Source organism: Thiovibrio sp. JS02 (assembly GCF_053485635.1).
In genome coordinates, this window is sequence record NZ_CM130715.1 from 3,421,747 (window position 1) to 3,647,914 (window position 226,168).

At 59.6% G+C, this 226,168-nt stretch carries 205 protein-coding genes, 4 tRNA genes and 1 riboswitch (2 of these 210 running past the window's edge); of the genes, 122 read left to right on the forward strand and 87 right to left on the reverse strand.

Annotated elements, in window-relative coordinates; genetic code table 11:
* From ACUUL3_RS15710 to ACUUL3_RS15730, 5 genes are all read right to left on the reverse strand, one after another.
* Positions 1–870 carry the beginning of a PAS domain S-box protein gene (locus ACUUL3_RS15710; RefSeq protein ID WP_448552942.1) on the reverse strand. It extends 2,082 nt beyond the left edge of the window, so 870 of the gene's 2,952 nt are visible here — the first part of the coding sequence; its start codon is at positions 868–870; its stop codon lies beyond the left edge, outside the window.
* A 131-nt stretch (positions 871–1,001) separates the two neighbouring features.
* A complete protein-coding gene (gene grdA / locus ACUUL3_RS15715; protein WP_448552944.1) occupies positions 1,002–1,481 on the reverse strand; it encodes a glycine/sarcosine/betaine reductase complex selenoprotein A in 480 nt (159 codons plus the stop codon).
* Positions 1,482–1,539: 58 nt separating this feature from the next.
* Positions 1,540–3,018 carry a glycine/sarcosine/betaine reductase complex component C subunit beta gene (grdC, locus tag ACUUL3_RS15720; protein WP_448552946.1) on the reverse strand — a complete coding sequence of 493 codons (1,479 nt, stop codon included), beginning with the start codon at positions 3,016–3,018 and terminating at the stop codon, positions 1,540–1,542.
* Positions 3,015–3,368 carry a hypothetical protein gene (locus ACUUL3_RS15725; RefSeq protein ID WP_448552948.1) on the reverse strand — a complete coding sequence of 118 codons (354 nt, stop codon included), beginning with the start codon at positions 3,366–3,368 and terminating at the stop codon, positions 3,015–3,017. The genes grdC and ACUUL3_RS15725 overlap by 4 nt, the downstream gene beginning before the upstream one ends.
* A 100-nt stretch (positions 3,369–3,468) precedes the next feature.
* The gene (locus ACUUL3_RS15730) at positions 3,469–4,764 is read right to left on the reverse strand and encodes a nucleoside recognition domain-containing protein (RefSeq protein WP_448552950.1); all 1,296 of its coding nucleotides are present in this window, start codon (positions 4,762–4,764) and stop codon (positions 3,469–3,471) included.
* Between the two features lie 618 nt (positions 4,765–5,382).
* On the opposite strand from ACUUL3_RS15730, the gene ACUUL3_RS15735 reads away from it, so the two are divergent.
* The 5 genes from ACUUL3_RS15735 to ACUUL3_RS15755 all read left to right on the forward strand — a co-directional run bounded on the left by ACUUL3_RS15735 (position 5,383) and on the right by ACUUL3_RS15755 (position 11,014).
* Positions 5,383–6,603, forward strand: a complete 1,221-nt coding sequence (locus ACUUL3_RS15735) for a KamA family radical SAM protein (protein WP_448552952.1) — start codon at positions 5,383–5,385, stop codon at positions 6,601–6,603.
* Positions 6,604–6,691: 88 nt separating this feature from the next.
* Positions 6,692–7,675: a D-alanine--D-alanine ligase family protein gene (locus tag ACUUL3_RS15740; protein ID WP_448552954.1), complete on the forward strand. Its 984-nt coding sequence runs from the start codon at positions 6,692–6,694 to the stop codon at positions 7,673–7,675.
* Positions 7,675–8,676 (forward strand): D-alanine--D-alanine ligase family protein, encoded by a 1,002-nt coding sequence (locus tag ACUUL3_RS15745; RefSeq protein ID WP_448552955.1) that lies wholly within the window; start codon positions 7,675–7,677, stop codon positions 8,674–8,676. The genes ACUUL3_RS15740 and ACUUL3_RS15745 overlap by 1 nt, the downstream gene beginning before the upstream one ends.
* Positions 8,673–9,146, forward strand: coding sequence for a GNAT family N-acetyltransferase (locus tag ACUUL3_RS15750; protein ID WP_448552957.1), 474 nt, complete (start codon positions 8,673–8,675; stop codon positions 9,144–9,146). Before ACUUL3_RS15745 ends, ACUUL3_RS15750 begins: the two co-directional genes overlap by 4 nt.
* A 119-nt stretch (positions 9,147–9,265) precedes the next feature.
* Positions 9,266–11,014 (forward strand): histone deacetylase family protein, encoded by a 1,749-nt coding sequence (locus ACUUL3_RS15755; RefSeq protein WP_448552959.1) that lies wholly within the window; start codon positions 9,266–9,268, stop codon positions 11,012–11,014.
* A 140-nt stretch (positions 11,015–11,154) separates the two neighbouring features.
* Here ACUUL3_RS15755 and ACUUL3_RS15760 read toward each other — a convergent pair whose 3' ends face one another.
* Complete coding sequence (locus ACUUL3_RS15760; RefSeq protein ID WP_448552961.1) at positions 11,155–11,766, reverse strand: redoxin domain-containing protein; 612 nt, start codon at positions 11,764–11,766, stop codon at positions 11,155–11,157.
* Between the two features lie 267 nt (positions 11,767–12,033).
* Here ACUUL3_RS15760 and ACUUL3_RS15765 point away from each other — a divergent pair, with 267 nt between their 5' ends.
* Together ACUUL3_RS15765 and aroC are read left to right on the forward strand one after the other, a co-directional pair.
* On the forward strand, positions 12,034–12,618 hold the full coding sequence (locus tag ACUUL3_RS15765) for a shikimate kinase (protein ID WP_448552962.1): 585 nt from the start codon (positions 12,034–12,036) through the stop codon (positions 12,616–12,618).
* Positions 12,619–12,626: 8 nt separating this feature from the next.
* On the forward strand, positions 12,627–13,682 hold the full coding sequence (gene aroC / locus ACUUL3_RS15770) for a chorismate synthase (RefSeq protein WP_448552964.1): 1,056 nt from the start codon (positions 12,627–12,629) through the stop codon (positions 13,680–13,682).
* Between the two features lie 112 nt (positions 13,683–13,794).
* Here the strand turns inward: aroC and ACUUL3_RS15775 are convergent, their stop codons facing one another.
* Positions 13,795–16,575: a hybrid sensor histidine kinase/response regulator gene (locus ACUUL3_RS15775; protein WP_448552967.1), complete on the reverse strand. Its 2,781-nt coding sequence runs from the start codon at positions 16,573–16,575 to the stop codon at positions 13,795–13,797.
* A 304-nt stretch (positions 16,576–16,879) separates the two neighbouring features.
* Here ACUUL3_RS15775 and ACUUL3_RS15780 point away from each other — a divergent pair, with 304 nt between their 5' ends.
* The 4 genes from ACUUL3_RS15780 (at position 16,880) to ACUUL3_RS15795 (ending at position 24,819) form a co-directional block, all read left to right on the forward strand.
* Positions 16,880–18,496, forward strand: coding sequence for a glycogen synthase (locus tag ACUUL3_RS15780; RefSeq protein WP_448552968.1), 1,617 nt, complete (start codon positions 16,880–16,882; stop codon positions 18,494–18,496).
* A 7-nt stretch (positions 18,497–18,503) separates the two neighbouring features.
* Complete coding sequence (locus ACUUL3_RS15785) at positions 18,504–19,337, forward strand: hypothetical protein (RefSeq protein WP_448552970.1); 834 nt, start codon at positions 18,504–18,506, stop codon at positions 19,335–19,337.
* Between the two features lie 41 nt (positions 19,338–19,378).
* Complete coding sequence (gap, locus tag ACUUL3_RS15790) at positions 19,379–20,383, forward strand: type I glyceraldehyde-3-phosphate dehydrogenase (protein ID WP_448552972.1); 1,005 nt, start codon at positions 19,379–19,381, stop codon at positions 20,381–20,383.
* A 164-nt stretch (positions 20,384–20,547) separates the two neighbouring features.
* A complete protein-coding gene (locus tag ACUUL3_RS15795) occupies positions 20,548–24,819 on the forward strand; it encodes a PEP/pyruvate-binding domain-containing protein (protein WP_448552974.1) in 4,272 nt (1,423 codons plus the stop codon).
* 3 nt (positions 24,820–24,822) lie between these two features.
* Here the strand turns inward: ACUUL3_RS15795 and ACUUL3_RS15800 are convergent, their stop codons facing one another.
* A complete protein-coding gene (locus tag ACUUL3_RS15800; protein ID WP_448552976.1) occupies positions 24,823–25,215 on the reverse strand; it encodes a response regulator in 393 nt (130 codons plus the stop codon).
* A gap of 217 nt (positions 25,216–25,432) precedes the next feature.
* On the opposite strand from ACUUL3_RS15800, the gene ACUUL3_RS15805 reads away from it, so the two are divergent.
* Positions 25,433–25,999, forward strand: coding sequence for a hydrogenase-4 component G (locus ACUUL3_RS15805; protein WP_448552978.1), 567 nt, complete (start codon positions 25,433–25,435; stop codon positions 25,997–25,999).
* A 26-nt stretch (positions 26,000–26,025) separates the two neighbouring features.
* On the opposite strand, the gene ACUUL3_RS15810 is transcribed toward ACUUL3_RS15805, so the two are convergent.
* The 11 genes from ACUUL3_RS15810 to ACUUL3_RS15860 all read right to left on the reverse strand — a co-directional run bounded on the left by ACUUL3_RS15810 (position 26,026) and on the right by ACUUL3_RS15860 (position 40,693).
* Complete coding sequence (locus ACUUL3_RS15810; RefSeq protein ID WP_448552980.1) at positions 26,026–28,341, reverse strand: ATP-binding protein; 2,316 nt, start codon at positions 28,339–28,341, stop codon at positions 26,026–26,028.
* Positions 28,328–29,074 (reverse strand): substrate-binding periplasmic protein, encoded by a 747-nt coding sequence (locus ACUUL3_RS15815; protein WP_448552982.1) that lies wholly within the window; start codon positions 29,072–29,074, stop codon positions 28,328–28,330. The genes ACUUL3_RS15810 and ACUUL3_RS15815 overlap by 14 nt, the downstream gene beginning before the upstream one ends.
* A gap of 252 nt (positions 29,075–29,326) precedes the next feature.
* Positions 29,327–30,808: an ammonia-forming cytochrome c nitrite reductase subunit c552 gene (locus ACUUL3_RS15820; RefSeq protein ID WP_448552983.1), complete on the reverse strand. Its 1,482-nt coding sequence runs from the start codon at positions 30,806–30,808 to the stop codon at positions 29,327–29,329.
* Positions 30,809–30,834: 26 nt separating this feature from the next.
* Positions 30,835–31,299 (reverse strand): cytochrome c nitrite reductase small subunit, encoded by a 465-nt coding sequence (gene nrfH, locus ACUUL3_RS15825; RefSeq protein ID WP_448552985.1) that lies wholly within the window; start codon positions 31,297–31,299, stop codon positions 30,835–30,837.
* 258 nt (positions 31,300–31,557) lie between these two features.
* Positions 31,558–34,053 carry an efflux RND transporter permease subunit gene (locus tag ACUUL3_RS15830; RefSeq protein WP_448552987.1) on the reverse strand — a complete coding sequence of 832 codons (2,496 nt, stop codon included), beginning with the start codon at positions 34,051–34,053 and terminating at the stop codon, positions 31,558–31,560.
* Positions 34,050–35,759: an AMP-binding protein gene (locus ACUUL3_RS15835; RefSeq protein ID WP_448552989.1), complete on the reverse strand. Its 1,710-nt coding sequence runs from the start codon at positions 35,757–35,759 to the stop codon at positions 34,050–34,052. Before ACUUL3_RS15835 ends, ACUUL3_RS15830 begins: the two co-directional genes overlap by 4 nt.
* Before the next feature lie 6 nt (positions 35,760–35,765).
* Positions 35,766–36,683, reverse strand: a complete 918-nt coding sequence (locus tag ACUUL3_RS15840) for a thiamine pyrophosphate-dependent enzyme (RefSeq protein ID WP_448552991.1) — start codon at positions 36,681–36,683, stop codon at positions 35,766–35,768.
* Positions 36,680–37,927: a pyruvate synthase gene (locus ACUUL3_RS15845; RefSeq protein WP_448552992.1), complete on the reverse strand. Its 1,248-nt coding sequence runs from the start codon at positions 37,925–37,927 to the stop codon at positions 36,680–36,682. The genes ACUUL3_RS15840 and ACUUL3_RS15845 overlap by 4 nt, the downstream gene beginning before the upstream one ends.
* Entirely contained in the window at positions 37,924–38,844 is a 921-nt protein-coding gene (locus ACUUL3_RS15850; protein ID WP_448552994.1) for a 2-oxoacid:acceptor oxidoreductase family protein, read from the reverse strand. Before ACUUL3_RS15850 ends, ACUUL3_RS15845 begins: the two co-directional genes overlap by 4 nt.
* A 184-nt stretch (positions 38,845–39,028) precedes the next feature.
* Positions 39,029–39,373: an endonuclease domain-containing protein gene (locus ACUUL3_RS15855; RefSeq protein WP_448552996.1), complete on the reverse strand. Its 345-nt coding sequence runs from the start codon at positions 39,371–39,373 to the stop codon at positions 39,029–39,031.
* A 207-nt stretch (positions 39,374–39,580) separates the two neighbouring features.
* Positions 39,581–40,693, reverse strand: a complete 1,113-nt coding sequence (locus ACUUL3_RS15860; protein WP_448552998.1) for a Glu/Leu/Phe/Val family dehydrogenase — start codon at positions 40,691–40,693, stop codon at positions 39,581–39,583.
* Positions 40,694–40,885: 192 nt separating this feature from the next.
* Between ACUUL3_RS15860 and ACUUL3_RS15865 the strand changes: the two genes are divergently transcribed.
* Positions 40,886–41,539: an ABC transporter ATP-binding protein gene (locus tag ACUUL3_RS15865; protein ID WP_448552999.1), complete on the forward strand. Its 654-nt coding sequence runs from the start codon at positions 40,886–40,888 to the stop codon at positions 41,537–41,539.
* Positions 41,526–42,326 (forward strand): ABC transporter permease, encoded by an 801-nt coding sequence (locus ACUUL3_RS15870; protein ID WP_448553000.1) that lies wholly within the window; start codon positions 41,526–41,528, stop codon positions 42,324–42,326. The genes ACUUL3_RS15865 and ACUUL3_RS15870 overlap by 14 nt, the downstream gene beginning before the upstream one ends.
* Before the next feature lie 301 nt (positions 42,327–42,627).
* Here ACUUL3_RS15870 and ACUUL3_RS15875 read toward each other — a convergent pair whose 3' ends face one another.
* The 6 genes from ACUUL3_RS15875 to ACUUL3_RS15900 form a co-directional block, all read right to left on the reverse strand.
* On the reverse strand, positions 42,628–43,473 hold the full coding sequence (locus ACUUL3_RS15875; RefSeq protein WP_448553002.1) for an MBL fold metallo-hydrolase: 846 nt from the start codon (positions 43,471–43,473) through the stop codon (positions 42,628–42,630).
* Between the two features lie 45 nt (positions 43,474–43,518).
* On the reverse strand, positions 43,519–43,929 hold the full coding sequence (locus ACUUL3_RS15880) for a PIN domain-containing protein (protein ID WP_448553004.1): 411 nt from the start codon (positions 43,927–43,929) through the stop codon (positions 43,519–43,521).
* A complete protein-coding gene (locus ACUUL3_RS15885) occupies positions 43,926–44,165 on the reverse strand; it encodes an AbrB/MazE/SpoVT family DNA-binding domain-containing protein (RefSeq protein ID WP_448553006.1) in 240 nt (79 codons plus the stop codon). Before ACUUL3_RS15885 ends, ACUUL3_RS15880 begins: the two co-directional genes overlap by 4 nt.
* 417 nt (positions 44,166–44,582) lie before the next feature.
* Complete coding sequence (locus ACUUL3_RS15890; RefSeq protein ID WP_448553008.1) at positions 44,583–44,969, reverse strand: type II toxin-antitoxin system VapC family toxin; 387 nt, start codon at positions 44,967–44,969, stop codon at positions 44,583–44,585.
* Positions 44,966–45,205, reverse strand: coding sequence for a type II toxin-antitoxin system Phd/YefM family antitoxin (locus ACUUL3_RS15895; protein ID WP_448553010.1), 240 nt, complete (start codon positions 45,203–45,205; stop codon positions 44,966–44,968). Before ACUUL3_RS15895 ends, ACUUL3_RS15890 begins: the two co-directional genes overlap by 4 nt.
* Positions 45,206–45,713: 508 nt before the next feature.
* On the reverse strand, positions 45,714–47,042 hold the full coding sequence (locus tag ACUUL3_RS15900; RefSeq protein ID WP_448553012.1) for a hypothetical protein: 1,329 nt from the start codon (positions 47,040–47,042) through the stop codon (positions 45,714–45,716).
* Between the two features lie 399 nt (positions 47,043–47,441).
* On the opposite strand from ACUUL3_RS15900, the gene ACUUL3_RS15905 reads away from it, so the two are divergent.
* Together ACUUL3_RS15905 and ACUUL3_RS15910 are read left to right on the forward strand one after the other, a co-directional pair.
* Positions 47,442–47,693 carry a CopG family ribbon-helix-helix protein gene (locus ACUUL3_RS15905; protein ID WP_448553014.1) on the forward strand — a complete coding sequence of 84 codons (252 nt, stop codon included), beginning with the start codon at positions 47,442–47,444 and terminating at the stop codon, positions 47,691–47,693.
* Positions 47,683–47,967: a type II toxin-antitoxin system RelE/ParE family toxin gene (locus ACUUL3_RS15910; RefSeq protein ID WP_448553016.1), complete on the forward strand. Its 285-nt coding sequence runs from the start codon at positions 47,683–47,685 to the stop codon at positions 47,965–47,967. The genes ACUUL3_RS15905 and ACUUL3_RS15910 overlap by 11 nt, the downstream gene beginning before the upstream one ends.
* A 191-nt stretch (positions 47,968–48,158) precedes the next feature.
* On the opposite strand, the gene ACUUL3_RS15915 is transcribed toward ACUUL3_RS15910, so the two are convergent.
* From ACUUL3_RS15915 to ACUUL3_RS15925, 3 genes are all read right to left on the reverse strand, one after another.
* Entirely contained in the window at positions 48,159–48,530 is a 372-nt protein-coding gene (locus tag ACUUL3_RS15915) for a type II toxin-antitoxin system PemK/MazF family toxin (protein ID WP_448553018.1), read from the reverse strand.
* Positions 48,439–48,651, reverse strand: a complete 213-nt coding sequence (locus tag ACUUL3_RS15920) for a hypothetical protein (protein ID WP_448553020.1) — start codon at positions 48,649–48,651, stop codon at positions 48,439–48,441. Before ACUUL3_RS15920 ends, ACUUL3_RS15915 begins: the two co-directional genes overlap by 92 nt.
* 298 nt (positions 48,652–48,949) lie before the next feature.
* Positions 48,950–50,635: an FG-GAP-like repeat-containing protein gene (locus ACUUL3_RS15925; RefSeq protein ID WP_448553022.1), complete on the reverse strand. Its 1,686-nt coding sequence runs from the start codon at positions 50,633–50,635 to the stop codon at positions 48,950–48,952.
* 264 nt (positions 50,636–50,899) lie between these two features.
* Here ACUUL3_RS15925 and ACUUL3_RS15930 point away from each other — a divergent pair, with 264 nt between their 5' ends.
* Together ACUUL3_RS15930 and ACUUL3_RS15935 are read left to right on the forward strand one after the other, a co-directional pair.
* On the forward strand, positions 50,900–51,190 hold the full coding sequence (locus tag ACUUL3_RS15930) for a nucleotidyltransferase family protein (protein WP_448553024.1): 291 nt from the start codon (positions 50,900–50,902) through the stop codon (positions 51,188–51,190).
* 406 nt (positions 51,191–51,596) lie between these two features.
* Positions 51,597–52,190, forward strand: a complete 594-nt coding sequence (locus tag ACUUL3_RS15935; RefSeq protein ID WP_448553026.1) for a histidine phosphatase family protein — start codon at positions 51,597–51,599, stop codon at positions 52,188–52,190.
* Between the two features lie 3 nt (positions 52,191–52,193).
* On the opposite strand, the gene rapZ is transcribed toward ACUUL3_RS15935, so the two are convergent.
* The 5 genes from rapZ to lptA form a co-directional block, all read right to left on the reverse strand.
* Positions 52,194–53,063: an RNase adapter RapZ gene (gene rapZ, locus ACUUL3_RS15940; RefSeq protein WP_448553028.1), complete on the reverse strand. Its 870-nt coding sequence runs from the start codon at positions 53,061–53,063 to the stop codon at positions 52,194–52,196.
* A gap of 4 nt (positions 53,064–53,067) precedes the next feature.
* On the reverse strand, positions 53,068–53,520 hold the full coding sequence (locus tag ACUUL3_RS15945; RefSeq protein ID WP_448553030.1) for a PTS sugar transporter subunit IIA: 453 nt from the start codon (positions 53,518–53,520) through the stop codon (positions 53,068–53,070).
* Between the two features lie 4 nt (positions 53,521–53,524).
* Positions 53,525–54,994 (reverse strand): RNA polymerase factor sigma-54, encoded by a 1,470-nt coding sequence (rpoN, locus tag ACUUL3_RS15950; protein WP_448553032.1) that lies wholly within the window; start codon positions 54,992–54,994, stop codon positions 53,525–53,527.
* Positions 54,995–55,103: 109 nt separating this feature from the next.
* The gene (gene lptB / locus ACUUL3_RS15955; protein ID WP_448553034.1) at positions 55,104–55,826 is read right to left on the reverse strand and encodes an LPS export ABC transporter ATP-binding protein; all 723 of its coding nucleotides are present in this window, start codon (positions 55,824–55,826) and stop codon (positions 55,104–55,106) included.
* Positions 55,827–55,942: 116 nt separating this feature from the next.
* Positions 55,943–56,503 (reverse strand): lipopolysaccharide transport periplasmic protein LptA, encoded by a 561-nt coding sequence (gene lptA, locus ACUUL3_RS15960; protein WP_448553036.1) that lies wholly within the window; start codon positions 56,501–56,503, stop codon positions 55,943–55,945.
* Between the two features lie 227 nt (positions 56,504–56,730).
* Here lptA and argB point away from each other — a divergent pair, with 227 nt between their 5' ends.
* The 18 genes from argB to ACUUL3_RS16050 all read left to right on the forward strand — a co-directional run bounded on the left by argB (position 56,731) and on the right by ACUUL3_RS16050 (position 73,252).
* Positions 56,731–57,609: an acetylglutamate kinase gene (gene argB, locus ACUUL3_RS15965; protein WP_448553038.1), complete on the forward strand. Its 879-nt coding sequence runs from the start codon at positions 56,731–56,733 to the stop codon at positions 57,607–57,609.
* Positions 57,609–58,808, forward strand: a complete 1,200-nt coding sequence (locus ACUUL3_RS15970; protein WP_448553040.1) for an acetylornithine transaminase — start codon at positions 57,609–57,611, stop codon at positions 58,806–58,808. The genes argB and ACUUL3_RS15970 overlap by 1 nt, the downstream gene beginning before the upstream one ends.
* A gap of 173 nt (positions 58,809–58,981) precedes the next feature.
* Positions 58,982–59,893, forward strand: coding sequence for an ornithine carbamoyltransferase (argF, locus tag ACUUL3_RS15975; protein ID WP_448553042.1), 912 nt, complete (start codon positions 58,982–58,984; stop codon positions 59,891–59,893).
* Positions 59,894–60,007: 114 nt separating this feature from the next.
* Positions 60,008–61,219: an argininosuccinate synthase gene (locus tag ACUUL3_RS15980; protein WP_448553044.1), complete on the forward strand. Its 1,212-nt coding sequence runs from the start codon at positions 60,008–60,010 to the stop codon at positions 61,217–61,219.
* A gap of 186 nt (positions 61,220–61,405) precedes the next feature.
* Positions 61,406–62,818: an argininosuccinate lyase gene (gene argH / locus ACUUL3_RS15985; RefSeq protein WP_448553046.1), complete on the forward strand. Its 1,413-nt coding sequence runs from the start codon at positions 61,406–61,408 to the stop codon at positions 62,816–62,818.
* Positions 62,815–63,873, forward strand: coding sequence for a fibronectin type III domain-containing protein (locus tag ACUUL3_RS15990; protein WP_448553048.1), 1,059 nt, complete (start codon positions 62,815–62,817; stop codon positions 63,871–63,873). Before argH ends, ACUUL3_RS15990 begins: the two co-directional genes overlap by 4 nt.
* 24 nt (positions 63,874–63,897) lie before the next feature.
* Entirely contained in the window at positions 63,898–65,154 is a 1,257-nt protein-coding gene (gene lysA / locus ACUUL3_RS15995) for a diaminopimelate decarboxylase (RefSeq protein ID WP_448553050.1), read from the forward strand.
* Positions 65,155–65,160: 6 nt separating this feature from the next.
* Complete coding sequence (gene dapF / locus ACUUL3_RS16000) at positions 65,161–66,003, forward strand: diaminopimelate epimerase (protein ID WP_448553052.1); 843 nt, start codon at positions 65,161–65,163, stop codon at positions 66,001–66,003.
* An 85-nt stretch (positions 66,004–66,088) separates the two neighbouring features.
* On the forward strand, positions 66,089–66,973 hold the full coding sequence (gene dapA / locus ACUUL3_RS16005; protein WP_448553056.1) for a 4-hydroxy-tetrahydrodipicolinate synthase: 885 nt from the start codon (positions 66,089–66,091) through the stop codon (positions 66,971–66,973).
* Positions 66,974–67,081: 108 nt separating this feature from the next.
* Positions 67,082–67,891 carry a 4-hydroxy-tetrahydrodipicolinate reductase gene (gene dapB / locus ACUUL3_RS16010; protein ID WP_448553058.1) on the forward strand — a complete coding sequence of 270 codons (810 nt, stop codon included), beginning with the start codon at positions 67,082–67,084 and terminating at the stop codon, positions 67,889–67,891.
* A 4-nt stretch (positions 67,892–67,895) separates the two neighbouring features.
* A complete protein-coding gene (gene folK / locus ACUUL3_RS16015) occupies positions 67,896–68,411 on the forward strand; it encodes a 2-amino-4-hydroxy-6-hydroxymethyldihydropteridine diphosphokinase (RefSeq protein ID WP_448553060.1) in 516 nt (171 codons plus the stop codon).
* Positions 68,408–68,692 carry a TRASH domain protein gene (locus tag ACUUL3_RS16020; protein WP_448553062.1) on the forward strand — a complete coding sequence of 95 codons (285 nt, stop codon included), beginning with the start codon at positions 68,408–68,410 and terminating at the stop codon, positions 68,690–68,692. The genes folK and ACUUL3_RS16020 overlap by 4 nt, the downstream gene beginning before the upstream one ends.
* Positions 68,689–69,336 carry a fructose-6-phosphate aldolase gene (gene fsa, locus ACUUL3_RS16025; protein ID WP_448553063.1) on the forward strand — a complete coding sequence of 216 codons (648 nt, stop codon included), beginning with the start codon at positions 68,689–68,691 and terminating at the stop codon, positions 69,334–69,336. Before ACUUL3_RS16020 ends, fsa begins: the two co-directional genes overlap by 4 nt.
* 128 nt (positions 69,337–69,464) lie before the next feature.
* On the forward strand, positions 69,465–70,082 hold the full coding sequence (locus ACUUL3_RS16030) for a transglycosylase SLT domain-containing protein (protein ID WP_448553065.1): 618 nt from the start codon (positions 69,465–69,467) through the stop codon (positions 70,080–70,082).
* A gap of 5 nt (positions 70,083–70,087) precedes the next feature.
* The gene (gene pgsA / locus ACUUL3_RS16035; protein WP_448553067.1) at positions 70,088–70,660 is read left to right on the forward strand and encodes a CDP-diacylglycerol--glycerol-3-phosphate 3-phosphatidyltransferase; all 573 of its coding nucleotides are present in this window, start codon (positions 70,088–70,090) and stop codon (positions 70,658–70,660) included.
* A 98-nt stretch (positions 70,661–70,758) separates the two neighbouring features.
* Positions 70,759–70,845: transfer RNA gene (locus ACUUL3_RS16040), tRNA-Leu, on the forward strand.
* A gap of 450 nt (positions 70,846–71,295) precedes the next feature.
* Positions 71,296–71,838, forward strand: coding sequence for a hypothetical protein (locus tag ACUUL3_RS16045; protein ID WP_448553069.1), 543 nt, complete (start codon positions 71,296–71,298; stop codon positions 71,836–71,838).
* 64 nt (positions 71,839–71,902) lie between these two features.
* The gene (locus tag ACUUL3_RS16050) at positions 71,903–73,252 is read left to right on the forward strand and encodes an amidohydrolase (RefSeq protein ID WP_448553071.1); all 1,350 of its coding nucleotides are present in this window, start codon (positions 71,903–71,905) and stop codon (positions 73,250–73,252) included.
* On the opposite strand, the gene ACUUL3_RS16055 is transcribed toward ACUUL3_RS16050, so the two are convergent.
* The 3 genes from ACUUL3_RS16055 to ACUUL3_RS16065 are packed head-to-tail and all read right to left on the reverse strand — an operon-like array spanning position 73,236 to position 74,885.
* The gene (locus tag ACUUL3_RS16055) at positions 73,236–73,853 is read right to left on the reverse strand and encodes a YqaA family protein (protein WP_448553072.1); all 618 of its coding nucleotides are present in this window, start codon (positions 73,851–73,853) and stop codon (positions 73,236–73,238) included. The genes ACUUL3_RS16050 and ACUUL3_RS16055 overlap by 17 nt on opposite strands.
* Positions 73,850–74,467: a protein-L-isoaspartate(D-aspartate) O-methyltransferase gene (locus ACUUL3_RS16060; protein ID WP_448556505.1), complete on the reverse strand. Its 618-nt coding sequence runs from the start codon at positions 74,465–74,467 to the stop codon at positions 73,850–73,852. Before ACUUL3_RS16060 ends, ACUUL3_RS16055 begins: the two co-directional genes overlap by 4 nt.
* Positions 74,468–74,492: 25 nt before the next feature.
* A complete protein-coding gene (locus ACUUL3_RS16065; protein WP_448553074.1) occupies positions 74,493–74,885 on the reverse strand; it encodes a hypothetical protein in 393 nt (130 codons plus the stop codon).
* A 273-nt stretch (positions 74,886–75,158) separates the two neighbouring features.
* Here ACUUL3_RS16065 and ACUUL3_RS16070 point away from each other — a divergent pair, with 273 nt between their 5' ends.
* From ACUUL3_RS16070 to ACUUL3_RS16160, 19 genes are all read left to right on the forward strand, one after another.
* Positions 75,159–76,031 (forward strand): hypothetical protein, encoded by an 873-nt coding sequence (locus tag ACUUL3_RS16070; protein ID WP_448553076.1) that lies wholly within the window; start codon positions 75,159–75,161, stop codon positions 76,029–76,031.
* Positions 76,032–76,049: 18 nt separating this feature from the next.
* A complete protein-coding gene (locus tag ACUUL3_RS16075; RefSeq protein WP_448553078.1) occupies positions 76,050–76,535 on the forward strand; it encodes an RDD family protein in 486 nt (161 codons plus the stop codon).
* Between the two features lie 99 nt (positions 76,536–76,634).
* Positions 76,635–76,710 (forward strand) — tRNA-Phe (locus ACUUL3_RS16080).
* Between the two features lie 79 nt (positions 76,711–76,789).
* Complete coding sequence (locus ACUUL3_RS16085; protein ID WP_448553080.1) at positions 76,790–77,095, forward strand: hypothetical protein; 306 nt, start codon at positions 76,790–76,792, stop codon at positions 77,093–77,095.
* Positions 77,092–79,167 carry an elongation factor G gene (gene fusA, locus ACUUL3_RS16090; RefSeq protein ID WP_448553082.1) on the forward strand — a complete coding sequence of 692 codons (2,076 nt, stop codon included), beginning with the start codon at positions 77,092–77,094 and terminating at the stop codon, positions 79,165–79,167. Before ACUUL3_RS16085 ends, fusA begins: the two co-directional genes overlap by 4 nt.
* A 138-nt stretch (positions 79,168–79,305) precedes the next feature.
* Positions 79,306–80,019, forward strand: coding sequence for a hypothetical protein (locus ACUUL3_RS16095; protein WP_448553083.1), 714 nt, complete (start codon positions 79,306–79,308; stop codon positions 80,017–80,019).
* Positions 80,020–80,163: 144 nt separating this feature from the next.
* On the forward strand, positions 80,164–80,934 hold the full coding sequence (gene hisA, locus ACUUL3_RS16100) for a phosphoribosylformimino-5-aminoimidazole carboxamide ribotide isomerase (protein WP_448553085.1): 771 nt from the start codon (positions 80,164–80,166) through the stop codon (positions 80,932–80,934).
* 22 nt (positions 80,935–80,956) lie between these two features.
* Complete coding sequence (locus tag ACUUL3_RS16105) at positions 80,957–81,151, forward strand: hypothetical protein (protein ID WP_448553087.1); 195 nt, start codon at positions 80,957–80,959, stop codon at positions 81,149–81,151.
* A 201-nt stretch (positions 81,152–81,352) separates the two neighbouring features.
* On the forward strand, positions 81,353–82,249 hold the full coding sequence (locus ACUUL3_RS16110) for an HDOD domain-containing protein (protein ID WP_448553089.1): 897 nt from the start codon (positions 81,353–81,355) through the stop codon (positions 82,247–82,249).
* Positions 82,246–83,169: an MBL fold metallo-hydrolase gene (locus ACUUL3_RS16115; RefSeq protein WP_448553091.1), complete on the forward strand. Its 924-nt coding sequence runs from the start codon at positions 82,246–82,248 to the stop codon at positions 83,167–83,169. The genes ACUUL3_RS16110 and ACUUL3_RS16115 overlap by 4 nt, the downstream gene beginning before the upstream one ends.
* A gap of 182 nt (positions 83,170–83,351) precedes the next feature.
* Complete coding sequence (locus ACUUL3_RS16120; protein ID WP_448553093.1) at positions 83,352–83,777, forward strand: hypothetical protein; 426 nt, start codon at positions 83,352–83,354, stop codon at positions 83,775–83,777.
* A gap of 136 nt (positions 83,778–83,913) precedes the next feature.
* The gene (locus ACUUL3_RS16125; RefSeq protein WP_448553095.1) at positions 83,914–84,453 is read left to right on the forward strand and encodes an RsbRD N-terminal domain-containing protein; all 540 of its coding nucleotides are present in this window, start codon (positions 83,914–83,916) and stop codon (positions 84,451–84,453) included.
* A gap of 33 nt (positions 84,454–84,486) precedes the next feature.
* Positions 84,487–85,482: a sulfate reduction electron transfer complex DsrMKJOP subunit DsrM gene (dsrM, locus tag ACUUL3_RS16130; protein ID WP_448553097.1), complete on the forward strand. Its 996-nt coding sequence runs from the start codon at positions 84,487–84,489 to the stop codon at positions 85,480–85,482.
* Between the two features lie 5 nt (positions 85,483–85,487).
* Entirely contained in the window at positions 85,488–87,134 is a 1,647-nt protein-coding gene (gene dsrK, locus ACUUL3_RS16135) for a sulfate reduction electron transfer complex DsrMKJOP subunit DsrK (protein WP_448553099.1), read from the forward strand.
* A 5-nt stretch (positions 87,135–87,139) separates the two neighbouring features.
* Positions 87,140–87,541 (forward strand): sulfate reduction electron transfer complex DsrMKJOP subunit DsrJ, encoded by a 402-nt coding sequence (dsrJ, locus tag ACUUL3_RS16140; protein ID WP_448553100.1) that lies wholly within the window; start codon positions 87,140–87,142, stop codon positions 87,539–87,541.
* Between the two features lies 1 nt (position 87,542).
* Positions 87,543–88,382: a sulfate reduction electron transfer complex DsrMKJOP subunit DsrO gene (gene dsrO, locus ACUUL3_RS16145; protein ID WP_448553102.1), complete on the forward strand. Its 840-nt coding sequence runs from the start codon at positions 87,543–87,545 to the stop codon at positions 88,380–88,382.
* 11 nt (positions 88,383–88,393) lie between these two features.
* Positions 88,394–89,563: a sulfate reduction electron transfer complex DsrMKJOP subunit DsrP gene (dsrP, locus tag ACUUL3_RS16150; RefSeq protein WP_448553104.1), complete on the forward strand. Its 1,170-nt coding sequence runs from the start codon at positions 88,394–88,396 to the stop codon at positions 89,561–89,563.
* 232 nt (positions 89,564–89,795) lie between these two features.
* Positions 89,796–92,156 (forward strand): cysteine--tRNA ligase, encoded by a 2,361-nt coding sequence (gene cysS / locus ACUUL3_RS16155; protein ID WP_448553106.1) that lies wholly within the window; start codon positions 89,796–89,798, stop codon positions 92,154–92,156.
* A 71-nt stretch (positions 92,157–92,227) separates the two neighbouring features.
* A tRNA-Arg gene (locus ACUUL3_RS16160) sits at positions 92,228–92,304 on the forward strand.
* 175 nt (positions 92,305–92,479) lie between these two features.
* Here the strand turns inward: ACUUL3_RS16160 and ACUUL3_RS16165 are convergent.
* Entirely contained in the window at positions 92,480–92,650 is a 171-nt protein-coding gene (locus ACUUL3_RS16165) for a hypothetical protein (protein WP_448553108.1), read from the reverse strand.
* 429 nt (positions 92,651–93,079) lie between these two features.
* Here ACUUL3_RS16165 and lon point away from each other — a divergent pair, with 429 nt between their 5' ends.
* Positions 93,080–95,101 carry an endopeptidase La gene (lon, locus tag ACUUL3_RS16170; protein ID WP_448556507.1) on the forward strand — a complete coding sequence of 674 codons (2,022 nt, stop codon included), beginning with the start codon at positions 93,080–93,082 and terminating at the stop codon, positions 95,099–95,101.
* 76 nt (positions 95,102–95,177) lie between these two features.
* Here the strand turns inward: lon and ACUUL3_RS16175 are convergent, their stop codons facing one another.
* From ACUUL3_RS16175 to ACUUL3_RS16205, 7 genes are all read right to left on the reverse strand, one after another.
* A complete protein-coding gene (locus ACUUL3_RS16175) occupies positions 95,178–96,686 on the reverse strand; it encodes a B12-binding domain-containing radical SAM protein (RefSeq protein WP_448553110.1) in 1,509 nt (502 codons plus the stop codon).
* 169 nt (positions 96,687–96,855) lie between these two features.
* Positions 96,856–97,512 carry a potassium channel family protein gene (locus tag ACUUL3_RS16180; protein ID WP_448553112.1) on the reverse strand — a complete coding sequence of 219 codons (657 nt, stop codon included), beginning with the start codon at positions 97,510–97,512 and terminating at the stop codon, positions 96,856–96,858.
* Positions 97,513–97,535: 23 nt separating this feature from the next.
* Positions 97,536–98,900 (reverse strand): TrkH family potassium uptake protein, encoded by a 1,365-nt coding sequence (locus ACUUL3_RS16185; RefSeq protein WP_448553114.1) that lies wholly within the window; start codon positions 98,898–98,900, stop codon positions 97,536–97,538.
* Between the two features lie 205 nt (positions 98,901–99,105).
* On the reverse strand, positions 99,106–99,969 hold the full coding sequence (locus ACUUL3_RS16190) for a universal stress protein (RefSeq protein WP_448553116.1): 864 nt from the start codon (positions 99,967–99,969) through the stop codon (positions 99,106–99,108).
* Entirely contained in the window at positions 99,962–101,029 is a 1,068-nt protein-coding gene (locus ACUUL3_RS16195) for a sulfite exporter TauE/SafE family protein (RefSeq protein WP_448556509.1), read from the reverse strand. Before ACUUL3_RS16195 ends, ACUUL3_RS16190 begins: the two co-directional genes overlap by 8 nt.
* 311 nt (positions 101,030–101,340) lie before the next feature.
* Entirely contained in the window at positions 101,341–101,679 is a 339-nt protein-coding gene (locus ACUUL3_RS16200; RefSeq protein ID WP_448553118.1) for a hypothetical protein, read from the reverse strand.
* A 38-nt stretch (positions 101,680–101,717) separates the two neighbouring features.
* Positions 101,718–102,242 carry a hypothetical protein gene (locus ACUUL3_RS16205; protein ID WP_448553120.1) on the reverse strand — a complete coding sequence of 175 codons (525 nt, stop codon included), beginning with the start codon at positions 102,240–102,242 and terminating at the stop codon, positions 101,718–101,720.
* Between the two features lie 419 nt (positions 102,243–102,661).
* Between ACUUL3_RS16205 and ACUUL3_RS16210 the strand changes: the two genes are divergently transcribed.
* Both ACUUL3_RS16210 and ACUUL3_RS16215 read left to right on the forward strand, forming a co-directional pair.
* Positions 102,662–104,119, forward strand: a complete 1,458-nt coding sequence (locus tag ACUUL3_RS16210) for a sensor histidine kinase (protein WP_448553122.1) — start codon at positions 102,662–102,664, stop codon at positions 104,117–104,119.
* The gene (locus ACUUL3_RS16215; protein WP_448553124.1) at positions 104,109–105,467 is read left to right on the forward strand and encodes a sigma-54-dependent transcriptional regulator; all 1,359 of its coding nucleotides are present in this window, start codon (positions 104,109–104,111) and stop codon (positions 105,465–105,467) included. The genes ACUUL3_RS16210 and ACUUL3_RS16215 overlap by 11 nt, the downstream gene beginning before the upstream one ends.
* A gap of 29 nt (positions 105,468–105,496) precedes the next feature.
* On the opposite strand, the gene ACUUL3_RS16220 is transcribed toward ACUUL3_RS16215, so the two are convergent.
* From ACUUL3_RS16220 to ACUUL3_RS16245, 6 genes are all read right to left on the reverse strand, one after another.
* On the reverse strand, positions 105,497–105,829 hold the full coding sequence (locus tag ACUUL3_RS16220) for a hypothetical protein (RefSeq protein WP_448553126.1): 333 nt from the start codon (positions 105,827–105,829) through the stop codon (positions 105,497–105,499).
* Between the two features lie 169 nt (positions 105,830–105,998).
* A complete protein-coding gene (locus ACUUL3_RS16225) occupies positions 105,999–106,490 on the reverse strand; it encodes a hypothetical protein (protein WP_448553128.1) in 492 nt (163 codons plus the stop codon).
* Between the two features lie 59 nt (positions 106,491–106,549).
* Positions 106,550–107,521 carry an AAA family ATPase gene (locus tag ACUUL3_RS16230; protein ID WP_448553130.1) on the reverse strand — a complete coding sequence of 324 codons (972 nt, stop codon included), beginning with the start codon at positions 107,519–107,521 and terminating at the stop codon, positions 106,550–106,552.
* A gap of 36 nt (positions 107,522–107,557) precedes the next feature.
* Positions 107,558–107,959 (reverse strand): hypothetical protein, encoded by a 402-nt coding sequence (locus ACUUL3_RS16235; RefSeq protein WP_448553132.1) that lies wholly within the window; start codon positions 107,957–107,959, stop codon positions 107,558–107,560.
* A 57-nt stretch (positions 107,960–108,016) separates the two neighbouring features.
* Positions 108,017–108,463 carry a PilZ domain-containing protein gene (locus ACUUL3_RS16240; protein ID WP_448553134.1) on the reverse strand — a complete coding sequence of 149 codons (447 nt, stop codon included), beginning with the start codon at positions 108,461–108,463 and terminating at the stop codon, positions 108,017–108,019.
* A gap of 340 nt (positions 108,464–108,803) precedes the next feature.
* A complete protein-coding gene (locus ACUUL3_RS16245; RefSeq protein WP_448553136.1) occupies positions 108,804–109,244 on the reverse strand; it encodes a hypothetical protein in 441 nt (146 codons plus the stop codon).
* Positions 109,245–109,462: 218 nt separating this feature from the next.
* On the opposite strand from ACUUL3_RS16245, the gene hemL reads away from it, so the two are divergent.
* The 7 genes from hemL to rimO all read left to right on the forward strand — a co-directional run bounded on the left by hemL (position 109,463) and on the right by rimO (position 114,905).
* Positions 109,463–110,755, forward strand: a complete 1,293-nt coding sequence (gene hemL / locus ACUUL3_RS16250) for a glutamate-1-semialdehyde 2,1-aminomutase (RefSeq protein WP_448553138.1) — start codon at positions 109,463–109,465, stop codon at positions 110,753–110,755.
* A 97-nt stretch (positions 110,756–110,852) separates the two neighbouring features.
* A complete protein-coding gene (locus ACUUL3_RS16255; RefSeq protein ID WP_448553140.1) occupies positions 110,853–111,077 on the forward strand; it encodes an AtpZ/AtpI family protein in 225 nt (74 codons plus the stop codon).
* Positions 111,077–111,478: an ATP synthase subunit I gene (locus ACUUL3_RS16260; RefSeq protein ID WP_448553141.1), complete on the forward strand. Its 402-nt coding sequence runs from the start codon at positions 111,077–111,079 to the stop codon at positions 111,476–111,478. Before ACUUL3_RS16255 ends, ACUUL3_RS16260 begins: the two co-directional genes overlap by 1 nt.
* Positions 111,479–111,503: 25 nt before the next feature.
* On the forward strand, positions 111,504–112,226 hold the full coding sequence (gene atpB / locus ACUUL3_RS16265) for a F0F1 ATP synthase subunit A (protein WP_448553143.1): 723 nt from the start codon (positions 111,504–111,506) through the stop codon (positions 112,224–112,226).
* A 129-nt stretch (positions 112,227–112,355) separates the two neighbouring features.
* The gene (atpE, locus tag ACUUL3_RS16270) at positions 112,356–112,643 is read left to right on the forward strand and encodes an ATP synthase F0 subunit C (RefSeq protein WP_448556511.1); all 288 of its coding nucleotides are present in this window, start codon (positions 112,356–112,358) and stop codon (positions 112,641–112,643) included.
* Between the two features lie 182 nt (positions 112,644–112,825).
* On the forward strand, positions 112,826–113,614 hold the full coding sequence (locus ACUUL3_RS16275) for a nucleoside phosphorylase (RefSeq protein ID WP_448553145.1): 789 nt from the start codon (positions 112,826–112,828) through the stop codon (positions 113,612–113,614).
* On the forward strand, positions 113,565–114,905 hold the full coding sequence (rimO, locus tag ACUUL3_RS16280; RefSeq protein ID WP_448553147.1) for a 30S ribosomal protein S12 methylthiotransferase RimO: 1,341 nt from the start codon (positions 113,565–113,567) through the stop codon (positions 114,903–114,905). Before ACUUL3_RS16275 ends, rimO begins: the two co-directional genes overlap by 50 nt.
* A 15-nt stretch (positions 114,906–114,920) precedes the next feature.
* Here rimO and ACUUL3_RS16285 read toward each other — a convergent pair whose 3' ends face one another.
* The 5 genes from ACUUL3_RS16285 to ACUUL3_RS16305 form a co-directional block, all read right to left on the reverse strand.
* Positions 114,921–115,205 carry an HU family DNA-binding protein gene (locus tag ACUUL3_RS16285; protein WP_448553149.1) on the reverse strand — a complete coding sequence of 95 codons (285 nt, stop codon included), beginning with the start codon at positions 115,203–115,205 and terminating at the stop codon, positions 114,921–114,923.
* Between the two features lie 71 nt (positions 115,206–115,276).
* Complete coding sequence (locus ACUUL3_RS16290; protein ID WP_448553151.1) at positions 115,277–116,017, reverse strand: pseudouridine synthase; 741 nt, start codon at positions 116,015–116,017, stop codon at positions 115,277–115,279.
* A 110-nt stretch (positions 116,018–116,127) separates the two neighbouring features.
* Complete coding sequence (locus ACUUL3_RS16295; protein ID WP_448553153.1) at positions 116,128–116,568, reverse strand: hypothetical protein; 441 nt, start codon at positions 116,566–116,568, stop codon at positions 116,128–116,130.
* A gap of 95 nt (positions 116,569–116,663) precedes the next feature.
* On the reverse strand, positions 116,664–118,448 hold the full coding sequence (locus ACUUL3_RS16300) for a UbiD family decarboxylase (protein WP_448553154.1): 1,785 nt from the start codon (positions 118,446–118,448) through the stop codon (positions 116,664–116,666).
* A 50-nt stretch (positions 118,449–118,498) separates the two neighbouring features.
* Positions 118,499–118,714 carry a hypothetical protein gene (locus ACUUL3_RS16305; protein ID WP_448553156.1) on the reverse strand — a complete coding sequence of 72 codons (216 nt, stop codon included), beginning with the start codon at positions 118,712–118,714 and terminating at the stop codon, positions 118,499–118,501.
* A 32-nt stretch (positions 118,715–118,746) separates the two neighbouring features.
* On the opposite strand from ACUUL3_RS16305, the gene ACUUL3_RS16310 reads away from it, so the two are divergent.
* Positions 118,747–119,484, forward strand: a complete 738-nt coding sequence (locus ACUUL3_RS16310) for a flagellar brake protein (RefSeq protein ID WP_448553158.1) — start codon at positions 118,747–118,749, stop codon at positions 119,482–119,484.
* Positions 119,485–119,499: 15 nt separating this feature from the next.
* Here the strand turns inward: ACUUL3_RS16310 and ACUUL3_RS16315 are convergent, their stop codons facing one another.
* The gene (locus tag ACUUL3_RS16315; protein ID WP_448553160.1) at positions 119,500–119,895 is read right to left on the reverse strand and encodes a secondary thiamine-phosphate synthase enzyme YjbQ; all 396 of its coding nucleotides are present in this window, start codon (positions 119,893–119,895) and stop codon (positions 119,500–119,502) included.
* 233 nt (positions 119,896–120,128) lie between these two features.
* Here ACUUL3_RS16315 and ACUUL3_RS16320 point away from each other — a divergent pair, with 233 nt between their 5' ends.
* The 11 genes from ACUUL3_RS16320 (at position 120,129) to ACUUL3_RS16370 (ending at position 130,429) form a co-directional block, all read left to right on the forward strand.
* Entirely contained in the window at positions 120,129–120,761 is a 633-nt protein-coding gene (locus ACUUL3_RS16320) for an MBL fold metallo-hydrolase (RefSeq protein WP_448553162.1), read from the forward strand.
* Positions 120,748–121,458 carry a precorrin-2 dehydrogenase/sirohydrochlorin ferrochelatase family protein gene (locus ACUUL3_RS16325; RefSeq protein WP_448553164.1) on the forward strand — a complete coding sequence of 237 codons (711 nt, stop codon included), beginning with the start codon at positions 120,748–120,750 and terminating at the stop codon, positions 121,456–121,458. The genes ACUUL3_RS16320 and ACUUL3_RS16325 overlap by 14 nt, the downstream gene beginning before the upstream one ends.
* The gene (ccsB, locus tag ACUUL3_RS16330) at positions 121,455–122,270 is read left to right on the forward strand and encodes a c-type cytochrome biogenesis protein CcsB (protein WP_448553166.1); all 816 of its coding nucleotides are present in this window, start codon (positions 121,455–121,457) and stop codon (positions 122,268–122,270) included. Before ACUUL3_RS16325 ends, ccsB begins: the two co-directional genes overlap by 4 nt.
* Positions 122,260–123,543 carry a glutamyl-tRNA reductase gene (gene hemA, locus ACUUL3_RS16335; protein ID WP_448553168.1) on the forward strand — a complete coding sequence of 428 codons (1,284 nt, stop codon included), beginning with the start codon at positions 122,260–122,262 and terminating at the stop codon, positions 123,541–123,543. The genes ccsB and hemA overlap by 11 nt, the downstream gene beginning before the upstream one ends.
* 270 nt (positions 123,544–123,813) lie before the next feature.
* Positions 123,814–123,951 carry a 50S ribosomal protein L34 gene (gene rpmH, locus ACUUL3_RS16340; RefSeq protein ID WP_448553170.1) on the forward strand — a complete coding sequence of 46 codons (138 nt, stop codon included), beginning with the start codon at positions 123,814–123,816 and terminating at the stop codon, positions 123,949–123,951.
* A gap of 74 nt (positions 123,952–124,025) precedes the next feature.
* A complete protein-coding gene (gene rnpA / locus ACUUL3_RS16345) occupies positions 124,026–124,424 on the forward strand; it encodes a ribonuclease P protein component (protein WP_448553172.1) in 399 nt (132 codons plus the stop codon).
* Positions 124,425–124,426: 2 nt separating this feature from the next.
* Entirely contained in the window at positions 124,427–124,645 is a 219-nt protein-coding gene (gene yidD, locus ACUUL3_RS16350) for a membrane protein insertion efficiency factor YidD (RefSeq protein ID WP_448553174.1), read from the forward strand.
* A 62-nt stretch (positions 124,646–124,707) separates the two neighbouring features.
* Positions 124,708–126,351 carry a membrane protein insertase YidC gene (gene yidC, locus ACUUL3_RS16355; RefSeq protein ID WP_448553175.1) on the forward strand — a complete coding sequence of 548 codons (1,644 nt, stop codon included), beginning with the start codon at positions 124,708–124,710 and terminating at the stop codon, positions 126,349–126,351.
* 135 nt (positions 126,352–126,486) lie between these two features.
* Positions 126,487–127,362 (forward strand): RNA-binding cell elongation regulator Jag/EloR, encoded by an 876-nt coding sequence (gene jag / locus ACUUL3_RS16360; RefSeq protein ID WP_448553177.1) that lies wholly within the window; start codon positions 126,487–126,489, stop codon positions 127,360–127,362.
* A gap of 85 nt (positions 127,363–127,447) precedes the next feature.
* Positions 127,448–128,845, forward strand: a complete 1,398-nt coding sequence (gene mnmE / locus ACUUL3_RS16365) for a tRNA uridine-5-carboxymethylaminomethyl(34) synthesis GTPase MnmE (protein ID WP_448553179.1) — start codon at positions 127,448–127,450, stop codon at positions 128,843–128,845.
* Between the two features lie 30 nt (positions 128,846–128,875).
* On the forward strand, positions 128,876–130,429 hold the full coding sequence (locus ACUUL3_RS16370; protein WP_448553181.1) for an HDOD domain-containing protein: 1,554 nt from the start codon (positions 128,876–128,878) through the stop codon (positions 130,427–130,429).
* Positions 130,430–130,467: 38 nt separating this feature from the next.
* On the opposite strand, the gene rd is transcribed toward ACUUL3_RS16370, so the two are convergent.
* Positions 130,468–130,629, reverse strand: coding sequence for a rubredoxin (gene rd, locus ACUUL3_RS16375; RefSeq protein WP_448553183.1), 162 nt, complete (start codon positions 130,627–130,629; stop codon positions 130,468–130,470).
* Positions 130,630–130,818: 189 nt separating this feature from the next.
* Between rd and hpt the strand changes: the two genes are divergently transcribed.
* The 3 genes from hpt (at position 130,819) to ACUUL3_RS16390 (ending at position 132,796) form a co-directional block, all read left to right on the forward strand.
* Positions 130,819–131,343, forward strand: a complete 525-nt coding sequence (hpt, locus tag ACUUL3_RS16380) for a hypoxanthine phosphoribosyltransferase (protein WP_448553185.1) — start codon at positions 130,819–130,821, stop codon at positions 131,341–131,343.
* 4 nt (positions 131,344–131,347) lie between these two features.
* Positions 131,348–132,700 carry an adenosylmethionine--8-amino-7-oxononanoate transaminase gene (bioA, locus tag ACUUL3_RS16385; protein WP_448553187.1) on the forward strand — a complete coding sequence of 451 codons (1,353 nt, stop codon included), beginning with the start codon at positions 131,348–131,350 and terminating at the stop codon, positions 132,698–132,700.
* Between the two features lie 19 nt (positions 132,701–132,719).
* A tRNA-Arg gene (locus ACUUL3_RS16390) sits at positions 132,720–132,796 on the forward strand.
* A 117-nt stretch (positions 132,797–132,913) separates the two neighbouring features.
* Here the strand turns inward: ACUUL3_RS16390 and ACUUL3_RS16395 are convergent.
* Genes ACUUL3_RS16395 through ACUUL3_RS16410 form a run of 4 tightly spaced genes read right to left on the reverse strand, consistent with a single transcriptional unit; the run spans position 132,914 to position 141,821 of the window.
* Positions 132,914–133,123: a hypothetical protein gene (locus ACUUL3_RS16395; RefSeq protein WP_448553189.1), complete on the reverse strand. Its 210-nt coding sequence runs from the start codon at positions 133,121–133,123 to the stop codon at positions 132,914–132,916.
* 32 nt (positions 133,124–133,155) lie between these two features.
* Positions 133,156–135,801 carry a hypothetical protein gene (locus ACUUL3_RS16400; protein ID WP_448553191.1) on the reverse strand — a complete coding sequence of 882 codons (2,646 nt, stop codon included), beginning with the start codon at positions 135,799–135,801 and terminating at the stop codon, positions 133,156–133,158.
* Between the two features lie 21 nt (positions 135,802–135,822).
* Positions 135,823–136,404 (reverse strand): hypothetical protein, encoded by a 582-nt coding sequence (locus tag ACUUL3_RS16405; protein ID WP_448553193.1) that lies wholly within the window; start codon positions 136,402–136,404, stop codon positions 135,823–135,825.
* A 20-nt stretch (positions 136,405–136,424) separates the two neighbouring features.
* The gene (locus tag ACUUL3_RS16410) at positions 136,425–141,821 is read right to left on the reverse strand and encodes a fibronectin type III domain-containing protein (protein ID WP_448553195.1); all 5,397 of its coding nucleotides are present in this window, start codon (positions 141,819–141,821) and stop codon (positions 136,425–136,427) included.
* A 1,250-nt stretch (positions 141,822–143,071) separates the two neighbouring features.
* Here ACUUL3_RS16410 and ACUUL3_RS16415 point away from each other — a divergent pair.
* On the forward strand, positions 143,072–143,299 hold the full coding sequence (locus ACUUL3_RS16415) for a hypothetical protein (RefSeq protein WP_448553197.1): 228 nt from the start codon (positions 143,072–143,074) through the stop codon (positions 143,297–143,299).
* A 90-nt stretch (positions 143,300–143,389) separates the two neighbouring features.
* Here ACUUL3_RS16415 and dusB read toward each other — a convergent pair whose 3' ends face one another.
* Entirely contained in the window at positions 143,390–144,337 is a 948-nt protein-coding gene (gene dusB, locus ACUUL3_RS16420; protein WP_448553198.1) for a tRNA dihydrouridine synthase DusB, read from the reverse strand.
* A 40-nt stretch (positions 144,338–144,377) separates the two neighbouring features.
* On the opposite strand from dusB, the gene ACUUL3_RS16425 reads away from it, so the two are divergent.
* The 6 genes from ACUUL3_RS16425 (at position 144,378) to ACUUL3_RS16450 (ending at position 149,663) form a co-directional block, all read left to right on the forward strand.
* A complete protein-coding gene (locus ACUUL3_RS16425; RefSeq protein ID WP_448553200.1) occupies positions 144,378–144,725 on the forward strand; it encodes a hypothetical protein in 348 nt (115 codons plus the stop codon).
* A gap of 94 nt (positions 144,726–144,819) precedes the next feature.
* Positions 144,820–145,524 carry a 4Fe-4S binding protein gene (locus ACUUL3_RS16430; protein WP_448553202.1) on the forward strand — a complete coding sequence of 235 codons (705 nt, stop codon included), beginning with the start codon at positions 144,820–144,822 and terminating at the stop codon, positions 145,522–145,524.
* Positions 145,525–146,243: 719 nt separating this feature from the next.
* Entirely contained in the window at positions 146,244–147,776 is a 1,533-nt protein-coding gene (locus ACUUL3_RS16435) for a methyl-accepting chemotaxis protein (protein ID WP_448553204.1), read from the forward strand.
* A 136-nt stretch (positions 147,777–147,912) separates the two neighbouring features.
* Positions 147,913–148,923: a glucokinase gene (glk, locus tag ACUUL3_RS16440; RefSeq protein WP_448553206.1), complete on the forward strand. Its 1,011-nt coding sequence runs from the start codon at positions 147,913–147,915 to the stop codon at positions 148,921–148,923.
* Positions 148,914–149,111, forward strand: a complete 198-nt coding sequence (locus tag ACUUL3_RS16445; protein WP_448553208.1) for a hypothetical protein — start codon at positions 148,914–148,916, stop codon at positions 149,109–149,111. Before glk ends, ACUUL3_RS16445 begins: the two co-directional genes overlap by 10 nt.
* A gap of 108 nt (positions 149,112–149,219) precedes the next feature.
* On the forward strand, positions 149,220–149,663 hold the full coding sequence (locus ACUUL3_RS16450; protein ID WP_448553210.1) for a hypothetical protein: 444 nt from the start codon (positions 149,220–149,222) through the stop codon (positions 149,661–149,663).
* Between the two features lie 60 nt (positions 149,664–149,723).
* On the opposite strand, the gene ACUUL3_RS16455 is transcribed toward ACUUL3_RS16450, so the two are convergent.
* The 3 genes from ACUUL3_RS16455 to ACUUL3_RS16465 form a co-directional block, all read right to left on the reverse strand.
* Entirely contained in the window at positions 149,724–150,536 is an 813-nt protein-coding gene (locus ACUUL3_RS16455) for a substrate-binding periplasmic protein (RefSeq protein WP_448553212.1), read from the reverse strand.
* 176 nt (positions 150,537–150,712) lie between these two features.
* Positions 150,713–152,098 (reverse strand): class I SAM-dependent RNA methyltransferase, encoded by a 1,386-nt coding sequence (locus ACUUL3_RS16460; protein ID WP_448553214.1) that lies wholly within the window; start codon positions 152,096–152,098, stop codon positions 150,713–150,715.
* A gap of 119 nt (positions 152,099–152,217) precedes the next feature.
* Positions 152,218–152,748: an HIT family protein gene (locus ACUUL3_RS16465; RefSeq protein WP_448553216.1), complete on the reverse strand. Its 531-nt coding sequence runs from the start codon at positions 152,746–152,748 to the stop codon at positions 152,218–152,220.
* 272 nt (positions 152,749–153,020) lie between these two features.
* Between ACUUL3_RS16465 and ACUUL3_RS16470 the strand changes: the two genes are divergently transcribed.
* Positions 153,021–154,607, forward strand: coding sequence for a peptide chain release factor 3 (locus ACUUL3_RS16470; protein WP_448553218.1), 1,587 nt, complete (start codon positions 153,021–153,023; stop codon positions 154,605–154,607).
* 5 nt (positions 154,608–154,612) lie between these two features.
* On the opposite strand, the gene ACUUL3_RS16475 is transcribed toward ACUUL3_RS16470, so the two are convergent.
* Positions 154,613–154,867, reverse strand: coding sequence for a hypothetical protein (locus ACUUL3_RS16475; RefSeq protein WP_448553220.1), 255 nt, complete (start codon positions 154,865–154,867; stop codon positions 154,613–154,615).
* 133 nt (positions 154,868–155,000) lie between these two features.
* On the opposite strand from ACUUL3_RS16475, the gene ACUUL3_RS16480 reads away from it, so the two are divergent.
* The 3 genes from ACUUL3_RS16480 to ACUUL3_RS16490 are packed head-to-tail and all read left to right on the forward strand — an operon-like array spanning position 155,001 to position 158,882.
* Positions 155,001–157,601, forward strand: a complete 2,601-nt coding sequence (locus ACUUL3_RS16480; RefSeq protein ID WP_448553222.1) for a flagellar assembly protein A — start codon at positions 155,001–155,003, stop codon at positions 157,599–157,601.
* A 33-nt stretch (positions 157,602–157,634) separates the two neighbouring features.
* A complete protein-coding gene (locus ACUUL3_RS16485; protein WP_448553223.1) occupies positions 157,635–158,033 on the forward strand; it encodes a CBS domain-containing protein in 399 nt (132 codons plus the stop codon).
* Between the two features lie 15 nt (positions 158,034–158,048).
* Complete coding sequence (locus tag ACUUL3_RS16490; RefSeq protein WP_448553225.1) at positions 158,049–158,882, forward strand: prenyltransferase/squalene oxidase repeat-containing protein; 834 nt, start codon at positions 158,049–158,051, stop codon at positions 158,880–158,882.
* 55 nt (positions 158,883–158,937) lie between these two features.
* Here ACUUL3_RS16490 and ACUUL3_RS16495 read toward each other — a convergent pair whose 3' ends face one another.
* Positions 158,938–159,483: a tetratricopeptide repeat protein gene (locus ACUUL3_RS16495; RefSeq protein ID WP_448553227.1), complete on the reverse strand. Its 546-nt coding sequence runs from the start codon at positions 159,481–159,483 to the stop codon at positions 158,938–158,940.
* A 168-nt stretch (positions 159,484–159,651) separates the two neighbouring features.
* Complete coding sequence (locus ACUUL3_RS16500) at positions 159,652–161,280, reverse strand: ABC-F family ATP-binding cassette domain-containing protein (RefSeq protein WP_448553229.1); 1,629 nt, start codon at positions 161,278–161,280, stop codon at positions 159,652–159,654.
* A 294-nt stretch (positions 161,281–161,574) separates the two neighbouring features.
* Here ACUUL3_RS16500 and ACUUL3_RS16505 point away from each other — a divergent pair, with 294 nt between their 5' ends.
* From ACUUL3_RS16505 to ACUUL3_RS16525, 5 genes are all read left to right on the forward strand, one after another.
* A complete protein-coding gene (locus ACUUL3_RS16505; RefSeq protein ID WP_448553231.1) occupies positions 161,575–162,237 on the forward strand; it encodes a hypothetical protein in 663 nt (220 codons plus the stop codon).
* A 111-nt stretch (positions 162,238–162,348) separates the two neighbouring features.
* Positions 162,349–163,164: a ZIP family metal transporter gene (locus ACUUL3_RS16510; protein WP_448553233.1), complete on the forward strand. Its 816-nt coding sequence runs from the start codon at positions 162,349–162,351 to the stop codon at positions 163,162–163,164.
* Between the two features lie 26 nt (positions 163,165–163,190).
* Positions 163,191–164,201, forward strand: a complete 1,011-nt coding sequence (locus ACUUL3_RS16515) for a serine/threonine protein kinase (protein WP_448553235.1) — start codon at positions 163,191–163,193, stop codon at positions 164,199–164,201.
* 57 nt (positions 164,202–164,258) lie between these two features.
* Positions 164,259–164,954, forward strand: a complete 696-nt coding sequence (locus tag ACUUL3_RS16520; protein ID WP_448553237.1) for an aspartate/glutamate racemase family protein — start codon at positions 164,259–164,261, stop codon at positions 164,952–164,954.
* Positions 164,955–165,167: 213 nt separating this feature from the next.
* A complete protein-coding gene (locus ACUUL3_RS16525) occupies positions 165,168–166,007 on the forward strand; it encodes a hypothetical protein (RefSeq protein WP_448553238.1) in 840 nt (279 codons plus the stop codon).
* Between the two features lie 86 nt (positions 166,008–166,093).
* On the opposite strand, the gene ACUUL3_RS16530 is transcribed toward ACUUL3_RS16525, so the two are convergent.
* From ACUUL3_RS16530 to ACUUL3_RS16560, 7 genes are all read right to left on the reverse strand, one after another.
* Complete coding sequence (locus tag ACUUL3_RS16530) at positions 166,094–167,671, reverse strand: FAD-dependent protein (protein WP_448553239.1); 1,578 nt, start codon at positions 167,669–167,671, stop codon at positions 166,094–166,096.
* Between the two features lie 45 nt (positions 167,672–167,716).
* The gene (locus ACUUL3_RS16535) at positions 167,717–169,141 is read right to left on the reverse strand and encodes an efflux transporter outer membrane subunit (protein WP_448553241.1); all 1,425 of its coding nucleotides are present in this window, start codon (positions 169,139–169,141) and stop codon (positions 167,717–167,719) included.
* Complete coding sequence (locus ACUUL3_RS16540) at positions 169,134–170,504, reverse strand: ABC transporter permease (protein ID WP_448553243.1); 1,371 nt, start codon at positions 170,502–170,504, stop codon at positions 169,134–169,136. The genes ACUUL3_RS16535 and ACUUL3_RS16540 overlap by 8 nt, the downstream gene beginning before the upstream one ends.
* Positions 170,501–171,208 carry an ABC transporter ATP-binding protein gene (locus tag ACUUL3_RS16545; protein ID WP_448553245.1) on the reverse strand — a complete coding sequence of 236 codons (708 nt, stop codon included), beginning with the start codon at positions 171,206–171,208 and terminating at the stop codon, positions 170,501–170,503. The genes ACUUL3_RS16540 and ACUUL3_RS16545 overlap by 4 nt, the downstream gene beginning before the upstream one ends.
* 527 nt (positions 171,209–171,735) lie before the next feature.
* Positions 171,736–173,028 carry an efflux RND transporter periplasmic adaptor subunit gene (locus ACUUL3_RS16550; RefSeq protein WP_448553247.1) on the reverse strand — a complete coding sequence of 431 codons (1,293 nt, stop codon included), beginning with the start codon at positions 173,026–173,028 and terminating at the stop codon, positions 171,736–171,738.
* Complete coding sequence (locus tag ACUUL3_RS16555; RefSeq protein ID WP_448553249.1) at positions 173,025–173,738, reverse strand: CerR family C-terminal domain-containing protein; 714 nt, start codon at positions 173,736–173,738, stop codon at positions 173,025–173,027. Before ACUUL3_RS16555 ends, ACUUL3_RS16550 begins: the two co-directional genes overlap by 4 nt.
* Positions 173,739–174,274: 536 nt before the next feature.
* Positions 174,275–175,912, reverse strand: a complete 1,638-nt coding sequence (locus tag ACUUL3_RS16560) for an ABC-F family ATP-binding cassette domain-containing protein (RefSeq protein WP_448553251.1) — start codon at positions 175,910–175,912, stop codon at positions 174,275–174,277.
* A gap of 189 nt (positions 175,913–176,101) precedes the next feature.
* Here ACUUL3_RS16560 and rlmN point away from each other — a divergent pair, with 189 nt between their 5' ends.
* From rlmN to ACUUL3_RS16575, 3 genes are all read left to right on the forward strand, one after another.
* Positions 176,102–177,172, forward strand: a complete 1,071-nt coding sequence (gene rlmN, locus ACUUL3_RS16565) for a 23S rRNA (adenine(2503)-C(2))-methyltransferase RlmN (protein WP_448553253.1) — start codon at positions 176,102–176,104, stop codon at positions 177,170–177,172.
* A gap of 490 nt (positions 177,173–177,662) precedes the next feature.
* Positions 177,663–177,965 (forward strand): hypothetical protein, encoded by a 303-nt coding sequence (locus ACUUL3_RS16570; RefSeq protein ID WP_448553255.1) that lies wholly within the window; start codon positions 177,663–177,665, stop codon positions 177,963–177,965.
* A gap of 209 nt (positions 177,966–178,174) precedes the next feature.
* Positions 178,175–179,155, forward strand: a complete 981-nt coding sequence (locus ACUUL3_RS16575) for a helix-turn-helix domain-containing protein (RefSeq protein WP_448553257.1) — start codon at positions 178,175–178,177, stop codon at positions 179,153–179,155.
* A 53-nt stretch (positions 179,156–179,208) separates the two neighbouring features.
* Here the strand turns inward: ACUUL3_RS16575 and ACUUL3_RS16580 are convergent, their stop codons facing one another.
* The 6 genes from ACUUL3_RS16580 to ACUUL3_RS16605 form a co-directional block, all read right to left on the reverse strand.
* On the reverse strand, positions 179,209–180,447 hold the full coding sequence (locus ACUUL3_RS16580) for a sensor histidine kinase (RefSeq protein ID WP_448553259.1): 1,239 nt from the start codon (positions 180,445–180,447) through the stop codon (positions 179,209–179,211).
* A gap of 214 nt (positions 180,448–180,661) precedes the next feature.
* Positions 180,662–181,531: a radical SAM/SPASM domain-containing protein gene (locus tag ACUUL3_RS16585; protein ID WP_448553261.1), complete on the reverse strand. Its 870-nt coding sequence runs from the start codon at positions 181,529–181,531 to the stop codon at positions 180,662–180,664.
* Between the two features lie 684 nt (positions 181,532–182,215).
* A complete protein-coding gene (locus ACUUL3_RS16590) occupies positions 182,216–182,680 on the reverse strand; it encodes a hypothetical protein (RefSeq protein WP_448553263.1) in 465 nt (154 codons plus the stop codon).
* 64 nt (positions 182,681–182,744) lie between these two features.
* A complete protein-coding gene (locus ACUUL3_RS16595) occupies positions 182,745–185,963 on the reverse strand; it encodes an efflux RND transporter permease subunit (RefSeq protein WP_448553265.1) in 3,219 nt (1,072 codons plus the stop codon).
* A gap of 24 nt (positions 185,964–185,987) precedes the next feature.
* Positions 185,988–187,355 carry an efflux RND transporter periplasmic adaptor subunit gene (locus tag ACUUL3_RS16600; protein ID WP_448553267.1) on the reverse strand — a complete coding sequence of 456 codons (1,368 nt, stop codon included), beginning with the start codon at positions 187,353–187,355 and terminating at the stop codon, positions 185,988–185,990.
* 23 nt (positions 187,356–187,378) lie between these two features.
* Positions 187,379–188,680 carry a TolC family protein gene (locus ACUUL3_RS16605; protein WP_448553269.1) on the reverse strand — a complete coding sequence of 434 codons (1,302 nt, stop codon included), beginning with the start codon at positions 188,678–188,680 and terminating at the stop codon, positions 187,379–187,381.
* Positions 188,681–188,981: 301 nt separating this feature from the next.
* On the opposite strand from ACUUL3_RS16605, the gene rnhA reads away from it, so the two are divergent.
* The 5 genes from rnhA to mscL all read left to right on the forward strand — a co-directional run bounded on the left by rnhA (position 188,982) and on the right by mscL (position 193,568).
* The gene (gene rnhA, locus ACUUL3_RS16610) at positions 188,982–189,683 is read left to right on the forward strand and encodes a ribonuclease HI (RefSeq protein ID WP_448553271.1); all 702 of its coding nucleotides are present in this window, start codon (positions 188,982–188,984) and stop codon (positions 189,681–189,683) included.
* Between the two features lie 5 nt (positions 189,684–189,688).
* On the forward strand, positions 189,689–190,801 hold the full coding sequence (locus tag ACUUL3_RS16615; protein ID WP_448553273.1) for a SprT-like domain-containing protein: 1,113 nt from the start codon (positions 189,689–189,691) through the stop codon (positions 190,799–190,801).
* A gap of 321 nt (positions 190,802–191,122) precedes the next feature.
* Complete coding sequence (locus ACUUL3_RS16620; RefSeq protein ID WP_448553275.1) at positions 191,123–191,983, forward strand: OmpA/MotB family protein; 861 nt, start codon at positions 191,123–191,125, stop codon at positions 191,981–191,983.
* 33 nt (positions 191,984–192,016) lie between these two features.
* Positions 192,017–192,904: a motility protein A gene (locus tag ACUUL3_RS16625; protein ID WP_448553277.1), complete on the forward strand. Its 888-nt coding sequence runs from the start codon at positions 192,017–192,019 to the stop codon at positions 192,902–192,904.
* A 214-nt stretch (positions 192,905–193,118) separates the two neighbouring features.
* Positions 193,119–193,568: a large conductance mechanosensitive channel protein MscL gene (gene mscL, locus ACUUL3_RS16630; protein WP_448556513.1), complete on the forward strand. Its 450-nt coding sequence runs from the start codon at positions 193,119–193,121 to the stop codon at positions 193,566–193,568.
* A 40-nt stretch (positions 193,569–193,608) separates the two neighbouring features.
* On the opposite strand, the gene ACUUL3_RS16635 is transcribed toward mscL, so the two are convergent.
* A complete protein-coding gene (locus ACUUL3_RS16635) occupies positions 193,609–195,585 on the reverse strand; it encodes a hybrid sensor histidine kinase/response regulator (protein WP_448553279.1) in 1,977 nt (658 codons plus the stop codon).
* Positions 195,586–195,695: 110 nt separating this feature from the next.
* Positions 195,696–195,863 carry a hypothetical protein gene (locus ACUUL3_RS16640; protein ID WP_448553281.1) on the reverse strand — a complete coding sequence of 56 codons (168 nt, stop codon included), beginning with the start codon at positions 195,861–195,863 and terminating at the stop codon, positions 195,696–195,698.
* Between the two features lie 493 nt (positions 195,864–196,356).
* Between ACUUL3_RS16640 and ACUUL3_RS16645 the strand changes: the two genes are divergently transcribed.
* A complete protein-coding gene (locus ACUUL3_RS16645) occupies positions 196,357–197,292 on the forward strand; it encodes a tRNA dihydrouridine synthase (protein ID WP_448553283.1) in 936 nt (311 codons plus the stop codon).
* 30 nt (positions 197,293–197,322) lie between these two features.
* Here ACUUL3_RS16645 and ACUUL3_RS16650 read toward each other — a convergent pair whose 3' ends face one another.
* Together ACUUL3_RS16650 and ACUUL3_RS16655 are read right to left on the reverse strand one after the other, a co-directional pair.
* Positions 197,323–198,273 carry a hypothetical protein gene (locus ACUUL3_RS16650; RefSeq protein WP_448553285.1) on the reverse strand — a complete coding sequence of 317 codons (951 nt, stop codon included), beginning with the start codon at positions 198,271–198,273 and terminating at the stop codon, positions 197,323–197,325.
* Between the two features lie 507 nt (positions 198,274–198,780).
* Positions 198,781–199,437 (reverse strand): flavodoxin family protein, encoded by a 657-nt coding sequence (locus ACUUL3_RS16655; protein ID WP_448553287.1) that lies wholly within the window; start codon positions 199,435–199,437, stop codon positions 198,781–198,783.
* A gap of 338 nt (positions 199,438–199,775) precedes the next feature.
* On the opposite strand from ACUUL3_RS16655, the gene ACUUL3_RS16660 reads away from it, so the two are divergent.
* The 3 genes from ACUUL3_RS16660 to ACUUL3_RS16670 are packed head-to-tail and all read left to right on the forward strand — an operon-like array spanning position 199,776 to position 203,988.
* On the forward strand, positions 199,776–200,708 hold the full coding sequence (locus ACUUL3_RS16660; protein ID WP_448553289.1) for a phosphate/phosphite/phosphonate ABC transporter substrate-binding protein: 933 nt from the start codon (positions 199,776–199,778) through the stop codon (positions 200,706–200,708).
* Between the two features lie 41 nt (positions 200,709–200,749).
* On the forward strand, positions 200,750–202,597 hold the full coding sequence (locus ACUUL3_RS16665; RefSeq protein WP_448553291.1) for an ATP-binding protein: 1,848 nt from the start codon (positions 200,750–200,752) through the stop codon (positions 202,595–202,597).
* The gene (locus ACUUL3_RS16670) at positions 202,594–203,988 is read left to right on the forward strand and encodes a sigma-54-dependent transcriptional regulator (RefSeq protein WP_448553293.1); all 1,395 of its coding nucleotides are present in this window, start codon (positions 202,594–202,596) and stop codon (positions 203,986–203,988) included. Before ACUUL3_RS16665 ends, ACUUL3_RS16670 begins: the two co-directional genes overlap by 4 nt.
* 65 nt (positions 203,989–204,053) lie before the next feature.
* On the opposite strand, the gene ACUUL3_RS16675 is transcribed toward ACUUL3_RS16670, so the two are convergent.
* Positions 204,054–204,743 (reverse strand): response regulator, encoded by a 690-nt coding sequence (locus ACUUL3_RS16675; protein ID WP_448553295.1) that lies wholly within the window; start codon positions 204,741–204,743, stop codon positions 204,054–204,056.
* Positions 204,744–205,207: 464 nt separating this feature from the next.
* On the opposite strand from ACUUL3_RS16675, the gene ACUUL3_RS16680 reads away from it, so the two are divergent.
* The 14 genes from ACUUL3_RS16680 (at position 205,208) to ACUUL3_RS16745 (ending at position 225,688) form a co-directional block, all read left to right on the forward strand.
* Positions 205,208–206,227: a hypothetical protein gene (locus ACUUL3_RS16680; protein WP_448553297.1), complete on the forward strand. Its 1,020-nt coding sequence runs from the start codon at positions 205,208–205,210 to the stop codon at positions 206,225–206,227.
* Between the two features lie 85 nt (positions 206,228–206,312).
* Positions 206,313–206,394: riboswitch (cyclic di-GMP riboswitch) on the forward strand.
* Between the two features lie 29 nt (positions 206,395–206,423).
* Positions 206,424–207,686, forward strand: a complete 1,263-nt coding sequence (locus ACUUL3_RS16685) for a cytochrome C (RefSeq protein WP_448553299.1) — start codon at positions 206,424–206,426, stop codon at positions 207,684–207,686.
* Between the two features lie 242 nt (positions 207,687–207,928).
* Positions 207,929–209,347 (forward strand): YVTN family beta-propeller repeat protein, encoded by a 1,419-nt coding sequence (locus tag ACUUL3_RS16690; protein WP_448553301.1) that lies wholly within the window; start codon positions 207,929–207,931, stop codon positions 209,345–209,347.
* Between the two features lie 115 nt (positions 209,348–209,462).
* Positions 209,463–211,559: a hypothetical protein gene (locus ACUUL3_RS16695; RefSeq protein ID WP_448553303.1), complete on the forward strand. Its 2,097-nt coding sequence runs from the start codon at positions 209,463–209,465 to the stop codon at positions 211,557–211,559.
* Positions 211,560–211,637: 78 nt separating this feature from the next.
* Positions 211,638–212,207 carry a GNA1162 family protein gene (locus ACUUL3_RS16700; RefSeq protein WP_448553305.1) on the forward strand — a complete coding sequence of 190 codons (570 nt, stop codon included), beginning with the start codon at positions 211,638–211,640 and terminating at the stop codon, positions 212,205–212,207.
* Positions 212,176–213,540, forward strand: coding sequence for a hypothetical protein (locus ACUUL3_RS16705; protein ID WP_448553307.1), 1,365 nt, complete (start codon positions 212,176–212,178; stop codon positions 213,538–213,540). The genes ACUUL3_RS16700 and ACUUL3_RS16705 overlap by 32 nt, the downstream gene beginning before the upstream one ends.
* Positions 213,541–213,635: 95 nt before the next feature.
* Positions 213,636–215,315 (forward strand): peptidyl-prolyl cis-trans isomerase, encoded by a 1,680-nt coding sequence (locus ACUUL3_RS16710; protein WP_448553309.1) that lies wholly within the window; start codon positions 213,636–213,638, stop codon positions 215,313–215,315.
* A gap of 68 nt (positions 215,316–215,383) precedes the next feature.
* A complete protein-coding gene (locus tag ACUUL3_RS16715; RefSeq protein ID WP_448553311.1) occupies positions 215,384–217,336 on the forward strand; it encodes a cytochrome c3 family protein in 1,953 nt (650 codons plus the stop codon).
* A gap of 76 nt (positions 217,337–217,412) precedes the next feature.
* Positions 217,413–218,690, forward strand: a complete 1,278-nt coding sequence (locus tag ACUUL3_RS16720) for a cytochrome c3 family protein (protein ID WP_448553313.1) — start codon at positions 217,413–217,415, stop codon at positions 218,688–218,690.
* Positions 218,691–218,694: 4 nt separating this feature from the next.
* Positions 218,695–219,591 (forward strand): NHL repeat-containing protein, encoded by an 897-nt coding sequence (locus ACUUL3_RS16725; RefSeq protein ID WP_448553315.1) that lies wholly within the window; start codon positions 218,695–218,697, stop codon positions 219,589–219,591.
* 37 nt (positions 219,592–219,628) lie between these two features.
* Entirely contained in the window at positions 219,629–221,344 is a 1,716-nt protein-coding gene (locus tag ACUUL3_RS16730; protein ID WP_448553317.1) for a tetratricopeptide repeat protein, read from the forward strand.
* A 76-nt stretch (positions 221,345–221,420) separates the two neighbouring features.
* Positions 221,421–223,121, forward strand: a complete 1,701-nt coding sequence (locus tag ACUUL3_RS16735; RefSeq protein WP_448553319.1) for a sensor domain-containing diguanylate cyclase — start codon at positions 221,421–221,423, stop codon at positions 223,119–223,121.
* A gap of 43 nt (positions 223,122–223,164) precedes the next feature.
* Positions 223,165–224,331, forward strand: a complete 1,167-nt coding sequence (locus ACUUL3_RS16740; protein ID WP_448553321.1) for a diguanylate cyclase — start codon at positions 223,165–223,167, stop codon at positions 224,329–224,331.
* Between the two features lie 142 nt (positions 224,332–224,473).
* A complete protein-coding gene (locus ACUUL3_RS16745; protein WP_448553324.1) occupies positions 224,474–225,688 on the forward strand; it encodes an HD-GYP domain-containing protein in 1,215 nt (404 codons plus the stop codon).
* A gap of 149 nt (positions 225,689–225,837) precedes the next feature.
* Here the strand turns inward: ACUUL3_RS16745 and ACUUL3_RS16750 are convergent, their stop codons facing one another.
* A protein-coding gene (locus tag ACUUL3_RS16750) for a hypothetical protein (RefSeq protein ID WP_448553326.1) crosses the window boundary here: on the reverse strand, positions 225,838–226,168 show its end. It continues 1,556 nt past the right edge of the window; 331 of the gene's 1,887 nt are visible here — the last part of the coding sequence; its start codon lies off the right edge, out of view; it ends in the stop codon at positions 225,838–225,840.

A 226,168-nucleotide genomic window follows, 5' to 3' on the forward strand; every position in this document is an offset into this window, starting at 1 on the left:
TCTGAATCGCTCCATGGTTTTCAGCACTTCCTGCTCCGCCGTGGAAACCGCGATGGCCCAGATGGTATTGCCCAGGCGGGCAGGGGCATAGGCGGCATGGTGCAATACTTGCTTTTGCGAGCCGGCGGACCATGCGGGGGCGGGCAGCAGAAAGGAGCCGACCCCTTCCTTTGCCAGCATCATCTCCCGGGAGACAGAGAGCAGCGAGGGCGAGTTCCTGTGGGTTTCGAAGATGCTTTTGCCGACATCGCCCGGCTTCATGGCATACAGCTCCCTGCCCCCCTCGCTGATCATCCAGGCCTGGCCTGTCGAGCCGATGCGGATGGGGGCCAGATACTCCCTGGCGATTTTGTCGAAGGGGATCAGGAGGGCCAGGCTGCCGGCAAAGACGCCGTCGCGCAGGACCGGGACATGCAGGGCGATGCAGAGCGGACCCTGCACCGCGGCAAAAACGTCGCTCACCACCGGTTGTTTGTTCTTGAGAAGCTCGGCCACGTGGGGCTGCCCGGCAATGCTGGCGCCAACCGCCCCTTCCGCGACCGGGAAGGTGTAACGGATGATCCCCTGCGCATCCATGCGGGTTATGCCGAAAAGAGCGTCCTTGTTTTTCCGGAAGAAGAGCTCCATGAGCGTTTTGCCTCTGTCCGTGCAGCGGACAATATCGTCAATCTCGGCGAGGTAGGAGAGTTCGTGGGAAAAACGGCCGAAGAGGTTTTCGATGCCGGTGGCAGCCTGTTTGGCGTACACCATCTGCAGGGAGTTGAATTCGTCCAGGGTCTGTTTCTTCACCGCGGAATAGAGGAGGAAGAGGAGATGGGTTGTCAGGATGATGAGGAGGGGAATGGCGACAAAACGCTTTTTCATGCTCATAGAGGGGGCAAACTCCTTGAAACCTTTCCGGACAGCCGCCGCGCCCCGGATAAGAAGCCGGCCGGGATTCTGCCGGCCAGGATGCGGGGGGGACGCGGATCGCCTTTCAGAATATAGAATAGTTCGGAGAATTACAAAGGAATAGTATGCGGGGGCTGCTCGCCCCTGGCTTCCCCCAGGGCGGCCAGAATCTCCGCCACGGCTTCTTCGGTGAGTTCCAGTTCGTGGAGGGCCATCTCGGTCTGCCAGACTTCGGGCGGAATCTCGTCCTTCAGCTCAAGAAGGTGGTAGCTCTTCAGGCCCAGGGCCACCCCGGCCAGGGGTCCGGCATAGCTCGGGTCGCCATCCCTGAAGGTTTTGGCCATGATCCGCAGGGCAAAAGGCTGGTTGAGCCCGAAAACCACCAGCAGATTTTCCACCCCGTAGCGGGCGGCCAGGTTCTTCACCGCTTCCTGTTCCGTAAGACTTACGGCGCCGGCGGAGGTTCAGACAAAGCAGGCCGTGGCCTCGTAAACGATGTCCGCCCCGGCCGCGCGCAGGCAGGTGCTCACCGTTTTTCCGGCAATATCGTCGCGTTCGCCGAAAACAATCACTTTTTTCCCCTTGAGCATGGCTTCCCTCCCTGGCGCGTGTTGTTTTGCCACGGCCGGCTCGAAATTTTCCCTTTATTCAGCCGCGGCCGCCGGGGTTTCTTTCCAGCAGAAAGGAGACCCCGTCCAGCATGCTGGTGCAGCGGTTTAAAAAGATGCTGGCCCGGGCCAGAAACATGACCCGGGTCATTTCGCCCTTGAGCATGGCCTCCCGGGCATGGCCAAGATAGGGAACCGCCGAGGGGATGTGGCCCTGGGTCGGGGCAAAGCCCGGCATGCCGACCCGGGTGAGCCAGGCTGTCATCTCCTTTTTGTTGAGCTGGCCGTCCATTACGGCCATGGCGGCGATTTTGCGGTAGTTTTTCGCCGCCACGTCTCCGGAGCCGGCAAATTCCATGATTTCCGGATTCTGCAGCTCCGGCGCGAAGCGGTCGATGTCGGTAAGGCCCAGGCCCAGGGCGGCGAGAGGCTCAAGGAGATAGTGGCGGAAGACCGCCTCGTCGCTGCTGCCTGCCCCGACCGGCACCTTGCCCACCGCCCCGGGGGCCATGCGGATGACGGGATTTACGCCGTCGTCGGCCGTGACCAGGAAGGCCATGCTGGCCAGGCAATCGTCAAGAATCGGCATGCCATGCGCCAGAAAAGCCTGGAATTTCATGCCCAGCTTGGCCAGCGAGCCGCCGCCCACCACGGCGACCCGCGCATGGACGCCGGCCTTGACCAGGGCGGCGGCGACGACCAGGGCGTTGGCCGGAGCCGCGCAGAAGTTCTTGAGGTCGAAGCCCGAGGCGTTGAGGCAGCCGCACATCTCGGCCATCGCCTTGGCCATGCCGCCGCCGCCCCGCTGGTAGCGGTCGCCGCAGGCCTCCTCGCCGCAGCTGATCACGCAATCGATCCCGCTCGGGGCAAGATCCTCCCGTTGCAGGAGCCACCTGAGGGCCAGGGCGCCTGATGCCTTGCCGCAGAGCGCCTCAAGCAGGATATGGGGGGCGAGGTTGTCATCATCCATGCCCTCCGCCCGTTCGTCACCATGGAAAAAGCCGATGGTGCGGCCGGAGAGCGTCAGGGGCAGGGCCGGGGCATGCTGGGTTCCTTGCTGCTGGTCCGCCTGCTCTTTGTTGGCGGCAGGTTCCGGTTGGCCGCCAAAAAGAGGGTGGCCGGCAAGGCTTTTTTCCAGTGTCGCCTCCTCCCTGCCCGCCAGGGCAAAGAGCGGCGGCTTGAGGATGTCGGCCCGCCTGAGCAGGGCGTAAAAAAGCGTTTGGTCGACAATTTCGCCAAAAGGGCCGCGCCGCTGTTGTTCCGTCTCCTGTTTGCCGCAGGTTTTTGTAAACCAGGGCCGGGGCAGATTGGCCAGCGCTTCGGGCCTGAGGTTGCCGAGAAAGGTCTGGTTGGGCGGATAGCAGACCGCCTGCGCATAGCCGCGCAAGTGCGCGCGGATGGCGTTTTCCAGCCCTGGGTCGCGGCTGATCTCGCGCCGTGGCTTTGAACCGTGGCAGACCAGCTCCGGCACATGGGCCAGGCAGTAGGCCACGTTTTTGAGAACCTGGAAATGGTTCATCTGGTAATTCTCTCCGTCCGCGCTGGGCTTGGCTCGTGGAACCGGAAGCTGTTTCTCCAGGCTGTCTTGGCGGCGAGGATGTTGTCGGCGAATTGTTCCGGCAGGCGCATGCGCTGGAGGCTGCCGCCTTCGGGAAGACGGAAATGGACCTGGCGAAAGTGATTTTTAAGTAGGCGCTTGAAGGTGGGGGGCATCAGGGGATGAAGCTCCGCTCTGCTTGCGCGGCGGCCTGCCGATTCCCGTGGGTGCTCCTCCTTTTTCCGGCCTTGGGCGCAGGCGAGAAAGGCGACGAGAATCACCTGGGCGATGGCGAAGGAGAAGAGATAGTACGGCTTCTGGCTCCATTTCATGCAGCAAAGCCTCATGGCGGAGTGCGTTTTTGCGGCGGGACTTCTTTCAGCTTAGCCGGCGGCGCGGAAAAAGAAAAGCGGCTGCCCCTAAAAAAGGCGGTTAAAACCAAAGATTGCAGATCGCCACCGAAGCGATGATGCCGGCGGCATCGGCCAAGAGGGCGGCGGGCAGGGCATGGCGGGTGCGGCGGATGCCCACCGCCCCGAAGTAAACGGCCAGCACGTAGAAGGTGGTTTCCGTGGAGCCCTGCATCACCGAAACCAGGGCGGCGAGGAAGCTGTCCGGCGCCTGCTGGACGATCTCGCTCATGAGCCCGAAGGCGCCGCTGCCGGAAAGGGGGCGCAAGAAAGCCATGGTCAGGGCCTCGGCAGGCATGCCCACCGCCTCGGTGAGCGGCGTGAGGAGGGAGATGAGGATCTCCATGGCGCCGCTGGCCCGGAACATGCCGATGGCGACAAAGATCGCCACCATGAAGGGGATGATCCGCACCGCGGTGGAAAACCCCTCCTTGGCGCCGTCGGTGAGGGTTTCGTAGATCTTAACCCCGCGCAGATAGCCGAAGATCAGAAGGCCGGAGAGCAGCACCGGGATCAGCCAGTTGGAGATGGTGTTGAGGCTGTCGGCGGAAAAGGTCAGGGGCGCCGGGCTCACGCTGAAGCGATGGATCGCCCCGCCGACAAAGGCCAGGATCAGCAACCAGATGAAGAGCCTGCCCGCCCGGCCGGGTGGGCTGAGCTCCTGCGCCTCCGCGGTTGGCGCGGCGAGGGTTTCGGTCTTTTCGTACTCGCCGGGGGCCGGGGCGGGCTCCCGGGCGGCAAGGAATTTCGCCGCCGCGATGGCCACCAGGGTGGAGCAGCAGGTGGCGAAGAGGGAGGGGATGAAGATGGCGGCCGGGCTTGCCGCGCCGGCGGCGGCCCGCACCGTGATCACCCCCAGGGGCAGCAGAGTGACGCTTGAGGTGTTGATGGCGAGAAAAAGACACATGGCATTGGTGGCGGTGCCCTTTTCCGGGGCGAGCCTGTCCAGTTCCTGCATGGCCTTGATCCCCATGGGCGTGGCCGCATTGCCAAGGCCCAAGGCGTTGGCGGCCATGTTCATGATCATGGCGCTCATGGCCGGATGGTCGTGGGGTACATCGGGGAAGAGGCGGACCATGAGCGGTCGCACCGCGCGGGCGATGATCCGCATGAGGCCCCCCGCCTCGGCCACCTTCATGATGCCGAGCCAGATGGCCATGGGGCCGATCAGGCCGATGGCCAGGGTCACGGCGGCCTTTGCCGATTCAAAGGAGGCCTTGGTGACCGCTTCCATCTCGCCGGTATAGGCGGCGGTCACCGTGGCGAGCACCACCATGGTAAGCCAGATGATATTAATGGCGGAAGGTTTTTGCTTCATTTCCAAATCCCTTTCTGGTAACGGGTTGCCGGCGCGAGGAGAACCATGGGCCAGCGGCGGTGTCCGCCCCGCTGCCCCTGCTGTTTTCTCCTGTGCAGACAGGGAAGCATACCCGTAACGAAAAAGCCAGGCTAAATTGCGGCCTGTTTGCGGCCGGGCTTGCAAAGGGGCGACAAAGCCTCTCGGGGTGGGGGATTTTGTCCGTCCGGGGCAATGACCCCGGACGGAAGGCGGCGCCGGTCGGTCGGCCGTTTTTTCCCCTTGGCGGCCTTTTTCAATGTGTTTTCACAAAAATGTCGCAAAAACAGCATGTTGAAAAAAAATTGGCAGCCATTTTTTTTTCTTGACACTTTATTGCAAGGTGATCATATGATGGATCAACTGAAATAGTTGATCCGCATTTCGCTGGTCTCTGTAACAGCCTAAAATTACTGGTTATTTCCATGGCCATTTTTACGCTGTCCCAAAGGTTTTTTCCCATTGCCCCTCATTTTTGCGCTTTCCCGCCACAATCCGTCAGGCCAGCTCGTCCTGACAGGGCGGTTGCCTGTGCTGTCTGACCACGGTTAAGCCGGATCACCACCAAACCTGCTGCGCTTTTATTCAAGGAGAAAAGCAATGTACCAGAAAGTAGTCTGTGTCGAAGAGTCCGAAGAACCTCCAGGTTGTCGCCAAAGCGTATCCGTCTGCGCTTTCCCCGCCCAGGCACCCGCTCTCACCTTCCGGCAACGCCACTTCCCCACCGCATCAGAACAAGACTGGAACGATTGGCGCTGGCAATTGCGCAACCGCATCACCAGCCTCAAAAAACTCGGCAGGATCATCGACCTTTCCGACAGCGAGCGGCAGGCCATGGCCTTCAACGGCGCCACCCTTCCCCTGGCGGTGACCCCCTATTACGCCAGCCTCATCTCCCCTGACAATCCCGGGCAGCCGATCCGCCGCGCCATGGTGCCCACGGTGAGCGAACTGCTCGTTTCCCAGGGAGAGGAACACGACCCCCTGGGCGAGGATGGTCACAGCCCGGTGCCTGGCCTGGTGCACCGTTATCCGGACCGGGTGCTTTTTCTGGCCACCGATTACTGTTCGAGCTACTGCCGTTACTGCACCCGCTCCCGCATGGTGGGCAAGCGCAAGGGCCACAGCCTCGCCCGCTGGCAGAAGGCCATTGCCTATATCGCCGCCAATCCCGCCATCCGCGACGTGTTGCTTTCCGGCGGCGATCCCCTGACCATGCCGGATGAACAGATCGAGTGGCTGCTTGCCCGTCTGCGCCGGATCCCGCACGTGGAGATGATCCGCATCGGCACCAAGGCGCCCATCGTCCTGCCCCAGCGCATCACGCCGGAGCTTACCGCCATGCTCAGAAAATACCATCCCCTCTGGATGAGCATCCATTGCACCCATCCGGACGAGCTGACCCCGGAAGCCGCCCGCGCCTGCACCATGCTGGCCGACGCCGGCATTCCCCTGGGCAGCCAGACGGTGCTCCTCGCCGGCATCAACGATTCCGTGGAAACCATGCGCAAGCTGATGCACGGCCTGGTCAAGATCCGGGTCAAGCCCTACTATCTGTACCAGTGCGATCCCATCATGGGCTCGGCCCATTTCCGCACCTCGGTTTCCAAGGGGCTGGAGATCTACCAGGGCCTGCGCGGCCACACCACCGGCTATGCGGTGCCCAATTATGTCATCGACGCCCCCGGCGGCGGCGGCAAGATCCCGCTGATTCCGGAAACCGTGGTGGGCAGGGACGGCAATGACCTTCTGATCAAGAATTACGAGGGCAATGTCTACCGCTATCCCGATGTGATCGGGGCGGTCTCCCACAACAGCTGAGAGGCGAAAAGGCCGGCTTGTCCTGCCTGGGGCGGGCCGGCTCTTCCTTGCGAAACGATAACTTCCAAAACAGAAATAAGGCTTGAAAATGCGTATCGGGATGACCTATGACCTGCGGTCCGACTACCTCGCCATGGGCTATGGCGAGGAGGAGACCGCTGAATTTGACCGGGAATCGACCATCGACGCCATCGAGAACGCCATCCGCGGCATGGGGCATGAACCCGTCCGCATCGGCAACCTCATGGGCCTGATGCCCAGGCTTTCCGCCGGCGAGCGCTGGGATCTGGTTTTCAACATCAGCGAGGGGCTGTACGGCTTCGGCCGCGAGGCTTTGGTGCCGGCCCTGCTCGATGCGCACCGGATCCCCTATGTTTTTTCCGATCCCCTGGTGCTGGCACTCACCCTGCACAAGGGCATGACCAAGCATGTGATCCGGGATCATGGTATTCCCACCCCGGCTTTTGCCGTGGTGAAAACCGTCGCGGACGCGGAGAAGGTGGCTTTGCCCTACCCGGTTTTTGCCAAGCCGGTGGCGGAAGGAACCGGCAAGGGCGTGACCCCGGCTTCCAAGATCGTGAATCCGGGTCAACTCCGAGCCACCTGCGCCGATCTGCTGGCGACCTTCAGGCAGCCGGTGCTGGTGGAGACTTTTCTGCCCGGCCGCGAGTTCACCGTGGGCATTGTCGGCAACGGCAAGGATGCCCGCTCCATCGGGGTGATGGAGGTGGTGTTGCTCGCGAACTCCGAGCCGGACGTCTACTCCTATCACAATAAGGAGTTCTGCGAAGAGCTGGTGGAATACCGGAAGGTCGGCGATCCGGAGGCGAAAAGAGCGGAGGAGACCGCCCTTGCCTCCTGGCATGCCCTGGGCTGCCAGGACGGCGGCCGGGTGGACCTGCGCTCCGACGCCGGGGGCATCCCGAATTTCATCGAGGTCAACCCCCTGGCCGGCCTGCACCCGGAGCATTCGGACCTTTGCATCATCGCCGGCAAATTCGGGATTTCCTACCAGGAACTGCTCAACGGGATCGTGGCCGCGGCCATCAAAAGAAACGGGCTTGCTCAATAATGCACCACCTCAAGGTCGGCATCATCCATAACCAGCCTGTCCCCGAGGGAGAACCGAACTGGGAATCCTCGGTGGACGTGCTGGTCCAGGTGGAGGCCATCGAGGCATCCCTGGCTGAACTGGCGATTCCCAGCGTACGCATCCCCTTTTCCCGGGATCTGGCCGCTTTTGTCGCCCGGGTGCGCGAGGAAGCCATAGCCGTGGCCGTGAACCTCTGCGAGTCCGTGAATGACGATCCGCTCCTTGTCGGGCACCCGGCCGCAGTGCTTGAGCTGCTGCGCATCCCCTTCACCGGTTCTTCGGCCATGGCCCTGCTGCTCTCCACGGACAAACTCACGGTGAAACGGCTGCTGGCGGCCTCCGGCATCCGCACCCCGCCCTTTTTCCTCTACGAGGGCGGCGAGGTGCTGCGGGCGGGCAGCCTCAATTTTCCGGTGATCATGAAACCCCGCTTCCAGGATGCCAGCATCGGCATCGAACAGGAGTCGGTGCTGCGCAGCAGCAAGGGATTTCTTGCCCGGCTGGAGGAGTTCCATGCCCGCTACGGCGCGATCCTGGTCGAGGAGTACGTGGCGGGTCGGGAGTTCAACGTGGCGCTCTTCGGCTATCCCAAACCCCGGGTCATGCCGCTGGCTGAGATCGACTTTTCCGCCTTTCCTCCCGATCTGCACCGCATCGTCAGCTATAAGGCCAAGTGGGACGAGGAGTCCTTTGAATATCACCATACTCCGCGCTATTTTCCGGATAACCTGCCGGAGCCCCTGCAACGGGCCATGCGCCGCGTGGCCCGGGACAGCTTCGCGCTCTTCGGCCTGCGCGATTACGGCCGGGTGGACCTGCGGCTCGATGCTTTAGGCCGGATCAACATCCTGGAGATCAACGCCAACCCCTGCCTGAGTCCGGACGCAGGCTTTGCCGCCGCCGTGGCGGAAAGCAAGATGAACTATACGGAGATGGTCGGCGAATTCATCCGTTTTGTCGCCATGCGGGTTCCCCTATGATCACCATCCGGCCCATTGCCGATAAAGACCGCGGCCAGTTGCTGACTCTGGTGCGCAAGCAGGATAACTTCAATGCCCAGGAGGTGGAGGTGGCCATGGAGGTCATCGACGACACCTTGAATCCGGAGAAAAACGATTACCGGATCCTGGTGGCGCTGGGCGAGGCGGAACAGGTGATCGGCTTCATCTGCTACGGGGAGATCCCCATGACCGACCGCCGCTTCGACCTCTACTGGGTGGCGGTGGACCCGGCCCTGGGCAGACAGGGGGTGGGGCGCCTCCTCCTTGCCCGCATGGAGGAGGACCTTGCCGCTGCCGGCCCGGTCAGGGTCTATGTGGACACCTCCTCCACCCCGGGTTATGACCGGGCCCGCAGTTTCTATGAGAAAAACGGCTATCGGGTGGCCTGCGTTCTTGTCGATTTTTACCGGGACGGCGACGACAAGGTGATCTATCTCAAGGCGTTCTGAGCCGGGCTTGACACATGGTTGTTGAAATCGCCCAGGACGTGCCTGCGACGGCCATCCCTGCGGGTCCGTAACTGATGGTTCGGACCGGTTGATCTTTTCTTCTCCCTTGCGAGGCCGTCATGTTTCGTATCCGCCGGATCTATGACAATACCCTGACCATCGACCGCGAGGCCATCGCGCAGGTGCAGCGGATCCTGCGCAGCCAGTTTTCAGCGGTGCCGGAAAGCGAGGTGGCAAGCCTCGCCCGCAAGCTCTCCGATCCCCTCAAGTACCGATTCCGCACCATCCTCTTCATTGCCGACGACATGAAACAGCGGGTCAAGGGTTTTGCCCTGCTCAATCATGCCCCGGATCTTTCCTTCTGCTTTCTCGACTTCATCTCCGTGGACCCCAGGGCCGCGGCCGGCGGCATCGGCGGCGCCCTCTACGAGCGGGTCCGGGATGAGGCGCGCACTCTGGGCGTGCCCGGCATCTTGATGGAATGTCTGCCCGACGATCCGAGGATCTGCGCCGATCCGGACGCGGTGAAGCAGAGTCGGGCCCGGCTCCGGTTCTACGAACGCTATGGCGCCCTGCCCATCATCAACACCGCCTACGAAACGCCGCTCAGGCCGGAGTATGACTGCCCCCCCTATCTGGTCTACGACGACCTCGGCACCGGCAGGCCCCTGGCCAGGGACACGGCCCGCGAGATCGTGCGCGCCATCCTCAACCGCAAGTACGGCAAGGATTGCCCGGCCGGCTATATCGAGATGGTGGTGGATTCCTTTCGTGACGATCCGGTGCGGCGGCGCGCTCCCCGTTATATCCGGAAGGAGCCTCTCCGGGTGCCGCAGGTCAAGTTCGTGGATAAGGAGATCGCCCTCATCGTCAACGAAAAGCACGATATCCACCATGTCCATGAACGGGGCTACGTGGAGGCGCCGGTGCGCATCGCCTCGATCCTGAGGGGCATCGAGGGGACCGGCCTCTTCGACCGCAGGCCGGCCCGTCATTTTCCCGAGGGGCACATCAAAAAGGTGCATGAGCCAAAGTTTGTCGAATATCTCAAGCAGGTCTGCACCCGCCTTGAGCCGGGCAAATCGGTCTACCCCTATGTCTTCCCCATTCGTAACGCGGCCCGTCCGCCCAAGGATCTGCCGGTGCGGGCGGGGTATTTCTGCTTCGACACCTTCACTCCCCTGAACCACAACGCCTACCGGGCGGCCAGGGGCGCGGTGGACTGCGCCCTGACCGCGGCGCAGCTCCTGGAGGAGGGCTACCGGCTGAGCTATGCCCTGGTGCGGCCGCCCGGCCATCATGCCGAAAGGAAGGTTTTCGGCGGGTTCTGCTACTTCAACTCGGCGGCCATCGCCGCCAATTATCTGAGCCGTCACGGCAGGGTGGCGGTGCTTGACATCGATTACCACCATGGCAACGGCACCCAGGATATCTTTTATCGGCGCAGCGATGTGCTCACCCTGTCCATCCACGGGCATCCCAGTTTTGCCTATCCTTATTTTTCAGGTTTCAGCGAGGAGGTGGGCGAGGGTGAGGGCCGGGGTTTCAATCGCAACTATCCCCTGCCCGAGGAGCTGGACGGCGCAGGCTACCGGCGGGTGCTTGCCCGGGCGCGCAGGCGGGTCAGCATCTTCAGGCCGCGCTTTCTCGTGGTGGCCCTGGGGCTTGACCCGGCCAAAAAGGATCCCACCGGCACCTGGTCGCTCACGGCCGCCGATTTCGAGGAAAACGGCCGGATGCTCGGCAGCCTGCGCCTGCCCACCCTGGTCGTGCAGGAAGGGGGATACCGGACCCGTTCGCTGGGCGCCAATGCCCGTCATTTTTTTCTGGGTCTCTGGGCAGGCATGCACGGGGAAAATCGAAGCTGAGTCGGCAGAAAAGGAAAGCCCCTTTCCCGGGGAGGGGCAAAGGGGCTTCTTGGAGAGAGAGAAGGAGAAAGAAAGCATTCTCTCCTCATCTGCCGGGACGGCGGCTGAGGAGAGGGTAACGCCTGTCTGAAAATGACCCCCTACTTGAGGGCGTCGTATACCTTGCCCACCAGATCGGCGCCCGGGGTCAGGGTTTTGGCGCCGGCTTCCCAGCGGGCCGGGCAGGCCTCGTTGGGGTGGGCAGCCACATACACGCAGGCCTTGAGCTTGCGGAGCAGTTCCTTGGCATTGCGGCCGACGTTGTAGAAATTCACTTCCGAGGCGGCCAGCCGGCCTTCCGGGCTGATGAGGAAGGTGCCGCGCAGGGCCAGGCCGGTCCCGTGATCATAAACGCCGAACAGCTTGGATACGGTGCCGGTGGGATCCGCCGCCATGGGGTATTTGGCATTCTGCAGGAATTTCTCTTCCCGTTTCCAGGCCAGGTGGGTGTAGACGGTGTCGGTGCTCACCGTGATCACCTCGCCGCCCGCGGCCTTGATATTTTCGTACTCGTCGGCCAGGTCGCCCAGCTCGGTGGAGCAGACAAAGGTGAAATCGGCAGGGTAGAAGACCAGGATGGTCCACCTGCCATCCTTTTTCAGCTTTTCCAGGGAAATTTTGCCAAACCCGTAATCGGTGGGCTCGTAGGTATCCATTTCAAAGTTCGGGACACTCTGGCCAACCTGCAAACACCCGCAACAATTCTCGCCCATGTCGGATCTCCTTTCGTATCTGTTGTATCTGGAAAAAGGAAGTGAAATCAGCGTCTCATTTTTGATAATAATTATCACTTGCTGCTTCTGAAGTCAAACCATTTTTGTCCGATATTGGATTTTTTTTAAATTGTATACCATTTCAATGGGTTGCGGCGGCAATTTGAAAAAGAACGCCAGGCTCCGGCAAGAAAGCAGGCCAGGCACAGGGAAAGGGGGTGATCCCTGCTTGACACCTGCCCCTTCTTTCCCGTAAATACTCCTAATATGTTTGATCCGAGACATAAAATAATCCTGACCGGCTACCGGGCCACGGGCAAAAGTTCCATCGGCCTGCTGCTTGCCGAGCGCCTCCAGCTTGAATTCATCGACATGGATGAGCTGATCGAGGCCCGGGAAGGGAGCCCCATCCGGGAGATTGTCGCCGAGAGGGGCTGGGATTATTTCCGGGCTCTTGAGCGTGATCTGCTCGCGGAACTGGTCTGCCGCAAGAACGTGGTGATCTCCACCGGCGGCGGGGCCATTCTCCACCAGGGGGTCTGGCAGCAGATCCAGCAGACCGGGCTAAGCGTCTGGCTGAGCGCGGACATCGACACCATCTGCCGGCGGCTCGCCGATGACGCCAAAAGCAGCGGCCAGCGGCCCTCCCTCACCGGTACGGACATCTACACCGAGGTGGCTTTGGTCCTGGCCGAGCGGGACCCCCTCTATGAAAAAGGCTCGCATCTCACCATCGATACCAGCGACAAAACCGCTGAGCAAATTGTGGCAATAATCGAACAGGCGCTTGCGGATGAGAAATTCCTGCGCAAGGTGAAAGCCTCCCTCCCCAAATCGCATATATACTGTTAGGAGCAACAATGGCCGGAAACACCTTTGGCTCTCTTTTTCGGGTCACCACCTGGGGCGAATCCCATGGCACCGCGGTGGGCGCCACCGTGGACGGCTGCCCCCCCGGCATTCCTCTTTCCAGCGAAGATATCCAGCAGGAACTGGAACGGCGGCGGCCCGGCAAGGGTGGGCCCGCGGCAAGCCCGCGCAAGGAGCCGGACCAGGTGGAAATCCTCTCGGGAATTTTTGAAGGAAAAACCACCGGCACCCCCATTTCGCTCGCGGTCTTCAACAAGGATGCCCACAGCAAATCCTATGACCAGCTGAAAGATATCTTCCGCCCCGGGCACGGGGACATCACCTATCTGAAAAAGTACGGCCTCCGCGATCACCGGGGCGGCGGCCGCGCTTCGGCCCGGGAAACGGTGGGCCGGGTGGCGGCGGGCGCGGTGGCCAAGAAGCTGCTCAGCCTGCACGGCATCTCGGTGACCGCCTACACCGTGGCCATGGGCAAGGTCAAGGTCGGCAAGCGCTATCTGGAGGATATTGCGGAAAATGCCCTTTTCTGCCCGGACAACGAGGTGGCGGCCGAGATGCTCGCCCACGTGGAGGAGGTGCGCAGGGAGGGCGACACCCTGGGCGGAGTGGTGGAAATTCTGGCGCAGGGCTGCCCGGCCGGCCTGGGCGAGCCGGTTTTTGAAAAGCTCGATGCCGCCCTGGCCTGCGCCCTGATGTCCATCGGCGCGGTCAAGGGAGTGGAGATCGGCGCCGGTTTTGCCGCTGCGGCCATGCGTGGCTCCGAGAACAACGACGTCATCACCCCGGAGGGATTCGCCAGCAACAACAGCGGCGGCATTCTGGCCGGCATCTCCAACGGTGACGCCATCGTGGCCAGGGTGGCGGTAAAGCCCATCCCCTCCATCGGCCGCGAGCAGCAGACCGTCAATCTGGCCAACGAGCCGGTGACCATCAAGGTGGGCGGCCGCCACGACATTTCCGCCATTCCCAGGATCATCCCGGTCTGCGAGGCCATGGTCGCTTTGACCCTGGCCGATCATCTGCTCAGGCAGAAGGCCATCGCCTGACAGCCTCTTGAAAAACGGGCTGTCGGCGGCACGGAATCTGTCGCTGAAAAAGCCGGGGATGGTTTATCAACGGATTGATAAGCGGCAGGTCCTGCGCGAGCCGGACCCGTCTTCAGCCGTCGAGGAGGGCCTTGCGCACCGCCACGGCAAAATCGCTCATGATCACCGGCTTCATGATGAACTGGCGGACGCCGAGGGCCTGGGCCTCCTCCGCATTGACGAGCTGGCTGAAGCCGGTGCACATGACAATGGGCATCCGCGGCCGGAGGGCGAGGATTTCCCTGGCCAGATCCTTGCCGGTGAGTTTCGGCATGGTGATGTCGGTGATGACGAGATCAAAGGCGTCCGGATTGTCCCGGAAGGCGGCCAGCGCCTCCTGGCCGCCGCTGAAGGAATGCACCGTGTAACCCAGCCGTTCCAGCAGCTTTCTCTCCATCTTCAAAACCACTTCCTCATCGTCGACCAGGAGTATTCTTTCCGTGCCCCGTGGCAGAAGGGCGACCGCTGGGCTTTGTTCCGCCGGCCCGGCATCGTGGATGGTGGGGAGAAAAATGACGAAGCTGGCCCCCTGGCCCGGCGAGGTTTCCAGCATCACTTCGCCGTGGAGATTTTTCACGATGTTGCGGACGATGGCAAGGCCGAGACCGGTCCCTTCCTCCTTGGCCTTGGTCGTGAAATAGGGCTCGAAAATCCGTTCCCGCAGGGAGGCGGGAATCCCGGGGCCGGTATCCCGCACCTCAAGGCGGAGATAGGAGCCCGTGGGCATCCCGGTCGGCTGCTCGACCTGTTGCAGGGAGATGGTGAGGGTGCCGCCGGTGTCGCGCATGGCGTGATAGGCATTGGTGCAGAGATTCATGATCACCTGATGGACCTGGACAGGATCGGCGAGGACCGGCTCGCAGTCGGGGGCGATATCCTGGCGGATCTCGATGGTGGCGGGGATGGAGGCGCGCAGCAGCTTGAGGGCCTCCTTGACCACGTATTGGAGCCGCAAAGGCAGCAGGTCATGCTCCCGTTGTCGGCTGAAGGTGAGAATGTTCTTGATCAGTTCCTTGGCCCGGTTCGCGGCGGTGATGACTTGGGCGAGGTCCTGGCGGAGGGGGCTTTCCGGCGGCAGGTTTTCCAGGGTAAGCTCGGAATAGCCGAGAATGGGCGTGAGGATGTTGTTGAAATCGTGGGCAATGCCGCCGGCCAGGGTGCCCAGGGCCTCGATTTTCTGCGCTTGCCGGAGCTGGGCCTCCAGGGCCGCCCTCTCCGCGATTATCTTTCGGGAACTGCTGAGGTCATGCAGGCTCATCAGGATGCTGACCGGTTTACCGGCCTGATTCCGCACCACCTTGACCGAGACCTCGATGGGCTTGCCGGTGGGGTTATCCGGGTGGTCGGCCTCCATGGTGAGGAGGGCGTCCGTCTGTGCATCCTGGGCCTGGCAGACCGGGCAGGGGGTCTTTTCTCCCTGGGGATGGATAATGCTGGTTATGTGGCGGCCGATTGCGGATTGCTCGCTGCTGCCGGTCAGGCGGTAAAAGGCCTTGTTGGCCCGGAGCAGGCGCCGGTCAAGGTCAAGCAGGTAAATGGCGTCGTCGGAGGCGTCCATGGCCGCGGACCATTCCGCCGCCGCCCGGGCAAGAACCTCCTCTGCTTTTTTCCGTTCCGTGATGTCCTCGGAGATTCCGAGCAGATAGGCGGCATTGCCATTGTCATCCAGGAGGGGCATTTTTTTCGTGTGCAGGATGCGCTCGCCTTTATCCCTTGTCAGGATCGTTTCTTCCGGAATGTCAACAACCTCGCCGCCGGCGAGCACTTCCCGGTCCTTGGCCGTGAACAGGTCCGCTTCCGCGGCCGGGAATAAATCATGGTCGTTCTTGCCGATCATGGTTTGCCGGGGGTAGCCGAGCAACTCCTCTCCGGCCCGGTTGAAACGGACAAAGCGAAGCTCCTTTGCCTCCTTGACGAAGATCATGTCCGGAATGTTTTCAATAACGGAATTCAGAAAGGCTTCGCTTTCCCGCAGCGCCGCTTCCGCCTCTCCGCGTTCGCGGACCTCCTGTCTGAGGTTGTGATCGCTGGCGAGAAGATTCCTGTACGGCGTGGCGATGGTGGAAACGAAGATGCCCCGGTAAAAGAAGAATCCGGCAATGATCTTGTAGAGATGTCCCAGGACATTGTAGGTGTCGAAGGCGCTTTGGTAAGCGGCAAAGGCCAGCTCGCTTGCGGCGCTGATCAGAAGCGCGGCGACAAAGAGGAGCAGCAGCCGCTCGCCGCTTTTGCGCCAGCGCCGCCAGTAGGAAAAAGCCGCGGCGAGGAAGAGGGCGATGATCAGATATTCCGCTCCCTTCTTGAACGGGGTCAGGCCGACGCCTTCGACAAAGGTTGCCGGAAGAGCGTCCGGGAAAAATATGACGGTGGCGAAAACACAGGCGCAAAAGGAGAAGGCGGCCGGCAGGAGGACGGGTTTGCACAGCCAGAGTCGGCGCGTATTCTGATGGATGCAGGAGCTGGCGAAAAAGGCGAGGCCGGAGAAGAGCCGGGCCGCTATCCAGAACTGGGTGGATTTGTTGGGGGAATTTGGAGTGAAAAAATCCGGCATGCCTGCATAGCTCATGGTATGCAGGAAATCGACGAGGCCGATGACCAGGAAGGCGGCGCTCAGGAAGAGGGCATGGGTATCGCGGGATTGTTCGTGGGAAAACCAGCCCAGCCCGAAGATTGAGAAAAAGGCCATGATGCTGAAAAATTCCGCCACATTGTGAAAGATCAGATACCGGCTGGGCTCGATGGTGAATTGGCCCAGGGAGGGGAAGAGTCCCGCCAGGAGAAAGGGCAGGCCGGAGAGGAGAAGGACGGCCGGCAACATGCTGCCGCGGGAAACGGCCGGAAGGTTTTTGTCCATGGGTCCGCTCATGTCCGTCGTGCCGGAAAGGGGAAAACGTTCTTTTGCCATGCCCGGGATACGGAGCGCCGGATGTCTGGAAAATGGTTGGCCCCCATGGCTCGGGATCCTGATCTTTTTATATGCGGGGGATGAAATTCAGGCAATGGTTTTCAGCCGCTCGGCCCGTTTTTCGTCGTTGCGGAGCGGTACGACTCTGTATACTATAACTTCTGCATAGGTTTTTTCGCGCGGCGGAAACCTTGTTCCGGGCATGACGGCGCGATTCCCGCCCCGCGAACCAAAAAAAGAATACGGAAAGAACATGAGCACGAAAAAACAGCCGGAGCGCACGATCCAAAACATCTGGATGTTGAGCCGCGAATATGACGGCCTGGCCGGCGCCGGCGGCGTCAAGGACGTGGCCCGCCAGCTTGCCGAGGCCCTGGGCCGCGCCGGGCGAAAGGTCAGCGTCGTTCTGCCCCTGTACGGCTTCATGGACCCCCGGCGGCTCGGCTTTTCCCCTCTGGCCCTCTCCTTTGAGGTCGACATGGATTATACAGGCGAGGCCCGGCGGGAGTATGTCCGGGTCTTTGCCCGGAAGGAAAAGGCCTTGGCCGGAACCGGCGGCTCCCTCACCCTCTACCTCATCGACGCGGCCCGCTATCTGGAGAAAAAGAGCGTTTATACCTATACCGCCGAGGAGGAGGCCGTGAATCCGTTCCATCATCAGGGGGCTGGCCATTACGATTATTTCGCCATGAACCTGCTGCTGCAGAAAGCCGCCGTGGCTCTGATGATTCGTCTGAACGAGCGGCCGGATATCATCCACTGCCATGACGGCCATACCGCCATTCTCCCGGCCCTGGTCCGGGAAATGGAAGGCTATCGCCATTATTTCGCCAGGAGCGGGTGCGTGGTGACCATCCACAACGCCGGAATCGGCTACCATCAGGAGGTGGGGGATCTGCCCTTTGCCCAGGCGATCACCGGGCTGCCCGCCAAGCTGATCGACAACAATCTCCTGGACGGCAAATTCGACCCCTTTCTGGTTTCCTCCCCCTATGCGGTGCTGAACGCGGTGAGCGAGAATTATGCCCGGGAGCTGCGGGAAACCGATGATGACGAACTCACCGGCTGGCTCGGCCATCGGTTGTTGGCCCGCGGCGTCATCCTGCAGGGCGTGACCAACGGCATCAACCCGGCGGACTTCGACCCGACCAGGCCAAAGGCCCTGGGGTTGGCCGCCGCTTTTTCCCCGGCCGCCGGCGATCTTTCCGGCAAGCGGAAATGCAGACAGAGCCTGCTTCGTGATCTGGCCCGGCAGCAATACGCCACGGTGCGGCAGATCGGCACTCTCGATGATGCGCCGGATACCCCGCTCTTCACCTTTGTCGGCCGGTTCTCCTCCCAGAAGGGGGTGGACAAGCTGCTCGGCGCTCTTGAAACCCTGCTGCCCCTGGACCAGAATTTTCAGACCCTGATTCAGGGTTCCGGCAGCAAGGAGATCGAAGAGGCACTGACCAAGCTGGCGCTCTCCCCGAAAAACAGGGGGCGGATCTGCCTGCTGCGCGGCTACGACCAGCAGCTTGCCACCCGCATCTATGCGGCAGGCGATTTTTTCCTGATTCCGTCGCGCTACGAGCCCTGCGGCCTCACCGACTACATCGCCCAGCTCTTCGGCAATCTGCCCATCGTGCACCACATCGGCGGTCTGGTCAAGGTGGTGGACGGCTGCACCGGCTTCACCTACAAGGAGCACAAATCCGCCGCCCTCATGGGCGCCATGCAGAAGGCCATGCAGACCTTTCGCCACAGGCCGGAGCAGATCAAAACGATGCAGCAGGCGGCGGTAAGGCTGATCAACGAGCGCTACACCTGGGACAAAGTGCTTGCCCGCTATTTAACCCTTTATCAGGAGGCGCTGGCCCAGGTACAATGAGAAGACCATGGTGCATTCCTTGAAGCCGGAAGAGCCGGGCAGGCGCAACGGATGGTTTGAAGAGCGGCGCAGCCTTTTTTTGAAAAACATGTTCAAGGGGTTCTCGGAAACCTTCTGCCGCTTCCGCACCCTCTATGGGCACTACACCGCGAACCGGGCGGTCTCCTTCGCCGAGATCGACCATCTGGTCGGCACCGAGAATCGCAAGGGCCGGCTCTGGGATCTCAAGGACCGCTGCCATCAGCTCTGGCGCGACGCCGATCCGCAGGCGGACCTGAACGGCTGCCTGCTGGACTGGCTGCTCGGCTCCATTTTCCACGAGGCCATGAAGCTCAAGGAGAACAGTTACATGCTCCAGTATTACGCGCCCCTCGCCGAAACCATGAAGGACAGGCATGGCGGTTCGGCGAAGTTCTGCGGAGTGGGGTGTCAGCGCTTCATGGAGAGGACCATATCTGAAATCGAGCACCAGATGGAAAGCCTGGGCTTCATGTTCGGTCGGGCCAATTATCTGCTCCGCACCATGCTGCTCGCCCAGGCCGACAACCCGATCCTGCTCCGCTATCTGGTGGAGAACCCCGAGATTCCGCAGGAGCTCTGGTCCGAGTCCCTGGAAGATCTCCTGGCCGATATGTTTCCGCAGGGGCCGGAATACGGTTTCTGCACCGCCGCCCGCAGCTACCAGGAGGGAGACTGGTACGCCAAGGCCCAGGCAACCTATCTCAAGGCCCTGGCCATCAACCCGGACTGCCATGAGGCCAGGCACCAGGCCTGCCGCATGCAGGCACTTGCCCGGCAAGAAGCGCAACTGCGCAAGGGTCCGGACAATATCTGCGCATAAGGATTTTCTTTCGACTGTAAAACCCGGAAAAGGAGGCAGCAATGGCGATACGGATAGGAATCAACGGTTTTGGCCGCATCGGGCGCAACATCTTTCGCGCCCTGGAAAAGGATCCGCTTTTTAAGGACATTGAAGTGGTCGCCATCAACGACCTGACCAGCAACGCCGTTCTGGCCCATCTTCTCAAGTACGACTCGGTGATGGGCGTGTACGGGAAAAACGTGCTGGCCGGCGAGGAGGGGATCAGCGTCGACGGCAAAGCGGTGCGGATCTTTAACCACCGCAACCCTGCCGACATTCCCTGGGGCAGCCTGGGCGTCGATTATGTCGTCGAGTCCACCGGCCTTTTCACCGATTCGGAAAAGGCCTCCCTGCACCTGGAGGCGGGCGCCAAAAAGGTGGTGATCTCCGCGCCCGCCAAGGGCAAGGTCAAGACCATCGTCATGGGCGTCAACGAAGACGAGTACGACCCCATGGAGGACCACATCCTTTCCAACGCCTCCTGCACCACCAACTGCCTGGCGCCGGTGGCCAAGGTGATTCTCGACCGTTTCGGCATCAAGACCGGACTGATGACCACGGTGCATGCCTACACCAACGACCAGCGTATCCTCGATTTTCCGCACAACGACCTGCGCCGGGCCCGGGCCGCGGCCATGTCCATGATCCCCACCAAGACCGGGGCCGCGGCCGCAGTCTCCCTGGTGATTCCCGAGCTGAAAGGCAAGTTCGACGGTCTGGCGGTGCGGGTCCCCACCCCCAATGTTTCCCTGGTGGACGTGGTCATGGAGGTGGAGAGGGAGACCACGGTGCCGGAGGTGAACCAGGCCCTGAGGGAGGCGGCCAACCGCTATCTGGGCTATTCGGAGGAACCCCTGGTTTCCATCGACTACCAGGGCAACCCGCACTCCTCGGTGGTGGACGCCCTTTCCACCAAGGTGATCGGCACCTCGGTCAAGGTGCTTTCCTGGTATGACAACGAATGGGGCTACTCCAACCGGGTGCTGGACCTGATCCGGATGATGGACGAGCAGAAGCCGCTGTAAACGGAAAGGCAGCCAACGGTGACGCCGCAACCGTGCGCTTCGGCGGGGCATGGGGCGGCCGTTCCCTTCTAATGTTGAACCGACATGGGGATGGACGGGTGCATACGGATGGCGAAGCTTGAAATGTGGTGCCGCGCCCTTTGGCCTTTCGCAAGGATATTGCCATGACCACCAACCACGATACCCCGCCGGAACTGGAATCGGACGCCCTCAAGGCCAACCTGCTGGAAACGGCGGTGGAGCGGGTGACCATCGACGACTCCCTCCTTGTCCTGGTTGATATCGTCAGCAATTTCAAGGGGATCAGCAAGAACATCGAGGGGCTGCTCTATGAGGTCAGTCATCCCTTTCGGAACTGGAAGCTGATTCTCCCCAAACTCCGATCCTTTGTCCTGAAAAACATCGACCATTATCTGCGCCACGAGGATGGGCCCAAGGCCTTCTGCCGCTTCTGCGATATCTTTCTCGCCGCCGTGGAGGAAAGCCGCCGGAACGAGGCGCTGCTGGCCGTCTCCATGGAAGGGCTCCTCGCCTATCTGGACAAACAGACCTCGCTGCTTGCCGGCGAGGCCCTTAACCGCTATCAGGCGGCCCTGGACGAATGCTTCGGCAAGCTCCATGACCTGGACGACGAGATTCTGCTTTTTCTGGTGCAGGGGCATCACCCCTTGAAAAAGATCGTCTCCCGCCTCTCCGTCCGGGCGGGCGAAGCCGGCGCCCCCTTTGAGCTCGGCGGCGCGGCCCGGCTCATGCAACGGGTGCTGGTGCTCAACTACCGGTACTGGCTTTCCGAAGAGGACCCCCATGCCTGGTTTGTCGCCCAGTGCGGCGAGCTCTGCACCGGCTGGCGGGCCGGCTCCCTCTTTGCCGCCATCTCCCACGCCAGGCTTACGGAACATCTTGCCGCGGCGCGGGAAATCCGTCCCGAGGAACCGGGGGCCCTGGCCGGGCTGCTCGCCCTGCCCAATCACATGGAAATCGTCCGCCTCTACAAAGAGCTGCCCGATCACCTGGGGGAAGAGGCCAACGCCCAGGTCTTACCCGTGGACCGCTTCGCGGAAAACCGCAAGCTGCTCTTTCTGTTCCGGATCATGGACACCGCCGGGCTCGCCCTGATCCACGAGGAGACCCTGCGCGAGATCAACCGCAGCCTGGTCCACCTTATCCGCCAGCAGACTTTTGAGGAGATCGAGCGCTTCCTGCTCACCACCCTCTCGCTCCTCAAGGCCAATGTCAGGAAATACCCGCACACCTCCCTGCAGTGCATCCAGGTGCTGGGCAGCGAGGTGTTCAACCGCGGCAACAGCCGGCTGGTGGAGACCTTTCTCTGGGAAACGGTGCGCTTCGGCTTCCAGTACGCCAATTTCCAGGGCCTGAACGAAGACTGGCAGCCCATCGCCAACCCGGCCCACCTGGCCAATATCCGGGTCTGGCTGAGCCTGATCATGCAGGAGCCCAAATGGTGCTCCACCCTTTTTTCCGCCCTGATCATCAACCTCAAGCTCACCGGAACCTGCGTCAAGGACACCGACCTCTTCCAGCGCGACATCACGCAGCTTCTCAATCACCCCATCGAGCCCATCTACAACCTGGCCAAACAGTTCACCAAGCTCATGCCGGTCTTTTTCAACGAGATCGGCGCTGAGGGCCTGCTGCGCGATGTTTCCACCGAACTTGACGAGATGCACAAGCGCAAGGACCGGCTTGTCCATTTCCTGCGTAAGCAGAGTCATGTGGAGTCGAGCAACCGGATCGTCGATTTCATCGAGTCCATTTTCCGCTTCTGGCAGAGCCGGGACAAGGAGTGCCTTGCCGGCTACCTGCCCGAGGAGGTGCTGGCCGAGGTCGCGGCCCAGGGACCGTTTGTCGATCATCTTCACGTCCTGATGGAGCGGGCCCTTGCCTTCGGCAGGATGCGCAGGATCGAGGATTTTCTCGGCTGGGACAGTCAAAGCCGCGAGCGCTGGCTTGCCGGGCAAAAGGACGTACCCGAAGGCGAAGGCAGGCGTTTTTCCCTGCTCATCGAGATGTACCAGCTCTGCTACCAGAAGTACAACCTGGGCGTGCAGGAGCTCAAGCACCAGTTGCGCCTTGCCGCGAACACCGGCTTTCCGGAGATGGAGCATCTGCTTGGCGATCTGGAAATCTGTGATACCTTCCAGTGCCTCGCCGCCCTGCTCGACCATCTGGAGGAGCTCAAGGAGATCATTCTCAGCCCGCGGAAATTCGAGGCCAAGGAGGATATCTACTACAAGCGGCATATCGCCGTGGACATCCCCTCGGTCTACGGCCGTTACCGGGAGAAGAAGTTCGACGCCCTGAGTCTTTCCTTCCGGCTGGAAAACCTGGCCAACGTCTACCTGGAAAAGCTGCCCGACACCGTCAACCTCTCCTTCATCACCCGGGCCACCTTCATCCGCATCGTCAAATGCCTGCGTCTCTATCTGCGCGCCCTGAAGATCGACGGCATCACCAGCCGGCGGCTGGAAACCTATATGTCGCTCCTGGTGAGCTCTTTTAACATCAAGCGTTTTTCCTACACCCAGTACCTCGACATCTTTCGGGGCTTCACCGAGGGGGTCAAGGACGTCATCTACACCTACTATACCAATATCCATCAGAACAATCTCTCCATCATCGTTCCGAAGATCGGCACGGAGAACCTGCTGACAAAGTACCGCTCCCTCTGGGAAAAGGAGGATCTGGCCGGCAACGTCAACCGCCTTTCCGAAACCTTCCTGCGCGATCTCTTCGCCTCCACCTTCGGTCTCCAGCATCTGGACAACTTCATCACCCGTATCCTCCAGACCCTGGAAAATCAGAAGGAACTGCTCGATGAGGAGCATCTCGATCTTCTCATGACCTACAACCCGGACCGGGCCATCAGCAGCCTGCACCAGAAGAATCAGCGCACCAACAACCTCATCCTCCTGGGCAACAAGGGGTATAACCTCAAGGTGCTGGCCCTGGACAACAAACCGGTGCCGCCGGGGTTCATCATCACCACGGAAATCTTTCGCTGCTGGTCGGTGGTCAAGGATTTTTACAAGGCCCGCGACGAGTTCATGGCCCAGATCAGGAGCGCACTCACCGAGCTGGAGCAGCGGACAGGGCGCCGTTTCGGGGATCCGGCCGCGCCGCTTCTGCTTTCGGTGCGGAGCGGCGCCGCCATCTCCATGCCGGGCATGATGGCCACCATCCATAACGTGGGGCTGAATCAGGAGATCACCGAAGACTATGCGGGTTCCTCCGGCCAGGCGTATCCAATCTCCTGCCAGGTGGATTACCTGGCCTGGGACAACTACCGCCGCTTCCTGCAGTCCTGGGCCATGACCGAGGGCCTGGAGCGCGAGGCATTCCAGGCGCTGATGGATGAAGCCAAGGCCCGGCACGGGGTCAGGGTGAAGCGGGAGTTTTCCGCCGAACAGATGAAGGAGCTGGCCCTGGAATACCAGAAGAAGATCCGCAGCGTCGGCATCGGCATTCCCGAAGACCCCTGGCTGCAGCTCACCGGCGCGGTGGAGCTGGTGCTCAACTCCTGGTATGCGGCCAAGACCCGGGAGTATCGCGCCCTGATGGACGTTTCCGAGGAATGGGGCACGGCGGTCATCGTTCAGGCCATGGTCTTCGGCAATCTCGGGGCGGATTCGGGCAGCGGCGTGCTCTTCACCGCCCATCCCTACCGCAAGGTGAGCCGGGTGGCCCTCTGGGGCGATTACGCCACCGGCGATCAGGGCGAGGACATTGTCAGCGGCCTGGTCGCTACCCAGCCCATTTCCGTGGAGCAGGCCGAGCTGGACGGCCGCCCGGAGGCAGACACCCTGGAGCGCCGTTTCCCGAGGATATACGAGAAGCTGCTTGCCATGTCCCGCGAACTGGTCTACGAGAAGCGGTGGAACCCCCAGGAGATCGAGTTCACCTTTGAAGGCCCGGAGGCGGATCATCTCTTTTTGCTGCAGACCCGGGACATGATCACCATCAAGAAGCGGGAGAATTTCGCGGTCTTCAAGGAGAGCGGGGTTCTGGAACAATCCCTGCTCGGTTTCGGCATCGGCGTTTCCGGCAGCGCCCTTTCCGGCCGCGCCGTGTTCACCGCCGACAATATCCGCAGCCTCAAGGCGGAGGAGCCGGCAACCCCGCTCATTCTTATCCGGCAGGACACCGTGCCGGAAGACATCAGGGAAATAGCCATGGCGGACGGTCTTCTCACCGCCCGGGGCGGCCAGACTTCGCACGCGGCCGTGGTCGCAGTCCGGCTGGAAAAAACCTGCGTGGTGGGCTGCAACGCCCTGAAGGTTTATGAAAGTGAGGAGCGTTGCGAGATAGGCGGGGAGGAGATCCGTTTCGGCGATGCCGTCAGCATCGATGGCCGGAAGGGGCTCTTCCTCAAAGGCAGTCACCCCATTCGGGAGGAGGTGCAGATCCTGCCGCTCTGAGGGCTACTTCCCGGCCTGTGTGCTCTTTTGGTGATAGCCAAGCACTGTGGCGGCCAGATTTTTTGTCTGGAAAGGCTTGAGGATATAGCCGGCAATGCCCAGCTTGGCGCAGGCAACGATATCCCCCTTGTCACTCACCGAACTCACCATGATGACGGTGGTTGTTCCGTCGTTCAAGGTCTGGCGGACAACCTGCAGGGTCGCATAGCCGTTCATCCCCGGCATCATGATGTCCAGCAGGAGAATATCCGGACGCCAGGCTTTGTAGGCCACCAACGCCTCTTCGCCATTGTCGGCGAAGCGCAACTCGATATGTTCTTTTCCTTTGAAGGCGATGCGGAAGAGCTGTTTGCTTGTTTCTTCGTCCTCCGCCACCAGGATTTTCAGGGTTTTCATATTGCCGCACCTCAACCGTAGCGGGAAAAATCATCGGAAAAGCCAGCCGGGTGGCATGGGGTATTCCATGGGAAAGTATCTCCGACACCAGCGCTTTTTATAAAGGGAAAACGAGAAAAGAGCAGGCAGGGGGGCAACCCTTGCTCGGGCGCCAGCAATCCTTATAGTTTGCCCATGGGAATTTTTTTTTTCAACTTTGCGGCAAGGAGGGCGTGACATGGATATCGCGAAAGTAAAAACAGGGACGGAACCTTTCAAGGCCGCGCAGGAAAAAGCGGACAAGGGAGGGGCGGCCAGGGCAAAATCGGCTGAGGCAACGGAGACGCCGGCGGCGGCCGAGGTTTCCCTCGCCCTGAAGGCGAAGATGGTCGAAACGGTTCTGGCCGTCAAAACCGAGGCGAAGGCGGGTTTTGCCAGCCAGAGCGGCGTAAGCCGGCGGGCCGGGGGGCAGGGCTTTGAGCCTGCCACCCTCCAGTACGACGGCAAGCCGATCAGCGAACTCACGCCCGAAGAGGCCCAGGCCCTGATTGCCGAGGACGGCTACTTCGGGGTTGCCAGGACCGCCCGGCGCATCGCCGATTTTGTCCTGACCGGAGGCGGCGACGACCTTGCCCGCCTGCAGGCCGGGCGGGAGGGGGTGCTCAGGGGGTTTGCCGAGGCCGAAGAGATCTGGGGCGGCAAGCTGCCGGAAATCAGCTACCAGACCCTGAACAGGGCGTTGGAGCTGATCGACGCCCGCATCCAGGAACTGGGCGGCGGCAGCCTCCTCGACGTCACCGCCTGAGGCGGCGATTCTCTCCTCCGGACATTTCAAGCCCCTCCTTGCCGGGCAAGGGCTTTTCTCACCGCGGCAAGGAGGGTATGCGTCTGGCACGGCTTGTAGAGATAGTCGAAAAAGCCCATGGCCAGCGCTTTTTCCCTGTCGATGCTGTCGCTGTAGCCGCTGCTGAGAATGACAGGCAGTTCAGGGTTGATTTCCAGAATTTTTTTCGCCAAATCGGCGCCGGTGAGCTGGGGCATGGTCATGTCGGTGATGACAAGGGCGTATTTCCCCGGCTGCTCGGCAAAGGCCCGCAGTGCCTCTTGCGGATCATGGTATGTGGCTATCCGGTAGCCGTGCCGGCTCAGCATCGACCGCATCATTGCGCAGATCTGCGGTTCATCGTCGACAAAGAGAATCATTTCTCCGCTGCCCGCCAGGTTTTCAGCAACGGGCCGCGCCGCGGCGGGGGCAGCCGTCGCCTCGGTCACCGGCAGATAGACCCGCATGGCGGTTCCTTTGCCAGGCGCGCTCTCCACGCTGATATGGCCGTGATGGCTCCTGACGATGCCATGCACCATGGCGAGCCCCATCCCGGTGCCTTCCCCCTGCTTCTTGGTCGTGAAGAACGGCTCGAAGATCTTTTCCCTGATCTCAGGCGCGATGCCGCAACCCGTGTCGCTCACCTCCAGGCGCAGATAGTTGCCCGGCACGAGTTCCGCGGGGCCGAATTCATTTTCGCCGATGGGAACCTCGGCAAGGGAAACGGTGAGGATCCCACCCTGTTCCCGCATGGCGTGGTAGGCATTGGTGCAGAGATTGACGATAACCTGATGGAGTTGGGTCGGATCCGCCAGCACCCTGGCCTCCGAGGCGAGATCCTGCCGGATTTCTATGGTGGCGGGGATGGAGGCGCGCAGCATCTTGAGGGTTTCTTTCACGAGCAGGGAGAGCTGCAGCGGCTCTTTATGCTGATCACTCTTTCTGCTGAAGGTCAGGATCTGGCGGACCAGATCTTTCGCCCGCTCGCTTCCCCTGCGGATCTCATCTAGCGCCTGTCGGGTGACTTCCGGCTTGTTCTGCATCATGGCCAGCTCGGCGTTGCCCATGATGATGGTGAGGATATTGTTGAAATCATGGGCAATGCCGCCGGCCAGGGTGCCGATGGCCTCCATTTTCTGGGCCTGGCGCAGCCGCGCTTCGAGGGAGCGTTTTTCCTCGTCCGCCCGCTTCTGTTCCGTGATGTCCTCGCAAAGGCCGGCAAAGCACCAGACCCTGCCGGCCTCGTTTTTAAGCGGCACGGCCCTGGCCTTGATCCAGCGGATCTCTCCGTCCGGCCGTCTGATCCGGTACTCAGGGAAGTCGATCTGTTCCGGCCGCGGCTCCTCGCTGGTGATGGCGTTGATAATCGAAAAGAGCAGGGGCCGGTCTTCCTCCTCGACCGCCGCAAGCCATTCCCCGGGGTCGGCCAGCAGGCTCTCGCAACTGCGGCCCCAGACGGTTTCGTAGGCCGGGCTGATGAAAAGGACTTGCCGGTAGTCGGCGGAGACCATCCAGAAAACCTGGGGGATGTTGTTCACCAGCAGCGAGTGGCGCTGCTCGCTCGCGCGCAGGGCCTCCTCCGCCCGGATGCGTTCCTGGTTTTCCCGGCGCAGATCCTCGTTGACTTCCCGCAGTTCGTGAAAGGAGCGTTGCAGATTTTGCCGCATTTCATTGAAGGAGGCGGCCAGTTGCTCGATTTCGTCCCGGTCCTCCACCGTCGGGCAGTTCTTCTTGGCCAGCACCAATGGTTTTTCCATCCGGATCTGGTCGAAATTCCGCAGATATTCGGCCATGGCGATGAGGTGGCGGCCGGCCAGACGGTGGAAAAGGAAAAAGAGGACGGAGGAGATCACGAGGATGACGGCCAGGCGCATGCCCAGCACCATGGCCACCTCATCCCGCACCCTGTTTCGCACCGAGGTTTCGTCGGCATAGAGACGCAGGCTGCCCAGGAGGATGTTGCGATCTTTATAGCGGCGGACGAGCGGGAAGACACGCGGGGGGGCGAGGGCGGCCGACATCTCTTCGCCCGCGGCGATGATTTCCCGGCCAAGCACCTCCACCTCGACCCGGAGGATCTCGGGCAGCCGCTGGATGCCGGCGGCCTGGATCCCGACCGTTTGCCAGTCGGCGAGCCAGATGCTGTTCACCAGGGCGGGGACGGAGCTTTGCTCAACCTCAAACAGCCGTTCCTCAAGGATGCGCGTCTCCCGTTTGTGGATGTAATAAAGCTGAAACGCGCTGCTGACGATGATCAGAATCAGGCTTGAACCCAGCAGCGCCAGGATGAGCTTGGCCGCGATGGTGGATTTAAGGGCGCGCATCAGGGGCCTCCCTGGGCAGATAGGGGGTAATGGTCTGCCGGAAAATGGCCGCGCAGGTGCCATCCGTCTTCATTGTTTTCAGGGCCTTGGCGAGGGGGATGCGCAGGCCGGCGTGTTTTTTGTTGAGATAGAGGTACATGGGGCGAACGGCCAGGGGAGGCTCCAGGGCGACGGCGTCGGCGATGCCGAGTCGGTTGAGCAGGCCGTAACCCTCCTTTCGCGCGTAAACCACCGCGTCGGCCCTGTCGTTTTTGAGCAGGGTGAAGAGCAGTTCCTGATTCTTCACCAGGGTCAGCTCTCTTACCCCTGCCAGGTTTTCTTCCAGAATCTTCCAGCCCCGGACTATGCCCACATGGCAAGGGGCGAGGGCCGTCCAGTTCACGGTCGCCAGCCTGAGGTTTCTGGTAAAGATGACAAACTCGAAATCATCGATTTTTTCCGGCACCATGATCAGGTTGGCATAGCGTTTTTCCATGCCGGGGATGCGGACAAAGTCGCCGTCGTCGATGCCGCCGTCGGCGTTGAGCAGGGAGCGTTCCGCCGGCAGGTGGCCGATGGTGATGGGGATCCCGAGCCGCCCGAAGGCGGTGAGGAGAATCCGGTCATAATAGCCGTTCTGCTCGGGGGTGGAAAGGGGCGGGCCGGCAAAGGTGTTCAGGGTAAGGGGTGTTTGCGCGGCCAGGGAGGACGCCTGGGTCAGGCAAAGAAAAAACGCCAGCAGAATCCGCTTCATTCCCTTTTCCTCGCATAAGAATGATTTTCGCCCCTTGGGTCGCGTACGATTATCATCGTACAGACCGGGAGACTTTGTCAATTTGATATCACTCCATGAAAAAGGCAGGGCGGGGCGCCAGGGGAACAAATGGTCAGGGGCACTCCTTTCCGCCGGCACGGGGAGGCTGATCGGCGGCAGGAAAAAAATGCCCCGACCCACCGGACTGGCCGGAGGTCGGGGCAGGGATTCAGCGCGCCGTTATGGCCGTTCTTACTTGCCGGCTGTTTCCACGGTCACCAGCTTGTCCTGTACGCCGAAGGGGTCCTTGAACTCCACGTCCTTCTGCAGCATGAGCTTCTTTTTGCCGCGTTCGTTCAGGTACTTGTCAAGCTCGAGGTCGACGTTCATCGGCACCTCTTCGCCCGCCTTGGTCAGCGCCTGCCTGAGCAGGGCTTCCGATTTCATGGCAAAGGCGGTGGCGTCGCCGAGGATCCGCATTGCCTCGGTGGGGTTGTGGAAGCCCACCGAGTTTTCCGCCCCGATATACAGGCTGCGGAAGAAGGCCTCCATGTAAAAGTCCTTGGCCTGTTCGTAAAGCTTCTGGTCGATCTCCTTGCCGGCCGCCTGCAGGGTGTGGACCTTCTCGATGAGCTTGGCCACGGTGGCGGTGGCATAGCCGGAACGGATCATCATGGAGACGGTGCGGTCCTGGATGGCGGTAACCTGATTGCGCAGCCACTCGGGGGATTCCGTATGGCATTGCTGGCAGGCCTTCAGATCGTTCTTGAGCGGGCTGGTCACCCGGTGGTCGGAAACCTTGTTGGCGCCCACCTTGGTATAGGGCATATGGCAGTCGGCGCAAGCGGCGCCGGCCATCCAGTGCACGCTGTTGCGCGAGTAGAGCTCGAATTCGGGGTGGCGCATGAAGGGCATCTTGTAGCCGGTCACGGATTGGGTCCATTCGCCCACCGTTTTGTCGGTGCGGATCTGCTTGATGATGTTTTCAACGGAGATGTCGCCCCAGGAACTGCCCTGCCACGGGAAGTAGATATCCACCGACTTGCCGTCCGCCTTGGGAATGTTGTAGGTCACATGGCACTGGGCGCAGACCAGCGAGCGCATCTCCTGATGCGTAAGCTTGGCGCGGTCGACGTTCATCTCCTTGAGCGCCCTGCCCAGGGTGAATTCCCGGGAGAGCTTGAGGGACATATCCTTGCTGTCGTGGCAATCGATGCAGGCGACGCCGAGATTCTGGTGCTTTTCCGGGATCATGGCGCGGACCTCGGCCCAGGGCTTGCTGTAATAGTCCAGCCCCTTCTCCTTTTCCAGCTTGGGTGCATACGGGGTTTTGCAGGTGAGGCAGACGCCGCCGGCCTTCACCCGGGAGGGATCGATGTCGACCTGATCCGTCAGCATGTAGGCATGGCCGCGCGGCTCGTTGTATTCGACGCCGAAGCCCCAGCCGTTGAAAAGCAGGGCCATGTAAGGAAATTCGGAGAGCTTGTCGTAGGTGATGCGGTCCGCGTCAAAACCTTTTTTGTACTTGCTCTTGCCCGGCTGGGTAGGCTCTTCGGTTTTTTTCCAGAGATCGTAGTGGACCGGATAGGCCTTGCCCCATTCCGCCGGGTCCATTTCGCCGTCGGCGATCTTCACGGGTTTTACGGCTTCAACTTTTTCCGGGCCTTTGCAGCCGGTGAACATCATCCCGCCTGCCACAAGCAGGACCAGGGGTAATACCAGTTTTTTCTTCATATTCTCCTCCTTGCTTATTCCGTTCGTTACAGTGTTTGGATTTGACCGGTTCCTCGATGGGCAATCCGGCGGTGGCATTGCCAGCAGAGGCGTTCCTGGTTGATGTGGGCCACGGTGCTTTCATGGCAGCGGATGCAGTTTTGTTGCACCACCTCCTGCCCGTGGCCGCTGATCTCGATGCGTTCCGGCACCCGTCCTGAGTAAAAGGCCAGGGTGTCCTTCATGCCGTCGATGCTCTTCCAGACATAATGCATGGCCTGGTTGTCGTTCGGCAGATGGCAGTCGACGCATTTCTGACGCCGATGCGCCCCGGCATGGGACCAGGCATCATACTCCGCCTCCATCACATGGCAGCCGGCGCAGAAGGCGGGCGCCTCCGATTTCGCCAGAAGCTGGGGGGGGCCCAGCATCATGAAAACCCCGGCGAGCATGGCTACTCCGAGGACGGCCAGACCGAGCAAGCCGATCCCCTTCCTCTTCTTGTTCCCCATTGGTGCACCTCCTTTCTTCATGGTCTTTTGCATGGGTCGGTTTGATCTACAAATTGTCGTTAGGTTTGTCCGTTGCTGTCAAGCTCCCTTTGTGTTTCTTTAATAAAGCAAGAGCCGTGCCGTTTTATTTTCTTGAATTATTCAGGATGGATATATCGTTAACTGTTCGCGGATGTTACCGGGAGGTAGCTTTCGGTCCGTTGCTGATGTTACCTCCCGGTAACTGCATGCCGACCCGAAACAGGCAGCGGCAACAAACTATTTCGAAAGCGTTCCCGAATCCGGGCCCAGGGGCCGCAGGCTCAGAAAGAGCTGCGGCAGAAGGATGAGGTCGGCGAGCAGGGCGACCAGCATGGCAAAGCCGGTGAAAAGGCCGAAATAGATGGTGGGAAGGAAGCTTGAGGCCACCAGGATGGAAAAACCGATGGTGATGGTGACCGTGGTGTAGTACATGGCCCGGCCGATGCTGCCGTGGCAGCGGTACATGGTGGCCAGATAGTCGCGGTCCTTGGGGAATTCCCGCTGGAAGCGGTGGACATAGTGAATGGTGTCATCCACCGCGATGCCGATGGTGATGGAGGCGATGGTGATGGTCATCATGTCCAGCGACACCGAAAACCAGCCCATGGCGCCGAGAACCACGATCACCGGCAGCAGGTTGGGGATGGTGGCGATGAGGGCCAGGGAGAAGGAGCGGAAGAGGATGACGAACATCAGGAGAATGGCGAGAAAAACCAGGCCGATGGTGAGGATCTGCGAGCGGAACAGGCTCATGAGCATGTTGTTGTAGAGGACGAACATGTTGGTGAAACGGATCTGCCCGGCCTCAAAACCCATCCTTCCTGTGAGTTCATTGCCGATCTTGGCGAGCAGCGCGCTTCGCTCCATGTTCTTGTCCGATTCGATGATGCGCATGGTGAAGCGGGCCTGGGCGATCTCTTCGGAAACGTAAGGGCTGATGAGGAGCTTTTTTAAGTCCGGCGGGCATTTTTTGTTGAGCAGGACAAGCTCGTAATTGTCCAGGCCGACATCGTTGTTAAGATGGGTGGCGGCCTTCACCGCCGTGGCGATGGAGAGCACTTCCCCGGTCTCCGGCAGTCCGGCCAGGTAGTCATGCACCGCCGCGAGCCGCTCCATGGTGTAGACATCGGCAAACCAGGGGGCGCCGTTCTCCTCGCCGGCAAAGGGATCATCGGCAAAGGGGTCTTCCTCCCCGGCCACCGGCGCGGTCTCTTGAAAATCAATAATCAGATCCAGCGGCGTGGTGCCCCCCAGCTTGCGGTCGATGAGGCTCATGCCCTGGTGGATTTCGGTGTCTTTCCGGAAATAATCGATGAAGCGGTTTTCCACCCGCAACCTGCCGATCCCCACCGCGCTTATGGCCGTGAGCAGTACGCAGAAGAGCATGGCCTTTCCGCCGTGCTTCTCGGTGAAACGGGCAAAGATCAGGGTGAAGGGGGCGGAGAAGTCCTCGCCGCCGGCAGCGGGCGGTTCTTTTTTCAGGAGCAGGACCGTGGCCGGAAAGAGGAGAAACGCCAGGGCGAAGGAGACCATCAGGCCGATGGTCATCATCTTGCCGAAGTCCATGACCGGCCTGATATCGCTGACCAGCAGCGAAAAGAAGGCGACGATGGTGGTCAGGGTGGTATAAAAGCAGGGCAGGGCAATGGTGCGCACCGTTTCCAGAACCTGGCTCCGCCGCGAGGCCTCGGGGTTTTGCGCCCGCACCTCCAGGGAGCGCACGATGACGTGGATGGTGAGCGAGATGGTGAGGATGATCATCAGGGAAATGAAGTTTGAGGAGATCACCGTGACCCGCCAGTCCGCCAGGCCCAGAAAGCCGAGCATGATGAGTACGGCCAGGCCGCAGGAGGCCATGGGCAGCAGCACCCAGCGGGTTTTCCGGAAGAGCACGGTGAGGGTGATGACAAGAAAGGCCAGGACTCCCAGGCCGAAGACCAGCAGATCCTTTTTGATGAAGGCGATCATGTCCGCGACAATCATCGGCACCCCGCCGAGGAAGAGGTCGGCCTGGCCGCGGTGCCTGGCCATGACCGCGCGTACCTCGTGCACCAGGCGGCTTTCCTCCTCGGTGAGCCGGCTGAGTTTTTCGCGATACTGCCGGGAAATCCTGGCAAGCTCGTCCGACTCCCCGGGAGAGAGGCGGCCTTCATCCCGTTTTTCCCGCAGTTCGTAGCGGCGTTTGAGCAGATTGCGGTACTCCTCGTCGGCGGGCAGGGAGATGAGCAGGGCGGTGGTCTTTTCGTCGGCGCTCAGGAGGCGGCCCTGGTAGAGGGGATTTTCGCGCAGTTCGGCTTTTACCGCGGCCGGCTCCACCTCTCCTCCTTCCAGGGTCTTGATTTTCTCCTCGTCCGCCAGTTCGCCCAGGCTGATGCCGGAGCCGTAGAGGAGGGGAATATCGAGGATCGTCGTGACCTCGGCCACGCCGGAGAGCTGCCGCAGGTCATCCCGCAGGGCCTTGAGGGCGGCCAGGGATGCCGGCGCGAAGAGATCGCCGTTTTTCGCCGTGTAGGCGAGGAGGAGCACATCCTGGGAACCGTAGCGCTCGACCATGCGGCGGTGGTAGCGCAGGTCGGCATCCTTTTCCAGCACCAGTGAATCGCCCGAGGCGTCAAGCTGGAATTTCGGCGTCTGCCAGGCAAAGAAACCCACCACCAGCAGGGTGACGACAAGGGTTGCCAGGGGCCGGGCGAGGATCAGTTGATCATAGAGGCGGAGCAGGGTCTTTTTCATCCGGGGTTCCCCTGTTCCCGCAGTCTGGCCATGGCCTGTTCGCGCATCCTGTACTTCTGGATCTTGCCGGTAACGGTCATGGGGAATTCTTCCACGAACCAGATATAATGGGGAATCTTGTAGCGGGCGATCCGATCCCGGCAGAAGGAGCGGATCTCTTCCTCGTCCATCGTTTCGCCGGCGCGGGGTTTGATCCAGGCCATGACCTGTTCGCCGTAAAAATCGTCCGGCACCCCGAAGACCGCCACCCCCGCCACCTTCGGGTGGGTGAAGAGATAATCCTCGATTTCCCGGGGATAGATGTTCTCCCCGCCCCGGATGATCATCTCCTTGAGACGGCCGGTGATCCGCAGGTATCCCTCGCGGTCCATCCGGCCCAGATCGCCGGAGTGGAGCCAGCCCTCACCGTCGATGGCCTTGCCGGTCGCTTCGGGATCCTTGTAGTAGCCCAGCATGATATGGTAGCCCCGGAAACAGATCTCGCCCACCTCGCCCAGGGGCAGGGTACGGCCACTGACCGGCTCCACCACCTTCACCTCCTGGTGGGGCAGATTTTTGCCCACCGTGTTGATCCGCCGGTCGAGACTGTCCTCCCGGCCGGTGAGATGGGTCAGGGGCGAGGCTTCGGTTTCGCCGTAGCCGATGAGGATCTCGCCGCAGTGCATTTCCGTCATCACGCGCCGCATGAGGGCGGGCGGGCAGGGAGCCCCGGCCATGATTCCGGTGCGCAGGCTGCCAAGATCGAGTTCGCGAAAGCGCGGATGTTCCAGCGCGGCGATGAACATGGTGGGCACTCCGTGGATGGCGGTGCAGCGCTCCTCCGCCACCGCGGCGAGGGCCTGGCCGGCGTCGAAATGTTCGCAGGCGATGACAAGGCAGGCGCCCACCGAAAGGCAGAGCAGATTGGCCAGCACCATGCCGAAGCAGTGATAAAACGGCACCGGCACGCAAAGGCGGTCCTGCTCGGAAAAATGCATGGCCTGGGCGGAAAAGAAAGCATTGTTCAGGATGTTGCGGTGGCTTAAAAGCACGGCCTTGGGAAAGCCGGTGGTGCCGGAGGTGTACTGGATGTTGATGGGCTCGCTGGCATCAAGCGTGGCCGTGCGCGCGGCGAGGGCCTCCTCGCTCACCGAGGCGCCGGCGGTCAGCACCTCGGCCCAGAGGGTGAAGCCAGGGGCGGGCCGTTCGGTGTGCAAGGGATTTGCCGGCGCGTAGAGCACCAGCCGCCGCAGAAACGGAAAGCCGTTGCCGGCCGGAAGAGCCGGCGTGCAATGGCGAAGTTCGGGCAAAAGCTCGATGAGCATGGTCGGATAGTCGCTGTCTTTGAAGGAGGGGATCAGAAAGAGACCCTGGACTTCGGAGCGTTGCAGGGCATAGGCCAGCTCCTTGACGCGGTAGGCGGGATTGATGTTCACCAGGATGGCGCCGATCCGGGCGGTGGCAAGCTGGATCAGCAGCCACTCGATGTTGTTGGTGGCCCAGATGCCGATGCGGTCGCCCTTGGCAAAGCCCATGGCCATGAGCCCCCGCGCCAGCTCCGATACGCCGGCGGAAAGCGCCTGGTAGGTAAGCCGCCGCCCCTGCGGCCGGCAGACCACCGCCTCGCGGTCGGGAAAGCGGGCGGCAACGCCGGCCAGGTGGGCGGGAATGGTTTCTTCAAGCAGGGGTCGGCCGCCGTCGGTGCGGAAGTAGCTCAACGCGCTCATGATCCTTCACTCCTCCACTCCTTGCCAGTAGCGGTCCACCCTCGCCTGGACCTCGTCGAGCAACCCCTCGTTTTCTTCCGGCGCAAAGAGATGGGCAAAGCGGCCCTGGGTTTTGAGATATTCTCGCACCGGCAGCCTGGGATAGGGGATCTTGGTATGGCGTACCTTTCCGGCCACATACTCCTTGAGCGGCCAGATGCCGGTTTGCACGGCGAGTTTGCCGATTTCCACGGTGGCGCTCGGCTCATGGTCCCAGCCGGGTGGGCAGGGGGCCAGGGCCAGGATCAGGCGGGGGCCGGCCAGGCTTCTGGCCGTTTCAATCTTCCGGGCCAGATCCAGGGGTTCGGCCGCCACCACGGTGGCTATATAGCTCGGCTTCTGCGCCATCCAGATGGCAAAAAGATCCTTTTTGTAACCGGGACAGCCCCGGACCCCTTTGCTGGTGGCGGTGCGGGCCGCGTGCGGGGTGGCGGCGGAAAATTGCTGGCCGGTGTTGCCGTAGCCTTCGTTGTCGTAACAGAGGTAGAGAAAGTCAAGATTGCGGTCCATGGTGGCGGAGGTGGCGGAAAGACCCATACCGTAAGCCGAGCCGTCGCCGGTGAGCACCAGCACTTCCATGTCCTCTTCTTCGCGGATGAGGCCCTTCTTTTTCAGGATGTCGAGACCGTCCCGCACCCCTTGGGCGCCGGCGGGCGCGCAGGCCATGGCGGTGTAAAGCCAGGAGCCGCGGAAGGGGGTGCAGGGATAGACGGAGAGCAGGGTCAGGCAGCCGGCCGCGTTGACGATCACGCACTTTTCCCCCAGGTGATCATAGACCTGTTGCAGGGTGGCCAGGCCGCCGCAGCCGGCGCACATGGGGGTGCCGCCGCCGAGCAGATGCCCTGCCGGAAGATCCCTGAGGTGCTGGAAGGAAGTCTGTTTCATCTCCCGTCTCCCTGTCCGCCGTTGCCGGCTCGGGCCACGCTCTGCAGCTCGCGGATCGCCCGCAGTTCCTCTTCGCGGTAAAGAAGCCGCGGCGCGGGACTTTCGCCCGTCGCCACGGCCTGCCGCACCTGTTTTGCCATCTCGAAAAACTCTTCGGCGCTGATATCCCGGCCGCCCAGCCCGCCGACAAAGCCGGCGAGCACGGACGGCGCCGCCGGCATTCCGTAGAGGGCGGAGGCCAGCTCCGTCCGCAGGATGCCGCCCTTGCCCGGGGAGAGGTTCTGGTCGATCACCGCCACCCCCTGTTTGCCAGCCAGAGCCCGGCGCAGATGGTCGACCGGAAATGGACGCAGCAACCGGGGTCGGACCAGGCCCACCTTTTCGCCGATCTCCCGCAGACGGTCCACCGCCTCCTTGGCCTTGGTGGCGAAGGAGCCGATCATCATAAAGACGATCTCGGCATCCTCGCTCCGGTAGCACTCCAGGGGGCCGTATTGCCGGCCGAACAGGGCGGCGAACTCCGCGCCCAGCTCCTCGTACACGGCCAGGCCCTGCAGGGAGGCGAGATGCGTCTGGTAACGGAAATAGGAGTAGGCGGAGCCGCCCAGCACCGCCACCCCTTCGCTCAACGGCTCGCCGGCCCGGAAACGAATGGAGCCGGGGTTGAAGGGCGGCAGAAAGCGGTCCGCGTCGGCCTGGCTCGGAATCTCCACCGGCTCTCGGGTAAAGGAAAGGGAAAAGCCGTCCAGGTTCACCAGCACCGGCAAACGCAGCCGGGGATGCTCGGCCAGCCGGTAGGCGATGAGCAGGCTGTCCAGCACCTCCTGGCAGGTGGCGCAGTGCAGCTGGAGAAAGCCGCAATCCCGCGCGGCAAGGACATCGTTATGGTCGGGCTCCAGGGTAATGGGGGAGGAAAGGCCGCGGGAGACATTGACCAGCACCAGGGGCACCCGCCAGCCGGCCACGGTATAAAGCATCTCCATGGCATAGAGCAGCCCCTGGCTTGAGGTGGCGGTGAAAACCCGTACGCCGGTCACCGCCGCGGCCCCGGCCGCGGTGAGCATGGAGTGTTCGGACTCCAGGGTGACCATCCGGCACGCCATTTCCTGGGTCTCGATCCAATTGCCGATGGTTTCGATGATTTCGGTCTGGGGGGTGATGGGAAAGGCGGGCAGATAGTCGATCCTGGCCAGCCGTGCTCCCCAGGCTGCGGCCCCGTTGCCGGTGAGCAGTTTTCTGGTCATGGGGTTTCCTCCTCGCCGGCGGCGGACTTTTCCTCGGGGATGGCGGTGATGGCATGGGTCGGGCACTGGCTCAGGCAGATCAGGCAGCCCTTACAATGCGCATAATCGATGGCTGGCCGCCGTTCGTTGTCCACCCGGATGGCGCCTTCCGGGCAGAAGGTGGAGCAGATCCACCAGCAGCGGTTGCAGCGGCCGTGATCGATCACGGGCCGTTCGGTGCGCCAGAGTCCGGTTTGCGAAAGCGTGCTGGTGGCCGCGGCATGGATGGCGGGCGCGCTCAAGGCAGCCTCCTCGCAGGCAAGGGTCAGCCAGGCAGGCGGCGGGTAGGCGCTGGCGAAAACCGGATCCCCCTCCCGCACTTCGCCGCGATGTTGCGCCAGGGCGGCGTGGGCGGCGCGGGCGACCTCAAGATTTATCCCCACCAGCTCCGGGCCTTGGCTGGCCATCTCTTCCCCGATCGCCTGGGCCAAAAGATTTTCGTCAAGTTCGGCGATGAGGGCCGCGGCCCCGCCTGCGCAGGCAGCGCCGCGGAAACGTTGTTTCTTTTCCGGGAGAAGCGGCAGGGTGAAAACCGGGCTTCGCAGGTTGAGGCGTTCCTGCCAGAGGGAAGCCTTTTCGTTCGTATGGATGAGAAACACCGTCCGGGCGTCGACGCCGGCAAGCACCCCTGCTTCCGGCATGGCCGGCAGATGCTCGTCAACGACCACGATCAGATCCGGGCGGGTGATGATTCCGCGTTCGTGGATGGGAGTCCGGCCGGCCCGTACATAGGCGAAGATCGGCGCGCCTCTGCGTTCCGCGCCGTAGCGCGGCGCATCCTGTACCTCAAGGCCGGCCCGGAAAAAGGCGGTGCCGAGAATGCGGCCCGCGGTTTTGATGCCCTGGCCGCCGCGACCGTGAAAGCGGATGCGATACATGGCGCCTCCTTGCTTGCCCTCACCCTGGCCCTCTCCCCGGGGGAGAGGGGATTTCAGTAATGGTCCGTTTTTTTCGGGGAGATGCCTGACACTCCTTCATATTGGTGAGTTTAGCAATGCCCGAAGAGAGACATTCGGCATGCTTCTCCCTCTCCCCTTCGGGAGAGGGCTGGGGTGAGGGTGCTTAAAGAGTGGACTCCCGCACCTCGGCTAGCTCTTCATAAATCCTCTGTAAAACAGCTTCCGTCTCGGCTAATGCCTCATTGTTCCAGAACCGTAAAACCGTATAACCTTCCTGTTCCAAGAATCTGGAGCGGGTGTGATCATAAGCAACGGCCCCCGCATGTTGCTCGCCGTCTACTTCGATAAGCAGCGAGTGGGACAGGCAGGCAAAATCGACAACATAAGGGCCGATAGGAAATTGGCGCCGAAATTTGTATCCAGCCAATTGACGATTTCTCAGGCGTGACCAGAGCCGTTTTTCTGCTTCTGTCTGTTTTTTCCTGAGTGTTCTCGCCAGGTGCTTCATCGTCTCCCCTCACCCTGTCCCTCTCCCCGAGGGAGAGGGGATGGCGGTTTGCCGATGTCGCGGCCTCATCTCGAAGGAGGGCTTTTATGCCGGTCGCGGCTCTATTAGCATCCGAGATGCCTCTCCCCGGTTATGCAGCCCGGAGTTTCATAATGTTCGCGACCAAATTTCCCTCTCCCCCTGGGAGAGGGCCAGGGGGAGGGATCCCTAGAAGATCCCCCATCTTTTGTAGGTCATGGCCTTTTCCACCCGGCGGGTGGCCAGATTGACGGCGGCCTGGCGGGGCAGGATTCCCTCCTGTTCGGCTTCCTCCAGCACCTGCTGGGTGTTGTCGCGGATCTTTTCGGCAATGGCGCGGAAGGCCTCTGTCTGGCTTGAACCGTGATACTCCATGGCCGCGCAGATCACCCCGCCGGCATTGGCGATGAAGTCCGGCAGGCAGAGCACCCCCTGTTCATGCAGGTATTGTTCCGCCCCCGGGGTGAAGGGGATGTTGGCGCCCTGGGCCACCAGTTTTGTTTTCAGGCGGTGGACATTGTCTTCGCGCACCACGTCGGGCCTGGCCGCCGGCACCCAGATTTCGCACTCCAGATCGATGATGGCGTCCCGGTCCGCCTTGTTGCCGCCGGGATAATCAAGGACCGAGCCGCCCTGGTTCTTGATGCGGATCAACTCCTCGACGTTGATGCCGGTGGGGTCGTGGAGAGTTGCGCGGGAATCGGAGGCCCCCACCAGGCTCGCGCCCCGTTCCGCGAGAAAACGGGCGGTATGCTTACCCACCGCCCCGAAGCCCTGCACGACCAGGCGGGCGCCGGTGAGGGCAAATCCGCAATGGGGAATGGCCATCTCCACGGCTTGGCTCAAGCCCCAGCCGGTGGCGCCGAGCCGATCCAGGGGGATGCCACCCACCTCGCAGGGCAGGCCCACCGAGCGGCCGATCTCATCCCTGACCCAGGCCATGCATTCTTCGTTGGTGCCCATGTCCGGCCCGAAGATATAATCCTCCTCCTTGCGCAGGGCAAAGGCAAAGGCGCGGATGAGCTGTTCCTTGCGGCCGCGCTCCATTTTCGGGTCGCCAAAGAGCACGGATTTGCCGCCGCCGTGCGCCAGCCCTGCCGCCGCGTTTTTCATGGTCATGGCCCGGGCCAGGCGGGCGCATTCGCCGACGCTGACGTCTTCCGCCATGCGCAGACCGCCGATGGCCGGGCCGCAGGCCACGTTGTCCACCACCAGTACCCCCTTCAGGCCAATTTGCGGCTGGTTGACGTGAATGATCTTGGCCGGTCCCAGCGCATCGCCCAAAGAAAAGGTCTCGCTCATGCTCTCCCTCGGAATGTTGTCAGGGCACAGACGCCGAAAAGGCGTCTTCGTCACCCGCTGTCTTCAGTACATCACAAGGAATTTCCACTTGTCAAATTTTAACGCGACCCTCTCCCGGCTATTTTACAGAACCCCCTTTCCAGCCTGTCCGGAGATGGTATACTTGGGAAAAACGCTGACAGGGGAGGAGGGATGATCCGCTTCGAACAGGTCTCCATCCGCGTGGGAGACAGACATATTTTGCGCGACAGCACCTTTGTGATCCGGGACGGGGAAAAGGTCGCCATCCGAGGCAGGTCGGGCAGCGGCAAGAGCACCATCCTCAAGAGCATGGTGGGCGCCGTCCGGACCACTGGCGGGACCATCACGGTGAATGGGCTGCCGGTCTGCCCGGAAAACATCATGGCCATCCGCACCCGCATCGCCTATGTGGGGCAGGAGCCGGTGCTGGCCGGCGAGAGCGTGGCCGACGACCTGCTGCTTCCTTTCACCTTCAAGGCGCACAGGCAGTCGGGGCCATCGGCGGAGGCGGTGCGGGCGGGGCTCGACCGTCTGTGCCTGGAGCCGGCCATCATGGCCCGGAAAAGCAGTTCCCTGTCCGGCGGCGAGAAGCAGCGCATCGTCATCGCCCGGGCCATGCTGATGGGGAAAAAGATCTTTCTTGCCGACGAGATCACCTCCGCCCTGGACAGTGAGAGCAAGGCGCCGGTCTTCGAGCTTCTTCTGGAGGAGGTTGGCCATACGGTGGTCTGCGTGTCCCATGATCCCGAGATGATCAGGCGCTGCAACCGGGTCCTGGTGTTGGAAAACGGGATACTCAGGGAGGAAGCCCATGGAGACCATTGACATCCCCTTGCTGCGGCTGGCGTTTCTTTACCTCTTTCTCGTGGCGCCCGTCTTTCTTCTGCACCGGCTGGGGCTGGGCTTAAGCCGCGAAATCCTGATCAGCGTCGGCAGGATGAGCGTGCAGCTGTTCCTGGTCGGGCTCTATCTCAAGTATCTCTTCGCCGTCAACAGTATCTGGCTCAATGTTCTCTGGGTGCTGGTGATCATGGTGGTCGCCAACCGCAACATTCTCGCCAAGGCCGGTCTTGCCGGAAACAGGCTGTTCTGGCCTTCGCTGGCCGGGGTGGCCCTTTCGCTCCTGCTCGTGATCGTGATCTTTCTTTGCATCGTGGTGCGGCCCGTGCCCCTGTATGACGCACGCTACTTCATTCCCCTTGCCGGCATGCTCCTCGGCAACTCCATGAACGCCAACATCCTGTCCCTGGAGCGGTTCTACAGCGGGATCCGCAAAAACGAAAACGAGTTTCTCGCCTACCTGCTCATGGGCGCAAGCCTCGGCGAGGCGGTACACCCTTTCAGGCGCCAGGCGATCAGAAGTTCAATCATGCCCACCATCGCCACCATGACCACCATCGGCATCGTCTCCCTGCCCGGCATGATGACCGGCCAGATCCTGGGCGGCGCCTTTCCCCTGGTGGCCATCAAATACCAGATCATGATCATGCTCGGCATTTTCAGCGGCATGGTCATCTCCATGGCGGCGAATATCCATTTCAGCCTGTCATTCGCCTTTGACAGGATGCAGATGCTGAGGCCGGAGATCTTTGTGGAACCGCGGAAAAAATGATTTATCCGGGAGAAGTGGGGTGGTCAGCTAAAATAAAAATGTTCATTTCTTTGCTTGCCCAAAGAAACGAACCAAAGAAAGGGCACCCAGTGTCACTTGTCCCGCCGCAGGCGGGATGCCCTGCGCTGCTCGCATTGGCCGGGGTCTTGCAAACTCGGCTTCGCCTCAAACAGTGCAAGCCCCTTTTGCGGCCACTGCTGTGCTGCTCGGCTGCGTGCCAATGGGAAATTTTCCTGCTTTCCCTGCAAGGAAAGGATGCATGACCATTCGTCTGAATTCCTGATGTGGAGAGTGCGGATGATCAGCCTGGAAACGATTCACGCACCTCGCCTTTTTCGTCAAAGCGGCAGGCGAGGACCTTCGGGTCATGGTAGAAGGTGAGCCAGGCGTTTTCCGCCTGTGCCGCTGCAAGAAAGCGCTCCTTGGCGGCGATGGAATCCAGGGGGAAGTTGTCGTAGGCAGTGATCCAGAGGGGATTCACGTAGGCCGGGGTGGGCAGGAGATCCCCCAGATGCAGGGCGGCCTCCCCCTCCGAGCGCAGCCAGACCGCCTGGTGGCCCCGGGTGTGGCCGCCGGTCAGCTCCAGGGTGATGCCGGGCAGGATCTCCTCCTTGCCGTCCACCAGATGCAGGTTTTTATCCTCTGCCAATCCCTGAAAATTCACCGGCCAGTATGCGCTGGCCGAACGCCTGTTGGGCGCGCGGACATCCTCCCATTCCAGCCGCTGCATGTAGTGCATGGCCCTGGGGAAGGTCAGCTCAAGAGCGCCCGCGCCGTTGTGCATGGTGATGCCGGCGGCATGGTCGAAGTCGCAGTGGGTGAGGATGACGTGGCCGATATCCTCCCGGGCAAGTCCCAGCCTGGCGAGTTCGGCAGGCAGATTCCAGTCGCGGCGGAGGCGGAAGATCTTCTTCTGCTTGTCGGTGAGTTTGTTGCCCAGCCCTGTTTCAATGAGGGCCAGCCCGTCCGGGCTTTGGACCAGAATGGCGGAATCGGCGAGCCGGACATGATTGTCCGGCGTTGACGCGCATTTCTTTTCCCAGAGCACCTTGGGCACCACCCCGAACATGGAGCCGCCATCGATCTCGAATACCCCGCCCTCAAGCCAGTGGAGGTTGAATTGCCCAAGCTGAAATGGAGTGGACATTAAGATTGCTCCCAGGTTGCAGGTGAAGTTTAAAAGTCCTTTCAGCTATCGTGACATGGCGGAAGCGAGCCGAATTCCTGCAATTTGTGATGCTTTCCGGTCAAAAGTGGCGGTCGCTGCGCAGTCAGCGGCGCTATTGCCACAGGCGATGAGGCAGTCTGCGAAATCCGCGGTGTCTTGCCGGTAGATTTCAAGAGCACGCCAGACCTCTTCCGAGCGTTGGACCCGGAAGGAAGCGGTTCGCAGGATTTGTTCGATCATGCGCCCGATTTCGTCGCGGCCGGCGTTGTAGCACCGCTTCACGACCCAGACAACCTCGCAGAGAACAATCTGGTTGATGAAAAATGTTTCTCCGGCTTGTTCCCCGTCCTCAATAAGGGCGGTGGCTACCGGAGACTGTTCGGCGTCATCCTGGACGATGTATCGAACAAGGACGTTTGTGTCGAGGCCTGTCACTGCCGTCCTCCTTCCTGCTCAATGGCCGACTGCATCTCTTCAAGGCTTACAGCCTTTTTCGCCGGAGAGATCAATCCTTTGAGCTGTCGCGCTTCCCCGGTTGCAGGAGCAATGCGGACGTTGCCTTGGGAATCGACTAAAAATTCGAGCCGCCCGCCTGCCCTGAGTTTGAGGTAATCCCGTATTTCTTTCGGGATGGTGACCTGGCCTTTACTGGTGACTGTTGCGGTAGCCATTGCTTGCGGTCTCCTTACTTGAAGTTGTGCGCATTACTAATGGTAATGCGCTGCCCTGGGGCTGTCAACGGAATAAAAAAACCGAGGGCGGCAACAGTAGAAGCGTGATAGGCCGGGATGCTTTTCGTGCCGGCACATTTGGCGGAGATCAGAAGGCAATAGCCGGAAGAGGGGGGGCTGGAAAACAGTCGTGGATGGCGATTTGCCCCCAAAGATACAAGGAGAGCATGGTGGTAATATCTGGTGCCAGGCGCAGAACGGAAAAGAAGAGGTGAAAATTGCGGGAAGGGACTCGAAGAGGGGCCCAAGGTCAGGAAAAGACTTAGAGAACTCTGATGGGGATAGTCAGGACAATAAAATTGTCTGAATAAAGGTGCTTATTGCCTCTCGCGCCTCCAACCGAATGTTCCGTTCATTTCATTGGCCTGCCGGCAATGTTTTCACCGTGTAGAGCGGAATGCGTAAATCCGCCGTGACAATGGTCAACCCTTCGGCCTGTGCCTGGGCAACCAGCATCCTGTCGAAAGGATCACGATGGTGCGCGGGAAGTCGCCCTGCTATTTCGCCGTGATGGAGGGAAATCGGCAACTTGATGAATCGTTCATCCTCGACAATGGACTCAAGATTTTCAGGAGCGTGCAGTTTTCCCAGCGCCTGTTTTATCGCGGCCTCCCAGGTGGAGACCGCGCTGACATATACCTGATTCCGTCCATCCCGGATCGTGGCTTTGGCCTTTTTGCCCAATTGGGGATCGTCCGACAGCCACCAGAGGAAGGTATGGGTGTCGAGCAGCAAGCGCATCATGCTTCGTCTCCTTCAAAGGAGGCAATAAGCTCTTCCGGGGTGGCATCAAAATCAGGACTCAAAGTTATTTGGCCCTTGAAGCGGCCAGGGGTTCGCTGCCGGTCGTCAGTGTGGAGAGGAACAAGCCGTACCAGTGGTTTGCCTGCCTTTGCGATTATGACATCCTCGCCGGACAGCGCCTCCTCAACCAGGAGCGACAGTTTGGTTTTCGCCTCGTGCATGTTGACTGTGTGCATGGCAATCCTCCTTAGCTAGACTTAGCCATATAATGGCGACGAATGAGGCGGGAGTCAAGGCAGATTTGTGTAAGGGAGTCAGAGAATGAAGCAGAAGGTATAAAAAAAACAGCGAAAAGAAGTCGCAGGGGAACAGGATGCTTCTAATTTTCGTGTTCGGGTGAGATTAACTGGTCATGGTCAGGACGGTCAGGTTGCAAAGGCCTTAACCTATGCTGTTTTCTTTTTGCCCGGACTGCCATAAGTCGTACTGCGCTGGCTGAATCAACCATCCTTAAAGGGTAATCCAAGTTATCTGATGAGATAAAAAAGAAGAGTTGTCAAGGATAAAGATTTGACCCCCGGCCGGGATTGATGTTTTGCGTGAGTTTGTAAAAGAATCTGTAGGATTATGTTTTTGGCGAGAGATGAAGAAGTTGAGACAGAAGAGATTAAAAAACCCCCTGCGGGGTGAACCGCAGGGGGTTGGTTGATCAGGATGCTTCTAATGTACGCGTTCAGGCGATGATTAGAAGGTCATGGTCAGGTGATGGGTCAGCAGGTAAACATTCTCGGTATCCTGACCTGCAACGCCTTCTTTGAAGAAGTCGCCTGCATCCAAGTAGCCGAAGTGCGCCTCGTAGGTCAGGTTGTCGAGCAGCTTGTAGGCAGCGCCGAGGTTGTACTCCCAGCCGTACTCGTCGTCCTGATTGACAATCTGTTCTTCGTCAGCCTGAGCGTAGCCGATGGCGCCGTGCAGGGTCAAACGGTCGGAAGCGGCATAGTCTGCGGAAACAACATAGGCATGCACACCAGCCGTTGCCATGGCACCAGTATAGCCGTTATTGATATCCGGGTTCAGCATGCCAGTCCCCTGGTTGCCGGTCATGACATAGAGCGGATAAAACTCAGTACCGGTGCCACTGCCTGCGGCGAGGAACTGCTCCATATCAGAGGTAGCGGTCTGGTTGGGATCCTTGCCCTGGGCATAGAAGTACATCAGGCTGGCAGTGATGGCGTCGAATTTGCCGCCTGCTTCCAACATGCCGCCCCAAGAGTCATAGTCTGCAGAGGTCTTGGTAACGCCGGTGATGGTCTCTTTGTCGCCAAAGTTGTAAACAAGCTCGGCATTGACAAAGTAGTTGTCCATTTTGTACTTGCCGTAAACAACACCGGTCTGCTTCTGATCTTTGACATTGGTAACGGTATTGTTGTTGTTGAACACATAACGCAGACCAGAGTCCAGGTTGGTGTCCTTGTAGAAGAGGCGCGCCTCGTAGGAGTCACTGTCAACTTCGGAATCGGTGTTAGCGGCTTGGTCTCCATCCGTGGCTTTTATGATGTGAAACTGGGTGGACCAAGGGCCGCTCGCCAAGAAGGAAGGATTGTAAACGATTTTGTTGGCGCGGCTGTCCATATCCAGGTAGGCGGTACCATAGGGTCCTGAGGGAACCCGGCCGATCATGAACTTACCGATGGGAGATGCATAGTCCATGTACAGACGATGAACATATACATCACCACCCATGCTGCTTCCGTTTTGAGCAAGGTCGTCCTGGCTGCCCCAGAAGTTCTCGTCGGCCAGGCGGATCTCTGCCTTCATGGTGATGGAATCATTGACCTTCATGACCGGCAGTACACGGAAGGTATGCTTGTAGTAGGCGTCGCTGGAGACATTGTCGGCGTTGCCGTTGGTCGCCTGTGCGTCGTCAAGAACCACACCGTTGCCTTCAGCCTTGCTCATGTAGACACCGTCAACAGTGTAGTCGCCGCTCATGCTGAACTCAACAGCGGAAGCGGTGGAGGCCAGGCCCGCGACCAGCCCCAGGGCTGCTACAGTAGATAATACTTTTTTCATCTCTTATCCCCTTTTGATAAGGTTAATAAAAATAAAAGAAACAACTCATTTGTGAGTTTAAGCCATGTTGCGGGGGGGATGTCAAGTTTTTTGTACCGGGGTATGAATTTTTTTATTCCCCGGAGCGGGCGATGCAGAAGGCAAAAAGCGCAACGCAAAGACGCGGAGGCGCGGGAAGGATAGGGCAAAGTGAAAAATGCAAAATGAAAAATGAGAAACAAAAAAATAACGCAGAGGCGCAATAGCGCGAAGGGAAAGAGAAAAATGGATAATGCAGAATGCAAAATGGAGAATTGAAAGGGAAAGGGGGAGGCGTGGTATTTTCTGCTGGTGATGGCTGCTTGACGATTGTCGTGCATATGCATACAATGCAAGTACAATTATTGCAGGAGGGTTGATATGTTGAAAGCAGCAAATGTGACGGTTCGCGTCAAGCCGGCAACCAAAAAACGCCTCGAAGCACTGGCCAGCGCCACCAAGCGGTCAAAATCCTATGTCATCGAGGAGGCGCTTGAGCTGTATCTCGATGTGAATGAGTGGCAGATCGAAGGCATTGCTCAGGCTCTAAACGAGGCTGAGAAGCCGAATGCTGTTTTTGCCGAGCATGATGAGGTTCTCGCCAAGTGGGAGGCGAAAAAGGGTGCGCATTAAGTGGTCGCGGCTGGCGTTGCTCGATCTTGACGCGATTGGAGCCTTTGTTGCCGCGGACAGTCCGGCGGCGGCAGTTGACATTGTCGTTCAGGTCATCCGCTCAGTTTCCCTTCTGGCCGATCAGCCCGGGATCGGCCGCGCAGGCCGCGTCCCTGGAACGAGGGAGTTGCTGGTGCCGGGCTTGCCTTATATCGTCCCCTATCGCGTCAAGGATGGCGTGGTCGAGGTTTTGCGGGTCTATCATGCTTCGCGAAAGTGGCCGGAGCGGTGGTAGGGAAAGTGCAAAATGCAAAATGGATAATGCAAAATGACAGCGCAAAGACGCTGGGGCGCAAGAGAAGGGCAATGCAAAGGGAAAGAAAGTGAAATGTTGAAAGGGAAGTGCGCTAAGCTTGGCCGGGCTGGATGACAGAGCGGCTTTGCTTCAGCTTGCGGCGCGGCAGCCCATGCCTTGGCAGACTTCTTTCAACTGGCTTGCAAAGGAAATGGGCGTAAGGGTTGCAACACGGCCAGAACCTGCGAGCTGTGGAGAGTTGCAATTTTGTCGCATCGTATCCAGCTTGCCTTTGGGAGTGCCCCTTTTGCAAGCATTGAGGGATCGATGGCGACAGCGTTTTCGTGGAAGGATCTGGATGTGACGGGCAAGGCAAGGAAATCCCCGAAATCGTCGGGTTGCCTGAGGACAACAGCAGGGCGGCGCTTGCTGGACTTGCCTTCTGAGAAAGGAAAGGCGACCAAAATGATATCACCATACGCGAACATCATTCCAGGCCTCGTCTTCGTTGTTGTCCCAAACTTCGGCCAGGCTTTTTTCCTGGAGCAGCGTCCATCCCGCATCTTCGCCGCGTTCGTCCCGCAGGCGACGGGCTTTGATGAAGGCGATGAAATCCAGAACTTCTTCCGCCAAGGGAGGGGGAAGTTCTTTCAATTCAGCATAAATTTTTTCGGCAGTGCCCATGTGATCACCTTTCAAAGTTTAATTACAGGATAAGCAATGCAGTAAAAACAGGCAAGGGGATGATGGGCAAAAGATAACGCAACAACGCAGAGACGCGAGGGGGGAAGATAAGGCAAAGGGAAAAGCGCAACGCAAAGACGCTACGGCGCATGATTAAGATGGGGAGAAATGCAAAAGGCAAAGGGCAAAAATGTAACGCGAAGGCGCGTGGGATGAACCCTGCTGCCGAATGCGCAACAGATTCATCCCACGCGCCTTCGCGTTGAGGTTCTTTTTCGGCCGCGAACCGTTTCCCCGGCTACTCTTCCGTCTTTTTGGTGAGATCGAGCTGGTACATGAGCACGGTGCTGGTCTGCTCGCTGAGAAAATCCAGGGATTTGCCGGAGAGGATGATGCCCACCAGCAGTTCGGCCCCGGTTTTCTCCGCATTGGGCCTGAGCAGATAATCGACGATGTAGCCGTCGATCTTCCTGGTCCGCCACAGCTCGGTGAGGGCGATGCCGTTCCAGGTCAGGGCGTGGATCTCGCCGGAGGGGTAGTTCTTCATGTTCTTGAAGAGCCGGGAGGAGGTGGAGAGGTTCTTGTTGATGATGATGTCCGGCAGATTGTCGCCGTTGACATCCTGAACGATGATCCGGGAGGGGATGTAGATCCGGCCCAGATCCTCAAGCTTCGTTATCTTGTCCGCAAGGCCCATGGCCTCCTGGCCGCCGATGAAGCGGGTGGTGCCGCCGTAGAACTCGTCGCTCTTCCAGAGCGTGGAACCGCCGGAGCGCAGCACCTGCAAGCGGTCGTACTGATCGATGGCGATGATCTCCCGGCTGCCGTCGTTGTCCAGATCGGCGATGGTGAACTCGAAGAGGTTCACCGCCTCAGGCAGCTCGATGCGGCTCAACGGCTTCACCGTGTCGCCGCTCAGCTCCAGGCGATGGATGCCGGGGGCCACGGCCTTGTCGAAATCGGCGCGCTGGCCGGCCAGTACCGCGCCTTCTCCGGGAATCTGCATGGCCCGCACGTACCACTTGGCATCCTTGAAGATATAGTTGGCCTTGTCTCCTTCGATCCACTCAAAGGCAAAGGAGCTGGGGGTCTTGGTGTCCGCGGCGCTGGCGTAGATCTCGGGCTTGCCGTTGCCGTTCAGGTCGGCCACCGTGACGGCATGGATCCGGTAGCCCTGCGGCCCGGCAATCTGGCCCACCTTGCTGAAGCGGTTCTGGTCGCGCTTGTAAATCTGCACGGATTCGCGGTCCGCCAGGATCACCTCCTCGGCGCCGTCGCCGTCAAGATCGGCCAGCTCCATGTACTGGAGGGTGAGCTTCATGTTCTGGCTCTTGCTGAAATCGAAGGCGGAGTTGATGCCCTTGCTGTAGATGAAGGGCGAGGCGCCGCCACGGCCGGCCAGGGCCCGGTCCGGATGGGCGGTGAGGTACTGGTTCTGGGGAGCCTGGCTGGGTGCCGCGGCCTGGGGCTGGGCAAGGGCCGCGGCCGGGCGCTTGTGGCCGAAGACCTTTTCGCCGATGTCCCAGGCCAGGCTGTCGATGGCGACAATAATCTCGTTTTCGCTTTTGGCTGTGGCATAGAAGCTCTGCGGGGTGCCGCTGGCGATATCAAAAACCTTGGCGTCTAAAGAGAGGCTGCTGCCAAGGGCCGTGAGGCTGCCGGCCACCAGATAGTCGGCGTTAAGGCTCTTGCCGAGCTTGACAAAGGCGTCGTTCTGGGCAGGGGCGCCAGCCGTGGCCAATGTCTTTTCCACCAGGCCCTTATCGACGACGGTAAGGCCGATCTCTGATGCTAGGCGGCTGGCCAGCATATCCCGGATCCCGCTGGTGAGATAGCTCATGTCCTGGGGGGCGTTTGCCTTGAAGGGCAGAAAGGCGATGGTGCCGGACTTGTTTGCTGCCTGGGCCGGCATACTGAGGGAGACAAAGGCCAGGGCAAGAGCAATAATGGAAAGAAAACGGGAAGCGAGGGGCGATCTATACATTATGGAACCTATGGGATTGGTTGTGTTTGGCGTGGAAAATTAAACAAAAATAGGAGATAGTAGTACCCCTGGCCGCTGAAAACGGCAAGGATTTTTTGTTGAAAGCCGCAGGCCTGCAGCCGTCAGTGCATCTGCTAGCAAAGGCAATAATGGGTACAGGTCTGAATTGGGTTGGGATCTTTAATGTAAGGAAATATCTTTGCGTCTCTGCGCCTTTGCGTTAAAAAAAAGTAAAGGCCAGGCTCTCAATAGAGGCGATGAAAGATGAAAAAAAAAGAAGCTCTCGCCATTCTAGGCGAATACAAAAAACAGTGCGCCAGGCGATACGGTATCCTTTCCCTTGGTCTTTTCGGCTCGACCGCGCGTGATGCTGCGAGTGAAGCAAGCGATGTGGACGTGGTCGTCACGTTGGCGAAACCGGATCTTTTCACAATGGCTGGGATAAAGTATGAGCTTGAGGAGCGCATGCACCATCCGATCGATCTCGTTGTTTACCGGGAAAAGATGAATCTTTATTTGAAGCAGCGGATTGATGAGGAAGCCGTCTATGTATGACAAAACTCTTGCCGTTGAGGTGTTGCGGCAGGTCAACGAAGCGGCTGAGAAAATACTCAGTCGTTTTTTCCCCTCCCGTGCGTTCAGCGTCGTGCGCTTTAATTTTTTAAATTGCCATTGAATTTCAGGTTGGTATGCGGCATTACATGTCGTGTTCATTTTCTTTGCTTGCCCAAAGAAAATGAACCAAAAGAAAGGGCACCCTGTCACTTGCCTGCCTACGGCAGGTTCCCTGTGCTCCTCGAAGCTGCCGGGAGCAAAAAAACTCGCCCGCCGATGGCGTGCTCAAACAGTTTTTGCTCCTTTTCCGGCAGCCTCTCCGGTGCTCGGCGGCGTGCCAATGGGACGCATCAAAATCTAATGGCTGAAACCCAGTGGTAATCAGATAATGTTTTAAGGAACCCATATGCAGACCACCATCCATCTGATCCGCCATGGCGTGACAGCCGCCAATAAAGAAAATATCTTTGCCGGCCGGTCGAATGAGCCGCTGCATGCCGACGGCATTGCCCAGGTAACCGAAGTGGGCAGGTCGCTTGCTCAAGCCGGCATAGGGAAAATTTTCTGCGGGCCGCTGCCCAGGACCAGGCAGTCCGCCGAGATTGTCGCCGCCATGCTGCGCGCCGGAGTTTTTGTGGAGGAGGGGTTCAACGAGATCGCCATCCCCCACTGGGATGGGCTGACCAAGGACGAAATCCGGGCCAAATTCGGCCCCGAATATCCCACCTGGCTCGATGATCCCCCCTCCTTTTCCGTGGCCGGCTGCGAAACCATCGCCCATGTGCAGAAGCGGGCGGTCGGCTGCGTGGAGCGGTTGTTTCGGGAGTGCGCCGGCCGGAATATCCTGGTGGTCAGCCACCTCATCGTGATCAGGAGCCTGCTCCTGCATTACCTGGGCAGGCCGATCAGCGAGTTCCGCTCCATCAAGGTGGGCAATGCCCAGGTGACCTCCCTGGTGCGGGATGAAACGGGCGTTACGCGGGTGGTTGGCCTCGGCTGAACGCTATTTTCCCATGTCGCGGTGGGTGAGGAAGACGGGGCGGTTGGCGCTCCGGCTGAGATGCTGGTGAAGTGCCTCCGCCACCGCCACCGAACGGTGCCTGCCTCCGGTGCAGCCCACGGCCAGGGTGAGATATGCCTTGCCGGCGCTTTCGTACAGGGGGAGAAGAAAATCGATCAGCGGCAAGAAGAGCGCGAGGAACTTTCTGCCGGTTTCGTTGGCCAGGGCGTAGTCGGCCACTTCCCGTTCCTTGCCGGTTTTTTCCTTCAGTTCCGGAACCCAGTAGGGGTTGGGCAGGAAGCGGACATCGAAAAGCAGGTCTGCTTCCTCGGGCAGGCCGTGTTTGTGGCCGAAGGAAAGGATGTTGAGCCGCATGCCGATGGCCTGGCTTGAATCCTGGGCAAGCAGGGCATTGCGGAGTTCGTTGGGGCTGAGGCCGGTTGTGTCGATGACGCAATCGGCCATTTTTTTGAGCGCGGCCAGCTGTCGCCGCTCCTGCTGGATGGCCTCCCGGACATTGCCGGCCTCGCTCAAGGGATGGGCCCGGCGCAGCTGGCTGAAGCGACGCAGGAGGATGGTCTCCCCTGCGTCAAGGAAGATCAGGGTGAGGGTGCAATGCGTTTTGGCCTTGCTGAGCACCGCCGGAAATTCGCTGAGAAAATCCCGGTCCCTGGCGTCCATGACCAGGGCGAGGCGGTCCCGGCTGCCGGCCTTGGCGGCCATGCCCGTGAGCAGGGGGAGGAGGAGGAAGACGGGCAGGTTGTCGATGCAGTAAAATCCGGCGTCTTCAAAAACATTGAGGGCGGTGCTTTTGCCTGCGCCGGACAGACCGGTGATGATGGTGAGGCTTGGGGGCTGCGCCGCGGCGGACATGGGGTCATCCCGCCTCGGTGAAGATGGCCAGCAGTTCCTCCTTGCCGGCGGCCTGGAGCAAACGGCTGCGGATGGGCATATTCTTCAGGAAGCGGGAGAGTTCCGCCAGGCTGCTCAGATAGCGGGCCGCGGCATCTTCCGGCGCGACGAGGAGGAAGAAGAGGTGGGTCGGTTTGCCGTCCAGGGCGTCAAAGGCAATGCCCCGCAGGCTCCGGCCGAAGCAGATGACGATATCGTCGAGTCCCCTGATCTTGCCGTGCGGGATGGCGATCCCCTCGCCGATGCCGGTGGAGCCAAGCTCTTCCCGTTCCAGGAGGGCGGCGTAGAGGGCGGCGGTTTCGAGGGCCGGGTACACCATCCTGATCGCCGCGGCCAGCTCCTGCAGCACCTCCTTCTTGCCAGTTGCCGCAAGCTCCGGCAGGATGAGGGAGCTTCTGATTTCCTTGATCAAGCCCATCGTGCTAGCCCAGGTTCGGTTTCTTGCGCAGTTTGGAGGGGAGGATGCCGAGCTGTTCCCGGTACTTGGCCACGGTCCGACGGGCCAGTTTGATGTCCTCCCTGGCAAAGATGTCGGCAATGGCGTTGTCGCTCAGGGGCTTTTCGTGGTCCTCGGCCTGAATGATGACGCGGATCCGATCCTTGATGCTTTCCGAGGCCATGGCGTCGCCGCCGTCATGGCGGCTGATGGCGGAGTTGAAGAAGTATTTGAGTTCAAAGGTGCCCTGGGGGGTGTGGACATACTTGTTGCTGGTCACCCGGCTGATCGTGGATTCGTGCATGCCCAGGTCTTCCGCCACATCGCGCAGGACCAGCGGTTTCAGGAAGGCGATCCCCTTTTCAAAGAAATCGTACTGGAACTTGAGCAGGGATTCGACCACCCGGTAGATGGTGCGCTGCCGCTGCTGGATGGACTTGATCAGCCAGAGGGCGGATTTCAGTTTGTCCTGCACGTAATCCTTGGTGTCGGCCGACGCCTTGGAGTCCTTTTTGAGGATGTCCTTGTAATAGCTGCTCACCTTGAGGCGCGGCAGTCCCTCGTCGTTCAGGAGAATGACGTACTCGTTGCCCATCTTGTAGACATAGACGTCCGGCACAATGTACTGCGGTTCCTCGTCGGAATAGATGCGGCCCGGCCGGGGGTCGAGCCCCATGATCACCTTGACCGCGGCGAGGATCTCGCCGACCGGCTGGCCGGTGGCCTTGGCAATGGCGGCAAAGTTCTTGTTTTCCAGGGGATGCAGGTGGTCACGGACAATGGCGGCGGCCAGCGAATCGGCAAGTTCGAGGCGTTCGAGCTGGAGCAGGAGCGATTCCTTGATGTTGCGGGCGCCGACCCCGGGCGGGTCCATCTCCTGCACGACCCGGACCAGGCGTTGAGCCGCTTCGAGGTCGCAGCCCGTCTCCGCGGCGATTTCCTCGTCGCTTACCTCGAGAAAGCCGTCCCGGTCGAGATTGCCGATGATGAAGGAACCGATCTCCTTGTCATCCTCCGAAAGATGGGAGAGGTTCAGTTGCCAGTTGAGATGGGAGTGAAGATTGGGCTTGGTGGTGAGGATGTCGAGGCGGGAGGGCAGGTCGGAGTCGTCTTTTTCGCGGCCGGAACCATAACCGCTTTCATACTCGTTGCTGTAATTTTCCCAGTCGATCTCCTTGAGGGAGGATTCGCCCCCCCCTATCTGCACTTCGGCGGTGCGGTCCGGCGCGCGGAGTTCAGGGGGGATATCCTCCACCGGCGGGGTGTCGATGGTGGCTTCGCCCGGCTCCTGGATCTCGGAGGCCTCTTCGAGCACCGGGTTGATTTCGATCTCCTGCTGGATGGTCTCGACCAGTTCAAGCCGGGAGAGTTGCAACAACTTGATCGCCTGCTGGAGCTGGGGAGTCATCACCAGCTGCTGGGTGAGTTTCAGTTGTTGTCTGAGCTCGAGAGCCATCTGGCCTTATGTCCTTATTGTTTGCGAAATCCCATCCCCCATGGGGAACGGAGTTTTTTGTCTCTTACCGAGAGTATAACCCATGACGGCAAGGTTTTTGCAAGCAAAATCAGAGGGTGAAGTTTTCGCCCAGGTACATTTTCCGCGCCGCCTCGTTGCCCACGATCTGTTCGGCGTCGCCGCTGATCAGGATTTTGCCCTGATTGACAATATAGGCCTGGTCGCAAACAGACAGGGTTTCGCGGACGTTGTGGTCGGAGATCAGCACCCCCAGACCCCGTTCCTTGAGGTCGCGGATGATATGCTGCAGGTCGGCCACCGAGAGGGGATCGATGCCGGCAAAGGGCTCGTCCAGCAGGATAAAATCGGGTTCGGTGGCCAGGGCCCGCATGATCTCCACCCGCCGCCGTTCTCCGCCGGAAAGCGAATGGCCCCGGCTATCCGCCAGGTAGCCGATTTTCAGCTCTTCCATGAGCTGCTGGCTGCGGTTTCTGATCTCTTTTTGGGAAAGGCCCAGCGGTTCGAGGATGATGCGGACGTTTTCCTCCACGGTCAGTTTCTTGAATACCGACGATTCCTGGGGCAGGTAGGAGAGGCCTTTCAAGGCGCGCTGGTGGATGGGCAGGCCGGTGATCTCTTCTCCGTCCAGCAGGATGGTGCCGGAATCAGGGCGGACAAAGCCGGCAATGGAGTAAAAGGTCGTGGTCTTGCCCGCGCCGTTCGGGCCGAGCAGGCCGACCACCGTGCCGGTTTCCACCCGCAGGCTGATGCCGTCCACCACCCGCCGCTGCTTGTATTGCTTGACGATGTCTATGGTTTCGAGAACAGACAAGAAAACCTCCGAAAAAAAATAACGCCAAGACGCAGAGTCGCAAAGAAACTGGCGATGCGAATCAGCTGGATGGACTGCTTTTCCTTCGCATCTTTGCGCCGTTGCGTTAAGCTTTTTTACTTTGACTCTTTTTTGTTTTCTCCCTCGCCGCCGGGATAGAAAAAGGCCTTGACCCGCTCGCCCTTTTTTTCGCTCTTTTCGACCACGCTTTTCCCTTCGTCGAGGTAGAGGACCACCCGTTCGCCGGTGACCAGATTGTTGTCCTGCCACACCCTGGTGTTGCCGGTGAGGATGACCTTGCGTTCCGTTTCAAAGTATTCCATGTTGTCGCCGGTGGCGGTCCAGCCTTCGTTCTGGATCTCCACGTTCCCCTTGGCCAGGAGCTTTTTCATTTTCTTGCCCTCGCCGGGGGGCAGTTTGGCCTTTTCCTCTTCCGAGAGATAGTAGACGGTCATTTCGGCGGAGCGGATGACCAGCTCGCCCTGCCGGGCGTCCACCTTGCCTTCAAAGAGCACGGCGTTCTCATTTTTCAGCGAGGTCATGCGGTCCGCCTCGATGTGGATCGGTTCCTTGCCGCCGGCGGGGGCGGCTTCCTGCGGGGCGGCAAGCCCCGGGCCGGGGCCGACGAGGAGAAAAAGCAGGAGGAGTATCGGCAGCTTGGTGGCGAATCGTTTCATGACGTTATCCTTAAGTCTGGGCGCGCATGGTGTAAAATGGTCAAGATACCAGCAATGCCATTTCTCGGCAATTGCTTTGCCGTGGCGTCCCCTTCCGTGGCCCTTATACTCTTTACATCTTGCCCCGCTCGGTATATATCTGCGCAGAGGATTTTTTCGCTGACGAGGCCGCCGTTGCGGCAGCCTCGAAGCGGTCGCGCGAATTCAACCATAGCATACTGGCGATTATGAATAAAGGTATAGAGAAAGCCAAAACCCTCATCGAGTCCCTGCCCTATATCAGGAAATTCTCCAACAAGACCGTGGTGATCAAGTACGGCGGGCATGCCATGGTGGATGAGGAGCTGAAAAAGAATTTCGCCCTCGACATCATCCTGATGAAGTACATCGGCATCAATCCGGTGGTGGTGCATGGCGGCGGGCCGCAGATCAACAAGTTCCTCACCAGGATGAACATCAAGTCCGATTACATCCAGGGGATGCGGGTCACCGACGGCGAAACCATGGATGTGGTGGAGATGGTGCTGGTGGGCAAGGTGAACAAGGAGATCGTCAGCCTGATCAACTTCCACGGCGGCAAGGCCGTGGGGCTTTCCGGCCGGGACGGCGATCTGATCAAGGCGAAGAAGATGAAGATCATGAAGGCCCAGGCGGAAAACACCCCGCCCGAGATCATCGACCTGGGCCGGGTCGGCGAGGTGACCGACGTCAATCCCGGTATCCTCACCACCCTGGACGCCGAGGATTTTATTCCGGTCATCGCCCCGGTCGGGGTGGGCGAGGACGGTCAGGCATACAACATCAACGCGGATCTGGTCGCCGGCGCCATCGCCAGCCACCTCAAGGCGGAAAAACTGATCCTGCTCACCGACGTGGCCGGGGTGCTGGACAAGGACGGTACGCTTATTTCCTCCATGACCTGCGATCTGGCGGATCAATATATTAAGGATGGCGTCATCGTCGGCGGCATGATCCCCAAGGTCAAGTGCTGCCAGGGCGTGGTCCGGGGCGGCGTGGGCAAGGCCCATATCATCGACGGCCGGGTGGAGCACGCCATTTTGCTGGAAATGTTCACCCAACAGGGTGTGGGAACCGAGGTGGTGTGATGGGAAACGCGGATTGGATCGAAAAGAGCGGCAAGGCCTTCATGACCACCTACGGACGGTATCCGGCGGTGATGGTCAAGGGCCAGGGGTGCATCCTGACCGATGCCGACGGCCGGGAGTATCTCGATTTTCTCTCCGGCATCGCCGTCTGCAGCCTCGGCCACTGCCATCCGGCGATCACCGAGGCGATCTGTAAACAGGCCTCTACCCTGGTCCATGTTTCCAATCTCTACCATACCATCCCGCAGACCGAGCTTGCCGAGCTGCTGATCAAGCATTCCTTTGCCGAGCGGGTGTTTTTCTGCAACTCAGGGGCCGAGGCCAACGAGGCGGCCATCAAGCTGGCCCGCAAGGCAAGCGCCGCCGGCAAGTACGAGATCATTTCCCTGGCCGGTTCCTTCCATGGCCGGACCCTCGCCACCGTGGCGGCCACCGGCCAGGAAAAATTTCACAAGGGCTTCGAGCCCATGCCCCAGGGCTTTAAACATGCGCCTTTCGGCGATATCGGGGCGCTGGAGGCCATGGTCGGGCCGGAAACCTGTGCCGTGCTCTGCGAGCCCCTGCAGGGCGAGGGTGGGGTCCGGCCCTTGGCGAAGGAGTATCTTGCCGCCATCCGCGCCCTCTGCGACCGGCACGGTCTGCTGCTGATCTTTGACGAGATCCAGGTGGGCATGGGCCGGACCGGCTCCCTCTTTGCCCATGAGCAGTGCGGAGTCACTCCCGACATCGTCACCCTGGCCAAGGCCCTGGCCAACGGCCTGCCCATCGGCGCCATGCTGGCCAGGGACTCCGTGGCCAAAGCCTTTGAACCGGGCAGTCACGCCTCGACCTTTGGCGGCAATCCGGTGGTCTGCGCCGCTGCGGTGGCGGCGGTCAAGATCATGGTCGCCGACGGCTTTTTCGCGGAGGTGCGGGAAAAAGGTGCCTATCTGAACAGCCGCTTGACGCAGCTGGCGGCAAAATACCCGCACATCGCCGAGCCTGCCCGCGGATTGGGGTTGATCCAGGGGTTGCCGCTCACCGAGGCGTGGATCGCCCGGGGACCCGCCGTGGTGAACCGTCTCTTTGAGAAAGGGGTGCTGCTCAATTTTGCCGGGAACAAGGCGCTGCGCTGCCTGCCGCCCCTCATTGTCAGCCGGAAAGAGATCGATCGGCTGCTCACGGCCCTGGACGAGGTGTTTGCCGAATTTTCCCGATAGCCCCGATGGCCGGATGCGCAAAGCCCTCTTGGACAATATCCGGCCGGCCGGCCGCGAAAATCCCTTTGCAAAAAAAAAAGTTTTTTTGTATGGGTTGTAGTTTGGCTCAACCTGTGGACCCCGTTGTTTACGGCGCGAGATTTTGGAGTTATCGGCAATGAGAGAGCACAATCATGGCAAAACATCTCCTGGCATTAAAGGACTTCAACAAGGCGCAGCTCGCCGCATACATCGATCAGGCCCTGCTCCTGAAAAAAGAGAGCAAGGCGGGCGTACGCCATCAGCATCTGGCCGGTAAAACCGTTGGCCTCATCTTTGAAAAACCCTCCACCCGGACCCGCGTTTCCTTTGAGGCGGCCATGTACGGGCTGGGCGGGCGGGTCATCTATCTTTCCGGCCGCGACACCCAGCTGGCCCGCAACGAACCGCTCAAGGACATGGCCCGGGTCATGTCCCGCTATGTGGACGGCATGGTGGTGCGCACCTATGGGCAGCAGATCGTCGATGAACTTGCCGGCTACTCCTCGGTGCCGGTGATCAATGCCCTCACCGATCTCCACCATCCCTGCCAGATCCTGAGCGACATCATGACCGTGATCGAGCACAAGGGGGCCATCGAGAATCTCCATATTGCCTGGATCGGCGACGGCAACAACATGGCCAATTCCTGGATCCAGGCGGCGGCCCGCTTCGGCTTTGCCCTGACCCTGGCCTGCCCGGAGGGGTATGATCCGAACAGCGCCATTCTGCAGGGGGCCCAGGCCGAGGCGGTCAAGCCCATCGTGGTGGTGCGCGACCCCGCCGCGGCGGTGGCCGCTGCCGATGTGATCAACACCGATGTCTGGGCCAGCATGGGCCAGGAAAGCGAACAGGAGGCGAGGCTCGCGGTTTTTCAGCCTTTTCAGGTGAACGGCGCTCTGCTGGCCAAGGCCAAGGCAGGCGCCATCGTCCTGCACTGCCTGCCCGCGCACCGGGACGAGGAGATCACCGACGAGGTGCTGGAGGGGCCGCAGTGCGTGGCCTGGGACCAGGCGGAGAACAAGCTGCATATCCACAAGGCGATCCTGAAGATGCATCTTGGTTAATGCGGAATTAAAAATGAAAAATGCAGAATGAGAGGGCAAAAGTGTTACGCTTTCACTGCCGTTGCAATTTTGCATTATGCACTCTTCATTCTTCATTGAATTTAAGGAGACAACGTGGCTGCCAGTATCAATAAGATCGTTTTGGCCTATTCCGGCGGGTTGGATACCTCGGTGATCCTCAAATGGCTGCGGGAAGAATATCAGGTTCCGGTGGTGGCGTTCGCCGCCGACGTGGGCCAGGAAGAGGAGTGGGACAAGGTACGGGCCAAGGGCATGGCCACCGGCGCCGAGAAGGTGATCATCTCCGACCTGCGCGAGGAGTTTGTCCGCGACTATGTTTTTCCGGCCTTTCGGGCCAATGCCATCTATGAGGGCTCCTATCTGCTCGGCACCTCCCTGGCCAGGCCGGTCATCGCCAAGGAGCAGGTGCGGATCGCCGAGGCCGAAGGCGCGGACGCGGTGAGCCACGGCGCCACCGGCAAGGGCAACGATCAGGTGCGCTTCGAGCTGACCTACCTGGCCTTGAACCCCAGGCTTAGCATCATCGCGCCCTGGCGGATCTGGGATCTCAACTCCCGGACCAAGCTGATGGCCTACGCGGAAAAGCACTCCATCCCGGTGCCGGTCACCAAGGAAAAGCCCTACAGCTCCGACGAGAATCTCCTCCACATCAGCTTTGAGGGCGGCATTCTGGAAGACCCGTGGAACGAGCCGGAGGAGAGCATGTTCAAACTCTCGGTGTCCCCGGAAAAGGCGCCGGACACGCCCACCTATATCGAGATCGAGTTTGCCGGCGGCAGCCCGGTGGCCATCGACGGCGAAAAGCTTTCCCCGGCAAATTTGCTGGCCCGCCTGAACAGGCTGGGCGGCGCCAACGGCATCGGCCGGCTGGACATGGTGGAAAACCGCTTCGTGGGCATGAAGTCCCGCGGGGTCTATGAGACGCCGGGCGGCACCATCCTGCGCATGGCACACCGCGACCTGGAGACCATCACCCTGGACCGCGAGGTGATGAAGATCCGCGACAGCCTCATTCCCCGCTACTCCGAGCTGATCTACAACGGCTTCTGGTTCTCGCCGGAGATGAAGCTGCTCCGGAAGACCATGGACAACGCCCAGGAGACGGTGAACGGCATCGTGCGGCTCAAGCTGATCAAGGGCAACTGCATCCCGGTGGGCCGGAAGTCCGACCAGTCCCTCTACCAGGAGAGCTTCGCCACCTTTGAAGAGGATCAGGTCTATACCCAGGCCGACGCCGGCGGCTTTATCCGCTTAAACGCCCTGCGCCTCACCATCCAGGCGCTGGTCGAGAAAAAGAAGAAGTAGCAAAAAAAAAAAACAACGCAATGGCGCAGGGACGCAAGAAGCTTTCTGTTCGCTTCTGTCGAGTGCGTCATGCGCAATTTTGCATGCAATAAAGAACGACAACGTCCGTGAAGGCGAGATGAGCGCCTTCGCGTCTTTGCGTTGTTTGGTGTTGAAAAATATTCACGTATCAACTCAGGCGGAGCTATGCCCCAGGCAAAGAAGACGAAAAAGAACCCGGCCAAGCTCTGGGGCGGCAGGTTTGCCGAAAAGACCGCCGCCTCGGTGGAGGCCTTCACCGCCTCCATTCATTACGATGCCAGGCTCTATAAACATGACCTCGCCGGCAGCCGGGCGCATGCGAAGATGCTTGCCAGGCAGGGACTGATCACCGCCGGGGAGCGGGATCAGATCCTCAAGGGGCTTGGGCGGATCGAGCGGGAGATCGACGGAGGCACCTTTGTTTTCAAGCCCGAGCTTGAAGATGTGCACATGAACATCGAGAAGGCCCTGGTGGAAAAGATCGGCCCGGCCGGGGAAAAGCTGCATACGGCGAGAAGCCGCAACGATCAGGTGGCTCTCGATGTGCGCCTTTACCTCCGCGAGGAGTGCCGGAAGCTCATGGCGCTGGTGCTTGAACTGCAAAAGGCCTTCGTGGTCCTGGCCCGCGCCTACCAGCACGCGGTGATGCCCGGCTACACCCATCTGCAGCGGGCGCAGCCGGTGCTGGTCGCCCACCACCTGCTGGCTTACTACGAGATGTTCGGCCGCGACCGGGAGCGCTTGGCCGACGCCCTGAAAAGGATCAATGTGATGCCCCTGGGCGCCGCGGCCCTGGCCGGCACCGGGCTGCCCATCGACCGGGAGTTTGTCGCCAAGGAGCTTGATTTTCCCAAGGTGAGCGCCAACAGCATGGACACGGTGGGCGACAGGGATTTTATCATCGAATTCATGTCCGCGGCCAGCCTGATCCAGATCCATCTGAGCAGGCTTTCCGAGGAGCTGGTCCTCTGGACCACCGAGGAATTCTCCTTTGTCACCCTGGCGGACAGCTTCTGCACGGGCAGCAGCATCATGCCCCAGAAGAAGAACCCCGACATCCCGGAGCTGATCCGGGGCAAGAGCGGCCGGGTGGTGGGCAACCTCATGAGCCTGCTCACCCTGGTCAAGGGGTTGCCCATGACCTACAACCGCGACCTGCAGGAAGATAAGGAGCCCCTTTTCGACACGGTGGATACGGTTTCCCGGTCCGTGGCGATCATGACCCAGCTGCTCGGCAACCTCAAGTTCAACGAGGCGCGCCTGGCCCGCGGTCTTGGCGGCGGCTACATGACCGCCACCGACCTGGCCGACTATCTGGTGCTGAAGAACATTCCCTTCCGCCAGGCCCACGCCATTGTCGGCCGGACCGTGGCCTATGCCATCGGCAAGGGCAAGGAGCTTACCGCGCTGAGCCTGAAAGAGCTGAAGAAGTTCTCCGAGGTCATCGAGGAGGATGTTTTTACGGTGCTTTCCATCGAGGGTTCGGTGGCAAGTCGGGTTTCCCCGGGCGGCACTTCGGGCAGGATGGTGGCCAAGGCATTGAAGAAGGCGGAAAAAGAGCTGGGGATTTCGGCATGAGATGGGAATCGGCGCGGCTCTCTCTTCTGGTCCTGGTCCTGGCGGCGGCTTTCGCCGTGAGCGGCTGCGGCAAGAAGACCAGGCCGGTGCCGCCCGATACGGTGCTGCCCGCGCCCATCACCGATCTGACCTACCATCTCGACGAGAAAGGGGTGTCCCTATCCTGGAGCTATCCGGGCCGGACGGTGCAGGGCGAGCGGCTGCCCTACCGTATCGAGGGGTTTCAGCTGCTGCGGGCCGTTATCCCCCTGGCCGATTATTGCAAGGACTGTCCGATTCCCTTTGGCCCGCCCATTGAGATCAAGGGCGAAAGCGGGGATGAGGGCAAGGTCTTCTATCAGGAAACCCTGCTGCGGCCCAGGAATCGGTATGTGTATCAGGTGCGCAGCAAGGCGGGCTGGTTTGTGACCAGTGACGAGTCCAACACCGTTTCCGTGGTCTGGGACACGCCGCTCATGGCACCGCGGGAGTTCGCAATCGAAGAAGGAGACCGGCAGCTGCGCTTAAGCTGGCAGCCGCCGACCGGCCTGCTGGACGGCACCACCGTCAGCGACCCCATCCTCTATCAGGTTTATCGCTCCGCGAGCGGGGAGGCCTTCGGCGAGATCGGCGCGCCGGTGGACGGGCTTTTTTTCGTGGACACGAACCTGCGCAACGGCAGGCCCTATTATTACAAGGTTCGGGCAATCCGCCTGCACGAGGACACCCGGGCCGCCGGCATGGCGAGCGATATCCTGCTGGCCACTCCCCAGGACCGGGTGGCGCCGGCGCCGCCGCGGCAGATGACCGCGGTGGTGACCGCGGCCGGGGTCAAACTCATCTGGGAGGCGGTGCCGGAGAGCGACCTGGCCGGTTTCCGCATCTACCGGCGGCCGGCAAGGAAGCTTGAGCCGGAACTGATCGCGGAGGTCGGCGGGGCCGGGCTTTCCTATGTCGACACGAAGCTGCCCAGGGGCAAGGGCATCTGGTACTATTCGGTGAGCGCCTTTGACCGCTCCCGGCCGGCCAACGAAAGCGACCGCTCCCGGGAGACGCTTCTTGAGGTCTCCGAGTAACTTTCATATTCAGGATAGAGCGACATGCACCATTTTCACTACAGGAACGAAACCCTCCACTGCGAGGAGGTCGCCGTGCCGGCAATCGCGGCGGCGGTGGGCACTCCTTTCTATCTGTACAGTTCCGCCACCCTGCGTCAGCACTTCACCGCCTTTGACAGCGCCTTTGCCGATATCCCCCATCTCACCTGCTTTGCGGCCAAGTCCTGCTCCAACCTCGCCATCCTGCGGCTCTTTGCCGGCCTGGGCGGTGGCGCGGACATCGTCTCGGGCGGCGAGCTGTTCCGGGCGCTTACGGCCGGGGTGGACCCGAAGAAGATCGTCTATTCAGGAGTGGGCAAGAGCGAAGCCGAGATCCGGGCGGCGCTGCATGCCGGCATCCTCATGCTCAACGTGGAGTCCGAGCAGGAGCTTGCCAGGATCCAGGAGGTGGCCGCCGCCATGGGCATCAAGGCGCCGGTCTCCTTCCGGGTCAATCCGGATGTCGATCCCAAGACTCATGCCTACATCTCCACCGGGCTCGCCAAGAACAAGTTCGGCATTGCCATTGACGACGCCCTGGGCGTTTATCTGGCGGCCAAAAAGATGGCCAACATCGAGGTGGTGGGAGTAAGCTGCCACATCGGCTCCCAGCTCACCCAGGTTTCTCCCTTTGTCGAGTCCCTGGCCAAGGTGAAGAGGTTCATCGGCCGCCTTGCCGAGGAGGGGATCTCCATCGCCTATCTCGATCTGGGCGGAGGGCTGGGCATCCGCTACAAGGAGGAGGAGCCGCCCCTGCCCTCGGAATACGGGCGCGCCATCAAGGAGGAACTGGCAGGCCTTTCCTGCACTCTGATCCTTGAGCCGGGCCGGGTTCTGGTCGGCAACGCCGGTGTTTTGGTCACCCGGGTGCTTTACACCAAGGAAGGCAAGAAAAAGTTCATCATCGTCGATGCCGGCATGAACGACCTGGCCCGGCCCAGCCTTTATGACGCCTACCACGCCATCCAGGCCGTGCAGCAGCCGGAGCGCGAGAAGATCGTGGCCGACGTGGTCGGGCCCATCTGTGAGACCGGCGATTTCCTGGCCCGGGAAAAGGAGGTGCCCAAGTCCCGGACCGGTGATCTGCTCGCGGTGATGAGCGCGGGAGCCTATGGCTTTTCCATGTCTTCCAACTACAATTCCCGGCCGCGGGTGGCGGAGATCCTGGTGCATGAAAGGGAGTTTCATGTGATCCGGGCCAGGGAAACCTATGAAACCTTGATTCAGGGCGAAAACATCCCTGATTTTTTGCGGAAATAAACGACCATGGCCAGGCAATTTCCCATCCCCTTCACCAAGATGAGCGGCACCGGCAATGACTTCATCCTCATTGACCACAGGACGCCGTTTTTAAACAGGGACGAGATGCCCGCCTTTGCAAGGGCGGTGTGTGAACGGCGCTTCTCGGTGGGGGCCGACGGCTTGATTTTTCTCGAAAAGAGCGCGACGGCCGATTTCCGCTGGCAGTTTTTGAACGGCGACGGCAGCTGGGCGGAGATGTGCGGCAACGGCGCCCGCTGCGCCGCCCGTTTTGCCTTTGCCAAGGGGATCGCTCCGGCCAGGATGTGCTTTGAAACGGTGGCCGGCCCCATCGAGGCCGAAGTGGTGGGCCAGTCGGTGAAGCTCAGGATGACGCCGCCGGCCAACCTGCGTCTCAACGAGCTGGTCGGCGTCAACGATCAGGAACTGGTGGTGCACAGCCTCAACACCGGGGTGCCCCATGCGGTGCTGTTCATGGAGGACATCGCCAGGGCGCCGGTCTTCGAGTGGGGCAAGATCGTGCGCTTTCACGAGCATTTTCAGCCCGCCGGCACCAATGTCAATTTTGTCGGCCGCAAGAAGGGCAACGGTCTGGTGGTGCGCACTTACGAGCGCGGGGTCGAAGGCGAGACCATGGCCTGCGGCACCGGCGCGGTGGCTTCCGCCATCATCGCCGGGGCCTTGGGCTACGTGCAGCCGCCGGTCCGGGTCACCACCTCCGGCGGCGAGCAGCTGGTCATCCATTTCGCCTTGAACGGCAAGGCGATTTCCGATGTGTATCTGGAAGGCCCGGCCAGCTTCATTTACGAAGGGCAGTTGCACAGCGAGGCGGTACGGAGCAGATCGTAAGGGCGCAGGCCCTTTTGAACATTTTTGGTGGGGGAAATACGCCACCGGCAAACATTTGCAAGAGACAATTGCCCAGGAGGAAGTTATGACAAAGTTTCGCGGAGCCTTTGTTGCCATCGTCACCCCGTTCATCGACGGGAAGCTCGATGAACAGGGCTTAATCGACCTGATCGAATTTCAGCTGGCCAACGGCACCCATGGCATCGTGCCCTGCGGCACCACCGGCGAATCCGCCACCTTGAGCCATGAGGAGCATCATCGGGTGGTGGAGCTGACCATCAAGACCGTGAAGGGACGGGTGCCGGTGCTGGCCGGAACCGGTTCAAACTCCACCGAGGAATCCATCGAACTGACCCGGCATGCCAAGGCTGCCGGCGCCGACGGCGCCCTGATGATCACCCCTTACTACAACAAGCCGACCCAGGAGGGGCTTTACCAGCACTTCAAGGCGGTGGCCGAGGCCGTGGATATCCCCATCATCCTCTACAACGTGCCGAGCCGCACCAGCGTGAACATGCTGCCCGAAACCGTGGCCCGTTGCGCCAAGATCAAGAACATCGTCGGCGTCAAGGAGGCCACCGCGGACCTCAATCAGATCAGCCAGGTGATCCGCCTCTGCCCCAAGGATTTCGCCGTGCTTTCCGGCGACGACTTCACCTCCATGGCCACCGTGGCCATCGGCGGCACCGGCGTGATCTCGGTCACATCCAACGTGGCGCCCAAGGAGATGGCGGGGATGATGGACGCGGCCCTGGCCGGTGATTACGGCAAGGCCCGCGAGCTCCACTACAAGCTTTTCCCGCTCATGGGCGCGATGTTCATCGAGACCAATCCCACCCCGGCCAAGACGGCTCTCGAACTGATGGGCAAGATCAGGTCCGGGGCGCCGAGGCTGCCTCTCTACAAGATGGGCGATGCCAACGTCGAGAAGCTCAGGAAGGTGCTGGCCGAGTGCGGGCTGCTGAAATAATTAAACGCCAAGGCGCAAAGTCGCGGGGAATATGGGCAGGGAGACATTTTCCTTTGCTCCCTGCGGCATCGCGTTAAATTTTTTTGTCTTCTTTGAGGAGAGAGTGTCATGACCAAGGTCATTGTTGCCGGCGCGGCCGGGCGAATGGGACGCCGGATCGGATATATGGTCCATCAGCATGGGGGCTTGAGTCTGGCCGCCGGGTTCGAGCGGGCGGACAGCGCCGAGGTCGGCAAGGATATCGGCGAACTGGCCGGGGTCGGCGCCCTGGGGGTCGCGGTCGCGGGCAGCTTCGAGGCGGTGGCGGCCAACGGGGATGTGGTCATCGATTTCACCTTCCATGAGGCGACCATGCAGCTTGCCCGCAAGGCGGCCAAGGAGAAAAAGGCCATGGTTATCGGCACCACCGGCCTGAGCGCGGAGAATCTCGCCGAGCTCAGGGAGCTGAGCAGGAACTTTCCCTGCGTGCAGTCACCCAACATGGCGGTGGGCGTGAACGTCCTCTTCAAGATAGCCAAGAAGGTCGCGGGGATCCTCGGCGACGGCTATGATATCGAGATCGTCGAGGCGCATCACCGCATGAAGAAGGACGCGCCCAGCGGCACCGCCCTCAAACTGGGGGAAATGGTGGCCGAAGGCGTGGGCCGGAATCTGGCCGAGGTGGGCGTCTATGCCCGGCACGGGATGATCGGCGAGAGAACCGACAGGGAGATCGGTATCCAGACCATCCGGGCCGGCGACATTGTCGGCGAACACACCGTCTATTACTGCGGGGCCGGCGAGCGGCTGGAGATCACCCACCGGGCGCACAGCCGGGACAACTTCGCGCGGGGCGCCGCCCTGGCCGCGGCCTGGGTTGTCAACCAGCCAAACGGTCTCTATACCATGTTCGACGTTCTGGGATTGCAGGATCTGTAAACAGGTGCCGCAGGCGCAGCAGGTTTTTATCGGTTTGGGCTCCAACCTCGGCGACGGCCGGCGGAACCTCCTCGCCGCCTGGCGGCGGCTTGGTGAGATCGCCGGCGTCGAGACGCTGCGGCTTTCCAGCCCTTACCGGACCGAACCGGTGCGCATGGTCACCACGCATTGGTTCACCAATGCCGTGGGCGAGCTCAGGACCGGTCTGGCCCCGGAGGCGCTGCTTGCCGCCATGCTGCGAATTGAGGCGGAGTTCGGCCGGGACCGGAGCAAAACCGCCGACCGGCCCCTTGATCTTGATCTGCTGTACTACGGGGATCTGGTGCTGCATGGCGGCTCCCTGACCCTGCCGCATCCGGAGCTGGCCAACCGGCTTTTTGTTCTGGCGCCCCTTGCCGAGTTGGCACCCGGGCATGTGCATCCCCTGCTGGGGCTGACAACGCGGCAGCTCCTGGAGACGCTTCGAAATTCCGAAGCGGTGGAGCGGCAGGAATGGCATGTCTGTGGGGAGACGTCGTGAATCCGTTGAGAATCCTGATCCTCGGTTTTCTGCTCTATGTGCTCTACCGGTTGCTGACCGGGGCGAAAAAAATCCGGCGTTCCGGCCCGGCGCCATCCCCGCCGGGGAAGGGGTGTGGGCAGGAGCCGGCCTGCCATGATGTCCTGGTGCAGGACCCGGTTTGCCGTATCTATGTTCCCAAAGGGCAGGCTGTTATGTTACAAAGCGATGACAAGACCGTTTATTTCTGCAGTGATAAATGCCGGGAAGTTTTTCTTGGGCAAAAAGGAGAGCATCGATGAAGTTTTTTATTGATACCGCCAATATTGATGAGATCAAAAAAGCCGTGGATATGGGCATGGTGGACGGGGTCACCACCAACCCTTCACTGATCGCCAGGGAAAAAAAGCCCTTTGAGCAGATCATCAAGGAGATCTGCGAGGTGGTGGACGGCCCCATCAGCGCCGAGGTGATCAGTCTCGACGCCGAGGGCATGGTGCGGGAGGGTCGGGAGCTTGCCGCGATCCATCCCAACATCGTCATCAAGATTCCCATGACCACCGAGGGGCTGAAGGCGGTTAAAAAGCTTGCCGAGGAAAAGATCAGAACCAACGTCACCCTGGTCTTTTCCGCCAGCCAGGCCCTGATGATCGCCAAGGCCGGCGCCAGTTACGTCAGCCCCTTTGTCGGCCGCCTGGATGATATTTCCCAGAACGGCATGGATCTGATCAGCGACATCATGAACATCTACGACAATTACGGCTATGCCACCGAGGTGATCGTCGCCAGCATCCGCAACCCGATCCATGTCGTTGATTCCGCCCTGCTCGGCGCCCATATCGCCACGATTCCCTTCAAGGTTATTGAGCAGCTTGCCAAACATCCCCTGACCGACATCGGCATGGAAAAATTTTTGGCTGACTGGGAAAAAAGGGCGAAAGCATAGTATAATTGCTCATGCGCTTGCGACGCATTGACGATAGGGTGTGGCAGGAAGGCTGAAACCTGTTCTGGGCGGGCCGGTTGCCGCCCCAGGGCTGCAAGGAAACATCATCGCCGACAAAGGGGGACACAATGATGCGGATGGCTACCCTGTGCGCAGTGCTGTTTTGGGCAATGTTGTCGTTCCCGGGGAGCGTCCTGGCCGCCATCTATACCTTTGTGGATGAAAACGGCACCGTGCACTTCACCAATGTGCCCAATGATCCCCGTTATAAGCCGGGGATTGCCGGTTCTTCCCGGGGAAGGCGGTTCGCCGGCGGAAACCCCGCCGTCTACGAGGAATATATCCGCAAGGCGGCCAGGATCTACGCGGTTGATCCCCTGCTGATCAAGGCGGTGATCAAGGCGGAATCGAATTTTGACTGTCGAGCCGTCTCCCGCAAGGGGGCCAAGGGACTCATGCAGCTCATGCCTGAAACCGCGGCGGATCTCAATGTCTGCGACCCGTTTGACCCGCAGGCGAACATCCTCGGCGGCACCAGTTATCTGCGGCAGTTGCTGGAGCGGTTTGACGGCGATCTCAGGCTGACCCTGGCCGCCTATAACGCCGGCCCGACCAGGGTGGAAACGACCATGCAGATCCCGCGGATTCCGGAGACCCAGCAATATGTGGCCAAGGTCCTCAAGCATTATCGAAAAATGGCTGAAGCTTCTCCCCCGGATAAACGCTGGGTAAAGGTTTCCTATTGAGCATCATGAGCAAGCATGCAATCCTCACCATCCCCAACCTGCTGACCGGCTATCGATTCGTCGTGGCGCCGGCGCTGCTTTTCTTTCTCTATCCGGCCGCGGCCACCGAGGTGAGCCTTTTCGCCTTTTTTCTCTTTCTCTCCGCGGCCCTCACCGATCTGGCCGATGGGTATTACGCCCGCAAACACAAGATTGAAACCGTTCTCGGCAAACTGATGGACCCGGTGGCCGACAAGGTGCTGGTGACGGTGGCCCTGGTCATGCTGATCCCCATGGGCCGGGTGCCCGCCTGGCTGGCTTTTGTCATTCTGGCCCGGGAGCTGGTGATCACCGGCCTGCGCGGCGTGGCAGCCTCCAGCGGCATCGTGGTGGCGGCCAGCGGCATGGGCAAGCTGAAAAGCGTTTTGCAGTATATTGCCCTCTGTGTGCTTATTTTTCCCATGGGCGTGCTGCCCATCCCTTTCCTGCACGAGCTTGGTCTTGTGGTCCTTTATGTCTCCGCGGTGATGACGGTGTGGTCCGGGGCGGATTATTTCTACCGTTTTCAGAAGATTTTTCTGGGGGGAACCCAGCGCTGAAGAGGGCCGCAAGCCTCGGTCTTTAGGCTTGACAGCGCAGGGCAAGCTCTCTATATTGAGCAGCCGATGCCGCCGTGGCGGCGAAGAAATGTTTTACAGCCGGAGTGGTGAAACTGGTAGACGCACGGGACTCAAAATCCCGCGGGGGCAACCCCATGTCGGTTCGATTCCGACCTCCGGCACCAGCAGATAATCCGATGAAGCCCATCGGAGTCCAGAAAGCCCTGAGAAATCAGGGCTTTTCTTTTTTCCGGTGTCCATGCGCGACCCATGCGGGCAAGGTGTCGATCCGATCATAAGGAAAAGGAAACCGGTATCGGTTGGCGAAACGATGGTGACCGAGTTCCTGGCGCCGTCGGGCCTGACCCGGGGCTGAAAGTTCTCGGAAACGCCGCTGGTTTCTGACCGAACCTGCAAAAAAAGAAACGATATTCGGGATGCGCTGCATTCGCCAGAACGCAAAGCTGGAAGAGAATCGCGTTCGGCCGCGCCAGCTACATGGCCGTTGCGGGCAATGCGCCTTGCCTGTGCACGACAGGGCCAGGGGGCAGCTCTCCGGGGGGAAATTACGGGCCTTTCCCTATTTTCTCTTTTGTAATGACGTGCTAATGAGGTTAACTGTGGCGATATGATTCTTGAGCATCAGCACGGCAATGGCAAGCGAGGGCGGGGAAATGGGCGAGGAACAGGTGCAGCGGGTTTTTGTAAGGCCAGACAAGAGGGCCAGGGTACGGTGCTATGAATGCGGGCTGGTCAAGGAGGTGACCCTGGCGAATATCGCGGACCTGAAGCCGGTGATGCAGGTGAAGTGTGTCTGTTCCGCGGTTTTCCCGGTCAAGTTCGAGTCGCGTAAATTCTATCGCAAGGGAACAAGTCTGGAAGGCACTTACCGGAAGCGGTTTGATGGCGATGAAGGCGGGTACCTCGGCTCGGGCAAGAAAAAGACCAATTGCCGGATCGAGAATGTTTCCATGCTGGGCGCCGGCTTCACTGTCTTCGGTCGCCACCTGCTGCAGCCGGAAGATCAGGTCTGTCTCGGCTTCACCCTGGATGATCCCAGGAAGACCAGGATCGAAAAGAACTGTGTCGTGCGGGTGGTGGATGGGAATTACATTGGCGTTGAGTTTGATGAACCAGCCAATGTCGATAAGGCTTTTGGTTTTTATCTGATGCCATGACCACAACCCCGCTTCCTCCTTTAGGCGCCGCCCTGGTTTTTCCCTGAACAGGAAAGGTATTGGCATGGATTCCGCTTCTCCCGACTCGACAGGGCCGCGCACCTGCGACCTGTTGATCCGCAATGCCAGGCTGCTGGCGAATCCCGGCGAATCTGACCGGCAGGATTGCGCCTATCTCGCCGTGCGGGCGGGGTGCATAGCGGAGGTCGGGGCCATGGAGGACCTGCCTCCCACCCTGGTCGCCGACCGGCTCATCGATGCCGGCGGCGATATCCTCATACCCGGGCTCGTCAACTGCCATTGCCACGCGGCCATGACCCTTTTCCGCGGGCTGGCCGATGATCTTCCCCTGCTTACCTGGCTGCGGGAGCATATCTTCCCGGCGGAGGCCGCCCGGGTGGATGCGGAAATGGTCTACTGGTGCAGCAAGCTGGCGGCGGCCGAGATGCTGCTCAGCGGAACCACCACCGTGGCGGACGGATATTTCCATGAGGATGCGGCGGCGCAGGCCTTTTGCGCTGCCGGGATTCGGGCGGTTGCCGCCCAGGGGGTCATTGATTTTCCGGCCCCGGGTGTGCCGGACCCGCACCGGAATATCGAGGCAGCCGCCGATTTTCTCGCGAGCTGGCAGGGGAAAAATCCATTGCTGACCCCGGCGCTATTCTGCCATTCCCCTTATACCTGCGCGCCGGCCACCCTCCAGGCGGCCAAGGAGGAAAGCCGCCGGGCCGGGGCGCTCTTCTGCGTTCATGTCGCGGAAACGCGCTGGGAATTGGAGCAATGCCGGCAGCAACACGGGCTGTCGCCTGTCCGTTTTCTGGATGAACTGGGAATCCTGGACGCCCGGACCCTCTGCGTGCACGCGGTTTGGCTCGCCGAGGAGGATATCGGGATTCTGCGTAAAACAGGGGCCGGGGTCGTGACCTGTCCCGAGAGCAACATGAAGCTGGCCTCGGGCGTGGCCCGGTTGCCGGCCATGCTGGAGGCCGGGGTTGCCGTTGGCCTGGGCACGGACGGTTGCGCGAGCAACAACGATTTGGATCTCTTTCGGGAGATGGGAAGCTGCGCCAGGCTGCACAAGGTGACAGGCCTTGACGCCACCCTGTTGCCAGCGGCACGGGTGTTCGCCATGGCGACCAGCGGCGGGGCAGGGGTGCTCGGGCTTGGCGGGCAGGTCGGTCGCTTTGTCCCCGGCATGCGGGCCGACTGTCTCCTCGTTGACGCCCGGAGGCCCCATCTGGCGCCGCTGTATGCCAAGGATACCCTGGTTTACGCAGGGCTGGGCAGCGATGTGCGGACGGTCATCGTTGACGGCAGGGTAGTGGTGCGGGACGGCCAGCTTGTTTCCTTTGATCTTGCCGAAACGCTGCGGGAGGTGCGTCGCCTGGCGGCAAGGATCAGAGCAGGTATTTGATGAGCAGGTAGCCTCCCGCCAGCAAGAGCAGGAAGAGCGTGGTGAGCAGGTTGAAGTAGCGCTCGATGAAGGTGCGCACCGAGGCGCCATAACGGTAGATGAAGGCGGCCACCAGGAAAAATCGTCCGGCCCGGGAAAGAAGGGAAACCGCGAGAAAGGTGGCGAAGTCGAGGTGAAACGCGCCGGCGGTCAGGGTGAAAAGCTTGTATGGCAGCGGCGTGAACCCGGCCGCGCCCACGGCCAGGACGTCGTACTGGCGATAGAGGGCCTGCACTGTCTGGTATTTTTCCTGCAGGCCGTAGAGGGTCAGGATCGGCTGGCCCAGGGAATCCATGAAGCCCAGTCCCAGGCCGTAGCCGATGGCGCCGCCCAACACCGAGCCGGCGGTGCAGATTGCGGCATAGCGGAAGGCTTTGCCCGGGGTGGCAATGGCAAGGGCCATGAGAAAGACGTCGGGCGGGATCGGGAAAAAAGAGGATTCGGCCACCGCCAGCCAGAACATGGCCCAAACGCCGCCCGGGGTCTGGATCCAGGCCATGCATCTGTCGTAAATTGTCCGGATGAGGTTGGGCCGCGCCACGGTCGTATCGGATTCTTTCATGCCGCTTTCCAGGCGTGGGTGCCCACAAGTTTCACGAAGCGGACGCTTTCCATGGCGTTGCTGGTCACTTCGCCGCCGTTCTTTTTCACCACCATCAGGGTTTGCCCCTCCTGGTCGCCGACGGGCAGGACCAGGATGCCGGGATCGGCAAGCTGATCGACCAGTGGTTGGGGGATTCGGGGTCCCGCCGCGGTGACGATGATTGCGTCGAAGGGAGCATTTTCCGGCCAGCCTTCGGTGCCGTCGTCGATCTTGCTGATGATGTTGAAGAGATGCAACTGGTCGAAGGTCCGCCGGGTTTTGGCGAGCAGTGGCTTGATCCGTTCGACGGTATAGACGCGCTCGCAGAGCGAGGCGAGAATGGCGGACTGGTAGCCGCAGCCGGTGCCGATTTCCAGCACCTTTTCGTGCCCTTTCAGTTCCAGCAGTTGGGTCATCAGCGCCACGACATAGGGCTGGGAGATGGTCTGTCCGTGCCCTATGGGCAGAGGGAAGTCGCCGTAAGCCTGGGCGTGCAGGGCATCTTCTATAAAGAGATGCCGCGGCACGGTGGACAGGGCCTGGAGCACCGCAGGATTGTCAATCCCCCTGGGGATGAGCTGTTCCTGGACCATTCTGGTCCTGACCTTTTCGTATTTGTTAATCCGCACTGGGCTCACTGATCTTTATCCCGCTCTCTTTCAGCTCTTCTTCGTCAAAGGCCCGATAAACACAGGTGTGGACACGGTCTCCGGCAAAGGTGATGGTGACCACGTCGTAATTTTCCGTGCCGAGTCTTGTTCCGATGAAGGGGGTCTTGCGCAGGGTGCTCTTTTTTACCTCCTGATAGATCCAGACTTCGCCAAGGTCGGATTGCTGTTTCTGGTCCGGCGGGCCAAGGGCGGCGACCACCTCCTGGGCGGTCAGATTGGGGGTTATGAGACAGATGTCCGAGGAGAGGTGGCGAACGGGATCATGGTAAAAACAGCCTGAAAGCAAGACGCCTGCAAGGCAAAGGAACAGCGTGTAGCGGAGGGTGAGGGGGGAATGCATTTTTTCTCTCCAGCAAAATAGAATGTGGCGACAAAGACAAGTTGCGGTAAGGTAGCGCGAACCGGCGCAATTTGCAAGCAACAGCGAGCAAGGTTTCCGCCGGGCCTTGACGGTGAGCAGCGATTTTTTATTGAAAAACAAAGAGAAAATCTTGACCGCCTGTCAAGATATATAATAAAGTTGTAGTGTTATCCATGGTTTTTTGGCGAAGATGCGTTTATGGAAGGCTGGCGAAATATCTTCGCAGGAGCCACTGCCCCAAGGGAGATCCCCATGCGTTGTCCGAAATGCGGCTATATATCGTTTGACCGGCAAGAGGCCTGTGTCAAGTGCAACGCCGATGTGACGGCCGTTGCCGAACAGCTGCGAGGCACGGTTGCCGACGCGGAGGCCCCGTATTTTCTCGGGTCTGTCCTGGGTGGTCAGGCCGTTGCCTTCCACGGGCAGCCGGAGATCTCTTCCGGCGAGGAGGAGACTGCTTTCGATCTGGGCGAACTGGATGCCGATGCCTTGCCGGAACACGCTGATTTTGAGGGAGGGGAGAGCGATCTCGATCTTGCCGGCGCCCCCCTCGATGATGAGGAGATTGCCGGGCCGGTTCTGCAGCCTCTCGGGCTTGAGGATATAGACGTATCCGATCTGGTGCCGCCGCAGGACGACGAGGCGCCCGAGCTGTCCCTGGACGTGGAGGAGGAGGCGGTTGTCGTCCCTCCCGAGCCGGAGCCTCTTCCGGAAGAAGAGGAGCAGGGGCTTGCCATGGACATTGAGCTGCCCTCCCTGGATGATGAGGATTTGTTGTCCTCCCGTGAGGAGGCGGAGGTTCTCGGCGAATATGGCGAAAAGGCCGAGGCGGCCCAGGCTGCTGATGAAGACGAAATCGTTGACCTCTCCTCCTTGATGGATCTCGGCGGGGATAGCGAGCCGCCGGCCGAGGAGGAGGCTGTTGCCGCCGACAAGGGGGGGGATTTCGACCTCTCCCTGGATGATGATGGCCTTGCCGACGGCCCGGAGGAGGGGTCCGGCCTTGAGCTTAGCCTGGAAGAGGATGAGGATCGCGCCGTCTCCCGGCCGGCGCCGGAAAAGAACAGGGCACCTGGCAGCGATATTCCCGATCTGGGGCTTACCCTGGAAAACGACAGCGACTGAGTTCTCGGACGGGGCGTGATGGAAGATCTTCCTGATTCCCGGGTTGCGCCCGACGATTTTCCGCCGCCGCGGAATTATGCCGGCTTCCGGTCGAGAAGTCTGGCCCTGGTCATAGATTTTTTTATCATCAACCTTGCCTGTGGCTGTTGCTTCCTGCTGGCGGCCGTTCTCTTCCTGGGCCTGGGCAAGGGGCACTGGCTTTCCCTCCTGCCGCAGCTCGTCTTGGCCTCCTTTTTTGCCGTCTTGAGTTATCCTTTTCTGCTCTGCGCGTATTTTTGGCTCATGCATGCCTGGCAAGGCCAGACCGTCGGCAAGATGTTCATGGGGATCCGGGTGGTCTGCGCGGATGGTCGGGATCTGCGACCGGGGGGCGCCCTGCTGCGCTGTATAGGCTATGCTCTTTCGGTTGTCTCGGGCGGCCTGAGTATTTTCTGGTGTCTTGTGGACCAGGAGAAGTGCTGCTGGCATGACCGTCTGGCCTGCACCCGCGTAATTGAAAAATGACGCGGGTTTTTCGCGTTGCCGCAGCGCGATTCCGGAACCGGTCTTGCATCAAATCTCTTGACAAGCAGGAAAGATTTCAATATATGATAGCTACTTTTCGCCGGGATAGCTCAGTCGGTAGAGCATCGGACTGAAAATCCGAGTGTCCCTGGTTCAAATCCTGGTCCCGGCACCAGTAAATCAAATGGGTTGCAGCTTTCGGGCTGTAACCCATTTTTTTGTTTAAGAATTAATGTTTTCCCCATGGGATCCGAATGGAAATGTTTTTTCTTTCCGGTTCGGCGCATCCTGCCGGCGCGGAAAGTTTGCCTTCCGCTGCCGGAAAAACAAAGGGCGAACGGGCGGGGGTGAAAATTTTATCTGCCTGCCTTTGCGGTGAAATTTTTCCCTTGACAGTGATGGGTGTTAGGGGTAAAAGTGCCGGTTCTGAAAAAAACTGTCCTGCGGCCTTTGGAAAGGGGCCGTTTTTTAATTGCGGCGAAGGGGTCGGCATGGCGCCTTGGCCGCGGAAGAGCGCAATGCTCAAATGCATGAATGGAGTGGATGAGGAATTGCAATGAGAGACATCACTAAGGTCCGCAATATTGGAATCAGCGCCCATATCGATTCGGGGAAGACGACCCTGACCGAGCGCATTCTCTTTTATACGCAGCGTATTCACGCGATCCATGAGGTCCGCGGCAAGGATGGCGTCGGCGCCAAGATGGACTCCATGGAGCTGGAGAAGGAGCGCGGCATCACCATCTGCTCCGCGGCCACCTATTGCGACTGGAAGGGCCATTCCATCAACATCATCGACACTCCGGGTCACGTCGACTTCACCATCGAGGTTGAGCGCGCCCTGCGCGTCCTGGACGGCGCGGTGCTGATCCTCTGTTCGGTGGGCGGCGTGCAGTCGCAGTCCATCACGGTCAACCGGCAGATGACCCGCTACCGGGTTCCCCGGGTGGCGTTTATCAATAAATGTGACCGCACCGGCGCCAATCCCGACAAGGTCATCAAGCAATTGCGCGAAAAGCTGGGCCTGAACGCCGTGCCCATCCAGGTGCCCATGGGCCTTGAGGGCGACATGCAGGGCCTCATCGATCTGGTCCGGATGAAGGCCGTTTATTTTGACGGGGAAAACGGCGAAAAGATCCGCGAGGAGGAAATCCCCGCCAACTATAAAGAAGAATGCGACATCAAGCGGGAGGAGATGCTGGACGCGGTTTCCATGTTCTCGGACGAGCTGATGGAGGCGGTGCTTGAAGGCACCCCCACCGAAGAGATGATCATGGCTGCCATCCGCAAGGGCACCCTGGCTCTGGAATTCACCCCGGTGATGATGGGCACCGCCTATAAGAACAAGGGGGTGCAGCTGCTTCTCGATGCGGTCAATGCTTATCTGCCCTGCCCCACCGAGGTTGATAACTTTGCCCTGGACCTGGACAACAACGAGGCCGAGGTCAAGGTGACCAACCTGCCGCAGGATCCGCTGCTGGCCCTGGCCTTCAAGCTTGAGGACGGCCGGTATGGCCAGCTTACCTATGTGCGCACCTACCAGGGCACCCTGAAAAAAGGCGATACCATCGTCAATGTCCGGACCGGCAAGAAGGCCAAGGTCGGCCGTCTGGTGCGCATGCATTCCGACGAGATGGAGGAGATCGAGGAGTCAGGCTCCGGCGATATCGTGGCCCTGTTCGGTATCGACTGTGCCTCCGGCGACACCTTCACCCGCGGGGATTACAATTTTTCCATGAGCTCCATGCATGTGCCGGAGCCGGTTATCTCCCTCTCCATCACTCCGGTGGACAACAAGGCCCAGGACAACATGTCCAAGGCCCTGAACCGGTTCACCAAGGAAGATCCCACCTTCAAGACCTATGTCGACTCCGAGACCATGGAGACCATCATTTCCGGCATGGGCGAGCTGCATCTCGACGTGTACGTCGAACGGATGAAGCGCGAGTATAAAGCCGAAGTGACGGTGGGCGCCCCGCAGGTGGCCTACCGCGAGACCATCACCCAGCGGGCCGAGTTCAACTATACCCACAAGAAGCAGACCGGCGGCTCCGGCCAGTTCGGTCGGGTTGCCGGTTTCATCGAGCCCCTGGAAGAGGGCGAATATGAATTTGTGGACCAGATCGTCGGCGGCTCCATTCCCCGCGAGTATATCCCCTCCTGCGACAAGGGGTTCCAGAAGTGCCTGGACAAAGGCTCCCTGATCGGCGCCCATGTCACCGGGGTGCGCTGCACAATCAACGACGGCGCCTCCCATGCCGTTGACTCTTCGGATATCGCTTTCCAGCTGGCCGCCATGGGCGGCTTCAAGGAGGCTTATGGCAAGGCCAAGCCGGTTATCATGGAGCCGATCATGAAGGTCGCGGTTGAGGGGCCCTCCGAGTTCCAGGGTTCGATCATGGGCAGCCTGAACCAGCGGCGGGGCATGATTGTCGGCACCAACGAGGAAGACGCCTACACGGTCATCGAAGCCGAGGTTCCGCTGTCCGAGATGTTCGGCTACTCCACCGATCTTCGCTCCTTGACCCAGGGCAAGGCAGAGTTTACCATGGAATTTGCCACCTACCGGCAGGTGCCCAAGAGCGTTTCCGAGGAATTGATCGCCAAGGCGCAGAAAAAAGACAAAAAATGATGGGCTCGTGAAAACGAAATGAAGCCACAGGTCAATGCGTAACCCCGTAGAGTTGCACAGAGATAACCGTCGCCGGTCGCTTTCGCGTCCTGCTGGTAGCGTGGCTTCCGCGACGCCAACAAAAAATAGGATACCACCATGTTGAAAAAAGACCTGATCGAGAAGAACCCCATCCGTCAACTCAAGGGTGAGAGTGGCGGGAAAGAAGCCAGCCGGATGGGCCTGGTCATGGCGCGGGCCGGTCTGGGCAAGACCGCCATTCTGGTGCAGATCGGCCTGGACAGCCTGCTGAACGACAAGCAGGTAGTGCATGTCAGCATCGGTCAGAGCCTGGACAAGACCAAGCTCTGGTACGACGACATGTTCAAGGATATCGCCGAGGCCTGCAAGCTCGACAACGCCGCGGAGATCCATGACGAGATCATGCGCAACCGGATGATCATCACCTTCAACGAGTCCAAGTTCAGCCGGGCAAAACTGGAAGAGCGCCTGGGCGATCTGGTTCAGCAGAATGTGATCAAGCCGAATTGCATGGTGGTCGACGGTTTTGATTTCGCGAAAACCGATCGCGCCGTGCTTGAGGGCATGCGGGAACTGGCCAAGGCCATGGGTCTGCAGGTATGGTTTTCCGCCCTGTGTCACCGCGAGGACGAGCGGCAGAGCAAGGCGGGTGTGCCGGCGCCCTGTCATGAGGTTGACGACCTTTTTGATACGGTCGTCCTGCTGCAGCCGGCTCCGCAGAAAAACTGCATCGATCTCAATATCGTCAAGGATACCGCCGGGGCCGGCAAGGACAACACGGTGTTGAAGCTTGACCCGATCACCTTCATGATCAAGGCGGATTGCGTGTAAGATTTTCGGCAATGTTTGGGTAATGAGGCGGGTGGCGCAAGCTGTCCGCCTTTTTTATTGACCTTTTTCCCGCGAAAACGATACCCTTGCCACAGGGCAGGGTGTGCAAGAGCGAGGCCTACGGCCAGGAGAAATCAGCGAGCGATGAAGTTCAGACCATGTATTGATCTCCACGGCGGGCGCGTCAAGCAGATTGTCGGCTCCACCCTCTCGGACGAGCGGGCCGATTCCCTGGCCACCAACTTCGCCTCGGACAAGCCCGCCGCCTACTATGCGGAGCTGTACCGGGGGGACAACCTTACCGGCGGCCATGTCATCATGCTGGGCCCGGGTAACGAGGAAGCCGCGGCCCAGGCCCTGCGGGCATTCCCGGGCGGCCTTCAGGTGGGGGGGGGAATTACCGCGGCAAACGCGGGGTATTGGCTTGAGCAGGGAGCCGGCGCGGTGATCGTCACCTCGGCGGTTTTCAAGGACGGCCGGGTCCACGAGGACAAATTGCAGGAACTCGTCCAGGCGGTCGGCCGGGAGCGGTTGGTCCTTGATCTGAGCTGCCGCCGGAAGGGGGCTGACTATTTCATCGTCACCGACCGCTGGCAGAAGTTCACCGAAGTGACGATTTCCCGGGAGTCGCTTGCGTATTTCAGCAAGTACTGTTTCGAGTTTCTCATCCATGCTGTCGACGTGGAGGGAAAATGCGCCGGGATCGAGGAGGAGCTGACCGAGATGCTCGGCCGCCATGCGCCGCTCCCCACCACCTATGCCGGCGGGGTCAAGAACCTGGCCGATCTCTACAGGGTGAAGGAGCTGGGCGCCGATCGCCTGGACGCCACCATCGGCAGCGCCCTGGATATCTTTGGCGGTTTGGGAATCACCTATGCCGAGGCGGTCGCCTTCAACCGGCGGGAAGGGCATTGATTTTTCCCGGAGGGCAGAGAAGATGGCGGAAGAAGTGAACGGCAGTGGGAATGTGGTGGCTGGTGATGACACCGCGCTTCTGAAGTTGCGGGTCCATCCCGATCTCTATCGGGCTTTTCAACGTTGCGTCTGGATTCTTGTCCATGAGACCGGGAAAACCCAGGTGGAGATCATGAATGAAATGGTGCGGGATTTTCTGGTGAAGCACGAGTGTTGAGCGGCCTTGCCTTGACCTCGCCTCCTGCCTCAGTTACTATGTTTTGATGAAGGCGTGGCCAGGCGCGTACTTCGTAACGGGGCGGTTTCGGCGGTTTTTCCTTCGTGGCTGTCGCTCTTCGCGTTTTTGGAGCGGACCTTTTGTTTCTTGAGGTTCCGGTGAGACCAGCATGTTTTGCAACATAAATAATAGGTCGCATTGATGCCCGGGGCCCCCCTGAACAGCGAACAGCGCGGCAAGCTGATCCAGAAATACATCGACAGGATGCCGAGCCTGTCCACCACGGTGACCAAGGTCCTGGAGATCTGCAATCGGCCGAACACCTCCGCCAACGATCTGAACAGGGTGATCTCCCTTGACCCGGTTCTCACCGGACAGGTGCTCAAACTCATCAACTCCGCCTATTACTCCCTGCCCAACCAGATCAGCTCGCTCACCCGGGCCATCATCATGCTCGGCCTCAATACCGTGAAGAATCTCGCTTTGAGCACCGCTGTTCTCGGCAGCATGGGGCGGGAAGAGTCCTTCCAGTCCCTTTCCATGGATGAGTTCTGGACCCATTCCATCTGCGTGGGAGTCATGGCCAAGGCCCTGGCGATCCGCAAGGGGATTCCCGCCATGCTCCAGGAGGAGTTCTTTGTCGGCGGCCTGCTTCATGATCTGGGCAAGATTCCGCTCAACAACTGTTTTGCCGGGGAGTACCGGCAATCCCTGGAGCTGGCCAGGCTCGAACAGGGTCCACTCACCAGGGCCGAGGAGATGATGCTCGGCTTTGACCATGGCGTGGTGGGAAGAATGATAGCCGAAAAGTGGCAGTTGAGCCCCACCCTGGTGGATCTTCTCTGTTATCATCATGCTCCGGAGAACGCCGCGGGCAAGACCAGGCTTCTGGTCAGCGTCATTGCCCTGGCCAATACCTATGCCAATCTTTTTGACGTGGGCTCTGCCGGGGACCGGTATCCGGACATGACAAGGATCGACGAGCTGCTCGGCCAGCTTGGCATGCGCTGGAACGATATCTCCGCCCTGCATGAAAAGGTCCAGGGCGAAATCGAGAAGGCCCAGGTTTTTCTTCAGGTTGCCCGGGAGGCGTTATGAGCATGAGGATAAAATTTTGGGGTGTGCGCGGTTCCATTCCCTGCCCTGGTCCCAACACCATGAAATATGGGGGAAACACGGCTTGTATCGAGCTGCGCTTTCCCGAGATCGACCGTCTGATCATCATCGATGCCGGCTCTGGAATCCGGGAGCTCGGCAACTTCATGATGGCCAATGATTTTGCCAAGGGACCCATCAGGACCGAAATTTTTCTCACCCACACCCATTGGGATCATATCATGGGGTTCCCCTTCTTCACCCCCATCTATGTGCCGGGCAGCCGGATCAAGGTGTACGGGCCGGTCAGCTATGAGGGCGATACCCTGGAGGGTATCGTCGGCGGGCAGCTTACCTATCGCTATTTCCCGGTGCGTCAGGCCGAATTGGCCGCAAAGCTCGAGTATATCGACCTGAAGGAGGGGCGGTTCGACCTGGGGGACGGCATAGTTCTCACCACCAAGTATCTCAATCATCCCATCCTCTGCCTTGGCTACCGCTTCGAATATCAGAACAAATTTTTCTGTACCGCATACGACACCGAGCCCTTTCGGAATCTCTTCTGCACCGATCCCGATGACCCTTCCTATGACGAGGCCATGGCCACGGAGGGCGAGCTGGTGGCCCAGGAGCAGAATGCGGTGCTTGAGGAGTTTTTTCGCGGGGCGGATCTTCTCGTCCACGACACCCAGTACACCCGGGAGGAGTATGAAAGGAAGTTCCTGGGTTGGGGCCATTCCTCCTTTGAACATGCGGTGGCGGCGGCCAATCGGGTGGGGGTCAAGTCCTTGGCGCTTTTTCACCATGAGCCGGTGCGCACCGATGCCCAGGTCGAGGAGCTGTGCAAAAAATATTGCGCCCCGGCCGGTGGCGGCGCCACCGAGGTTTTTTTCGCCAGGGAGGGAATGGAGATGGAGATCTGATCTCCGGGGATGGGCTTTGCCGGGCGGACCATGGTTGGCCGAGCTCGACAAAAGCCTTGCCTGCCGACCTTGCCCGGCAGGTGAAAAAAAACCTCCAGTTCCGGGGAGATCGTGTCGATGGGGATGGTGAGAGGCTGTTGGGAGGCAGCCCGGGGCGGAAACCCGCAAGGCAGGGTGAGAAGATGGTTATTTCCGACGAGATCAAGTTCCCGACCAGACCCATCAGGCGAGACCCCTACCGGACCGAGAGAAAGATCGATCCGGTTGACGGAACCCAGCCGGTCGCCCGGATCGGCGCCTTCAAGCGCGAATGGGAGCAGGGGCGCGAGGAGCGCAGGCAGGGAGGGGAAGAGACATTTCTGGCCACCGATGAGCTGTCGGTGCGCCGTCTCATCGAGAGGGTGAACACCCATCTGGAGCGCCGGCACATCCTCATCCACCTGGTCCTGATCAGGGATGAGAGCGGGTATGCCATTGATGTCTATGACTGCACCGGAAATGAACAATGCACCATCGTCGGTGACGTGATCATCGATCTTGCCGATCTCCCTGTTCTGCTCAGGAACCTGGAGCAGGAAACCGGTATTTTGCTCGATACCGTCTCATAATTCGCCTTATTCCCAATCTATTTTTCTTGTTGAAATATGCACTGAAACGTGCTACCAATGCCTTTCGTATTCTGAATGGTCATTCAGAATATAGGTGTTTTTCCCTATGCGGACAAGGGCTTATAAAAGGAGAACAATGCTTCTTGAAGAACTGCTCATAGACCGAAAAGGCGAGATTCTGGACAGCTGGGTCGATCAGGTTCTGGCCACCTATCCCGCTGATGCAGCGCACATCTTCAAGAAGGGTAAGGACCAGTTTGCCAATCCCATAGGCTTTTCGGTGAAGAGCAGCCTCTGGGAGGTCTATGTCCTGCTGTTCGAGAAGAATGAGCCGGAAAAGATCGTGGCGGCACTTGAGCAATTGGTGCAGATTCGGGCGGTGCAGACATTTAATCCCTCGGAGGCGGTTTCCATGGCATACATCTTGAAGAAGGTGGTGAAGGATTTCTGCCGCAAGGACAAGGTCGCCGATCTCGCCGGCTGGCAGGCGTTCGAGGAGCGGGTCGATGTCCTGGCCTATACCATGTTCGACATGTACGTTGCCTGCCGGGAACGCCTCTACCAGACGCGGATCGCCGAAATAAAAAGTGGAAGCAACATCATTACGGATGGCGGCTGCCCTTCGAAAGTGATGGATAGAGATACCGCTAAGAAGGCGGAACTTAAAACTATTTAATTTTTAAGTAACCATGATGCGAGGTAACAGTAAATGAGAATCCTGAATCCATTCATCGCAGTGTTGGCACTTGTCCTGGTTGCCTTGGTGGCGGCCCAGGTGCCAGGGGGGCAGGGGTTGATAGGGGTGGTCTTGCCCTATCTCGCCTTTGCCATCTTTCTGGGAGGATTTGCCTATCGGGTAACGCAATGGGCAAAGTCTCCGGTTCCGTTTCGGATTCCGACCACCTGTGGTCAGGCCAACTCCCTGCCGTGGATCAAGCAGAACAAGATCGACTGCCCGTCCACCAGGCTCGGCGTCATCGCCAGAATGGTTCTGGAAGTGTTTCTTTTCCGCTCCCTTTTCAGGAACACCAAGGCGGAAATCCATGACGGACCGAAGCTGGTCTACGGCTCCAGCAAGCTCCTCTGGCTCTTCGCCCTGCTCTTCCATTACTGCTTCCTGGTCATTGTCCTCCGTCATATGCGCCTTTTCCTGGATCCGGTTCCCGGTTTTGTCGCCGCCCTGGAGTTCGGCGACGGCTTCATGCAGGTGGGTGCCCCGGTTCTTTACCAGACCGACATCATCTTCGTGCTGGCCATCGGTTTCCTCTTCCTGCGCAGAGTGGTTCTGAACAACATCCGTTACATCTCCCTGCCGGCCGACTACTTCCCGCTCTTCCTCATCCTGGGTATCGCCATCACCGGCATCCTGATGCGTTACGTGCTGCGGGTCGATGTCGTCGCCATCAAGCAGCTGACCTACGGGCTGGCCACCTTTTCCCCGGCCATCGTCGGGGAGATCGGCGCGATCTTCTTCATCCATGTCATGCTGGTCTGCGCGCTGATGATCTACTTCCCCTTCAGCAAGCTGATGCACATGGCCGGCGTCTTCATGAGCCCGACCAGGAATATGATCAACAACAGCCGGATGGTTCGGCACATCAACCCGTGGAATGATCCCAACATCAAGCCGCATTCTTACGCTGCCTACGAGGACGAGTTCAGGGAGTTCATGAAGGAAGGCGGATTACCAGTTGAGAAGGAATAAGAACGATGGCAATCATAAAAGCAGACAAACTCGGTGTAAGCGTTGCGAAGGCTCCGTCCATGATGACCGGGGCTGTTCCGAAACAGGACTGGTGGGATGTTCCGGCTGTGTTCAAGTCCGGCAATTACTGCTATCCTGCCAAGAAGGAGATTCACGAATACCACCAGAAGGGCCTGCCCCAGGTCTTCGGCGGCAACCCCCGCGAGTGGGATCCGGAAAGCGATGACTGGCTCCTGCCCGAAGGCTGGGAGGCGATCATCCTCAACGGTCTCAAGGAGCGTCTGGACAAGTTCCGCTCCCTGAAGATCTTCATGGATTGCTGCGTGCGCTGCGGCGCCTGCGCGGACAAGTGCCATTTCTTCCTGGGCACCGGCGACCCAAAGAACATGCCTGTTCTCCGCGCCGAGCTGATGCGCTCCGTCTACCGGAACGACTTCACCCTGGGCGGCAAGCTTCTGAAGAAGATGGCCGGGAACCGGCCCATGACCTTCGGGGTGCTGAAAGAGTGGTTCATGTACTACTATCAGTGCACCGAGTGTCGTCGCTGCTCGGTCTTCTGCCCCTACGGCATCGACACCGCCGAGGTGACCATGATCGGCCGCGAGCTGCTCCACCTGATCGGCGTCAACACCAACTGGATCCTGGAGCCGGCTGCGAACTCGAACCGCACCGGCAACCACATGGGATTGCAGCCCCACACCTTTAAGGAGAACATCGAATATCTCTGCGACGACATCGAGGAGATCACCGGCATCAGGGTCAACCCCACCTTCAACCGGAAGGGCGCCGAGGTGCTTTTCATCACCCCGTCCGCGGACGTTTTCGCCGAGCCCGGCATCTACACCGCCATGGGCTATCTGCTCCTCTTCGAGCATATCGGCCTGGACTACACCTGGTCCACCTATGCTTCCGAGGGCGGCAACTTCGGCCTCTTCTCCGCCAACGAGATGATGAAGAAGCTGAACGCCAAGATGTACGCCGAAGCCAAGCGGTTGGGCGTCAAGTGGATCCTGGGCGGCGAGTGCGGCCATATGTGGCGCGTGCTGCATCAGTACATGGAGACCATGAACGGCCCCGCCGACTTCCTGGAGGTTCCCACCTCCCCGATCACCGGCACCCGGTTCGACAACGCCGCATCCACCAAGATGATCCACATCAGCGAATTCACCGCCGATCTGATCAAGCACGGCAAGCTGAAGATCGACAAGAAGCGTAACGATCATCGGAGGGTCACCTGGCATGACTCCTGTAACACCGCCCGGGCCATGGGCCTTCTCGACGAGCCGCGCTACGTGTTGAACAACGTGGCCAACAACTTCTTCGAGATGCCGGAGAACACCATCCGCGAATCAACCTTCTGCTGCGGCAGCGGCACCGGCCTGAACACGGATGAGATCATGGAACTGCGTATGCGTTCAGGCCTGCCAAGGGCCAACGCGGTCAAATATGTGCGCGACAGGCATCAGGTCGATACCCTGGCCTGCGTGTGCGCCATCGACCGTGCTACCTTGACGAGTCTGATGAACTACTGGAATCCCGACGTTACGGTCTGCGGGTTGTCCGAGCTGGTGGGCAACGCCCTGATCATGGATGGTGAAAAAGAGCGTGAAACGGGTCTCCGTTTCGAGCCGCTTGCAGGAATGGAAGGGTGATAACCATGTACGGTAAAGGAAGAATCATACCTGCGTTGATTATTTTCATAGGCATCATGACATCCCCGATGTGGTTGCAGCTCGGGAATGCCAGCAAGGCGCCTAAACCTGAAAAGCCAAAGGAATTCACGGAGTGTGTCGCCCCGACCCAGTATATGCGGGAAACACACATGCTGCTCCTGAACCAGTGGCGCGATGACATTTTGCGGGAAGACGCCGACGTGGAGCGTACGGATCCGAAGCGCCTCGGCCATACGGCCAACGGCACCGAGTATGTGAGGAGCTTGCAAAATGGCTGTATGAACTGTCACACCAGCAAGAAGAAATTCTGTGATGAGTGCCACGCATACACATCCGTGAAACCTTACTGTTGGGATTGTCATATCCAGCCGAAGGAGGCGATGTAAGATGGATAGCAAAAGAAGAAACTTTTTGAAGGTTGCCGGCCTTACTGCCATTGCCGGCATTGGTGCCCCTTCGGCCTTTAACATGCTCCTGAGGGGCGAGGCTCTTGCCTCCTCGGGCGGCGGTCATGGCGAGGCTGCGGCAGCCGGTGAGCATGGCGCTTCCGCAGTAACCGGCAAGCGCTGGGGCATGGTCATCGACGTGAAGAAGTTCGCCGAGAATCCGGGCCTTTCGCAAACCTGCATCTCGGCCTGCCACAGCGTCCACAATGTGCCGGATTTCGGCAACAAGAAGGATGAGATCAAGTGGATCTGGGTCGAGAAGTATGAGAATGCCTTCCCTGAGCACAGCCAGGACAAACGGCCTGACTTCCTGCATGAGATGCCGATCATGGTTCTCTGCAACCACTGCGAAAAGCCGCCTTGCGTAAGGGCCTGCCCGACCAAGGCAACCTATAAGAAGAAGGACGGCATCGTGGCCATGGATTACCACCGCTGCATCGGCTGCCGGTTCTGCATGGCCGCCTGCCCCTACGGCGCGCGGAGTTTCAACTGGCGCGATCCGCGCGGGAAGGATGAAGACGGCAATCCGTTCATCAAGACGGAGAATCCCAAGTTCCCCACCCGGATGCGCGGTGTGGTCGAAAAGTGCAACTTCTGTGTCGAGCGTTTGGCCATCGGGCAGATTCCCGCCTGTGTCGAGGCGGCTGCCGAGAGCAAGGCCCTGGTGTTCGGGGATCTCAACGACCCTGCCTCCGAGGTCAGCCAGGCACTGAAGAGCAACTTCACCATCCAGCGGAAGCCCTCCGCGGGAACCCATCCATCCCTCTTCTATATTATTTGAGGTGAACGATCATGATCGAAAAAGCATTAAAAGGAAGCACAGGGTACTGGGTATGGATGCTCTTCCTGCTCTCCATAATGGGTGCAGGCGGGATGTTTTACGCCCAGCAGTTTAACTACGGTTTGGGCATCACCGGCATGAGCCGGGATGTGACCTGGGGCGTGTACATTTCCCAGTTCACCTTTCTGGTCGGTGTCGCCGCCGGTGGTTTGATGCTGGTCTTGCCCTATTACCTTCACAACTACAAGGCCTTCGGCCGCATTGTCATCCTTGGCGAATTCATGGCCATCGCCGCCATCGCCATGTGTCTGATGTTCATCATCGCCGACCTGGGCCAGCCCATGCGCGCCCTGAACGTGATGCTGCATCCGACCCCCAACTCCATGCTCTTCTGGGACATGATCGTGCTGAACGGGTATCTGGTCCTGAACATCCTCTGCGGTTGGGTCGTGCTCCAATCCGAGTACAAAGGGATTAAATATCCCAAGTGGATCAAACCCTTTATCTATCTTTCCATTCCCTGGGCCATCAGCATCCACACCGTCACCGCGTTTCTGTACTGCGGTCTGCCCGGCCGTCATTTCTGGCTCACCGCCATTCTGGCCCCGCGCTTCCTGGCCTCCGCCTTTGCGGCGGGACCCGCTTTGCTCATGATCATCGCCATGATCCTGAAGCGCACCACCAAGTTTGACATCGGCCGCGAGGCGCAGGACAAGCTGGTTACCATCATCGGCTATGCCGCCATGATCAACTTCTTCTTCCTGGGCTGCGAGTTCTTTGTCGCCTACTACAGCCAGATGCCCGGCCACATGCACACCCTGGATTATCTTTTCTGGGGCCTTGGTCATGGTGATCAGGTATACAACAATCTGGTCCCCTTCATGCGCGCCTCGGTGGTGATGGGCCTGGCGGGCATCGCTCTGATTTTCGTTTCCCGGGCCAAGCAGTCCGACGGTCTGCTGGTGCTTTCCTGCCTCCTGATCTTTGTCGCCTTCTGGATCGACAAGGGCCTCGGTCTGGTGCTGGGCGGCTTTGTGCCGAACATGTTGGATCAGGTCACCGAGTACTACCCGAGCGTACAGGAGATCGGCATCACCGCGGCCATCTGGGCAACCGGCTTCTTTATTCTGAGCATCCTCTATAAGGTTGCGATCAGCGTTAAGCTGGAGAAGGAAGCGTAAGCCCTTTTCCTTTTTCTGCTCAAGGTTTGCAAGCAAGCCTCCTCAACCGAGGGGGCTTGCTTTTTTTGTTTGTACGGTGCGTCCGGGTCCCCAGGCCGCTTATTGCCTTGCATTTGCCAAAAACAATGTTGTATTTTGCACTCTGGTTGCTAACCCTCAGATTTGACAGTCGGTTTTTCAGGCCGCCTGCCTTCGATTTTCAGGATGATTTTTTAAAAGGTAGGTTTCCTCCATGGTGAAAGCAAAAAATCCGCTCCAGGCCATCAATTCCATCCTCGACATGATCGGCAATACCCCGCTTATTCCGATCAAGCGCCTCAATCCCTATAAAAAGGTGGCGATCTACGCAAAGATCGAGGCCTTTAACCCGGCAGGCTCGGTCAAGGACCGCGTTGCTCTGAACATGATCGAAACCGCGGAGGCCGATGGTGAGCTGACTCCGGACAAGATCGTGCTGGAGGCCACCAGCGGCAATACCGGCATCGGCCTTGCCATGGTCTGCGCGGTCAAGGGCTATAAGTGTCAGCTCATCATGCCGGAATCCGCCAGCATAGAACGCAGGAAGATCATGGAGGCCTTTGGCGCCGAGATCCTCCTCACGCCGGGCAAGCGCGGCACCGACGGCGCCATCGAGCAGGCGTATGCCCTGGCCCGCGAATATCCTGACCGCTATTTCCTCACCGATCAGTTCAATAACGACGCCAACTGGATGACCCATTACAAGAGCACCGGCCCGGAGATCTGGGAACAGACCGGCGGTGCGGTGACCGACATCGTCTCCACCCTCGGCACCTCTGGCACGGCCATGGGCCTTTGCAGGTATTTCAACGAATTCCACCCCGAAGTGAGGGTCACGGCGGTGGAGCCCTTCCTGGGGCACAAGCTGCAGGGGCTCAAGAATATGAAGGAGTCCTACACGCCAGGGATTTTCGATAAAAAGCTGCCCTATCAGATCATCAACATCCCCGACGAGGAGGGCTTCAGGACCGCCCGCCTTCTTGCCCAGAAGGAAGGGATCTTTGTCGGCATGAGTTCGGGCGCCGCCATGAGCGCCGCGCTCACCCGGGCCGAGCAGATGAAGGAAGGGGTCGTGGTGGTCATTTTCCCGGACGGCGGCGAAAAGTATCTGAGCACCGAACTCTTCACCCGTCATGCGGTTGAGGAGGAGGCCAAGGAATCGGATCTGCGCTTTTTCAATACCCTCACCAAAAAGAAAGAGGTATTCCGGCCCCAGTCGCCGGACAAGGTGACCTTCTACGCCTGCGGTCCCACGGCGCATGAGTTTGCCAATCTCGCCCATTGCCGGCGGTTCGTCTTTTCCGATCTCCTGCACCGGTTGCTGGTATTGAAGGGCCATGCGGTGCAATTCTACATGAATTTCACCGATCTTGACGACAACACCATCAAGGGGGCCGAGAAAGAGAAGCTCGCGCTCGGCGAATTCACCGGACGCTATATCGATGCCTTCAAGCGGGACATGGCCGCCCTCGGGGTGCTGGAGGCCAGCGGCTACCCCAAGGCCTCGGAGCATGTCGGGGCCATGATCGAGATGGCCGGCCAGCTCATGGCCAAGGGCTGCGCCTATGAAAAGCATGGCTCGATCTATTTCGACATCTCGAAGTTCGGCAAGTATGGCAAGCTTTCCGGCGTGGATCTGGGCAAGATCCAGGTGGGCAAGACCGTTGACCTGGACGACTATGAAAAGGAAAGTCCGGTGGACTTCACCCTGCTCAAGCGCTCCACCCTGGCCGAACTGAAGAGCGGCATCTTTTTCAAGACCGACTGGGGCAACATGCGGCCGGGCTGGCATATCGAATGCGCGGCCATGACCCTGCACCATCTGGGCGAGACCATGGACCTCCACACCAGCGGTCGCGACCTGCTGTTTCCCCACCACGAGAATGAGAACGCCATTGCCGAGTCGCTCACCGGCAAGCCCCTGGCAAGGTTCTGGCTGCACAGCGAACTTCTCCTGATGGATGGCAAAAAGATGTCCCTGGACAATCACAACGTCGTCACCCTGCGCGACGTGCTGGCCAAGGGCTACTCAGGCCGCGAGGTGCGCTATTTTCTGATCCGCACCCATTACCGGAAGCCGATCAATTTTTCCTTCCGCAGCCTCGATGGGGCCCGGAAAAATTTACGGCGCCTGGACGAGTTTGTCGCCAAGCTGCTCTGTCTGCCGCCTGGTCTGCCGCATCCCAAGGTTGCCGCCTATCTCACCGACATGGAGGACCGGATCGCCACGGCTCTTGATGACGACATGAACGTGGCCAGGGTTTTCGCCGCGCTTTTCGATTTTGTCAAAAAGACCAACCCCATCCTCAGCGATGGGCATCTCGACCGCGAGCAGAAGGATTATATCCTTGAAACACTCCGCAGGGTCAACACGGTGCTCAACATCATGAAGCTTGAGGAGTGTCCCCTTGCCCCTGAGATCGACAAGCTGATCAAAGATCGGGAAGAGGCCAGAAAACAGAAGGATTGGCAAAAGGCGGACGGCGTTCGTGATGAGCTGGCCAAGAAGGGCATCGAGATTGTCGATACGGCAAAGGGCCCGGTCTGGAAGGAGCTCAAGAAGAAGGGGGAATAGGCTTTGCCATGACCGGCAAGAAAACGGTGTTGCTTTCTTGACCGGTTCGTTCTAATATCTGTCGCACAAACGCGCCCGTAGCTCAGCTGGATAGAGCACCGGCCTTCTAAGCCGTAGGTCACAGGTTCGAATCCTGTCGGGCGCACCATTCATCAAGGCTCCAGGCCTGGATTTCCTTGCTCTTCATTCTGCCGCGGCGACAGACTGTAAGGCAGGATGACCGACCTGCTGTGGCCGGCCGCGCCATGAAACGCCAAGGGTTTACCGGTTCTCCGGTAAACCCTTTTTACGTTGGCGGGTAGTGGCTGTCGGGAAAGGCGGGATTACATTCTCAGGGTCGGCCTGCTGCCCGGGCGTTTTTCGAGACCTGCGCCCGGGCGGTTTGTGTCCCGGCGCTCCAGGATTTCGCGGGCGGTTTCAGCCTCGTCGGCCTCGGCAAAGGTTATGGCCATCATGATCCTGTCGAACAGATTGATTTTCTGGTTTTCCTTCATTGTCGTTATCTCCTTTTGGTATTTCCGTTGCTTGTAAAGCAAGCCTTCGGTTGCGCTGCCGGTGGATGTTTCCGCTCTGAAGTATGGGCGGCGTTCTGTTCATTTATTAATACAAATAGCATGCCAACGTGCTGGGTTTCCGGTAACTGGTTAATATATCAGGGTAAATTGCGAATTTTCTTCCTGCGGGGGTGGGGTGTTTATTGCAGATTGCAACGTCAAGTGGGCGTCTTTCGCGCCAATCTGTGTAATTTCAATTGGTTGGTAGTTGTTGCGAATTGGAATGGGGTGTTGTTAAAATGCAACATTTGGGGGAGCGTGCCGTGGCCCGGAAAAAGGCGATTGTTTTTTCCGGCAGGGGGCAGGTATAACCAGAGTGCGGGGATAGCCATCTGGCACGCTTCCCGAAAGCCACAATCGAGGTGGATGATGGGTTTGTTCGGCAAGGGCACGGAGAAGACGGGGGCTGCGGCTGCTCCTCCGGCGTCGGAGATTGAAAAACTCCGTCTGGCGGTTCTGGCCGCGCATTTGCCGGACAAGGTGGAAAAGATCGCGCTGACCGAAGCGGCCAGCCTGGAAAAAATCAATCCCGCCGCGGCCGAATATACCATCGGTCTCAACTATCTCGAATATCTGGTAAGCCTGCCCTGGCATCAAACCACTCCGGATAATCTCGACTTTGCGCGGGCCGAGCGGATTCTCAACCAGGAACACTTCGGCCTCACCGAGATCAAGGAACGGATCCTTGAGCACCTGGCGGTGCGGATCCTGAAGCTGTCCAACCGGTATCGGGTTCTGGTGGTCGATGACGAGGAGATCGCCCGGAAAAATCTCGAACATGTCTTAAGCAAGGAAAACTATCTGGTCAAGGTGGCGGCAAACGGCGAGGAAGCCCTGCGCTGTCTCGCCGCGGAGCCATTTGAGGCGGTGGTCACCGATATCAAAATGGGAAAGGTTGACGGATTGGCGGTCCTTGCGGCGGCCAAGGCGGCAGACGCCGAAACCGTGGTGATCATGGTGACCGGCCATGCCACCATGCCCACGGCGGTGCAGGCCATGCGTGAGGGCTCCTACCATGTCCTGGCCAAGCCCCTGAAGCTCGACGAATTGCGGGCCACCCTCAGGGAGGCCCTGGAGAAGAGAAGGGTCCGCTTTGAAAGCAAGGGGCCGATCCTCTGCCTGGTTGGTCCTCCCGGCACCGGCAAGACCTCGTTGCAGAAATCCATTGCCCGCTGCCTGGAACGCAAGTTCATCCGCCTCTCCCTGGCCGGCCTCAAGGATGAGGCCGAGATCCGTGGGCATAGGCGCAGCTATATCGGCGCCTTGCCGGGCCGGATCATCCAGGAGATCCGGAGGGCCGAATCCCGCAACCCGGTGTTCATGCTGGACGAGATCGACAAGATCAGCCAGGATTTCAAGGGCGACCCGGCAGCCGCCCTCCTCGAGGTGCTGGACCACGAACAGAACTCCCACTTCATCGACCACTACCTCGATGCGCCCTTTGACCTGTCCCGGGTGATGTTCATCGCCACCGCCAACAGCGTCGATGCCATTCCCGCGCCCCTGCTCGACCGGATGGAGATCCTGCATCTGGCCGGCTACATGCTGGAGGAAAAGGAGGAGATCGCCAAGAGGCATCTCATCCCCAGGGCAATCGAAGAGGCCGGGCTCGCCGCCAGTCCGCCGGTTTTCAGCGATGCCGCCATCTCAAAGATCATCAGCGAATACACCCGGGAGGCGGGGTTGCGCAGCCTGCAGCGTCTCCTGGCCTCTGTCTGCCGGAAGATCGCCCGCGAGATCCTGAGGGGCCAGGAGGGCGGCACACCGCCCGCACTGCGGATCACCCCGGAGCGGGTGGAGGAACTGCTCGGGCCGCGGAAATATTATTTCGAGGTGGTCGAGGACAAGGAAAGGGTGGGGGTGGCCACCGGCCTTGCCTGGACCGGCATGGGTGGGGAGATCATCTTTGTCGAGGCCACCCAGATGAAGGGGCACAACAACCTGATCCTGACCGGGTCGCTGGGCGAGGTGATGAAGGAATCCGCCCAGGCGGCCTTGAGTTATATCCGCAGCAATACGACCCGTTTCAATATCCCCCGTGATTTTTTCGAGGGCACCGATATCCATATCCATGTGCCGGGCGGCGCCATTCCCAAAGATGGTCCCTCGGCCGGTCTCACCATTGCGGTGGCGCTCCTCTCCCTGCTGACCAACCGACCGGCCCGGCTCGACGTGGCCCTGTCCGGGGAGTTGACCCTTTCCGGCCGTGTTCTGCCGGTGGGCGGGGTCAAGGAAAAGATGCTGGCCGCCCGGCGGGCCGGCATCCGCACCGTGGTTTTTCCGGCAAAAAATATCGGCAATATCAAAGAGGTGCCTGAGCAGCTGATCAGGAGCCTCACCTGCGTCACCGTCGATGAGGTCGGCGATGTCGTCGGCCATGTGTTTTCCTGAGATTTGGGCGACAGAGTTCCGCTGCGCAGAGCCGGCCATCCCGGGCTCGGTTCAGGGCACCGGCATTCTTTTTGCCTCATCGGCGGAAGAAGGGCGCGTGGTTTGAAGTGAAGAGCAGCGGGTCGCGCTGGAGAATGGGGGTGACGGCCTGGTGGCGCTTGAACTCCTGGTCGAGAAATTTTCTGATCTCCCTGCGCGACCAGCCCTTGGGGTGGACAAAATCGGTATAGAGGGAGAGATCCCCCGCGTAGAAATCGTTGCGCTGTACCAGGGGCGCCTCCGGGCTTGCCAGGGGCATATTGAACACCGCCAGGTTGAGAAAGGTGATGGCCTGATGGTGGTTGGCCACGAAGTTGAGCGTCCGGCGGGCGGCGGCCAGGGTTTCCGAGGGGGTGCCGAAGAGGAGGTAGACGTAGGTGGCGATCCCCGCCTCATTGAGGCAGTGCAGTGCCTCGGCGACCAGGGCCAGGTCGATGCCCTTGTCCATGGCGTTCAGGACCTCCTGATCCCCTGATTCCAGGCCGAGCTTGAGCATCCGGCAGCCCGCGGCGCGCAGGGCCCGGCAGAATCCCCGCTCGGCAAGCTGGGGGATGATTCTGGCAAAGCCGTACCAGTCAATGCCCGGCGGCTGGCCGGCCAGGGCCGCGAGCAGACCCGGGCTGACGGCGTTGTCGAGGAAGTGGATCAGGGCCGGCCTGGTTTCATCAATCAGCGCGGCAAGATCCGCGAGCACCGTGGCAGGCGCTACCTGGCTGTAAGGGTTCTGTTCCGCCTTTTCCGGGCAGAAGAGACATTTGTTCCAGTAGCAGCCCGAGGAGGCGGCATAGGGCAGGATAAGGCCCGGGGCCAGGTATTCGCCAAGGGGCAGGCCCGCATGGGAAGGCATGCTGTGCCGTGAGGGGCTGGTCGCCCCCAGCAGGCGCAGAAGCGGTTCTTCCCCCGGGCCGGCGATGAGGTGGTCGATCAGGCCGCGAAAGGGGTTTTCCCAGGCCGGATTTCTGAGCCAGGAGGTGACCAGACCGCCGCCCAGGACAAGGGGCAGGCCGGGAAAGCGTTTCTTGAGAAAGCCGAGCATGGCGAAACCGGTCTGGGCCTGGCTCAGATAATTGAGGGAGATGCCGACGACCTTCGGGGCGTTCTCTTCCACAAGCGCCGTAAGGCGGGCGGCGAAGTAAGGGAAAAAGACATTGCCTTCCGGCGCCGCTGCTGCGGCAAGGAGGTCTTTGCTTTTCAAGGGCGAGAGATTCTGTTCCTGGTAGTTGGCCAGGGTGAGGGCAAGCTGCCGTTCCCTGCCGGCCATTTCCAGCAACCGGTTGAGATCCGCCACTGCGCGGCGGTAACGGTCCGGACTGGCATAGAGTTCCGGGCTGCGCAGGGCGGCGAGGTTGGCCTGCCGGTTTTTCCCCGCCCGCCGGCTCCAGCGGTCCGTGGTCGCAATGGGTTGATGGCAAAGAAAAAGCTGGCCCTCGAGATTGGCATCAAGCAGGGTGCAGGGCAGGCCGTGACTCAGGAGCGTGCCGGCCAGTCGGGCAATGCCGGCCGGAGGTTCGCAGGCCTTGGCCATGGGCGGGTAGATGAGGAGCATGGCCTTTCAGTTCCCGGGCGGCCAGGAGATTTTCTGCGGGCGGCGGCCAGGAAGGGAAAGCCTGCCCAGGGAGGCGCCAACACTGGTCATGATGTCCGGCCGCCAAGGGTTTTATTACCAACCGCGCCGAATCCCCGCCGCCTGTCCCGGGCGTTTTCCGATAAAAGCATCATGACTTGATCTTCGTCAGCTTGTCAATGGGGCCGATGACTTCCAGGGCGTCGCCGGCGCCGAGGGCGTTGTCCGCCTTGGGGATATATTGGAAATTCTCCTCTCCCGCCCTTTTGACGGCAATGATCTGGATGCTGAAGCGGTTGGTGAGATCGAGATCCCGGAGGCTTTTTCCGGCCCATTCCTTCACAATGAGCTCCTGGATGGCGAAGTTCTTGTCAAAGGGCAGCGAGCCGATGTAGCCGGGGATGGCCAGCTTGGTGGCAAGCTGGGTGGCGGCCATCAGCTCCGGGATGATCACCTCGTCCACGCCGATTTTCCGCAGCAGCTTTTCATGGTCGGTATTGATGGCCTTGACCCAGACGTTTTTCACCGCAAGTTCTTTGAGGTAGAGGGAGATCATGGAGCTTGCGGCGATGGAATCGCCGACACTGACCAGAACATGGGTCAGATCCTTGAAGCCCAGCTGCTCCAGGACATGCTTGTTCGTGGCGTCTGCCTGGTAGACCAGGGGGAAGTATTCCTGGGCCCGCTTCACATTCTCGGGATCGGTATCGACCCCGATGACCTCGAGGCCGCGTTGGATCAGGGTGTTGCCGAATTTAAAACCGAATTTGCCCAGGCCGATTACGCCTATCTGGTATTTGCTGTTCACCTTCTCACTCCCTCCGGATGCTGCTAGCCGATGAGCGGATCTTCCTCCGCCCAGTGGTAGGCTTCTTTTTTCTGCAAACTTTGAATGGTGGCCAAAAAGACAATGGGGCCCAGGCGGCCCAGGAACATGAGCAGAATCACCACCCATTTCCCGAACGGGCTGAGCTGTGGGGTCAGGCCGGTGCTCAAGCCCACGGTGCCGAAGGCGGAAACGACCTCGAAGAAAATTTCCATGGCGAGTCCCCTGGTCATGGGATGAGGCAGGGGGCCGCCCTCGGAGATGTTGAGAACGAGGGTGGCGAGCATGATGATGATGGCGGCGAAGATGAAGAGGATGAGAGCCTTGTTCACCGATTGTCTGCTTGCGGCCCGCGTACCGATCACCGCCTGGTCACGCCCCTTGAACTGAGCGAGAAGGAAGGCGGTCAGGACCCGGAAGCTGGTGACCTTGATGCCTCCGGCGCATGAACCCGGGGCGCCGCCGATGAACATGAGCATGATCATGATCAGGAGGGAGACGTTGCTCATCTCGCCGATGGGCAGGGTGTTGAAGCCGGCGGTGCGGCAGGTGACCGATTGGAACAGGGCGGCGAGCAGGCTGGTGGCTGTCGGCATTGCGGGTTTACCGCCGAAAAACTCGGCGCAGTAAATGGCCGCCGCTCCGGCCAGGATCAGGAAGAAGCTGGTTTTGATGACAAGGAGCGCATACCAGCTGAGATGGGATTTCTTGCGCCGTGTGCCGGCGCGGGTCAGACGGGAGGCCGTGTAGGTGTGGAGTTCGACGATAACGGAAAAGCCCAGGCCGCCCAGAATGATCAGGGCCATGATCACCAGATTGATCGGCCAGTTGCCCTGCCAGGCGGTGAGGCTGTCGCCATAAAGACCGAAGCCGGCGTTGCAGAAGGCGGAAATCGCATGAAAGATGGCGAAAAACGGAGGAAATCCGCCTGGGGAAAGGAGATGTATGGCAACCCCCCCTGCCGCCTCAATGAGAAAGGTCCAGAGAACAATGCGCAGGAGAAAGGTGCCCAGGTGAAAGCCCGGGTCATGCAGCAGGCTCTGGCCCACGGCAATCTTGTCGGTGAGGGAGACCTGTTTGCGCCAGAGATAATAGAACAGGCCGGTAAAGGTCATGATTCCGAGGCCGCCCAGCTGGATGAGGATGACGATGATGCTCTGGCCCTGTAGGGAAAAAAAAGAACCGGTATCGACCACGGTCAGACCGGTGACGCAGACCGCCGAGGTTGCGGTGAAAAAAGCATCGGTCCAGGAAAGGGGGGCTGCCGCATGGGAGCCGGGAATATGCAGAAGAGTGGCGCCGACGCAGATGATGAGCGCGAAAAAGAGAATGGGCAGCGAAAAGGGAGGGATCTTTTTGGTCAGTCTCATGGGCTGGGGCGAAACTCCTGGACGCCCGTAAGCTTGTTGCGCAAGGCAGCTGATGGGCATGCGCTCTTATACCACTCTTTTGCAGGGTTTGCCAGGACGATGAGGAGGGAAGGTTGCCCGTGGGCGGCAAAAAAAGAAATGGGCGCCCTTGCGGGCGCCCATAAGGATAAAGGAGGAGACAGATAATGCGAATCCGCTCCGCCTGTTACGGGTTTTGCCGATGGCAGACAAGGACCGGGCAGGTCGTGTAGCCGATCACCCGCTCGGTGACGCTGCCCATGAGCAGCCGGGTCAACCCCTTCCGGCCATGGGAGCCCATGATGACGAGGTCGGCCGAGATTTCTCCGGCAAGGCTGGTGATGGCCTGGTGCGGTTCGCCGTCGCGAACGAAAAGATCGGCCTTGACGCCGAGGTCGCCGGCCCAGTTCTTCACCTTTTCCAGGACCTTTTCCGCATCCCGGTAAAGCTCCTTGATTGTTTCCGGAGCAAGGGCATAGAATTCATCATTGGTATAGACCACGGAGACGGCCGAGAGGTGGGAGCCGCGTTCCTGGGCTATTTCCAGGGCGCGCTCCAGGGCGGTATCGCAGTATTGCGAGCCGTCCGTGGCCAGGAGCAGATTCCGCCAGGAGATTTTTCCCTCCTCCGGCACCACCAGCACGTCTTTCCTGGTGTGGCCGATCACCCGTTCGGTGACGCTGCCCATCAGTTCGCGTTCCACATGGCCTTTGCCGCGGCGGCCCATGACGATGAGATCGCAGCTTTCCTCATCGGCCACATGAACGATCTGTTCGTAAGGCTCACCCTGTTCCAGGTTGGCCAGGATGTGCACCCCTTCCGTTCCTGCAAGCTGCCGGGCCTCGGCCAGCAGTTTCTCGCCGGGCCCGGTAATGGTTTCCTTGATGTTTGATACGCCGATCAAATCCAGATCGCCTTGATAGCTTGGCACCACGGCCAGCACCTTGATCCAGCTCTTGTCTTCCCTGGCAAGCTGACTTGCCAGGGAAAGAGCGCTTTTCGCGGAAGCGGAGCCGTCATAGGCGACCAGGATTTTCCGGTACTTAGCCATTGGCCACCCCAAGGGCTTTCTTGCTTTGCCGGTCGGCGGTCATACCCTTGATCATGGCCACGACGATGATGGCTCCGGCCGAACCCAGGGCCGCCACCAGCGACCAGAAGCTGACGCCTTCCAGCAGGGCGATGGTGTTCGGGGCAATGGGCGCCATCAACTCCAGATCGACCAGATAGCCAGGAATCTTGACTCCGCGGCTGACGGCGACGATGAGCATGGTGGTGGCCATGACCACTTTGATGATGTAATCCTTCACATAGGTGGTGCCGAGGGCGCCGAGCTGCACGCCGATCAGGGAGGTGGCCAGCAGGAGCAGGGCGAGGCGGATATCGATGAGGCCGGAAAGACCCCACTGGATGGAACCCCAGGCGCCCATGACAAAGGCGATGATCAACTCGGTGGCGCTGGCGACCACGGCGGAGGCGCCAAGGACATAGATCATGCCGGGGACGCCGATGAAGCCGCCCACCGCGATGGTGGCGGCGAGCATGCCGGTGAGCAGGCCGACCGGGATGGTGATCCAGGCGGAGATGCGAATCTTGGCGGTCTTGAAGTGCATCATGGGGGGGAGGTTGATGCTCTGCATCCGCAGGGCAAGCCGGCTGGTGGCGTTTTCCTCGCTCTTGCCCTTGGCCAGTTTGTAGGCATCATAAAAAACATAGCCGCCGACAAAGACCAGAACCACCATGAAGACCGCGCTGATGTAAAGGTTGGAGCCTGCGCCGCCGAACTGGCTCAGGATGTACTTCTGGATCTTGATGCCGATCTGTACACCGATGATGGCGGTGGAAGCCATGACCAGGCCGAGCTTGATATCGGCCTGGCCGTATTTCCAGCGCTTGTAGGCGCCGACCATGGCCTTGGGGAACTTGTGGCACATGTTGCTGGCCACCGCCACCGCGCCGGGAACGCCCAGGGACATCATGGCCGGCGTCATGACAAAGGCGCCGCCGGAGCCGATGAAGCCCGAAAGCAGGCCGCCAATGGCGCCGATCACCAGGAGAGCGATGAGTTTGCTGGGGGTCATGTCCATGAACATGACGGATACGTCCTTCATGACCTTGCCTTCGGCATGCTTATCCAGGTTGATCAGCACCTTTTGGTTCACTTTCAGGTCTTCGGGCTGCATGGTCGCGCCCAGGCTCAGGGTGATCATCTCCTTGGTGCCGTCTTTTTCAAAGAGAACGGTGCGCTCGGCGGCATTCACTTCGGTGATAATGCCCTTGAGCATGTCCTTGGACGGGCCTTCGCCGCCGGCGGCCAGGGCCGAATGGGCGGACAGGGAGAGGGGAAGGATGGTAAACATGAGTATGATCAATAACTTTTTCATTGTTGGTGCATCTCCTTTCTGCGGCCGAATCAGGCGGGTTATTTTTTTGCTTCAATGCCAAGGGTGCTCAGCAGGTTGCTGGCAAAGGCCCCGTGGATGAAGGAGAAGAAAAAAGCCGTGCAAACCGGGTAAACCCAGCGCCAGCCGCCCATGGTAAAGGTGTCGGTGACCAGTTTTTCATTCTTGAACAGCAGGACATACGCGGAAATCGATACTGCTCCGAAAAGGATTGTTTTCAGGTACGGTTTTTTCGCGGGTTCGTGGTTTGCCATTGGTGTCTTTTTGCCTCCTTGCAGCATGTTTTTTGCGGTGTCGTGCTCGCCGGCTTCGGCAAAGGCGACCGCCGTCATGGTTTTGTCTACTTCCGTTAGCTTCATCCCTTCATCTCCCTGTAAAATTCAATTTATTAAAGCGGTTAAGCCATTGTTGATTCTGCATAAACCACCACGGGGCAGTTTAAGGCGTGGAACTTTGCGATCATGTTTTGCTTGGCCTGCAGGCAGCTTGAGCTTCCGGCCTCCAGAGCGTCAAAGACCACGCAGAGGAGATCCCGCCGTGTGGTGGTGTGCTTGAGAACCTCGTCAGCAAGGCAATCCTGGCCCATGACCAGTTGGTAGGAGATTCCCTTCGTGCCGAATTTGGCCTTCAGGGCATCGATGAGATCCTTTTTCTGCTCGATCTCTGTGGCCATCTTGGCATCGCTCATGCGGAGAACATGGAAGATCTCCAGGTTGCCGCCGATCCGTTGGCAGAGGCGCATTGCGTAACCGATTGTCTTGGCATCGATTTCCGCCTTGTCCGTGCCGAGCAGGACACGTTTATGAGCATTCTTGACCGGCTTGAGAAGCTGCCGGGCGGTCTCGAACTCGCCTGCCTCGGCAAAGGCTGCTGAAGCCATGCTTTCCTCAAGTTTTTTGAAAATGTCTTTGAGCGTGCTCATGATGGTACCTGCCGTTCATTCCGCTTCCTGCTTCAGCGAGCAGAGCCGGCGTTGGTTTTGATTCATTGGTCGGGCGAGGCAAACCGCCACCGGATTTCCATTTGCTACGCACAGGAGCATAAGCAACAAGCGTGCCATTCATTTAGTTTTGATTTTTGTGTGTTGTTTTAGCTGGTTATCGCGATGTTTCGTTTTGGGAGTCAGTGTTGCGTTTTTGAAACAGTATTTTTTTTGCATGCTGAAAAAGGCGTCAATTCGAGAGGATGAGAAAGTGTTACAGAAAAAAATCAATCGTTGCAAAATGCAACCTGTGGACTTTGCGCGAGGATGGCAGTATGTTGGGGCAAGAGAAATGAATTGCAGACCATTGCCGGGTTCACCGCCGCAGCGGCCGCCACCTGGAAAACCGCAGGGAAAGCATGCCCGTTCAGACTCTGGGAATACGAAAAAAGATCACGTACGGTTTCTATCTGCTGCTCATCATCATGGTGGGCTCTGCCATTCTGACTTACGGCATTGTCAAGCGGGTTGAGGATAAGATCGTCGTTGTCGAGCTGATCGAGGATTTTTTCAATACCACCCTGGAGGTGCGCCGGTTTGAGAAAAACTATTTTCTCTATCGCCAGGAAAAGGATTTTCAGGAAAATCAGCACTACTGGAAGCAGGTAAAGGATCTTTTCGACCAAAATGCATCCTCCCTGTGGCTTGTTGTCTCGGCACGGGATATGGCAAGGCTTCCCGGGCTCATAGCTTCTTACGGCAGCGACATGCAGAAGCTTTATGATTATGACCATCAGGTCATGGCGCGCCGGAATGGGTTACAGGAACAATTGGAAGAGCAGGTGCGGCACACAGGCAAGGAGCTCACCGATTTTGCCGAAAAGACCCGTTTCGCGGAAAAGGCTGAGATCAAAAAACTTCTCAAGACCACCCAGAGCGTACTGCTGATCTCCATTGTGTTTCTTTTCGTTTCGGCCATGGGCATTGCCGCTCTTCTCGGCAGGAGGGTGGTCACCTCGTTGAAGATCCTGGAGGGATATACCAAGAAGATCTCCCAGGGTGATTTCGTTGAGGTGCAGGTGGGTGAAGGCGAGCAGGAGGTTCGCTCGCTGCTCACCGCCTTCAACCGGATGACCAAGGAACTGCAGGTGCGGCAGCATCAGCTGGTGCAATCGGAGAAGCTCGCCGCCCTGGGAACCCTGCTCTCGGGGGTGGCGCATGAATTGAACAATCCGCTTTCAAATATTTCCACATCTGCCCAGATTCTGCGGGAGGAGATTGAGGATGGTGATCTGGAGTTCAAAAAAGGACTCATCGGGCAGATTGAGACGCAATCGGACAAGGCCCGGGACATTGTCCGGACCCTTCTGGAATTTTCCCGGATCAAGGAGTTCAACAAGGAAAAACTCCCTTTTAAAAAGCTTGTCGATGAAGCGATCATGCTGATCCGCGGCCAGGTGCCCAGTGAAATGGAAATCGCCGTTGACGCGCCGGATGATCTCTTTATTTTTGTCGACAAGCAGCGGATGCAGCAGGTGTTGCTCAATCTGATCAAGAACTCCATCGACGCGGCAAACGGGCACGGTCATATCTGGATATCCGCGCATACAACGGACATGGCGGAGGGAATGGGCGAGGTGGAGATCATTGTCGAGGATGACGGCCCAGGTATTGGCGAAGAAACACTGAAGCGGATTTTTGATCCCTTCTTTACCACCAAGGACGTGGGGCACGGTTCCGGCCTCGGCCTTTTTATCGTCCATGACATCGTCGAGTGGCATGGCGGAACCATCAGCGTCGACAGCCGGCCCGGCTTTGGCACGACCTTCATCATCTGGATCCCGGGAGAACAACAGGAAAAGATTAATGAACAGTGATACCCCAAGACTTTTGGTTGTGGATGACGAGGAGATCGCCCTGAGCAATCTCAAGCATGTCCTCAACAAGGAAGGCTACGATATAACCGCTTCGCAAAGCGGTCCCCGCGCCCTGCAGCTTTTGGAGGAGAAGATTTTTGATCTGGTGCTCACCGATCTGAAGATGGAAAAGGTCGACGGGATGCAGATTCTGAAGCGGACCCGTGAACTCTATCCGGATACCGAGGTGATCATGATCACCGGCTATGCCACGGTGGATTCCGCCATTGAGGCCATGAAGGCCGGGGCCTATCATTACGTCGCCAAGCCCTACAAGCTCGACGAGGTGCGCAAGGTGGTGCGAGAGGCCCTGGAGAAAACCAGGCTGAAACGGGAAAACAGCCGGTTGCGCGAACACCTCAAGGCCTTTCAGGGAGAGGCGCGCCTCATCACCGACAATCCGGCCATGAAGAAGCTGCTCGAAACCGCGGGGCAAGTGGCCACCTCGGACAGCAATGTCGTGATCTGCGGGGAATCAGGGACCGGCAAGGAGCTGTTGGCCCGCTTTGTCCATGCCTGCAGCCACCGGCATGGCGGCCCCCTTCTTTCCGTGAACTGCGGCGCATTTCAGGAGGAGCTGCTGGCCAACGAACTGTTCGGCCATGAAAAAGGGGCCTTCACCGGGGCGGGCGAGATGAAAAAGGGGCTGGTTGAAATGGCTGACGGCGGAACCCTTTTTCTCGATGAGATAACGGAGATGTCTCTGGCCATGCAGGTGAAGCTGCTCAGGGTAATCCAGGAAAGAGAGGTGATGCGCCTGGGCGGCACCAAGCCGGTTAAGGTTGATGTCCGCTTTATTTCGGCAACCAACAGAAATCTGCAGGAAGAGGTCAAGATGGGCCATTTCCGCCAGGATCTCTTTTTCCGCATCAATGTGGTTGCCCTGAAAATTCCGCCCCTGGCCGAAAGGAAGGATGACATCCCCCTGCTCATCCACCACTTCATCAAGAAGTACGGCATGATGATGCATAAGGACGTGCGGGACATCGCTCCGGAGGTCGTGGATATTCTCCTGCAATACGATTTCCCCGGTAATGTACGGGAGCTGGAGAATATCATCGAGCGGGGCGTGGCCCTGGCCAACGGTGATACCATTGAACCCGTGCATCTGCCCGAAGATCTGCGCGGGCATTGTCTGCAGACCTTTCGCAAAAAAAGCGGCGTCATCCCCAGCCTTGAGGATCAGGAAAAGGCATATATCGAATGGGTGTTGCAGGAGTGCGGGGGCAATAAGACCATGGCCGCCCAGATTCTGGGCATTGATCGGGTTTCGCTCTGGCGGAAGATAAAGAAGTACGAAATCGAGTAGGCGGCAATATCTCCCGCGGCCGGCAACGGTTATTGCGGGAATTTTTTCCTGCCGTTCGCCGGAAACTGCAACACCTTGCCGCCTTTGCGCTCGGGCCCCCTCAGGGCCAGGAGTTGCGCCCGCAGCTTCGCGCGGCATTGGGGGCAGAGGATCATCCTGATTTCCTGGTATACCTCATCCATCAGATCCTGGGCCGGGCGGAGCGTGATTTCCTCGCAGGCATCCTGAATCATCATCTCCGGGTCCATCTCCGGCCCGGGGAGGATTCCGTCAAATCCGGATATTATTTCGGTCCGGCAGCAATAGTAGAGCGTCCCCTCTGGGATTTTGGCATGGCATGCTTGGCAGTGCAGGGTGTCCATGGGGTTTCCCTCCTGTGGTGCCCGCTTCTTTTGGGCAAGGAGTGCTGCGGGGCGGTGTCTGTCCGGAGGGGAATCACGGAAAATGGGTCGCTTCCCCTGCAAAATTATAGAACAAATTTTCGCGGGAAGAAAAGAAGAGAATGGCCAGGGGGCGCACCCGGCACAGCGTTCAGTGGGAGATGGGTTCTTCGGCGGGGAGCGGCGGGATGATGAGACCGAAGGCGCTGCCCAGCTTGCGCGCCAGCTGGATGAAGCTGTGGGGAAGGGGGAGGTCGCGGTCAAGGAGGAGGATGCCGAGCTGTTCCGCCGCCTGCAAGGTCGCGGTGCTGGTCGATCCTTCCTGGTGATCGCAGAGGGTCTGCATGCGCAGGGCATCGGTAAGGGGGATCCGCATCTCTTCCAGGTCAACGGCCACGCGGCTAAGTTCTTTTGCGATGAGTCCGGCGTTTTCCGTGGCAAAGGCGAGAAAGGGCGCCTCCTGGTTTTCGCCGGCGAAGATTCTGTTGACCATGGCGCCGCTGAGTTTGCCCGCAAAAGCGGGATCCCGCTCAGGATATTTGCGAATCAGGGTTTCTTTCAGTTTTTTGAAGAAGATCATTTTAATGATGTCGATCCCCTCGCGCATGATGGGAATCAACCGTCCTTCAACGGATGGCGGCATGGCTTCCTCGGCTGTTCCGGCAGGCAGGAGATGCTGCCTGAAATCATTTGTTCGAAAGCTCAGGTGAAAAGATCCGGCTCGCCGGTAATCTTGCGGACAAGGTCACGATAATCCTGGGCACCGTTTGAGCCGGGCGCGAATTCGAACACGGTCTGTCCGTAGGCAGGGGCCTCTGAGAGACGGATATTGTACCTGATCGGGGTGCAGACCTTCTCGCCGTAAAGTTTCTCCAATTGCTCCAGAAAATCGGTGCCTTTCCTCACCCGCATGTCCCGAAAGGTGGGCAGTATGTATTTGAGCTGCACCTCCTTGCGGAATTTTTGGATGGAGGCGATGCTTTTCAGGAATTCGCCAAAGCCCTGGATGGACATGACCTCAAGAGAAACCGGGGTCAGAAGTTCGTTGACGTAGAAAAGGACATTGACCGTAAGTGGATCCCAGCCGGGAGAAGTGTCCACCACCACGTAGTCGTAATCCTTTTCAAGCGGCGTCAGCGCCTGGGCCAGGGTGAGCTCGCCGCCGTAATCCTTGCGGTCGATCAGGCGTTTTAGGCCGGCGAGGGCTTTGCCGCCGGCGAGGATCCAGAGGTTTTTTCTGGCCTGGACAATGGCTTCTTCGGGAGAAAGCTCGCCGGTCACCATCTCGGTGAGTCCTCCCTTTGCCTTGACGCCGAGCATGAAGCTCGATTGCCCCTGGGTATCGGTGTCGACCAGGAGAACGCGTTTGCCGGCAAGGGCCAGCCCGGCGGCGAGGTTGACCGAGGTCGTTGTTTTGCCGACCCCGCCTTTGCTCAAGGAAACCCCGATCCTCCGCGTTTCCTGACTGGCGTTTTTTCCCGGAGCCGGCGCCGGAGCAGAAGGAGACTGGGGGGCGGCGGCGGACGTTGCTGCCGGGGGGGCAGGGGTCTCTCTGGGGATATCCAGGGGGAATTGTTGCCCGCAACCCTGGCAGCGTGCCATCTTGACATTGGGGGGAATTCTTTTCTCGTCAATATTGTGCTGCTTTTTACAATGCGGGCAGGTGATAATCATTGGGCAATCTCCGGTTTCAATGGAAACAACGGCCTCTTATTCCTTGAAAATATCCTTGAGAATTTCCTGGATTAAAGGACTTCTCTCGCCTTTTTCCTCAAAGTCCCTCAAGATCATTTTCAGTGCCTGGTCAACAATCTTGGATTTTGAGACGCGTGATTTCAGGTGCCTTTGGATGAGGGTGTTTATCTTGCCTTGGGCGTCATCAAGGTCTTCGCAAATCTCTTCGGAAATATAGTGGGTCGTCTTTTTCTTGCTGGTTTTTTTTCGTTTTTTTGTCTGCCGGGAAACGGTGCCTGCTCCTTCGCGTTTCCTTGCTTCAGCTTTCTGACGTTCCCGGTGGATCAGATTCTCGAGCAGTGGTATGGCATCTTGCGCATCCTCGGCTGAGCCTTTCAGCAGGTCATCCATAATGTCGCGCTTGTCGGTTCCTGCCATTATGCCGGGGTCCATGTCAGTGTTTGGTAATTGATATTTGCCGCGGTGTATACAAAATTATTCCGCTCTGCCGAAAAGTTTGGCGTGATGTGTTGTCAGGAAATTTTGTAATTTCTGTTCGGTTGTTTTATCCAGGTCGACAAATTTAACCCCGCAGTGGCATTCGCCGGTTTTTTCTCCGGGCGAGGTATGGGTGATCTCGCCGTGAAAGTCGATGGTGTTGTCGCCGATGTGCAGCTGCATGGCGCAGACGGAGCCGGAGGCGAAGGTGTCAAGCGAGGGCACGGCGATGCCCACCCCGAAGCTGCCGATGTCGATGAGCCTGTATCGCCGACCGTTTATCTCCGCGTAAACCTGCTCCTCTTCCAGGATCGGCTCCCGAAAGCTTTTGCGGACGATTTTTTTCATGGCTTGCGCGTCCGTCCTGCCCGCCGGAGGGGCAGGACGGAATTCCTTAAGCTCCCAGGGCTCTATCTCAGGGGTATCGCTCTTTTTTTTGCTCATGCTGCTCCTCCTGCTCATGCGGTGTGGGAGTTTAGAGAAAGAAGCTTGGGGGAGGAATCGTCTTGCGATGCCCTTCTGCCGGCTGCTCCCTGGATAGTATCCGCTAACCATACAATTTGATTATTTATTGTCATTCAGGAAATTGTCAAGGTAAAACAGTCAGTTGTTCAGGTTCGGCGGCCAGCGGCATGCGGAAAGTGGGGAAATGACGAGCCCGGCGGGCGGGTTGCCCGCCGGGAACTGGGGGAGGAGCCTTTTGGTGGCGGTTTTCTGATCGTTTGCCCGGTCAGTCCCCTGAAGACCCACGGGAGCGCCAAGGGATGGGGCGATAAGGATCGCGTCAGGCGAGGCCGGGCAGTTTGATCTTCAATGTTTCCTTGTCCGGTGTCCGCTCAATTTTCACCAGCAGTTCGATCTGGTCGTTTTTGAGGCCAAGGGAAAGGGGGATTGCCCCTTTGTCCTCATCGAGATGAATGATGCCGCGCACGATGGCGATGATTCTGTTGAAGAGCTGGCGCGGCGGTGGACGCAGAGCTGTTTTTTCGGAATCATGCTTGATGGTGGCGGTGATTTTCTCGTTTTTTCTCTTCAGGGAAAGCTGGGTTGCCTGTCCGGTGATGCTGTGCAGCAGGGCCAGGGCCAGATAACGCAGGGCATCCTCTTCGAGGTTTTCGGAGGGGGCGTCGGCGATTTTCTGGATGGCGGAGGCGTATTCGGTTCCCAGGTAGCAGTCGCACATCTCGATAAGTTTTAGATGCAGATTGGGATCGTGAAGTTCCATGGCTGTTCCTTTCCGTTTTTTTCGTTGTTTTCCCGGCTGTTCATGTTTCTGCAGCTATGATCATACAGCTCTATCCGCCTGTCAAGGAGAATGGGAGGCTTGTTCCGGCAAAAATGAGGATGGTTAAAGATTTTTGACAGTATGGGGTGGGCCTGCTATATTTTTCGCGGACCTTTGTGAACAATAACCTGAGAAAGGATGGAAAGGAGACGTGGCCCATGAAGACCGATCAATCCAAGATGCTGTTTGAAAAAGCCCAGCAGTTGATCCCCGGCGGAGTGAACAGCCCGGTGCGGGCCTGCAAGTCTGTCGGCTGCGATCCTCTTTTTGTGAAAAGGGCGAGCGGGGCCAGGGTGTATGACGCGGACGGCAATGAATTTATCGATTTTGTCTGTTCATGGGGGCCCATGATCCTCGGCCACAATCATCCGGCCGTGGTTGCCGCCATTGAGAAAACGCTTCAGGACGGAACCAGCTTCGGAGCGCCCTGTGGCTTGGAGATCGAACTGGCCGAACTGGTCATCAATGCCTTGCCCTCGGTGGAAAAGGTTCGTTTCGTCAGCTCCGGCACCGAGGCGACCATGAGCGCCATTCGTCTGGCCCGCGGCTATACCGGCCGCAAGGTGGTGATCAAGTTTGACGGCTGTTACCATGGCCATGCGGACAGTTTTCTGGTCAAGGCAGGTTCCGGGGTGATCACTCTGGGTATTCCGGGAAGTCCCGGGGTGCCGGATGATATTGTCAGGAACACGGTTTCCATCCCCTACAATGATCCTGAAGTGCTTGAAAAAACACTGCGCGACAGGAAACTTGATATTGCCTGCGTCATAATCGAGCCGGTTGCCGGCAATATGGGGGTTGTCGCCCCTGCGCCGGGATTTCTCGCCAGGCTGCGCGAGCTGACCACCGAGCTGGGTATTGTGCTTATTTTTGACGAGGTTATCACCGGCTTGCGCCTTGCTCTTGGCGGGGCTCAGGAGTATTTCAACGTCATGCCGGATCTGACCTGCCTCGGCAAGATCATCGGCGGGGGGCTTCCGGTCGGCGCCTATGGCGGCAAGAAAGAGATCATGGATCTGATCGCCCCGGTTGGGCCGGTGTATCAGGCAGGAACCCTTTCCGGCAACCCCTTGGCCATGGCGGCTGGCGCCGCGACCATGCGGGAACTGGCCAAGCCGGGGTTTTATGCGGCCCTTGAGGAAAAAGCCGCGCGCTTTGCCAGGGAGCTGAGCGTCCTGGCGGAAAAGCATCTGCCCGGCCGGACCACCCTCAATCGGGCCGGCTCCATGATGACCGCTTTTTTCAGCCCGGGTCCGGTTGTGGATTTTGAAACGGCGATGAAGTCGGACGCCGGAAAATATGGCCAGCATTTTCGCCAGATGCTGGGGCAGGGTGTATGGCTTGCTCCATCGCAGTTTGAGGCGGCCTTTATCTCCGCTGCCCACAGTGAGGCTGATTTGGCGCTGGCCCTTGAGAAAACTGAATGGTCATTCAAAAAGTTGGCGAAATGAGAAAAAAGCCGTTGACTTTGGGGTGGTGCCATGATAGGAAACGTAACGATTTTATGTCGATGATGTCTGTGGTCCGACTCGAGGGGCGGAGCAGATAATGTCCAGCAACCGCAAGGAAATCATGAAATTGCTGGCCGAGTTCAGCACCATCGGCATGTCCGTTGCCTTCTCAATCTTTATCGGCGTGGGCATCGGCTACTATCTGGACCATAAGGTTTTTGCCGGCAGGACGTCGCCGTGGCTGACCCTGATATTTCTGGGTTTTGGCGTGGCGGCGGCCTTTAAAAATCTTTATGTCATGGCCAGAAAAAAGGATCTTTGATGGCGGCGGTTCAGGGCAGCGACCAGGGTGAGGTATCGCTCACCAGGATTTCTGTGTGCAACTGGCTGTTGCTCCTGCTGCTGACAGGGTTGGCTTGGCTGTTCTACACCGCTTTTGTCGCGCTGTCTGTTTTTGTCGGCGGGGCGATAGCCAACCTGAGTTTTCTGTTTTTGAAAAAAGACCTTGTCGCGTTGCTGCGCGGGCCTCTCGAGGCTGCCAAGGCCCGGTTTTTCATGCGATATTATCTGCGGTTGGCGGTGATCGTGGCCGTGCTCTTCCTGCTGGTGAAATTCCAGAAGGTGCAGATCGTCGGGCTGCTTGTGGGCCTTTCCACGGTACTGTTGAGCATAGGTCTTGCCGTGACAATCGCGGTTAAAAAAATGTATCTTAAGGATTTTTAAAGTATAAGGAGGCGTCGCAGGGACCATGGAACATCCAATACTCTTTATTTCGTTTATTTTGGAGCGGCTGGGGCTTCCCGTGCCTCACGGGCTTGTCGGCGACACTTTGCTCGCCAAACTCGTTTCTCCGCACATGACCTACACCTGGCTGGTGATGCTGTTCCTGATCCTGGTACCCAAGCTGACCCTCGGCAAGATGAGCCTGGTGCCGGGCAAGGGGCAGAACTTCTGGGAAGTGATTATCGGCGGCCTGGAAGGGTTCATGGCCGACAACATGGGGAAGGAGGGCGCCAAGATGATGTTCCCCATGCTGGCGACCTTTGCCCTGTATATCCTGGTGGCCAACATGATCGGCCTGATGCCGGGGTTCATGTCCCCCACCTCCAATCTTAATATCACCCTTGCCTGTACCCTGATCGTCTTTTTCACTACCCATATCCTGGGGGTGAAGTTTCATGGCGTCGGTTATATCAAGCATTTTCTCGGGCCCATTCCCTGGCTGATCCCCCTGATGTTCCCCATCGAGCTTATCAGCCATTTTGCCCGAATTCTTTCTCTCTCCATTCGTCTTTTCGGTAACATCATGGCAAAAGAGACCCTGCTGGGGATCCTCTTCATGCTGGCCGGCGCCTACTTCGCGCCGCTGCCAATCCTCTGTCTCGGTGTGTTTGTTTCCATCGTGCAGGCCCTGGTTTTCTTGCTCCTGTCGATTCTTTACTTCTCCGCCGCCATGGAGCATGCGCATTGATCCGCTGATCACGATTTTTTGCAAATAAATTAGGAAGAAGGCCATTTATAAAAATTTTTGGAGGAACTGAAGATGAAGAAAGTAGGTATGTTGTCTGTAATGATGGTTCTGGGTCTGGCCACCGCTGCCATGGCTTCTGAGGCTGGCGCCGAGGCTGCAACCACCGCTGCTTCCGGTGTGAACCTTGCTCTGGTTTGTCTGGCTGCCGCTCTTTCCGTTGGCGTTGCCGCCCTTGGTTGTGGTATCGGCATGGGCGCCGGTATCGGCGGCGCTTGCTCCGGCATTGCCCGTAACCCCGAAGCTTCCGGCAAAATCACCGTAACCATGATCATCGGTCTTGCGCTGATCGAGTCTCTGACCATTTATGGTCTCGTTATCTCTCTGATCCTGCTTTTCGCAAACCCGCTGCTTGGTTAATTCGAAAAGCTCGCAAGAGAAACATTGATTGTCAAGGCCGCAGGATTTTCCTGCGGCCTTTTCTTTTTTTATGATCCTTCAGGCCGCCAGGCAAAGGGGCGCCGTGTGTTTCGGGTTTCCTGGCCGTGCCGTGCGGGTTTTTTGCTCGTGGCGGCCTCTTCCTCGCGGATATGGTTTGCCTCATGTCTGATGTTGTTATCTCCCCGGCGCGTGGCAGAAACGATCCTCTCCTGCCCGGCCTCGGCCTGTTGCTGGTCAACCCCGCCGAGGCCGCAGCCGCCCGTGAATCACTCTGCCCGAATTGGCAGAGACATTTTCTCTTCAACAGCAATCTCTATGTTTCTCAGGCCAAGGAGATGTTCTGGGCCGGGCCCTGCGTCGGAGCGCCCATGGCGGTGCTTTGCCTTGAAAAGCTCATCGCTCTGGGGGCAAGGAGGATAATCTCCCTGGGCTGGTGCGGCGCGCTCAGTAGCCAGCTTCAGGTCGGCGATCTCGTTCTGCCTGCCCGGGCGGTGAGCGATGAGGGGACGTCCGGCCATTACCCAGTGGACGGCTCCGTTGCCCCCTCGCCCTTGGTGCTTGCGAGCCTCAGGGGAGCTTTGGCCCTGAGGAGAGAAAAGTTTTTGGAAGGCCCTGTCTGGACAACGGATGCCCCCTACCGAGAAACCAGGGAAAAGGTTGCCCGATTGCAAAGGGAGGGGGTGGTGGCGGTGGAGATGGAGTGCGCGGCGCTTCTGCAGGTCGCTGCCTTTCGCAGGATAGACCTGGCGGCGGTGTTACTGGTTTCCGATCTGCTCTGGAAAGAGCCTTGGCAACCGGCGTTTCAGGGGAAAAATCTCCGGAAGCGCTCTCGACAGTTGCTGGCGGCTCTCTTTGCTTCTCTTGAAAAATCAGCAGGCTCAGAAAAGGAATACGTGTGCGATGAAGAAGGTCTTTGTGGTCAGTCTTGGCTGTCCGAAAAATCTGGTTGACAGCGAGGTTATGCTGGGCCTTCTTGGAAAGGCCGGCTATGTTCCCTGCGATGACCCGGAAGAAGCCGATCTGCTTCTGGTCAATACCTGTGGCTTTATTCAATCCGCCGTTGAGGAGGGCATCCAGGAGATTCTTTCCCTGGCCGAGCTGAAGGAGCGGCATCCCGGCCAAAAGCTCGTGGTGGTCGGCTGCATGGTGCAGCGTTATGGCAGGGATCTTGTCGGGGAACTCCCCGAAGTGGATCTTTTTATCGGCACCGAGGGAACCCAGGACATTGTTCTCAAGCTGCAGGCCATGAGTCAGGGTGGCCAAAAGAAGATTCACCTGGCAAAGCCGGCATTTCTTTTGGACAGCAGTTGGCCCAGAAGGCTTTCTTCGCCGGCGCACCGGGCGTATATGAAGGTGACCGAGGGCTGTTCGAACCGCTGTGCCTATTGCCTGATCCCAAGCCTGCGCGGCCCCTTGCGCAGCCGAACCGTCGCTGATCTTGTTGAAGAGGTCAAGGTGCTCAACGATGGCGGGGTTCGCGAGGTGAATCTGGTCGCCCAGGATCTGACCGCCTATGGCTACGACCTCGGCGCCGGCGCGCCCAAGCTTGTCTCCCTCCTGCGCGAGCTGCTCGCCGCCAGCACCATTCCCTGGTTTCGCCTTCTCTATCTTTATCCGCGCCGGGTAAGCGATGAACTGCTCTCCTTCGTTGCCAGCAACCCCCGTATTGTGCCCTACCTGGACATTCCCCTGCAGCATGTGTCGGACCGTATTCTCAAGGCGATGAATCGCCCCTATGGAATCCGGTATATTGAGGAACTGTTGGGCCGCATCCGCGCTATCCTGCCCGAGGCTGCCATCAGAACCACCTTTATGGTTGGTTTTCCAGGGGAAACCGAAGAGGATGTGGAGTTGCTCGCCCGGTTTATGGAACGCCAGCAGCTGGATCATGTCGGCATCTTCAGTTATTCCAATGAAGAGGGATGCGCAGCCCACAAGATGGAGGGGCAGTGCGGTGAAAAGGTCAAGGAAGAACGGCGGGTCAGACTGATGGCCTTGCAGGAAAATATTTCTCGCGAAAAAAACCAGAAGATGGTGGGGAGGATAGAAAAGGTGCTGATCGAGGGGGTGAGCAGTGAGACAGAGCTTCTGCTGGAGGGCAGAACCCGATTCCAGGCCCCGGAGATTGATGGTTGCGTCTACATCAACGCCGGAGAGAGTTACCCCGGAGAGATCGTAGAGGTCCGGATCACCGAAGCGCACCCCTACGATCTGGTGGGCGAGATCGTCACTCCGGAGTAGCCAGAGCGGCAGCCCCTATTTTGAGGGGCTGTTTACCTGTTCTTTCAGCTCTTTTCCAACCTTGAAAAAGGGGAGCTTCTTGGGCTTTACCTTGATTTTTTCCCCGGTTTTGGGGTTGCGGCCGAAGTAGGAACCGTACTCCTTCACGACAAAGCTGCCAAAGCCGCGAATTTCAATGCTTTCGCCGTTGGCCAGGGCGTCCGCCATGGCGTCCAGGATGGTGGTCGCGGCAGAACTCGCGTCCCGCAAGGGAACATTCAACTCCTCTGCAAGGGCTTCAATCAACTCAGATTTGTTCATAGGGCTTCTCCACATTCCCTGCGTGTTAAAAAAAGGATATTAAATACAAGGGGATAAAATATCTTAAACAGCTAACTATTCAATTGTAAAGAAGATTTTTTCTCGGAAAAAATAAGGGCAAGATCCTCTGCCGTCAACCGGCGGTATTGGCCGCTGGCAAGATCGCCAAGCCGGAGCTGTCCGTAAGCAATCCGTTTTAAGGCGAGCACTCGGTGGCCGATGGCCGCAAACATTTTTCGCACCTGGCGTTTGCGTCCTTCGTGGATGGTGATTTCAATGGTGGTGCCGGTGCTGTCTTTGCCGGTGACCCGCAAACGGGCCGGCCAGGTCTTTTTCCCCTCAAGTTCGATACCCTTTTCCAACTGGAGCAGATCCGCGCGCGCCGGGCGGCCCTGCACTCTTGCCTGATAGGTGCGTTTTATCTCGAAGCGCGGGTGCAGGATGCGCTCGGCAAAATCTCCGTCGTTGGTGAGGATGAGGGCGCCTTCCGTGTCGAAGTCCAGGCGGCCCACCGGAAAGACGCGGATCTTGAGGCCGGTGAGCAACGAGGAGACGATGGGACGCCCCTGCGGGTCGCGCATGGTGGTGACGTAACCCTTTGGCTTATTGAGGAGCAGATAGATTTTTTCTTCAATCAGGGAGACGGGGCGACCTTCGCAGGTCACGAGGTGTTGCTCCGGATCAAGGCGCAAGCCCATTTCCGTAACAACCTTGCCGTCCACCGTGACCTTGCCCTGGCGGATCAGCTCTTCGGCGTTGCGTCGGGAGGCAATGCCTGCTTTGGCCAGAATTTTTTGCAGACGTTCTTCCATGGCTCAGCGTGGGGCGGGATTGGGGAAAATGCAGGAGGAAGGCCGGTGAGTTGTTGCCGCAAGGTCGCCGGCGAGTCGGCAATGGGTGGCGGGCTGGGCGGGCACGGGGGTCAGGCTGTGTAATCGCCACGGCGGAATTTGGCTGCCTCGACATAGCTTACGGTGGCAACCCGGTCGAGGAGGGCGGCCAGCGGATCATCGTTGGGAAGCTGGTTTTTCAGGTCGACCAGAGCGGCGGTGTCGTTTTCAAGTTCCGAGGCAAAGGGCTCAAGATCGCTTTCCGTGAATGCGGGGTTTGCCAGGGCGGCGCTGAATTGTTCCAGGGTGGAGATGGTGTTCTCGGTGGTGAGCAGGCTGTCGAGGCGCAGACTGGGGGAAACCGCCGTTACGGAAGAGAGCGGGGAGACGGATTCGCCCGCTTCGGTTTTGCCACCGGCGCGCAGTTGACTGGCCAATATTTCCTGAAAAGAAGCCGCTGTGCCCTTTTCCTGATTTTTGGCGATTTTGTTCGCCTCAATCTGTTTGCCGGCAATGATGTCATTGATTTTCATGGAAAGCCTCTCCGTGGCGATTTGCTCTTCGTCTACAATAGCTATTCGGTAGGATGGTCGTCAACCTTTAAGAGAAAGAAGGGGCCATCACTTGTTCAGCGGTAGCGGGCTGGAAGAATATCCTGGATTTTCCCGTCGACCAGCTGTTTCGTTTTCGGGTCCACCTCGAGGATGTGCGGGTACCAGGGCTTCATCCGGCAATCAAAGACGATGGGCGGGGTCAGCCCCACGTGGAAGCGTTGCGCGCCGGTGGAGGCGGCATGGATATCGGCGGCCGGCTCGAAGCGGGTGAAAAAGGTCCAGAGAAATTCCTGCAGGTTGCAGGTGGCGGCCCGGGTGTCGTCGACAAGCAGAACCACGGGCCAGTCGGCCAGGGCGGGGCATTGCGCCAGGCGGCCGGGAAGGTCCTTTTCCTCGGCATAGGATTTCCCCTGGACAACAAGGGTGCCGGGCAGAAAGACCAGGGGATTGGCGCAGCCCTGGGGAAGCTCCCCCTGAAAGCTTTCCGGCAGCACGCGGCGAACTTCCTTGCCAAGGCCCATCAGCATGGCCTTTGAGCCGTTGTTGACCGAGGGGCCGGTGTAGTCGAGGGTGTCCTGGGAGACATTGGCGAAGACGAACAGGTCGCTCTGCCAGTTGATGCGTTCAAGGACATGGACCCAGAGGCGCTTGAAGTCGCACACGTCAAGATCGCCGTCGGTGACGATCAGGAACTTGGTGAGGGAGAGCTGCCCCTCGCCCAGGATGCGCAAGCCTGCGGCAAAGGCCTCCCGGGGATAGCGGTTCATCACCCTGGCGGCGGCAAGGCAATGGAAGCCGGTTTCGCCGAAGGTCTTGAGCTGGCGGACCCCGGCCATCACCAGCGGGAAGAGGGGGGAGAGCAGGTCCTGCAGGAAGTCGCCGATGTAAAAATCCTCCTGCCGGGGCCGGCCGACCACGGTGGCGGGGTAAATGGCATCGCGGCGGTGGTAGAGCCGTTGCACATGGAAGACCGGGTAGTCGTGGGTGAGTGAGTTGTAGCCGTAATGGTCGCCGAAAGGCCCTTCGGGCCGGCGCATATGCGGGGGGACAAAGCCTTTGGCGGCAAACTCGGCAAAGGCCACCAGCCGGTGGCCGCCCTCCGGATCGCGGGTCATGGGCAGTTTTTCGCCAAGGAGCAGAGAGGCCAGCATCAGCTCGGGAATGTTCTCCGGCAGAGGCGCGATGGCGGCCATCATCAGGGCCGGGGGCCCGCCGATGTAAAGGGTCATGGGCAGGGATTCGTTGCGCTGTTCCGCGGCGTGGTAATGGTAACCTCCCCCCTTGTGGATCTGCCAGTGGATGCCGGTGGTGGCGTCATCGTAGCGCTGGATGCGGTACATGCCCAGATTGTGGCCGCGGCCGTCGGGGTGTTCGGTATAGACCAGGGGCAGGGTGACAAAGGGGCCGCCGTCGGTATGCCAGGAGGTGAGGAGCGGCAGTTCGCCGAGGCGGGGCGGGGTCTGGCAGGCCTCGAGAATGGGAGCGTTTTTTGCCTTGATTTCCTTCAGGCCGACCCTTGCCGCCTGTCCCATGAGGGAGCGCAGATCCCAGAGCTTGCCGAGGGTTGGCGGCATCAGGGTCTCGGCGGTGCGGACCAGATCGGCGACAAACCGCTGCGGCCGGGTGCCGAATGCCAGTTCCAGCCTGCGGGCCGTCCCGAAAAGGTTGGTGACCACCGGAAAGGCGCTTCCCTTGACATTGGTGAATAAAAGCGCCGGCCCTCCCTGGGCGATGACCCGGCGATGGATTTCGGCGATCTCCAGATGGGGGGCGACCGGAACCGTGACTTCGAGGAGGTCGTTTTCCCGGCGCAGGATTTCAAGAAAGGTTCGGAGATCCGTGATAATTTTCTGACTCACCTTTGCTCTCTCCTTGATGATGTGCTATTTAGTTAGTATAAAATTGCCGGTTAGTCTTTGAGGAAAAGGCGATGGTATTCTTCTTCGTTCAGATGCTTATGCATCAGACGGGAAAGAAAATCAAGAAGTGCCGGGATCTCGGCATCCTCCAGGCGGGGAATAATGGTCGCCAGGAAGCCGGGGTCGGCGAATTTTTGGAGAAAAGCGGCCAGGGAGCGTTCATCTGTTTCCCTGTTCAGGCCGAAGCATATTTCCTCTGTTTCCATGGGGAGTTCTCGGGGGTCTTGGTTAACTGACAATGGCGGCCATAAAAAGCAAGGGTGGAAAGGTTTCAGGGCTCTGGGTCACCTTGGAAAACGGGGCTCAAGCCACCGAGTCGCGGAAGTTGATCAGGATGGCGCTGGACCGGTTGCGCGGCAAGCGGGAGCTCGTCACCCTCGCGCACAAGGGGTATCAGTCTCCCAGGACCGTCATCATCGGTTACGACGAGGAGGAGATGGAGATCGACAGGCCTCTTGACTGGCCGGGATCCCACCCCGTTATCCATCTCCTGTTCAAGGATGAAAGCCAGGTCTGGAATCAGATCCGGGTGCGGGTTCTGCGCGCCGAGGGCAACAGCATCTTCACCGAATTCCCCTCACGGCTCATCCGCCTCCAGCGCCGTTCCAACTATCGGGTCGGGGTGCCGAACGGCAGCACCGCGACCTTCATGTACAATAATGAAAGGTTTCAGGGCTTTCAGGTTGTCGATATCAGCGCCAACGGGGTCCTGGTGTGCGTCGACGGGGATCAGCCCCTGGAAATCGGCGGCAAGGTGTTCGATCTGGCCCTCTTTTTTCCCGGGGCCGGCACCGGGCTGACCGCCGGAACCTACATCAATATCCGCAAGGCAAAGGTAATGCGAACCGCCAGAGACGACAACAAAAAATACTGCTACGGCATCTTTTTCGAGCTGAGCCAGAACGAGGAGGAGCTGCTGCTGCAGTATGTGCGGCAGCGGGAAAGAGAGTTGCTGCGCAAGGGCTTGAGCGACTGAAGATCCCCCTGCGTTTTAGGAGATCCGCCAATAGACCTTTCTGGAGCGCGGGCCGTCGAATTCGCAGAAGAAGATTTTTTGCCAGGTGCCAAGCCGGAGCCTGCCGTTTTCGATGAAGATCATGACGGAGCTGCCGACCAGGGAGGCCATGACATGGGCCGGCGAGTTTCCTTCCCGGTGCTGGTAGGGGTGATTCATGGGCACAATGCTTTGCAGGGCGGCGATAATATCGGTTTGCACCGTGGGGTCTGCCCCTTCGTTGATGGTGAGCCCCGCGGTGGTGTGCGGGTTGTAGAGAAAACAGACGCCGTTCTGCACCGCGCTTTCTGCAACAGCCTGCTGCGCCTTGGCGGTGATGTCGAGGAAATGCATGGTTTTGCTGGTGGAGACGGCAAAGGCTCCGGCGGGCATGGGAGGGTCCTCCTCAAGGTTTTTTTATGAAAGGGGCAAGGCTCCGGATGGGCTTATTGCTTAAGTTTCTTAAGAAAATTGTTAGTTTATGGGTATAATAGATTGCGGAAAGTGTCAAATTGATTATAGAACATTTTGGGGCCGGCCCGTGTCATTACTTTGGAATGCAGCGCGTTTGCTTTTTTCCCAATTCGGCGGGTAATGGCGGAATACACTGAAAGCAGGGGATGGCTATGGTGGAAAAGATTTTGCGGAATCTGCGCTGGCTGGGGCACGATGCTTTTTTCCTGGCCGCCGGTGGAAAAAATATCTATCTCGATCCCTTTCAGCTCCCGGACGGTCTGCCCAAGGCAGATATTATCTGCATCAGCCACGAGCATTATGACCATTGCTCGCCCGCCGATGTGCAAAAAATTCAACAACCCTCCACGGTGATCGTCACCGAACCCCGGGCCGCCGCCAAGCTCTCCGGCCGGATCGAAGCCCTGAGGCCGGGGGAAACCCGCACGGTGGCAGGAGTCACCATTGAGGCTGTCCCGGCCTATAACACCAATAAGAAATTTCATCCCGAGGGTAATCGCTGGCTCGGGTTTATCATTACCGTTGACGGCGTCCGGCTCTACCATGCCGGCGATACCGATTTGATTCCGGAGATGGCGGAGGTTCGGGCCGACATCGCCCTGCTGCCTGTTTCCGGCACCTATGTCATGACCGCGGAAGAAGCGGTGCGGGCGGCCGTGACCATTCAACCCCAGATCGCGGTTCCCATGCATTATGCCGCCGTTGTCGGCTCGGTCGATGATGCCGAGCGTTTTGCCGCAGGACTCGCCGGGCGGATACGGGTGGAGATCCTTGCCAGAAGCTAAGCAACAATATTTCCCGGTCTGTCTGCAGGTGACCGGAAGATCCTGTGTCGTCATCGGCGGCGGTCGGGTCGGCGAACGCAAGGCGCAGGGGCTCCTCGCCCACGGCGCGCAAGTGACGGTGATCAGCCCCGAGTTGACCCCAGGGCTTTCTTCCCTGCGGCAGTCAGGCGCAGTGGCATGGGTGCCCCGTTCCTATCGGGAGGGGGATCTGGCCGGAGCCTTTCTGGTGATCGCGGCCACCGATGATCCGGAAGTGCAGGAGCGGGTGCATGCCGAGGCGGAAAAAGGCAACATCCTGCTTAATGTTGCCGATGTGCCGAAATGGTGCAATTTCATCCTGCCTGCGACAGCGCGCCAGGGAGATCTGGCGATTTCCGTGTCCACCGCCGGGAAAAGTCCCGCCCTGGCCAGGAAGCTGCGACAATCCCTGGAGGCTCAGTTCGGGCCGGAATACGCGGTGCTGGTCAACATTCTCGGCGCCCTGCGGGATATTGTCCTGGTGGACGGGCGGACGCACGCGGAAAACAAGGTGCTCTTCGGGAGATTGGCGGAGCTTGAGATGGCGGCCTGGATCAGGCAGGGGCTCTGGCAGAGAATCGCCCAGCATGTCCTGGAAACGCTTGGCCCCGGGGTGCCGCTTGATTGTCTGGAGGTTGCCAGGGAAGAGTACAAAAAACTTTCAGGAGCAGCGAAATGACCCTGTTTTTTCAGCTCACCTTCTTTGTGTACCTGTTAGCCACCGCAGCCTATCTGGTGTTTTTTTTCAGCCAAAACAACCAGATGCGGACCGTCGCCCGGGCGATCCTGCTGGGAGCGGGTCTTTTGCATACCGGCTATTTCGTGGCCCGCTACGTTGCCGCCGGCCACACCCCCCTTACCAACAGCCATGAGGCGGTTTCCTTTTTCGCCTGGTCCGTGACCTGGGCGTTCCTCTCGTTTCGCTGGCGCTATCAGGTGCGAAATTTCGGGGTTTTTGTCTCTCCCCTCATCTCCATTCTCATGCTCATCGCCTCCCTTTCCTCGCAAAAGATCATTCCTCTGCCTCCGGCCCTGAAAAGCAACTGGCTGCCCGTGCATGCCAGCATCGCCATTCTGGCAAACGGCTTCATGGCCCTGGCCTTCTGCGGCGGACTCATGTATCTGCTGCAGGAGAGGGAAATCAAAAAGAAGAAGTTCGGACTCTTTTACAGTCGGTTGCCCTCCCTGGAGGCACTTGATAACCTGAACCAGCATTGCCTGGCCGTCGGTTTTCCCCTGCTCACCCTGGGGATCATCACCGGGTCGGTCTGGGCGAAGCAGGCGTGGGGCGCTTACTGGCAGTGGGATCCCAAGGAAACCTGGTCGCTGATCACCTGGTTCATCTATGCGGCCATTCTCCATCAGCGTCTCACCGTGGGCTGGCGCCGGCGGCGGGCGGCGATCATGGCCATCGTCGGGTTTTCCGCGGTGCTCTTTACCTTGTGGGGGGTAACGTATCTGCTGGGAGGGGTTCATTCCTATGCTGGCTGAAACCATTGTCGTCATTGGGGTGAATCATAAGACCGCGCCGGTGGCTGTGCGGGAAAAACTCGCTTTCTCCGGGGACTGCGCCGGGCCGCTCATGTCGCTCATGAATATCCCCGGCTGCCGGGAGTGCTGTTTCCTCTCCACCTGCAACCGGGTCGAGGTCATCCTGGTGGCGGACCGCGCCGCCGAAGCCGCCCCGGCCGTACGGGGTTTTCTTTTTTCCAACGCCGGGCTTTCCGATGTCGAGGCCCAGAAGTACAGTTATTTCCATCAGGGCAAGGAAGCGGTGGACCACCTCTACAAGGTGGCGGCCAGCCTTGATTCCATGGTGGTCGGGGAGCCGCAGATCCTGGGGCAGCTGAAGCAGGCCTATCGGGAGGCGACGGAAAACAAGACCACCGGCGTCATCTTGAACCGGTTGCTGCATAAATCGTTTTCCGTGGCCAAGCGGATCCGCACGGAAACCAATATCGGCGGCAGCGCGGTCTCCATCAGTTTCGCCGCGGTTCAGCTTGCCAAAAAGATTTTTGGCGGCCTGCAGGATAAAAGTGTGCTCCTGGTCGGCGCCGGTGAAATGGCGGAACTGGCCGCCGAGCATCTGGTCAGTCAGGGGATCGGCCGGGTGGTGGTGGCCAACCGCACCCTGGAGAGGGCGGCGAAGCTTGCCCGGCAGTTCAACGGCACTGCCGTGGGGTTGGCCGAATTGACCACCCAGCTGGCCGAAGTGGACATCCTCATCAGCTCCACGGGGGCAACCGACCTCATCCTGCGCAAGGAGGATGTCAAGCCTCTCATGCGGCAGCGGAAGAACCGGCCGCTTTTTCTCATCGATATCGCCGTGCCCCGGGATCTGGATCCCGAGTTGAACGATCTGGACAACGTGTATCTGTACGATATCGACGACCTGAAAAATGTGGTCGAGGTGAATAAGGCGGAGCGTGAAAAGGAGGCGACCCGGGCGGAGGGGATCGTGGCCGAGGAGGTGATCAAGTTCGGCCAATGGCTGGAAGGCATGGAGGTCTCCCCCACCATCACGGCGTTACGGCAAAAGGCAAATGCCATCCGCGAGGCAGAGGTGGCAAAAACCCTGGCCAATCTGAAGTCCCTTACGGATGCCGAGCGCAAATCCATCGAGATGCTCGGCAATGCCATTGTCAACAAGCTGCTTCACGAACCCATGATCTTTTTGAAAGGCAATTCCCCCCACGACGACAAGCAGGTCAAGTTGGATTTTGTCAGAAAACTTTTCGGTCTTGACAAGGACTCCTCCCTGTAGACGCGCTTTGGCGCCGCGCAGTTCCGCCTTTTTTTCTCTTCCGCAAGGCGCTGCCGCTCGTGGCGCGTTAAAATGTTTGACATGTTGCCGGCCGCTGGGTACAATAGCCTGCTTTGTTGCTGGGCGTTTGTCTGGTCCATGTCTTTGTTTTTTCGGTGGATTCGTGGGCTGAAAGTGGTTGTTGACGCACAGCTGCTGAATGACAGCAAAACAGTTGAGAGCAAGGCCTGAATCAGGCAGGCCGTAACAGAATGCAAAAGGAAACGAATCATGAGCAAGAGAACCTTTCAACCCAGTAATCTGAAAAGGCACCGGACCCACGGTTTCAGAGTCAGAATGCAGACCAAGGCCGGTCGCGCCGTTATCAATCGTCGTCGGGCCAAAGGTCGCAAGCGGTTGACGGCGTAAGGCGGAAGAGCGCCCGAGTTGTGCCGGTGAATCGGGAGTTGGGCCCGCATGCGAGGATGACGCTTCCCAAGGAGATGCTGCTGAGGAAATCCTGGCAGTATAAAAAGGTTTACGACCAGGGACGGCGGGTGCGGGGGCAGGAGTTCAGTCTGATTTTTTTGCCCAACAACGCGGAAGCGTGCAGGTTGGGAATCAGTATTCACGGAGTAAGGCCGGCGGTCCGCCGCAACAGGATCAAAAGGGTAATCCGGGAATTTTTTCGTTTCAATCGCACCTTCATGACCCCGTCGGCGGATGTGGTTTTTGCTGCGCGTTCCGGATTTTCCCTGGACTCTCCCCAGGAGGTGAACGCTGCCGTGCGGGCGCTTCTCGCGGCAATGGGGAGGAAGAGCAGTCAATGCCCGCCGGACGGCGGCGCAGGGACCTTGCCCGAAAAGTCGGGATCGGTTGGCCGTGTGTCGGGGAAGGGATAGTCGTGAAACGATTTTTCATTGCGCTGGTGCGCTGCTACCAACTGTTCATCTCCCCTCTTTTCCCGCCGGCCTGCCGTTTCTCTCCCACCTGTTCCCAGTATGCCATTGAGGCAATCTCTCTCCATGGCGCAAGACGCGGGCTCTATCTTGCCATCCGCCGCATCCTGCGCTGCCATCCCTTCCACCCCGGCGGCTTTGATCCGGTGGACAGGCCTTCGTAAGGCCGCAGGGCTCCTCTTCATCCGCGCATAGGCAACCAACGACCCTGACAAGGAAATAATTCATGGAAACACAGAGAATATTTTTGGCCATCGCCCTTTCCCTGGCCATTCTGCTTGGGTATCAGTATTTTTTCGTTCCCCCTCCCCCACCCGTCAGCGAAACGCCCGTCGCCAGCCAGACCGCCCAGCCGACTCCGGCGAACGGCCCGGCCCAGACGCCTGTTTCCGCGGCCGATCTCCTGACATCGCAGTCCGGCGGCGAGGAGCCGGGCCGGGCGGGGCGGGATATTGCAGTGGAAACGAATCTGTACAGCGCCGTGGTCACGGAAACAGGCGGCGGGATCAAGAGTTTTCGGCTGAAAGCCTATCGCGAGGGCCTGGCCAAGGATTCCGGGGCAAAGGAGCTGGTGCGGACAAAGCCCGAAGAGGGGCTGCCCCTCAATTTCTCCTGGGGTGTTGAACCGGGCGGCGCGCCTCAGGTGGTATATGAGGCGGAGAGGGAACATCTGCAGGTTGCGCAAGACGGCGCCGCCGTGCTGACCATGCGCGGGAAACTTTCCTCCGGCGTCGAGATCGTGCGCAGCATGCGCTTTGATGATCAGCAGTACCTGATGGAGCTTTCCTTCGAGGTCATGAACGGCACCGGCAGTCCTCTGCAGGGAGCGCCCTATCTGGCTCTTTACAACCGTGCTTTTGGCAAGGAAAACAACTTTGTTTTCAGCGGCCCGGCACTGCTGCAGGATGGCGTCCTGGAAGAGATAAAGCCCGCCGACCTGAAGAAGGAAGGGGGCAAGAGCTTTACCGGTCGGCTCAGCTGGGCAGCCTATGAGGACAACTACTTCCTCTGCGGCATTGTCCCGCAGAGTGGGGAACAGCATACCGCCCATTTTGCCGTCTCCCCGGAGGATACGGTGAGCACGGTTCTGGCTGGCGCCGCCGATACCATCCAGCCCGGAGGAAAGCAACAGTACAAATATCTCTTTTACTTCGGCCCGAAAAAGCTTTCCACCCTGCAAAGCGTGGGACACGACCTGGATCGGAGCGTCGATTTCGGCTGGTTTGATGTCATGGCCAAGCCTACCCTTTATCTGCTCAATTTCTTTTACAAGTACGTCGGCAACTATGGTTTCGCCATTATCCTGGTGACGGTCCTCATCAAACTTCTTTTCTGGCCCATAGCCCAGAAGGGGATGAAGTCGATGAAAACCATGCAGAAGCTGCAGCCTAAAATGGCAAAAATACGGGAAAAGTATCAGGACGACAAGCAGCGGCAGCAGCAGGAGATGATCAAGCTCTACCAGACCTACAAGGTGAATCCGGTGGGGGGCTGTCTGCCCATGCTGATCCAGATCCCGGTCTTTTTTGCCCTTTACAAGGTGCTGCTCCTGACCATCGAGCTGCGGCACGCTCCCTTTCTGCTCTGGATAACGGATCTTTCCGCCCCGGACCGCCTTTTCATCGGTTTTGATATTCCGTTTCTGGGCGGGATTCCGGTGCTGACCCTGCTCATGGGGGCCAGCATGTTCCTGCAGCAGAAAATGACGCCCGCAACCGGCGATCCGACCCAGCAGAAGGTGATGATGTTCATGCCGGTCATCTTCACCTTCATGTTCCTGAATTTTGCATCCGGGCTGGTGCTTTACTGGTTTGTGAACAACCTGTTGGCCATTGCGCAGCAGTACCTGATCAACCGGCAAACCGATTGAGGCCGTGCTCCGGATCTTCCGGAAGGAACGGTTGAACTATTCTCAGGGCGGCGGGTTCTCCTTCGGGCATTTGGCTTTATGCCGAAATACCCGGGGTTGGCAAGAAGCGTCGCCTGACACGGAGGAGTTGTGACGATGTCTGCCAAAATGGAATATAAGGGAACGGATGTGGAAGAGGCCATCGCCAATGCCTGCGCCGCCTTGAACGTGAGCCGGGATGAGCTGGAGATCAAGATCGTCTCCACCGGGTCCACCGGTATTTTCGGGCTTGGCAAGAAAAAGGCGGTTGTTCAGGTTTTCCTCCGGAAGGAAAGGGCGGCCGAAGTGGAAGAACAGGCCCGGCCGGAGGAGGGCAGGCGGCCGGCTGAAGGCAAAAAAGCCGCGGCCCCGGCCAAGTCCGCGCAGCCCCCCAGGGCAGCGGCCCCGAAGAAGGCTCCGGCCGCCGATGAAGCGGTTGACCTTGAGGATCAGGAGGATGTGGTGGGGGATCCTGTCTCCCCTGCGGAGATGGAAGCCATCAAGGAGGATCTTGCCCAGATTCTCCAGCGCATGGGCTGCCCGTCCCCCATCACCATTGAGCAGGACCAGAACAACAAGGTGCATGCCCACATCGCCGGAGATTTCATCGAGACGCTGGTCGGGCCGGAGGGGCAAACCCTGGACGGTCTGCAGTATATCATGCGCAAAATCATCACCCGCAAGTTCCCGCAAAAGGTGCTTTTTTCCGTGGATGCCGGCGATTTCAGGGTGAACCGCATGCAGGAGCTGCAGGAGCGTGCCCTGCGCCTTGCCCAGGAGGTTAAGGAAACCGGCAAGACCCGAACCATCCCCGCCATCAACCCCGCGGAGAGACGGATAGTGCATATGGCGTTGCAGAGCGATACCGAGATCAGAAGCCGCAGCGTCGGCGAGGGGCTCTTCAAGAAAGTGCTCATCTATCTGCCCGGCAAAGGTCGCAGGCGCGCGCCCAGAAAGCGCAAGGGCGGTGGGGAAAAGCGTCAACAGCAATAGTCTTGCGTGGGCCAAGCCGGCCCCTGCCGGGCAATGCAAAGGCATGGCGCCGGCAGGGGCCGGCCGCCATGGGACAGGCCACAGTATGGTGATGCCGGATCACAACGAGGCGACCATCGCCGCCATCGCCACGCCGCCAGGCGCAGGCGGCATCGGCATCATCCGCCTGAGCGGGCGGCGTTCCCTCGCCATTCTTCTTCAGATTTTCCAGCCCCGAAATCCTTCCCCAAGCCTCATCAGCCATAAGCTCTATTACGGCAGCATCGTCAATCCCCGGACCCAGGCGGTGATCGATGAGGTCCTCGCCGTGCATATGCATGCCCCGCACACCTACACCCGGGAAGATGTGGTGGAGATCCATTGTCACGGCAGCTATCTGATTCTCGATGAGATTTTACGGCAGATCCTGACCTTTCCGGCCACCCGGCTTGCCGACCCCGGCGAGTTCACCAAACGGGCTTTTTTGAACGGACGCATCGATCTCACCCAGGCCGAAGCGGTCGCCGAGTTGCTGGCCGCCAAAACGAAAGAGGGGGCGGGCCTGGCCGTGGCCCAGCTCAAGGGCGGCTTGCATGCTGAGATAGAGAAGATTCGTGATGTTCTCCTGACCGTGCGGGCGGTCATGGAGGTGGCCATTGATTTTCCGGATGAGGACGTGGAGATCCTCGACGGGATCCGCCTGGGCCGCAGGCTCGACGAGGAAGTGCTGGCGCCCATTGCGCAGATGCTGGCGCGCGCCAACGAAGGGAGGATCTTTCGGGAAGGGGTTGCCGTGGTGATCCTGGGACGGCCCAACGTCGGCAAATCCAGTCTCCTGAACTGCCTGTTGCGGGAGGAGCGGGCCATTGTCACGGAAATTCCGGGCACCACCAGGGATACCATCGAGGAATATCTCGATGTGCGGGGCATTCCGGTCCGCATCGTTGATACGGCAGGGATCCGGGAAGCGGTCGAGGCAGTGGAGGAGATCGGCATCCGGCGGGCAAGGCAGAAGCTTGAGGAGGCCGAGCTTGTTCTTCTGGTCCTGGATGGTTCCGCGGGCGTCCTGGCCGAGGATCGCAATCTTTTTGCTGTAACTGCCGGTAAAAAAATTGTTATTGTAGTGAATAAGAGCGATCAGGTTGTCGACGGGAACCTGGAGGAGTGCCGGCGCTTTTTTCCCGGTGTGCCGGTGGTTGCCACTTCGGCGAAAACGGGCGGCGGCCTTCATGCCCTGGAAGATGCCATTTATGCGGTAATCACCGGGGGCACTGGCTTGCAGGAGACAGGGCAGGCGGTGCCAAACGCCCGGCATGCCGCGGCCCTCGCCCGGGCCGTCGCCGCGGTGCGGCGGGTGGCCGATGGTCTGGCGCGCGACATGGCACCGGACCTGCTGGCCATTGATCTGCAGGAGGGACTTGACCATCTCGGGGAAATTGTCGGCGAAACGACCACGGACGATGTGCTCGATATGATTTTTGCCGAGTTCTGCATCGGAAAGTAACTGCCGTAACCGCTTAAGGAAAGAGGGACCATGGGGCCAGGCAAAAAGGGGAAAGATCTCGACCTTGATCAACAGGTGGATTTTTTAAAGAAAATCAGCTTTTTCCATGGCTTTGACGACCACGAACTCAAGCAGTTTCTGCAGGTGAGCAAATGGCTTCGCGTTCCCCAGGACACCATGATCATCAAGGAGAACACCACGGAGCGTGCCTTTTACATCCTGGTGAAAGGTGAGGTCCGGGTGGAAAAGCAGCTTGCCGGCGGCGGCAAGCCCATCTCCTTGACCACCCTTTCCACCGGCGATTGCTTCGGAGAGATGGCGCTGGTCACGGAAATAAAACGTACCGCCGATGTCATCGCCAACAAAGAGTCGTTTATTCTCCGCGTCGAGCCCGACATTGTCAGCACCTCGAATGTTTTTTTGCAACTCAAGTTTTACAAGCGGTTCTGCGAAAGCCTGGTAACCCGCCTGGACCTGGCCAACAAGAGAGTGGTTGGCAGCAAGGGCAGCGAGGAGGCGAGCCCTTCCATCCTGCAGAAAGTGCTGGCTGACGGCGGCGCGCAGGAGCCGGCGGCCAGGATCGCCTTGGTGACATCGCCGCAGCCCAAGGTGAAGCCGCTCAAACCAAAGCCCGAGAGGCCGGAAAAGGAAAAGCTGGAAATCGTTCTGCCACCGATGCCGGACAAGGAACAGCGCCTGACGCCGTCAAAGCTCTATCCCAAGGTGCATCCCGAGAGCATTCTCCCGGTGAATCCGGCGGTGGCCGCGGAGTTGGGCAGGCTGCTCCAGGGGGGGGCGGAAACGGAAAACACCAGAAGGTTTGCCGATCTGATCTCCATGGACCCGGTCCTGAGCTGCCGGGTCATTCAGACAGCCAATTCGCCCTTTTTCCGGCGGGCCAGCATGGTCGGCACTGTGCCGCACGCCATGGTCATCGTAGGCGTGAAGCAGATTCAGGAAGTGGTCATCAATACCATCCGCGCGGCCAAGGGCTCGCCCGCCTTCAGCGGATTCACCGGGGTGGCGCGGGATTTCTGGCAGCACGCGGTGGTGGTGGGGCGGATTGCCGAGATGCTCAAGGACGTGATCCGGATCAACACCGCGGCGGACCTCTATCTCTGCGGCCTGCTCCATGATCTGGGCATGCTGGTGCTGGACTCCATCTCGCCCAATTTCTACCCGCAGCTTGCCCGGCCGCCCGTGGAGATGAAGGATGTGGTCAAGGCGGAAAAGGAGTACATCGGCATCGATCATGGTCAGGCCGGAGTATGGCTTGCCGAGGGCATCGGTCTGCCGCAACCCTATCTCGATGTGATGAAGTTTCACCATCTGCCGGAAAAGGCGGCGACCAACCCGGTGCCGGTGGCCCTGGTGAATCTGGCGAATATTTTTGCGTCCCTCAAGGGCGTCTGCATGGGGCATCCCGAGGTGACGGAGCAGGACGCCCTGCGCTCCTTTTCCTGGGTGTTGATCCAGGAGCAGCACAAGCCGTTTCTGGATGTCAACGTCAACCAGTTCATCTCCTCCTTCCTGGATGAACTCGACAAAACCTGGCCGAGCCTCACCGGAGACATCCTCCTCTGACCGGGCTGTGATGTCGCCCGGTTCCAGAGGCATGGCGGTCAATCCAGGGGGGTGAACTGGTCTTTGCTGGCCCCGCATACCGGGCATTTCCAGTCGTCCGGCAAATCCGCGAAGGCGGTGCCGGGCGCGATGCCGGACTCGGGATCTCCGTCTGCCGGATCATAGACATAGCCACAGACCGAACATTCGTAACGTTTCATGGGAAGACTCCTTTATGGGTTGAAGGATCTGTTGTTGCGCGGCGGTTTCTCAATGCGGCCGAGACGCGGTACGTTGCCGGGCCGCATATAATGAATTATAGAAGGTGGCGGCTCTGCGTCAACGATTTTTCGTGACAGCTCAGTGGCGAACCGCGGCAGCCGTATTTGCGTGGAGTGAGGAAGCGGGTGATGATTGAGAAGGAAGTGGTTTTGTCGGAAAGGGAGATAGCCGCCAAGGTGAAGGAGCTTGGCGCCGCGATCAGCCGGGATTATGCCGGACGGCCCCTGGTGGTGATCGGAATCCTCAACGGGGCCTTTATTTTTCTCGCCGATCTGGTGCGGGAGATCGCTTTGCCCATTGAGATTGATTTTATCCGGGTGGCCAGCTACGGCGGCAGCACCTGCTCCTCCGGCACGATCAACTTCACCAAGGATATCGAGATCGGGATCGAAGGCAAGGAGGTTCTGCTGGTCGAGGATATTGTCGACACCGGCCGGACCATTGCCTGCCTCAAGGATATTCTGGCCGCCAAGAAGGCCGGTTCGGTACGCATCTGCGCCCTGATCGACAAAAAAGAGCGGCGGGAGGTGGAGGTGACGGTCGATTATGCCGCTTTTGAAATCAGGGAAGGCTTTCTGGTCGGCTACGGCCTGGACTGCGCCGAGCAGCACCGTCATTATCCCGCGGTGTACAAAATAATCAGCGGGATCTGAGTCGATGGACTCCCTGCAGGAAAAAGACCGGAAATTTCTCTGGCACCCCTACACCCAGATGCGGGATTACGCCCAGCGGGATCTGCTGCTCATCGACCGGGCCCAGGGGACGCGCCTCCATGACGCGAACGGCTTTGAGTACTTTGACACCATTTCCTCCTGGTGGTGCATTGTCCATGGCCACAGCCACCCCCTCATCGTCGAAAGGCTGCGGGCGCAGCTGAACCGCCTTGATCAGGTGCTGCTGGCCGGCACCAGCCACGAGGGGGCGATTCTGCTTGCCGAGAAGCTGGTCAGCCTCGCCCCGGAAAATCTTGCCAAGGTTTTTTATTCGGACAACGGCTCCACCGCCTGCGAGATCGCCATCAAGATGAGCCTGCAGTACTGGCGGCAGGTCGGCCAGCCAAAACGCACACGGTTGGTGGCCCTGGAGCGGGGGTACCATGGCGACACCATCGGCACCATGAGCCTGGGCGGGGTGCCGGAGTTCCACAGCGCATTCGCGAGCCTGCTTTTCGCTTCCCACCGCCTGCCTTCCCCTTACTGCTATCGCTGCCCGGTCGGGCAAGCCCAGGAATCCTGCGACTGCCAGTGTCTTTTGCCCTTGGCCGAGCTGCTGGCCGCCCAGGGGGATGAGGTCGCCGCCCTCATTGTCGAGCCCCTCATCCAGGCGGCCGGCGGCATGATCGTCTATCCGGGGAAGTATCTCAAAAAGCTCGTTTTTCTCTGTCGGCGGGCCGGCGTGCATGTGATCTTCGACGAGGTGGCCACCGGTTTCGGCAGAACCGGCACCATGTTCGCCCTGGAGCAGGCCGGGGTGGCGCCGGACTTTCTCTGTCTGTCCAAGGGGCTCACCGCAGGGCTTCTGCCCATGGCGGCAACCTTGACCAGCGAGGAGGTGTATCAGGCCTTTTATGCGGATTACGCCGAGGGGAAAACCTTTTTCCACGGCCACACCTTTACGGGCAATCCCCTGGCCGCGGCGGCGGCCCTCGCCTCCCTGGAGGTCTTTGCCCGGGAGGAGACCATGGCTGGTCTGCCGGAGAAAATCAGCTTTCTGCAAAAAAGAATGCAGCGCTTTGCCGACCTGCCCTGGGTCGGGGATCTCCGCCAGCTCGGCATGATCAGCGCCATGGAGCTGGTCAGGGACAAGGGACGCAAGGAGGCGTATGACTTTGCCGAACGGGTCGGCTGGCCCATCTATCTGGCTGGCCTCAAGGAGGGTCTCCTCCTGCGGCCCATCGGCAATGTGATCTACCTCTGGCTTCCCCTTTCGGTGACCTTGGCGGAAATCGAAGAAATTACGGAAAGGGTCTGGCGGGTGCTCTCTGATTCGCGTAATATCAAGGGGTGGTGAAGCTGGTCGGAATACCAGGGCGCCTGTAGCTCAGCTGGATAGAGCATCGGCCTTCGAAGCCGAGTGTCGGGGGTTCGAATCCCTCCGGGCGCGCCATTTCCTTAAAAAAATAATCCGCCCCCTATTTCCCGCTGACAGGCCCGCCGTGGATCTTCCCCGAAATATTGCAGGGCGTATCGATTTGCGCCAGGAGCATAGCCTCCATCTCCCATTTCACTTGGCCTTGGGCAAAAACGTATCCGGTTCTGTTCTGTCCATGGCCATGTTGACCATGATGCTCCCAACCGTGCCGGTCTCCGTATAGGTCACCGCACCGGGTCTGTAAGCGGAATAGACCGGGACGCCGCTCATGGTGAAGCTTGTGTCCAGATTCAGAGTGGTATCCATGGGTGCCAGGGCGGACTGGCTGTCCGGCTCCAGCAAAAACGAGTCCCCCCCTCCCTATTGTTACTCTATCATGGCACGGCAACCGTAACGGTAACGGTTTCTGTTGTTGCCCCTGATACTCCAACCGCAGTGATCGTATAGGTTGTTGTCAGGTCTGGCGAAACAATTACTTGGGTGGTGGTTTTCGCAGGGTACTCTTGAACTGTTTTCCCGTCATCCACGCGCACGACCTGCGCCCCTTCCGTGGTCCAACGTATCGTGGAACCCACACCGGCCGTAACAGTACTCGGGGAGGCGCCGACATCGTTCAGCTTCGGCAAGGGCAGATAGGGTGACCAGGCCGCTTCATAGGCCAGGAAGCCCGGCGCCACCACCTGATGGAGGGAGCCGTCGGCCAAGGTCAGGGTGTAGAGGGCATCTCCGTAAAAGAAGGTGAGCTGCCTGCCGTCCGGAGAATATTTCGGCGTCCGGCAGTCAACCGGGTCGCAATCGAAAACCTTCCGCATGTTCAGCCCTGTTTTGTCCATGGTCCAGATGTCGAGGGAGGTGCCGCCGTCTCTGTTCGAGGCAAAGACAATCGTTTCGCCGTCCGGCGACCAGGAGGGGTGGGTATTGGTATAGTCGTCGTCGGTGAGTCGCGTTTTGGTCGCTCCATCCGGGGTGATAACGAAAATATCCCCCTCGTATTCCCATTGTTTCGTGACATCGCTGTATTCTCCCCACAAGTAGTAGGCAATGGCGTCACCCGTGGGAGACCAGGCTGGCGCGCTTCCCCACAGGTTCAGCACGCTTCGGTCGTCGTTCCTGTTCACCACCTCCCAGGTGTTGTTTGCCAGATCAAAAACGACAAGCGTGCTCCAGTAATCAGACTCGCTGACAGGAAGCATCAGGGCCGCAATCTTGGTGCCGTCCGGCGAGAAAGCCGGGGTGGCCAGCGGATGATCATTGCCTTCGAAAAGGGAATACTGGACATTGTTCGGATATATATCGCCGGAGAAGGTTGCAATCACTTGGATGGATCGTTGGTAATACTCAATGCTGCATGGCTGGTCTGGTATCGGGTTTGTGCAGACTTCTTTTTCAAAGGCGAGCAGGCCACCGTCGCTGCTCCAGGCAGGCGCGAAAAAGGAAGTGTTGGGCGCAGAGGCGGAGGTGACCTGCAGCAGGCCGCTTCCGTCCGGAGAAACAACATAAATATTGCTTTCATTGCCTTCCCCGCCTGGTTGGTACATGTAGGCGATTCTGGAGTTGGGGGCGAGTTTCTGCACCTTTGCGGCAACCGCCCCTTCCTCCTGGCCGAGCTTTCCGAAATAGACAAGGGTGGCGGCGATTTCCGCGGCATTCGCCGGGATGGGAGTGTCGAGCTGCACGGAAATCGTCACGTAGTTGCTGTTGATCGGGTCGGTGGCATCAGAGACGGTATAAACCGGCGTCTGCTGCCGGATATATACGGGCTCAGAAGTCCCCGCCGGGGTATAACTGTAGACAAATTCGATTGTCCCGCCGCCAAACCGCTCAGGGACACCACCAAGGAGTGAGTCGTTTTTGACAAGCAGTTCGATCCAGGAGATGGAGCCATCATGGGCTGTAGTCAGGCGGGGTGTTTTCACGGCGAGCTTGCCGCGGAAGAAGTAGTTTAAGAGCGCGGTGGAGTATCCGACAGCCCGGGGGACAAGTTGCCCGGCATAATCACGATACACCTCTTCATCAAGGATCAGGTTGTGAATGGGGATGTTGCTCTCATACTCATCCAAGGCATGGTAGCCTGCAGCGGCAAGCCGGTATAATGATGTTTGGCCGTCAGCAATTATCTTGTAAACATAAATTTTGTTATCAATCTGACCGTCTTCCGCATCAACCGGGACCGGATTATTCCAAGCAATCGTTATGTGGTTGGTGTCTGCTTCATCAGGGTGTTGGTAATTGCTGAATATTGTGTCCTCACTGAGGAAATTGGCATTAGTGTACTCGGCAAGGCCAATCAAGGGGTCCATGGTTATTTCCGGATTAGTGCCGGAATAAGCGTCGATATCAAACAATGACGCAATCGGAAGCGGCGCATCGTTATTGGGGATGGCATGATTGAAGATTTCCGGGTCCGGTGTGAATGGCAACCCGTCAAGGTTCAAGGCAGATTGTTGGGCCCATTTTTTTGTCGTCAGTTCAAAATGACTGACCCAGGGGATGATAACTTCCGGGTGGGCATCGTTTCTAACATGGGCAGGTACCGCCATGTCCGAAACCAAGTGTATCAACTGCCCTAAGGTCGTAAAGGTGGTGACATAGCTGGCTGGCGAATTGGTGAGTAACGCTTCGTAGAAACTATTGCGGGCGACATGCCAGGATGCATCATTTTCAGACGATTGAGCCCATATAAGGGCCGAGGAGTTACCCACTATCTCGGTGGTTGTTAGGTTAGCCTCTTCCCACGGCATCAAGGGATCGTGGAAGTGATTGAGGGAGCGCAGGCCAGAGTCTTCTTTCGTTCCTCCCAAGCCTAGAAAGAATTCTATATCACTATCATTAACTAATGTTGACTTTAAGCCATCATGGAATTTTAAAATTTCTGTTAAATAGGAATTAATTGACGACAGGTTTGAAGAAGAAATATTAATTTTAGGGTGGGTTTCTTTATCGTCAAAGGCATAACACATTGATGTGTGTAATGGAATGACGAGAAAAACAAAAAAAATAGTTGTCATTTTTGTCAACATTTTGCCATCCTTGATAATTAGTCATTTTGGGTTATTATCATCAGAGTGTAATGGCGTGAGTCCCAGATATATCCGCTCATCGTCTAGTAGATTTAAAATATCATTCTTCTTTGTGTATGGGATAAGTGGTGAAATGTATAGGTGAGAGAGATTTTCCATCCTCTCCTTCTTTGTGGCTAAAGGTACCAAGCTTATAGTCACAAATTTATCTTTAGGAATTGCGCCATCGTCAAGTTGCGGTTTCGGGAAAACTTTCGTCCCCTTATAACCGGGATACACTCCATAGCCGGGTTTGAACACATAGGTTCGTGGGAGAGTATCCCAAACCTGCCCCGGCCGTATGGTTGATACACGGTACTCAAGAGAAAACTTTCCATTCTCATCCGTAAACACTTCTTTGGTGTCTGCAAAATGAGACTGAAGACCGGCCAAATTGCTGGATAGAGTGTAAAATTCCATGTAAATTACCGCCCCTTCGATAGGCTTTTCGGTTTCAGCGTCCACGACTTGGCCCATATAGGGGCCGTACTTATGGGAAACCGCACAGCCGGAAAGAACAAGCAGTGCCACCATTCCTATTGTCATCCGTATTAAGGATTGCATTTTCTTCATCCTTCTAAAGGTTAATATTTGTAGATTTTGAACAGCCCATCCCCATCAACGGCAAAGTAGATATAATATGTGATCTCAATCGCTGAACCATTGATTATCTGGGTTCGGTTGATCCGGTATTTGGCAATGCCATCCTCGCAGTAAATCATGCTAATGGCCTGCATATTGCTGTAAATGGCCGGGAGGTGGTCCAGCAAGTCGGAGAATATCAACCGATATTTGCCTTGTGAGCGTTGCAGGAAATAGCTAAGCCCTCCTTCGACGTCCCCTGCGACAATCGCGTTTTTCATCCCATCCCACTTGGCCTTGAGCAACGCGTCCAATTCTGTTTTATCCATGGCCAAAACAGCAACGGTGTCGTTATAAACGGCGCCAACTTCATCCTGCGCTTCGACGGTAAAGTAATAGATGCCGGGATCGGCCATGTTGGCCATGATGCTCTCGACCGTGCCGGTCTCCGTATAGGTCACCGCACCGGGTCCGGAACCGGAATAGACCGGGACGCCGCTCATGGTGAAAGTTGTGTCCAGGTTCAGGGTGGTATCCATGGGTGCCAGGGCGGACTGGCTGTCCGGCTCCAGGGTAACGTATCCGCTTCCCGGGGCATAAACAACGATGATGCTCTCCTGAGCCTGGGTTCCTGCCGGGTCGGTGGCTGTGACGGTGATAATGTTCTCGCCCTCGACCAGCGCAACATGGCTGGCGGCAAACTCGCCCCCATAACTTAAGGCAGGCACGCCGTTGACCACTACGCCGGTCTCGCCGCCGGCCATGGCATAGGCTGTTCCCCTGACCAGGACATCAGGCCTGGTCAGGACCGCGCCATGGGCCGGCGAGAGAATCTGAATGCTGAAAAGAGCCGAGGTTGTGAAGCTCATTGTTGCGGAGCTTGCCGGGATCCCATAGGCGTTGGTCGAGGAGACCCGGAAAAAGTATTCCTTTCCGGAATACAGGTTGTCCAAGGTAAAGCTGTGGCTGGTGACAAGAGCGCTGTCGGACACCAGCAGGCCGAGATCGGCACTCTGGCCGTATTCCACCATGCCGCTGGCCGGTTGGTCCGTTGTCCAGCCGATGGTGGCGGAGTTCGATGTGACATTGCCGACGACGATATTGCTGATCAATGCCGGGGGCTGGGTGGTGAAAAGATAATCGCCGCTGCTGACCCGCTCCCCAAGGCTGTTTGCGGAAATGACCCGGTAGTGATACTGAGTTGCCGGGGCAAGGCCGGCCAGAGCGAGGCTGTGGGCGTTGACCAGGGAGCCATCCGTCACGGATTGCCCGTATGCGGTGGTGGGTCCGTATTCGACCAGGCTGTCCGCGGCCTGATCGGTATTCCAGCTGATAACGGCGGTGTTGCCCGTTATATCGCTTGCCGCGATATTGGCCAGAATAAAGGGCACCGGCGTGGTCAGCACCTTGTCTGCGCTAAAGCCTTCCACCTGATCGCTGTTGACGCCTTTGATCCTGAAATGATAGGTGGTGCCGGCAACAAGATCGGGCAAGGTGAGGGAGTGGGTTGTTTTCAGGACAGGGTCTGAAACAATCCGGCCATAGGCCGTGGTTGTGCCGTATTCGATTATGCTTGAGGCGGCAATGTTGGTGGTCCAGTTGATCGTCGCGCTGTTGGCGGCAAGCGGATTAACCGTGATGGATGAAATAGAGGGCGCCGCCAGCTTGAGGACAACATCCGGGAGGGTGGTAACGGTGCCGGCGGCAACGGTGAGGGGGATTGTTTCGGTGGTGTAAGTGGCCATACTGATGTAGCAGTTTACAGCCCCGGTCATGCCGGCAAGGCTAAAGGTGCCGTCCGCTTTGGTGTAAGCGTTCCAGCTTGTTGTTCCGTCGGAGACGTCGACTCTGGCAGAAGCAAGGGGCAAGCCCGCGGTGTCGGTCACCCTGCCGGTGATCATGCCGAAGTCCCCGTAGACGGTCAGAGTCGCGGATGCGGTCTGCTCAAACTCGTCGACAGCGGAGACGGTAATGGGGTTGGCCCCCTGAACCAGAGTGACCCAGCCCCAATAGGTGCCGTCTACATATACCGTTGCCTGCTGGCCGTTTATATATACAACGGGATTTTGGGTGACATCGCCCTGTTCGAGAGCGTTCGTTACGGTCCCTTCTACTTTCAGATTGGTCACCGTCAGGGGTGCCCCTTCGGCCGGTGAAGTAACAGTGACAGCCAGCGGAGGCGCCGGGGTGAGGAGAAGGTCGTGTCTGGTTATCTGCCCAGGAAGGGCAGTGCCGGTGGCCGAAGCGTCAAAATATGCCTCCTTGTCGACTCTGAGTTCGTAATCCCCGGCAAAGAGGCCGGAAAAAGAGTATTGCCCGGCAGGATCCGTTGTCGTTGCGGACGTGCTGAGAAAGAGAACCGAAAACTGATCGGTGGCGAGGTTGTATACAGGGTTTGACAGGCCATCCCGGTGTTGGTATTTGACGGTGAGCCAGCCATCGCCGTCCAAATAATCTGCTAAATTCTCCCGCACCGTTCCGGTTAGGGTAACATCGTCATAACCGGGGCCATGCGTTTTCCCCTCAAGAAGTTCCCAGGAGCTCAGGGTATTGTTGTAAAGGTAAAGGCTTGAACTGCTGCCGTAGTTGATCACCCAGGACAGATTGCTCACGACATCGTTGCCCGGCAGGTAGCTCTGATCGAGCTGCGCATCGACATAGGTTTGGAAGATAAGGCTTTCTTTGGTCTGCCAGACTGTGTCATCCCGGAGAAAGCCGGTGCCGTTGTTGTATGAATTAACGGCATTGCTCCCCCAGAACACATCGCTTTGGTATCCGTAATCCGTTCCCCAGCCGTAGAGGAAGAGGTAATAAGTTTCCCCTGCCGTCACCGAGGCGGGCGTCGGGAACTGGAAATTTACCATGCCAAGGGTTGTCGGCAGGTTTATATAGGGCAGGGTTTCGCTCGTGGCAAGGATGGCATCCGCTTCGCCGCCGACTTGTTTTTTCAGGAAAACGGTAGCCTTACCCTGCCAAGCGTATGGGCTTACGTTCTCCCGGGCAAGGTAGAGGCTCACGCTTGTGAGCTGCCCTGTCTTTGCTGCGACAAAGCTTTGGGCAAGCACCCTGCAGCGGATGGATTCCCCGATGCCGTTCCAGATGATTTTGGCGCCGTCCACAGCCGAATAGGGGTTTCTGACCTTGTAGACAATTTCGCCGCTTTCCGAGCTCACCAGCTTGATCTTTGTTTCGTCGTTTTCGTGGATGGGCTCGCTCACGCTGGAAACCTGCGAGGCGCCCGGCCCTTCATAGTCATAGATATAGGCGCTGAATTCCCGGGGCATGTCCAGGGTCACCTCGGCATCGCTCACCGGTTGAGACGAGTTCTTGTCTGCTATCTCTCCCATGATGCCGGTGGACGCGTAGGAGGCACAGGAGCCCTGCAGAGGGAAGTCAAAAATCGGCTGGTCCATGTCGTCCGATTCTATGTGCAGATACTCGGAAAAAACGCCGTCTCCTGCCGGAGAAAAGGCGGCGATCAGATAACAGTTTCCGCCGGGGGGAAGCGTCTGTCCGGAACAGTAGTCAACGGACAGGGAAAATTGGTCCTGCTGCGGCAGGGTGATATTGCCGAGGTGCAGATCTTCGGAGCCGGTGTTTTTGAGAAGGATTTGCTGCCAGACATAGGCCCCGGCCATGACCTCGCCGAAGTCGAGAGTCCCGGGTTCCGGGGTGAGAATCCGATTGTCAAGGCCCTTGGCGCTTGTGCCTGTCAGGGTGAGTTCGGCAATGTCAACCCAGGTATCGGTGGCGACGATCCGGAACTTGAGGAACCCGAAGTTGTTCTGCGCGGGAAGCAGGGACGTGAGGGCAACGGAGTTTTCCCCGGAAACGAGGGTTGCGGAAAGCATGGCAGCACTGTTAATCGTAACGCCGTCCGCGTTGTAGGCATAAATCAAAACAGATTGTTCGCCCCCGTCAGCGTCGGCCACATATATCCTGGCCGCCAGAGAGGCAAGATCCTTTGCTTCGAGGTTGCTGATAATGCCCAGTGCGTCATAGCCGTCCAGGTCCTTGCGGATCCTGGTGAATGTTCCCCAATTATTGTCGGCGAGGAAGGTGGAGACATCGGTTGCCGATGGGTCTGTTTCGGTGATCTGGGTAAGATTAGAATAGAGAAATGCCTTGGGCAGAATATTTATATTGTCGTCGCAGGCATAGCCGATCCCATCCCCGTCCAGATCCACCTGGGTCTGGTTGAAGATGGTAGGGCAGTTGTCTTCGAAGTCCAGAACCGTATCATGGTCGGAATCAACATCGGCGGTGATGTGATTCTCTTTCAGAATCGTTTCCCGGTTCCCAGCAGAGTCCTGAACCGTGAGCGCAACGGAATATGTGCCGAGAGAGGAAAAAACGTAACTCGGGTTCTGCTCATTGGCATCGATGTTTCCGTCATTGTCAAAATCCCACTCCCAGAAGGTGATGGCACCGCCGGGGCCCGGCAGCGATTTGTCGGTGAAATTGACAGTCAGCGGGGCAACGCCTTTCTCGGGTGTCGCCGAAAAGTCGGGGAGGAGTACCGTGGAGTATTTAGCATATAAATAACTGGTGTCGTAGTAGACAAAAGCGCGGGCCCCCAAATCGATGATGGCCGGGGCGTGGTGGTTGTAAAAACTCCAGCGTGTTGTCGGGGTGGGGCCGTAATTGTAGCCGGTTCCGTCCGAGGAGGCCGGCGCGACCCATGTCGGCAAATCAAACTCCCGTTGTATGCCGATCCCGCCGAGGAGGGTGAATACCGTATACGGCACGTCGTCCACCAATACCAGGGTGCCGGAACCGTAATTTTTCCCGGAGTCCAAAGTTAGCCAGCCATTGCTCCAAGGTTGGCCTGCCTCGTGCAGATAATGCACGTGGCGTCCGTTGACGTTGAATGAAAGCCTGACATCGCCGTTGGCGTGAATGGCCAGAGACGCTCCCCCTCCATACAGTACCATCTCCTCAAAGGCCGTAGGGTTATTGGCATTGCCCTTGAGGACCTTATTGTTCAGCATGATGTATGGGATATTGTCCGGTCCGACAGCTATGTCAATGGTGGGTATGATCAGAGATTCTTCAACGGAAGTAAGGGGCAGCAAGTTCCATACTCCATTGATTTTGTTTGCATAGTAAACGGTGGTTATGGCACTTCCTTTATAGCTTTCCGCTCGCTGGTATAGGATATGGGGGGCATCATTGGCGTCAATGGCGATTGCGGCGAGCGCCTCCTTGGGGCCGGCGGTTGTGTCGAACAATTCAACTTCTGACCAGGTGTTGGGGCTTGCTGCGCTGCCAGCTGGATAAAATTTTTGGTAGTAGGGCTGGTTTACCCAGTTGTAGCTTATAAGATGAATAACGTCGGCGCTGTCCACGGCAGCGCCAATGGCCGTATTTATATACCATTCATCGTTGGTCCCGACCAAATTCCACGCCCCGTCATTTTCGGAGGAAGCAATCGAGACTTTTCCATTTGTCGCGGTCGCCGTCCAAGGCCCACCTCCCAGCAAATAATAAGGCCGGCCCGATGAGGTTCTGACTATTTGTTTCGGGTTTCTTAAAACCGTGTTCAGATTTTCTCTCAATACAAGTTCAGTAGAGGAAGCGGGCTCAGATGGAAGCACGGTAACCGTTTTCAGCCCTGTACTTGTGCCGCCCACGCCTGTGGCGGTCAATGCATAAGTTGTCGACGCCAATGGGCTCACGACAAGTGAACCAGACGTGGCAACCTCTCCGATGTCGGGATCGATGCGGCAGGCCTCGGCATAGGCGACATTCCAGGAAAGAGTTATTGATGAACCGCTGCGGATGAGATCGGGCGAGGCGCTGAAACTCACAACCGGCGGCGGGATAACGACAACCTGTACGCTTGCTGTGGCACTGGATTTGGAATTGCTGACCGTAATGACATAGTTGGTGGTTTGGGTCGGAGATACCTCAATGGTCCCATTGACAGGAACCGTGCCGATATCAGGCGTTATGGAGGCGGAGGTTGCGTCTGTCGACGACCAACTCAGGGTGGCATTTTGCCCTGCTGTAATTTGCAAGGGGGCTGCAGTGAGTGAGACCGCGGGGGTCGGCGTTGGCACGGCATGGGCTGCGGAGATGAAGCAGTATAGTGCGGCAAGAACAATTTTGACGACAAGAACATGTTTAAGCGGGAATCGCATCTCTCCTCCCTTGCTGGGCATGGCAAGTAATTACTGATGTTCTGTTCGCGGCCAAAGCCCGCGTGGTGCTTTGGGTCTCAGATCTTCAGCCTGGTGCAGTGAGCCGATGTCGTGTAGGAAAAAAGAAAACTAACACATTTAGTGAGTATGGTGAAAAATACACTAGGGGGAATGTGCAGGTTAGGTCAAGAGGGAAAAAGCGGACGCGCAAAAAAAAATGAGATTGGGGGGCGCCGAATGGAGGCCAGGAATACGTGGCTTCTGCCTTTACGATAAGAGACAGGGATGGAAATCCCGGGCTCCTGCGCGAAGTCTTCCTGCCGATGGTGACGAGGCATCAAAAATCAGATGTTTTCCGGCAACCTTCCTTTCTTTTTATCTTTTTCCGATTCCATATTGTCAAGCAAGCCCGGTCTTGGTAATTTCCTCACACTGCGGGGTGGGGCTGCCCAATCCGATGAGCGGCCCAGTGTGGAGATTCGACAAGAAAAGGCTGTGGGCTTCGTATGCATATTACCGAACGGTTGGACAAGGAAATGGGGCTGTACGAGCAGGAGTATCTCCAGAAATGCTGGGCCATTTATCTCGGCCGCAAGGAGATGAAGGAACTGCTCGCCTGGGCCAGGGAGAATAATCTTTACGACAGTGAAGACCTTGAGGGCAGGAACCGCCCGCAATACAAGGGTGCCCTCATCTATGCGGTCAACGACGACACCCACCTGAACGTGGATTAACAGGCTGCCTGAAAGCTCTGGTTCCCGGAGCAGCCCTTTTTCTTTCTGAAATCCCTGTCAGGTTGTGAGCCTTGCCGGTCTCTGGCATGGTCAGCCATACTGCTCGGCAAGGGAGTCGACAATGCCTTTGAGCGCCTCGTAGGATCTTGCCGCTTCCAGCCGATTGCGGATGCTCTTGCCGTTGATGGCCCCGCGAAAGTATTTCCAGGCGTGGTTTCTGATTTTTGAAAGCGCCTCCTCTGGAGAAAGGTACTGTTCGATGAGGGCCAGATGCCTTTGCAGGGCCTTGATCCTGAAGCCGATGGATGGATGCGGGTTCACCCGGGCGGAGAAGATCCAGGGCGCCCCCAAGGCGGCCCGGCCGAGCATCATCCCCTCGCAGCCGGTCCTTGCCAGCACGGCCATGGCTTCTTCCCGGTTTTTCAGATCGCCATTCCCGATTACCGGGATGGCGACATTTTTTTTGATCTTTTCGATTATTCCCCAATCGATCTCCCCGGTGAAACCGTCCGTCCAGGTGCGTGCGTGGACGGCAATGGCCTTTGCTCCCGCATCTTCGGCAATCTGAGCCAGCCTCGGCGCAGTGATTGTTGTCTGGTTCCAGCCGGAACGCATTTTCACCGTCACCGGTTTCGCCGAGCTCCCGCAGACCGCCTCGATGATTTTTTTGGCCAGGGGCAGGTTGTTCATCAGGGCGGCGCCAGCTCCTTCCCTGACCACTTTTTCCATGGGGCAGCCCATGTTGATATCGATGATGGCGATGGGCAAGCCCGAGAGAAGGGCGGCCGCCTCAGCAAACAGGGTGGGGTCGTTCCCGTAAAGTTGCATGGCAACGGGCTGGTCGTCCGGGTTTGTTTGCAGCAGGGCTTCTGCTTTTTCCGGCTGGGAGAGCAGAGACTTGGCGCTGATCATTTCCGCATAGCAGAGCCCGGCCCCGAATTCCTTGCAGAGAAGGCGGAAGGGCAGGTCGGTGCAGCCGGCCATGGGGGCGAGGACAAGGGGGGTGCTGAGGCGGATGGGGCCGATATTCCAGGACATGGGCTGGCTGCGTATCCGTTGCGGGCAGAAGCCCTGCGGCATGGGGAAGGAGAAAAACGAACCCCCTTGCCGGGTTCGTGAGGGTTGGCTGCGGGGTCTTGGTGGCGGACAAGGCGCCGACGACCACAGGGAGCGCAGTATAGATTGGTTGTTGCCGATTGGCAAACAAGAAAAAGCGCGGCTCGACGGGGTTGCCGCGAAATCAACACGGCTCCTTCCTGTTTCGCGCCTGATGCCCGCCCCTGAAGCAGGGCGAGCAATTCCAAAGGAAATAAAACTTCGCCATAACCGGACCGCAACAAACACCGGCAAAGCTGTCGAGACCGGGTCAGATCCGCCGGGCGGGCATTTTAGTGCCGGGAAATGGGAAAAAAAGATTGCAAATTAGTAAGAATTAAACTAAATAATGAATTTCTTATATTAAGAATTGGATTAAATTCTATATTATTATTGTGTCTTGTATACGCTGGGGGGCGTGCTTTATGAAGGAGTTAACGAGTAGAAAAATCACACAATGGTTGCTTGCTCCGCTGGTGCCGATCGTCATCGTCGGCGGCCAGTTTTTTCCCTATCTCGGCTTTTTACCGATTGTTCTGCTTGCCGTCATGGTGGTGCTCGTCATGTTTCGCGGCCGCTTTTACTGCGGTTGGATTTGTGCCATGGGCGCCTTCCATGAGCGCATCCTTGCCCTGGTGAGTCGGAAAAAAAAGATGCTGCCGCTGTTCCAGGCAGCCTGGTTCCGACGGCTTCTTTTTGTCCTGATGATGGGATTGCTTTTTTTCCGACTCCTCCTCTCCGGCGGGGATCCGGAAAAGGTCGGCGCGAGTTTTGTCATGATGTGGACAATATCCACGCTCTTTGCCATGGGCCTGGGCCTCTACTGGAAACCCCGGTCCTGGTGCAGCCTGTGCCCCATGGCGACCTTTCAGGGGCTGTTTTCCTCCTGCAACTATGTGTTGCGGGTGGCGTCGAGTTGCAAGCAGTGCGGAATCTGCCAAAAGGTGTGCCCCATCGAAACAAATCCGGGGGCATACAAGAATCAGGGGTTTGTGGAGAGCGCAAGGTGCATGCGTTGCGCCAACTGCGTGCAAAACTGCCCGCAGAAGGCCCTGGCGTTCGCCAGTGCGCCGCAGGGGCACTGTTCGCCCCTGGGCAATCTCGGCCTGGGGCCGAAAGCGATCCGGTAAGTTTTTTGTGGGCTTCGTGTTTGAAGCGCTGTGGGCATACGAGCCTGCGGCGCTTTTTTTTTGGAAAATCAATGGGTTTTCTCTTGGTGCAACCGGGGGAGGAAGTTGCAAAAAAAAAAGAAAGCCGACTTTGCGGGGAGTCGGCCTTCTTTTAGGAGAAAGGAGATAAGAGTTGTTTATCTTGATCAGTTTATAAAGCAACATGTGTGCCATGGCGGGGGGATTTTTTGTTTTATTTTTTTTGCGTTATAACGGCAGGTTAGTGGGAGATGCTTTTTTGGGCAGAAATACGCGGGTACAAATTTTTAAACCGACCGGGCTGCGGCAAGGGAAGGTGGAGCTGCTAAGTCCTGTGATTTCGTCAGGTTATTCAGGTGCAAGTTTTTTTGTACCGCCTTTGCTGGGGGGAAATCATGGGAGTGAACGCCAGGATCCCGTGCAGGAGATCTTTTACTTTGGAAAGGCGGGAGTATAAAAAATTATACCGGTTGGCGCGGGGAAAAAATACCCGCGCCAGGGCTTGGCGCGTTCCACGTGCAGGGCTGGCCCTGCTGCGACATCCTGTCCAGGCCGGTTTGCGCCGGAAAGGGCTTTTTTTTAGGGTGGTGCAATGTAACAGCATGGAAACACAAAATATTTATGTGGTAAAAACGGGCGAAATATTCTTATAATGACATGCGTGAAAAGCATGAACCAGTGATTATAAGGGAGAAATCGCTATGAAGGAGTGGTTTGACAGTCTCAGTTTACGGGTAAAGCTTTTTCTCTTGGTCGCCTTTGTCATTATCTCTCTGATCTGCAGCATATCCATAGCCCAGTTCATTATCCAGCGCGTCCAGATCGGCGGCAAAACCTATTCCGGCATCGAGATGAAGATGGATTACATCGACAAGATCGCCCGGGTCCGCCTCAATCTCAATCTTCTCAACAGCATCCTCAAGTCCCAGATCATCGATTACGACCCCGAAACCCTGAGCGGGCTGACGACCACCATGGCGAAATTCGATGAGGTTATCGCGGAGATGCGGGAAAGCATTGCCCAGGGCGGAGGCAAGAAGCTTTATTGCGGCTCCTGCCATACCCTGGAGCGGGCCACCGAGGTCGTCGCCTCCTACGAGGAGCTGGCCGCCTCCTGGGGGGAGATGAAAAAGTTGATCAACGGCAGCATCCTGCCGGCCCTGGAAAAAGAGGACGCCGATACCGCCCTGGAGGTTTTTGAGGAGGATTTCTTTGAATACTACTATGACCTCATGGGCAGCACGAAGACCGCGGTCGATCTGTTGCGGGAAGGCGCTGATCTGATGAAGGAAAAGACCATTGCCGAGGTGAAATGGTTCAGCCTCTTCTTTGCCGTGGGCGGCGGGGTCACCATCATCGTGGTTATTCTCTTTTCCATCTTCTTCGTGCAGATGATCGTGCGGGTCATCAACAATATTGTCCACGAACTCGAACAGAGCGCGGACAGAATTTCCGACGAGGCGCAGGCCACTGCCAGCACTTCCCAGACCTTGGCGGAGATGGCCTCGGAAATGGCGGCCTCCCTGGAAGAAACCAGCGCCTCCCTTGAGGAGATTACGGCCATGGTGCAGCAGAACGACCACAACTCCTCCGAGGCCAACTCCTCCATGAAGCAGAATGCCGACATCAGCGCCAAGGCCAACACCAATGTGGCGGCAATGCAGCTCTCCATGCAGAACATCAAAAAGGACAGCGACCAGATCTCCTCGATCATCAAGGAGATTGAGAGCATTGCCTTCCAGACCAACCTGCTGGCCTTGAACGCGGCAGTGGAGGCCGCCCGGGCCGGGGAGCACGGCGCGGGCTTTGCCGTGGTTGCCGAGGAGGTTCGGAATCTTGCCCAGCGCACTGCCGGGGCTGCCAGGAATTCCAGCGACCTGATCGACCGGGCCATTACCAACGTCAATGACGGCCTGAAAAAGGTCAACGAGGTTGTCACGGAGTCGCAGTCCGTGGTGGAGGGCTCCCGCAAGGTCGGAATTCTGGTGGAGGAGATTTCCACGGCCTCCCATGAGCAGACCCAGGGGATTGTCCAGATCAACAAGGCGATGACGGAAATGGACAGCGGCACCCAGCAGATGGCCGCCAATGCCGAAGAGCTGGCCGCTGCTTCCGAAGCGGTCACCTCCCAGACCCTGATGCTTCGCGACAACATTATGATGCTGACACAGTTGGTTGAGGGAAGGAAGGAGTCAAACCGCCGCCTTGGCGACGTTCCTGCCCGGGTGGAGTAGGAAGCCACGGGCCAGGGGCGTCCGGTTTTTGTTTTTTGTTTGGCAGAAGAGGCCGTGCCTTCACCGGCACGGCCTCTTCTGTCTTGGCTGTTATTTGCGAAGCAGGTCCTGACGGCTACGGACCTGAGGTGGAACCATGGGTTTTTTCCTTGCCGGGGATCTGGGCGGCACAAAAACCATCCTTGCTCTCTATCAAATGCACGCCGGGCGCCACGTTCTCCTCCGGGAGCAGCGTTTTGCCAGCGGCGAGCATGCCGATCTGGGCGGCATGGTGGCTGAGTTTCTCAAGGGGTGCCCGCAATCGCCCGTTCTGGTTTCCTTCGGGGTGGCCGGGCCGGTGGTCGCGGGCAAGGCCTCGATCACCAATCTCGGCTGGACAGTGGACAGCGCCCAGCTCAAGGCACGGTTCGGATTCGCCGAGGTGCTGCTGCTCAACGACCTGGTTGCGGCGGCCCGCGCCGTCCCTTTTCTGAAGTCCGAGGATCTTTTCGTGGTCAATGCCGGCGAGGCGGTGACAAACGCGACCCTTGCCGTCCTTGCGCCGGGCACTGGTCTGGGGGAGGCATATCTCTGCTGGGACGGTGAACGGTACCGCGCCTATCCATCCGAGGGCGGCCATGCGGACTTTGCGCCTTTAACCGCGCAGCAGCAGGAACTGCTTTCTTTCCTGCGGGAAAGATTCGGGCATGTGAGCTATGAAACCGTCTGTTCCGGCCTGGGGATTCCGCATCTCTATCAGTTTCTCGTCGAGGCCGACGGGAGGCGGGTTTCCCCGCAACTTGAGGAAGAGTTGGCCGGCGCCGCGGATCGCACCCCGGTCTTGCTGCGGCATGCCCTGGAACATGATTGCCCGGTTTGCCTGGAGACGCTGCGGCTCTTTTTTGCCGTGCTCGCCGCGGAGACCGGTAATGCGGCCTTGAGGTTCCTGGCGACGGGCGGCATATTTCTGGGAGGAGGCATCCTTCCCCGTCTTCTGCCTGTCTTTGATCGACAGGCCTTCATGGCGGTTTTCGTCGGTAAGGGCCGGATGGCCGACATCCTTCGCCGAATTCCGGTGCGGATCATTACCCGGGAAAATACGACCCTTTTGGGGGCGGCTCTGGCCGCATCCCAAAGGATGGCGCAGGAGGAAAATCAGTGTCGATAAAAGATCTGGCCCGTGAATTGTACCGCGCCCGGCAGCAGGTGGAAAAACTTGAAAAACTCCTGGCCGGCGCCACGCCGGATCAGGAGATGCGCCTTGCCGCAGCCCTTGAGGAGGCGAAAGCCGAATGGCGGCTGCTTCGCAACATGATCGACGGCCGCAAGAGCGAGCCCTGTTCCCGCAGGAAGTAGTAGTCCTGAATTTCCCCCAGTCTTGGCGTTCCCCTCTATTTTTCCCTTGAAAAGTGGGTGTGTGTTTGCTAATTATTAATGATAATTTTTCCTATTAAGGAGGGCGCCATGTGTATCGATGTTCGAAAAACCTGTGAGTGCGGCGCGCGGAAGGTGCAATTCCATCTGCGGGATAATCTCATGCAGCCGGAAGTGATCCAGCGTCTTTTTTGTCCAGCCTGCCCAGGCAATACGGCTTTTGATGAGCAAGCCATGCTCAACGACAATGGCTGGGTCATTGAATACGACATGCCCCTGGCAAAGATGCTTGCGGCAAGCAGGCTGCAACTCGACATGGATGCGGTGAACCCCGGTTTTATCTTCGACCATGGGTATGCCTGCTGGCTGGAGATGTACCCTGGCGAGCGGGAGGAGATCAAAGAGGAAAAAGATAAAATCGTGGCCCTGCTCAAGGAGGATCAGAAAAAGTATCTTGAGGCCATCCAGCGCTGGAATATTGAGCGGGTGTCCAGGCTCAAGGCGGAGGGCTGGAGAAAGGCGCTCTATTCCTGAGCGCAGGGGGGAGATATCCGCGGCTGGCAAAAGGGGTCTGGCGTCACCAGGCCCCTTTTTTTATGGGAAATCAGTCGATCCCGCGAATGGGAACCATTCCCGCAGCATCGCCTGCAGGGAGCCGTCTTGCCGCCAGGCGGCAAGGGCGCTGTTCGCCGCCTGCAACAGGGGAAGGTCGTTCTTGCCCACCGCCCAGGCCAGCTCTTCGCGGGTCAAGGGATAGTTGAGCACCATAAGGCCCTCGGCCCCGTTCCTGCTCGCCTGGAACCAGATCACCGGGGCGTCATGGACAAAGAGGTCTATTTTTTGATTCTTGAGGGCATTGACCGCCGCCTCGGGGGAGGGAAAAAAGAACTCTTCGGCCCCGGGGCAGAACCGCTGGACAAAGATATCGCCGGTTGTTCCTTTTTCGACGCCGATACTGGCGTTTGCGGCGAGGATTGCCTGGGCGGTGGGAAAATCCTCCGCCCTGGCCGAGGAGGTGAGGGCCAGCTGTCCGGTGATGAGGTACGGCTCGGTGAAGTCGACGCTGAGTCTGCGCATCTCGCTGATGACCATGGCGGACATGATGATGTCCACCTCATGGTGCGCGAGGGCGGAGAACTGATGTTCCGAGGTCAGTTCGACAAAGCGCACCTTTTTGCCGAGGCGTGCGGCAAGTTTTTTGGCGAATTCCGCTTCAAGTCCGGAGATGGCGCCGGTCTGGCCGTCCCGGTAAATGAGGTACGGGTAGTCGGGGGTGACGCCGACCCTGAGGAATTCCGGATCCATGCCGGGGCTGGGTTGGACGGCGGCGGTGCAGCCCGCGAGCCCGAGCAGGAAAAACACGGAGCACAGAAAAAAGAGACTGGCGGGAATTCGCGTTGTATTCAAAGGCAATTCCATCCTCGCTCGGTTCGCGGCTGGCAGTAACGCCCGGAGGCGCGCGCAGAAAGATCCTGATACTTTGTCCGGTTTTCCGCCCGAAGTCAAGCGCCTTTGGCGCAAAGCAAAAAAGCAACTCCCCGGGCCTTTTCGCAAAAAAAGGCGGGCCGGCGGCCAAGAAAAACTCAGCCGGCTTTCCCTTCCGCGTTCCTGGCGAGGAGGATCAGCACCTCCAGATTCGCCGAGCCGGGGAACATGTCCAGGGGCACGATGCGCTCGGGCCGGTAGCCGCCTTTCTGCCATTCTTTGAGGGATTGGGGGATCTGATCCACCCCGCAGAAGATATGCAGCGCCTTGCGTGGTTCCCGGCCGGCCAGTTCCTTGATCACGCCGGGTAGCGGCCCCTGCCTGGGCGGGTCGAGGAGCAGCGCCTCCGGGCCGGTGGGTGGCGGCAACTCGCGTTCCAGCATGGCGGCGGTGATGCGGCGGGCCATGAATTTGATTTTGCCGCCGCGAGCCCGGTTGAGGCGGGAGTTCTCTTCCGCCGCCCGGATTGAAGGGCCTTCACCGTCGATGGCCAGCACCTGCCGGTAGCCGGGGGCGAGAAAGTGGCTGAAGAGTCCGTAGCCGCAATAGAGGTCGAGCAGGTTCTCGTTTGCCGCCGGGACCAGCAGCTCCCCGGCCTTTTCCAGCATCGGCTCCACCATGGATTCGTTGATCTGGGAAAAGGAGGTGGGGTGGAAGAGGTAGCGGCAGCCGGCAAAGGAAACCGCAAGTTTGTCCGGGCCGAAGAGCTTTTTAAAGTGCAGGGTTTCCGCCGGTCGGCTGCTTTCCAGGTAATAGTCCGATTTGCTTGGGTCCAGATAGACAAAGGCCGCTGCCGGAGGGTGGGGCAGTTTCCGGAGATGTTCGGCCAGCATTTTCAGCTTGCGGACCAATGGGCCGTTCAGCATATCCACGTTGAAGATTATTGCCTGCTCCGCATAGCTGCCCCTGATGATCAGATAATTGAGATGGCCTGCCACCAGGCGGTAAGTGGCCTCGCTGAGCTTTTTCTGCAAAAAGGCAAAGAGGGCGGCATGCTCGCCCGGCTCCAGGGGTGAGGGCTCAAAGGGTTGTCCTTTTTTGGGCAGGGCGGCCTTGTCGCCGAAGAGCAGGTAGAGGGTGGAACCGTGCAGCAGGCCTCGCCGTTTCGAGGTGGTGCGGTACCCGCGGGCTCTGGGGGAGGCGATGGTCGCCTCCGGTTTGCCCGCCAGCCTGTGGTGTTTCCAGAAGAGCGCCAGACCCTGATTTTTGGTGGCAAGCTCGGCCGCATATTCGAGATGGGCCAGGGGCGAACTGTGCAGAGGCTCAAGGTCGGTGCGGGGCAGGCTGGAGGTGATCAGGGGCCTTAAGGCGTCGGCAAAGGAGAGGGGGGCCGGCTGGTTTCTGGCAAAGGGCGCTTTTGGGCGCGGCAAGGTTTCGGCTTGTTCATCCGGCGAGGCCTTGGGGGCGGCAACGGTTTTGGCGCCCGGTTTTTTCGCCCTGTTGCCGGTGGGGCTCTTTTTTTGCTGGGATCGTCTGAAGGCCAAGGGGTCACCACGGGAAAGGGGGATGAGGAAAAATCCACTATACCGTGCGAGAGCGAAGTTGGACAGGAAAATAGCAGGGCGCGGCGCAGCCGCGGCCGCTCATTGCCGCTCATTGCCGCTCATTGCCGCTCTGCCCGCTCTGCCCGCTCTGCCCGGCCGACAACATTTTCGACAAGGGAGAGAGGCGGGGACGCAAGCGCTCCGCGCAGGAGTCCGGCGTATTTGGCCCGCTCCGCCGGGGCCATGACTTCCCCTTTTTCCGTGCGGTAGAGGCCATCGTTTGCATAGCGGGGATAGAGGTGCAGGTGATAATGCCAGACCTCCTGGTTGCCGGCCGGTTCGTTGTGCTGCCGGGTGGAGATGCCTTCACAGCCGTAGGCGGTCTTCATGGCCAGGGCGATTTCGCGGGCCACGGCGTGGATCTTGGCGGCAAGCTCCGGGGGCAGGTCAAAGATATTTTCATGGTGTGCCGCGGGCACGATCAAAACATGGCCCTTGTTGTTGGGCCACTGCCGGCTGCAGATGAAGGCCAGCACCGCCTCGTCCTGGTAGACGATGTCGCTTGCCCGCGAGGTGACGTGCTCGTTTGCAACCCCGGCGGCCAGCAGGCAGAATGGGCAGCGGTAGGCGAAGGGGGCATGGCTGTGCATGGGGGATCCTGGTCTGAGGTTGAAGGGAAATCCAGGCCAGATATAGCATAAAAGAGCAGCGGGATCCCGTTAAAATTATGTTTGCCGGGGCGCTTTTTTCGTGGAAGTTGCTGACGAAATGCGTTTTTTGCGTTATAAAGCGCTTTTGGCGGGCCTGGTTTGAGGCCCGTTTTTATTTTCCTTCGCCCCTCCGCATGAAAACGAGGCGTTTTCCCCCCTCTTTGCCCGAGGCGGCAAGGTTTTGTCCAGATCAAGCAGAAAAGGTTACAGCATTGAGCAGTAAACTGAGCAAGGAAATCAAGCGCCGCCGCACCTTCGGCATCATCAGCCACCCTGACGCCGGCAAGACCACCCTCACCGAAAAACTCCTCCTTTTTGGCGGCGCCATCCAGATGGCCGGCGCGGTCAAGTCGCGGAAAACCGACAACCACGCGGTGAGCGACTGGATGAGCATCGAAAAGGAGCGCGGCATCTCGGTGACCACCTCGGTGATGAAATTCAACTACCGCGATTTCGAGGTGAACCTCCTGGACACCCCCGGCCACCAGGACTTTTCCGAGGATACCTACCGGGTGCTCACCGCGGTGGACAGCGCGCTGATGGTGATCGACAGCGCCAAGGGCGTCGAGGCGCAGACCGAAAAGCTGATGGAGGTCTGCCGGATGCGCAACACGCCGGTCATCACCTTCATCAACAAGCTCGACCGTGAAGGCCGCGAACCGCTTGATATCCTGAGCGAGATCGAGGAGAAGCTGCAGATCGAATGCACCCCGCTCTCCTGGCCCATCGGCATGGGCAAGAGCTTCAAGGGCGTTTACAATATCCACCGGCAGGAGCTGAACCTCTTCACCCCCAGCCAGGACCGGCGGCCGCAGGACTCCATCGTGGTCAAGGGCCTGAGCGATCCCCTCCTCGACGAGCTGCTCGGCAGCCAGGCCGACAAGCTGCGGGAGGACATCGAGCTTATCTCCGGCGCGGCCAGCCCCTTTGAACACCGGGAGTATCTCAAGGCCAGCCAGACCCCGGTCTTTTTCGGCAGCGCCATCAATAACTTCGGGATCCGGGAGCTGCTGGACGCCTTTGTCGAGCTGGCGCCGGCCCCCGGACCACGCGCGGCCGTGAGCCGCATGGTCTCCCCGGAAGAGGAGGCTTTTTCCGGCTTCACTTTCAAGATCCAGGCCAATATGAATCCGGCCCACCGGGACCGCATCGCCTTTTTCCGTATCTGTTCCGGCAAGTTCACCCGCGGCATGAAGGTGATGCACCACCGGCTCGGCAAGGAGATCTCCCTGGCCAACGCCACCATCTTCATGGCCCAGGACCGCACCAACGTCGAGGAGGCCTATCCCGGCGACATCATCGGCATCCACAACCACGGCACCATCAAGATCGGCGACACCTTTTCCGACAAGGAGCCCCTCAAGTTCACCGGCATTCCCAATTTTGCCCCCGAGCATTTCCGGCGGGTGCTGATCAAGAATCCGCTCAAGGTCAAGCAGCTGAACAAGGGTCTGGTGCAACTGGCGGAGGAGGGCGCGGTCCAGCTCTTTCGGCCGCAGCTGGGCAGCGATTACATCCTGGGCGCCGTGGGTGTGCTGCAGTTTGACGTGACCATGGCCAGGCTCAAGGCGGAATACGGGGTGGAAGCGGTGTACGAGCAGGTGAGCTATGCCACCGCCCGCTGGGTGGAGTGCGAAGACCGCAGGAAACTCGATGAGTTCAAGGCCAGGAATCAGGCGCATCTGGCCCTCGACGCCGAAGGCCACCTGGCCTACCTGGCGGAAAGCGAATGGCGTCTGGGCCGCACCAGGGAGCTGTTCCCGGACATCGTTTTCCACAAGACCCGAGAGCACAGCTGAGGCGGTCAGCCCGGCTCCGGCCGCTTTCGGTTCTCGGGCCGGGCCGGATTTTCCCGATCTTTCTTTCTGCCGCGCAATCTGCCGGCGCAGAGCAGAAATCCGGCGGCGGCCAGACGCAGCGCCCGCAGGCCAATGACCGCAAGGCCGAGCCCCACCCCGGTCATGGCAATACCGGCCAGGACGCGTTCCTTTTTTTTCGTTTGCTCCTTTTTCCCCATCTTGCGCTGATTGTAGCGCTTTCCCTTCTGTCTCGCCAGCAATCACGCTTGCAGGATCAGCAAAAAAATGTGCATCATTATGAAGAGGGTGGCCGGTGCTGAACCGGACCGTCCGTCATGAATCGGATCCCGCTGTTCCCTGCCCGGTCTGAAAACCGCAACAGCCGATGGTGTAATGGTGCAAAGTTCCGTCACAGTGGAAGCGCAAAATACCGAGGACGCCCGGACGGAAGGGGCGCGCCTGCTCAAGGTGCCGACTGCCGGGGTGGATGTCGCTGAAATCGGCGCGGGCCGCTATCAGGTTTCGGTCAGGAATCTACCCGGCCGTTTCGAAGTCGTTGTGCAGCCGGACAAACTGGCCGCCTTTCTCAAGGTCATCACTCCTCCCCTTGGCAACGGCCGGCCTGTTTCCGCGGAGGACGTGCTCCTGGTCCTGGCCGGGAAAAATATTGTTTTTGGCATCGACAACGAAGCCATCGCCCAGGTGGTCGCCCTGGCCAGGGAAACAGGCAGCCCGGAGAGTAATGTCTGCATCGCCCGCGGAGTGCCAGCCATTGCCGGGGCCAACGGCAGGGTGGAGCTCAAGGTGGGCCTGGGCGCGGCCAATCCGGCCCCCGAAGCCGCCGACATGGTCAGGCCCGGTCAGGTTGTCGCCGTGCGGATTCCTGCCGCGAGCGGCACCGCGGGCACGGATGTCTTTGGCGAGGTGATCCCGGCCGGGGTCGGGGCGGAAAGCGTCTTCACCGCCGGCGTCAACGTGCATGCGGAAGAGGACGGCCTCAGTTTCGTGGCCGATATTTATGGCCGGGCCAGCGCCTCCCGGGAAAGCATACTGGTGATCAATCCGGTCCGGCTCAGCGAAGACAAGATGTCGGCATATCTGCCCATCCAGCCGGTCATGGCCGACAACAGCCGCCTGACCGCGGCCGATGTCAAGGTGACCCTGGCCGCGGCCGGCGTGGTGCACGGCATCCTGGAGGAGGCGATCTCGGCGGCTCTGGCCCGGGACACCCCCATTGCCGAGCTGCGGGCGGCTGCCGGCTCTCCGGCCCGGGACGGGGTGGACGCCCAGGTCAAGTTTGCGTTTCGCCTCCATGGCCAGAATCCGGCGGTGACCGACCAGGCCCGGCAGACCGGCGTCCTTGCCGAAAAGAGTCTGGTCCGGGAGTTGGTGCTGGGGGGCGATGTCCTCGTCAAGAAGGTGCCCCTGGTGGAGCCGGTTGCCGGCAGCACGGTCATCGGCGAGATTCTGGCCGGCCAGCCGGCCGGGGATCTGGCCATCACTCCGGGCGAAAATGTGGCGGTCATAGACGATGGGCTCACCTTTATCGTGGCAGAGGCCATCGTGGCCGGCTATGCCGACTATGCCGACGGCGTTGTCGCCGTTCTCGATCCCGTCAGGATCTCCGAAGACAACATGCGGGCCTTTCTCACCGTTCATCCGCCGGGCCGAGGCGGCATGGGCCTGAGCATGGAGCTGGTCGAGCGCCTGCTTGCCCGGCACCAGATCGTGTTCGGGGTCAGCAGGAAGGTGGTGCAGAAGGCCCTGGCCTATGCGGCGGAGAAGAACAGGGTGCTCCACGATGTGGTCGTCGCCAGAGGGACGACGCCGGTCGCGGGGCGCGATGCCGAGATCGAGATGCACATCTCCCTGGGGAAGATCGCCGGGGTCTCTTCGGAAACTGGCGACCGTCTCGACTACCGGGAAAGGAACCTCATCAACAATGTCAAGGCCGGTGAGGTCATTGCCCGTAAGATCCCGGCGGGAGAGGGGCAGCCCGGCCATGACGTCCTGGGCCGGGAGCTGCCGGCCGAGCCCGGTCTCGACAGGCAGTTGCTTCCCCAGGCCAATGTGGCTGTTTCCGAAGACGGACTCGTCTTCACCGCCCAGACCGGGGGGATGGTCTCCCTGATTGACAAGGATAAGATCGCGGTTTTTCAGGTTTACGAGATCAAAGGCGATGTGGATTACGCCACCGGCAACCTGGACATGGAGGGCGCCCTGGCCATCAAGGGCTGGGTCCGCTCCGGTTTTACCGTGCGGGCCAGCGGCGATGTCCTGATCGGCGGCGGCGTCGAGGACGGCCTTGTTTCCTCCGGCGCCAATGTCAAAATCGCGGGCGGGGTGATCTGCCTGGAGCATGGCAGGGTGAAGGCCCAAGGCGATGTTTCGGTGAAGTTTCTGGAGCGGGCTCGGGTCCATGCCGGCGGCAATATCTATATCCATGACGAGGCCATGCGCAGCTTTATCTCGGCCGGCGGCACGCTTTCCGCGGTGGCCGGCAGGGGGCGGATCCGGGGCGGCACCGTCTCGGCGATCCAGGGCATCGAGGTCAATGAGGTGGGCTCCGCGGCCGGGGTCAGGACGGTGCTCATGGCGGGCACCAATCCCGTCCTCAAACGGCGGATCGCCGCCCTGAACAAGCAGATCAATGGCTACCGCCGGGAGCGGGCCAAGATGGATACGGTGCTGGCCCGTTACCTCGGGCACGGCAAGGGGGCGAATCTTCCCAAAGACGTGATGCGCAAGCTGTCCCTGCTCGCCAAGCAGCGCCGGAATCTCGCCCAGGCCGAGGCGCATCTGGCAAGGCCCCGGGACGAATTGGCCAGGGAACTGGCAGCCATTGATTTGAAGGCGATCAGGGTCATCATCAGAAAAGCGGTTTACGTCGGGACCACCATAGTGATCGGCGGCCAGATCCACAAGGTCGCCGAGGATATCAGGCGGCCGGCGGTTTTTCTTCTCGATGAGGCCGGGCGGATTGTCATGCGATGAAAACGAGTTCAGATACCTAAGGAGAAGGGAGCGATGAAGATCAAGAAACTGCGGGTCAAGGATCTCATGCAGGCCGGAGTGAAAACCATTGCCAGGGACGCCACCCTGAAGGCGGCGGCCAAGGCGATGTACGAGCAGAAGGTTTCCAGTCTGGTGGTCAAGCCGGCCGACGACAGCGACGCCTTCGGTATCGTCACCAGAAAGGACGTCCTCGAGGCCATGCTCATGGACAGCGAAGGGGATTTTTCCTATCTGGTGAGCGATGTGATGACCAAGCCGGCCATCACCGTGGGGCCGAATCTTTCCATCGAAAACTGTCTGCTCCTGATGCGGGTGGCCGGGACCCGGCGGCTGCCAGTGGTGGAAGGGGAAAAGCTCGTCGGGATCATCAGCAACACCGATGTTTTTGACCGCCTGGTCAGCGGGAAATAGCACGACGGAAACGGCATGGGAAAAGCGGGGATGCACTTTCTTGCGGAAACGGTTGTTGTCGACAGGCTCACGGCCTATGTCCGCGCTCTGGCCAAAGAGAGCGGCGGCTTCGGGGCCACCAGGCGGTTGCCCGCCACCGTGGAGGACACCTTTCATGCCGTTGCCATCCTGAAGCTCCTGGCGGATAACGCTTTTTTCGACGCGCCCCTGCGCCAATGCCGGAGCGATGCGCGACTGCTGGCATACCTCGGCGGGCTCTGGCCCGGGATGCGGCTTGATTTCAAATCGGTCCACCAGCTCTCCGCCACCGCGGCGAATCTTGAGGCCGCCTTTGCGCCGGCGCCGATGAAACGGCTTGTTGCGGCAAAACTTGGCGACAATCCCGGCCTGCCTGCCTGTTATTACGCGGCCCTGATTTCAGGGCGCGAAGCATTGCCCCTGTTTCGGGCGCGGCTGGGAGAGCACTGGCGGCAGCGGCTCCTGCCGGCGCGGTGGACCTGCGAGGAGATGATGATGGGACTTGAGATCCTGCAGGCGGTCGGGCAGGAGCCGGATGAGGAGCTGCGGGAAAAACTGGTGCCCTGGTTTCAGAACTGCCAGACCGCGGACGGCGGCTTCGGCTTCATGCCCGGCACCACCTCCTTTATCGAAAACAGTCATTTCTGCCTGCGGGCCCTGACCAGGCTGCGGGCAAAGCCCCTCGATCCCGGCGGGGCCGCAGCCTTCATCGCCGGCTGCCAGACCCGCAACGGCGGCTTCGGCAGGCGGGGCAGGGCCGCCCCCTTTCTCGATGCCACCTATCACGCGGTGGCAGGTCTGTCTTTTCTTGGCGGGCTAGGACCTCTTTAGGCGCGGGCGGTTTTTTCCCGCCCGCAAGCGTCCTGCCGGCAAAGAGTGACCCTGCCTATTCCTTGGGCGTCCATGTCCGGATCAGTTTTTTCGCTTCGGCAATCTGCGCCGCGGTCATTTCCGCAACCAGCTCCGCGAGTGCCTGTTCGGCGTTGCCGTCCTCCTGTTCCGCGGCGAGGCCATACCACTTGTAGGCCTGGACCAGATCCCTTTCCACTCCGTCTCCGTAACGGTAAAGCAGGGCCATGGCGCTCTGGGCCGTCCGGTCGCCGGATTCGGCGGCCAGGAGAAACCATTGTGCCGCCTCCCGGTAATCCTGGGCAACTCCTTCCCCCCTGTAGCAGGCCATGCCCATGAACAGCCGCGCCTCTGTTTCGCCCTGCGCCGCCGCTTTGCCATACCAGCTGGCCGCCTCGCCGCGGCTTTCGGCCACCCCATCGCCGTAATAAAGCATGGCGCCCAGATCCATCTGGGCCTGGGCTTCCCCGGCGGCGGCGCGTTCCCGGAGCTGGCCGAGTTCATCGGCAAAGGAGGGAGAAGCAAGGGCGGAGAAAAGAAGGAGGAGGACGGCGGCGATACGGATCTTGCCCGGCCCGGCCATTTGTCCCGGGCGGGGAGGCGGACAAAATGAAAGCCCCGATGAGGCTTCGCCGCTTGAGCATTTGTGGGGTTTGGTGGAGATGATTGCGGCCATCGGGGCTTGTTTTTATTTTCGATGAAAGGGCAGGGAAAAAGCAACTCAAAAAAATAAAATTTACCTGGCCGTCGCTCACTGGGCCAGCTGGCCGGATTTGCGCAGGTAATACTCGTAATCCCCTTCAAAGTTGCGCATCTCGCCGTGGTCGATCTCCATGACCCTTCCCACCAGGGAACGGAGGAAGTGGCGGTCGTGGCTGACCAGCAGCACGGTGCCGTTGAACTTCTTGAGCGCCGCAAGGAGGATCTCCCTGGATTGGATGTCCAGGTGGTTGGTGGGCTCGTCCAGGATCAGGAAATTCAGGGGCCGGGCCAGGAGGGTGGCCAGCACCAGCCGGCTCTTTTCGCCGCCCGAGAGCAGGTGGATGCGCTTGTCCACGCTGTCGCCCTGGAAGAGAAAGGCGGCGCAGAGGTTGCGGATGGTGCCGATGTTGGCCTGGGGGATGGCGTCCTGCACGGTTTCAAAGACCGTGCGTTCGGGGGAGAGGACATCCATGGCGTGCTGGCTGAAGTAGCCTGATGCAACATTGGCCCCGAGGGTAAGCTGGCCTGTGCTTGCCGGGGTCTGGCCGGCCAGGACCTTGAGGAAGGTCGATTTGCCGGCGCCGTTGACCCCGACCACCGCGATTTTTTCCTGCCTGCGGATGACGCCGGAGATGCCGGAAAACACCGATTTGACGCCACCATCGTCCAGGGGCCAGATTTTGCCCAGATTCTCCATGCGCACCACGTCGTCGCCGCTGCGCGGCGGCTCGGCGAACTCGAAGCTGATCACCTTCTGTTCCGGCGGCAGCTCGATGCGCTCGATCTTGTCGAGCTTCTTGATCCGCGATTGCACCTGGGAGGCATGGGAGGCGCGGGCGGCGAAGCGGGCGATGAACTCCTCCTCCTTGGCCATCATCTCCTGCTGGCGACGGTGGCTGGCGAGCAGCTGCTCGCGGCGGATCTCGCGCTCGCGCAGGTAGAAGTCGTAGTTGCCGCTGTAGGTGGTGACGCAGGTGTTGGCCACCTCGATGATCCGGCTGACCAGCCGGTTCATGAAATCCCGGTCGTGGCAGGTCATGAGCACCGCGCCTTTAAACTCCTTGGCCAGCCACTCCTCCAGCCAGACGATGGACTCCACGTCCAGATGGTTGGTGGGCTCGTCCAGCAGCAGGACATCGGGATTCAGGGTGAGGATTTTCGCCAGGGCGATGCGCATCTTCCAGCCGCCGCTGAAGGATTCCACCGGCCGGTTGAAATCGGCCGGGCCGATGCCAAGCCCGGTCAGCACCGCCTGGGCGCGGGCTTCCAGGTCGTAGCCGCCGCGGTGTTCGAACTCTTCCACAGCATCGCCGTATCGCTCCAGGAGCGCCGCCATCTCCGGGTCAGCCAGGGGTTGGCCCATGGCCGCCTCCATCTCCTTGATCCGCTCGCCAAGCAGCATCACCTCGCCGGCCGCGGACATGGTTTCCGCGAGAGCCGAACGGCCGGCCATCTCGCCCGCATCCTGGGAAAAGTAGCCGATCACCGTTTTTTTCGCGCAGGAGATTTCCCCCTTGTCCGGCTCCTCTTCGCCGGTGATCAGGCGAAAGAGGGTGGATTTGCCGGCCCCGTTGGGGCCGACCAGGCCGGTGCGCACCCCGGGCAGGATCTGGAAGCTGGCGTTGTTGAAAAGCACCTGGGAGCCGTGCTGTTTGCTGATGTTGGTGAGATGGATCATGTCTGGTCTCGGTTGGGGAAAAAAGAAGCAAAGGTCCGGGCGGCTGCCGTGCCAGGGTGGGTTTGCGAAGTTCCGCTTCTTCACGGCCTGGGGATTCTGCTGGTATCTTCTCGAAAGAGCGCCTCTTTTAGCACGAAGGCGGCCGGGCCGCAAGACTATTTTTTTCTTCGTGGCCGCCGGATTGCAGGGCAAGGCTTCCCAGTGGCGCCGGGGCGAGGTATAATGCGCGGCCTGTGGGAAGTTGGGCAACGGGACGCGAGGGCGGGGAGGTTTGCGATGCGGGGGAAAACAGGTATGGTTGGCGCGGTGTGTTCGCTCCTTTTGCTTCTCGCCGGCTGTGCAAGGCAGCCTGCGCCGGCGGAGTTGCCGGCGGAGCAGGCAACCGGGGCAATTGCGGTTCCCGTCCTGGAACCGCCGGCCCGGGATCTCGGGAGTGTTGTCCAGGACGAACCCGCGCCCGCCGAGGTATCGCCGCCGGCCGCGGCCCTGCCTTCCCGTTCCGGCCGGAGCAGCGCCGAGTGCTATCCGGCGCAACGGAGCGCCCGCCAGATCGTGAAGGGCCGCTGCGAGCCGCAAAGCCTGCCCTTTGCCCGCTGCCGGAGCGGCATCGACACCTGCCGTCTCGGCGTGGAAAACGGCCCGCTCACCTGGTTTGCCTGTGAAGAGCGGCGCGGCAACACTTCGGCCGTCCCCCGGCAGGGCAGCATCCTCATCCTCGCCGCCAACGCGCGGCGGAAGATGCCCACTGGCCATGTCGCCTATGTGGAGGAAGTTGTCCAGGAAGGAGCGACCACCTTTCGGCTCATCTTCTCCCACACCAATTACGACCGCAAATGCAGTCTGGAGACCGGCATTACGGCCACCTACGATCTCGCCGCCCGCAGCATCGACATCGAAAGTGGGGCCTGGCGGGCCTGGGGCAAAAAGCTGGCCGTGGCCGGCTTTATCCTCGACTGAGCCCGGGCCTGCCGTTTCCCGGATATACTTTTTCCCGTTTCTATAATAAAATTTCCCCAATGGGCTGCCGCGGGGGCAACCCGGCAGGAATCGCGGAGCAAGGCAGCAGCAATGATCGCCTATTTTCAGGAACTCAATCCGGTCGTCCAGGCGTTTTACGCCACCCTTTTCACCTGGGGGCTGACCGCCGCCGGAGCCGGCGTCGTTTTCGTGACCAAGAAGGTGAATGCCCTTTTTCTCGATGCCATGCTCGGTTTCGCCGCCGGGGTGATGATCGCGGCCAGCTTCTGGTCGCTGCTGGCACCGGGGATCGAGATGTCCACCGCCATGGGACTCACGCCCTGGCTTACCGCCGCCAGCGGATTCCTGGCCGGTGGCATCTTCATGCGCCTGATCGACATCTATCTGCCCCATCTGCACCCGGGACTTGACCTGAGCAAGAGCGAAGGGTTGAAAACCTCGTGGCAGCGCAGCACCCTCCTGGTGCTGGCCATCACCCTCCACAATATTCCGGAAGGCCTGGCCGTGGGCGTGGCCTTTGGCGCGGTGGCGGCCGATATCCCCTCGGCCAGCCTGGGCGGCGCCGTGGCCCTGGCCATCGGCATCGGCCTGCAGAACTTTCCGGAAGGCACCGCGGTTTCCATGCCCCTGCGCCGGGAAGGGATGAGCCGGAGCAGGAGCTTCATGTACGGGCAGGCCTCAGGCCTGGTGGAACCCGTGGCCGGGGTGCTGGGTGCCTATTTTGTCCTGAGCATGCAGGCGATCCTCCCCTATGCCCTCTGTTTCGCCGCCGGCGCCATGATCTTTGTCGTGGTGGAGGAGCTGATTCCCGAGTCCCAGCAGAACCAGAAGCACATCGATCTGGTCACCATGGCGACCCTGGTGGGCTTTGCCGTGATGATGACCCTTGATGTGGCCTTGGGGTGACGGCAATGCAAAAGGGAAAAGGAAAAATGCAGGATGCGAGAAAGACTCAGAAGGAGAACGTCTTCCACCGGCTGAACCCGGATCTGGTCCTGACCCTGGTGGAAAAGGCGCTGGGGGTGCGCTGCACCAACCTCTGCCGGCCTTTGGCCAGCTATATCAACCGGGTCTACGAGCTGGAACTGGAGGATGGCGCCGGCCTGGTGGTCAAGTTCTATCGGCCCGGTCGCTGGACCCCCGGCGCCCTCAGGGACGAGCACGATTTTCTCCTTGAGCTTGCCAGCCGCGAGATTCCGGTGATCGCGCCCCTGGAGACGCAGGCGAACGGAACCCTCTGCCGGCATGAGGAGATGTACTTTGCCGTCTTCCCCAAGTGCGGCGGCCGCAGCTATGACGAGTACAACGACGACCAGTGGCTGGAGATCGGCCGTCTTCTCGGCCGCATCCATGCCGTGGGCGCCGGCCGGCGGCCGGAGGGGCGGATCGTCATGACCCCGGACAGGTCCACCCGCCAGCAGGTGGACTTCCTGCTCGCCGGCAACTTCATCCCCCCTGACCTGGCCAGGGAGTTTGCTTCCCTCGCCTCGACCCTGATCGCCGAAATCACCCCCCTGTTCGCGGATGCGGAGCTGATCCGCATCCACGGCGACTGCCATTTCTCGAACCTTATCTACCGGCCGGGCGAGTCATTTTATGTCATTGATTTCGACGACATGGCCCTGGGGCCGCCGGTGCAGGATTTCTGGATGCTGCTGCCCGGCTACCGCGAGGAGAGCTTCGCCGAGATCGATCTCTTTCTCGAGGGCTACGAGACCTTTCGCGATTTTGACCGGAAAAGCCTCGCCCTGATCGAACCGCTTCGCGCCATGCGCTTTATCCACTACACGGCCTGGTGCGCCTTTCAGGTGGCCGAGGAGGGCCTGAGCCGGGTGGTGGCCGATTTCGGCAGCAGGGAATACTGGCAACGGGAGCTGAACGATCTCGCCGACCAACTGGAGAAGATCAGGACCGCGCCCGAACCCCAGGGCAACCGCTGGTAAGGCTCCGGCCTTTGTGCCGGCAGCGCGGGCGCGCGGGAATTGAAGGGGGAACGGACCATGAAAACCATCGGCATCATCGGCGGCATAGGCCCGGAATCAACGGTTGCTTATTACAGGGAAATCATCGCCGCCTTCAACACAAGGCACCGTGCTTTGGCCTATCCGGAAATCATCGTCTACAGCGCAAATCTCAACCAGCTGCTGGAGGTGATCGAAACCGGGGACCGGCAGAGGCTTTCCGCGTGGCTGCTGGAGAAGATCGCCGCAATCCATCGTGCCGGCGCGGAATTCGCGGCCATCGCCTCGAACACTCCGCACATTGTTTTTGATGCAATCAAGGCGCGATCGCCCATCCCGCTGCTGAGCATAGTGGAGGCAACCCGCGGCAGGGCCAAGGAGATGGGATTGAAGAAAATCGGCCTTCTGGGGACCAGGCTGACCATGGAGTCGGATTTCTACCAGAAGTCCTTTCTCGCCGAAGGCATGGCCGTTGTCGTCCCTTCGGAGGAAGAGCGGCAAACCATCCAGCAAAAAATATTTTCCGAAATCGAATTGGGGATCTTCAAGGATTCGACGCGGGAAGAATTGCTGGCGATCGCCAAAAGGATGGCGGATGAGGACGGGATCGATTCCCTGATCCTGGGGTGCACCGAGTTGCCCCTGATATTGCCGGAAAGCGGCCACGGGATTCCCTTCCTCAACACCACGGCAATTCACTGCGAGCGCATCGTCTCGTATTGCCTCACCGATTAAGCCGGCCGACGCCTGGCGCGGAAACCGGTTGACAAGAATCCGGTTTCTGGCAAACTGATTGAGCGGTGCGGCCGCGGCAAGGCGGAAGAAGAACCCCTTCCCGCGGCCGGGCGCATTTTGTTTTTTTTGCCGACAACCGGATTCCGCCGGGGCGCCGGCATCCCCCGAAAAGAGAAAGGTCAAACGATGAGTCCCCGCAGGCGAGTTCTGCTCTTGATTTTCATAATGTTCTCCGTGGTTCTGGTGGTCGAGGCGATCACCATCGGCATTCTTTTCCAGACCGGACTCGGGCAGGAAAAAGCACGTCTGGTGGAAACAGCGAAAAGTCAGGCGCGGCTGATCGAGGCGGTGGCCCGTTTCGACAGGACTTACAATTACGCCTATCCCCACGGGGCACGGCAGGCGACTCTTTCCCAGCTCGTCGATGCCCATGCCAGGTACCGGGGCTTTGGCGATACCGGGGAATTCACGCTCGCCACCAGGGAAAACGACCAGATTGTTTTTCTGCTGAGCCATCGTCACCATGACCTCGACCAGCTGCGGCCGGTTCCCTGGAACTCCGGGCTGGCGGAACCGATGCGGCTGGCGCTTTCCGGAAAATCCGGAACGATTATCGGCATGGATTACCGGGGCGAACGGGTGTTGGCGGCATATGAGCCGGTGGCGGAGCTGGGTTACGGCATTGTCGCGAAAATAGATTATTCGGAAATCAAAAAGCCGTACCTCAGGGCAGCCCTGATAAGCGGCATCATGGCGGTATTCGTCATTGGCTCCGGGGTCGGTTTTTTCTTTAAAGTAACCAACCCTATCTTGAACAGACTGCGCGAGACCGTGGAAAATCTGGAAAAGGCCTTGCTGGAGGTGAAAACCCTCCGGGGCATACTCCCCATCTGCTCGTTCTGCAAGAAGATCCGGGATGATAACGGGTACTGGAACCAGCTTGAGGTCTATATCAAGGCCCGCTCCGATGCGGATTTCAGCCACAGCCTCTGTCCGGACTGCCTGGAAAGGCATTACCCGGAAGAGCATGCCCTGCTGCGGGGAGAGAAGTAGTTCGGGAAAGACAGGTCGGACCGGCGGAGTTTGACCTGGGCGCGTGGCCGGCAAACGGCGGCCGCCCCTTTGTCGTGTTCCGGAGATTATTCCCGCGATACCCGCATCTCCACGGCCCTTATGGCGTCGGCGGCGGAACTGGTTATGCCGCCGGTGTAGCCCGCGCCTTCGCCGATCGGGTAGAGATTCCTGGTGTTTACGGATTCAAAGTGCGCGTTGCGGCTGATCCGGACCGGCGAGGAGGTTCTTGTTTCCGCGCCGAGCAGGATCGCCCGCCGGGAAACGAACAGGGGAATTTCCTGTTTCCAGTGGGCAAAGGCGGCCAGCAGCTCTTCCGCCACGAAGCCCGGGAAAATGTCCTTCATCTCGGCGGGGACGGTGCCCATCCGGTAGGAGTTTTCATTGAGGCCGGCCGCGCTCTTCTCGCCTAAAAAATGCATCAGGTTCTGGGCCGGCAGTCGCCAGCCTCCCCCCCCGGCCGCGAAGGCCTTTCGCTCGATATCCTCCTGGAACTCGATGCCCGCCAGGGGGCTTGCCGATTTGTAGTCATCTACATGGCAGGTCACCACCAGGGCCGCGTTGGAAAAGGCGGAAGCCCGTTGCGAGTAGCTCATGCCGTTGACCACCAGCAGCCCCGGCCCCGAGGAGGCATTGATCACCTCGCCGCCGGGGCACATGCAGAACGTATAGACCCCCCGCCGGATCTTCCGGTTGGTATAGTTCAGGGAATAGGTGGCCGCGCCCAGGCCGGGATAATTCCGATACTTGCCGCCATAGCGGAGAAGATTGATGGTTTCCGCCGGGTGCTCGATTCTCACCCCGACGGAAATCGGCCTCTGTTCGAGGGCGACCCCTTTTTCATGCAGCATGGCGATGGTATCGCGGGCGGAATGGCCAAGGGCGAGATAGATGTCCGAAGAGAGATATTCCTGGTCGCCGTTGATGACAACCCCCCGGGCCTTGCCATCCGAGATCAGGATATCCGTCATCCGGGCGCCGTAATGGATCTCGCCGCCTCGCGCCAGGACATGGTTTCTGATATTGCGGACGATTGCGCAGAGTACATCGGTCCCCAGATGGGGCTTGCCGATGTAGCCTATCTCCGGCGGGGCGCCGAATTTGATGAAGGTGGCCAGGACCCGATCGACATAGCCGGTATTGTTGTTGCGCCGGGAAAAGAGCTTGCCGTCGGAGTAGGAGCCGGCGCCGCCTTCGCCGAACTGGATATTCGATTCGGAATCGATTTCCCGCTCGTCCAGAAAGCGTTGCACGTCGAGGGTCCGTTCCTCGATCTTTTTGCCCCGGTCAAAGATGCGGGGCCGTAAGCCGTATTCGATGAGTTCAAGGGCGGCGAACATCCCGGCCGGGCCGAAGCCGATGATTATGGGGCTCACCTTGCTGGTGACGGGTTTCCGGGGTTCCCTGGCCGGGGCGTGGTAGGGCGGCAGGTTCCGGTGGTTGGGAAAGCCGTCCGCAACCCGGACAACGAGGGAAATCCTGAAATAGAACTGTTCCTTGTTGCTCGCGTCCAGGGACTTGCTGAGCATTTTCACGATGGCGATGGTTTCGGCGCCGGTTTCCATCTCCCGGGCGGCGGCACGGATATAGGCCGCCGGGCCGTCTTCTTCGATGGGGATTTGCATATTGCTGATGATCAGGTCCAAGGGGACGCTCCTCACGCTGGTTTTGGCCGCCGGCTGGGGCCCGGTTCAGGAGCCGGGCTCGGCCGGAGCGGCCCAGCCGCCGCCCAGGGCTTTGAACAGGGCGACCAGATGCGTGGTCAGGTTGCGGCGGCTGATGCTGAGATTGTCCTCGGCCGCATGGAGGGAGCGCCGGGCATCGAGCACGGCCAGGTAATCGCTTTCGCCGGCGGTGTAGAGTTTTTCCGCCAGTTCCACGCTCTGGCTGCTGGCGGCGACCGCAATGGCGAGGCTTGCCTGGCGCTCTTGTTCCTTGCCCAGGGCGAGCAGGGCGTTTTCCACCTCCTGCAGGGCGACCAGCACGGTCTGCTGGTAGGCGAGAAGATCCTCCTCCTGCACCGCTTTTTGGAACTCGATGTTGGCCCGGGTGGAACCCAGGTCGAAGAGCCGCCAGTTGATCCCCGGGCCGATGGACCAGAAGCGGCTGGCCCGGTTGAAGGTGGCGCCAAAATCGCTGTTCTGCAGGCCCAAGGCGCCGGTGAGGGAGAAACGGGGGAAGAGGTCCGCCTCGGCGACGCCGATCCGGGCGGTGGCTGCGTGCAGCCTTGCCTCGGCCCCGCGGATGTCGGGCCGTCGACGGAGCAGCTCCGAGGGCAGGCCGGCCGGCACCTGGGGCGGCGGCGAGGGCAGGGCGGCGCCCGGGTTCAGTTCGGCGAGAAGAGCGGCAGGCTCGACGGCCAGCAGGACGCTGAGGCGGTAAATCGCCTGCCGGGCCTCTGATTCCAGCAGGGGAATCTGGGCGGCCGTGCCGGCGGCGAGGGCCTCGGCCCGGCTCAGGTCGAGCCTGCTGGCAAAGCCGGCCCTGAACCGCTTGCGGGTCAGTTCGGCGCTCCGGTTCTGGGCTTCAAGGTTTTTCCTGGCAATGGCCACCTGCTCCTGCAAGCCACGCAGGCCCAGGTAATTGCTGGCCAGTTCCGCGCTCAGGCTGACAAGCACCCCGCGCCTTGCCTCGATGCTGGCCGCGAGATCCGCCTCGGCCGCCTCGATGCCCCGGCGGAGGCCGCCGAAAAGATCGATTTCCCAGTTGGCATCAAAACCGGCTTCGTAGAGATCGGCGGTTACGGAGCCGCCGCGGTCCGTTTCCGGGCTGCGGCTGCGGCGGTAGGAGCCGGAAGCATCCACGCTGGGGCCGAGGCCTGCACCGGCAATCCTTCTGGCGGCCCGGGCCTGGCGGACCCTCGCCTCCGCCTGCTTGAGATCGAGGTTGGCCGCGAGCCCCCGCTCCACAAGCGAAGTGAGGGTGGGATCATTGAAGAGCGTCCACCAGCGGGCCAGCTCTTCGGCCGCCGGGCCGGTTTCGGCAGTGGCTTCCCGCCATTGCCCGGGCAGCCGCGTTTCCGGGGCCGTGAAGTCGGGGCCGAGCATGCAGCCGGAGAGGAGGAGAGCCAGGACAAGGGTGGCGGCCCGGACAAGATGGCAGGGAGAATTATTCATAGCGTAATGCCTCGATGGGGTCCAGGCGGGAGGCCTTCCAGGCCGGATAAAAGCCGAAGATGATGCCCACGCTGGCGGAAACCAGCACCGCGGCGGCAATGGCGCCGGGTGAAGTGGCCACCGGCCAGTTGAGAAGAATCCGCACCAGCTGCGAGCCGCCGTGTCCGAGCAGTATGCCCATGGCGCCGCCGGCCAGGCAGAGGACGATGGCCTCAACCAGGAATTGGCGGAGAATGTCGCGGGCCCGGGCGCCGACGGCCATGCGCAGGCCGATCTCCCTCGTGCGTTCGGTCACGGAAACGAGCATGATGTTCATGATTCCCACCCCGCCCACCACCAGGGAGATCATGGCCACGCTGAGCAGGAGGTTGGTCATCAGGCGGGTGGTGGAGGAGAGGGTCTTGGTCACCTCGGTGAGATCGCGGACGTTGAAGTCGTCGGTCTCGCCGGCCCTGATCCGGTGGCGCTCGCGGAGCACCATGCCGATCTGGTCGATGGCCGCCGGAATCTCCGCGGCGCTGCGGGCGGAAACCATGATCTGGTCGATGTTGGTGAAGCGGACCGGCATGGGGTTGTTGGCCGCCTGGATGCTGGACTGTTCCGGGTAGAGGCTGGGCTGGCCGCCGGGATAGAGGTTGCTCAAGGTATTCACCGTGGTTTCGGCGCCGCCGGCCGCGCTCTGGTTGGAGGTGGAAAGGCTGGCGCCGGTCACCCGGTATTTGATGGTGGTCCAGGGGGCGAGGATGATGTCGTCCTGGTCGATGCCCATCATGTTGGCGCCCTTGCTCTTCAGCACCCCCACCACCCGGAAGGCCACGTTCTTGATGCGGATCTCCCTGCCCAGCGGCGATTCGCCTTCGAACAGTTCCCGGACCAGGGTCCGGCCCAGGAGACAGACCTTGTTGCCGTTCAGGACATCCCGGTCGCTGAAGGGTTCGCCCTCCGCGAGCTGGCCCCAGTCCTGCACGTCCAGATAGGCGGGGGTGGTGCCGTAGATATAGGTGGGCACCCAGTTGCGGCTGCCGTAGACGACCTGGGTCCGGGCCCGGACCATGGGGGCGGCGTTGCCCACCGCCGGGCATTCGCGCAGGATGGCCTGGCTGTCTTCCGGGGTCAGGGTGGTGGCGCTGCCGGCCCCGAAGGTGACTCCGCCGCTGGAGGCGCTGCCCGGCCGGATCACCAGAACGTTGGCCCCCATGCTGGCGATGGTTTTCTGCAGGGCCACCGAGGAGCCGGTGCCGATTTCCATCATGGCGATGACCGCGCCGATGCCGATGACGATTCCCAGGGTGGTGAGCATGGCGCGCATGGGGTTGCGGCGCAGGGCTTTCAAGGCGGTGCGGGCGGTGGTATAGACGGTCATGCGCCCTCTCCCCGGGAACTGAAAGCGCCGTCGACGATCCGGCCGTCGTGGATGCGGATGATCCTGTTGGAGTTCCTGGCCACCTCGGCATCATGGGTGACCATGATGATGGTGATGCCGTGCTCTTCGTTGAGCTCCCGGAACATGCGCAGGACATCTTCGCTGGTGCGGGAGTCCAGGTTGCCGGTGGGTTCGTCGGCAAAGAGGACCGGCGGGTTGTTGATCAGGGCCCGGGCGATGGCCACCCGCTGCTGCTGGCCGCCGGAGAGCTGGTAGGGCTGATGGTCGAGCCGGTCGGCCAGCCCCACCCGGATCAGCATCTCCGTGGCGCGGCTTCGAGCCTCTTTTTCGGAGAGCTGCTCGGCGGTATAGGCAAGGGGCATGGCCACGTTGTCGACGGCGCTGGTGCGGGAGAGGAGGTTGAAGCTCTGGAAGACGAAGCCGAGCTTGCGGTTGCGGACCATGGCCCGCTCGTCGGCGGAGAGCTGGCTCACCTCCTGGCCGTCCAGCCAGTAGGCGCCGCTGCTCGGCCGGTCCAGGCAGCCGAGGATGTTCATCAGGGTGCTTTTCCCGGAGCCGGAGGAGCCCATCAGCGCCACGGATTCGCCCTTATCCACGGTGAGGGAGACACCGCGCAGGACCGGCACGGAGATGTCGCCCATCTGGTAGGTTTTGCTGATGTTGGTGAGCTCGATCAGGTGCATGGATTTTGTGTTTGCCTTTGTTCAGTTTTTCCTAGCAATTCCAGGAAAGGAGGTAACGATTTTTTCCCTTCTTCTTTTGCTTGCCCAAAAGAAGAAGCAAGAAAAGGGCCCCCGTGTCACTTGTCCCGCCAAAGGCGGGATACCCTGCGCTGCTCGCATTGGCCGGGGTCTTGCAAACTCGCTTCGCTCAAACAGTGCAAGCCCCTCTTTTGGCCAACGTTGTGCTGCTCGGCTGGGTGCCAATGGGAGATTTTCCCATTTTGTCCTGCCGAGCATCGCAGGCCATGGCGAAAAGGGCGCTAGGTAAGCGGAGCCACGAAGTGGCAGAGACTCCGACTGTTTGAGCGCCCGCAGGAAGCGAGTTTACAGCGGCCAGCCATGGGCGAGAAGTACCCCGCAAGGGGGTATAAACTCCGGGAAGCCCGAGGGGCCAGGACGAACTGGGTGCCCTTTCTTCGCCGCTTCGCTGCTGGTTCGTTTCTTTGCCCCCTTGACGGGGATAAAGTCCAGCAAAGAAATGAACATACCTACTGCTTCTGACCGCTGCCGCTGTTCCTGGTGCCGCGGGCAAACTGCGGGGTGAATGGGTTGCTGGCCGAGCCCTTGGCATCCGTCTGCACCCGCAGGCCGGTGATGACCTGCATCCCTTCCTCAATCCCCTCGCCGCGCACCGAGGTCATGATCCCGTCGCTCAAACCCGGGCTCACCTCGACGCGCTTCGGCTTGCCCTCGTCCAGCACCCAGACCGCGCTCGCTGGTTTTTCCTCCTTGGTGGCCTGCTTTTTCATCCCTTCGGGTTTTGTCGCCCCCGGCTTCATCCCGCCTTCCCCGGCCTCGGGCGGCGACCAGCGCAGGGCCGCATTGGGCACCTGCAGAACCTTGCTCAGGGTCTTGAGTTCAAAGATGACGTTGGCGGTCAGATAGGGGAGCAGGCGGCCGTTGCTGTTGTCGGTGATGATCTCCACCGTGTAGGTGACGACGTTCTGGGTCATGGAGGCGTTCAAGCGGATCTTGCCCACCTCGCCGCGGAAGGTTTCGCCGGGAAAGGCGTCCACCGTGAAGGAGACCGGCAGGCCCGGATGGATCCTGCCGATATCCGCCTCGTTCACCGCCACCCAGACCTGGATGCGGGTGAGATCCTTGGCGATGAGGAAGAGACTTGGCGCATTGAGGCTCGCCACCACGGTCTGGCCGATGTTGACCCGCCGGTCGATGATGATGCCCTTGACCGGCGAGGTGATGGTGGTGTAGCCGAGGTTGCGGCGGGCGCGGGCCAGGGCGGCGTCCGCCTTGCCGATTTCCGCTTCATTCACCGCCACCTGGGCCAGGGCCGTCTTGTAGGCTGATTCGTAGGCGTCGTAGCTGCTTTGCGACAATGCTTCGGAAGGGCCCAGTGTCCTGGCCCGCAGCCAGTCCCGTTCCGCCCGCTCCAGGTCGGCCCTGGCCCGCAGCAGGCCGGCCTTGCTGGCGAGGAGCTGGGCTTCGGCCTGCGCCACCTCGGCGGCATAGAGCGAATCGTCGATCCTGGCCAGGACCGTGCCCGCCTCGACCATTGAGCCGTAATCCACGGGCTTGCCCCTGGCGTCCCGGCCAAAGGAGAGGATGCGACCCGCGACCTGGGCGCCCACGTCGATCACTTCCTCGGGCTCCACGGTGCCGGTGGCGCTGATGGAAACCAGAAGGTCGTCGCGGACCACCTCGCCGGTGCGGTAGGCGGCTCCCTTGCTGTTCCGGCTTCCGGACTGCCAGAGGAGGATGGCCGCGACCAGAACGAGAAGGGCGGCAATGCTGAGGAGGGCTTTTTTGTAGAGCGTATTCATGGCAAACCTCGGTGGCTGGCTCTGTTTGCGGCAAGGGTTTTTTTCTTGCGGGGAACCAATTTTTTGGCCGCCCGGATCTCGCGGATGCCGGAGAGGCTGAAGCGGATCACATGGTCGGCCAGGGTCTCGACATCGGCCAGCAGGGGCTCGACCCCGGTGGGCGGCAGGCTCTGGCCCGTCATCTTCCGGCGCCGCTCCCTGAGGAGCGGCCCGAAGCACTGGGCCCGGATGCTCATGGCGCAGAGCTGCACCTCCTCCTCGCCGGCCGCATCCCCGAGCAGTTCGCGGACCAGGGCGGTGAGATCCCGGAAGATCGGCACCATGGCCTCCTGCATGGCGCCGGCCAAGAGGCCGGTGGGGCTGGCCATTTCCTTGTGGACCATATCGAAGTCGTGGCTTTTCGGGTCAACGATCCGGCGCATGATGGAGAGGATGCGGCCGCGCAGCCGTTCTTCGGCCGGGGCCTGGGCGGGGATGCCGCCGTCCGGTGGATAGAGGGCGAGGGATTGGGCAAAGGAGTGGCGCCAGCTCTCCACGTAGAGGGCTTCCTTGCTGCCGAAATGATAGTTGGCGGCCGCGGGGTTGGCGCCGGCCTGGGCGCAGATCTCCGCCATGGTCGTGGCCCGGAAGCCCTTGGCGGCAAAGATGGCGCTGGCCGCGGCCAGCAGGGCGCCCCGGGTTTCCTGGCCGTCGCTTCGTTGTTTTCGCACAAAAAATCCCCTGTCAGGAATTAATTCAAATTTATATTTGAATTATTCGTTTGGGTTCGTCAAGGGGATTTTCAATTCGAGTGGGGAAGGCTTGGGAAAATTCCCATTGGCACGCAGCCGAGCAGCACAGCGTTGGCCAAAAGAGGGGTTTGCACTGTTTGAGCGAAGCGAGTTTGCAAGACCCCGGCCAATGCGAGCAGCGCCGGGAAGGGCGAAGCCCCAAGTGACACGGGGGCCCTTTTCTTGCTTCTTCTTTTGGGCAAACAAAAGAAGAAGGGGTAAGAAATTAAGGATTAGGCAATTATAGAACTGTTCATTTCTTTGCTTGCCCAAAGAAACGAACCAAAGAAACGGCACCCCGTTCGTCCTGGCCCTTCGGGCTTCCCTGTGCTTCTCGGTCATGGCTGGCCGCTGTAAACTCGCTTCCTGCGGGCGCTCAAACAGTCGGAGTCTCTGCCACTTCGTGGCTCCGCTTACCTAGCGCCCTTGTCGCCATGGCCTGCGATGCTCGGCAGGACAAAATGGGGAAATAGGGATTAAAGGGCAGCCTCGGCATGCCCGTGGCAGAGCTCCTCCCGCAGCCGGTTCACCTCTTCGTTCTCCAGGTAATCGTCGAAATTCATCATCCGGTCGATGATCCCGCCCGGGGTGATCTCGATGATCCGGTTGGCCACGGTGGAGACGAACTGGTGGTCGTGGGAGGTGAAGAGCACCACCTCGGGAAAGGCGATCAGGGCGTTGTTCAGGGCGGTGATGGATTCCAGGTCCAGATGGTTGGTGGGCTCGTCCAGGATCAGGGCGTTGGCGCTACTAAGCATCATCCGGGCCAGCATGCAGCGGACCCGCTCGCCGCCGGAGAGCACGGTGGTTTTTTTCAGGGCCTCCTCGCCGGAAAAGAGCATCTTGCCTAAGAATCCCCGGGCAAAGGTCTCCCCCTCGGTGGGGGCGGCAAACTGGCGCAGCCACTGGATCAGGTCCAGGTTGTCGGTGAAGTAGGCGCTGTTCTCCTTGGGAAAATAGGAGGTGGACATGGTCACCCCCCAGCGGTAGCTGCCGCTGTCCGGCTCCATTTCCCCGGCCAGGATCTGGAAGAGGGCGGTTTTGGCCTGCGAGTTGCCGCCGACAAAGGCGATCTTCTCCCCCTTCTGCATGGTGAAGGAGAAGTCCTTGAGCACCTCCACGCCGTCGATGCTTTTGCGGAGATTGTTCACCTCGAGGATCACGTCGCCGCAGGGCCTGCCCGCCTTGAAGACGATGAAGGGATACTTGCGCGAGGAGGTCGGCATATCCTCCATGGTGAGTTTTTCCAGCAGCTTCTTGCGGGAGGTGGCCTGCTTGGCCTTGGAGGCGTTGGAGGAGAAACGCTGGATGAACTCCTTCAGTTCCTCGGCCTTGGCGGTGATCTTCTTGTTCTCGTCCTGCCTCTGCTTGACGGCCAGCTGGCTCGCCTGGTACCAGAAATCGTAGTTGCCCACGTAGACCTGGATCCGGCCGAAGTCGATATCGGCGACATGGGTGCAGACCTGATTCAGGAAATGACGGTCATGGGAAACGATGATCACCGTGTTCTGGAAGCGGAAGAGGAATTCCTCCAGCCAGCGGATGGATTTGAGGTCCAGGTTGTTGGTGGGCTCGTCCAGGAGCAGGATATCCGGGTTGCCGAACAGGGCCTGGGCCAGGAGTACCCGCACCTTGTCGCCGCCTTCCAGCTCCTTCATCTTCTTTTCCCGCAGCTCCTCCGGAATCCCCAGGCCGCTCAGCAGCACCGCCGCTTCGGTTTCCACCTCGTAGCCGTTCATCTCACCGAATTCGATCTCCAGCTCGCCGCAGCGGATGCCGTCCTCCTCGCTGAAATCGCCCTTGGCGTAGATGGCCTCCCGTTCGCGCATCACCTCGTAGAGCCGTGCATGGCCCATGATCACGGTGTTGAACACGGTCTGCTCGTCAAAGGCGAAGTGGTCCTGGCGCAGAACCGCGATGCGCTCGCCGGCGCCGACCACCACCTCGCCCTTGTCCGCCTCCCGCTCGCCGGAGAGGATCTTCAGAAAGGTTGATTTGCCGGCGCCGTTGGCGCCGATGAGTCCGTAGCAGTTGCCCGGGGTGAACTTGATGTTGACGTCCTTGAAAATAACCCTCTTGCCGTAGGAGAGGGCAATGTTGACTGCGCTGATCATGGGAATTCCTTGGGATAAAATGAAAAATGCCGGCTGAGCCGGAGAGGGGGCTTTATAGCATGGATTGACAAGAATCGCCAGTTATTTTCACGGTAATTCCGGAAGATGCGGAATGCGGAGGGGGCTTTCATCCCCTGTTGCAAGAGTTGTTTTGAAACCAGCCCGACTCTGTGGTATTGAGTGCTGCACATGGACATGAAACCAGACCTCAGAAGCCTCACCTTTGCCCGGTTCACCGACTTCATCGTCGGCCTGGGCCTGCCCGCCAAAAGGGCGCGCCATCTTTTTCGCAATCTCCATCAGCCCGGGGTCAATGATTTTTCCGGGATGCGCGAGGTGAAAAAAGAGGTGCGCCAGCTCCTCGCCGGCCACGGCGTGCTCGTGGGCCTCACCCCCCTTGCCGTTGAAAAATCCGAGGATGGCACCGAGAAGTTCGCCTTCCGCCTGGCCGACGGCGCGGTGATCGAAAGCGTGCTCATCCCGGAGGAGGGGCGGCACACCCTGTGTGTTTCCTCCCAGGTGGGCTGCGCCATGGGCTGCGGCTTCTGCCTCACCGGCGCCCAGGGTTTTTCCCGCAATCTCACCCCTGGCGAGATCGTCAATCAGGTATTGGCCGTGATCCATCATATGATGCAGGCCGGCATTAAACGGGCCACGCCCAGGGAGTATGTGAACAATCTGGTCTTCATGGGCATGGGCGAGCCGCTTGCCAACTACGACAACCTGCTCGCCGCCCTGCGCATCCTCATGGACGAGCGGGGCCTGGAGTTCACCGAGCGGAGGATCACCGTCTCCACCTGCGGCCTGGTGCCACGGATCCGCGATCTGGGCCGCGACATCAGGGTGAACCTCGCCATCTCGCTTCATGCCGCGGACGACGAAACCAGAAGCAGGCTGATGCCGGTGAACAAGACTTACAATATCGAGGCGCTGCTCGCGGCCTGCCGGGATTTTCCCCTGGGCAGGAAGAAGGTGATTCTTTTCGAGTATATTTTACTCAAGGGCATCAACGATTCCCTGGCCCATGCCGGGCTGCTCGCCGAAAAACTCAGCGATATCCCCTGCCGGATCAACCTGCTCCCCTACAACGCCGCTGCGGAAGCAGGCCCCTATGCCTGCCCGGAGAACGAGGATATCCTCGCCTTCCAGAAGGTCCTGCGCGACGCAGGCTTCAACACCTTCATCCGCCAGAGCCGGGGCGCCGATATCTCCGCGGCCTGCGGCCAGTTGGCCGGGAAGAAGAGGGAGGGGAAGGGGTGAGGGCAGAACAGGGCGGCGGCGCCGATGGGTTGTCCGAGCAAGCGCCGGCGTTCGCCCTCAGCGGAAGTGACTGGTTGGCAATTTCTAGTAACCGGTGAATAAAAAATCAAGCGCGGCAATAACTTCATTTCCGACCAGACCACACCCAGCCCCTAGTATTTTTTCTGTAGTTCTCTCCGTAGTTTTTTACTTACATTTGCCAGAAAACAGAGTAGTTTTGCGTGTTAGGGGCATTGCCTATCCACGATTGGGCTTAATTTCTTACTGCTGCCTTAAGAGCAGACATCACTGTCCAATGATGTTTTTTTAACACTACGGATGATGTTGGAACAGCGTAACGGGGAAGAAGGCGGAGTGTTTTTCCGTTTATTAGAGACGAGTAGTTCAACCTTAATTTTGGGAGTCAGAATGAAAAAGCCATTAATGCTTAACAGCATTATTAGCATCCTCTTTACTTATGACAGGATGCGCAAGTCTGACCAATGACGCAATGACTCCTGTTGCCGTGTCATTTAGCTCTGGGGATGGAGGGACTTGTACATTTCAAAATAAACGGGGTGTATGGACGGCCAACATCCCAGCTACTGTTTCAGTCAGGAGATCGGATGATGTTTTGAAGTATGATTGTGAAACTCAAGATGGGATTAAGTCTGCCGGTGCGATTCAAAGCACAATTGGAGCAAAAATTGTCGCCAGTGCGGTCTTTCTTGATTTAGGAATTGTCGATGCAATTACTGACAAACATCGTGAATATCCAGCAAGTTTTGTTATCCCCATGGCAAAGAGTCATTAAGGATACATGAGCATAAGTGAAGGCAAAAGAACGACTGTTTCTAGTTGTCTCCATACTCAGTTGCAAACACACAGATTACGAAAATGAATCTGTCCCTTTTTTCGTACAAAAGGGAAAAGGGGTCAAAAGGGGTCAAGTCTTTGCTTGACTCTGAAAAGGGGTCAAGTCTTTGCTTGACTCTTGTCTCGCTTTGAGCTAATCATAATTACATGTCCAGACCATTGCGAATTGAATACTCCGGCGCTTGGTACCATGTGATGAACCGTGGTCGGCGTGGTGAAGATATCTTTGCCGACAAGAAGGACCATGAAACCTTTCTTGCCGTTTTGCGGGAAGCTGCCGTCTTGTTTGGCATCGAGGTGGCAGCCTATTGCCTGATGCCAAACCATTACCATCTATTGATGCACACCCCGGGCGGAAACATCTCCAGGGCCATGCGTCATATCAACGGCGTATATACACAGCGCTACAATCGCCGCCGAGGGGTCGACGGCCAGCTCTTTCGGGGCCGGTATAAATGCGTTCTGGTGGAGGCCGACAGCCATCTTCTTGAATTGCTGCGTTACATCCACAGGAACCCGGTCAGAGCCGGAATGTGCAAATCCGTCGCTGATTTTGTTTGGACAAGCCATGCCGGGTACATATCCCGAGCCAAAAAGTGGGACTGGCTGTCCAAGGATCTTCTTCTTGCCATGTTTTCCGATGGCAGGGCAACGGCAATGAAGGAATACCGGAAATTCGTGTACGGCAAAGAAACAGCGGAAATTTTGGAGTTTTACGGCAAGAAGAATCTGCCCTCTATTTTCGGGACGAACAATTTCGTTCAAAGGACCAAGGACGAGTTCCGCGAACGAAAATGGCACCCGGAAATACCACAAGCCAGGCAATTGGCTCCCACGGTTGCGGATATCAAAGAAGCTGTTTGCCGGAGTTACGGAATTACAGAAATGGAACTGGCAAAGACCAGGCGGGGTCAGGTGAATGAGCCAAGGAGCCTGGCCATCTATCTCTCCAGAAAACTTACCCGATTGAAGCTGGAGGAAATAGGAAGGGAATTTGGCCTGGGCAATTACAGCTCCGTAAGCAGCGCCGTCATCCGTACGGAATCACTTTTTGCAAATAACCGTAGGCTTCGCGAAAAGCTTGACAGTATAAGTGAATATTTGAGCAAGAGCCAAGCAAAGACTTGACCTCTTATTTAAAAAATAAAAACCCATAATCGGCCAGTCGAGCGGGCCGGGGGTCATTTGTCGGCTGCTCCCTCACCCTGTTCCGGCAGGGCATTGATTGGCAAGGGGATGGTGAGGGTAAAGGTGGTGCCGACCCCCAATTCGCTTGTCACCTGGAGGGTCGCCCCGTAGGTTTTCATCAGCTCGGCGCAGGCGTATAATCCCATCCCGGTTCCGGTCGGCTCTCCTTCCTTTTCCTCCCCCTTCGCCGGTTTGGTGCTGAAAAAGGGGACAAAGATGTTCCGCAGGTCTTCCGCCGCAATGCCGCTGCCCGTGTCGCTGACGTCCACAAAGAGATGCTCGCCGTCGTGTCGGGTCGCAATGGTTAATTCCTTCCGCGGCGAATGGAACATCGCATCCGTGGCGTTTTTTACCAGATTGTAGAAAACCTGCGCGAAATCGCTGTAAGATCCGTAAAATTCCGGAAGATCGGGATCAAGCAGGAACGATTTGTTGATCGCATGCTTGATCGTCATGTCCGCATCGAGAAAATCCATCTCGGCTCGGATCAGGTTGTTGAGATCAATCCCGCGCTTGTCCAGGACGGCTTCGCATCTGCTCTTGGCGAGGAGGTTGTTCACAATCGACTCGATCCTTTGTGCCGCACCGTTTATTGTTTCGAGGTGCTCAAGAATATTGTCGGCAAATTGCACCAGCCGGCGGTCTCCCTGCCCGCCGGCCTCCCGGGCAACCCCGGCCGCTTTCCGGGAGGCGAGTTTGGCCATGCCGCCAATCGCCGTGAGCGGGCTTCGGATGTTATGGACGATCCCCTGCACCATTTGTCCGACAAGGGATTGCCGTTCCTTGCGGACAAGCTCCCTTGTTTTGCTTTCCACCAATTTTTCCAGGTTCCGGTTGGTGGAAAGCAGGTCGTCCTGGGCCTTTTTCAGCCGGAGAAGTATTTTTACCTTGGCCTTCAGTTCCTCGGGTTCATATGGTTTGGTGAGGTAATCATCGGCATCGACGGCATATCCGCTGAGACGGTCGTTTTTCTCAATTTTTCCAGAGAGAAACAGGACCATGATCCCGGCGGTTTTCGGGTTTGCCTTGAGGCGGGCGCAAACCTCATGTCCACCCATTCCCGGCATCATCACGTCAAGCAAAACAAGATCCGGAGCAAAGGAGTCGATCAGCGCCAAGGCCTTTTTCCCGCCTTCGGCGAATTTCAGTTCGTAGCCGGAATCGTCGAAAATTCGTTCGATTGCCTTCCGGACATATTCCTCATCGTCCACGACCAGAATGCGATTGTCCACCCCCGCCTCCTTGGTTTCCTGTTAACGCAGCTGTTTCAACGTACCATTTTTCCAAAGGAAAATTACGAAAAAAATCGTGGTCCGTGAAGCCGGAGAAGGTTGGTGCGCCCGGGATCATATGCCGGCCATTGCTCCTGTAACGCCACGAAAAACACCAGCCAATGAGCCGGCGAAGCCATGCTCTTCCGTGTTTCCTTTCCGCTCAGGCCGGCGATCAGAAATCCTCTTTAAAGGAACAGCGGCGGCAAAGGGGCTCCACCACCAGGCGCCGGCAAAAGCCCTGGCGGATCGCGGCGGCGCGCGGGCTTTCCACGATTTTCGCAAGCGACTGATGCAGGATGTTGCCCAGGGGGATGTCCGCCTCGGCGTCCAGGCAGCAGGGCACCACGGTGCCGTCCACCAGGATGGCGACATGGTCCTTGAGCCCGTGGCAGAAGCCGGTTGGGCCAAGGTCCGGGCCGGGCGCGTGGGGCCAGGTGAAGACCGGGTTCCGGCTCAGGTAGACGCCGGGCGCCAGGGCGATGCCATGGCCCGGGGTGAGCTGGTCGGCCAGGGGCGCCGGCAGCTCGAAGAAGGATTCCAGCCTGTCGAGGATTGCCTCGTTCTGGCGGCCGAGGCTGTTTTCGATTCCCTTGGCCTTGTTCCAGAGTCTGAGGCTGATGTAGGGCCGTCCCTGAGCCTGGGCCGCTTTGATGAAGGCAAAGATCCCGGTCAGATAGTCGTCCAGATCGATCCCTTTCTCCTCTCCGGTGAAGCTGTGCAGGGAGATGTTGAGCTGCCGCAGGCTGTCGCTTGCGAACAGGATATCGCCTTTGCCGGCAAGGAGGGTGGCGTTGCTGGTGAGGTTCACCTTGAAGCCGTGCTGCCGGCAGAGGGAGAGGATTTCGGCAAGATCGGGGTGGAGCAGGGGCTCGCCCAGGACGTGCAGACAGAGGTGGTCGGTGTGGCCGCTGATCTTGGCGAGAATCCCGGCAAAGACCGCAGGCGGCATGAAGGCCTTGGCCCGCTCGCTCTGGTGGCAGAAGCGGCAGGCGAGGTTGCAGCGGTTGGTGATCTCGATGTAGATTTTCTTGAACTTTTTCAAGGTGTTGCTTTAAGGTGCAGGAGGATGGGCGAAAGGATATTTTCGCGCCTGTGCGCCTTGTCGCAACAGGGTGCGCAAATGTACGGTGTGGGGTGGGGGGTTGGCAAGAGGAAAAATGTGTCGAGATAAACGCGTCGTTATCAAGCGTTTACCGTTGTGAACAAATCCCATTGTCACGCCGCCGAGCAGCACAGCATCGGCCGAAAAAGGGGCTTGCACTGTCTGAGGCGAAGCCGAGTTTGCAAGACCCCGGACGGTGCGAGCAGCGCAGGGAATCCCGCCCTTGGCGGGACAAGTGGCTTGGGGGCCCTTTCTTTTGGTTCGTTTTCTTTGGGCAAGCAAAGAAAATGAACAAACAAAGTCTCTATTTATCAGCCTATTGCGATTGCGATAACACACAAAATATATGGGGACTTCCCTTCTTCTTTTGCTTGCCCAAAAGAAGAAGCAAGAAAAGGGCACCCCGTTCGTCCTGGCCCTGCGGGCTCCCCTGTGCTTCTCGGTCATGGCGGGCCGCTGTAAACTCGCACCCTGCGGGCGCTCAAACAGTACAGCGCCCTTTTTCGCCATGGCCTGCGATGCTCGGCAGGACAAAATGGGAAAGAAAAAAAGGCAGACCGGAGGATTGTCGGCATCAGGGGGGGAGGATGCCTCCAATGCCTCCGGCCTGCCCGGGGAAAGCCCTTACTTCACCATGTGCTCGAAATGGAACTGCCTCTTTTCGCCGTTGCCGAGCTTGGTTCCCACCTCAAAAACGTATTTGCCCTTCTTGGCCAAGGCCACGTCGGCGCCAAAGCTGCCGTCCATGGCCATCATCTTCACGGCCTCCTGCTTGTTGCCATTTGGATCGATCACCTTCACCGCCACCAGGCCCGAGTCGATGGGCTTGCCGGTGGCCGTGTCGGTGAAGCTGACCATGAAATGATGGCTCATGCTCATGCCGGCCTCGGCCATGGCCTTGCCGATGTCGCGGAGAACGGCCTGGGCCTTGACCCCGTTTTCCATGGAATCATGGAGCCTGATCTCGGCGCCGCCCATCTCCATGCCGGCCATGTCGCCATGGCCGCCGCCATGGTCTGCGGCCTGGGCGTTTGCGGCCAGGGCCAGGAAAAGCAGGGCGGTGAGAAGTTTCAGCAGGTTCTTTTTCATTGTGTGCCTCCTCTTGGATGTATTGCCGTGATACGGAGTATTCCGCGTGACAGCTGGCATGGGTTCAGGCGCCTTCCACCTCGCCGGGCGCGGTAGGGCTCATGCTTTTTTCAAGCTTCCGGCCCCGCCAGAGAAAGAAGATCACCGGGTAGACCATCAATTCCATGACCCCGGAGGTCACCACCCCGCCCACCATGGGGGCGGCGATCCGCTTCATCACGTCGGCGCCGGCGCCGTGGCTCCACATGATGGGCAGAAGCCCGGCGATGATCACCGAGATGGTCATCACCTTGGGCCGGATCCGCTTCACCGCCCCGTGGTGGATGGCCTGGACCAGATCGCCCCTGGTGCGCATCCGGCCGGCGTCTCCCCAGAGCTTGTGGGAGAGGTCCAGGTAGAGGAGCATCACCACCCCGGTTTCGGCGTCAAGCCCGGCCAGGGCGATGAGCCCCACCCAGACCGCCACCGAGGTGTGGTAGCCCAGGAGATGGAGAAACCAGAAGGCACCCACCAGGGAAAAGGGCACGGCCAGGAAGACGATGGCGGTTTTCACCAGCGACCGGGTGTTGAGGTAGATGATCACGAAGATGAGCAGGATGGTGAGGGGGATGATCACGATGAGCCGCGCCCTGGCCGACTCCATGTATTCGAACTGGCCGCTCCAGACGAGGGAGTAGCCCGGCGGCAGCTTGATCTTGGCCGCCACCGCCGCCTGGGCCTTTTTCACGTAGGTGCCGACATCGATGCCAATGATGTCCACATAGACCCAGGCGGTGCGCCGGGCGTTCTCGCTCTTGATGGCCGGCGGCCCCTTGTGCATGCTGATGGTGGCCACCTGGGAGATGGGGATATGGGTGCCGTCGCGCAACGGGATCAGCACCCGGTGCAGGGCCTGCAGGTCGTTGCGAAAGTCGCGCTGATAGCGGATGTTCACCGGATAGCGCTCCAGGCCTTCCACGGTCTGGGTGATGTTCATGCCGCCGATGGCGGACTGGATGATGTCCTGGACCTCGCCCACGGTGAGGCCGTAGCGGGCGGCAGCCGTCCGGTCCACCGAGAAGTCGAGGTAGTTGCCGCCCACCACCCGCTCGGCATAGGCGGACAAAGTGCCGGGCAGGGAGCCCATCAGGGCCTCGATCTCCTCGCCGATGCGGCTCAGCTCGTTGAGATCATTGCCCATGACCTTGATGCCCACCGGGGTCTTGATGCCGGTGGAGAGCATGTCGATCCTGGTCTTGATCGGCATGGTCCAGGCGTTGGTCAAGCCGGGGAACTGGATGGCCGCGTTGAGCCGCTCGATGAGCTGTTCCGGCGTCATGGGCTTCTGGTCAGGGAAGAGAAGGCGCAGCGGCTTTTGCAGAAATTCCGGCCAGGCGCTGTGGAAACGCTCGACCTTTACCTTGCGCCACTGCTCCTCGGGCTTGAGCATGATGGTGGTTTCCAGCATGGAAAGCGGGGCCGGGTCGGTGGCGGTCTCCGCCCTGCCGATCTTGCCGAAGACCCGCTCCACCTCGGGGAAGGCGGCGATGATCCGATCGGTCTGCTGCAGCAGCTCCCTGGCCTTGGTGATGGAGATGCCCGGCATGGTGGTGGGCATGTAGAGCAGGTCGCCTTCGTAGAGGGGCGGCATGAATTCGGAGCCCATCCGGCTGACGGGCCAGGCGATGGAGGCGATGAGGAGCAGGGCAATGAGGAGGGTGGCCTTGCGCCATCTGAGGACAAAATCGACGACCGGATGGTAGATCCGGATCAGCAGGCGGTTGATGGGGTTGGCGTGCTCCGGCTTGATATTGCCGCGGATGAACCAGCCCATGAGCACCGGGACGATGGTGATGGAAAGCAGGGCGGCCGCTCCCATGGCATAGGTCTTGGTGAAGGCCAGGGGCTTGAAGAGGCGGCCCGACTGCTCCTGCAGGGTGAAGACCGGCAGGAAGGAGACGGTGATGACTAAAAGCGAGTAGAAGAGGGTGGGGCCCACCTCCTTGGCCGAGGCCATGATGATCTCCCAGTGGGGCTTCCTGCCCCGCTCCCGCTCCAGATGCTTGTGGGCGTTTTCGATCATGATGATGGCGGCGTCGATCATGGCGCCGATGGCGATGGCGATGCCGCCCAGGCTCATGATGTTGGCGTTGATCCCCTGGCCGTGCATGATGACGAAGGCCATGAGGATGGCCACCGGCAGGGTGAAGATGGCGACAAAGGCGCTGGGCAGGTGGAAGAGGAAGAGGGCGGTCACCAGGGCGACCACGATGCTCTCCTCGATGAGCTTTTCCTTTAAGGTGTCCACCGCCCGCTCGATGAGGCCGGAGCGGTCGTAGACCGTCTTGATCGTCACCCCTTCCGGCAGGCCGGACTGCAGGGAGGCGAGCTTCTTCTTGACGTTTTCGATGACGGTGAGGGCGTTTTCGCCAAAGCGCATCACCACGATGCCGCCCACGGTCTCACCACGGCCGTCAAGCTCGGTAACCCCGCGCCGCAGTTCCGGCCCGATGCTCACCTCGGCCAGATCCCTGACCAGGATCGGGGTGCCCGAGCGGTCGGTGCCCACCACCACCTGCTCAATGTCGGCCACCGACTTGATGTAGCCCAGGCCCCTTACCATGAACTCGCTCTCGCCCATCTCCACCAGGCGGCCGCCCACGTCGTTGTTGCTCTGGCGGATGGCCTGCCGGATCTGGGGGATGGTGATGTGGTAGGCGAGCAGCCGGTTCGGGTCGACGGCCACCTGGTACTGCTTCACAAAGCCGCCGATGCTGGCCACCTCGGAGACCCCTTCCACCGCGGCCAGCTCGTAGCGCAGGTACCAGTCCTGGATGGAGCGGAGCTGCTGCAGGTCGTGGCGGTCGCTTTCCAGCACATACTCGTAGACCCAGCCCACCCCGGTGGCGTCCGGCCCCAGGCTGGGCGTTACTCCCGGCGGCAGCTTGCGGGCCGCGTAGTTGAGGTATTCGAGGACCCGGGAGCGGGCCCAGTAGATGTCGGTGCCGTCCTCGAAGATCACGTAGACAAAGGAGAAGCCGAAAAAAGAGTAGCCGCGCACCACCTTGGCATGGGGCACGGCCAGCATCTGGGTGGTGAGGGGGTAGGTGACCTGATCCTCCACCACCTGGGGGGCCTGGCCGGCATACTCGGTGAAGATGATGACCTGAACGTCGGAGAGGTCCGGGATGGCGTCGATGGGCGTCTTCTTGAGGGAATAGCCGCCGGCCACGATCATCAGCGCGGTGAGGAGGACGACCATGAACTTGTTGTTGATGGACCACTCGATTATTTTGGTGAGCATGGGCGCTCCTCGTTTATGCGAGCATCATTTGGCAAAGAGATCATCAAGGGATTCCTTTTCCTTGGCCGCGTCATCCTTGCCGGCAGCGGGCGGCTGTTTTTCCGGCTCCATCATCTTTCGCACCGCCGCCCGCAGGGCGCTTTCCGAGTCGAGCATGAACTGGGCGGAAACCACGATGCTCTCGTCCTCGGCAAGGCCCTGCATCACCTGGACAAAACCATCTTCGCTCTCCAGGCCCAGCCGCACCTGACGCGGGGCGAATTTCCCTTCCCCCAGGGAAACGAAGACACTCTGGCGTTCGCCGGAATTGAGCACCGCCTCGCGCGGGATGGTGAGGACGTTTTTCACCGCCTGCGCCTCGATGCGGACGTTCACGTACATGTCCGGCTTGAGTTCGAGGCCCGGGTTGGCCAGATCGATCCGGGCCTTGACCGTCCTGGTCCTGGTCTCCACATAGGGATAGATGGTGCTGATCCTGCCCTGCACCGGCTCCCGCTGGTAGGGGAGCTGGATGCTCGCGCTCTGGCCGACCTTGAGCCAGGGCAGCTCGTACTCGTAGATGTCCGCGTGGATCCAGACCCTGGAGATGTCGGCGATCTGGAACAGCTCCATGCCCGCCTTGACGAACATCCCTTCGCTCGCCTTTTTCTGGGTCAGGATCCCGTCGTACTGGGCATGGATGGTGAGGGTCTTTTGGGCGGTGCCGCTCTTTTCCAGATTCCTGATCTGGGCTTCGCTGATATCCCAGTAGCGCAGGCGCTTGCGGGATGCGGTGAGCAGCCGTTCCGCGCCGGCGGCGATCTCGGGCACGGTGCTGTTCTGGAGAGCGGTCTTGTTGCGCAGGGCCAGCAGGTACTCTTCCTGGGCCGTGACCAGTTCCGGGCTGTAGATATCCATGAGGGCCTGCCCCTTTTTGACCTGGCTGCCGGTCTCATTGACATGGAGGCGTTCTATCCAGCCGTCGATCTTGCTGTTGATGGAATACTGCCTCGGTTCCTCGTAGCCGACCACGCCCACGGTGCGGATGGTCCGGCTCATGTCGCGGCGGCTGACCAGGGCCAGGCGCACGCCCATGTTCTGCTGGGTCACCGGGTCGATGGTGATGACCGCGCCAAGGCCATCCTCCTCTTTCCGCTGGACCCCGCTGCCGGGGGGGGTGGTTTTCACCGGGGTCAGGGTCATGCCGCAGATGGGGCAGTTGCCCGGCTCGTCTCGGATGATGAAGGGATGCATGCTGCAGGTGTATTTTTGCGCCTCGGCCCTGGCTTCCTCAGGGCCGGCTGCGAGATGCGGGTGTTCTTCGCCGTGGGGCGTGAAGATGACCGGGCCGCCGGTCAGGACCAGGAGGAGGCAGAGGGAGGTGGTGAGGGAGAATTTGCTTGTCGGAAGCATGGCAGGGCGCGCTCCTTGGCGTTTCATGGCGTTTGTCCGGCCTTGTCCGCCGGAGTGATCTGCTGGCCTGATTCTGCTTCCAGGCGGGCCAGGTTGCGTTGCCCGTCGCTCAGCGCCTTCTGGTGGAGCAGTTCGTAGTTGTAAAGGGTCATCAGGTTGTCCAGCAGGCTCAGGAAGGGAACCCTGCCCACCTGGTAGCCGTTGATTGCCGATTCCAGGGCCTGGCTGGCCTGGGGAATGATGCCGTTCTTGTAAAGCAGAGCCTGCTCATGGTTGGTCCGCGCCTGGTTATAGGCATCCTGGATGTTGTAGAGGACCTGATTCTTGAAGTCGTTGTACTGGGCCAGGGCCATGCGGGTGCCCTCCTCCGCCTCGGAGGCGGCAGCCCCGCGTTTGGCCTGGAAGATGGGCAGGTTGATGCCGAACTCGATGCCGGCGAAGTCGGTTCCGGAATCTGCCCGGTTCGGTTCCCTGAAGGAATAGGTCAAGCCGACCTTGAAGTCCGGCTGGTAATCGAGGCGGGCCAGCCTCTCCTGGGCCTGGTAGCGATCGATCAGGGAGCGGTAGGCCGCATACATGGGCCGCAGCCGTTCGGCGTTGTCCTGGAGTTCCGGCAAAGGGATCTCGATGGCGATCGGTGCGGGGTCGGGGCCGTCGGCAACCGCCGTGTCCGGCGGGCGGTTCACCAGGCGGTTTACGGCAGCCAGGTTGCTGAGCCGCTGCTGGCGCAAGCTGTAGAGGCGGTCGAGCAGCTTGCCCCGTTCCACCTGGGCCTTGAGCACATCCTGCTGCTGGCCCTTGCCCACCTCGTAGCTGGCTTCGCTCAAGCGGATGAAATCATCCAGCAGCCGCATGTTCTTTTCCGTGATGGCAACGGCCCGGCCGGTATAGAGCAGGGAGTGGTAGGTCTCCCTGACCTGGCGGACAAGCTGCAGCCGTTGCTCGTCAAGCAGGGCTTTATACCATTTGGCCTGCTGCGCGGCGATCTCGGTTTTGGCCGCCAGCTTGCCCGGGAAGGGCAGATCCTGGGTAAGCTTGACCACCTTGCCGCTCATGGCGTATTCGTTGCCGCTAAAGGTATCCACCGGATAGTTGCTGAAGGCAAAGGAGAGGGCGGGGTCGTTCAGGGAGCCGGCCGGGATTATCTTGTTTTCATAGAGGCGCAGGCGGGCCTGCGCCGCCTTGAGGTCGGGGTTTTCCGCAAGCGCCGCTTCGATGAGGCCCGAAAGCGCATCGGGCGGGTTTCCCTGGGCAAGGGCCTGGCCGGCGAAGACGGCAAGAAGCAGAAGAGACGGAACAATGAAAAGGCGAAGCAGTGTATTCATCCCTGGTTTCCTCGGCAAGACGGGGTTGATGGGGATGAAAAAAAGCAAGGAGCGTGCCGCGCATATTTTTATTTGTAAAATAAGCAGGTTGGCTGTTTCCTGGCCCTGGAAAAGCCGTTGCGGTTGAAGAATAGTCTGTATCCGGGTGGAGAATATTCTCCAGCGGCGACGATCCGCGTCCGACGCTTGGCAGTGCGGCCTCCAGAGACGGATAGATTCCGTTGAATTTTTTCCCCCGGTTGTGTACAGACAGGCGAGAGGGTCTGGTGGTTGATGGCCCGCGATAAGGAATGGGAAACAGATGGCGGCAAAGAAATTCTATGCAATAGCCGTGGGACGCAGGCCAGGCATCTATGAGAAGTGGCCCGAGGCCCAGGCCCAGGTGTTTGGTTTTCAGGGGGCGAAATACAAAGGCTTTGCCAGCAGGGCCGAAGCCGAGGCCTGGCTGAAAAATCCCGTTTTCAGCCCCACCACCTCCGGGGGCCGGAAAACCGGCAACAGAGCCCCTTGTGCCGGAACGGCCTGTCCCGCCGGGGAGGGAGGCGTCGAGATCTACACCGACGGCGGCGCCCGTTTCAACCCCGGGCCCGGCGGTTACGGCATCGTGCAGCTGTACAACGGCGAGCGCGTCGAGCGTTGCGGCGGTTTTCGCCTGACCACCAACAACCGCATGGAGCTGATGGCCTGCATCGTGGCCCTGCGCGAGCTTGAGCATCGCGACAAGCCCGTGACCCTGTACTCCGACTCCAGCTATGTGGTGAACGGCATCAGCAAGGGCTGGGCAAGGAGCTGGCGGAAGCGGGGCTGGATCAAGGCGGACCGGCAGCCCGCCGTCAACCCGGATCTCTGGGGAGAGCTGCTTGCGTTGGTGGACGAGCTTGAGGTGACCTTCCGCTGGGTCAAGGGCCATAGCGGCCATCCCTTGAACGAGCGCTGCGACGAGCTGGCCGTGGCTTCTTCCCGGCGGGCGAACCTGCCCGAAGACCCGGGCTACAAGGGCTGATCGCCATGTCCGCGGAAGGGGAAAGGCTGCGCCGCCTCTGGGGCAACCAGCTTCTGGTCGAGTACCGGCAGCTCTGCTGGCTCTATCGCCTGCCCCTGGCGGCCCCGGTCTTTGAGATCAGCGAGGGGCAGAGGCAGGCCGGGGCCTGGGCCCCGGATTTCGACACCCTGAAGATCGCTTCCTGGCTGATCATTGACCATTCCTGGGACGTGGTGGTGGAGGTCTTGAAGCATGAGGTCTGCCACCAGTATGTGCACCAGGTCATGGGCCAGGGGGACGAGATGCCCCATGGCCCGGCCTTTCTCAAGGCCTGCGACCGGCTGGGCGTCCATCCGGAGTTCCGCTCCGCCACGGGATCTATCCCCCGCCTTTTGAAAATCAGGCCCGGCGGTGCCGCGAGCAGCGCGATCCTTGCCAGGGTGGAAAAGCTCTTTGCCCTGGCCCAAAGCGCCAACGAGCATGAAGCGGTCCTGGCCATGGAGAAGGCCAACGCCCTCCTCCGCAAGCACAACCTGGAACGGCTCGCCAGCAAGGCCCCTGCCGATTACGACTACCTGATCCTCGCCCTGGGCGGCAAGCGGTTGAGCGCCCACCACCGGGCCATCGCCGCCATCCTCAAGGACTTTTTCTATGTCAACGTGGTGATCGTCAGGCGCTTCGAGGCGCGGAGCGGGGAATCCCACCGGGTCATCGAGCTGACCGGGGCCAGGGAAAATCTGGCGGTCGCCGACTATGTCGCCACCTTTCTGGCAAACCGCCTCGCCTCTCTCTGGAGCCGGTACCGCCGACAGACCGGTGCGCCCGGCAGGGAGAGGAATTCCTACTGTCTCGGGGTGCTCAACGGTTTTCGGGCAAAGCTTGCCCGCCAGGCGGAGGCCGCCATGCGGCAAGACGGCGGTCAAGAGGCCGGCAGTCTGATCTGCGCCAATGACCCCGGCCTGATCCGCTATTACCGGGCCCGCTATCCGCGGCTCAGGAAGATCAGCCATGCCGGCCCCCAGGTCCATGCGGATTCCTATACCGCCGGCCAGGAGGAGGGGGGGCGGCTCATCCTGCACCGGGGCGTCGCCGCCGGGACAGACGGGACGGGCAAGCCCAGGCTGCTGGACCGGGGCTGAAAAAGGATGGCCGTTGCGGCGGCGGGAGAATTTTTCAGTGCACGCCAAAAAAAATCGGGAAGTGCGGGGAAAAACAAAATCACCCCTTCTCTGTCTGTTTATCTCGTTAAATCAACTGGTTTTGTTGTTATTCTTCAAGTCGGAAGAGCGACCTGCCGATAACAAAGATATTGATTGCAAGCGCGGCAGAAACGTAACTCGGCAGAGCGACAAGACAGTTCATTTTTTGTTTCCCTATCAGGCCCACGGTGTATTTTGTCAACATCTTGTTTTGATCCCCGTGGTCCCCTCTGCCGGCCTTTTCATGGGCAGGAGATGGTCATGACCAGTGTTGACGAAGGCAGAAAGACGGAACAGGAAAGGCGGGCCGCCATCTCGAAAAGCCTGGGAGCGCAGGGCTCCGAACGGAAAAAAAGACCGGTATATGGCGAAGTAGCATCCTCCCCCAGGGTGGCGCGCGAGGTTTTTGTCATTGACGACACCTTCCGGCGGGGCCACATGCCGCGTTCTCCCCACTGGTCGGTGCCGTGGTCCGATCTCATGATGACTATGTTCATTTTTTTCGTGGTCCTTTATGTCTACCAGCAGGCCCATAAGGAATTTCTCAGCCCGGAAGGGCTGGGGGGCGAGGGCGGAAGCCAGCTCGCCAGCAGGGTCATGGAGACAGCGGGCCGCGGCCTGGGGGAAGCCGCCGGCCCTGCCGAGGGGTTCATCGAAAAAATGTATGACCTCAGCAGGCAGACCCTGGCGGATGAGGCGCTGCAGGAATTCGCCTCGGTGGAATTGGTGCCTGACCGGACCGTGCGCATTATTCTGACGGGGGATCTGCTTTTTGACTCCGGCGAGGCGGCCCTCAGGATGGATGCCAGGCAGTCCCTGGCCAAGATTGCGCAGGTGCTGCGGCAAAGTCAATATGCCATTGACGTGGTCGGCCATACCGACGACGTTCCCGTCACGTCCGAACGGTTTCCCTCCAACTGGGATCTGTCGGCAAGCCGCGCCAGCGCCGTGGCCCGTTATCTGATCGACGAGATGAAGATTCCCGCCGATCAGTTTCAGGTCACCGGGTACTCCTTCCATCGGCCCCGGCGTCCCAATACCACTCCGGCCGGCAGAGCCGCGAACCGGCGGGTGGAAATCATCATTTCCCGGGAAAATCCCGTGGCCATGCCGGCCGTATAATCAACCCTTCCCAGAGAGGCATTCACAGCAGCCATGAGCAAAAAAAATATCTTCGGTCTGAGCACCTGTGTGTTTATTTTTCTGGTCGGATTCGCCCTGCAGGGCCACATCGCCATGTACTTCAACCTTGCCGGGTTCCTGATCGTCATCGGCGGCACTGTCGGCGCGACCCTGCTCTGCTACCGGGTCGAACAGATGAGAATCGTTTATGACGTTTTAACCGCTTCCTACCGCTCCCGGCTCAAGGCGCCCGAGAAAATCGTCGAAGTGCTGGTGGATCTTTCGGTGAAATCACGGTTCAAGGGGATTCTGTCCCTGGAGGAAGATGAGGGCGAGACCTCGATTCTGTTTTTGCGTCGGGCCCTGGGTTTTTTGGTGGACGGGTTGCCCGCGGATTACATCCGGGAAAGCCTGAGCACGGAAATGTATTTTTTCAAGATGCGGCGGGAGGACTCCGAGCGGGTTTTGCGGAATATGGCGGCTTTCGCTCCTTCCTTCGGGCTGGCGGGCAGCGTGGTCGGCCTGATCGGCATGCTGGCCGGCGTGGCCGACACGGATTCCATCATGAAAACAGTGCCCATCGCCCTGACCTCCACCCTGTACGGCGTGGTCTTGGGCACCTTTTTCTTCAGTCCCTTTGCCACCCTCATCGAAGAGAGGACCAACCAGGAACTCCTGCTCCAGAAAATCATCATGGAAGGGGTCATTGCCATTGAGTCCGAGATGGATCCGCGCCTGTTGGAGCATAAGCTCAAATCGTTCATCACTCCCTCCTTGCGGCAGATCAAGCTGGTCTCTTTGGAGAGGATTCAGGAACGATTCAATATCAGGGGGCAAAAGATTTCTCCCAAGCCGTCCCTTCGGAAAAAGCCCCTGGAAGGCCTGGCCTTCCCGCCGAGAACCGAGCCGTTGCAGGGATAACGCGTCGTGCCTTCGCGGATGGTGTCAGGGGCCTGCCGCCGCGATGTCGCCCGTTCCGCGCAGGCGACGTACTCCTGCCGCCCGCACCCGCGCCGGGAAGACGAACATTCGGTGGAATTTTTTTTGTCCCGGGCCTAAACTAAGAAAACGATCGGTTGGACCGCGGGCCAGGGATTGCGGCAATTTTCCAGACAAATGCACGAGGAGGGGAATGATGCTGAAGGAATTCAAAGAGTTCGCCATGAAAGGCAATGTTGTCGACATGGCTGTCGGTATTATCATCGGCGGCGCCTTCGGCACCATTGTGAAAAGCCTTGTTGCCGATGTGCTGATGCCGCCCATAGGCTTGCTGCTGGGCGGCGTGGATTTCTCCGATCTCTTCGTAACCCTGAAGGACGGCACCGCGCCGGGGCCCTATGCAACCCTGGCGGACGCGCAGACGGCGGGCGCGGTCACGATCAATCTGGGCCTTTTCTTCAATGCCGTGATCAGTTTTCTCATCGTGGCCTTTGCCGTATTCATGCTCATCAAGGGGATAAACAAGCTGAAACGTGAAAAGGAGGCGCCCCCGGCGGAGCCCACCACGAAAGAGTGCCCCTATTGCTTCTCCACCATCGCCATCAAGGCCAGCCGCTGCCCGAACTGCACCTCTGCGCTTGGCTGAGCCAAAGGAGCGTCGCCGCCGGACGTTCCCTGCCGCGAACTCACCCCGTTTCCTCTTCCTGTCCGAGGATTTTCGCCAGGGCCCAGCTCATCTCCTCCACCTTGTAGGGCTTGGGCACAACCCCGCAGAATCCGTAGTCCCGGTGGTTTGCCATGATGGGATCGTTGGCGTAGCCGCTGGAGACCACGGCTTTGATCTCCGGATCGATCCGGCGCAGGATTTCCATGGCCTCCCTGCCGCCCATGCCGCCGGGGATGGTGAGATCCATGATCACGGCGGCAAAGGGCCTCTCTTCCTGCATTGCCTCCCGGTAGCGGCGGATCGCCTCGTCGCCGTCCGCCACTGTTACGACTTCGAAGCCGAAGTAGCCGAGCATCTCGGCGGCCGCTTCCCGGATCATCGCCTCGTCGTCCATGATCAAGAGGCGGCCCTTGCGGGCGGCGGGGCCTTCTCGCCGGGATTCAGGGGAAAGGTGGATCTTTTCCGCGGCCTGCAGGTAGATGGTGAAGATGGTGCCTTTACCCACTTCCGAGTCCACGGTGATCTGGCCGTCATGCTTCCTGATGATGGAGTAGGCGATGGCCAGGCCGAGGCCGCTGCCGGTCTGCTTGCTGGTGAAGTAGGGATCGAAAATCCTGCTCAGGTGCTCCTGGGGAATGCCGTGGCCATTGTCGACCACCGCGATCTGCACGTATCTGCCATGGGGCATGGCCAGCAGGTTTTGCCGGGCGATGGGGATGTTGCGGGCCCAGATGTTGACGGCGCCGCCCTCCGGCATGGCCTGGGCCGCATTGAGCACCAGATTCTGAATCACCTGGCTGAGCTGGCCGGCATCCACCTCGATGGGCCAGAGGCCGTCGGGTAGATCGTATTCGCATTTGACGTTGGAGCCCGTCAGGGCGAAGGAGGCGGAATCCCTGATCAGCTCCGGGATGGTGGTGGTTTTTCTGATGGGGGCGCCGCCCTTGGCAAAGGTGAGCAGCTGCTGGGTGAGGTTCTTCGCCTGCAGGGAGGCCTTTTCCGTTTCCACCAGACGCTGGTACGCCTTGTCCTGCGGGTTGACATAGAGTTTGGCCAGGGAGATATTGCCCAGGATGCCGGTGAGCAGGTTGTTGAAGTCGTGGGCGATACCGCCGGCGAAAACCCCGACCGATTCGAGCTTTTGGGTCTTGAGCAGCTCCTCCTCCATTTTTTTCTTTTCCGTGACATCCCGGAAGATGCACTGGGTGGCGCCCGGCCTGCCTTCCTGGAACTTGCAGATGGCATTGCCCTCGATGATGATCCTGCGGCCGTCCTTGGCCTGGAAAACCGTATTGATGTAATTGACCTTTTCCTCGGCAAGGACTTTTTGGAATGTCTGCTGGCATTGTTCCCGATGGGCCGGGGTGATCAGGTCAAAGATGGAGAGTCCGGAGATTTCTTCCTCGGCATAGCCGAACGTCTCCCGCCAGGCGCGATTCACATAGAGCAGTCTCCCGTCCGGCCGGATCATCTGGATGAGGTCGGTGGCGTTTTCAAAGAGGTCGCGGAAGCGTTTTTCGCTTTCGCGCAGGGCCTGCTCATTGCGGGACCGTTCGCTGATGTCCCTGAAGATGCCGGTCAGGGCCATGGCCTTGCCGTCCTGAAAAGAGGTGTTGCAGCAGCCCTCGACCCGGATTTTTTTCCCGTCCTTTGCCACGAAAACGGTTTCGTTGCGGCAGGACTTTTCGCCCTGGATGAGGTCGGCGAAGACGTCGCGACACTTGTCGCGGCAGGACTCTTCGACGATGTCCATCAGCCGCAGGTTCCTGATCTCATCCTGGTCGTAGCCCAGGGCTTCGCGCCAGGCCCGGTTCACGAAGAGAAAGCGGCCGTCCGGTGTGACGCTGTGGATCAGGTCGTTGGCGTTGTCCACCAAAGCGCAATAGCGGCTCACCTCTTTCCGCAGGCTGTCGATGCAGCCCTGCTGCACGGCATTTTCCTGCTCAAGCTCGACGATTCTGCGGGCCAGTTCGGCAGGGCTTGGTTCCGGTGCCATGAAGATTTACTCCATATGAAAGGAAATTCCGGCCAGCGTGATGCGCCGTTTTTAGGACAGGAGAATTCTCCGTTGATTACAAGAGAAAGGCCAGGGCGGGGTGGCCGCCGCTAATCAAAGATCTCCACGTCGCCCTGCCCGCATTCGGAACAGCGGAGCATGGGCTCCATTTTCTCAAAGGCCGCGCGCCAGCCTTCTTCGGCAATGGTTTCCTCGTAAAGCCTTTCGCACTCGCCGCAAAGCCAGCGGTCTCCCTTGGGCGTGACCCAGAGTTTCATCGTCTCTCTCCTTTTTTGAAAATCGATCTCCCACGGCAGGCGGCAACCGCGCCAGGGAGGAAAATTTTTTGCAGAATAATGGAATTTGTCGTTACCGGCAAGGATGGGCGGGAGAAATAAATTGTTTTTTTGGGATGCGGAAAGAAGCCCTGCCCGGTAAAAAGAGGTATGCGGCAACCGATTCCGGCAGCAGCCGATACGCAAACCATGAAAAAAAAGGAGCGAACGCCATGGCGAAAGGGCAAGACAGCAAGAAGGAAGCCAAGAAGGAACCGGCCAAATCCATGAAGGAAAAAAAGGCGGCCAAAAAGGCGAAGAAGGAAGAAAAGAAGAGCCGGCAGTAAGCCCGCGCCCCCCGGGTGGCGCCTTGCCGGAGCAGGTGTTGCCTCTGGGCCGTTTGCGTTGCCCTTGTTGTGAGCCGGGAACGGAATGACCTGAGAGTGTTGCCATGAATTACGAAAAGTTGCCTTGGCCGGCGGGCACGCGTCCTCTGATGCTCGCCCCGATGCAGGGCCTGACCAATCGGGCCCTGCGCGGCCTTTTTATCGAGTACTCCCGGCCGGACGTGGTGTTCACCGAATTTGTCCGGGTCAAGGCCAGCGCGAAAAAGAACATTTCCGCCAGCGACCGCCTGGAAGTGACGGGCAAAGAAGGCGGAGTGCCGCTGGTGGTGCAGCTGATCGGCAGTGATCTTGCGGCGCTCCGGACCGCGGCGGCCACGGTGCGGGAGCTGGGGGCAAGGCATCTGAACATCAATCTGGGCTGTCCCTTCGGCCGCATGAACAACAACGCCGCAGGCGGCGGCCTTTTGCGCCGACCCGAGGGACTTGCCGAGATTCTCGCCGGCCTGCGGCAATGCATCGGCGGCAGCTTCTCCGTCAAGGTGCGGGCCGGGTTCGACGATCCGGAACAGCTTTTCGCCCTGCTCGACACCTTTGCCGCGCACGGGGTGGATTTTCTCATCGTCCATGCCCGCACCGTGAAGCAGCGATACAGCGGCGCGGCCGACCACCGTATCACCGCGGAGGTGGTCCGGCGCACCGCGCTGCCGGTCATCGCCAACGGCGACATCTTCACCGCGGCCCAGGGGCGGCGGGTTCTGGCGGAAACCGGAGCGGCCGGCCTCATGCTCGGCCGCGGCGCCATTGGCGATCCCTTCCTTTTTGCCCGCCTGCGCGGTGATTACCCGGAGATTTCCTCTTTTGGGGAAAAACGGGCCGAGGTGCAGCGCTACCTGCGGGAACTGCTCGCCCGCTATCGGGATATCTTCTGCGGCGACCATCAGATCCTTTGCAAGATGAAGGAGGTGCTCTGTCATCTGAACGATCCGGATCTTTCCGGGCCGGTGCGACAGCTCAAGCGCAGTAGAAATCTGGCCCAGCTGGTCGAGCTCCTTTCCCTTTTTGCCGAAGAGCACGCTCCCGGTTGACGGGCCGGACAAGGGCGTGTCTGCTTCTGGTTACGGCTTGTACTGGCCCACGTAGGAGAGCTGCAACCTGCTGAACTGGCCCGACTCGTTGCCGCTGTAGTAGGCGTAACTGTTGCCGCCCGGATTGTAGTAGTCCACCCGGACAACATCCCCCGCCTTCAGCGGCCAGACGATCTCAAAACCGTTGTTGACCCAGACGTTTCCGCTGTATTCAACCCCATAGTATTTTGTCACGCCGTTCACCACCAGGGCCGCGTTGGCGTATGAGCTGACATTGCTGATGGTCCAGGCGGTGATTTTGTAAAATCCCGGGGTGAGGACGGTGATGGAGCCGTTGCTCCCCACGGAGAGATAATCCTTGGCGGTGTTGAATTCCTCAGTGTCGGTGCAATAGGTGTTCCAGCCCACGGCCCGGCCGAGCTCCGAGCAGTAGCCGGACCAGAAGATGGGGCAGGTCGGCGTCGCGTTTTGCTGGGCAGACTGACAATCGTAAGCGTCCCAGGAGCCGTCGCCGTTGATGTCTTCTTCCGGGTCGGCCTGATAGTTGCCGTTCAGATCCCAACAGGAGATGCCAGGGGCGCCATTGAGGCCGCGTGGACCTTCAGGGCCCTGCGGTCCCACTGATCCCACCTGTCCCTGCGGCCCAACCGGCCCCATCGGCCCAACCGGCCCCATCGGCCCAACCGGCCCCATCGGCCCCTGCGGTCCCACCGACCCTTGCGGTCCAGGGGTGAGTTCAATGGTGTCAATCTGCATCTGCAAGGCGGCATCACCGTTTTCGCGGGCCTTGATCTCGGCGTTGAGCGCCGTCTCCACCGCGGGCAGACCGCCCTGGAGGGAAGCATGCTGGAGCCGGCTCTCCCGCTCCCGGTGGGTTTCCTGGCTTTGGGGCCTGCCGGCGGCCAGCGCGGAATTGGCGGCCGGCAGCGCGGACAGGGCAAGGGAGAAGAGGATGATCTCTTTGACGGTGGGCTTTCTCATGGTTTTTCCTCCGAGGGGCTTTATTGTGACAGCGTTTCTTGCTGTTTGTTCTCCGATCCGCAAGGGAGTGCTTAAGTAATTTGCAGGAGTCATGCCAGCCTTTTGTCCGGGCCTGCGGGTTGCCTCAGTCCACGTCGGCAGAGGGTTTTTCGCCCGTTTTCCCGCCCGCGGAGAAAAAAAAGCCACGCGGAAACGGCACGGGCATGACCTTGATTGGCTGTTTTTGACAAAAAATGTCAGAAGGAGCCGGCCCGACAGGCCCGGTTTTCAGCTCCGTTGAAAGGGGGGGTATGGAAAACAGGGAGGAAATACCAGAGGATGGGCAGGGCGCCGCTGTTTTCGGCCGGCCTTGGCAGCGGTTTGCCGGCGGCGGAGGGGAGTGGGCGGGAAATGGTATCCCCGGAACAGCAGGGGGGGGCGTGGCAAAGAAGCCCGGCCCTGGTCGGAGCGGATGGTTCGCCTTCCGGGAACCCACCCCTTCCCGGGGCGATCAGGCCGGGCCCGGGCTCATTGCCCGTAGCAAGCGTCCCGGAGCGTTTCCCCGAGTTTTTGCAGGGCTTCCACGGTGGCGGCGTCGTCCTCCAGGGTGTTGATTCCGACACCCTCCACGGTGGCGTCCGGTCCATGGATCATCTTCAGGCCGGAAACCTGGCACTGGATCCCGGCCGCGCATTTGACGCAGGGCACGTTGCCCAGCACCGAGACGCCGCCCACATAGCGCATGCCCTCCTCCAGCATGTAATACTGGATGGCGGCAAGCCCGTTTTCGCAGGCCGGCGGCATTCCCTCCTTGCCGGCGGGGATGGCGCAGGTGACGATGGCCGCGCCCGGTTTTCCGGTCATGAGCCCGTGGCGGTGGCGCAGGGGGTAGAGGCGTTCGATAAATGCCTTGCTGCGGCTGTCCAGGCTGGAGTAGGGCGTGTAGCCGGCAATGATCAGGGCGTCGGCCTTGTAGGCCTTTTCCGCCAGCTTGACGCCGTCGTCCCGGATGATGCAGCGGTTGGTGTTGACGCAGCCCAGGCAGGCATTGCAGGGAGCCACCGTGTAGTCGCTCAGTTTGATAAACTCCTGTTTTTTCGCGCCGGTTGCCGCCATGGCGATCTCCAGGGCGCGGTCGGTGTTGCTGTTCGGGATAGGGGAGCCGGAAACGCCGAGAACCTTCATGTGAGCCTCCATCAGGAAATCCGCGCCGTTTCGGTCGGCGTTCGGAATAAGGGGGAAATTCCCCTTGCCAGGATACCGGGGGATCGGTCGGGACGCAATGGCGGGTCCGCAAAAAAAAACAGGCAGACACGGGGCTGGGACGATACACCCAAACATTTCCGTTGCACGGAAGAACATGGTGCTCCTGCCGGGAAGGCTTTTTCAACACCCAGCCGGGTAAAATTACGCGGGAAGGAAAAAAGGGTAACAGGGTTGGGTAATAATACGATAGAATGTGCATTGCCATGACCCATGAAGGGCGGGAACGGATTTTCCCCCATTTGCGCGGAGGAGGTTCAGTGCGGGGCACTCTTTTTTTTAAGGCGATTCTTTTTTCCCTCTGCGTTCTGTTTCTGGCCCTCGCGGGCGGTTGCCGGGACAAGCCGGAGGAGGCCCCCGGCGACAGGGTTGTTGTGAAACAAACCATCCGCATAGGGCTTATGCCGGAGATCGATATTTTTTCGCAGAAAAAGCGGTATGAGCCCCTGGCCAGGTATCTGGAGGAGCGGCTGGGGGTGGTGGTCGAGCTGAGGATGCTTTCCCGTTACGGAAATATCATCGATAATTTTGTCTCCGAAGAGCTGGACGGCGCCTTTTTCGGCAGCTTCACCGGCGCCATGGCCCTGCGGAAACTCGGGGTGATCCCTCTGGCGCGGCCGGAAGGCAAGGACGGCGTTTCCACCTACCACGGCATGGTGTTTGTCCGCAAGGACGCGGGGATCCGCTCGATGGCCGACATGAAGGGGAAACGCTTCGCCTTTGTGGACAAGGCCACCACCGCGGGCTGGCTGCTGCCGCTGCATTATTTCCGCCAGCTCGGCATCGACGATTACGCGCACTGGTTTTCCGAGACCTATTTCACCGGCACCCATGAGGATGCCATCTACGATGTGCTCAACGGCAGCGCTGATCTCGGCGCGGCCAAGAACACCGTTTTCGAGCGGTTGGCCAGGCAGGACAGCCGCATTGGCTCCGAGCTGGAAATTCTTGCCACCTCGGAGCCCGTGCCGGAAAACGGCCTGGCGGTCCGGCCAGGGCTTGACGAAAAGCTCGTCGCCGGTTTGAAGGCGGCCCTGCTGGGCATGGATCAGGACCCGACCGGCAGGGAGGTGTTGGCGAATTTCGGCGCGGCCCGGTTCATCGAGACCACGGCGGGGGATTATGGGGTGGTCGTTGATTTTGCCGCGCGGATTGGCCTGGATCTGGCCGAGTATCGCTATGTCAACGACTGAAAAGGATCGGAAGTGGAGGGGCGGGATCAATATAGTTTGATATGAAACTGAAAGTATTCATCGGGCTCATTGTCCTCTCGCTCTGTTTCATCTTCGGGGGGCTCTATATTACCGAGGCAATGAATCGGGTCATCGCCAACCTGCAGGATATCATCATCCTCCAGCAGGTGGAGTTTCAGCGGAAAACGCTGCTGAGTCAGATCAAGGAGGTGCAGACCGACCTCCTGCTCAAGGACTCGCCCCATGCCGCAAGCCTCGACACCTTTGTCCGGCACGGGGAGGCGGTGGCCGCGACCCTGGACGGCTGCTTCCGCTGCCATCATCCGGCCCCGCTTGCCGGGAGGATCGGCGCGCTGAAGGGGATCGTCGAGGGGTATCAGAAGAAACTCAGCAGGGTCTATACCCTGCGGGCCAACGCCGACCGGCTTGGCGAGGCGAGAAAAAGCGCCTTCGCGGCGGGGGAGCACCTGCAGTACGAGCTCAACAAGCTGTTCCTGGGCGCGGACGAGAAGATCGCCGAGCGCACCGGGCTTGCCCGGCAGACCATTTCCGCGAGCAGGGAACTCCTCATCGTTTTCGTCACCATCGGCCCGGTGATCATTCTCCTCGTTTCCGTCTACTTTTTCGGCCGTTTCACCCGCGCGGTGACAATTCTCTCGGAAGCCATCAGGAAAGTTCAGGACGGCAACCTCGATTACCGGATCAAGGAAAAGCTCGACGACGAGTTCCACCACCTGGCCGAGGCCTTCAACAGGATGGGCATCTCCCTCAAGGAGCAATGCCGGCGGGTTGAGTCCATGCAGCAGCGCTATCGCGTGCTTTTTGAAAGCGCCGGCGACGCCATTTTCATCCTGGAGGCCGAAGGCGCTGCCGCCGGCAGGATCATCTCCGCCAACAAGGCGGCCGCCGACATGCATGGGTATTCGGTGGATGAGCTTCTCTCCATGCACATCGGGGAGCTCGACGATGCCGAATCCGCGGCCGAGATCCCCGGCCGGGTTGCGCGTATTCTGCAGGGGGAGTGGCTCAAGGCCGTGGTCAATCACCGGCGGAAGGACGGCACGGTCTTTCCCATCGAGATCAGCGCCGGCCTGCTGGAATACGACGGCCATAAATACGTCCTCGCCTTTGACCGGGATATAACCGAGCGGATCAAGGCCGAGGAGGCCCTGCAGCGGGCAAGGCAGCTGGCCATGGTCGGCGAGATGGCGGCCGGGCTTGCCCATGAGATAAAAAATCCCCTGGCCGGCATCAAGGTCTCCATCGAGATCCTTGCTTCGGAGCTTACCCTGGCCCAGGAGGACAAGGAGGTGTTTCTCCGGGTCGTCCAGGAGGTGAACCGGATAGAAACCCTGCTCAAGAATCTCCTCAGCTATGCAAGGCCTCCCAAGCCGCATATCGACGCCGTTCAGCTCAACGTCCTCCTGATGAATTCCGTGAAGAACGCGGAGATGGCCCTGAAAAGCCCCAACTATTTTTCCGACCGCAAAAAGGAGATCCGCTTTGTCACCGAGCTGGCGCAGGACATTCCGACGGTTTCCGCCGATTCCTCCCAGTTGCAGCAGATATTTCTGAACCTTTTCCTGAACGGCATCGAGGCGATTCCGGAAGCGGGCGTCATCACGGTGCGTTCCGCCTGGGATCAGGCCGGAGAGGTGCGGATCACCATCGCCGATACGGGCAGGGGCTTCGACGAGGAGGGGATACTCAAGGCGTTTCAGCCTTTTTATACGACCAAGAGCAAGGGCAGCGGCCTGGGGCTTGCGATCTGCAAGCGGCTTGTCGAACAGCACCATGGCCGCATCGATCTGATCAGCAAAAAAGGGGAGGGTGCCGCCTTTGTCATCACCCTTCCCGTTCAACACCATCATGAGGGCGACGGGCAATGAAGACCGGTGGCAGAATTTTTCTTGTGGACGACGATGAACTCATCGTGACAATGATTGCACGGTCCCTGAAAAAAGAAGGGTATGAAACCCAGGTGCACACAAGCGCCATGGATATTTTCAACAAGATCGTCGCCTGGCAGCCGGACCTGATCCTCCTTGACATCCATCTCGATGAAAACCGCAACGGCCTGGACATCCTGGCGGAGATCAAGCACGAGAAGCTGCATGTGCCGGTGGTCATGCTCACCAGCGACGATTCCGCCGAGTCCGCCATCAAGGCCATGAAGCTTGGGGCGGCGGATTATCTGACCAAACCCTTTAACATCGAAGAGGTTCTCATCGTTGTCGCCAACATGCTGGAAACCTCCAGGTTGAAGGATGAGGTCGATTACCTGCGCAAGAGCGGGCAGGTCTGCGTCGAGAGCCAGATTGTCGGGGAATCGCCCACCATGAAGGATATTCTGCAGAAGGTGGAGATGTTCGCCAAGGCGAGAACCGGGGCCTTGCTCATCACCGGTGAATCCGGGACCGGCAAGGAGGTGCTGGCCAGGTATTTCCACGCCCTGAGCTATCAGGAGCCGGGCGGCGCCGATTATGCCCCCTTTGTCGCCATCAACTGTACGGCCCTGCCGGAAAACCTCATTGAGAACGAGCTGTTCGGCCACACCCGGGGCGCCTTTACCGATGCGAAAACAGACAAGAAGGGCATGTTCGAGCTGGCCGATGGCGGCACCCTGCTTCTCGATGAGTTCGGGGACATGCGGCTTGATCTGCAGAGCAAATTCCTGCGGGTTCTGGAAACGAGAAAGGTGCGGCGCCTGGGCGGCAAGGTCGATCTCTCCTTCGAGGCCGCCATAATCGCCGCCACAAACAGGGATCTGAAAAAGGCCGTGGCAGAGGGCGAGTTTCGCGAGGATCTCTTTTACCGGCTCAACACCTTTGCCGTGCATCTCCCGCCCCTGCGGGACCGGGTGGAGGATGTGCCCCTGCTGGCCAGGTATTTTCTCAAGACCTTTTCCCAGAAGTATATGAAGAAAAATCTCCGCGGTTTTACGCCGGAGGCGGAAAAGGCCCTCACCGTCTACAGCTGGCCGGGCAACATCCGCGAGCTGCGCAATGTGATCGAGCGCTGCGTTGTCCTTGAAACCGGGGATGCCATCTCCACGACCCATCTGCCCATGGAACTGACCGGCAGGCCGGTGGTTGAGCGCCGCAAGACCTTCCAGCTCATTCTGCCCGAGGGGGGAATCTCTCTCGACGATGTGGAAAAGGATCTGGTCAAGCAGGCTCTGGAGCGGACGAACTACAACAAGACCAAGGCCGCCAAGCTGCTGAACATCACCTATGACACGCTCAGGTATCAGGTCAAGAAATACGACCTTGAGAAGTAGGCTTAAAAAAAACGAAAAAATGGGGGGGACTGGAGCCGATCCTGTCCCCCCCATTTTTTGAGCAATCAGGCGAAACGCACCCCGGCCCGACAGGTGCAGTCCTCAAGCATGGTGCTCCAGACCACGACCCCTGTTTTCTCCATCATTCCCGCCTTCATGGAGAGCACCTGGGAGACCCGCAGGGGATATCTGGTCACCAGGCCCATCCCTCCCTCTGAAATGTCAACGGATTTCCCGCCGGTATGCCAGCGCTGGGTTTCGCCATCGCCGAGAATGGTCATGGCGATATCCATCTGCTGCGCGTGCGGGCGGCGGGTGTATTTCCGGTTCCGTTTCACAAAGGCATTGTCGGCAAAACGCACCCCGGTGTGAAAATCCTCATTGGAGAGCGCCTGGCGGATGATGTCCTTGACCTCACCCAGGTCGAAAGGCTTGGTGAGAAAATGGCAGGCCCCGTTTTCCGCGGCCTGCTTGATGTTGGCGCTCAACTCCTCATCGCCCATATAGCTTGCCGTCATGATGATCACCTTGGTTTTCGGGCAGATCTGCTTGATGATCTTCATCAGTTCGAGGCCATTGTAATCCGGAAGGTGGATGTCGAGCAGGCAGAGGTCGTAAGGGCAGACAGCGAGCTCCTCCTCGGCTCCCGCTGCCGAGGCCGCCGTGCACACCTCGACGGATTCCTGGCGCAGGGCCTTCTGCAGGCCGTAGAGGATCAGTTGGTCATCATCGATGATCAGGATTTTTTTGTTCACGCATTCACCTTGGGGATGGGGTCGGAAACGCTCATAACTCTGCGGGGTGAATAGCAATTCATGTGCCAGCCGCAGCCGGGGTGCCACAAGGTGAGGCGGTCTCCATCATATATATGGGGGAGTCCCCCTGCCGTGGCGGAAGAACCGGCGGCTGTTTTTTTTCTTTCCGCGCCGCATTGCTTTTTGAAGATCGTTCCCGTCCTTCCTCATCATTCCCTGTTGGCCATGTAATTGGGAATATGCCCAGAAATATCCTGGGAAAATCCCCAAAATCAAGCCCTGCCGCGGGATTGGGCCCGTTCTGGCAAAATACCCAACCATACCTGGGCAAATCCCCAAGTTTTCTCTCCCGGCCGGCCGAAGTGGGATATGGTTTTGAGGGTTTTTCTTTGATATCTCTCTGATATTTCAACTCTTTTTTTATCGTCAAGTCCGTTGGCACACCGATTGCTTTAGGTGTAGGCATGGAAAAGACCAATGGGAAAAAATACAGCGCCGCCATCCTGCTGAGCATGCTTTCCTTGCTCGGGCTGGTGAGCCCGGCGCTGGGCGAGGGGCAGTTCAAGGCGAGCTACCTCTATAGCCTGTCGGACTTCACCGGCCTGGTTCCCTACAGCGGGGCCACCCTCTCCATCGACGAGGAGCGGAACGAAACCTTCGTGGTCTACCAGAACGAGGTGGTGATCTTCAACGATGCGGGCATGGAGGTGTACCGTTTCGGCGACAGCATGGAGCTCGGGCATGTGCTCGATGCCGATGCCGGCCCTGGCGACGATATTCTCCTCCTCACCCATAAGGACGGCAGATCGGTGGTGTTGCGCTGCGATTACCGGGGCGTACCGCAGGAAGAGATCCGGCTGGCCGGTCTTTCCGAAAAGTATGGGGAGTTTGCCCCGAACCGCATCGTCTATGGAAACGGCCGCATCTATCTGGCCAGCCAGACCCAGATGCAGATCGTTATCTGCGCCGGGGACGGCGGTTTTCTCAAGGGCTTCGATCTGTTCGAGGTCTTCAGGCTGGAAGAGAACAAGCGGGGCGAGATGGAGTTCGCCGGTTTCAGCGTGGACAAGAAGGGCAACATGCTCTTCACCGTGCCCGTTCTTTTCAAGGCCAACATCCTTGCCATGGACGGCACCGTGCAGTCGTTCGGCAAGGCGGGCGGCGCGCCGGGCAAGTTCAACATCCTGGCCGGCATGGTGACGGACAGCCATGGCAACTATCTGGTGGCCGACAAACTCAAATCCGCCATCATCGTTTTTGACAAGGATTTTAACTTCATAACCGAATTCGGCTATCGGGGCCCCAGGCCCGCAAACATGGTCGTGCCAAGCGACCTGGCCATTGACAACAAAGACAGAATCTACGTTTCGCAGGGGCGCGGAAGGGGAGTCAGCGTTTTCCGACTGGAGCATGGCGATTCTTCCGTGGGCGGTGAAGCGTTGGGAAAGCTGTCGCAGAATAAAGGAGGAATGCGCACCAGCTGATTGCAGTACCGAGGGAAGTGACGAGAGGAAGACGAAGACAAGACGCAAGAGTGAAAAAGCAGCGGCCGGGAAACCGGCAACCATCCTCCGAAAAAGGTAAACCCATCGTAAGGTGGGGACACAAAGTCGACGGGTCCTGGGAAGAACAGGACGGCCGGACTACCGGAGCCAAAAAAAATTTTGGAGGGTGATTACAATGAAGAAATCTTACAAGTTGAATTTGGTCGTGGCAGGCGCAAGCCTTTTGACCATCGGTCTGGCCGGGAGCGCCCTGGCTTTCCACAGCGGCGGTGTCGCGGAGTGCGGCGGCTGTCACAGCATGCATTCTCCCGCGCCGGCCGGCAGCTTCCTGCTGAACGGCAGCGATCAGAGCTCCACCTGTCTGAACTGTCATGAGCATGCGGGCGACACCGGTCCGTCCAACTACCACATCAGCACCGCTGATGCCGACATGCCGGTGGGCGTCGCTCCTCTGCAGAGAACCCCGGGCGGCGACTTCGGCTGGGTGAAAAAGGACTACACCTGGGTAGTGCGTGGAACCACCAACAACGAGTCCGGCGACGTCCACGGCCATAACATCGTCGCCATCGACAAGGGATACGAGGCTGACGGAACCAATACCGTGGCTCCGGGCGGCACCTTCCCGGCGGGCGACCTGCAGTGCAACAGCTGTCATGATCCCCATGGCAAGTACCGGACCCTGTCCGACGGCACCGTGGCCACCACCGGCGCGCCCATCATCGGTTCCGGTTCCTACAGCAACAGTAAGGTTCCCACTGCCGGACAAGCTGTCGGCGCATACCGTATCCTGGCCGGCGCCGGCTACACCAGCAGCGCTTCCGTGGGCGTAACCTATACCGGCGTACCCGTGGCCATTGCTCCTTCCACCTACAACCGGACTGAGTCAGCCACCCAGACCCGCGTTGCCTATGGCGTGAAGGCTTCCGGCGGCGCCCAGCAGTGGGGCCAGTGGTGTTCCACCTGTCATCCCAACATGCATAATGCCGGCAACTACGTGCATCCGGTTGATCAGCCCCTGGGTTCCACCATTGCCGGCCTTTACGGTCAGTATGTCAAATCCGGCGACATGACCGGCGATGCCGCCACCTCCTATCTGACCCTGGCTCCCTTTGCCCAGAACACCGGCGACGTCGCGGTTCTGAAGGGTGTTGCCAAGATCGACGACACGGCCCTTGCCGGTCCGACCTCCAGCGATCAGGTCATGTGTCTCTCCTGTCACCGCGCCCATGCTTCCGGCTTCAAGAGCATGCTGCGCTGGAACAACGAGACGGACTTCATCGTGTATGACGGGGCCTATCCCGATGCCACCAATACCGGTGCGAATTACGCCCAGGGCCGTACCGCGGCCGAGTGGCAGGCTGCCTACTATGACCGGCCGGCCACCGAGTTCGCCACCCATCAGAGGGGCCTGTGCAACAAGTGTCATGCCAAAGACTAATCAGCTGAACAAACCGGGGACCCTTTACCCGGCATAGCAGACCAGAGAGGGCCGGCATCAGGCCGGCCCTCTTTCTTGCCTTTTCCCTGATTATTTTCTTGAGCATGTCCCCTCTTTAGTATGTAATTGTTAATGTTGCCCTTGGCGCCGTTGGTGGTTGGGCGACAATACCCAAGCGTCCTTGGAGAATGACTCTGTCGGATGATCCGGTCCATCAAACCTATTGCGGGTGCGGTGTGGTGATGCTGCGAAATGCCGTTTTCCAGGTCATGCTCGCCTGTCTGGCCGCGCTCCTGCTCCCGGGCTGCCAGCCCACCCTGCTCCCCTCCCGTCCTCTTCCGGACGAGCAAGGGGAGTTGCATCTTTATGTGCAGCCTTTCCCACAGGAAGCCCAGAGGCTCCGTTTTCGTCTGGAGGCGGTTTCCGCCGTCAGGGCGGACGGCAATCTCATTCCCCTGCCCATGGCCTTTTCGGAGTTCACGGCAGGCCAGGTCGAACGGCAGCGATTTTTCGCCGCGAGTCCGCTCCCGCCCGGTGAGTATCTGGGGCTTTCCCTCCAGGTCGCCGCCGCGTTTTTGCAGGGAGAAGAGGGCGAGGTTGCCCTGGCGGTATCCGAGGTGCCGCAACGGGTCGAATTCCCTTTCCGGATCAGCAAAGGCAAGGCGCGCCTCCTTCTGCTGAAGTTTGATTACAGCCGGGCCGTCGGCGTCGGCGGGGTCGGTTTTTTTCCTGGCTTTTCCATCTTTTTGCCCGAGCGGCTGGTGCCCAAGGTCCTGGGATATGTGGCCAACGAAAAATCCAATACCATCACGGTCTTCGATAAAAATCTCCTCCAGGTGGTGGGCGTGATCGCCACCGGCATGGGGCCGAAAGACCTTGCCCTGGACCGGAGCCGCCGCCGGCTCTATGCGCCGCTCTCCGGCGAGGATTCCCTGGCCCTCATCGACGTGAGCGGCCAGGAGGTCATTGACCGGGCCCGCCTGAACATTGGCGACGAGCCCTGCGGGTCGGCACTTTCTCCGGATGGGAATCTTCTGGTCACCACCAACTTCGGCTCCGACACCGTCACCCTTGCCGAGGCCGGTTCCCTGCTGGAACGGGACCGGATTGCCGTGGGGGACGGTCCCTGCGGCGTGCTGGTGGACCGGACCGGTCGGCGCGGGTATGTGTTCAACCTGTGGTCCGGCACGGTTTCGGTGCTTGATCTTGCCAATCGGCAGGTGGCCGCCACCATCCCGGTGGGGCCGGAGCCCATTGCCGGCGCCTTCAGCCGCACCGGAGACAGGCTCTTTGTCATTCACGCCAAGGCCCCGCATCTGGAGGTGATCGATACCGTCTCCCTCGCCGTCCGGGAAAGGGCCTTTGTCGGCAGCGGTATGGGCGGGGTGGTTCTGGACCCGCGCACGGACCTGCTCTACATTGCCAAGAAAAACGAAGGACGGGTCGAGATCTATGATCCCCTGGCCCTTTTTCCCCTGGATTCCATCCGGGTGGGGGAGGAGGTTGCCGATCTGGCCATCGACGAGGAGGAAGGCCATCTCTTCGTCGTTCTCCCCGGGTCCGGACGGATCGCGGTGTTCGACCTGCTCGGCAGGAAGATGGTTGCTCTCATTGAAGTTGGCAAGGGGCCGGGCAATGTAACCCTGATGGGCGATAGGTAGCGATTTGCGTGCGGGAGCGGCCCCAATCGGAAAAATCCTTCTCCCCGGCGCGTTGGCGCTTTGCCTCTGTTTTTGCGCGGCGATTATTCCTGCCGGCCCGGCAAGGGCCGACAGCATGCGGGGGCTTTTTGAATTTGACTACAACAGCGTGGACACGGAAACCATGGACAAGGCCTCCGGCCTGACAACGCAGACAGACTCCTCCACCTGGGGGCAGAAGTACAATCTGGGCCTGGAAAAGAGCCTGTTCCCCAATCTGCGCCTTTCCGCCGGCGGCATCTTCGAGAAGTCCGACATGGATACCACCATCGACGGAGTGGACCTGGAATCGCAGCGGACCAACACCCGCCCCTACGCCGACCTGACCCTGGACAACCGGCTCTACCGGGCCGGACTCGGCTACAGCAAGCGGGAGGCGGAACAGCAGGCCACCGGGAGCCTGGAGCGCACCGATGTGAACGAACTCACCAGCGCCATCTTCGGCTGGAAACCCGACGGGCTGCCCAGCCTGGACCTGCGCATCGACAAGAACGACCTCTATGATAAAAGCCGGCAGTACGAGGACTCCACCACCACCACCTCCTCCCTGACCAGCCGCTACCGAACCGAGAAATTCGACATCCAGTACTACCCCGTGCTGCAGGACTACACCAACCGGATCGAAAATTACGAACTGCAGAACGCCACCCACAACGGCCGCGTTGCCTATTCGGACACCTTCTTCAACAAGCGCACCAATTTCGGCGCCACCTACAACATCACCGACCGGCACCAGAAAACCATTGCCCATGGCGTCGGCGAGCTTGCCGAGCAGATCACCCAGATCAATCAGGGTCTTTTCCTGGAGAGCGACAGCCCCAGCACCGCGGCCCTTGCTTCCCTTCCCCAACTGATTGACGGGCAGTTCAACGCAATAGCCAGTGCCAATCTCGGCACCTCGGCCGGCGTGGTCCGGAAGAATCTGGGCCTTGATCTCGGCGTCGATACGGAGGTGAACAGCCTGCGGGTTTTTGTCGACAAGGAGCTTCCCACTTCCCTCAGTGATTTTTTTACCTGGGAGATTTACACCAGCGACGACAACAGCGCCTGGCAGTTCGAGCGCACGGTCACCCTGGCCTCCTTCAATGCCTTTCAGAACTATTTCGAGATCGATTTTCCCGCTCTGATGGCCAGGTATATCAAGGTGGTGGTTCGGCCCCTGCGGGTGACCAGCGTGCCGCCCGATTCGGCGGATCCCCAGTATGCCAGCATCAACGTCACCGAGCTGCAGGCCTTTGTCCGCACACCGTTGCCGGACGGGGAGTCCAAAACTTCCTCCACCTTCCACATGCTCAACATGGATGCCCGAACCAGGCTGATGGAGCAGTTCGACCTGTTCCACGACGTTTCCCTGTTCCTGACCAAGGCCGATCCCGGCGCCGGGGAAAGAACCACGGTGAGCAACATCCTTTCCGCCAACCGGCGCTTTACCCCCATCCTGAGCGGCAATGCCAGGGTCCTGCGGGAGGATATCAACGAACTGCATGCCTCGGGGTTTGCCCACGGTTACAGCGCCGCCCTGCGGGCCGACCCTTTCAAGACCCTCAACAATACCCTGGTGGCCAGCGGCCGGCAGGAAGAGGTCGGCGATGACGACACCACGAAAAACTCCCTGTTTCTCCAGAATCGGGCCGAGCTCTACCGGGGGATCGACGTCTTTCTCGACGGCGGCCTGAGCTGGCAGAGCCAGGGCACGGGCGAAGATCAGGAGAGCCGCATCGTCAACTTCGGCTCCAACATGGTCCCCCATCGGACCATGACCATTACCGGCAGCTATTCGCAGACCAGCACCGACTATTCGGGAGGTATTGCGCCGGATGTGACGCGCAGGGATTCCCGAATGGACGTGGGGGTCGCCTGGCGGCCCTTCCAGACCGTGTATCTGGTCGCTTCCTATGGCTTTGTCGAGCAGGAGAGACGAAACGACACCCTGAAGAACTATTCCTTGGGCTGGTCGCCCTTTCCGTACGGCACCCTGCAGCTGCAATTCGACTACAGCGAAGAGCTGCGCTCCGAGGACGAGTCCAAGGTAACCACCCTCAGGCCCGGCATCCGCTGGGAAATCGCGCCGAAGATCAACCTGATGGTTTCCTATTTCAGGACCGAAAGCGATTCGGTTTTTCAGACCGTCGACATGGAGGCCCTGAGTGCGAATCTCAAGATCATGTACTGAAGGGGATTGCCCGGCAATGGCCGCGCCGCGCCGGGCCCGCAACAAAAGGATATCAATATCAATCCGGGAGAATTCACCGTGCGTTTCGTTAAACTGATTGTGCTCTCTGTCGTTTGCGCCCTGGTTTCGGCCTGCGCCACCGCGCCGCTGACCTTCCATGATCAGAACATGGACTTCAGCACCATCCAGACCGTGGCGGTTCTGCCCTTTGCCAATCTGACCGGCCAGAAAAACGTGGAGGACCGGGTGCGGGATGTTTTCATGAACATGCTCCTCTCCACGGGCGGGGTCTATGTTCTGCCGGCGGGAGAGGTGGCCAGGGGCATCTCGCGGAGCCAGATTGCCGAAGGCACCGCGCCCTCGGTGGAGGAGATCCAGAAGCTCGGCGAGGTACTGGGGGCGGATGCGGTGATCACCGGGGTCTTGAAGGAGTACGGGGAAGTGCGCTCGGGCACCGCGGCGGCCAACGTGATTTCCCTGAGCCTGCAGCTCGTCGAGGTCCAGACCGGCAGGGTCGTCTGGGTGGGCGCCAGCACCAAGGGCGGCATTTCCGTCAAGGACAGGCTCCTTGGCGGCGGCGGGCAGCCCATGAACAAGATTACCGAAGAGGCGGTGAGTGAGCTTATCCAGATGCTCTTCCTGGGCTAGACTGGCAGCGCTGCTGGCGGCTTTGCTTCTTTCGGGCTGCGCCACCCTCCGGGAGCCGCCGCCCCTGGAGCTGCTCGCCCTGACGGCGGAAAGGACATCGGCCCGGAACAGCCCCGTGGCGCCCCTGCTCTGGAGCGCCGAGGCCCGGGGCGGGGTCGCGCCTCTGTCCTATGAGTTCATCAGCGCCGAGAGGAACGGGGAGGTGCGGAAGCAGCGGGGAGCCTCGTCGGTCTGGGCGTGGCAGCCCGCCAGGTCCGGGGTGTATCGGCTGAAGGTGATCGTGCGGGACCAGGCCGGCAATAGGGCGGAAAGCCCCTGGTCCGAGGAGATCGAGATTTCCCGGCCCCTTTTTGTGGTGCTGCCGCTGCAGAATTTGAGCGGCAGGCCGGCGCCCCTCACCGAGATCCGCACCGCGCTGCTCGCCCATCTTTCGGCGGCGGGGTGCGATGCGGTGGCGGATCAGGAGATGCTTGCGTTCATGGCAGGCCAGCGGATGCGGAACGTGGGCGGAATCACCGGAAGTCTGGCCGGGAAACTTACGGAGGCGACTGGGGCCGAAGCGGTGCTCATCACCAGTCTGGAGCTTTTTGAGGAGCAGTATCCCCCCAGGATCGCCCTGATCTCCCGGCTGGTTTCCCTGGCTCAGGCCCCGGAGGTTCTCTGGATGGACAGCGTGGGGCTGGCCGGCGATGATAGCCCGGGTTTTCTCGGCCTGGGGATCATCGAACAGCCGGAGGCCCTGCGGGACAAGGCCCTGGGCATGCTGATGCGTTCCCTGGCCGAGGTCCTGGCCGGCATGGAAAAAACACGGAGGGTGCCGGGCAAGTTTCAGCCGAAAACGGCGTACGGCACCCAGGACATGGGCCGGGAGGGGAAGGCCAGGATCGCGGTGACCCCGTTTTTCAACTTCAGCGACCGCAAGTACGGCGGGGAGATCATGGCCCTGCATTTCCTGGCCGCCCTGCAGCAGAGCGGGCGCTTTGCCGTGATCGAGCCGGGAATGGTGCATGAGGAACTGCTGCGCTTCAGGATCATCATGGACGACGGCGTCTCCATCCCCCAGGTGGAAGCGATCTTCAGCAGTTTTGCCGCCGATTTCGTTCTGTCCGGCAAGGTTTTTGATTACCAGGATCCCAAGGGGAACTGGGGAACGCCGGTGGTGGATTTTTCGGCGGAGATGCTTGATAACCAGAACCATCAGGTGGTCTGGACCTCGAAAAGCTATAACGCCGGCGCCGACGGGGTCTACTTTTTTGACTGGGGACGGGAGACGACGGCGAGCGCCATGGCCGCCGGCATGACCCGGGCCATAACCGGGTTGCTTGCGCCATAGCGGGGCGATTGCAGGAGACCCACGGCGCCGGTGCGTTATTTTCACACTGTTGATGAGGCAAACAAGACCGGTGAAATATTCCGGAAAGGAGTCGTATGAAAAAACTGATAATCTCGTTCGGAATCCTGGTGATGTGTTGCTCCGGAAGTGCTTTTGCCGCTGGAAAGGAAGGCGGTCTGCCGGTGCTGAACGGCAGGGAGGTCATTGCCACGGTGAATGAGGAACCCATCTATCTGGAGGAGTTCAACAAGGCACTTGCCTCCCTGCATGGGCACGGAGGCGGGGATTCCTCGCAGAAGACGGGCAAGATCGATTATGAAGCCCCCTTGCGGCGGCTGGTGGATATCCGCCTCGCCCTGCTGGAAGCGGAAAATATCGGCCTGGGCGAGCTGCCCGAGATCCAGCAGCAGGTGGCCGCTTACGGAAAACAGACCATGCGCGGCCTGCTGCTCGAAAAAGCGACCAGGGATGTCAAGCCGGACGCCAAGGAGGTGGAGCGGCTCTATAAGGAGGAGGCCAGGCAGTATGTTCTGCAGTCGCTGAAGATCGACAAGGAGGAGGAAGCCAGGAAGATCGCCGGCGAGATCAAGGCAGGCCAGGATTTTTCCATGGTCGCCGCCAAGGCCATTGCCGCGGGAACCGCGGTGGGCAGCATGGAGACCGAGGAGCACCTGGCATCGGAGATGCTGCCCCAGATCGGAGCGGCCCTGGCCAAGATGAAAAAAGGGGAGCTCAGCCCGGTAATCCCGATTCAGGGCGGCTTCGCGCTGGTGAAACTCAAGGATATCCGTTACCCCGAGAATCCGCCGGCAAAGAAAACCGTTGAAGAGGCGGTGTTGAAGGCCCAGAGGCTGGAGGCGCAGGCAAAGTACATCGAGGCCCTGCAGGAAAAACACGCAAAAGTCGATGAAGAGTTGTTCAGGAAGCTCGATTTCGAGGCAAAGGAACCGGGTTTTGAGGCCATGCTTCAGGACAAAGGGGTCGTGGCGACCATCGCCGGGGAAGCGCCGGTCACCGTCGGCGACCTGGGCGCGGAAATGAAGAAGAAATTTTTCCACGGCGTCGACCAGATGATCGGCACCGGCAAGATCAACAAGGAGAAGGACGGGGTGCTCGACAAGATCCTCACCGAGAGGGTCATCGCCAAGGAGGCTCTGGCCCAGGGAATCGACAGGAGCGCGGTCTTTACGGATATGGTTGAGGAGTTCCGGCGTTCCATGCTTTTCGGCGCCTTCATGACCAAGGTTATCATCCCGAACCTGCGACTGGAGGAAAAGGACATTGAGCAATACTATCAAGAGCATCTCAATGATTTTTCCAGCCCCCCCATGGTCCGCTTGAAGAGCCTGGCCTTCAGCGAAAAGGGAAAAGCCGAGGAGGCGTTGGCCAAGTTGCGCAAGGGCACGGAGTTCGCCTGGCTTGCCAGCCATGCCGAAGGGCAGGTCGAGGCCAAGAGCGAGGGAGTGCTGCAGTTTGCCGGCAACCTGCTGATGCTGGACACCCTGCCCGGGGATCTGCGGAAGCTGCTGGCCAGTGCCGGCAAGGGCGACATGAAGATGTACGCCGGCGATAAGGGGTATTTCTACGCCCTGCTGGTTGAGGATGTCGTGGCGCCGGTGCCGCAGGCCCTTGACGAGGTGCGGGGGGATATCAAGGAAAAGGTGTTCAAGGTCAAGCTCCAGCAGGCCTTTGAGGAGATGACCGCGAAATTGAAGGAATTCTATCCGGTAAAAACCTATGTCGACAAGCTCATGGACATGAGCGCGGCGCAATAACCGATTCTTCATCAATAACTGGAGCCTTGGGGTTAACGATGCAAATGGTACACGCGAACGGAAAAGCAATGGTTGTCTCCCTGTTCTTGGCCCTCTGCTGCGGGGGGCTCATCTTCGACGGGCAGCCTGCCGCGGCCATCGGCCAGATGGGATTTGCCAAAAAGGATTGCCTGGATTGCCATACCAAGTTTTCCGAACAGTATCTTTCCATGAAAAACGTCCATCCGGTGGTCAGGGAGAAGAAGTGCGAGGACTGCCACCTGAAGCACGGGGTTGTGCCCAAGCTCATCCTGAAGAAGCAGGGCAATCAGGTCTGCTACGAATGCCACGGCAAGGAAAAGATCGGCATGGACAAGGCCCATGTGCACACCGTTCTCAAGAAGGGAAATTGCGCCACCTGCCACAACCCGCACGCCAGCCAGGCCGCGAATCTTCTGGCCCGGGAGGGCAGCGAGCTGTGCTATCAGTGCCATGAGCGGGGGGAATTTGAAAAAGGCTTTGTGCACGAAGCCCTGAAAAGCGAAGGCTGTCAGGCCTGCCATTCGGCGCACGGTTCCGATGAGGCGAATCTTCTCATCCAAAAGGAAATTCCGCTCTGCCTTTCCTGCCACGAGGCCGGGGATTCGGCCTTTAAAAAGGCGCACGGCGGCTATCCGGTGGAGAGCAAGGGCTGCGTCGGCTGCCATAACCCCCATTCCTCAAGCCAGGCCAAGCTGCTCAAGACAAGCGTCCACAACCCGGTGGCGGGCGGCGAGTGCGCTTCCTGCCATCAGGATGCCGCCTCGGCCGATCCTTTCAAGACAACCATGGCCGAAGGAGAGTTGTGCGGCCAGTGTCATGACGCGGAAGCCATGAAGAAGGGAGGCACGGTGGAACATGAGCCTTTCCGGGCAGGGGCCTGCCTTTCCTGTCACAACCCGCACGCCACGGAAAATAAGGCGCTGCTCACCCAGCCCGGCAACACGGTGTGTTTCCAGTGCCACACCGACAAGGCGGAGCATGTCAGCGTGGGACACGCGCCCATGGGCGGCGAAAAGGGCTGCCTGGCCTGCCACTCGCCCCATGCGGCGAAAAACGGGAAACTGCTTCTGGCCGGCGACCGCGAGCTCTGCTTCCAGTGTCATGCCAAGACCAGGGCGGCGGAAAAGGCCAAGGTGGGGCATCTGCCTTTCCTGGAGGAGAACTGCGCGACCTGCCATAACCCGCATGGCTCCAACTTCCCGAAGATGTTCAGGGAGCGGATGGATGTGGTCTGCTACACCTGCCATATTGAAAAACGGCAGGAGTTCATCAAAAGCCACACCCACAGCCCGGTGAGTGAAGGCCGCTGCCAGTCCTGCCACAATGCCCATGGCGGGGACAAGGAAAAGCTCCTCAAGGAAACCGGGGTCAAGCTCTGCGGCCAGTGCCATACCGCCCTTGTCAAGGGAATGGGCGGGGAAAACTCCCATCCGCCCTTTTCCGACGGGGACTGTCTCTCCTGCCATAACCCCCATGGCAGCGATTTTACCGGAATGACCGGGGAGAAGCAGGGTACGCTCTGCGCGACCTGCCATGACGACATGATGCAGGCGGTGAACAAGGACCGGAGTCGGCACGCCCCCGTGGTTTCCGACCAGTGTTCGTCGTGCCACAACCCGCACAAGGCGAAGCTCGGTAAACTGCTCAAGGCCGAGAGTCCGGATCTCTGCCTGGCCTGCCACAAGGATCTGAAGGAGAAGATGGCCGGCGAGCAGGTCCATTCTCCGGCAAAGAGCGACTGCGCGAGCTGCCATCTGCCCCATTCATCTCCGGCCCGGACCCTGCTCACCCAGCCGGTGCCGGGGCTCTGCGGAGATTGCCATGATCTGGCGGATGCGGGTTTTGCCGCGGCGCACGCGGGCATCGCGGCCGAGGTCATGAACTGCGTGGCCTGCCATAACCCGCATGCCTCCAAGGATCCGAAGTTCTTCAAGGAAAACGTGCATCCTCCCTTTGCGGAGCGGGATTGCGAGGGGTGTCATATCGTGAAGAAAAACTGAGGGCTGATTCGTGAAAACGGAAAAAAGGCAAAGGTTCACAATGGGTTGCGACATCATAAAAATGAAAGGACGAATCATGCGTTTGCGATCTGATTTCATCATGCCGTCTCTGGCCTTTCTCCTCTGTCTGGGGGTGTTGTCCGCCGCGCATGCCGCGGACAACAAATTCAACCTGAAAGAAGGGGCAAAGGGGAAAAACTGTCTGAACTGCCACGATACCTTCGAGGGGATGCTCAAGAAGCCCTTCGTCCACACGCCGTTAAAAAACTGGGATTGCACGGGTTGCCATAATCCGCATGCCTCCTCGCACGGCAAGTTTCTCGATGCCGAGCCCGGCGAGATCTGCGTGCGGTGCCATGCCGGGATTTTGCCGGAAAAACCGGCGAGCATCCACAAGGTTGTCGCCGAGGGCACCTGCGTGAAGTGCCACGACCCCCACGCGGCCAGCTACAAATTCAATCTGCACACCGGCGGCAATGCCTTGTGTTTCGACTGTCACCAGGCAATGGGCAGCAAGATTTCCGCGGCGAAATTCAAACACATGCCCGTGGAAAAGGGCTGCGTCAGCTGTCATGACCCGCATGCCTCGGCCACGGGAGCCAGCCTGCTCAAGGATAATGTTCCCGGCCTCTGCCTCAAGTGCCACGACAGCGGCAAACTGGTCTTTCAGAAGCAGCATGGCGATTATCAGGTGGCGACGGCGCGTTGCACCTCCTGCCATGATCCGCACGGCTCAAGCCAGAAAGGGCTTCTCTACGACAAGGTGCATGCGCCTTTCGGCAAGAAGATGTGCAAGCAGTGTCATGAACAGGGCACGGCTGCGGAACCGTTCAGGGTCAAGGCCGAAGGCTACAGGCTCTGTCTGGGCTGTCACAACAACATGATCAACGAAAACCTCGGTAAGAGCAGACCGCACTGGCCCATGATCGACCGGGTCGGCTGCCTGAATTGCCATACCCCCCATGCCTCGGCCCAGGACGGCCTCCTGAAGAAGCCGATGACCGAAGTGTGCGCCCAGTGCCACGGTGACACCGTCCAGTGGCTGCAAAGCGTGGAAACCAAGCATTCTCCGGTGGTCGAAGGCCTGTGCACCTCCTGCCATTCGCCCCACGCGGCCAATCAGGTGCTCCTCCTCAACCGGCAGTCGGTCATCGAGGTGTGCGCAACCTGCCACGACTGGGAGAAGCATTCCACCCATCCCATCGGCGCCGACCACAAGGATCCGCGCAACAAGAATCTTACGGTGGATTGCCTGAGCTGTCACCGTGCCCATGGAACGCCCTATGCGAAAATGCTGCATTCTTCGTCCCAGACCGAGATGTGCACCAACTGCCACAGTCAATTCAGGAGGTAAGCGCGTGCGTGCAATAATGATCAATGTTTTCGTAGTGGCCTCGCTTTTTTGCGCAACCCAAGCCGCGCTCGGCGAGCAGGCGCTCATGTTCCAGCCGGTGGTCTCCATCTATTCCGACGCCGACGGCAAGGGATTTCTCCACCCGGAAGACGTGGCCTGCGGCGCGGAGGAGGTGATTGTCGCCGATACGGGCAACGACCGCCTTGTCCTTTACAGCCTGGACGGCAACGAGGTGAAGTTCGTCTCGCAGGTGGTGGCCTCGCAGCTGCAAAGCCCCATCCGGGTGCAGCGCACCTCCAGGGGAGAGATCTGGGCCTTGAGCAGCAAGACCCGGCGGCTTCTCCGCTTCGGCGCCGATGGCCAGTTTCTGGGGAATTTCGAGATGAAGGGAGCGCCCGACTGGGCGGCGGTGGTGCCGCGAAGCTTCCGGATAGACAAGGAGGACAGGGTCTACCTGCTCGATATCCAGGGCGGCCGGTTGCTGGTTTCGACCCTGAGCGGCGAGTTTCTCCGGCAGATCGCCCTGCCGGCCGAGTTCGGGTCTTTCGCCGATTTCGTGGTGGACAGCGGCGGCACGCTCTACCTTGTTGACAGCGTCAATGCCTGCGTCCATTCAGCCGGCAAGGAGGCGACCAGCTTCAGCCCGCTTTCCAAGAGCTTGAAGGAGCAGATGAAATTTCCCACCTACATCGCCACGGACAACGGCGGTACGCTCTATCTCACCGACCAGAACGGCGGCAGGATCGTCCTTCTCGGTCTGGACGGCTCCCATCGCGGGCAGAAGGCCGGCAAGGGATGGAATGAAGGGCTTTTCGACTATCCGGTGGGCCTCTGTCTCAGCGGAAACGGCCTTGCCTTTGTCGCGGACCGCAACAACAACAGGGTGCAGATTTTCCGTTAGGGGCGGAAAATTCCGGAGCGGACGGGGAGTCAGGCGGATGAAAAAAAACAAAAAACGCATTCCCGCCGGCCTGCGCCCGGGCTCGGGGGGGGGCGGTCGCAAGGAGTCCGACGGGCCGGCGCCACGTCTTGCCGGCGAACTGGCGGCCTTGTTGCAGGCCGGAAAGCTCGCCCTGTTTCAGGAGAAGGCCAGCGAGGCCGTTCGGCGCTGGCCCGGTCATCCCGAGGGCTGGAAGGCTCTCGGCCTTGCGCTCCTCATGCAGGCGAAGCCCGCGGAGGCATTGGAAGCCCTGACCGCCACCGTCGGCCTGGCGCCCGGCGACGCGCAGGCCCACCACAACCTCGGCTGCGCCCTTCTCCAGCTCGGGCGTCTTGCCGAGGCCGAGGCAAGCTGCCGACAGGCGTTGGCGCTCAAGCCCGATTATGCCCAGGCGCACAACAACCTCGGCATCATCCTCTTCGAGGCCGGGCGGTTCGCGGAGGCGGCGGCCAGCTACCGGCAGGCGCTGGCCGCCAGTCCGGACTTCGTCGAGGCGCACAACAATCTGGGCAATGCCCTCAAGGAACTGGAACTGTTTGCCGAAGCCGAGGCGAGTTTCCGGCAGGCCCTGGCGGGGAGGCCCGGTTTCGCGGAAGCGCATGCCAACCTCGCGCTCACCCTCCTGAAGCTGCGTCGGCTGGAAGAGGCGGAGGCGAGCTACCGGCAGGCGATCGCCCTCAAACCCGATTATCTGCGGGCGCACAGAGGCCTGGCGGAAACTCTGCTGAGACTGGGCCGGGCCGGGGAGGCCGCGGCCAGCTACCGGAGAGGCGCGGCGCTCGATCCCTTCGACGTCGAGACCCTTGCCGGGCTCGATCAGGCGCTCACGCAGCTCATTCCGGGCTGGCATGTGCCCATGATGAATGACGCCCCGCGGAACGACGCCTATCTGGCCGCCCTGCGGGCCGCCGTCACCCCGGCCACGCAGGTGCTGGAAATAGGCACCGGCTCGGGGTTGCTGGCCATGATGGCCGCGAAACTCGGGGCGAAACAGGTGACGACATGCGAGGCGGTGCCGGAAATCGCCGAGACGGCGCGGGCCATCGTCGCGGACAACGGCCTGGCCCGGACGGTGAAGGTCGTGGCCAAGAGGTCCGACCGGCTGGAGATCGGCGTTGATATGGACGACCGGGCCGACCTTCTCGTTTCCGAGATCCTCTCCAGCGAGTTTCTCGGCGAGGGAGTCCTGGCGAGCATCGAAGACGCCAGGCACCGCCTGCTCAAACCCGGCGCCCGGATTATCCCGGCCCGGGGCGCCATCCGCTTCGCCCTGTTCGGCGGGGCCGATCTTGAGAAGAATATCCGGGTCGGCGAAGTGCATGGTTTTGATCTGAGCCGTTTCAATGATCTTGTGGTCCGGAGGCAATACATAAGCAGGAACGATCTCGACGTCGAGCTGCTCACCGATGCCGCCTCCGCGTTCTTTTTTGATTTTGAAAAAACCGGGCGGTTCCTTGCCGAGGAGCGCGACAGGTTCGCGCTGCCCGTACGCAAAGCGGGCCGGTGTTGCGGGATTATCCAGTGGCTCCGGCTGGAGATGGACGACTCGGTGGTCTTTGAGAACCATCCGTTGCATAAAAATCCGGCATCGGGCTGGCAGCGTTGCGTGTACGTCTTCGCCAGGCCCATTGATCTGCGGCCGGGACAGGTTGCCGTGGTTGGCGCCGCCCGCAATCGCGCCACCCCGTGGTTTTTCTGGGAAGGGTTGCAATAGGAGAGAGCGCCGGGTGCCGCGGCTGCGCAAGCCGTTTTGCCGGCAGGGAATTTTTTTAGGGAAAAAGCATCAGGTAATGTTCAGTTCAAACTGTCTCAAGGTTTTCGTCGGGTTGTCACTCTCGGCCGCCCTCGTCCTGCCGACCTATGTCTATTTCTTTCTCTCTCCTGATTTCCGGCAGCTGGTGGTGGACAATTCCGAGACAGAGGCGAAAAGGGTTTCCAACCATCTGATTTCGAGCTTTATCCTCGACCCGGAGGATGCGAGCGGGCAGGCGGTCCACAACCGACTCGTGGAAAACGAGGCGGCGATCAAGAAGAATTTTCAGGTCGAGGAATTCAAGTATTTTTCCGCCAGTGGCCGGATTCTCTATTCCTCGGACCATGCCGATATAGGCAGGGTGAATGAGAAACCCTATTTCCGGGAGGTCGTCGCCCGGGGGCAATCGTACACCAAGGTGGTGGAGGAGGGGGCCAGAACCCTGGAGGGGCGGGTGGTTCCGGTTGCCGTGGTGGAGACTTACGTGCCCATCATGCGGGACGGCAAGTTCAGCGGCGCCTTTGAAATCTATTACGACATCACCCGGGCCAAGGCCAGCCTCGACAAGCTGATGGCCAAGGTCTATACTGTGCTCACCGTGATCGCGGGCGTCATGGTGCTGCTGACCTTTTTCAGCTTCTGCCGGGCCAGGAAGGGCATGGCGGCCAAAAGGCTCCTGGATGAGGAGAAGGAGAAAAATTTTCAGACCGAGGTGATCTTCAACAAACTTTTTCAGCTCTCCCTGGTCAAGACCTCGCTCCGGGAAATCCTGGAGATCTTCATCTGCCATCTTGCCTCCTTCCCCGGTATCGCCCTGGAGCCGAAGGGCGCGGTCTTTCTGGTCGCCGAAAACACCAAGAGGCTTGAGCTTGCCGCCCAGCGCGGCCTGGATCCCGAGCTGCTCGCCGGTTGCGGCGGAAAGCCGGCCGGAGAGTGCGGTCGCCGGCAAAACACGGAAACCACCCCCTGTTTTTTCCCGGCCGCCCCGGACGAAGACCAGGCGGGGAGGGCGGCATGCATGGCGGCACACGGCCATTACTGTATTCCCATCCAATCGGCGCAGGGCGAGCTGCTGGGGGTTTTCACCCTCTACCCCAAGGCGGGGCAGGGGCATAGCGAGAGGGCGGAGAAGATCTTTCTCGCCGTCGCCAATCTCATCGCCGGCATTATTGAACGCAAACAGCTGGAGGACAAGCTCCGCGACATCTCCATCAGCGATGAACTGACCGGCCTCTTCAACCGCCGCGGCTTCCGGACCCTTGCCCAGCAGGAGCTGGACCTGGCCCAGCGCCAGCAGACGAGGATGGCGGTGTTTTATATCGACCTGGACGGGCTGAAGCAGATCAACGACCGTTTCGGCCACAATGCCGGAGACCAGGCGATCAAGGATACCGCCGAGATCCTGAAGGAGACCTTCCGGGCCGCCGACGTCATCGCCAGGATCGGCGGGGATGAGTTCGCGGTCTTCGGAAGCTTTTCGCCGGAAACGGGGAGCAGCGACGCCTTGCGGCAACGTCTGGCCGAGCGGATCCGTCTTTTCAACGACCGGAAGGAGCGGCGGTATGCCGTTTCCTGCAGCGTGGGGGTCGCCCATGTTGTTCCCGGGGGCAGGGGCGGCCTGGATGAGGTTCTTTCCCGGGCCGACAGCGCCATGTATGAGGAAAAAATGAAAAAGCGAAGCGGTACGGTTTTTGCTTGTAATTTGCAGGCGTTGGAAGCGGGGGAAGGGAGGAGCTGATGGCTGCCTGCGGTGGTGGTGGAGATTTCAGGGGAGAAAGAGGATGGATGCGATCAGAAAAGCGATTTTAGCCTGCATGCAGAACTGCGACCCGGACGATGATCTGGTGGAAAGCCTCAATAAGGTCATTGCCCAGGAGGGGGATGAGGCCTGCAAGGTAATCCTGGAAATCCTCACCCATCTCGACTTTGAACCCCAGGTGGCGGTGCGGCACTGGCAGGAGATCGTCGCCCATCAGGCGGCCCTGTCGGAGGCGCTCAGGAGGCCGGTGAACCTGCCGGTCACGGTCTGTGACTATTTCCACTGGGTGAAGCGGAGCATCGGCTTCCCCAAGCTGGTGGATGTCTATCAGTTTGAGGAGATTTTCCATCGCAACCAGCATGATTTTCTGACCAACCTCTATAACCGGGAAGCGTTTGAAGAGGCCCTCCGGCAGGAGATCGCCAGGGCAAAACGGTACGGCCGCAAGCTTTCCCTGCTCTTCATCGATGTTGATTCCTTCAAGGCGGTGAACGATACCCACGGCCACCTGGCCGGGGATGCGGTGCTGCGCGGCGTCGGCAAAATCCTGGCGGCGAAGAAGCGCATGGAGGATCTGGCCGCCCGCTACGGCGGCGATGAGTTTGTCCTTCTCCTCCCGGACACCGACAAGAAAGAGGCCCTGGTCCTGGCGGAAAGGATACGGGCAAGCGTGGCGGACCGCAACATGGCGTTCGGCGGGCAGCCCATGCGGGTCACCATCAGCGGCGGGGTGGCAACCTTTCCGGACGACGGCTCCGATTCCCTTTCCTTGCGGCAATATGCCGACGAGGCGCTCTACCGGGCAAAGCGAAACGGCAAGAACGCGGTCCTGTTCCACAAGCCCAACGGCCGCAAGTTTGTCCGGGTGCCCTTTGTCAAACAGCTCAATATCAGGGCGCTTCCTCCGCCGGACGATGTCGCGGCCATGGTGAAAAGCAAGGATCTCTGCTGCGGCGGCATTCTCATCGAGAACCAATTCCCCATCGATGTGGGATCGCTCATCGAAATCAACATGGGCTTGAACGACGAGCCGGTGGCCATCCAGGGCAAGGTTGTCCGCACCCGGCAGCTGGCGAGCGATCGCTTCGATATCGGCGTTTCCTTTCTGGAGGAGCAGGCCCCGGTAAAAACGGTGCTTGGCGATTATGTGTTGAACACGCTTCCGCAATGGAGTAATTCATGGCAATGAGGAAGAAAAACCGGCTGTTGTTTCCGGCCATGGGTTCCCTGATTTCCCCACCGCAACAGGGGCGCGGCAGCGCCTCTGGCCCGGATTTTACGCAAATGCCTCTGCCGCCGCAACCGGCACGGACTTGAGCACCTCCCACTGAATGATGACGGAAAACACCCTCTCCTACTTTCGGAAGCGGTACAACTACACCGGCAGGATCCTTTCCGGCGCCTACAGCAACGGCCTGCAGCGGAATCTTTCCCAGGCCATTGTCCACCTGGAGGCGCTGGAGAAGATAGGTTCGCCGATAATTCCCTACATCGCAGCCTGGCGGCCCGACGGCGGCCATATCTGGTATGAGTATGCCGGCTCCCGGCTGCACTCGCTGCTTGGTCTCAAAACAGCGGCGCTGGCCGATGCCTTCCGGGAAAACATCATCAACCGCTGTCTCTACCGGCTGCAGAAAAATCCACCCGCCATCGACAAGATCGTCCGGGATCGGCCCCAGCTCGACCGCATGCGCGACTCCATGCGGCGGATGGCGGAGCGGGGCGGCGCCGTGGAGGCGGTCTACAAGGTGGATGTGAACGGCAGTCCGGTCTGGCTCAAGGATCTGGCCAGGATCGAGATGCATGGCGGCGACGGGGTGGTGCTCTCCTACGGCTCCCTCATCGACGTGAGCAAGGAGATGCAGCTTGAGGAGCGTCTGAGCGAGGTGCAGGAGGAGCTTTCCTTTCACAGGGATAATCTGGAGCTGATTGTCGCCGAGCGGACCAGGGAATTGCGCAAGGCCCAGCTCGACGTGGTAAGCCGTCTGACCCAGGCCGCCGCCTGCCGGGACGGAGACACCGGCGCCCATATCAAGCGGCTCAGCCAGTATTGCGCCATCATCGGCCGCTCCTTCGGCCTGAGCAGAAAGGCCAACTGGGTCTTGTACCATGCGGTGCCCATGCACGACGTGGGAAAATTGGGCATCGACGATTCCATTCTCCGCAAGCAGGGGCCGCTCTCCTGCCAGGAGTTCGAAATCATCAAAACCCATTGCCGGGTGGGCGCGGATCTGCTGGGGGGCGGAGGCTCCCCCCTCATGCAGGTGGCGCAAACCATTGCCCTGACCCATCACGAGCGCTGGGACGGTTCCGGCTACCCCCAGGGGCTGGCGGAGGGGCAGATTCCGTTGGCCAGCCGCATCACCTCCATCTGCGACGTCTTCGACGCCCTCACCTCGGAGCGCCCCTACAAGAAGGCATGGCGTTTTGACGATGCCGTGGGCGAGGTGGAGCGACTCAGGAACATCTACTTCGATCCCAAGCTGGTCGATCTTTTCATGAAGCACCTGGCGGAGATCAACAAGGTCTTCGTGGAGACCGCCTAGTCCGCTTCCACCGAAGCCGCTGTTTTTTCCAGAGCCGCCGACAAGGCGGTCAGAAATAAAAAAAGCCGCCCTTTTCAGGAGGCGGCTTTTTTTTTTACGGGGCAAGCCAGCGGGTACGCTGCCGGCTTGCCCCGGGTCTGTCTGGTGAATTACTCCGTGCAGTGGTCAAAGTAATTGCTGTCGACAAACTCGTTGATGCAGGCCGTGTTCACGGTGCCATCCGGGTTGCATGGCTCGCAGAGGCCGCGCTCCGGGCGCTTGATGTCGTGGCAGAAAGCGCAGCCGATTCCCGAGCCTTTAGCGGTATGGGCATGCATCTGCTGCCAGTCACGTTTCAGGTTTTTTTCCGCGTGGCACTGGCTGCAGATGATTGCCTTGTCCGCCGCGGTGACAACGCCGTCCTTATTGGCGTCCTTGAGAGCATACCCCACCTTGTCGAGCTTGCTGGCAAACTCGATGGTGAACTGGTTGTTGCCATGG

Excerpts from the sequence above, each read along its gene's own strand:
- ACUUL3_RS16515 (WP_448553235.1), top strand. The coding sequence starts at position 163,191 with ATGCAGGATGCGAGAAAGACTCAGAAGGAGAACGTCTTCCACCGGCTG.
- ACUUL3_RS15810 (WP_448552980.1), bottom strand. The coding sequence starts at position 28,341 with ATGCGCGCCCTTAAATCCACCATCGCGGCCAAGCTCATCCTGGCGCTG.
- ACUUL3_RS15930 (WP_448553024.1), top strand. The coding sequence starts at position 50,900 with ATGAAAAAAAAAGAAGCTCTCGCCATTCTAGGCGAATACAAAAAACAG.
- ACUUL3_RS16680 (WP_448553297.1), top strand. The coding sequence starts at position 205,208 with ATGGAAAAGACCAATGGGAAAAAATACAGCGCCGCCATCCTGCTGAGC.
- ACUUL3_RS16290 (WP_448553151.1), bottom strand. The coding sequence starts at position 116,017 with ATGGAAGAACGTCTGCAAAAAATTCTGGCCAAAGCAGGCATTGCCTCC.
- ACUUL3_RS15745 (WP_448552955.1), top strand. The coding sequence starts at position 7,675 with ATGCACCACCTCAAGGTCGGCATCATCCATAACCAGCCTGTCCCCGAG.
- ACUUL3_RS15875 (WP_448553002.1), bottom strand. The coding sequence starts at position 43,473 with ATGTCCACTCCATTTCAGCTTGGGCAATTCAACCTCCACTGGCTTGAG.
- rpoN (WP_448553032.1), bottom strand. The coding sequence starts at position 54,994 with ATGGCTCTCGAGCTCAGACAACAACTGAAACTCACCCAGCAGCTGGTG.
- ACUUL3_RS16235 (WP_448553132.1), bottom strand. The coding sequence starts at position 107,959 with ATGGCAGGAACCGACAAGCGCGACATTATGGATGACCTGCTGAAAGGC.
- ACUUL3_RS15735 (WP_448552952.1), top strand. The coding sequence starts at position 5,383 with ATGTACCAGAAAGTAGTCTGTGTCGAAGAGTCCGAAGAACCTCCAGGT.
- ACUUL3_RS16735 (WP_448553319.1), top strand. The coding sequence starts at position 221,421 with ATGTTCAGTTCAAACTGTCTCAAGGTTTTCGTCGGGTTGTCACTCTCG.
- ACUUL3_RS16050 (WP_448553071.1), top strand. The coding sequence starts at position 71,903 with ATGGATTCCGCTTCTCCCGACTCGACAGGGCCGCGCACCTGCGACCTG.
- ACUUL3_RS15990 (WP_448553048.1), top strand. The coding sequence starts at position 62,815 with ATGAGATGGGAATCGGCGCGGCTCTCTCTTCTGGTCCTGGTCCTGGCG.
- dapB (WP_448553058.1), top strand. The coding sequence starts at position 67,082 with ATGACCAAGGTCATTGTTGCCGGCGCGGCCGGGCGAATGGGACGCCGG.
- ACUUL3_RS16195 (WP_448556509.1), bottom strand. The coding sequence starts at position 101,029 with ATGAAGGACGTATCCGTCATGTTCATGGACATGACCCCCAGCAAACTC.
- ACUUL3_RS16520 (WP_448553237.1), top strand. The coding sequence starts at position 164,259 with ATGAAAACCATCGGCATCATCGGCGGCATAGGCCCGGAATCAACGGTT.
- ACUUL3_RS16205 (WP_448553120.1), bottom strand. The coding sequence starts at position 102,242 with ATGAGCACGCTCAAAGACATTTTCAAAAAACTTGAGGAAAGCATGGCT.
- ACUUL3_RS15885 (WP_448553006.1), bottom strand. The coding sequence starts at position 44,165 with ATGGCTACCGCAACAGTCACCAGTAAAGGCCAGGTCACCATCCCGAAA.
- ACUUL3_RS16480 (WP_448553222.1), top strand. The coding sequence starts at position 155,001 with ATGGTGCAAAGTTCCGTCACAGTGGAAGCGCAAAATACCGAGGACGCC.
- ACUUL3_RS16655 (WP_448553287.1), bottom strand. The coding sequence starts at position 199,437 with ATGAAGGTTCTCGGCGTTTCCGGCTCCCCTATCCCGAACAGCAACACC.
- ACUUL3_RS15945 (WP_448553030.1), bottom strand. The coding sequence starts at position 53,520 with ATGGGCTTGATCAAGGAAATCAGAAGCTCCCTCATCCTGCCGGAGCTT.
- ACUUL3_RS16030 (WP_448553065.1), top strand. The coding sequence starts at position 69,465 with ATGATGCGGATGGCTACCCTGTGCGCAGTGCTGTTTTGGGCAATGTTG.
- ACUUL3_RS15850 (WP_448552994.1), bottom strand. The coding sequence starts at position 38,844 with ATGTATCGCATCCGCTTTCACGGTCGCGGCGGCCAGGGCATCAAAACC.
- ACUUL3_RS16175 (WP_448553110.1), bottom strand. The coding sequence starts at position 96,686 with ATGCTCCTCATCTACCCGCCCATGGCCAAGGCCTGCGAACCTCCGGCC.
- ACUUL3_RS16285 (WP_448553149.1), bottom strand. The coding sequence starts at position 115,205 with ATGAACAAATCTGAGTTGATTGAAGCCCTTGCAGAGGAGTTGAATGTT.
- lptA (WP_448553036.1), bottom strand. The coding sequence starts at position 56,503 with ATGAAACGATTCGCCACCAAGCTGCCGATACTCCTCCTGCTTTTTCTC.
- rlmN (WP_448553253.1), top strand. The coding sequence starts at position 176,102 with ATGGACATGAAACCAGACCTCAGAAGCCTCACCTTTGCCCGGTTCACC.
- ACUUL3_RS16165 (WP_448553108.1), bottom strand. The coding sequence starts at position 92,650 with ATGAAGGAAAACCAGAAAATCAATCTGTTCGACAGGATCATGATGGCC.
- fsa (WP_448553063.1), top strand. The coding sequence starts at position 68,689 with ATGAAGTTTTTTATTGATACCGCCAATATTGATGAGATCAAAAAAGCC.
- ACUUL3_RS15900 (WP_448553012.1), bottom strand. The coding sequence starts at position 47,042 with ATGAAAAAAGTATTATCTACTGTAGCAGCCCTGGGGCTGGTCGCGGGC.
- ACUUL3_RS16095 (WP_448553083.1), top strand. The coding sequence starts at position 79,306 with ATGTTGAAAAAAGACCTGATCGAGAAGAACCCCATCCGTCAACTCAAG.
- ACUUL3_RS16540 (WP_448553243.1), bottom strand. The coding sequence starts at position 170,504 with ATGACCGTCTATACCACCGCCCGCACCGCCTTGAAAGCCCTGCGCCGC.
- ACUUL3_RS16625 (WP_448553277.1), top strand. The coding sequence starts at position 192,017 with ATGAGCAAAAAAAATATCTTCGGTCTGAGCACCTGTGTGTTTATTTTT.
- atpE (WP_448556511.1), top strand. The coding sequence starts at position 112,356 with ATGGCTTCTGAGGCTGGCGCCGAGGCTGCAACCACCGCTGCTTCCGGT.
- ACUUL3_RS15970 (WP_448553040.1), top strand. The coding sequence starts at position 57,609 with ATGGGAAACGCGGATTGGATCGAAAAGAGCGGCAAGGCCTTCATGACC.
- ACUUL3_RS15870 (WP_448553000.1), top strand. The coding sequence starts at position 41,526 with ATGGAGACCATTGACATCCCCTTGCTGCGGCTGGCGTTTCTTTACCTC.
- ACUUL3_RS15795 (WP_448552974.1), top strand. The coding sequence starts at position 20,548 with ATGACCACCAACCACGATACCCCGCCGGAACTGGAATCGGACGCCCTC.
- ACUUL3_RS16055 (WP_448553072.1), bottom strand. The coding sequence starts at position 73,853 with ATGAAAGAATCCGATACGACCGTGGCGCGGCCCAACCTCATCCGGACA.
- dsrM (WP_448553097.1), top strand. The coding sequence starts at position 84,487 with ATGAGAATCCTGAATCCATTCATCGCAGTGTTGGCACTTGTCCTGGTT.
- ACUUL3_RS16065 (WP_448553074.1), bottom strand. The coding sequence starts at position 74,885 with ATGCATTCCCCCCTCACCCTCCGCTACACGCTGTTCCTTTGCCTTGCA.
- ACUUL3_RS15830 (WP_448552987.1), bottom strand. The coding sequence starts at position 34,053 with ATGAAAAAGACCCTGCTCCGCCTCTATGATCAACTGATCCTCGCCCGG.
- dapF (WP_448553052.1), top strand. The coding sequence starts at position 65,161 with ATGGCCAGGCAATTTCCCATCCCCTTCACCAAGATGAGCGGCACCGGC.
- ACUUL3_RS15800 (WP_448552976.1), bottom strand. The coding sequence starts at position 25,215 with ATGAAAACCCTGAAAATCCTGGTGGCGGAGGACGAAGAAACAAGCAAA.
- ACUUL3_RS15905 (WP_448553014.1), top strand. The coding sequence starts at position 47,442 with ATGTTGAAAGCAGCAAATGTGACGGTTCGCGTCAAGCCGGCAACCAAA.
- mscL (WP_448556513.1), top strand. The coding sequence starts at position 193,119 with ATGCTGAAGGAATTCAAAGAGTTCGCCATGAAAGGCAATGTTGTCGAC.
- ACUUL3_RS16310 (WP_448553158.1), top strand. The coding sequence starts at position 118,747 with ATGGCGGCCATAAAAAGCAAGGGTGGAAAGGTTTCAGGGCTCTGGGTC.
- ACUUL3_RS16060 (WP_448556505.1), bottom strand. The coding sequence starts at position 74,467 with ATGGTCCAGGAACAGCTCATCCCCAGGGGGATTGACAATCCTGCGGTG.
- ACUUL3_RS16370 (WP_448553181.1), top strand. The coding sequence starts at position 128,876 with ATGGGGCCAGGCAAAAAGGGGAAAGATCTCGACCTTGATCAACAGGTG.
- lon (WP_448556507.1), top strand. The coding sequence starts at position 93,080 with ATGGGTTTGTTCGGCAAGGGCACGGAGAAGACGGGGGCTGCGGCTGCT.
- ACUUL3_RS16485 (WP_448553223.1), top strand. The coding sequence starts at position 157,635 with ATGAAGATCAAGAAACTGCGGGTCAAGGATCTCATGCAGGCCGGAGTG.
- ACUUL3_RS15755 (WP_448552959.1), top strand. The coding sequence starts at position 9,266 with ATGTTTCGTATCCGCCGGATCTATGACAATACCCTGACCATCGACCGC.
- hpt (WP_448553185.1), top strand. The coding sequence starts at position 130,819 with ATGATTGAGAAGGAAGTGGTTTTGTCGGAAAGGGAGATAGCCGCCAAG.
- ACUUL3_RS16295 (WP_448553153.1), bottom strand. The coding sequence starts at position 116,568 with ATGAAAATCAATGACATCATTGCCGGCAAACAGATTGAGGCGAACAAA.
- ACUUL3_RS16590 (WP_448553263.1), bottom strand. The coding sequence starts at position 182,680 with ATGAAAAAGAACCTGCTGAAACTTCTCACCGCCCTGCTTTTCCTGGCC.
- ACUUL3_RS15845 (WP_448552992.1), bottom strand. The coding sequence starts at position 37,927 with ATGACCAGAAAACTGCTCACCGGCAACGGGGCCGCAGCCTGGGGAGCA.
- atpB (WP_448553143.1), top strand. The coding sequence starts at position 111,504 with ATGGAACATCCAATACTCTTTATTTCGTTTATTTTGGAGCGGCTGGGG.
- ACUUL3_RS16685 (WP_448553299.1), top strand. The coding sequence starts at position 206,424 with ATGAAGAAATCTTACAAGTTGAATTTGGTCGTGGCAGGCGCAAGCCTT.
- dsrP (WP_448553104.1), top strand. The coding sequence starts at position 88,394 with ATGATCGAAAAAGCATTAAAAGGAAGCACAGGGTACTGGGTATGGATG.
- ACUUL3_RS16105 (WP_448553087.1), top strand. The coding sequence starts at position 80,957 with ATGGCGGAAGAAGTGAACGGCAGTGGGAATGTGGTGGCTGGTGATGAC.
- ACUUL3_RS16645 (WP_448553283.1), top strand. The coding sequence starts at position 196,357 with ATGCTCGCCCCGATGCAGGGCCTGACCAATCGGGCCCTGCGCGGCCTT.
- ACUUL3_RS15840 (WP_448552991.1), bottom strand. The coding sequence starts at position 36,683 with ATGAAACAGACTTCCTTCCAGCACCTCAGGGATCTTCCGGCAGGGCAT.
- ACUUL3_RS16570 (WP_448553255.1), top strand. The coding sequence starts at position 177,663 with ATGACTCCTGTTGCCGTGTCATTTAGCTCTGGGGATGGAGGGACTTGT.
- glk (WP_448553206.1), top strand. The coding sequence starts at position 147,913 with ATGGGTTTTTTCCTTGCCGGGGATCTGGGCGGCACAAAAACCATCCTT.
- ACUUL3_RS15815 (WP_448552982.1), bottom strand. The coding sequence starts at position 29,074 with ATGAAGCGGATTCTGCTGGCGTTTTTTCTTTGCCTGACCCAGGCGTCC.
- ACUUL3_RS16305 (WP_448553156.1), bottom strand. The coding sequence starts at position 118,714 with ATGGAAACAGAGGAAATATGCTTCGGCCTGAACAGGGAAACAGATGAA.
- ACUUL3_RS15775 (WP_448552967.1), bottom strand. The coding sequence starts at position 16,575 with ATGGACAAAAACCTTCCGGCCGTTTCCCGCGGCAGCATGTTGCCGGCC.
- ACUUL3_RS15895 (WP_448553010.1), bottom strand. The coding sequence starts at position 45,205 with ATGCACACAGTCAACATGCACGAGGCGAAAACCAAACTGTCGCTCCTG.
- rpmH (WP_448553170.1), top strand. The coding sequence starts at position 123,814 with ATGAGCAAGAGAACCTTTCAACCCAGTAATCTGAAAAGGCACCGGACC.
- ACUUL3_RS16230 (WP_448553130.1), bottom strand. The coding sequence starts at position 107,521 with ATGATTATCACCTGCCCGCATTGTAAAAAGCAGCACAATATTGACGAG.
- ACUUL3_RS16600 (WP_448553267.1), bottom strand. The coding sequence starts at position 187,355 with ATGCTTCCGACAAGCAAATTCTCCCTCACCACCTCCCTCTGCCTCCTC.
- ACUUL3_RS16690 (WP_448553301.1), top strand. The coding sequence starts at position 207,929 with ATGCTGCGAAATGCCGTTTTCCAGGTCATGCTCGCCTGTCTGGCCGCG.
- argB (WP_448553038.1), top strand. The coding sequence starts at position 56,731 with ATGAATAAAGGTATAGAGAAAGCCAAAACCCTCATCGAGTCCCTGCCC.
- ACUUL3_RS16635 (WP_448553279.1), bottom strand. The coding sequence starts at position 195,585 with ATGGCACCGGAACCAAGCCCTGCCGAACTGGCCCGCAGAATCGTCGAG.
- ACUUL3_RS15915 (WP_448553018.1), bottom strand. The coding sequence starts at position 48,530 with ATGCGGGATGGACGCTGCTCCAGGAAAAAAGCCTGGCCGAAGTTTGGG.
- ACUUL3_RS16620 (WP_448553275.1), top strand. The coding sequence starts at position 191,123 with ATGACCAGTGTTGACGAAGGCAGAAAGACGGAACAGGAAAGGCGGGCC.
- ACUUL3_RS16535 (WP_448553241.1), bottom strand. The coding sequence starts at position 169,141 with ATGAATAATTCTCCCTGCCATCTTGTCCGGGCCGCCACCCTTGTCCTG.
- ACUUL3_RS16115 (WP_448553091.1), top strand. The coding sequence starts at position 82,246 with ATGAGCATGAGGATAAAATTTTGGGGTGTGCGCGGTTCCATTCCCTGC.
- ACUUL3_RS16435 (WP_448553204.1), top strand. The coding sequence starts at position 146,244 with ATGAAGGAGTGGTTTGACAGTCTCAGTTTACGGGTAAAGCTTTTTCTC.
- ACUUL3_RS16545 (WP_448553245.1), bottom strand. The coding sequence starts at position 171,208 with ATGCACCTGATCGAGCTCACCAACATCAGCAAAACCTACCAGATGGGC.
- ACUUL3_RS16200 (WP_448553118.1), bottom strand. The coding sequence starts at position 101,679 with ATGAAGCTAACGGAAGTAGACAAAACCATGACGGCGGTCGCCTTTGCC.
- jag (WP_448553177.1), top strand. The coding sequence starts at position 126,487 with ATGTCTGCCAAAATGGAATATAAGGGAACGGATGTGGAAGAGGCCATC.
- ACUUL3_RS15920 (WP_448553020.1), bottom strand. The coding sequence starts at position 48,651 with ATGGGCACTGCCGAAAAAATTTATGCTGAATTGAAAGAACTTCCCCCT.
- hisA (WP_448553085.1), top strand. The coding sequence starts at position 80,164 with ATGAAGTTCAGACCATGTATTGATCTCCACGGCGGGCGCGTCAAGCAG.
- mnmE (WP_448553179.1), top strand. The coding sequence starts at position 127,448 with ATGGTGATGCCGGATCACAACGAGGCGACCATCGCCGCCATCGCCACG.
- dapA (WP_448553056.1), top strand. The coding sequence starts at position 66,089 with ATGACAAAGTTTCGCGGAGCCTTTGTTGCCATCGTCACCCCGTTCATC.
- ACUUL3_RS16560 (WP_448553251.1), bottom strand. The coding sequence starts at position 175,912 with ATGATCAGCGCAGTCAACATTGCCCTCTCCTACGGCAAGAGGGTTATT.
- ACUUL3_RS16215 (WP_448553124.1), top strand. The coding sequence starts at position 104,109 with ATGAACAGTGATACCCCAAGACTTTTGGTTGTGGATGACGAGGAGATC.
- ACUUL3_RS16730 (WP_448553317.1), top strand. The coding sequence starts at position 219,629 with ATGAAAAAAAACAAAAAACGCATTCCCGCCGGCCTGCGCCCGGGCTCG.
- ACUUL3_RS15820 (WP_448552983.1), bottom strand. The coding sequence starts at position 30,808 with ATGAAGAAAAAACTGGTATTACCCCTGGTCCTGCTTGTGGCAGGCGGG.
- ACUUL3_RS16400 (WP_448553191.1), bottom strand. The coding sequence starts at position 135,801 with ATGTTGACAAAAATGACAACTATTTTTTTTGTTTTTCTCGTCATTCCA.
- ACUUL3_RS16275 (WP_448553145.1), top strand. The coding sequence starts at position 112,826 with ATGTCTGATGTTGTTATCTCCCCGGCGCGTGGCAGAAACGATCCTCTC.
- rnhA (WP_448553271.1), top strand. The coding sequence starts at position 188,982 with ATGGCGGCAAAGAAATTCTATGCAATAGCCGTGGGACGCAGGCCAGGC.
- rd (WP_448553183.1), bottom strand. The coding sequence starts at position 130,629 with ATGAAACGTTACGAATGTTCGGTCTGTGGCTATGTCTATGATCCGGCA.
- ACUUL3_RS15835 (WP_448552989.1), bottom strand. The coding sequence starts at position 35,759 with ATGAGCGCGTTGAGCTACTTCCGCACCGACGGCGGCCGACCCCTGCTT.
- ACUUL3_RS16120 (WP_448553093.1), top strand. The coding sequence starts at position 83,352 with ATGGTTATTTCCGACGAGATCAAGTTCCCGACCAGACCCATCAGGCGA.
- ACUUL3_RS16255 (WP_448553140.1), top strand. The coding sequence starts at position 110,853 with ATGTCCAGCAACCGCAAGGAAATCATGAAATTGCTGGCCGAGTTCAGC.
- ACUUL3_RS16220 (WP_448553126.1), bottom strand. The coding sequence starts at position 105,829 with ATGGACACCCTGCACTGCCAAGCATGCCATGCCAAAATCCCAGAGGGG.
- pgsA (WP_448553067.1), top strand. The coding sequence starts at position 70,088 with ATGAGCAAGCATGCAATCCTCACCATCCCCAACCTGCTGACCGGCTAT.
- ACUUL3_RS15935 (WP_448553026.1), top strand. The coding sequence starts at position 51,597 with ATGCAGACCACCATCCATCTGATCCGCCATGGCGTGACAGCCGCCAAT.
- ACUUL3_RS16190 (WP_448553116.1), bottom strand. The coding sequence starts at position 99,969 with ATGGCTAAGTACCGGAAAATCCTGGTCGCCTATGACGGCTCCGCTTCC.
- ACUUL3_RS16490 (WP_448553225.1), top strand. The coding sequence starts at position 158,049 with ATGGGAAAAGCGGGGATGCACTTTCTTGCGGAAACGGTTGTTGTCGAC.
- ACUUL3_RS16640 (WP_448553281.1), bottom strand. The coding sequence starts at position 195,863 with ATGAAACTCTGGGTCACGCCCAAGGGAGACCGCTGGCTTTGCGGCGAG.
- ACUUL3_RS15780 (WP_448552968.1), top strand. The coding sequence starts at position 16,880 with ATGAGCACGAAAAAACAGCCGGAGCGCACGATCCAAAACATCTGGATG.
- ACUUL3_RS16415 (WP_448553197.1), top strand. The coding sequence starts at position 143,072 with ATGCATATTACCGAACGGTTGGACAAGGAAATGGGGCTGTACGAGCAG.
- ACUUL3_RS16260 (WP_448553141.1), top strand. The coding sequence starts at position 111,077 with ATGGCGGCGGTTCAGGGCAGCGACCAGGGTGAGGTATCGCTCACCAGG.
- ACUUL3_RS15890 (WP_448553008.1), bottom strand. The coding sequence starts at position 44,969 with ATGATGCGCTTGCTGCTCGACACCCATACCTTCCTCTGGTGGCTGTCG.
- ACUUL3_RS16210 (WP_448553122.1), top strand. The coding sequence starts at position 102,662 with ATGCCCGTTCAGACTCTGGGAATACGAAAAAAGATCACGTACGGTTTC.
- ACUUL3_RS15925 (WP_448553022.1), bottom strand. The coding sequence starts at position 50,635 with ATGTATAGATCGCCCCTCGCTTCCCGTTTTCTTTCCATTATTGCTCTT.
- ACUUL3_RS16715 (WP_448553311.1), top strand. The coding sequence starts at position 215,384 with ATGGTTGTCTCCCTGTTCTTGGCCCTCTGCTGCGGGGGGCTCATCTTC.
- yidC (WP_448553175.1), top strand. The coding sequence starts at position 124,708 with ATGGAAACACAGAGAATATTTTTGGCCATCGCCCTTTCCCTGGCCATT.
- ACUUL3_RS16225 (WP_448553128.1), bottom strand. The coding sequence starts at position 106,490 with ATGCCGCCATCCGTTGAAGGACGGTTGATTCCCATCATGCGCGAGGGG.
- fusA (WP_448553082.1), top strand. The coding sequence starts at position 77,092 with ATGAGAGACATCACTAAGGTCCGCAATATTGGAATCAGCGCCCATATC.
- argH (WP_448553046.1), top strand. The coding sequence starts at position 61,406 with ATGCCCCAGGCAAAGAAGACGAAAAAGAACCCGGCCAAGCTCTGGGGC.
- ACUUL3_RS16240 (WP_448553134.1), bottom strand. The coding sequence starts at position 108,463 with ATGAGCAAAAAAAAGAGCGATACCCCTGAGATAGAGCCCTGGGAGCTT.
- hemA (WP_448553168.1), top strand. The coding sequence starts at position 122,260 with ATGCTGGCTGAAACCATTGTCGTCATTGGGGTGAATCATAAGACCGCG.
- ACUUL3_RS15865 (WP_448552999.1), top strand. The coding sequence starts at position 40,886 with ATGATCCGCTTCGAACAGGTCTCCATCCGCGTGGGAGACAGACATATT.
- ACUUL3_RS16550 (WP_448553247.1), bottom strand. The coding sequence starts at position 173,028 with ATGAATACGCTCTACAAAAAAGCCCTCCTCAGCATTGCCGCCCTTCTC.
- rapZ (WP_448553028.1), bottom strand. The coding sequence starts at position 53,063 with ATGTCCGCCGCGGCGCAGCCCCCAAGCCTCACCATCATCACCGGTCTG.
- bioA (WP_448553187.1), top strand. The coding sequence starts at position 131,348 with ATGGACTCCCTGCAGGAAAAAGACCGGAAATTTCTCTGGCACCCCTAC.
- ACUUL3_RS16075 (WP_448553078.1), top strand. The coding sequence starts at position 76,050 with ATGGAAGATCTTCCTGATTCCCGGGTTGCGCCCGACGATTTTCCGCCG.
- ACUUL3_RS16495 (WP_448553227.1), bottom strand. The coding sequence starts at position 159,483 with ATGGCCGGGCCGGGCAAGATCCGTATCGCCGCCGTCCTCCTCCTTCTT.
- ACUUL3_RS15765 (WP_448552962.1), top strand. The coding sequence starts at position 12,034 with ATGTTTGATCCGAGACATAAAATAATCCTGACCGGCTACCGGGCCACG.
- ACUUL3_RS16710 (WP_448553309.1), top strand. The coding sequence starts at position 213,636 with ATGAAAAAACTGATAATCTCGTTCGGAATCCTGGTGATGTGTTGCTCC.
- ACUUL3_RS16595 (WP_448553265.1), bottom strand. The coding sequence starts at position 185,963 with ATGCTCACCAAAATAATCGAGTGGTCCATCAACAACAAGTTCATGGTC.
- ACUUL3_RS16085 (WP_448553080.1), top strand. The coding sequence starts at position 76,790 with ATGGAAATGTTTTTTCTTTCCGGTTCGGCGCATCCTGCCGGCGCGGAA.
- ACUUL3_RS16425 (WP_448553200.1), top strand. The coding sequence starts at position 144,378 with ATGGGGAAGGAGAAAAACGAACCCCCTTGCCGGGTTCGTGAGGGTTGG.
- ACUUL3_RS16245 (WP_448553136.1), bottom strand. The coding sequence starts at position 109,244 with ATGGAACTTCACGATCCCAATCTGCATCTAAAACTTATCGAGATGTGC.
- ACUUL3_RS16110 (WP_448553089.1), top strand. The coding sequence starts at position 81,353 with ATGCCCGGGGCCCCCCTGAACAGCGAACAGCGCGGCAAGCTGATCCAG.
- ACUUL3_RS16315 (WP_448553160.1), bottom strand. The coding sequence starts at position 119,895 with ATGCCCGCCGGAGCCTTTGCCGTCTCCACCAGCAAAACCATGCATTTC.
- ACUUL3_RS16500 (WP_448553229.1), bottom strand. The coding sequence starts at position 161,280 with ATGATCCATCTCACCAACATCAGCAAACAGCACGGCTCCCAGGTGCTT.
- ACUUL3_RS16650 (WP_448553285.1), bottom strand. The coding sequence starts at position 198,273 with ATGAGAAAGCCCACCGTCAAAGAGATCATCCTCTTCTCCCTTGCCCTG.
- hemL (WP_448553138.1), top strand. The coding sequence starts at position 109,463 with ATGAAGACCGATCAATCCAAGATGCTGTTTGAAAAAGCCCAGCAGTTG.
- aroC (WP_448552964.1), top strand. The coding sequence starts at position 12,627 with ATGGCCGGAAACACCTTTGGCTCTCTTTTTCGGGTCACCACCTGGGGC.
- ACUUL3_RS16740 (WP_448553321.1), top strand. The coding sequence starts at position 223,165 with ATGGATGCGATCAGAAAAGCGATTTTAGCCTGCATGCAGAACTGCGAC.
- ACUUL3_RS16575 (WP_448553257.1), top strand. The coding sequence starts at position 178,175 with ATGTCCAGACCATTGCGAATTGAATACTCCGGCGCTTGGTACCATGTG.
- nrfH (WP_448552985.1), bottom strand. The coding sequence starts at position 31,299 with ATGGGGAACAAGAAGAGGAAGGGGATCGGCTTGCTCGGTCTGGCCGTC.
- ACUUL3_RS15740 (WP_448552954.1), top strand. The coding sequence starts at position 6,692 with ATGCGTATCGGGATGACCTATGACCTGCGGTCCGACTACCTCGCCATG.
- ACUUL3_RS16430 (WP_448553202.1), top strand. The coding sequence starts at position 144,820 with ATGAAGGAGTTAACGAGTAGAAAAATCACACAATGGTTGCTTGCTCCG.
- gap (WP_448552972.1), top strand. The coding sequence starts at position 19,379 with ATGGCGATACGGATAGGAATCAACGGTTTTGGCCGCATCGGGCGCAAC.
- ACUUL3_RS16465 (WP_448553216.1), bottom strand. The coding sequence starts at position 152,748 with ATGCACAGCCATGCCCCCTTCGCCTACCGCTGCCCATTCTGCCTGCTG.
- ACUUL3_RS16185 (WP_448553114.1), bottom strand. The coding sequence starts at position 98,900 with ATGAGACTGACCAAAAAGATCCCTCCCTTTTCGCTGCCCATTCTCTTT.
- ACUUL3_RS16070 (WP_448553076.1), top strand. The coding sequence starts at position 75,159 with ATGCGTTGTCCGAAATGCGGCTATATATCGTTTGACCGGCAAGAGGCC.
- ACUUL3_RS16505 (WP_448553231.1), top strand. The coding sequence starts at position 161,575 with ATGGTTGGCGCGGTGTGTTCGCTCCTTTTGCTTCTCGCCGGCTGTGCA.
- dsrJ (WP_448553100.1), top strand. The coding sequence starts at position 87,140 with ATGTACGGTAAAGGAAGAATCATACCTGCGTTGATTATTTTCATAGGC.
- ACUUL3_RS15785 (WP_448552970.1), top strand. The coding sequence starts at position 18,504 with ATGGTGCATTCCTTGAAGCCGGAAGAGCCGGGCAGGCGCAACGGATGG.
- ACUUL3_RS16125 (WP_448553095.1), top strand. The coding sequence starts at position 83,914 with ATGCTTCTTGAAGAACTGCTCATAGACCGAAAAGGCGAGATTCTGGAC.
- ACUUL3_RS15725 (WP_448552948.1), bottom strand. The coding sequence starts at position 3,368 with ATGAAATGGAGCCAGAAGCCGTACTATCTCTTCTCCTTCGCCATCGCC.
- ACUUL3_RS16510 (WP_448553233.1), top strand. The coding sequence starts at position 162,349 with ATGATCGCCTATTTTCAGGAACTCAATCCGGTCGTCCAGGCGTTTTAC.
- ACUUL3_RS15860 (WP_448552998.1), bottom strand. The coding sequence starts at position 40,693 with ATGAGCGAGACCTTTTCTTTGGGCGATGCGCTGGGACCGGCCAAGATC.
- ACUUL3_RS15730 (WP_448552950.1), bottom strand. The coding sequence starts at position 4,764 with ATGAAGCAAAAACCTTCCGCCATTAATATCATCTGGCTTACCATGGTG.
- ACUUL3_RS16615 (WP_448553273.1), top strand. The coding sequence starts at position 189,689 with ATGTCCGCGGAAGGGGAAAGGCTGCGCCGCCTCTGGGGCAACCAGCTT.
- dsrK (WP_448553099.1), top strand. The coding sequence starts at position 85,488 with ATGGCAATCATAAAAGCAGACAAACTCGGTGTAAGCGTTGCGAAGGCT.
- ACUUL3_RS16745 (WP_448553324.1), top strand. The coding sequence starts at position 224,474 with ATGATGACGGAAAACACCCTCTCCTACTTTCGGAAGCGGTACAACTAC.
- rimO (WP_448553147.1), top strand. The coding sequence starts at position 113,565 with ATGAAGAAGGTCTTTGTGGTCAGTCTTGGCTGTCCGAAAAATCTGGTT.
- dusB (WP_448553198.1), bottom strand. The coding sequence starts at position 144,337 with ATGTCCTGGAATATCGGCCCCATCCGCCTCAGCACCCCCCTTGTCCTC.
- rnpA (WP_448553172.1), top strand. The coding sequence starts at position 124,026 with ATGCTGCTGAGGAAATCCTGGCAGTATAAAAAGGTTTACGACCAGGGA.
- ACUUL3_RS15855 (WP_448552996.1), bottom strand. The coding sequence starts at position 39,373 with ATGAAGCACCTGGCGAGAACACTCAGGAAAAAACAGACAGAAGCAGAA.
- argF (WP_448553042.1), top strand. The coding sequence starts at position 58,982 with ATGGCAAAACATCTCCTGGCATTAAAGGACTTCAACAAGGCGCAGCTC.
- ccsB (WP_448553166.1), top strand. The coding sequence starts at position 121,455 with ATGACCCTGTTTTTTCAGCTCACCTTCTTTGTGTACCTGTTAGCCACC.
- ACUUL3_RS16665 (WP_448553291.1), top strand. The coding sequence starts at position 200,750 with ATGAAACTGAAAGTATTCATCGGGCTCATTGTCCTCTCGCTCTGTTTC.
- ACUUL3_RS15805 (WP_448552978.1), top strand. The coding sequence starts at position 25,433 with ATGGATATCGCGAAAGTAAAAACAGGGACGGAACCTTTCAAGGCCGCG.
- ACUUL3_RS16720 (WP_448553313.1), top strand. The coding sequence starts at position 217,413 with ATGCGTTTGCGATCTGATTTCATCATGCCGTCTCTGGCCTTTCTCCTC.
- ACUUL3_RS16605 (WP_448553269.1), bottom strand. The coding sequence starts at position 188,680 with ATGAATACACTGCTTCGCCTTTTCATTGTTCCGTCTCTTCTGCTTCTT.
- ACUUL3_RS16320 (WP_448553162.1), top strand. The coding sequence starts at position 120,129 with ATGGTGGAAAAGATTTTGCGGAATCTGCGCTGGCTGGGGCACGATGCT.
- ACUUL3_RS16695 (WP_448553303.1), top strand. The coding sequence starts at position 209,463 with ATGCGGGGGCTTTTTGAATTTGACTACAACAGCGTGGACACGGAAACC.
- ACUUL3_RS15760 (WP_448552961.1), bottom strand. The coding sequence starts at position 11,766 with ATGGGCGAGAATTGTTGCGGGTGTTTGCAGGTTGGCCAGAGTGTCCCG.
- ACUUL3_RS16405 (WP_448553193.1), bottom strand. The coding sequence starts at position 136,404 with ATGCAATCCTTAATACGGATGACAATAGGAATGGTGGCACTGCTTGTT.
- ACUUL3_RS15750 (WP_448552957.1), top strand. The coding sequence starts at position 8,673 with ATGATCACCATCCGGCCCATTGCCGATAAAGACCGCGGCCAGTTGCTG.
- lysA (WP_448553050.1), top strand. The coding sequence starts at position 63,898 with ATGCACCATTTTCACTACAGGAACGAAACCCTCCACTGCGAGGAGGTC.
- cysS (WP_448553106.1), top strand. The coding sequence starts at position 89,796 with ATGGTGAAAGCAAAAAATCCGCTCCAGGCCATCAATTCCATCCTCGAC.
- dsrO (WP_448553102.1), top strand. The coding sequence starts at position 87,543 with ATGGATAGCAAAAGAAGAAACTTTTTGAAGGTTGCCGGCCTTACTGCC.
- ACUUL3_RS16670 (WP_448553293.1), top strand. The coding sequence starts at position 202,594 with ATGAAGACCGGTGGCAGAATTTTTCTTGTGGACGACGATGAACTCATC.
- grdC (WP_448552946.1), bottom strand. The coding sequence starts at position 3,018 with ATGAACCATTTCCAGGTTCTCAAAAACGTGGCCTACTGCCTGGCCCAT.
- ACUUL3_RS16450 (WP_448553210.1), top strand. The coding sequence starts at position 149,220 with ATGTGTATCGATGTTCGAAAAACCTGTGAGTGCGGCGCGCGGAAGGTG.